The sequence below is a fragment of the Colwellia sp. Bg11-28 genome, assembly GCF_002836245.1.
Taxonomy (GTDB): domain Bacteria; phylum Pseudomonadota; class Gammaproteobacteria; order Enterobacterales; family Alteromonadaceae; genus Colwellia; species Colwellia psychrerythraea_A.
Map to the genome: position 1 here is coordinate 288,357 of NZ_PJBA01000018.1, position 230,686 is coordinate 519,042.

Consider the following 230,686-nt stretch of genomic DNA (forward strand, 5'->3'; position numbering starts at 1 on the left):
TGTTAGGGTATCGTCAGGTATACAGTCTGCTAAAATCTCGATAGCATCATGTTCATAAACTTTTAAATTACTAACGCTTTCTTCAACCGCTGATGAAATGCACGCACCAACACCAGGTTTGTGAACTTCAATACCAATAAAGTTTAGCTCTGGTGCTGCTTTAGCCATTTCGACTAAAGATTTACCCATACCAAAACCAATCTCTAAAACCACAGGGTTTTCATTGGCAAATAATGTTGGAGCATCTATAACGCCATCACTATGGTTTAAACCCATAGTTTGCCAATGATCGTTAATCGCACGTTCTTGATTGTTAGTTAACCGGCCTTCGCGTTTAACAAAGCTACGTACTTTACGAATGTACTTACCTTCTTGTTCGGCTTGTTCTATGGTTTTATGTGTTTTTTCGTTTTTTTCAGTCATAAGTTTTCTTTATTAAAAAAGTTAGTTCGTTATTCTAAATAAATGGCATTTTAGACAAAGCCGTCAAGTTATTCAGTGCCTGCGCTTATGGAACATAAGTAATGGTAATGAATAGCGCCGACAATGCCGTATAAAAATCATTTATGACGAATAAAACTATTCAGCCCACCAAACATCGTATAGGTCGCTTACCGCTACTGAAGTTGCGCCATTATCAGTCAACCATTTTTCAACAGTGCTGCGATTCTCATCAGTACATGAACCTAGTTTTTGAGTGCAAATAAGACCATGCCATAAAGTATCACCTTCACCACCAAAACCTAAGCCATTTGGTTGGATAGCCTCTGCAAAAAACTTATTAATGAAAGCATCAAGTTCTTCACCATTTATGCCATCTTTTAATTTCCAAGCAACATCGAAGCCTAATTCCTGAAACTCATCAACACGTAATTTTTTACGAATACGGGTACTACGGTTTTTTGCGTTCATTTTCATTATAAAGCCTTATATTTTTCTTAATGCTAAGTTGGAACTAAGCTGAGCGAATTTTAAAGGCGACATTATATACTCGTTAACATCAAGATGCGAATTTGCCTATTTGAGCTCAACACATTATTTAGTTACACTGCGCGCTATGAATAATCCTATAGTAATATCAGCCAAATCGGCTGAACAATTTGGCCAGCAAGTCGTAAGCTGGTATCACCTACAAGGTAGAAAGCACTTACCTTGGCAACAAGATAAAACCCCATATAGAGTGTGGATTTCAGAGATAATGTTACAACAAACACAAGTTGCGACAGTTATCCCTTACTATCAACGTTTTATGGAAAGTTTTCCGACAATTACCGACTTAGCCAATGCTGATGAAGATGTGGTTTTACATCATTGGACTGGTTTAGGCTATTATGCTCGAGCGCGTAATTTACATAAATCAGCTAAAATCATGCTCAATGACTATGATGGCCACTTTCCCATTGAAATTGAGCAAGTTATCGCTTTACCTGGCATAGGTCGCTCGACCGCTGGCGCTATTTTAAGTTTATCGTTAAAACAATATCATCCTATTTTAGACGGTAATGTAAAACGGGTGCTGGCACGAAGTTACCTTGTTGAAGGTTATAATGGTTTAAGTAAATTCGATAAAGCGTTATGGCAATTAAGTGAGAAATTAACGCCTGCCATTGAAACCGATAGTTTTAATCAAGCGATGATGGATCTTGGGGCAACGGTGTGTACTCGTAGTAAACCAAGCTGTGAAGTATGCCCAGTTGAGCAAAGTTGCCTAGCCAAAGCGGGTGACCAGCAAATGAACTTTCCTCAGAAAAAACCTAAGAAAAAAATTCCTGAAAAGCAAACCATCATGGTGATCCCAAGATTTAAAAACGAAAACTGTGATAAAGTTTTGATGGAAAAGCGCCCGCCTGTTGGTATTTGGGGTGGCTTATGGTGTTTTCACGAAGTTGATGAGCTAAGCGAAATTAATGACTTAATGACGAGTTTGTCACTTAAGGAAATTTCATCACAAACCCTAACTGAGTTTAGGCACACTTTCAGTCATTTTCATTTAGATATTACTCCCGTGGTAGTAGACTGCCAGCAACTTGAAGTTTCAAAAATAAACGAACCTAATCAGCAAAAGTGGTATGATTTACACCAAGGATTGAGTGTCGGCTTAGCGGCTTCCACACAAAAACTACTTACTTTGCTTAGAGACTGTTAACCTTTGATGTTTATATCTGTTCAAATTAAATAAACAGTAAAGTTCAACAGCCGTACTAATTAACTACTACCTACCTAATAAAGAGAAGAGAATCCATTATGAGTCGCACAGTATTTTGTCAAAACCTAAACAAAGAAGCCGAAGGTTTAGGTTTCCAACTTTATCCCGGCGAAATAGGTAAACGCATTTTTGATAACATTTCTAAAGAAGCTTGGACTATCTGGCAAAAAAAACAAACCATGCTAATAAATGAAAAAAAAATGAATATGATGAATGTTGATGACCGTGCTTTTTTAGAAGCAGCTATGGTTGCTTACCTATTTGAAGGTAAAGAACCAGAAATTGAAGGTTATGTGCCGCCAAGCAAATAATCGCAATTAACAGTTACACAGATTTTGACTGTTTATTTAATAGCTCGTTAATGCTTATAAAAGGTGCATGAAAATCAAACTTGCTGTAAAAAACAGCAAACAAACACTTTTTATAAAAAACTTAGTAGAAAACAGTTGACGGGGTAAAGGAAAAACAGTTTAATACGCCCCGTCTTAACGAGGTAGCGAATTACAGCCAAGTTAAACATGTTGTGCCCCGATAGCTCAGTTGGTAGAGCAGAGGATTGAAAATCCTCGTGTCCCTGGTTCAAATCCGGGTCGGGGCACCATTTACAGAAGTGGTGCTCAATAGAAATATTAAGTAATACTTCGGTGCCAAAAGTATTTAAGTTGTTTAGATTAAACTTAGATATTGCACACAGCTTTGTGTGCCGACTTAGCTCAGTTGGTAGAGCAACTGACTTGTAATCAGTAGGTCGCCAGTTCGATTCCGGCAGTCGGCACCATTTATTCTCTTCGGAGAAGAAACGAAACCTTAACAGCAATGTTAAGGTTTTTTTTCGTCTGGAGTTTATCAACTATGCTACTAATTGAATCAGTAACTCATTAACGTGCAGCAGTTCAATTCCGGCAGTCGGCACCATTTATTCTCTTCGGAGAAGAAACGAAACCTTAACAGCAATGTTAAGGTTTTTTTTCGTCTGGAGTTTATCAGCTATGCTACTAATTGAATCAATGACTCATTAACTTGCAACAGTTCGATTCAGGTAATCGGCCCCCTTTATTCTCTTCGTTTCGCCTGAAGTTTACCAAGTACAGAAAGAGTCTTTATTAATTCAACTTATACCAATTTCATTAAATCATTGCTCACTTGTACTGGCTAAAATACTCCAAGACTGCATTGCTCTCAATCACAATAGCCAGCTATTGCTCAATCGAGCGCCTTACCTTGATTTATTTTCCCTTCGTACAACAAGATCACAAACTTAATGATATTGGTATTACTCATTAACAATAACCAGCATAACAATAATTATTAGTTATACTTATTTAAGTTTTCCAGCTAAATATTTGAGGTGAATTAATGAAAAGTCTCATCACTGTGTTATTTACATTACTATTAACTGCCTGTAGTAGTGAGCCAACCACTAAGTTTGATTATAACGAAAAAACTAATTTTTCATTATTCAAAAGCTTTCAATTTGTTAAACAAATATCTCCAGATCTTGATGCAAATCCAGTGATGGATAATCGTATTAAGCAAGCTATTGAGAGTGCTTTAGTGCGACAACTTTTCCTTCCTCAAACTGAGTTCGCCGACTTGCAAATAGAATTTCATTTTTCTCAACAGGAAAAAGCAAATAATTCATCTTTTAGCATTGGATTAGGTGGGGCCAAAATTGGCGGTAGTGGCGCTGCTAGTGTCGGTGTAAGTACCAGCATCCCTATCGACAGTGATGCCACCATAATTACTAAGATTTTTGTAGATATTAGCCATGATGGTGAAGCTATTTGGCACGGTACTGATGTTTATGAAGGTAAAGGTGATATGCCATTCCAAGAAAAAGAGTTAGCGATTACCACAACAGTTAATCGCTTGTTATCCAACTTTCCGCCTAAGAAAACACAGGAATAACACTCACTCCTTGAACATCATTCGCTTAACATAAGAACGACTAACTATTCCTAGTAATTAAAAAGTACCGATGATAAATAACTACGCCATTAACTATCTCACCACCATTAAGTAACTGTCTGTGGATAAATTGAAAAACGCTATGTTTTTACAAGTGGCATTAAATTATCACTAAAGCTTAATAATATTTTCAACTTTACTTAAGCAGATGATGATCTCACACATGCCAAAAGTGCTAGCGGAGTAACATAATACGGTTAATAAGAGAAAGTAAGGGTCTCACATGGAAAAAGTAGTACTCATCACTGGCGCGAGTTCAGGTATAGGTAGGATCACAGCAATTTTATTGGCTCAACATGGCTACATTGTTTATGCCGGCACTAGAGATCCGTCAAAATTTACTATTAAGCTTGATAACTTACATGTGATAGCACTTGATATCACTGACAATAAAAGCATCAAACACACTATTGACGCTATACAAGCTGAACAAGGCCGAGTTGACGTACTTATCAATAATGCAGGTTATGCTTTGGTATCAACGGTTGAAGAAGCCAGTGAAGAAGAGATGTTCAATCAATTTAATATTAATGTTTTTAGCATCCTTCGATTATGCAAAGCCGTTACCCCCTTAATGAGAATGAATAGTCATGGTGTCATCATCAATATTAGCTCTTTTCTGGGAAAAATAGGCTTGCCGCTTTTCACTTTTTATAACGCCAGCAAATATGCTGTTGAAGGTATTACCGACTCACTTAGATATGAACTTGAGCCTTTCAATATTCGAGTACATTCCATCATGCCTGGATTTTTTAATACCAACTTTGCTAAAGGTAATTTGGTCACTAATGATACGACACTAGATGAGAATAGTCCTTATAGCGAACTAGCTAGCAATCTATTACCTGATATATTAGCGCAAATAAATGGCGGCAATGAAGCTAAGGAAGCTGCAGAACTTATCGTTAAAACAATTGAAGATGATACTTCACCAGCACGTTCGACTGTTGGAGATAAAGCCAGTAAGTTCATCGCAATGCGCCGCGAACTTAGCGATGAAGATTTTGAACGAAGAGTTAAGGAGTACTACAACCTTAATGGATAGTTTCTTTTTTAACATTACCGATAGACGTTATAAAATAACCGAGCTTTTTAAACATCAAGAGCAACATGTTATTCGCGTTGATATATCTAACGGTTTAGTCTTTTTCGATATAGTACTCATGCTCAACGAGGACAAAACACTTAACCTTAAAAATATTGACCGAATGAACTTTATTGTTTCGGTTGGTCAAGGTAGTTGTTTGATAAAAGATAACTTAACTAAAAACCGTTTTTCATTAGCTGATCATAGTACCTATTTATTTGCTACATCAAGACAAGATATGGAAATAACTATTCAAGGGGCGAGTAAATCAGAAATATTTATCCTCTTTGTCAGCGACTTTTTTATTAAACGCTACTTGAGTGATAATGCTTACGAACCAATCAACTTTTTATATAAAAAGTTGCAAGAAGAAGTCAGTCTTGAACTCATTCATGAGACACCAACAGATGCTTTAAGCCTGTATCTGATTGATAAAATTGTTAGTGCTAAACATAGCGAAAAGATGAGCAGTATGATCAGTGAGCATAGAGCCATTGAATATATGATACACAGATTCTCACAGCTTGATTTACGTGTGCCTACAGAACATACCGTTGAAGAAATAGAAATCGCAGCTAAAGCAAAAAAAATCATCTTACAAGACTTTCGAACGCCCCCTTCTATTAAAGAGTTAGCTAGGCTTTGTGGCACCAATGATTTTAAGCTTAAAAAATACTTTAAAAAAATATATCAAACGACTATCTATGTTTATATTCAAAAAATCCGCTTAGAAAAAGCGAATTTATTGCTGCGTGAGCACCTAATGAGCGTAGCTGAAATAGCCAATGAAGTTGGCTATAAACACCAAGGCCATTTTAGTGCCATCTTTTTTAAAACATACGGGGTTTACCCAAAAGACTTAAAAAATTCCCTATAGTGATACGCAAAAATCCCGCTAGTGATAAAAGCATATAATAATCACTGATTAGGCAAGGTAAAATTCAATTAAGAAAATTACTGAATTACCAATTTACTTAATTAAATAACGACCAAGGATACTATGATGACTAAAGTTGTTTTGATCACAGGTGCAAGTTCTGGAATGGGTGAAATGACTACCCGCTTTTTACATGAAAATGGTTATACGGTTTATGCCGGTACCCGAGATAAAAATTTGGCTACGCCAGCGATCTCAGGTGTGAACAATATTTATCTTGATGTAACAGATACCAATTCAATGGAAGCTGCAGTAAGCACAATTATGGCCAAAGAAAGTAAGATTGATGTATTAGTCAATAATGCTGGGTATGGCCTTGTTTCTAGTGCTGAGGAAGCCACAGACGAAGAAATTTTCAAACAGTTTGACGTTAATGTTTTTGGCTTAATGAAAATGACAAGAACAGTACTGCCTTATATGCGTGAGGCTAAGTCTGGCGTCATTATTAATATCAGCTCTTTTCTTGGCAAAATGGGCTTGCCATTGCTTTCTCATTACAATGCCAGTAAATATGCGGTAGAAGGATTTGTCGACTCCATTCGCTTTGAAATGTCACCTTATAATGTTCGCGTTCACTCTATTCAATCAGGCTTGTTTGGTACTAACTTTGTTAAAAAAGGCTTAGTCGCCAATACCAACACAACCAGTGAAAGTTCACCTTATAAAGATCTCGTTGCCCACTTTGTCCCTATTGTTGCAAAAGCGATTAACGAAGGTCCAAGCCCGCAACCTATTGCCGATACAGTCAAAGCCATCATTGAAAATGAAGACTCACCTATTGCCGTACCTGTTGGCAGTGAGGCGACTTCATTCGTGCCACTAAGAAAAGAATTATCAGATGAAGATTTTGAAGCTAAAATTAAAGAAACATTTGGTCTTTAACTAGAAAATATAGCCAAAGTATAAAGTCACTTAATCAAAGTTGTTAAGTGGCTGCTCGCTAACAGATAATTGCACTGCAGGAAAAGTAATGGATAGTCACCCTATAAAAAATTCACTTGGTATTTTTCCAAAATCATGGAGTGAAGAACATGCCGGAAGAATTCCAGGTAATATTCCTATCTGGGTAGGGATACTTTCAGAGCTTACAGAGTTTGGTATTTTTTTTGCTGCGTACTTTATTGCTAAGTTTTATTACCCCGATACTTTTGCCCAAGGTCCTCAAAGTTTACACACTTCATTGGGGGTTACTAATACCATTGTATTATTGTCTTCTAGTTACTTTATGGCCAAAGCCATGTCCTTTATAAGGGTAAATAATAAAATTAAATGTGAGCGATATTTATGGTTGGCATTAAGTTGTGGTGTGTTGTATTTGATCATTAAAACCTGGGAGTTTCACTGGAATACGCTGCAGGGTTTTAGTGCCAATACTAATGAATTTTTTACAGTTTATTACTATATGACCTTTAACCATTTTATTCATGTTGGTTGGGCTTCATGTGCCATCTTGTGGGTAATATATCGTTTGAGAAGCGGTGCTTATTCATCAACAGAGCATTCAGGCTTAGAAGCGTTGGCCGTGTATTGGCATATGATAGATTTAATGTGGATACTTATTTTCCCATTATTATATGTACTTAGGTAGGAAATGATAATGAAAAATCCAATAAAATTAGAATACTATTTAGCTGCCTTAATTGTAATAACATTACTAAATACCTTCTTAGGTGAGAAGTTTTCCTCCACAGCGTTAGTAAGTATATTAATTGCAATAACAGTAACTTATAAAGGTTTTATCGTCATAGATCACTTTATGGAACTAAAAGGCGCCAATAAGAACTTACGATTTTTAATGCGATTGTACTTTGTTATTTTCCCCTCACTGATAATTGTAAGTGCTTTTTATTAGTCGATGAGTCCTTTGAAAAGGCGCAAAACGATTGCAGATGAATCCTTTATTTTGAGGTAACATGGGTACATAAACTTATTATTTATCATCAAGAAATCATATGAATATATCGAAATTAATCTCTACGTGTTTATTGCTACTAGGGACCACAGTAACTACCTTTGTTGTAGCTAGTGAACATGAACATAGTCATGGGCACGCATCCACTGAACAAGGTATGCAATTAGATCAAGGAAAAAAATGGCCCATAGATGCAAGCTTACATCTTGGCATGAGTAAGATAAAAGCCTCAATCGAAGAAAACATTTCAGAGATCCACCATAATCAATTTACTGATGCGCAGTATAAATCACTCGCTGAAAAGGTAGATGCACAACTCGCATATTTATTTGAACACTGTAAGTTGCCAGCAGATGCTGATGCACAATTACATATTTTACTATTTGATATGATGCAAGCTAGTAAACAAATGCAATCGTCAGATAATCCGCGTGCAGGCGCTATTACAGCAATAAAATCCTTGCAGAAATATCCTCACTATTTTGATGATAAAGAGTGGCAATCATTGCAACACTAAATGTAATATTTAATAAAGACTTACGTGTGTCGGGTAGTAAAATAATAACCTCAAAAACCTATCGCTGTGCATAAACCCAAGCTACTCAACATTAGTAAGTGAAATAATTTAACTCATCAAGTTAAATTATTTCGTTTGCTGAACTCAACATAAAAAATTAGTATGATCTTGTTTCTTGAATCTTCCCCGATTCTTTTGTAACACTTAAGTATATTGTTTAATTTGATTCACTGATAGGACATCTTTTGATGTCCTTTTTTTTATTCTTATTTTACCTACTCAATGACGGTTTTATCTAAAAAAACAAAATGGTGCATACAAACCAAAACGGTGCATTTAAAAAGATATAAATCATTAAATAATAAAAAATAACCTTTAAAGTTAACAAGTTAAAAGTAGGCATAAATTTTGCTATTAGATATTTGTCGTTATCCATATAATTTTAAATATGTCTATTCAAACACCAATACGTGGCTTACGTTCATTTTGTGTTGCCTCAAAATGCTTAAGCTTTAAACATGCAGCAGCACAATTATTTTTAACTCCATCAGCGGTTAGTCACCAAATAAAACAACTAGAAGAACAATTAGGTTTTATGCTCTTCAAACGAAACACCCGCTCAATTGAACTAACAAGTTCAGGTAAACAATTTTACCAGTCAATACAGCCAATAATTCACCAATTGGAATCTACCATATCGGAATTTACCCACAACCAACAAAATCATACCATTGTAATTAGTTTGCCCGAGTTTTTTGCCAGTGAATTATTTATTCCTCGCTTAAGCGAATGGTCTGAAAAGAACCCATCAATTAATCTTCAGTTAGAGACTGTAAAGGCAGGCAGTGAACCATCACAGATTGCCGATCTATCTATCGTATTAGCTAATGGAAAGCCAAATGCAAGTATCGTTCAGGAACTATTTCCAATTCGTTATGCTGCGGCTTGTAATAAAAAGCTCTACAAAAAACTTAAAAACTCTGGCTTTAAAGCACTAAAAAATACTCCGCTAATATTACATAGGTCCCGACCTTGGTCTTGGCATCAATGGGCTGAAAATCTAGGTGTTAACGATTTTGATCCTAAGCAAATTATACAGTTTGATAGTATGTTTGGTGTCGCTCGCGCAGCACAACAAGGTATGGGAATAGCATTAGTCCCTTTACCAATGAGTAAAACATGGTTTAGTGAGCAGCTATTAGTTAAATTATTTGACGAAGAGCTAAATACCAATGATAGATATTATTTAATTCAACATGAAAATATGGAGAGTAAAGTAGAGTTAACATTATTTGCCAATTGGGTGAAAGAAACCTTCATGACTGACTACCTGTAGGTAGTCGTTTAATAAGTGAAATAAATTCATTTGATGAGTGTTTTTTAATAGTTTGTCAGGGATATAACAATTCCTTAAATTAAAGGTGTATCAAGGTGATACACCTTTAAACTGGAGAATTAACATGACAACTAAATCTATAATTTTTAATACCCTTCTAGCAAGTATTGCATTAAGTAGCCTTGTCTCTGCTTCGGCTAGCGAGCTAGTATTAAAAGTTGCGGTAATTAAAGATACTGTCGGTAGTAAAAATATAATGACTGGCGACTTAACTACTGGAATAAAAAGACTTACTAGAATGAATATGGTTGAGCAAACTTTCGAAAGTAATATGAGCTTATGTGTTGCATATATACAGTCGAATAACAAAGCCAAATCAGAATCAAGTTGTTCTGCTGCAATTAAAAGCACAAAATCAATGCCATTGCACAATGAACAAGCCATTTACCTTAAATCTCTTAGTTATAGTAACCGAGGTATTGCACGTTATTTCAGTGATAACTTATCAGGTGCGATTGATGATTTAACAACGGCAATATCAATTAACTCGAATCCTATTACCAAAGGTAATTTAAGACTAATCAGTGGTCTTTCCGTTGAGCCTAATGAAACGAGAAAAAGTCTACTTTCTGATTAAAAATCTCACTTTGAAACGACTGACTTATTGGGTTTAAACCAATAACGTTCAAGCACTTTTAAGGCTGACATAATGTAAAAGACTGCAGAGCAAATAAGTAATACTCGTTGGATTAAAATCTCGCTAAAGTTACTATCTGCCGCCATAGCGCTATTTACAATCACGAGTAGTGCGATAAACCCTGAACTATAATACTTAGCCATTGGCGAGCCAGAAAAAATATGTCTACCAAAAAATAGTGCGGTAGCAAGCAGCAATAATAAGTAAAAATTAAACTGTGGCACAGCAACAATCAACCAATAAAAACCACAAGCAAATGCCCCGCCTAATAAGGTCGACAACAATGAGTTTTGTCCAGCCTGCTTACCTTCAGCCAAATCAGGTTTAAGAATAAAAAGCGCCGAAAAAACCATCACTAATAAATAATCACTCAAACCATAACTGATAAAAATTGCCGCAATGGGGAAAACGACCAAAGTACTTTTTAAAGCAGTTTTCGCTGCAATATTTGAATAAGCCTTACTGTATTTAGGCTTTATAGGAAATTGGGTGAAATTAGGGTCCGGAAAAACAAAGTGTGCTAGCCAAAGCATCGCAATAGTTAACCAACTGGAATAAACAAACCCTGCTGAAAAACCTATTGCTAAACCTTCGTTGCTATTGGCAATCATAGGTAAGACTAAAATAGCGATCATCGACATTAAGGTAAACCAAAATGAGCCACCACGATTTAAATAGTAATATAGATGAAATAAGACCAAGGCTAACGCGATTAGATAGACAATCGGATACTGTAAAAAAAACAATGAGAAAGCTAACCCTATAGCAAAGGCCTTTAGGGTACTCATCATATTATTAAAACTGGCTTTAACAGATGGTTTCGGTAATGGCATGGCCAAAATCATCGCGGTGAAAACAGGCATTAAAAAAGCTAAAGGCCAATTAATGCCATACGCTAGCCCGCAGGAAAGTGTGACCCCAAAGGCAAAACGTAATACACGCATGGTGCCAACATCAGTAAAAATACTCTTACGAATGTAAGTACCTATATTAGCTGAATGATTTGTCACTTTAATAGACATAAGAAAGTATGCTTAATACTCTAATCCAAAGCCAACCAAGACTGTTAACGAACCAATTATCACCAGTATAAATTTGTACATCTGCTTGACCGCCTAATCGACGCTTACCTTTAGTACTATCGTCATCAAAGGTAATCATTACCGGAAAGCGTTGCGCATCTCTAAGCCAGCCAGTTTTTGATTCAACTGTAGCTAAACCACCGACAGCACTGGTCGAAGAAGTATCAACGGCAAATCCTATACTACTTATTTTCCCTTGATATATAGTACCAGGGTTAACATCTAAAGCTATTTCAACCGAGTTTCCTATGGCTAAATTTGCTAAGTTGTTCTCACGTAAGTTCACTTGAACCCAGGCATTATTACCTTCAATAAAGGTCATTGATGCCGCGCCAGCTTTTGCATAAAAACCAGTATCGATTTGCAAGTTAGTGATGCCACCGTAAGAAGGAGCGAGAACAACAGTTCGGCTTAAATCCAATTGCGTTTTTTTAAGTTGCGCCATTGCGGCACGAATTCTAGGGTTAGCATTACCTTCTTTACCTAAAGACTGCTTAGCTTTATCTAAGTTAGCTTCTGCACTGACTACTTGAGCTTTACTCGCCTTGATTGCGGCACGTGCTTTATCGCCTTCAGAATGAGAAAGCACATTTTTGTCTTCCATTTCAAAAACACGCGAACTTTGTGCATTAACATGTTCAACGTTGGTTTCTGCAACAACAAGTTGTGCCTGCGCAGTAACAACTGATGCCATACCCGCACCAATTTCTTGACCAGCCATCTCTAAAGAAGCTTCTGCATTTTCTACGGCCAATTCATAATCACTTGGATCAATTTTAAATAATATATCGCCAGGAGCGACTATCTGATCTTGCTTGACTAATACTTCTATTACCCGACCAGAAACTTGCGGCACAATTGGAATGACATAAGTTTGCACTCGTGCTTGATCTGACCATGGCGCATGTCTGTCGGCAATGATGTACCAAACAAAAATCAAGGCTGTTATGATTAACACGTATTTAGTAATTTTTCGCACAGGATCTTGTGTTTCAATTACCGTTTTTGCTTCTTGAACTGTGGCATCTTTTTGTTGTTCTTGCTCTGACATGTTGTTTATTCTTCCGTAATAATCTGTTGCTTTAAAATAACGTCACTCTTAGCTTGCTATAAATACCCAGCGTCACTTCTAAGTCATTTTAGGGTAGATAATCGTAAATATTATCATCGTTAATCAATGTGTTATGGATGATTTTCATAAATAGTTATTCATCAAATACATCCATATATTTATCCTTAATTTCGAGTACTCTCGGTAAACACTTTATAAACTCTGGCACTAATACGGGATCAAAATGCTTCCCAGTTTCCTCTACTAATAATGCGATGGCTTTTTCTACTGACCATGCGTTTTTATAAGGACGTACTGACGTTAATGCATCGAATACATCGGCGATAGCAACAATACGAGCGCTTAAGGGAATATCGTCCCCTGATATGCCATTTGGATAACCACTACCATCATATTTTTCATGATGACAAAGGGCTATTTCGCGTGCCATTATCATCAAGTCTGACTCATGCTCCCCAAGTATTTCTACACCACATTCAACATGTGTCTGCATGATAGTCCACTCTTCTTTATCGAGTTTACCTGGCTTGAGTAACACCCTATCTGGTATCGCTATTTTACCAATATCATGCATCGGAGCAGCATTATAGAGTAACTCAACCCATTCATCATTAGCCTTAATTTGCTCAGCTAAAAACTTAGAGTACCAACTCATTCTAATAACATGCAACCCCGTTTCATTATCTTTGTATTCAGCTGCACAACCTAATCGCTGAATAATTTCTAGTCGCGTATCATCGAGCTCTTTTGTACGTTGCTTCACTAATATTTCAAGTTCACGCTGTTGATTATATAGCGCTAATTGTGCTCGTACACGCGCAAGTACGATAGGCACACTGATTGGCTTAGTAATGTAATCTACTGCGCCTAATTTAAATCCCGCTTCTTCATCTTTTGTTTCTGTTTTAGCGGTAACAAAAATCACTGGAATATTTGCTGTGCTCGGATTCAACTTTAATTGCTGACAAACTTCATAGCCATCCATACCTGGCATCATAATATCAAGCAGGATAATGTCTGGCTTATTTTTTGCTGAGGCGACTTTAAGCGCTAATTCACCATTAATCGCTGCTTTCACTTTATAAAAAGGACGTAATACACCACTTAATACATCTAGATTATCTGAGTTATCATCAACAATAAGTACTGTCGCTTTATCTCCGTCTACTACTTCATGCTTTGATAATGTCATACGCACCTCTACTATTATTGTATCGATAGTACATCGAAGGGAGTACATGCACTATTGATTACTTTATTATTAGTTTCTTGTAAGTTACTACTGATTTAGTATTCAGTTATTTAGTACATCGATGAATTCATTCAAAGCGGTTTCCGCTTCAGTAAATTCATAACTTTCTATTTGCTGATAAATTTTCTCAAATAAGGCTTCTTGTTTAGTGCCCTTTAATTGATTTAAAATATCTTCAGCTAGTTCAATTGATTCTGTTTCAAAATTTTCAATTAGCTCAAGTAACTGAGCTAATTGCACCGTAAACTCTTCATTAAAGTTAAAATCATTAATGGGTGCAGTACTTTCAACACTATTTTCTTTAGCTAAATACTCAGTTAATTCATTTAAGACCAGCGTTAACTCTTCAGTAACTTGGTCAAGTAAATTAACTAACTCATCTGTATTAGCATCATTTGCACAAACCAGTTCCAATTGATCGGCATATCCCTGTAAAGCGTTAGCACCGATATTACCGGCACTTCCTTTTAAGGTATGAGCAAAACGGGTAACTTCCTCTTTATCTTGTTTTAACATAGCGACTTTAAAACGTTCTACAAAGTCGTCTTGTCCACTAACAAATCGACCTAGTAATTTAACATATAATGATTTATTACCATTAGCCACCGCTAAACCAGCACTGGTATTAATAGTATTAAAATCAGGTATTGCTATAACCTTTTCAGGTAAAGTGGAAACACTTAATTTAGCCTTATCAATGTCATGGTCAAGCTTAATCGACGGTGAAACCCACTTTGCAATGGTGGCAAACATGGTGTTTACATTAATAGGTTTGGTGATGTGATCATTCATTCCTGAAGCTAAAACTTTTTCTTTATCACTCACCATAGCATTAGCTGTCATGGCAATAATAGGAATTGAAGAATCACTTTCTCTAATAATTTTTGTTGCAGTAAACCCATCCATTACCGGCATTTGTAAATCCATTAAAATTCCGTCAAAATGCCTGTTAGAGAATTTTTCTACCGCGATGGCACCATTTTCAGCTAACTCAACCTCAATGTTAGATTGCTTCAATAATTCAAGTGCTAGTTCTTGATTCAATTCATTATCTTCGACTAATAATATTTTCGCGCCGCTTAAATGTTGCTGATTTTGAATAAGCTCATCATCTCGTTTCATTTCCCGAGTATTGCTATATGCCTCATCACCATTAAGGCGCATCATTTCATCAAAAATACTCGAAGAAGTGACAGGTTTAACCAATACGCTATTGATACGCTTTTTGAGCTGGTCAACCGCCTCGTTATCATTGGCATTAGACGTTACTAAAATAAATTGGTTATCTTGATAATTATTTTGTGACTTAATGATGTGATAGGTTTCAATGCCATCTAAATCAGGCATATTCCAATCAAGCATAATGAAATCAAACGCCAGTGTTGCTTGCTTAACGAGTTCAATTGCTTCTTCCCCGCTATTGGCAGCAACCACATGACAATGAAAGGATTTTAAAATAGAGCTAAGTACATCCAATGCGAGCAAATTGTCATCAACAATAAGAATACGTTTATCTGCTAGAAAAGACTTTTGCTGCTCAACAAGCCTATTATCAATGACATCAGACACTTGTAGTGTGGTGGTAAAAGAAAAACAACTGCCCTCACCCGCTTTACTTTCAAGCCATATCTGGCCATTCATTAACTCTACTAATTTTTTAGAAATAGTTAACCCTAAACCTGTACCACCGTACTTTCGGGTAGTTGAGCTATCAGCCTGACTAAAGGATTGAAACAGCTTTTTCTGTTGTTCATCATCCATACCTATCCCGGAGTCTTTTACTGAAAACTCCAAGTTAATATCATCACGATGACTTGTGCTAACGTTAGTCACTACGTTGACTGAAATAACCACCTGTCCCTGCTCGGTAAACTTAACCGCATTTCCGGCTAAATTTATCAGGATTTGATTCAACCTTAAGGGATCCCCCTTAAGGTTGACCGGGACATCTGGAGAGATATCAAACAACAGCTCTAAGTTTTTCTCCCCGGCTTTTAAGCCAATAATATTAGCTAGGTCTGCAAAGGTATCATGTAAACTAAACTCAATTATTTCAATATCTAACTTACCAGCCTCAATTTTCGAGAAATCAAGAATGTCATTAATAATCCCTAATAAGGATTCTGCCGCTTTATAAACTTTGCTCACGTAATTCTTTGGCTTTCTGTCTAACTCACACCCTAATGCTAAATGAGACATACCCATAATGGCATTCATTGGCGTACGAATTTCATGACTCATGTTCGCTAAAAAGTCGGACTTTGCTTTTGAAGCATCATCAGAGATACGCTTTGCTTCTAACAGTGCAAATTCAGCTTGTCTATCTAAGGTGATATCACGCACCATTACCGCCGCATACAAACCATTGTAAAAATGAACAGGCGTATACACCGCCTGAATTTCAATAAGCTTGCCTGATTTATGCTTAACTTTAAAATCTCGTTCTAAACTTCTAGTATCAATGACAGCTTCTTCTTGAAAGAACTTTTTAAGTAAAGCTTTATGACTCTCTACTTGTTCTTGAGGAATAAATAAATCTACCGGATTACCTACAATTTCATCTCTTTCAAAACCAAGTAATTCAATGCCTGTTTGGTTAATCTGTTCTACTTCATCATTTTGATTCATGATGACCATACAAACTGGTAAATGCTCTAGCATTTTTTCGAGACGTTCAGTCTCTTGTACACGTAAGGTGATATCTTGTAGTGCAATCACACAGGCTAATTCTGACTCATCGTCTTCAACAGGTGAAATGCTATATTCAAGAGGAAGTTCTCTCGCTCCGCTCATTAATACATATTCATTGCTAATACGGATGACTTCCTTGCTTTGAATTGCCTTATAAACTTCTGTGTCTTCAAAAGTTAAATTTTCTTTATTATCTCCAGCAAACAGTGAAATAAGATCACTTGAAAGAATCTGCTCTTCGCTATATCCCGTTATTTTTGTGGCAGATTCATTGGCAAAAATAAAGTGACCAAGTTTATCTACACCTAAAATACCATCAGCGACAGAGCTATTAATCAGTTTGCTTTTTTGTTCTGATGCCGCCAATTCTTTCGTTCGAATAGTAACTTGCTCTGCTAATTCTTGCTGAGACCGTCGACTAATATCATTCGCCCTATTGGAAATAGTGATCATAAAAATAGAAATAGAGAGAATAAAGGCACTTGAAATAATGAGTCCTATCAGCAGTAGATTTCTGACATCGTAATACTCAGCCAGCATTTCGCTGAGTTCAATTTCACTGACTACGGTAATATTCGAATTTTTTAATGAGATCCATTGCCCAACAACAGTTTTTCCTCGGTAATTGGTATAGCCATTCAAGTTTTGTCCGTTGAGCTTAAACTTTGCGGCTTGCACTATCGGATTAGTTTCAGGGTTTTGCAAGCGAACATTAAGCACAGTGCTCTCGCCGGCAGGCACAATGCCTTTTTGTTGTAACTCTGAGGTAAAACGACTACTTGAAATCATATAACCTCTAGAGTCTACTGCAAAACTCTCAAAGCTTTTACCTAGTCGGCCATCAATAAATAATTGCGAAAACTCTCTGTCAGGATCGAACCGAAAACCTAATACGGCAATAATCTCCTGCTGTTCGTTGCGAACAGGTGTGGCAATAAAAACTTCAGCATCTTTATCCTCTGCATTTCTATTTCCGTCAATATTTACATTTGCCCAAACAGGAGGAATGAACTCTGTACGTCCCATGAGGACTTCATTAAATAATTCAGGACGCTGGCTAATTATCGGGGATTTTTTTCCTTCAGCACTTTGCACAAGATTTAATAGATATCGCCCTTGAACATCAGTGATGGTATAAGCTCTTCCTCCTTGTGTAGTGTAAGGTCGCTTACTAAAGTACACCCTCAATGCTTTTTTGGCTTGGGCAAGCTTAATCGTGTCATCTATTTCACTAGCGATAACCAGCTGATTAACTAACCGTTTAAAGCTTTTAGATTTAGCAATGTTATGTGCCAATAATTCACGTTCACGGTACCAACCCGCCAATGTTTTTTTAGTAACATCTCTTGTAACATTAAACGTTTCTTTTTGATCAATAAGTAACTGATCCTTAAAGTCATTCAGGAACAAGTAAATACCGCCGGTGGACAAGGAGATAATAAGGATAAGTACAGTGAAATAGGTCGTCCTAAAGGCTAACGTATCCAGTTTTATCGCAATGGTACTGGCAAATTTTCGCGCAAAAAACAACGCGAGTAAAACAAAGATTACAGCATAGATAAAGACGCTCGTTAAACTAATACTCTTATCTATATGTGCTCTACTGTTTTGACCTTCATCGAGGCTAGATTCTGCCCACTTACTTTGCATCGCAAGTATAAAATCATCACCTAATTGATCTATTCCCCAATTTAATAACCCCACTAATTGTGGTTTGTTTTTATTAACACAAAAACCAATAGGTAAACTTTCAAATTGACTGATTGCGATGGGTTTAATATTTTTAAAATCATGCTTTTTAAGCATATATTTATAAAGGTATAAATAAGTGATAAATACATCATATTTACCGCTCTCTATGCTTTGATAGCCTTGGAGGTTACTACTTAACCCTTTTGAATTGACTGATAATTGTTTTGCGAAATTAGCATCGGCATATCCTGCAATTGAGGCAATTTTTAATTCAGAGGTGATATCCATTTCACTTTTAATATCACTATTTTTATTAACCACCACGATAGGTGTCATTTGCAAAAAGGGTTTAGTAAATAAAACCTCATCTCTTCGTTGTTCAATATTGCCGCACACTGAAATTGCATCAATATTGCCACGCAACATATCATCATATTCAAGCCGAAAATCTGATACTGAGGTCTCTTGTAAATCGACCGGGAGTATTACTGATAATTGTTGACGAATGAGCTTGCCTGCACCAGCAGTAACCCCTTGTTCGTCGATATAGTCAAAGGGTGGGAAAGTGCCATCAACACCAATATGAACAACAGGATTTGCGTGAGCCCAAGTCACTAAGTCGGTAGGTAAGTTTTCTGCCATTCCATTTTGTAGGAAGAAGGACTGTAGAAAGAAAAATACGATGAATGAAGACTTGTTTAGTTTTATCATAAGAAATAAACACTTAAATTATAAATAACATTTATTATTTTTATACAGTCTAGTCTATTATGGATTAAAGATTAAGCGATTAGAACATATAGTTATGCCAAGTAATTTTAGTGATATTAATGCCTTAGTTATCGATAACAACAGCAGTATGAGACAAATCATGGTCTCAATGTTGCGCGTTATGGGCATGAAGACTGTGATAGTTGCCAATAGTGAAAGTCAATGTATGCAGCTAATTACTGCAGAAAACATCAATTTAGTGGTCTGTGGTTGGAACTTACCAAAACTGAACGCTCTTTCAGTATTGAAAAAGTTACGTGACAATGAAAACACCATGAAAACTCCCTTTGTGATTGTCTCTACCATGATCGAGCAAGACCTTATTAAACAAGCGATTGCAATGGGTGTGTCAGAGTATTTAGTTCCCCCATTTAATAAAAAAATATTTGAAAAACGTATAAATAAAGCACTCAAAATGCCAATACAGGCAAGTGCAACAAGCCTATCCCGTACTATCAATAGCAAGCGATTTAGTCAAAAAGTCCATTGTGGTGAATTAAATGTATTAGTTGTTGATGATATTGCCGATAACATTGCAATTATTAAAGAACTTATTAAAGACAAATATAGAGTCAAAGCTGCGTTAAATGCTAAGACAGCAATGAAGATTTGCTTGTCTGATTCACCACCCGATTTAATACTACTCGACATTATGATGCCAGAAGTTGACGGGTTAACTTTGTGTAAGCAACTTAAGGAAAACCCGTTAACACAAAATATTGTCGTTATCTTTTTAACCGCACTTTCTGAAACAGAGGATGTTGTTAAGGGTCTTTCTCTTGGTGCGGTCGATTATATTACTAAACCTATTGTTCCAGCAATATTGTTAGCCCGCATAGAAGTGCACAGTAAAATCATTTTGAATCAACGCACCATACAAGGTCAAATAGATGATTTGTTGCAGCAAAATGAGATATTCGTTCAGTATAATGACAACACATACAATAAGTTAACTAGGCTATTGCATGATAGTGCTGAAACATTAATTGAACTGTCTCCCACTGTTAATACAAAACCTTCCAGACGTTCTTTATCACAATTAAAATACAATATTGGCATGAGTACCTTGTTACTTGATAGCGGCCATGTTTTAGCAAAATTACAACAGAATAATTACACACTAACTCTTACTAAAGAAAAACTTGGAAATCTCTTATTCCCAATTTTGAGTATTTTTGATTTCATTATTGCTAGCAAAAATATAGAGGCCTTCGACAATATTGATGAGAGTATCAATATCAATTGCGATAAAAAACTACTGGGTATTATCTTTGCTTGTCTTTACCTCAATGCCTTAGATGTCGCACCTAGGGGCTCTAAAGTGTCAATTACTTCAGCAAGCTATCAAGACTTCATACTCATCAAAATACACAATATTACAGAAATACCCGAAGAAGCCTTGGATAATATTGCGCACTTATCGCATTCAAATAAAACGAATGAGGTTGATGATATGAGTATCAATCTAGCTTTCTTAGCCATGAACATACTACAAGGTGAACTGTATTTTCATAGCAGTAAGGAATTTGGGACCACTTTCTACCTAAAGTTACCTTGCTAAAGTTACTCATTAATAAAGAATTAACGTAATAGTTACTTGAATAACCCTTTAGAACAGCGATAATAACGCCAAGTTATAAGTACATACACTAAGTATCATAGTAAATAGGTCATTCCTCAGGAGAGAAAATGCCATTAGTAAACCTATATAAAAAACTGAGCCCTTTTCAACGGGTAATTATTGCTTTAATACTCGGTATATCTACAGGTATTTTTGTTGGTGAACCGGCGGGGGATATTAAAGTCATTGGCGATGTTTATATTCGCTTGCTTCAAATGACCGTTTTACCCTACGTACTCGTCTCTATTATTGGTGGCCTAGGTCGATTAGATAGTACGATGGCAAGCCGTATAGGCTACCGAGCAGTCAAAGTAATCGTGATCATGTGGTTGTCTGTCATGGCGACTTTATTATTGCTCCCCTTAGCTTATCCTAATTGGGAAACAGCCGGTTTCTTCAGTACCAGCATGCTGGCAGAGCCCGCCGCCTTTAACTTTGTAAAACTTTATATTCCGAGTAATATTTTTGCCTCACTCTCAGAAACTATTGTTCCAGCAGTCGTGCTGTTTTCATTATTAATGGGGATTGCCTTAATACAAGTCAAAAATAAAGAAACACTATTAACCTTAACCACCAATATTGGTGATAGCTTAATGAAAGTTGCCTCTTATGTAGCTAAATTAGCGCCATTAGGGATTTTTGCTATTTCAGCTTCTGCTGCAGGTACACTAGAAGTTGAAGAACTTGGTCGATTACAAGTATTCTTATGGGTATACATCACCGCTGCAGCCCTATTAGCTTTTGTATTTTTGCCATTACTGATTCATTGGGCCACGCCTTTTTCCTATCGTGAAATTTTATCAACCGCTGGTGAAGCCGTGATAACGGCGTTAGCTACTGGTACAGTGTTAGTCGTGCTTCCAATGATCATTGAGCGCAGTAAAGCTTTATTGGCTAAACATGGTATGGAGTGCGAAGAAACAGACTCAACCGTTGATGTGCTTGTACCTACTGCGTACAGTTTTCCCAGTACAGGTACCTTACTGGGTTTAGGCTTTATTCTATTTTCCGCTTGGTATGTCGGCTCGCCACTTGGCTTTGATGACTATATTTCTTTTGTTATTATGGGCGCCTTAACCGCTTTTGGTAGCATGGCTGTTGCCATTCCATTTTTACTCGACTTTTTTGACTTACCTGCTGATCAATTCCAATTATATCTATTAGGCAGTGTCGTTACTGCTCGTTTTGCTACAGGTTTAGCTGCACTACACGGCTTTGTCGTTACTTTATTGGTCGCTTCTGCGGTATTGAAAAAGCTTAGATGGCATCGAATGATGCAAGCCATTGGTGTGCATTTAGCCGTTACTTTGGGTGTTATGATTGCAGCTGGTTTTACTTTAAAGTCATTAATTCCTTACAAGTATGAAGGTGTACAAACATTTGAATCAATGAAGTCGATGAATGCAAGTGCTAACCTCGATCAATATAAAGAATTGACACCATTAGGCTACTTTGAGCAGCAACAACCTCGCCTTGAGGTAATCCTTGCCCGTAAAGGTATTCGTGTTGGTTATAACGACGCTAGCTTGCCTTATGCCTTTAGAAATAAAGATAATAAAATGGTTGGATTTGATGTTGAGTTATTGAACCAATTTGCTAAAGACCTTGATATCAATTTATCCATGATTCGCATTGAAGAGGGAGCGGATGAAGCCGAATTATTAGCGGATGGAAGTATTGATATCATTATTGGTGGTCATGTAATCACACCAAAGCGCGCATTAAAAATGGCCTTTTCAGATGCTTACACTTTCCATACTGCTGGTTTATTAGTGACAGATGCTAAACGTGATCAGTTTTCTGACCTTTATACCATTCAAGCAATGAAAACATTAAAGTTAGGGGTGGGAAATAGTAAGTATTACCAAGACATGGTGAAAGAATATTTACCTAATGCACAATTAACAGAAGTGAATAATGTTAGACAATTTCTTAAAGGTAACTATGAAGATGTCGACGCGCTAATTTACTCAACCGAGTCGGCTTCTGCGTGGGCTATGTTATACCCAAATTATTCGGCGATTATACCTAAAGGTTTAAAACTAAGAGCTCCGGTAGCCTTTGTATTACCTAAAGGCCAGTTAGATTATGTACAGTATATGAATACTTGGCTCAAACTCAAAAAAGAGAATGGGTTACAAAAGAAAGTATACGACTATTGGATTTTAGGTAAAAATCCTGAAGCGAAAAAACCACGTTGGTCGGTTATGAAAGACGTGTTAGGTTGGCTTTAATTAATATTCGATAGAATATAGAAAACTAAAAAGCACTTTAATTAACTTTAAAGTGCTTTTTTATTTCAGAGAACAGAGAATTGTAAATTAGCTTTTATGATAGTTATTGATATACCACTGAGTATGCTCAGCAACAGTATTATTATAAACGTGCTGCAATGAAGGTAAAACAACGGCATCAGCTTGACCTGTAAGCTCATCCATAAAGACTTTTTTAGCTTCAGTTGCCAGTACTAAAACATTGTCATATCGACTATGACAAAAACCAGCTAAGCGACCTTTACCGTAGAAAATATCATTCTCTGCCGCCGTCACTTCAATACCATCCACACTCATGTTTTGTAATGCACTAAGCCAACTATCAATAATCGGTCGCCATTGCTCGCCTTTTACTGACGTTGTGCCCACATTAAGTACGGGTAAATCTTTTCGCTCATGACGCTTAAAATTATACGAATGATTATCGTAAACAACACATTGGCCAAAATCTGCTGCTAATGCCTCAACTACAGCCGCAACAATGCGATAAAATTGTGCATGCTTGGCCTTACTTTTGGCAATCATCTCTTCACTAAGCGGGGTTTTCCATATTTCTTTACCCCAAGCTGTTTCATAGACACACTCATCAGTACCACGATTTAAATCATATTCATAACGTGAGTCATGGGCAATTAAAGTAATCGCTTGTTTGGCAATGAAACTACCCGTGTAGGGATCTTCTTCATAATAACGATCGCTCTTTTCTAGCAAGCAGTTATCTTCAAGCTCTGCTCTAAAGTTACTACCGTCATGAATAGCCGCCGACATAGCAGGCAAATATTTATCAATTTTGAGGGTAAAAGCACCGCCAACTACGGTAGCGATAAAACACTGACGTTTATTAATTTTCTTAATAATCTGTTGTTCTGTTAATTGCTCGGTTATTTCTTCGGTACGTTGCTCAGTCACAATCCAACTCCTTGGCTAAATAGTAAAGATATTTATATCATAGGTTAATCGTACATTAAAGATAGGTAACATTAAGCTATTAACTGTTATTTCAAGTAGTTAAATTAAATGATTTTGTTTGCACTGTTTATCATATAGATATTTACAGCCAACTAACGACTTACTTGTTTAAGTATATGTTTCATTCGCTAATTAAAAAACAATTCCTAGTTATATCAAACCACCACCTATTAAAGCAGCAGATGGCTAAAATTTGATGATAAGGTGCCACAACCTCCGCTATAGCATAAAGCACGTTGCACTCCTCATTACCACTGATAGTAAAACCTTAAAACTACTATTACAATTATCATTAAAAACAATAACTAACACATAATAAAAACGCCACAATAACAAGTGATTACTTTACTTAGTCTTGTGAACTAACCTTTCTCATTATTTTGAACTGTTACCACAAGTTTATTGATAATTTATAAGCAACAACACTAGTCAAGCGCCTATTGAGACTGGTAGAATCTAGCGCATTATATTTTTGAACATAAAAGAAGACATTGAGATGGGCAGAGCTTACCAAAACCGCAAATTATCTATGGCCAAAACCGCAGGGGCCAAAACTAAAGTTTACTCTAAGTACGGTAAAGCAATTTACGTTTGTGCTAAAACTGGTGGCATTGATCCCGATGGTAACCTTTCTTTACGTGGCTTAATTGACCGTGCAAAGAAAGATCAAGTTCCTACTCATGTTATAGATAATGCGATAAAAAAAGCTTCTGGTGCTGGCGGTGAAGACTTTGTTGAAGCCCGTTATGAAGGTTACGGCCCTGGTAACTGTATGGTTATTATTGATTGCTTAACAGATAACGGTAACCGTACCATTAAAGATGTTCGTCAATGTTTCAGTAAAAATCATGCAAAAATAGGTACTTCTGGCTCTGTATCTCATATGTTTGACCATCAAGCTGTATTTGCCTTTAAAGGTGAAGATGACGAGGCCGTTTTAGAAACACTGATGATGGCTGATATTGATGTGACTGATGTGGAATTAGAAGACGGTATTATTACTGTTTACGCTCCTCACACTGAGTTTTTCAAAATTAAAACTGAGTTTACTAATTCAATGCCTGAATATGAATTAGAAATTGAAGAGCTTTCTTGGGTACCACAAAACTACATTGATGTTGAAGGCGAAGAAAACTTAGAGAATTTTGAAAAATTCATCGCTATGTTAGATGACTGTGATGATGTTCAGCACGTTTACCATAATGCTGAAATCAAAGACTAACGTTAATCGTTTTAGCTTTAATAAAAAAACCAGTACTTAGTACTGGTTTTTTTGTGCTCTAAATTGTAAAAAAGTACTGTTATTGATGGTATAGCGGCAACACTTTACCACTTAAGCTACCGCGCCATTTCTTACCCTGTTCAATAAACAATACCTCACCATAATGTCCTTCTTTAATACTTGAATCAATGGCAATGACTCTTCCTTGATAACGGCTTTCAATTTGTTTTTGTGAGGTATGACCAACGATTAAATTTTCAACATCAAAATGTTTGAGCAATAAATCAATTTCTTTGGAAGTTGCGCCTTTGTCTTTTGAACTAGCGCCTTTTGCACTAGTAGCCTTTTCACGATCTGCGGCAAAATATCCGCGATACCAAATAGGACCATTAGTGGTGTGAAGAAATTTAGCCCAACCTGCTCGTGGCTGCTCAAGCTCAGACTTTACTAAGCTCTCTTTAAAGACAGTATTGATTTCAACCAAGCTACGCTGTTCAGTGGCTAAGCTAGGATGAAAACCACCATGAGCAAACAGCATATTATTAACCTTAACCAATACCTGCTTACTGCGTAACCAATTACCGATAATGCTATTTTGGCTAAATAGTTGTTCAAAAGGTTTATCTAGTTGCTTCGCCGTTTCAACATACTTAGGGTGTAAATAACGTAAATCACCATTGAGTATCATCACTTCATGGTTACCTAGCGTTAAGTGAATATCCCCCCCTGCTTTTTGGGCTTGTTGCTCTAAATCGTATAAAAACCATAATATTTCAGTGACTTTGTCACCCCGATCAAAAATATCGCCAGTGATAACAAAGTGCCCTTTTCCGAAAGCCCAGTTTTTGTTTTTATCAATGATCTTGTTATTAGTTAGTAGCTCAATCATCAAGTCATATTTACCATGAAAATCACTTAATGCCGCAACAGGATAATCACCAGAAAATTCGAGTACTTTGTTTTCAATACTTCGCAAGGCGTGTATATCGGCAGGCATGTTACAAGCCGAAATAGACAACGGAAAACTAACCGCTTCAGTAGTACGAGTTATAACATCACCTTGACACAACCAATAGGACTCAAGTTGTTGTTGTTCATTAACAAAAACATAAGGTCCATCATCAACCGGTGGTAATGTTTCAATCTTAGATTTTTCATTGGAATAAGCCAAGGTTGAAAGGCTACTGGCCAATAATAATGTTGATGTGAGAATAATTGAACGCAGGTTAATGTAAAAAGAGTGAAACATGGCAACTCCAGAAAGTAAGGAAATTAATATATTGAATAAAAAGGCCAACAAATGTGAATCATTTGTTGGCCTTTTTATTATGTAATGCAAGCAAACTACTCGTTTATGAGTACACCGTAATAGCTTTACTCGCTCGCTTTAGGCTCTTCATTTTCACTTTGCTCATCAGAGTTAGTCACAGAACCCGATTCAATTTCTACTGCTGACACGCGTTGTAAACCTCTAGGTAGTTTATTGCCACGACGACCACGCTCACCTTTATAGTGCTCGATATCTGCCGCTTTTAGCGTAAGCTTGCGTTTGCCTGCATGCAGAGTAATTGCCGCGCCTTCTGGGATGATACAAAGTAAACTAACAAATTCCTCACGTAACTTTGATCGTGCAGAAGGGATATTGATAATCTTATTACCCTTACCTTTACTGAGTACTGGTAAGTTTTTAACCGGAAAAACTAACATACGCCCTTCGCTAGTAATAGTGAGGCAGTTATCATTTTCAATATTGTTGATGCATTGCGGCATCAACACTTTAGCGGCTTCAGGTAAGCTAATTAATGCTTTACCATTTTTATTTCGACTAACCATATCGCCAAAACTACTAACAAAGCCATAACCGGCATCACTGACTAGCAGATATTGAGCATCGTCATCAGACATTATGCTATGGACGAAGGTTTTCCCTGTTGAAAGGTTAAAGCGTCCCGTTAATGGTTCACCTTGAGAGCGTGCTGTTGGTAAGGTATGCGCGTCAGTAGTAAAAGCACGACCATCAGAACCTATAAATACCACAGGGCGATTACTTCGCCCTTTTGAAGCACACAAATAACCATCACCCGCTTTATAACTTAAGCTGGTAGGATCAATATCATGACCTTTAGCACAGCGGGCCCAACCTTTATCAGAAACGACAACGGTTACCGCCTCACTTGGTACTAAATCTTTTTCGGTAAGTGCTTTTGATTCGCTACGTTCAACTAATTGAGAGCGGCGATCATCACCATACTGTTCTGCTGCAGCAAGGATCTCTTTTTTCATCAGCGTGCTCATGCGTGCTTTTGAATTAAGGATCTTCTCTAAATAATCTTGTTCTATACGAAGTTCATCTTGCTCGGCACGAATTTTTATTTCTTCGAGCTTGGCCAGTTGACGTAATTTAATCTCTAAAATTGAATGAGCTTGAGTGTCCGATAAGGCAAAGCGAGACATTAACTCTGCTTTTGGATCATCATAGCCACGGATGATTTCAATGACTTCATCAATATTTAGGTAAGCGACCAACAAACCATCAAGAATATGCAAGCGCGCCAATACTTTATCTAAACGATATTGCAGACGACGGCGTACTGTTTCACGACGGTATTCAAGCCATTCAGATAAAATGACCAGCAAGTTCTTCACTGCAGGACGGTTATCTAAACCTATCATATTGATGTTAACGCGATAACTTTTTTCTAAATCGGTACTGGCAAATAAATGTTGCATTAATTGTTCAACATCAACACGGTTTGAACGCGGAATAATGACAAGGCGTACAGGATTTTCATGATCAGATTCATCACGAAGGTCGACTACCATAGGCAGTTTTTTCGCTGTCATTTGTCCCGCAATTTGCTCTAATATTTTACCACCCGAGGCTTGATGAGGAAGTGAGGTAATGACAATATCACCCTGTTCTACATCATAAACAGCGCGCATTCTTATGCTACCACGCCCTGTTTGGTATATTTTTTCAATTTCGGCTTTCGGGGTAATAATCTCAGCATCTGTAGGATAATCAGGCCCTTTAACAAACTCAAGTAAGTCACTCACTTCTGCTTTAGGATTTTCAATTAAATGCACACAAGCATCAGCAACTTCACGCACATTGTGTGGTGGAATATCCGTTGCCATACCGACGGCAATGCCCGTAATACCGTTGAGTAAAATATGAGGTAAACGCGCAGGCAGTGTTTTTGGCTCTTGCATGGTGCCATCAAAATTTGGCTGCCAATCAACAGTGCCTTGCCCTAGTTCAGCAAGTAATACTTCACTAAAACGTGATAATCTCGACTCGGTATAACGCATTGCGGCAAACGATTTAGGATCATCGGGTGCTCCCCAGTTTCCTTGCCCGTCCACCAAAGGATATCGATAAGAAAAAGGTTGCGCCATCAATACCATAGCTTCATAACAAGCACTATCACCATGGGGATGAAATTTACCTAATACGTCACCAACAGTACGGGCTGATTTTTTATATTTAGCAGTCGCAGACAAACCAAGCTCTGACATTGCATAAACTATGCGTCTTTGCACGGGCTTTAAGCCATCACCAATATGTGGCAAAGCACGGTCCATAATTACGTACATGGAATAGTTTAAATAAGCTTCTTCAGTAAAACGTCTTAATGGGACCTGTTCTACTCCATCAAGGCTATATTCGAGCGCATCTGACATGAATTGATTTTCCTGATATTACGAGTCTAATTATTTTTATTATTAAGGTTATGACATTGGTTAAAGTAAACCAAAGTAACCTGAGGATAACGATTATAGCTTATCTGATTATGACCTTAGACAAAATAGATAAAAGTAACAAAAGCTTTAATAATACCAATAGGACTAACTTATTGATCACTTAGCGAGAATTAAAAGGCTTAGAGGCAAGGCATTGAATGAAGAGAATGGTTATTCCCTTGTCAAAATCAATAACGCTGTATGTAAGCCTTTTAATATCGCCCTGCGGGAACTCACTAGCAAACTAACAACATCACAAAATGAATCAAATATAGAATAACTATGGTTAACTCATTTTCCTTGTTTTAAGCTCGCTAATGTAGCTCTAAGCTGACCAATAAGTTAATCCGTTTGGTATAATACATAGTCTACACCTGTTACTAATCAAAGAGCAGGATTCCGTAGTAATTAATTTAATAGAATGGGTATTAGCATACCTTCATCCTGCTACAGAGATATTTTGATAACAAATAACGGTATTTCGGCCTTGATCTTTCGCTTGATACATAGCTAAGTCGGCATCATGTAATAAGTCGTCGAAGCTCATTTTATTATCAGCCATCGTTGCAACACCAATACTGAAAGTTACCCTACTTTGTAAAACTAAAGATGAAAAATCATACTGCGAAATTTTTTCATTGATACGCATGGCAATAGCTTTTGCTTTATTGCTGTCTGCAAAAGGTAATAATGCAACAAACTCATCGCCGCCAAAACGAGCAAGCAAATCACGAGAACGCATGGTTTCTTTAACTAAATCTGATACTGCCATTAAGATTTCATCGCCAATATCATGGCCAAAACTATCATTAATTTTTTTGAAGTGATCTAAATCTAACAATAATATCGATAACTCTTCTGGCTGTTCTGTAAAACTAGACACCATTTTCTCACCGTGTTTAAACAAAGTATTACGGTTTGATAAGCCAGTTAAAGCGTCTGTTCGAGTCAAGAGGATAAGTTTATTACGTATTCTTAACTGTCTGAATAAAATCAATACAAAGACGATACCTGTGCTGATAATCAGCGTGAAATTATATTGCTGCGCAGCTTTTTCGTCTTGTACTTCAGCAACTCGGCGAATTTTTAACTTATTTTGACTTTCCATCAATGCGTTATTGGCTTTTTTATCTTTAACTTCAAATGATTGCTCTAAAGAGGCAATCATAGCTATACGCTTATTTTTACGATAAATATTATATGTTGTTAAATAGGATTTTTTTTCTAGGTAAGCTAAATCATATTTTCTTTGTCTTGCGTAGTGATCGGCTAATAATAAATGCAGCTGTAAAAATTCAGGTTGTGCTAATTGCTGTTCAGAAATTTGTTCCGATAACTTTCCTGCCTGTTCCAAAAGGGCAATAATATTACTGCTATTATTACTGTTACGACTCTCAGAATTTTTATCATTTGCATTTTCTTTCAATAACGCTTGCGCGACTAAAAGTAAATATTGCTCTGCAGGGTTTAATGGTGCTGTGGATAAAGTCAGCTGTGCAAGTGCTATTTCAATTTTATTCTTTTCGATACTTTTTTGTTTTAACTGTGTAAATAAGAAGAGTAATTCAGGGTTGATGGGTAACATTTTTGTTGGTGGGATATGCAACAAGTTACTTTTTTTAGTTTCTCCCTCATCTAAAACAGGTACTTTAGCAAGCTCATTCGCCTGACACATCGATATCCAAATCGACGGGACAACCAATATTATGAATATGATGTGACTGATAAATTTCATTGGGCACACACCTTATTTTTCCCCGAGGCTTTAGCTTGATAAAGTTGTTCCTCAGCTCTTTTAACTAAACTGATTAATTCACTATCATCAGTTAAGGTAGCAACACCAATACTGACGCTAATTTTTTCAATATTGTTAAGCTGCCATGTATGTTCATTAATAGCAGCGCGAATACACTCTGCTGTTTCCATTGCCAACTTCAAGTTGGTTTTTGGTAAACACACCATAAACTCTCCACCGCTAAAACGACCAAAAACATCATTCTTTCGCACCATATTAGCGCCAATAAAAGCGACTTTAGCTAAAACTTCATCACCAATACTATGGCCTAAACTGTCATTAATACCTTTAAAATGATCGATATTAATCATCATTAAACTCAAATGATATTGTTTAACTTTTGCTAATTCAAAAGCCTGTTGAGACTTTACCATCAAGCGACGCCTGTTAGCCGTCCCGGTAAGTTTATCAACGTTCAAGGCGACTTTTAGCTTCTTCTGACTTTGAATTAATTTAACTAACACCCACGCAAAAGCTAAGGCAAGTAAAGCACTAATAATCAGATATATTCGCTGCTCTTCATTCTCTAATTTTGCTTCATTGAAGCTAGCTTCGTAACGGGATTTTTGGTTGTTTAATATTTCATTTTGCTTATCTGCCTGCTCGGCTTCAAGCTTTAGACGAACTTGCGCAATGGAGCGATTATCTTCATTTTCATAGAGTTTTTCTGTTAACGCGATCACTCTAGACTTTGTCTCATAAGCTTGTTTAAATTTTTCTTGTTTATAAAAAACCTTAGCTTTAAGGTTGATGATATTGACATAACCTTTTCTTTTTCTCTTAGGCATATCCTCATGATTAACTAGTATTTTTTCAATACGAGCTATACTTATCAATACTTCATCAAAGCGCTCTAATTTGTATAAAACACTCGCTTCATCAAAATAAAACTGTAAACGGTAATCTACTTTCTCAGTGAACTGTAAATACTGTTTGGCCAGCAATAAATATTGGTGCGCGGCATCAATATTACTGTCTTTTTTCTTTAAATGAGCCCAAGCCATACCTGAATAAACAGTAAACATACTGTCACTCGAAGTATCTTTATTTGATTCAGCTATTATCGTTTTAAAGACGGTTATTGCTTGTTCGTAACGTTTTTCGCGAATATGAGTGATGGCAATGTTATGCAAACTGTTATGTGCAGATAATAACAGGCCAGCCTTTTTAAAGTGTTTATATGACTGCTGATAATAAGCCATAGACTGATCACCTTGTCGTAACAGAGAATAGAGAATACCCAATTCAGTGTTAGCGGTACCTTTAAGCTCTTCATCATCAGTTTGTCCTGCGATGTTATAAGCATCATTAAGCAAAACTAAAGAGCGCTTATAGTTATCCGTTAAATAAGCAATAGCGCCTAAGTTAATAAGCCCAAGAGCTACTTGTATCTTATTGTGTAAAGACTCCGCTACTTCTAAGCCCTTTTTATACTCTTTAGTTGCCCGAGGAATATTCCCTAAACTTTCAAATGAAAAACCTCTTAAGTACAATAGTTCACTCATTAATATGCTTGGACTAGCAAGTCTTCTCCCTATGATGAGCCCTTCATTCGCCGTTTTTTTAGCCGCACTATATCTATTTTGTTCAATTTGTATTTCCGCAAGTAGTTTGAAGTAAACCAAATTTTGTTCAACAGTGAGCGCACTAAGCACATTTTCAAAAGCAGTTAATTGTTTGAGGGAGAGTACTAAATCAGTCTTTTTCAATTCTGTTACTTGTTCAGCAACGAGGTTAAATTGCTTAATATCGATCGTTTCTTGAGCGACAGCAACCATTGACATAAGGAAAAGGGAAATACTGATAACGATATGACTCGCCTGGGGCATTTTCTTACTAAAACACAACAAATACTAACTCCTAAATAAGCAGGTCGGCATTCACCGAGAATAGCAGTATAGAACTATTTAGCCTGAGAGTTAAACCGTATTATTTAAGCAACAAAAAACCCTCCTTAAAAGAGGGTTTTCAACTTAACTCTATTACATGATCAAAGCAGTGTTATTGATGAGTCATTCACTAACACATAGCTGTTTAATGCCCTGAAAAGACTAATACTTTAACAGGTAGTAATAAGGCTTGCATGCGAAGGATAATGGCATGAACAACCCCTACAGCATCAACCATATGTAAATAAAGTGTCTCTGAGGTACTGAGTGTTCCGCTGGCGATTAACTCATGGTGGTAACTGTATGCATTTGCTACACATTTTGTGCCAGGGATTACGCCATCAAGCCCACCTTCATACAGTGGTACTAATCTTACCGTTAGTGTGCCTGGTCGCGCACGTTCTTGCACGTCTAACAAGGTCTCATTGGTTCTAACTTGACCTGTTGCAATAACGCTTTGAACACTATCTACTTTCATAGGAATGATGGTAAAAGGTTTAGATAAACACGTTATTTCAGCAAAAGTACCTACTTTAATAACATTCGCCGCTAATTGGTTAAAACCCGCTTGAACGGCTTCTCTACCTGATGCATCACCAGAAGAAGGTACTATCATACCGGCAGAGCGAATCATTGGATTAACAAAGTCACCTGGCTGCAACGCGAACTGCTGTAACTCTCCATCAATGTGGGCATAAACAGTACGTTTAGCTTCATCAACAATCGCACTATTTAACACTTCAATTGCACTGGCTTTTTTTGCCGGTAAAATATTATCAATGACGGCTTGGGCTGAAACTTGATTAGCAGAAGATGCTGATAAACCCGCTTCATTTATTGCGACAGTATCAGCCATTTTTTGTACTTCGCTTTCACTAATAATATTATTACCTTTTAGTGATAGCTCCTTTTTACGATCATATTCATTCTTCGAACGCATATAAGCACTTCTAGCTTTTTCCACGTTACTTTTTGTTACCGTAAGTTGTGCATAGGCGGTAGAAAACTCAGCCTCCACTTGCCTGACATTTGCTTCTGCTTGTTCAATTGCCGCCATTTGAGATTCATCATACATGCTAAAAATAGCCGTACCTGCTTTAATTTTCTGATGATTTTCAACAAATACATGCTGAACCCTGCCACTTTTCTCCGGCATTATAGAAACGGTTCTAAATAGTGGTGCAGCGTTAGTGGTTGATGGGTGATAATAAAAAATTAGCGTTACTAATGATATAGATAACATCGCACAGGCTGTTATGCCCCACCGTAGCTCATACCACATGGTGAAAAAGGTAATTTCTTTCCCCCATGCCTTACCTTGGCGATATTTTCGGAATAAATAATCCGGCAAAATAGTAATAAGCGAACAAAGTAAAACTTCTAACATTTAGTTATCCTCCTTTACTGCTGCTGCTGTATCTTCAGTCTTTTTCTGTGTTTTTTGCTCTTTACTTTGAGCAATAGTCGCTAAAGACTTAGCAATAGATTGTAAAGGGGTTAAAAAGTCAGGTAGTTCAACAACGGCTAGCACCAAAGCTGCAACCCAAAAAATATTGTTATGAGTAAATAAAGCTAAAATAGTTAATATTGTGATCAGCTGTATTTGGGTATGATTTTTCCCGTGAGCAATATGCTCAGGTATTGCATGTAATTTAAAGTAGAAAACACCCGCGATTAAAACTATAACGATAAGAATAACAGCCATTACAACCATTAAAGGATCACTATTAGCGCCAGCCAAATACCCTGGAATATGCTCTGTATTCATTTCCTCTCCCTAGTTATTGAATTATCTCTTATAGCGAACTTATGGCTAATTTATATCTACGTTAACTTTAAACAATTGCCATATCACCTTTACTTTGCAGCCAAATTTTTCTGTCTGGACTACGCTTTTTAGAAAGTAGCATATCCATTAATTCCATCGTTTCACTATGTTCATCAACGGTTAACTGTACTAATCGACGGGTATTAGGATCCATAGTAGTTTCACGTAATTGCGGTGGATTCATTTCACCCAAACCTTTAAAGCGTTGCACGTTTACCTTACCACGTTTCTTCTCTGCTTCTATTCGATCTAAAATACCGTCTTTTTCAGCTTCGTCTAATGCGTAGAAGACTTCTTTACCTATATCAATACGATATAAAGGCGGCATGGCAACGTAGACATGACCCGCTTCAACCAAAGGTAAAAAGTGTTGCATGAATAAGGCACATAATAAGGTCGCAATATGTAGTCCATCAGAATCGGCATCCGCTAAAATACAAATTTTACCGTAACGTAATTCAGATAAATCGTCACTGTCAGGGTCAATGCCCAGTGCCACTGAAATATCGTGTACCTCTACCGAAGCAAGTATTTGTCCAGAATCGACTTCCCAGGTGTTTAGAATTTTACCTCTAAGTGGCATTATCGCTTGAAACTCTCGATCTCTTGCCTGTTTAGCACTACCACCAGCGGAGTCACCTTCTACTAAAAACAATTCGGTGCGCGCTAAATCTTGACTACCACAATCAGTTAACTTACCCGGTAAAGCAGGTCCTTGCGTGATTTTTTTACGGACTACTTTTTTACTAGCTCGCATACGCTTTTGGGCGTTATTAATACAAAAATCAGCTAAAAGTTCAGCTTTATCGGTATGCTCGTTTAGCCATAAACTAAAAGCATCTTTGACTACGCCACTAACAAAAGCGGCACATTGACGTGACGATAATCGTTCTTTGGTTTGCCCAGCAAATTGCGGGTCTTGCATTTTGATAGATAGGATATAACTACATTTATCCCAGATATCATCCGGCGTTAATTTGACACCACGTGGTAATAGATGACGAAATTCACAAAATTCTCGCATCGATTCAAGTAGCCCTTGGCGCATGCCATTAACATGTGTACCGCCGGCAATGGTTGGAATTAAGTTAACATAACTTTCACCTATACTTTCACCACCTTCCGGTAACCAAGTAACAGCCCAATCGGCCGCCTCAAGTTGTGAAGTAAAACTGCCAACAAAAGGGTCTTCAGGTAATGAAACATAATCTTTTACTGAATCTTTTAGGTAATCGGTAAGACCATCTTCATAACACCACTGATATTTTTTATCTTCAATTTTATCATGAAATTTAATGGTTAAGCCTGGGCATAATACCGCTTTAGCTTTAAGTAAATGCGTAAGGTGGCGCACCGAAAATTTCGAAGTATCAAAATAGCTAGCATCGGGCCAAAATTTAACACTCGTACCTGTGTTTCGTTTTCCTACTGTGCCTGTTTCTCGCAGCTCTTCAACTTTGTCACCGTTTTCAAATGCCATTTCATAGACTTTACTGTCTCGTCTAACACTGACATCAACACGCGTTGATAAGGCATTAACTACGGAAATACCAACACCATGCAAACCACCTGAAAACTGATAGCTTTTATTAGAAAACTTACCGCCTGCGTGCAGCTTACAGAAAATAAGCTCAACCCCTGACACGCCCTCTTCAGGGTGAATGTCGGTAGGCATACCACGACCATCATCAATTATTTCAAGTGACTGATCTTTTTCTAAAATAACACTAATATTTTGTGCGTGACCGGCAAGCGCTTCATCCACTGAGTTATCAATAACCTCTTGACCTAAATGATTAGGTCTAGTGGTATCGGTATACATACCTGGGCGGCGGCGAACGGGTTCTAAACCACTAAGTACTTCAATGGAGTCGGAGTTGTATTGGTCAGTCATTTGAAACTCAATTTGATCGCAGTTAAAAGATTTAGGCTATATTGCACATTGCTAATTTTATTTGTGGCTATATCAACCTGACTACTATATTAATCACTTAGCGAGAATTAATCTGTTTGGTGTTATCAAGTTGAAAAAAATCACTGATGGTAGGTAAGCAATTCTCAAAGTTGATAAAGCTATGATCACCACCCTCTTGTACTATTAATCGACAATGTTGATATTTTTCCACAGCTTGTTGGTAATTTAACACTTCATCGCCCGTTTGTACCATAACTAGGTAATTATTTTTTTCCGTACAATCAATTGTTGGTGCAGTTTTCTCAAGCGCTTTCAACTGCTGTATATGATCTTCGGTCACTTGGTAGACTTCCTCGGTATAAGGATTAACTTGCTCACCAATATAATCGTGCAACAGTTCATAAGGTGTTATTGCTGGATTCACTAATACCGCTAAACAGTCATATTTTTTTGCGAGATAATGAGCAAAATAACCACCTAATGAAGAGCCGATTAAATACCATTTTGTATTTGAATCATGTGTTTCAATAAGCTGCTCTAATTGACTAATCGCGTTCGCTGGCGTTGTTGCTAGTTGAGGGCAGTAAAATCCGACATTAGGGAAATTTTTAGCTATATATTTACGGGTTTGCTCTGCTTTTAACGATAAGGGAGAAGAGTTAAAACCATGAATATGGAGGATGTTTTTTTTCATTATTAAGCTTTTACTTTTAGTTATTAATTTTAATAGTTAATTGTAGTTATTAAATAGGCGCTCTATTTAGAAAGGAATAACCATAATGCTTTGACTTATCATCTTCTCGTTATGCTTCATTATTTATAACATAACAACCTCAGTGCTTAATTGGCCATCTGCATATAAAGAAAAAAGTCTATATCCTGGCCCTTTGCTTAACGCAGTTACACCATCAAAAGTTGGATCAAACTGAATCGATGTAGCAGGACAAGTATATAAAATAACTGGCTTATTTAATGGGCTGGTTGGAGCGTTAGTTAACGTCATATCACCATGGACATGCCCACACGCAATCGCTTTTATATTGTCATAGGAGTTAATAACTTGCCAAAAAGCATCCTTATTTTGTAAACCATGCTTATCAATAAAGTAACCAACATCAATGGGATGATGGTGCATCATAAGTAACTGATTTTTATTTTTCTGGATAGCATCTTTTAGTTTCACCAATGCTTGTTCTCCAACATACCCTGCGGGAGTAGCACTCTTGCTATCAACGAGTTGAACTTGCCAATGCGACAAGTTAATTTCTTTGTCTGCTTGAAACGGTGATGCTGAAAAATATTTGTCTAATAGTTCTGGCTCGTCATGATTGCCTGCCAAGTAATAAATAGGCACAGTAATATTACACTCAAGCACACAATCAACAAAATTCTGGTAAGACTGCTCGGTGTGGTCTTGGGTCAAGTCCCCAGTAAAAATGATATATTTTATGGCTGGGTTATCGCAAATACTCAATAAAACTATTTTAAGATTAGTGAATACATTATTCCCATGATGTAAGCCGTCAACTGATGCAAATAGATGACTATCAGTTATTTGTGCAAAAGTAATAGGCTGGTTATTTGGAGAATAAGGTTCTGTTATGGTCATAAATTAATACTTCATCAGTTAACACTTTATAAATTAGCTCTTTATAAATTAAGAGTGCAGCTCTACATTTACTTGCCCTAAGCGTAAGCATAAATGTAGCCATTCATTTAAAAACTGATTGATTTGTTGTTTTTCATCTTGTTGGTGCATTTGACTATTAGGGTAATCGTAACGAGGCTTTACCTGCTTGATGTCCTGTGTTGAAAGAACTTCCGCCATACGAGCATCATGATATAACCGAATAGTCATGCGTGGATGAAGTGCAGTGGCAACAATGTTCGGAATATTTTTAAAAGATGAGCTTAAACTATCTTGCTCAAAACAGATAACAGAGGTGTAACGAGTTACTTCTATTATCGTTACGCTATAGGAGAGGAAGTCACTGATAAAAAATTGTCGAATTTCACTAAGTGCCGTTTTACCTGCTAATACTTTTTGCAGTAACATATAATTGTTGGCACACAAGGTCATCAAACTAACTAAGTTAGGTTGGTAACTTTTTCTACCTGCGTTATTAAACGCTTTGTTAGGAAAAAAACTCATGGTTGCCTCTTAACTGCCATTTCAAACACTAATATCTTTAGAAATATTACTTCCAGTGGCATGACTATTTAGTGCTTGTCTATTGAATCGATAACGATTGATAGTTCAGTGCCAGCCATTGTAACCCGATAATAGTAGCTGCGTTAGTGATTTTGCCATCGGTCAATAGCGCCAAAGCTTGAGTGCGACTGACAATATGTAACAAAATATCTTCATTTTCTTCAGGCAAACCATGAATAGCACCATCCGTTACTAGATCACTATTAAAGTGCGCTAAATATAGGTGAATCCGCTCACTCATACCGCCAGGGCTAGAAAGATATTGCATCATAGGTACTAAATCATTAGGGCAAAGTGTTAAATTAGTTTCCTCTTTGGCCTCTCTTATAGCGACTTCTATTGGCGTTTCATTTTCGTCAAACATCCCCGCAATAAATTCTAATAACCAAGGACTGTCATCCCCTCTTAAAGCACCAGGTCTAAACTGCTCTATCAATAGCACCTTATCTTGCTTTGCATCATAAGGCATGACGACCACAGCATCACCACGTTCAAAAACTTCTCGGGTAAATAGCTGACTTTGCTCTCCCGAAAAAAGTTTATGCTGCAGTGAATATTCATTCATCTTAAAAAAGCCCTGATATTTCGTTACCACTGAGTGCACAGACACCTGTTCATTATCAAACTTCAGCATAGCATCCGGCTTATTTTTATTACTTTTCATCAAGTATCTCTTTTTAATAATAATTTGTTACACTAGTAAACAGTTATTTTATTTGGTTAATTTAAAAATCCATGTAGGATACTCTACCAGCGAATATCTATAAATATAGAACAAGAGTAATACACCCAAGGAATTCCTTACTCATGAATAAAACACTAAGCACACTAATTATAGCGATAACTACTGCTATTAGTAGTACACAAGCACAGGCTGATGATTTACTTACCGTTTATCAACAGGCTTTATTAAACGATCCTGTGGTACTTAAATCACAAGCTCAGTTTATGATAGTAAAAGAAGATATAGTACAAGCACGCTCTGCTTTATTACCACAAATTTCTGCTAATGGTGGCTACTCTATAGGTGAACAAGAGTTTGTCGGCACTGATAACACTTCAATTATCAATCAAGAGTCAGACAGCTTAACGTATGGCGCTAGCTTAAATATGCAGCTTTATCATCACGATAGCTGGTTACGTTTAAATAATGCAGAAAAAGCAGCCCATCAAAGTGATTTAACTTATCAAGTAGCAAAGCAAGATTTAATTACTCGCGTTGCTAAGGCTTATTTTGATTTACTTAGCACTAAAGATGATCTCGTTTTTGCTACCGCTGAAAAAGATGCCATTGCTCGTCAACTTGAGCAAACTAAGCAACGCTTTTCAGTTGGGTTAACCGCTATTACTGATGTATATGAAGCACAAGCACAATTTGATAGTGCTGTTACCGAAGAGATTCGTGCGGAAAATGCGATTTTCCAAGCCGAAGAAGAACTACGAGTAATAACGAATAGCTACCCTAAAAACGTTAGTGTATTAAATACTCAACGTTTCAGTACTAGTACTCCGGTGCCAAATAGCGCTGATGAGTGGCAAGTTACTGCAGAAGCGAAAAACCTTGACTTGATTACCGCTAAAGTAGGCATAGATATCGCGCAAGATAATATCGATATTGCCCGCGCTGGTCATTATCCTACGCTAGACTTTGGTGCAAACTATAATGGCAAGGATGAAGAGCAAACGATTGGAAGTGCAGCATCCGCAGACTTACCTGGCGTTAATGGCTACTCGATAGGCGTACAGTTAAATGTTCCTATTTATTCAGGTGGCGCTATTCAAAGCTCAGTGCGTAAAGCACAAAATAGCTTTGTATTTGCTAGCCAAGATTTATCTTTAACGCATCGTAGTGTCGTTCGTACAACACGTAATGCTTACAATACGGTAATTGCTGCTATTTCAGCTATCAAAGCATTTGAACAATCGGTATTAAGTGCCCAAAAAGCACTTGAAGCGACTGAAGCTGGTTTTGAAGTGGGTACTCGTACTATTGTTGATGTATTAGATAGCACGCGTAATTTATATAACGCAAAACGTAATTTATCATCAACGCGTTATGCCTATATCCAAAACGTTTTATTATTAAAACGTGCAGCAGGTACAATCACTGATCAAGATATAAATGCTATTAACTCTGGTTTGATGGTCGCTAATTAGTCGATCATAACCCATTGTTTACAATAAAAATGACAAGTAGTATTTAACGCTACTTGTCATTTTTTTTTATAATAATACTTATATAACTTTAGTTTATTTTATTTACATCAAACTTCTAAAAAACGTTACCAGCTCTTTTGCTTCACGCTCAACTGAATAATGCTCTAAAACCCGCTCACGGCCATCACGCCCCATTTGCATTAGTTTCTCTTCATCAGCTAATAACAGCGACATTTTTTCGGTAACTGCGTCTAAATCATTAATAGGCACAACGTAACCATCAACTCCTTGACGTACAACTTCAGGCCAAGCACCTGCCTCGCTGGCCAATACTGCTGCACCACTACTCATAGCTTCTAAAATAGTTAAACCGAAACCTTCATTTTCACTCAAGGCAACGACTAATGACAAGCTGCTAAATATTTTAGGAATATCAGCAAAGTTTTGCTCCCCAGCAAACACGATACGTTCAGTTAACCCAGCTTGGTCAATTTTACTTTGTAATTCATTGACAAAGCTTTCATTGCTCGAAGATATTGAGCCAACAATCACTGCGGTATAATCAGGTCTATCTTTTAATATGTCGATGCACGATTCAACAAATAGGTGCACCCCTTTCTGCTTACGGACTCGCCCTAATATCGCAATACCCTTTTTACCTTTAGCGCTATTTTCTGGAAGTAAACCAAGAGATTGCCACGCTTGACTTTTATCTGTTGCTGGCAGATAAATATCAGTTTTTACCCCATGGTAAATGATAGCATCAGGTTTTCGGTGTAAATAACTTGCTGAGGCTTTACACATGGCAAGTACCGCATCCATTCTATCCGTTAACCAGAGTGTAAAACCCGAGCGATAACGCTGGGCAGCACTACTAAAAACAATTTTTAGTTTAACGCGAAATACATACTTTAATAATAAGGCTTGGATCATCTCATCAACACGACGGGCATGAAAAACCCTAAATTTACCTGTAGAGAGTGGTTTTCGTCCTAAATTAGCAACTTGCCAAAAACTTATCGATAATGACTCATCAGGTAAATGGTGTTTACCCATCACCCGTAAATTGATCAAACTTTGTTCGTGGGACAAAACCTGTAACATGGTTGATGTTACGCCAGAAAAATTAGAATTTGAATTACCAATGATCAATTCGATCTCTTGTTCATTGACGATATTTTTTTCTCTTTGAACCATAGCAACCAACAATTAATAATATGTTAAATAATATTCACCATTCTACTTGAAAGCAGATAATAAGTTAATTGCCTATTTAAAAGTAACTTAGGTATAATCATGAACCTACATATTCCTCAGAGAGAACACTGTGAGTAGCAATAAAGTTTTACAGCCAGATTTTAAATTGTCTTTTTTATTACCCAAATATTGGCTTACATGGTTAGGTGTTTTTATTCTTTACACTATTTCATGGCTGCCTTTCAAACTTCAGCTGTTCATGGGACGTATGCTCGGCCGATTATTAATGAAAATTGGCTCCAAGCGTAAACACGTAGCCTTAACGAACCTTAGATTATGCTTTCCAGACAAAAGTGAAGATGAATTACAAATATTATTAAAGAAAAACTTTGAAAATACAGGCATTGCACTTTTTGAAACCGGCATGGGCTGGTGGTGGCCTGATTGGCGAGTAAAACGAAAGTTTAAAGTCAAAGGTTTAGAGCACCTTGAAAAAGCACGTAAAGAAGGCAATGGCGTTTTACTGCTTGCGATGCATTATTTAAGTGTCGAAATGAATGCAAGAGGCGTTGGTTATGGCCACCCTATGGTTGTTTTTTATCGTCCTCATAATAATCAATTGATGGAGTTCTTTCAGTTCAGAGGTCGAGGTCGTTCGAATAAGTACATGTTAGGTAAGCGTGATGTAAAAGGTTTGATGAAAGCGCTAAGAGATGGCGAAGCATGTATTTACTTACCCGATCAAGACTATGGCAGAAATCGTAGTGTTTTTGTGCCGTTTTTTGGTGTTAAAGAGGCAGCAACGACAACGGGTACTTTAATCTTTGCTCGTCAAAAAAATGTAGAAACCATGATGATTATCCCAGTAAGAAACGACGATGGCAGTGGCTATACGTTGGAAATTATGCCGCCATTAGAAAACTTTCCCACTCAAGATAATATTGCTGATGTCACTCGTATCAATCAAGAGTTGGAAAAAGCAATTTCACGAAAACCCGAACAATACATGTGGTTGCACAGACGTTTTAAAACGAGGCCAAATCCTGATGATGCTTCATTATATAAATAATGTTCAACGATACCTTTAGCGATAGAAAATAAAGAGAGTTTTCTTTAATATTCTAAAACTTAAAAGGTTAAAGTTTAAAGTTTACATTGATAATTTGTATAAATATTTTTCTTTACGTAAAGTAAGCTAACCTTCACTATAATTCAGGTGATAATAACAAAGGTGTTGATTAACCGATGAACTTTTGGCTGCGGAACATTATTTTAGGGCTTTTTCTTACGATATTGGCTTGGTTATTTTTTGCCAACCAGGACTTTTTACTTTCTCTCGATGGCTCTAATACGAAAGAAAATCCTATAAAAACGACTGAAACGGTTGTTGATTCGACGCCAAAAGAAGTGGAGGTTGAAAGTAAAACTAGCCTTTATCAGCAAGGGAGAAGCTCAGGCAATGCTGCGGCAGATGGTTTATCTAAGTTTTATGCAAACTTACATGGTGATATGGATGGCAAAGGTCCTAAAATTCGTAATAACATTGTTTATCTTCCTGACCCTAAAGGTGACTTAGCTAAGTTATTACAAGCAAGAGAAATGGTAGTTCGTCCATATAATAAAAATTGGCAAGGAAGTATTGAATCAAGACCCTTTAGAACAGGTGATACTTTAAACCAAAAGTTAGTAGAATATTCTGAAAAAGACGGTATTGATTTAATTTGGTGGTTAAACCGTGATTATGTCGTAAAAGATCCGTTTCGAATTGAAAAAGATATTTTAAAAACCACTTTTCAAGTAGCAAAAGCCATTGAAGGACATTTTGAATCAGGCCTCTCTATTTTCTTTTGTTATCGTCAACGCGCGGTTGTAGTCATTAAGAGTGCTCCTCAACCTTTTTTAGATGAGGAGTGTATTTTACTTGCTAGTGAGAATCCTTATTAGCCTGGCTTATTAATCGTCCTTGATATACCGCCTGATTTAATCAACTAGGCGGTTTTGCCAAATGTCTCCAATCGCTTTTTCACCAACGATGCTTTCCCTATTAATTAGTTGCCCCGCATTTTGCATAGTCGCTTGATGCCCTAAAGCCCTTAATTTTTGATACATATTACTTAGCTGTTGTTGTTCTGACTTTTCTAATAAGTCCAACTTCAGTAGGGTTTTAAAAATACCTAAATTATCACATACAAGCATCAACTCCCTATGCTGCGTAGCGTAGGCAAGTACTAAAAACTGAGCAAGAAATTCAATATCAACCAAGCCACCTTTACCCTGCTTAATATCAAAGAGCGATTCACTTGATTTATCTAAATGGCTACGCATTTTTTCACGCATAGTAATAATATCGTTTTTAAGCTCGAGAAATACTCTTGGTTTTGATAAAACATCTTGCCTAATATTGATGTATTGTTGCTGAAGCTTCTCATTACCAAAAATCATTCGGGCTCTGACTAACGCTTGATGCTCCCATGTCCAAGCTTCTTCATGTTGATACTGAGCAAAAGTATTTAAATGTACAACCAATAAGCCGGAATTACCTGACGGCCTTAAACGCATATCTAGTTCATATAATATGCCGCTATTCATACGGGTGTTAAAAATATGCATAATACGCTGGGCTAACTTCACGTAAAACTGGCTGGCTGGTATGACTTTACTGCCATCAGCCCTACCCGTTGTGTCTTCACTTGCCTCACTATGATGGACGAAGACTAAATCTAAGTCTGAGCTGTAACCTAACTCTACCCCGCCGGTTTTCCCGTAAGCAATAACACCAAAACCTTTCTCCTTGGCGCCATCTAAGCAAGAGGTTGGTATACCAAAGCGCTCACTAACTTGTTGCCATGCAAGGTTTATCACTTCTGATACAATGGCTTCAGCCAAGGACGTTAAGTGGTCACTGATTGTTGCTACCGGTAATACATCGGCAATTTCAGCGGCGGCAATGCGTAATTGTTGAGATTGTTTAAACTGACGCAAAGCTTCCATTTGTGCTTCAAGGTCTTCTTCTGGAATTCTTAACATGCGCTCACGCAACTCGATGCCATAAGATGACAATTGTGGTGGGTTGTGTAATAACTTGGGATCAATAAGTTCATCAAGTAAAATAGGATATTTAGCAATATAATCTGTCACCCAACTACTTGCTTGGCATAAATGAATAAGTTGCTTTAACGCACCTTCATTTTCAAAAAGTAGTTCTAAATAAGCAGTACGTGTCACTATTTTGCTGAAGACTTGCAATACTCTTGCGATAACTTGCTCAGCCATTTCATTTTTTTGTAATCTACATAACAGTAATGGTATTAATTTATCTAACACCTGACGACCTCTGTTACCTAAACTGCGTTTGCTCGTATCCTCTCGAAAATCATGCAGTATTTGCCAAACTTTATCGCTTTCCCATGAATGTGCTTCTTGTTCTAACCAAGCAATAGACTCTTCATCACTCCAGCGGCTATGCCAAAGGGTTACCCAGTGTTCATCTGCAGCTTGATGGTTCGGACTATCAAGTCCGATAAGTTGGTCAAACTCTTGGTGAACACCATCCATATGTTTGGCTAATATAACTAAAAATTCAGGCCAGGTTTTAATAGCAAGTACGGTTAATAATCGCTGCTGTTCAAGTTCATTATCGGGCAATGTTTGCGTTTGTTTATCAGCTAAAGCTTGAATGATATTTTCAACACGTCGTAAAAAACGGTAAGCATTTTCTAATACTTCTTTATTTGCAGCGTTAATTTCGCCTGAGTCGACAAGTTTTGGCAACACAATTAATAAACTGCGTTGTTGCAACTCTTTTACCCGCCCGCCTCTAATTAACTGAAAAACTTGCACGATAAATTCAATTTCGCGAATACCACCAGCACCAAGTTTAATATTATTAATTAATTGTTTACGACGAACCTCCTGCGCAATCATCATTTTCATGCGACGTAAACTATCGATGACGCTAAAATCGATGTAACGACGGTAAACAAAGGGTCTGAGCATGCTTGATAACTGCTCATGGTATTTAGACTCACCAATAACCCGTGCTTTCAACATGGCATAACGTTCCCAATCGCGTCCCTGTTCTTGGTAGTAATCTTCCATTGCATTGAATGTCAGCACCAGTGGCCCACTATCACCAAAAGGACGTAATCGCATATCTACACGATAAACAAAACCATCACAGGTAACTTGATGTAATGAGGCAATAAGCTTTTGGGCTAAGCGGGTAAAAAATTGCTGGTTATCTATACTGCGGCGACAGCCCTGGGTTTCTCCACTTTCGGGATAAGTGAAAATTAAATCTATATCGGAGGAAAAGTTTAATTCCTTGCCACCAAGTTTCCCCATGCCATAGACCAATAAAGTCTGGTTTTCACCTTGTTCATTTGTCGGTGTACCCCACTTTTTCTGACAAAAATCAGTGAGCCACTGCAAGCTAGCTAAAATAAGTTCGTCCGCTAATGAAGATAATCTTGCCAATGAAATATCTAGACTAATGCTAAAAATCAAGTCATCAAGCGCTATCTTAACCATGTGTTGTAAGCGAAATCGCCTAAGGATTCGATGCAACTGGACTTCATCAGTACAAGGGGATAATTGTCCAGCCAAAAGACTTTTATAATCAGGTAATGCTTCTTCGTTAGGTTCTTGAAAAAGATCAAGAACGAGTTCAGGTGCTTGTAAGGCACTGTTTAAGATGAAATCACTCAAGGTTATCGCTTGTTTAAACGCACTAAGCTGATCTTGTGTTAACTCATTACAGGCATCTGCATGTTGATCACTAAATTGCTGCCAGCTGATTTTTTGTTGGTCGTGTAAAAGAGGAGAAAAAGATAACGTCACAAGAATTCCTTATATAAGCAAGCGTTGCTATAGACATAATATGTCGTTAATGGTATTAATTGACACTTGTCTATGATTTGTCGCTAATATTAATTAACTATTACGATAACATAGCATTTTTAAGGAGATGATGGCAGAAATGCACTTACTAAAAACACCTTTTTTATTGCTCTTGATCATAATTACCACGCTTAGTTTAGTTGGCTGTGGTGATCCTGTAAAAGAGCAAATCGAACAGCAATTACCCATGACCGAGCAAAGAGTTGCTCAGTTAGGTGATGCTTTAAATAATGGTCAAGTTCGCAATGCCAGCTTAATTAAAAAATATGCTGATACAGTAATGATTCATAAGGCGAACTTAGCCCCCTTGATCAATGAGTTTCGTATAGATGCTTCTACTGATGGCCCTATGTACAAATCGCTATTAGATAGGATTAATACAGCAAAAAATCAACCTCAAATGTTTGAGTCTTCTCAGGCGCTTTATAATGAATTACTAAATATTTACCAAGCAGCAGATCCCGTACTTTATTCTGATGCATTGAGCGACCCGCTTAATGTATTGGCTGATATGTCTGATGGTCAACTGCCTCGTATTAATTCATTATCAAAATCGCAGAGCCAGCAAGCCAACAATGCTCAAGATTTCGGTACCGGTGAGCAATTAATTGGTAACCCCAGTTATGGTAACTGGCAAACAGGCAGCAATGGCATGTCTTTTTGGGCTTGGTATGGCATGTACTCAATGATGGGTGACATGTTTGGCCGACGTACCTCTTATAATGATTGGGGTAGACAGCGTAATTATAGCTACTACAACGACTACGGCAGAACACGTTACAGTTCACCAAGCCAATTAAAGAAACAAACGTCGCTTGATACTCGCACTAAGAAGTCGTTCAGTAGTCGCGGGCAAAAATTTACCAGCCCGTATAGTAAAAATAGAGCGGGATCGTCAAGCTTATCAAGCCAAAGTAAAACAGCCCAAACGAGTGCTAATCGCTTTCGCACCAATAGTGTGAAGAAAAGCAATTATGCCAGTAAATCTAAAAGCAAAAATTCTAGTTTTAGAAACTCAAACACCAATACATCACGCGGTTTTAGACGCGGGAAGTAATGAATAAATAAAGAATAGGAACAGTCAAATTATGAACTCATTCATCGAACTCACTGGTGTTAATCAAGACTTGCTCGTTTATTTGGCCATCGATGTTTCGATAGCCATATTATTATTAGGGGCTATGCGTTTCCTTTCAGGACTTAGTGCAAAGGTAAACAGTACTGATGAATTAGCCAAAGAAGATAACTTCGCTTTTGGCATCAGTGTTGCTGGTAGTGTATTAGCGCTAGGCATTGTTCTTACTGGTGCTATTACTGGCGAATCAGCAAGTAGCTATGCTATGGAAGCTATTGGTATGCTGGCATACGGCGGTTATGGTTTAATACTGATTAAAGTAGGTCGTATTATCCATGATAAAATTGCACTGCAGCACTTAGATAAAAATGCACTGATAATAGAGAAAAACTTAACTATAGGTATTATCGACGCCGCTGGTGCTATTGCAACAGCGATAATCATTCGTGCTGTATTACTGTGGGTAGACGGGCTCGATTTAAGTACATTCATTGCTATCACAAGTGGATTTATTGTTGCTCAAACCATGTTAGTCATAATTACTCGACTACGCGAACGACAGTATGCTAAAAACAACCAAGAAGATTGCTTACAAGAAGCGTTAAGTAATGGTCAACTTGCTTTAGCCATTCGTTATAGTGGCCAAGTCATTAGTACCGCTTTAGCGGTAACTGCTGCCAGTCACTTCCTAATTTATAGCCCAGAAACATTAGTCGTCAATTTACTCGGCTGGTTAGTTTTTGGTATCGGGATGACTTTACTTGTTGCTCTACTTTCTGCAATAGCTAAGCGCATCGTGCTTTGGGGAATAAACCTAGTTGAAGAAGTTGATCAACAACATAACATCGGTGTTGCCAGTATTGAAATGGCAACCAGTATCGCTATAGCCTTAATATTAACGGCACTAATGGCCTAATAAAAGTGTTATACCTGTTATCATTCAAGGTGCGTGATTTCAGTGGGAGTTAAAAGTGTTTTAAGCAAGGCATTAATTTTAAACAATGGTTACTCTCTTGTTCAAATTAATAACGCCGCCCAAATCGCTTTTAGCCCCATCGAAGCAGCGTTTGAGCATCATCACTACGTCGTTGCACCTTTTTGTAAGGGAATAAGCATTACTACAAAGGTGCGCCTTGTATTGAAATTGCTCAAGCACTCTGAAACAGGCATCTTGATTGGTAACGGGTATAAACTCACCACCATAGTGCGCTCAGGTGCTGGTGGTGAGCATCATTAAACACTGCATAAACTTCATCTATCACTCTCCTTTTACCTTAATTACTAGTCACTAATACCTATGGCACAAAACACTTTACCTCAAAAGAAGTCTCACCTACTCGACGATATCTTACTTATTCTGACGATGGCTGTTCTAGCAGGCTGTGGGCTAATTTATGAGTATTTACTCTCTCATTACGCCGGTCGAGTGTTAGGCGTGATGGAAAGCACTATCTACACCATGATTGGCTTAATGATAGTGTCGATGGGACTTGGTGCTTTTGCTGCTCGAAAAGTACGTTGTGCTTTTAATGGTTTCGTATGGCTAGAACTTATTATTGCCTTACTGGGTAGCTCTGCCATTTTGATCATTGGTGGTTTAATCGCTATTACGCAAATATTCCCGCAACTGATTGCAGATATGTTATCACTTCCGCCTGATATGAAACCTCAAGGTGGGCTTTTCAAGGATTTAAGTTGGCTAGCGTTTAATAGCCCTTATTTCTTTGGGGTATTACTCGGCTTTTTTATTGGTATGGAGATCCCATTAATTGCTCGCATTCGTGAGAGCATTCACCAGCAACACCTTGCCAATAATTTAGGCACTATTTATGGCGCAGATTATGTTGGTGCTGGTATTGGTGCGGCGATTTGGGTTGTTTTTTTACTGAGTTTAGACATTAGTAAAGCAGCAGCACTCACCGCAAGTTTAAACCTAATTGCCGGTGCTTTTTTTATTCTCCGTTATTGGCAACACCTTAATTGGCGTAAAACCTTTGTTGCTTTACATTGTGCCTTAGCTTTAATTATAGTTTTAATGTTTAGTTATGGTAATCAATGGCTTAATCAAATGAATAGTCTGCTCTATCTTGATAAAGTGGTTCACACCGATAAAACTCGTTATCAACAGTTAACCTTTACCGAACGGCATATGGGTCTTGAGCAAGACAATATAATCAATTTCTATCTAAATGGTCGTTTACAGTTTTCATCTATTGATGAACATATTTATCATGATTACCTTGTTGCCCCCGTAATGGCAGGCTCTGCGCGACATGATAAGATATTAATTATTGGCGGCGGTGACGGTTTAGCGTTAAGAGATGTTTTAAAATACAATCCAAAACACGTGACGCTAATTGATTTAGATAGTGAATTAATTGATATTTTCAAACAACCAAAGAAGCAAGTAAACCCTCGCTTAGCGAGTCAAATTTTACAGTTAAATAAAAATAGTTTACAAGATGAACGAGTCACAATTTATCGTGCTGATGCGTTTATTGCCATTAATCAATTGTTAGAGGATCGACAAACATTCGACGCAATTATTGTAGATTTACCAGACCCAAGTCATCCCGATCTTAACAAACTCTATTCGGTAAACTTTTATGCACGACTTAAGTTGTTGTTATCAGGTGATGGTTTGATTGCAATTCAATCAACTAGCCCTTATCACGCTAAAGACTCTTTTATTGCTATTGGTAATACTTTAGCAGCAGCTAAGTTTTCCCATGTAGAGCAATATCACGATAATGTGCCCAGTTTTGGTGAATGGGGATGGACCATTGCCTCTAAGAGTGGCGCTAGCCCGTTAACAAGATTAAACAAACTAACTAAGCTTCCAGTAGCGCATCAATGGTTAAACTTGGCTATATTAAAGGCTGCTTTCATTTTCCCTAATGATTTTTATCAGAACAAAGATAATATTGGTATTAACATTTTAGGCAGTCATACGATTTATCAATTACACCAAAGCGCTTGGCAAGATCAACAAGGCTTAAATTAATCGATAATACCAAAATGTTTCGCAAAGACAATTGATACAAAGTAACTACAAAGAGTAACAATTAGTTTATAAAAACACCTTGACATAATATGTCAAGATGTTAAATTTAACTCAGACGACATATTATGTCATCTACTTTTTCACTAAAGAAAGGAAGGATAGGAAATACATGAATATTCATACTATAGCCGATCACTTAAACAGCTTGGCAGATAATTCAGACACAGGAATGAGCTTTGATTGCCAACCAATATCTGGCGAAGTCGACGTCCTGCAAATTAGCATTTCAGACCGTGAAGAGTTACCAATTTTTGTTTCGGTAACCGAAGACCAAATTATTTGCATCAGCTACTTATGGGGAGCAGAAGAAGTTAAACCTGAATGTATTCATGCCATGCATGAGAGCATGTTAGAAATGAATATCCCTATGCCCTTATCATCATTTTCAAAAATTGGTGATAAATATGTAGTCTTTGGCGCTTTATCTATCAGTTCAAGCTTTTCAGATGTTGAGCATGAATTAGCAGTGTTAAGCAACAATGCCATAGAAGTGATTGATGATATGAGTGATTACTTACTTTAGTTAAATAACTAATTAAGCGTCACTTTGATTACCCCTAGTTAGGAGTTACTAATGAGTATATTTAAAAAAATAATGACCGCAATACGTGGCGGTGCATCAGAAGCTGGTGAAGCTATCATTGATGCAAATGCAACCCGTATCTTTGAACAAGAAATACGTGATGCTGAAAATCACCTTACCAAAGCAAAACGTGATTTAACAGGTGTTATGGCTGAGCAAATGTCAGCAAAACGTGAAGTTGATCGTTTAACCCGTGAAGTTTCAGAACACGAAGGTTATGCAACACAAGCACTCGAAAAAGGTGATGAAACACTAGCACTTGCTGTAGCAGAAAAAATTGCTACCTTAGAAGGTACCTTAGCCGATCAGCAACAAGCTCACGATAGTTTTAGTGGCAATGCTGAACGTTTGAAAGAGTTAGTTAAGAGAAGTGAGCGTCAAGTTGCCGAGCATAAACGTCAACTTTCTATGGTTAAAACCACTGAAAGTGTACAAAAAGCGACGTCAGCTATTACCGATAACTTTTCATCAAGCAATTCTAAGCTATTAAGTGCGAAAGATTCTTTAGAACGTATTAAAGCTAAGCAACAAAAGTTTGATGACAAAATGAAAGCGGGTGAGTTACTTGAATCTGAAAATTCGGATTCATCATTACAAGCGCAGTTAAAAGCCGCAGGTATTGGCTCACAAGACAATAGCGCTAACTCAGTATTAGAGCGTTTAAAAGCTAAACAAAAGTAACCTTACCTAAGCCAGTTAATTTATTTAACTGGCTTATTTTGTAATGATTACTAAATAAATATGTTGTCTGAGCGGGACTTTATTCATTCATTAGTTTTGTGTTAAACCAATATCCATCCTACTTCAGGTAACCTTATGAGTTTTTTTAAAAAGATATTTAATAAATCATCTAACGAACCAAGAAAATTAACAAATGTTAATCAATTACTGGTTGGTGATATTATTGTTTTGACAGATAGCTTTGCCTTACCTGAGTCGTTGCGTGGACAAGAGTTTCAAGTAAAAGCCGTTAATAGCTATGAATTTGAAGAAAAAGTGCAAACCGAATGGGCCTTAATAGGGACTAACGCACTAGAAATATTTTTATCACTCGAAGTGGATGATATTACCGAGCTCAAATTATCATTAAAAATTCAGCATGAAGATGTCGAAACCTTATTTGACTTAGACAGTTTTTCCGAAGTATTCGATGAACCAGGAGAGGCTTTTTTAGAAAAAAAGGCTGACTCCAATATCACTGCCCTGTGGAGTAGCGAGCAATATCAACAAAGCGTGTTTGCTAAGGTTGGATTTTTTCACCGTAAAGATCACCGTAGTGAGAACCTCTCGGCTTATGAAGGAAAAGATAGCGGGGAGCAATTTGAATTATATAGCTTGTATAATGAAGATCAGAGTAAAGGCATTGATATTGAAGTATGGCAAGATGGCGATACTGAAGTGTGCTTAACTTTATTTAGGCCGCTTAGTGATATAATTGATATGTATCCAGCAAGTTAACCGGAAAGTATTATGGCGAGAAAAATCCCCGATAAATGGCAATCCTCCGTGAAAGCGATAAAAGCGGTGCAGGTCGCTTTTGATATGGATGAAAAGATCCAACTGTCTATTCGTAAACAGGCACTTGATGCTGGTTTAAGTCCTTCGGATCAAATTCGTGATATTTTAGGCTTACCAATCAATAAAAGACCCAAGCGACCACGCTTAACTGTGAGTTTAGCTCCTAGTGACTATCAACTTCTCGCTGATAAATATCAACTACAAGCCGAAGATCAACTAGAAATTAAGAAGAAACTTATGGATGATTTAATCGCTCATATTAATTCGTGCAACCGCGACGAAAAGGAATAGTGATATCAATGTCTAATATCACTAGTTAAAATTCAAATATAACGGCTTTGTGAAAGTTTTTTTTTGTGCCATACTGCAATGAACATGAATAAACAATAACTTCACTTAGGATATCATTATGTTAAAAAAAATTATAGCAGTATCTCTGGCGTTAGCCCTAACAGCTTGTGCCAACACTGATGCACTTGATGCAAATATCACTTCACTAACGAGTAAAGTTGATGCTTTATCAAGCCAAGTTGCAGATTTAGAGTCACAGCAACAATCTGTATCGGCTGATGTTAAAGCAGCAAAAGCAGCAGCTGAGCAAGCAGCAACTGATGCTAAAGCAGCAAATGAACGTATTGATAATGTTGTAGCTTCATATAAAAAATAGTTATTTTTGCTAGCTTATTTAGCAATAGACAATAAAAAAGCACCATATGGTGCTTTTTTATTGTCTATTGCTAGAGTAGTTTATTAATAAAACAGGTTAACCTTTAAGGTTATTTAGCTAGTTCAACAACTAATCCGTGTGGTTTTTCAATAACAGGTAGTAGTTGCTGCCAATATTCACGATTAGTACCAACAAATCGTTGCATCGCTTTAGTTAAAATAACATTGCCTTTAGTTGTCTCAAGATCTGACAACTGTTGATGTATCTCTATTAATTGCTTATCACCATTTTCAAAAGACATTTTTACTGGTTGATTAACGACTCTCACTTTAGTATTTACCGGAACATTATCAAAAAGCCATTTAATATCATCATCATACATTCGAATACAACCTGAGCTAGCGCGCATACCAATACCAAAACGCTTATTAGAACCATGAATTAGGTATTCACTAGTGCCTAGTCGTAAGGCATATTTACCAAAAGGGTTGTTTGGTCCTGCGGGAACTACGTCAGGAAGATACTTTCCATGCTCAGCAAAGTGACGCTCCTGCATTTCTTTGGTTGGACGCCAGTCAGGATCTTTTCTCTTTTCACCAATTACAGTGCTAGTTAACGGTGTAGACAAGCCCTGTCGACCGATACCTACAGGAAAAACATGGACTTTATTTTCTTCTGGTGAATAGTAATATAAGCGTAATTCAGGCAGATTGATGACTATTCCTTTTCGTGAAATAAAGGGTAATAACATTTGATTTGGTATTACCACCTCGGTATCAACTTTAAGTAAAAAGGGGTCATGCTCGGGATTAGCCGCCAATAATGCTAAAAAACCAACATCATATTGCTCAGCTAATTGCTGAAAGTAGTCTCCTTTAACTACAGTATGAATGATAGGTTCACCTATTAGACGCTTGTTCTTACTTTCTATTTCATACACAGTTGCCGTCAAAGGCTTAATAAATATCAGTGCGATAAAGAAGCTTAACGAAGTAACAAGGGATCTTTTATTTTTTATCATGATATTTATGGCCAGTAAGGTTTCATTGTTAAGGCTTTTGCTCTGGACTGATCTAATGCCGTGATTAAATTTTCACTTTTATTGGTTAACCATTGCGTTAATTTATTTTCTTTTTTTGGTAGGTGCTCTAACTGTTGCAGTAATAAGCTCAACGATTGTAACTCAATAATACCCTGTTTAATATCTAACAAAGGCATGTTGAATCTCTTAACAATGTCACTCTCTGGCTCAGCGAACAAGCAACTAAACCAACTTGTAGTTAACAGTGCTCTAATCAATAGACTATGTGCAGTTAAATATAACCCAATAGAGGTAGAGTCTTGTGGTTTTTGCAATTTAACTAATTCATCACTTAATGCTTTAGTGTTATTGGTTAGGTGCTTAGCTGCAAATTCAGCTAATGAGGATGAGTTATCAATTTTAAGCGTCTCATCACTATTTCTTTTAAGTAATAAAGAAAGTAAGTCAACTTGCAGATTATTAAAGCGTTCACTATGCAATAGTTCTAAAACTTGCAGCTCCCTTGGGTAGCGGCTCTGACGCAATTGTAATTTTGTTATCAACTCTTGATTAATTAAGTTCTCTTTTTGATATGAGCTTTGTTTGTTGATTAGTAATTGAATATAACGTGCATTTTCAACCCAATGAATCGTTCGGATAAAATAACTAAGCTCAGTGCGAAGTGCTTTTTCATCTGGAGATAATAGCTCATCAAACAACCAAAACCCTTGTCTAAGTAATATAAGCTGTTCACTTACTTTGCTGAGCATATTAAATGAAGGAACTTCCACATAACTATCAACACAGAGTTGAAGCTGGTTTAACGAAAACTCGATGCCATGAGTGAGAGCGTTATGGAGTGGTATTGTTTTAGGTAAATTAATCATTGAAAGCTCTATTTGCTCAACAATAGCGCTGTTATTAGGCGACTTATTTTCAACATGGGAAGCTAATGTAAGGCTCTCATGATATAAAGCATAACCACGGGCTGCTTTTGTTAACTGTCCAGGTCGTAAAGCTAATTGACTAAATAACAGCTTAGTTAATCCTAATAACGCTCGAGAATCACCGCTGACTAACTCTAATTCTATTTCATATATACGCGGCCTTTTAACATAGTTTTGGCAAGCAACTTCACCACAATCAAATGCAATCTCAATTTGAGCACCTGCAGAGCTAACAAGCCAAATATGACGGGTAAAGTGGGTGGAGAATAGTTCGACAATCTGTTGCTGCAATAGACTAATATCGATATTGGGCTGAAAAATAATATCGGGAAATAGTGAAACAATCGGTTTAGCATCACCAATGTCGACATTATATTCGGGTCGTTGATGCAAACCTGCAATGATGGTGCCTGAGGTTTTTATCGTTTGTTCAAAACGTTTAGTTTCATCAATGCATTTTGTACCACGTGTACGTAAGGCAATTCTATTTTTACGCAGTGTTAGGTCAGCAGTATCAAAGTAATGGTTACTCAACTGCTTCTCCTGATGAACGAAGGTGACGTCGTGTTCAGAGAGTAGTTGGCTTATAGTGGTTTTTATTTTCTCTGGTTTGGTCTGTTCATTGCTATCAAGCAATGAATATTTTAGTTCTATTTCTGTAACCATTATGCCCTAATTTAAGTGTTTACTTATCACTTAACAAGCATACCGTTAGTACATCAATATGCCAATAGCGAGTTCCCCATTATTTGTTGCAAACTTATATAGAATGCGACCTAACCTAAGTAAAACTTAATAGAATGTAACGAAACTTATTGATTAACTTAGTTATCAATCATCGAAAAAGTAAACTTACTCATGGCTTGAGTTAACTTTTGTAGGTAATGAAGTCATTCTTAGCTTGCCATCAAAGCAGCAAACACATAATATCTTGTCTTCTTTGACTTATTTACTACATTGGTTTTTCTATGAATAACGTTATTAACGTCATAGCATTTCTTGCTATAACTTTAGCTAGCTCGCTTTTTATCTCTGCTCAGGCTGCAGAAAACAATTACAAGCAGGGCTATATCTCTGATGAATTATTCATATATATGCATACAGGACCAGGTAAGCAGTTTAGAATTTTGGGTACTATCATTGCGGGTTCAAAAGTTAAAATTACCGGCGCGGTAGACGGTGGTTATAGTGAGATCATAGATAATAAAGATCGAACTGCATGGGTTGAAAATAAATATGTAACCACTCAACCAGGTCTACGTTTTGTTGTTGCCGAACTTAATGGAAAAATAGCTAATAGTAGTGATTATAGTAGCCAGCTTGACGGTGAAGTAAACGAGCTCAAGAGTAAAGTTAACTTATTAACTAATGACAAGAAAAAGCTTTCTGCAGAACTTAAAAAATTGACTACTACATTGGAAAAAACTCAAGCTAAAATTAAAGATCAAGATACCAATATTAAGAAACAATGGTTTTTCAATGGCGCTCTAGTGTTAGGCGTAGGTTTGATTTTAGGCTTGATTTTACCGCGTTTCTTCGCTCGCCGCCGTGGTGCGATGGATAGTTGGTCATAAATTTATAGGTAACACTTAGTACCTCAGATCTCAGTTTGAGGTACTAATAGAAAATCAACTAATCCGTTAACACTTTCTATTTTGCTAAATTAAAATATTGAAAAGCGACATCACTTGCTGCGACCTTACTGAAATTCTGCTTAAATCAGTTTATTATTAATACCCGAATATTCACCTACGCTAGTGCTTTAAGTTCCCTTCTAGGCACTAAAAGTGACTTAATAGACCTGTTAATCTTTCGTAGATCTTCTTTGGACTTAGGTACTAAATACTTGTTATCGACAGTAATGCATCAAGTAGAGTTATTCAAAGCTCAAAAAGTCTAGACTTACAGTGGAATTTAGCAGCCTTAATAAACTGTAAATGATTGCTTAAACCCCAGCTAAGATGAACTCTATTAACATCTCACAACTTTAATAACCCAAGATATCGGCGAATAAAGATCACATATTAAATTGACGTTTCAACTTTTATCCACTCACTAGGTACTATGCCCATTGAGTCAATATAATGAATCCATTTATTAGGACTAATCACTATTTTATTAGGGTTAGCATTTAACCATGCTCCCCACCAACTAAAACTGCTGTTAGCAATAATATTATGTGTACACAAACTCATTAGGTGCATGTCTTGAAAAGACTGTTCGCCGGAATTCCAATCAACAAACCGTACTTTCTCAACATTTATATTTGCTCGACACCAGGTAATATCATCCGAAAAAATAACAAATAGTGGCTTCTCTACTAAGCCTTCAATTTCTTTAATCGCATTCTGATAATAAGGTAAATCACATATGCCACCCAAAGCTTTATGTTTTAAATAATCGCCTCGTCGTATATGTACCGCAACTGTTTCATTCTCAGAGATTTCCTGATGCAGCGCTAAACTCTTAGGCTCAGTAAACTCTGGAAAGGTAAGTTTGTCTCTAATCTCGCTGGCAATCGAATTAAAGTATTGTGGGTTTTGCCATGAGCCACGGTAATAAATAGAAGTGTCTTTAGTACCTAAATCAACTTCTTGATAAGAGAAATGTAAATGTTTTTTCTCTTTAATATATGTACGTGGGATAAATGGAGTATATTTTTTTATTTCTTTGAGTAACTTAGTGAAAATATTTTTAGTGCTTTGCACCGCAAGCTTTTCTTCTGCAGAACAATAGTTTTCATTTAAATTAAAAATACGCTCTAGTTCATAACCATTATGCAGTTCATAACTCGCCATATCATGAATATCTAACTTAGTCGTTTCATTAAATTTATGTTTAACTGCCAAATAAAATGCATATTGAAACAACTGGTTACCAAAACCACCACACACTCTTACTACTTTCATACGCTAAACTGCCTAGTTATGATTTACATATAGCCGTATATTAACAGCCATTACTTTTACTACAAAGTGAAGACCTATTTTATTGACACTTATTGCACAATAAAACCAAGATTTACCCTGTAATTATCGTTATAATCAGTAAAAATCACTTGATATAAATTCCCCCCTTTTCAAGGAACGTTAACATGACAACAAAGAAAGTGGCTCTAATTACCGGTATTACTGGGCAAGATGGTTCATATTTAGCGGAGCTTTTATTAGAAAAAGGTTATGAGGTACATGGTATTAAACGTCGTTCATCTTCATTAAATACCGAGCGAATTGATCATATATATCAAGATAATCATGAAAAGAATCAAAAATTTTTCCTTCATTATGGTGATTTAACCGACTCATCAAACTTAACCCGTATATTAAAAGATGTTCAACCTGATGAAGTCTATAATTTAGGTGCTCAATCTCACGTCGCTGTATCATTCGAATGCCCCGAATATACTGCCGATGTTGATGCCATTGGTACCTTGCGACTACTTGAATCTATTAGATTTTTAGGCCTAGAAAAGAAGACTAAATTTTATCAAGCCTCTACTTCCGAGTTATATGGTGAAGTGCAAGAAATACCACAATCAGAAACGACGCCCTTTCATCCTCGCTCCCCTTATGCTGTTGCCAAAATGTATGCTTACTGGATAGTGGTAAATTATCGTGAGTCTTATGGTATGTACGCCTGTAACGGTATTTTGTTTAACCATGAATCTCCTCGTCGTGGTGAAACGTTTGTGACCAGAAAGATTACTCGCGCGATTGCAAATATTGCTCAAGGTTTAGAGTCATGTTTATACTTAGGTAATATGGATGCATTGCGTGATTGGGGACATGCAAAAGATTATGTGCGAATGCAATGGATGATGTTACAACAAGAACATCCTGATGATTTTGTTATTGCCACAGGTAAGCAAATTAGTGTTCGTGAATTTGTAACTTTGTCAGCACTTGAAGCAGGTATAGAGCTAACGTTTAGTGGTGAAGGTTTAGATGAAGTAGCACGAGTAACTAAAATTATCGGAGATAACGCCCCAGCATTAAGCGTTGGAGATATCATGGTTAAAGTTGATCCACGATATTTCCGCCCTGCTGAAGTTGAAACTCTGTTAGGTGATCCATCTAAAGCGAAAGAAAAACTAGGCTGGGTACCACAAATTACAGTGGAAAAAATGTGTAGTGAAATGGTCGCTAACGATCTCAGTAAAGCAAAACAACACGCCATTTTAAAAGCACATGGCTACCAAAATTCGACTAGCGTAGAATAACGCAAGGACATCAATGAAAATTTTATTAACTGGTGCTAATGGCATGGTCGGCAAGAATATCCTTGAACTTGCCAGTAAGCATCAACATACTTTTCTTACTCCAAGTAGCAAAGTACTAAATTTACTCGATGCAGCTTCAACACAAGCATATTTAGTTGAACATAAACCCGACATGATTATTCATGCTGCAGGTGTTGTTGGTGGTATTCAGGCCAATATGGCGCATCCCGTCAAATTTTTAGTTGATAACATGCAGATGGGACTAAACATCCTTAACTCGGCTAAAAATTGTGGCATAAAGCAATTTTTAAATTTAAGCAGCTCATGCATGTATCCTCGAGATGCTTTAAATCCGTTATCCGAAGAATTAATTCTTAAAGGCGAATTAGAACCTACCAACGAAGGTTATGCATTAGCAAAAATTGCCTCAACCCGTTTATGTGAATACATCAGCCACGAAGAACCAGAATTATTATATAAGACCATTATTCCTTGTAATTTATATGGCCGTCATGACAAGTTTTCTCCTCATAACTCCCATATGATCCCTGCCGTTATTCGAAAGGTTATTGATGCAAAGCAAAAAGATTTAACTGAAATAGATATTTGGGGCGATGGTAAAGCAAGGCGTGAATTTATGTATGCCGGCGATTTGGCTGATTTTATTTTTTACGCTATAGCAAACTTTTCCCGTATGCCACAAAACCTTAACGTAGGGTTAGGCGAAGATTTCACAATTAATGATTATTATCAACGTATTGCAGAGATTATTGGCTTTTCAGGTACCTTTAAACATGATTTAACTAAACCTGTCGGTATGAAGCAAAAATTAATAGATGATAACAAACTTAATGCCTTTGGCTGGTCTTACAAAACGGACTTAACAGAAGGCCTAAAGAATACAGTGCAGTTTTTTTTAAGTGAACAAAATTTAAGTGAGCAAGCTAATGACTAATTATTCTCTGGCCAGCAGTACATGGGATGAGCGTGAATTTGGCGCAATTCAAAAAGTAATAGATTCAGACATGTTTACTATGGGTAAGCACGTTGCACAATACGAAAAAAACTTTGCTGATTTTTTCGGTTCAAAATATTCAGTTATGGTGAGTTCTGGCTCTACCGCTAACTTATTAATGATAGCCTCACTATTTTTTACTAAGAATCCTGCGCTTAAATTACAACGTGGTGACGAAATTATTGTCCCCGTAGTTTCATGGTCAACTACTTATTTCCCACTGCAACAATATGGGCTAAAAGTTAAGTTTGTCGATATTGACCGCAAAACACTCAATATCGACTTAGAAAAACTAACAGCAGCAATTACTGACAAAACTAAAGCGATACTGTCGGTAAACTTACTCGGTAATCCAAATGACTACGCCAAAATGAATGATATTATTGGCGACCGCGACATTTTTATTCTCGAAGATAACTGTGAGTCTATGGGCGCCACGATAGAGGGTAAACAAGCAGGGACTTTTGGAGTTATGGGCACATTTAGCTCATTTTTTTCGCATCATATCGCCACGATGGAAGGTGGTTGTATTGTTACTGATGACGAAGAGCTTTATCATATATTACTCTGTATTCGTGCTCATGGATGGACCAGAAACTTACCTAAATTTAATAAAGTGAGTGGTGAAAAAAGTGATGATCCCTTTGAAGAGTCATTCAAATTTATGTTACCCGGTTACAATGCTAGGCCTTTAGAAATGAGTGGTGCATTAGGTATTGAACAGCTTAAAAAACTACCTAGCTTTATTGATATCCGACAAAAAAATGCACGTTTATTTCAAGACTTGTTTGCTAATCATGCCTACATAGAAATTCAACAAGAAACCGGCAAAAGTAGTTGGTTTGGTTTTTCTTTAGTGCTGAAAGAAAATGCACCGTACAGCCGAGCAGAATTAGTAAAATTATTAACTGAAAATGGTATTGAATGCCGTCCCATTGTAACGGGAAATTTTCTAAAGAATACTCAGGTTCTAGAGTATTTTGATTATGAAGTGTCAGGCACCGTAGAAGTAGCAGAATATATCGACCAACATGGTTTATTTGTTGGTAATCATCAAAATGATATTGAAAAAGAAATTAAACTGCTCGCTAAGGTATTGTTATAAAATTATGACTAACTTTAAATATCATCAGACAATAGCGTGGTAATACACATACGCTTCAATCAATCCTATACAGATGATTTGTCGAATAGCTGAAGCTTTTATCGGCTTAAATTTAAGGTTAACAAGGAAATAAATGAAAATTTTAATCATTCCAAATCGTGGTCGCTCATATAACGCAGTTCGTCCAGAAGCTGAGTGTTACATAGCCTTAGCAGAAGCTGGTCATGACATTACTGTAATATCTAGTGATACTAATGCTTATATTGATAGATACAAAAAGTCTAAAGTTAAGTTTATTGAGTTGAAAACACTTAAAAAGCATAGCTGGGCTGTAATCAAACAAATTCGTCAATATATCAAAGCCAATAACATAGATATTGTTTACGCTACTGAATCAAAGGGCATTCCCAATGCCGCTTTTGCTTGTATAGGAACCAAGGCCAAATTGGTCGTTTATCGTGGTACCTCTGGCGGGATGTATAAAACGGATCCTAGTAATTACTTATGCATGTTACATCCACGTATTAACGGAGTTATTGGTGTTTCAAGCGCAGTTTCAGCTAATGTTAGAGAAAAAGTAAGAGGCACAATTAAAGCTAACGTTGAAACTATATATAAAGGCCACGATCTAAGTTGGTATAAAGAAGATGCTGCTGATTTAGTCAGCTTGGGCAGTAATAAAAAGTATTTCAACATACTGTGTGTCGGAAGCCCTAGACATCATAAGGGCACTCACATATTGCTTGATGCAGCCAAAGAGCTCAATGATATAGAAGATTTACGCATTATTTTAGTGGGTGATAATTTAGATAAGCAGGCTTTTATTGATCAAATCAATAATTCAGGTATGAGCGAACATATTTTACAACCAGGCTTTAGAAGTGATGTGCCCGCTATAGCTAAAGCATGTGACTTGCTGATACTACCTTCACTAAGTAAAGAAGGTTTAACACGGACAGTATTAGAGTCTCTATCAAATGGAACACCTGTTGTTTCATCAGCCAATGATGGTGTAGTAGAAACTATAGAAAATGGCTTTAATGGTTACCTCGTGCCTATTGGTGATGTACAAGCTATGGCGGATAAAATTAGAATGCTTTATAACGATAGAGTGTTGTTGGAAAAATTATCTAATCGTGCTCAAGATATTATTAAAGACAAAATGTCACACCACAAAACGGTGACACATATGGAAGCTTATTTTGAGAAAATAATAGCTCAAAACTAAGTCATTTAGCCTTAAAGATTAAAGCTGTTATAAAAAAAGGGGATGATAAACATCCCCTTTAACTTTCTTTTAAATATGATAACCAGATTAAACTAAGTCAAACATAATCTATACTTGATAAAAATCGCGATACCAATTGACAAAATTATCAACACCTTGGCTAACACTCATAGCAGGTTTGTAGCCTGTAGTATTAAAAAGGTCATCCACATCAGCATACGTTTGATAGACATCACCCGGTTGCATCGGCATTAAGTTTTGTTTAGCTTTAATACCAATAGAGTCTTCCAATGATTCAATAAACTCAGTCAATTTGACTGGATTACCATTACCAATATTATAAAGCTGATAAGGTGCAGTACTTTGCGCAGCACTGCCAGTTTCTACCTGCCAGTCTTTATTTCCCTGTGGAATAATATTTTGAACACGTAAAATACCTTCAACAATGTCATCGATATAGGTAAAGTCTCGACGCATATCACCATTATTGTAAACATCAATACTGTCACCGTTAATTATGGCTTTAGTAAACTTGAACAAAGCCATATCAGGACGTCCCCATGGCCCATAAACAGTAAAAAATCGTAATCCCGTAGTCGGTACGCCATATAAATGAGAATAAGTATGCGACATTAATTCATTCGACTTTTTAGTAGCCGCGTACAAAGAAATAGGATGTTCAACACTATCAGAGGTAGCGAAAGGTACTTTGTTATTTAAACCGTATACAGAACTCGATGATGCATAAACAAGATGTTCGACCTTATTATTTCGACACCCTTCTAAAATAGTGAGATGGCCCACTAAATTACTATCAGCATAGGCCATAGGGTTATCAATAGAGTAACGAACTCCAGCTTGTGCAGCTAAATGAATCACACGTTCAAATTTTTGTTGTGAAAAAAGCTCAGCAACACCTTCTCTGTCTGCAAGGTCTAACTTTACAAAACTAAATAAACTTTCAGCTTCTAATACTTTTAATCGAGCCAGCTTCAAATTTACATCGTAATAGTCATTCAAATTATCTAGGCCTACAACTTGATGGCCCGCTTCGCATAAACGTTGAACAACATGAAAGCCAATAAAACCAGCTGCGCCTGTAACTAAATATTTCAATATCTTATCCTTTTCCATAATACGTTTACGTTAATCTGAGCCAAACAAATCACGTGTATAGATTTTACTTGCTACATCCATTAATTCATCGGCCATCCGGTTTGAAACGATCACATCTGATTTTTCTTTAAATTCTGATAAATTATTAAAAACGGGTGAATGAAAGAATTCAGCTTCATCTAACTCAGGCTCATAAATAATAACCTCAATGCCTTTAGCTTTAATACGCTTTAAAATTCCCTGAATTGATGAAGCTCTAAAATTATCTGAGCCTGTTTTCATAATCAGGCGATATACACCTACAACTTTAGGGTTGCGCTTAATAATACTATCAGCAATAAAGTCTTTGCGAGTTGTGTTCGCATCTACAATGGCTCTAATTAAATTATTTGGTACGTCTCGATAGTTTGCTAATAACTGTTTTGTATCTTTTGGTAAGCAATAACCACCATAACCAAATGAAGGATTATTATAATGAGAGCCGATACGAGGATCTAAACCAACCCCTTCAATAATCTGTCTAGAATTAAGTTCATGTGCTTCAGCATAACTATCAAGTTCATTGAAAAACGAGACGCGCATCGCTAAATAGGTATTAGAAAATAATTTAACCGCTTCAGCCTCTGTTGCATCAGTGAAGAGCACCTCAATATCTTCTTTTATTGCCCCCTGTTTTAACAAGTTAGCAAACGTTTTTGCTCGTGCTGATTTTTCACCTACAATGATACGTGATGGGTGCAGATTATCATAAAGCGCTTTACCTTCACGTAAAAATTCAGGTGAAAATAGTATGTTTTCACAAGACAACTCGCTTTTAATACTTTGAGTAAAACCAACGGGCACGGTCGATTTAATCACAATAGTTGCTTCAGAATTAATGGCAATCACAGATTTAATAACCGCTTCAACAGAAGAGGTATCGAAGTAGTTATTCTCAACATCATAATCAGTGGGCGTGGCCACAATAACAAAATCAGCACCTTCAAATGCCAAGTTTGGATCTAAAGTAGCGCAAAAGTTTAACGACTCTTTAGTTAAGAAATATTCTATTTCTTTATCAACTATCGGTGATTTTTTGTTATTTAATAAAGCTATCTTATTTTCATCAATATCAAGCGCAATCACTTCATTATGCTGCGCTAGCAACATTGCATTAGATAAGCCAACGTAACCCGTTCCGACAATTGCTATTTTCAATTTTTTCTCCATTGCGGCATTGTTAACATTTTAATAATGAGAAGGTTACCAACGCCAATAAGTTATTTTATGCAATTTTAATTATTTTTATTATATCACTGGTTTTTTTGTAGGGATAATTTTCTATATAACATGTCATCCAATATAGCTAAAACAACTCTATTTATTGAAAAAGAACACAGAGCTGATATGAATCATTCTATGAAATATAAAACTAACGTTTACTCTTGATAGGTATTATTAAAGTGACGCCATAATTAGATAAGTCGAGCTAGCAATTACACTTTTTGATAGGTAAAATGTTTTCTTTCGTCTAACTGTGAATATTAGCTTGTTAAATTTACTTAAAATTTTATTTTTTCTTGTCATAACCTTTTCTACCGTAATATTATCTAGTATTAACAGTTATGCTAAAGGACCATCTCCATACTTACCATTGCAAATGGAGCCGTTAATTGAGCTTGAATTACAACGTTTAGCAACGGTAGCCAAGTTACCACTCTTAACAAAACCTTATCATGCCGCAACCGTAAATCGTTACTTAAAAACGGTAGTAGACAGCCACCCTATCTTATATCGTCGCATTAATAATTACTTAAAACGTTATAAAAAAACTGCTGCACTAACCCATGCTTCAGTACAATTAAATTATGCCAATCAAGAGAATATTGTTTTACCCAATCAGCGAGGTCAAATGGCTGATGCCAATTATCAAGCCAGTTTTAGTAGTTTTTGGCAAGCGAACCAATATGTGATCATCAATGCTGGCGGCATATATTACGAAAACGGTGATTACCTTAGAAACAATAGTTTTATTTCTTTTGGTGCTGATGTTTTTCAAGTTGATATCGGTTATCGAGAGCATTGGATTTCTCCATTTCAAGAGAGTTCGGTGCTTTTATCAACGCAAGCAAAACCACCGCTTAGTGTAACAATTAGCAATCCAAAACTAATGACTGATTTTAATATAAAGTATGAAATGTCCATTGGTTTATTAGATGAGCAAAGTGATATCAAATTTGATAAAGACAAACCGCCAGTTTCTGGTGAACCTGCGCTACTTACCATGCATTTTAGCGCTCAACCTTTTGATTGGTGGACAATTGGCTTTAACCGTACTTTTGTTTTTGCAGGTGGCGAAGATAGTGTTTCCTTAGGCGACATTTGGAATGCCATAATAGACCCCGTTAATAGTGATAACTGTGGTGGTGATGGTACGGATTTACAAGACTGCAGCGAAGAGTTTGGTAACCAGCAAGCCTCTATTAGCAATAAATTTGATCTTAATTGGTTTGATGTCCCCTTTAGCTTATATTACGAATATGCAGGCGAAGATACCAACAATTACAGTAATTATAAATTGGCTAATTTAGCCAACAGTTTTGGTTTGTTTTTACCTTATCTTGGCGACTCATTATCATTAAATATGGAATTCACTACTTTTCAAAGCGCATGGTACACCCACCATATCTATGGTGAAGGTTATAGTAATGATGGCGTGAAAATGGGGCATTGGTGGGGTAGCATGAAAGACCCTAAAGATAGTGTTGGTGGTGAAGCTGGCAGTATTCGACTTGATTGGCAAAACAGTGGTGACTCTCAAGTATCATTTTTATATCGAACTGCTAACTTTAATCAATCAAACTATGCTGATTACCAGCAATCACATGAATTAGAAATGAAGTATCACAAAGTAATTGACACAAATTTCTTAACTCTAAAGTTATATTTAGGTAGAAGTAATTTAGGTGATAATTTTGTACAAACTGGCATATCATATACTTGGTAGGTTAAAGTTAACACGTTAGGAGCAAGCAATAATGAGGGTTATAACCTTTGGCACTTATGATATTTTTCATGTTGGCCATGTGAATATTATTGAACGAGCAAGACTGCACGGTGATCATCTTATCGTTGGTGTTTCTTCTGATAAATTAAATATTGCCAAAAAAGGACGGCCACCTATTTACTGTGAAGACGACCGTCAACACATAATTCGTTCTATGCGCTGCGTTGATGAGGTTTTTTTAGAAGAGTCATTAGAGCTCAAAGCTGATTACATCAAATATTATAATGCCGACATATTAGTCATGGGTGATGATTGGCAAGGTAAGTTTGATCATTTAAAAGATATCTGTCAGGTAATTTATTTACCTCGTACCCCTTCAGTCTCGACTACAGAAATTATTGAAGTAGTAAAAACAAAACGACTTTAACTTAATCAGAGCCCACTTATGACAGCTAGACGTTATTTATTTTATATCGCTCATAACTATTCTTTTGAAATATTAAGACCATTACAACAAAAAATTTGGGCAAATGGTGATGAGGTAAAATGGTTAGCTATTGGCCAAGAAGTCAATCTCAGCTACTTTCAAAGTAATGAATCTGTATTGAGCTCTATTGATGACGCTAGAGCTTACAACCCCAATGCTAGCTTCGCGCCGGGGAATGAAATCCCAAGTTTCATTCCTGGTTTAAAAATTCAAGTTTTTCATGGCCTTGAATGGAAGAAAAAAGGTCACTTTGTTATTCGTGATTTTTTTGACCTATATTGTACTCATGGTCCAGCAACCACAAGCCGCTTCAATACATTAGCTCAAAAACATGGCTTTTTCGATGTAGTTGAAACAGCTTGGCCAAAACTTGATTACTTATTCACATCACCTGCGATGCCAATTAAAGATAATTTACACGCTCAAGAAAAAAAAATTATTCTCTATGCGCCAACTTTTTCCCCTACATTAACTTCAGCCCCTGCATTATTTGATGAAATAAAACGTTTAAGTGAGCAAAAAAATTATCATTGGTTAATTAAGTTTCATCCTAAAATGGCAACACAATGGATCGAGCAATATAAAACGTTAATAAAAGATAACGTTCAAATTATCGAAACATCAAGCATAAATGAATTATTACAAACTGCTGATATTATGGTCTCCGACACCTCATCAGTTATTGGCGAGTTCTCGTTACTCAATAAAGTGACCGTAAGTTTAAATAATAAAGAGCCCGGTGATTACCTAGTCAATATTCAGACAGCAGATCAACTTGAACCAGCAATTGAGCGAGCACTCAACCCAAGTAAGGAATTGAAAACAGCAATTAAGGCATATGCTGACGATCTTCACCCATATCAAGATGGTCAGGCTGCTCAGCGTATTTTATCAGCGACAGAGAATATTTTAATACATGGTAAAAAAGCGAAGAAGAGCAAACCATTAAATCTTTTTCGAAATTTAAAACAAAGAAAAAAACTCAAATACTGGGCTATTTAAATAAGTTATGACAGTACATATAACTAATCCGTCTAGCGATAAAATATTTTTCATTTGACATAGTTAGAGTATCTGCGCTATTAATAGTACATTGAATAGTTTTCGCTTAAAAAGAATATTTATTAGCTTTTTTCGTATTTTTACACAAAGGCTAGAAATAGATTAAAATGACTCACATGACCAAATTGATTAAGCACATTAAAAACAACCTCCTCCTCGCACTCATCGTGCGCGGCTAGGTTTTGTTGCTTCTTCAAAAGTTTAAATATTGAGAACTAAGTAGAAATAAAATAAAACCCGCGCTAACAATCGCGGGTTTTTTTATGTCCGCAGTTAGGTTAGTCGTGAATAAGTATGAATGCAGACATCAGCAAAGATTTTAAAGGATAAAAAATGAGCAACCCACAAATTAATAATGACCAAGTTATAATTTTTGACACTACTTTACGTGATGGTGAGCAAGCATTAAATGCCAGCTTATCGGTACATGAAAAGCTTCAAATTGCCTTAGCAATTGAACGCTTAGGGGTAGACGTAATGGAAGTCGGTTTTCCGGTTTCTTCTCCTGGCGATTTTGAATCAGTACAGCAAATTGCCCGCACAATAAAAAATGCTCGTGTTTGTGGTTTAGCGCGCGCAGTAGAAGCAGATATTGATGCCTGTGCAGAAGCGTTAAAAGTTGCGGACCAATTTCGTATCCATACCTTTATTTCAACCTCTGATGTGCACGTACAGCAAAAACTAAAAAAAGAATTTAGTGATGTAGAAGCGATGGCAATTCACGCGGTTAAGCATGCAAGAAAGTACACTGATGACGTCGAGTTCTCATGTGAAGATGCAGGTCGTACACCGATTGATAATTTATGTCGTATGGTAGAAGGGGCTATTAAAGCCGGCGCCACCACAGTCAATATTCCCGATACCGTTGGTTACACCCTGCCCTTCGAATTTCAAGGCATCATAACTGACTTGTTTAATCGTGTACCTAATATTGACCAAGCGATAATCTCTGTCCATTGTCATAATGACTTAGGTTTAGCTGTCGCTAACTCTATGGCTGCAGTTCAAGCTGGAGCACGTCAAATTGAATGTACTATCAATGGTATTGGTGAACGTGCGGGTAACTGTTCGTTAGAAGAAGTCGCCATGATCATGCAAACACGTCAAGCATTGTTAGGTGTAAAAACCAATATCAATCACCAAGAAATAGCACGTGTGTCTAAGTTAGTCAGCACAGTATGTAATATGCCTGTACAATTAAATAAAGCCATTGTTGGCGGTAATGCGTTTAGCCATTCATCAGGTATTCATCAAGATGGCATGTTAAAAGCTAGTAATACGTACGAGATCATGACACCTGAAAGTGTCGGTATCGCCAAAACTAAATTAAACCTAACCTCTCGCAGTGGCCGTCATGTCATAAAACACCGCATGGAAAGTTTAGGTTACCAAGAAAGTGATTATGAAATTGAAGAATTATATGCTGACTTTTTAACATTGGCAGATAAAAAAGGTCAAGTATTTGATGATGACTTAGAGGCGTTAGTGTTTAAGTTACAGCAAAAAGATTTACAAGATTTTTTCCAGTTAGACACGATTAATGTGCAATGTGGTGATGGCGAGTTTTCTACTGCTAGCATCAAGCTCATCTCTGGTGAAGTAACAGGTAATAAAGAGAATAGCAAGACACATGCTGCTACAGGTAACGGTCCTGTTGATGCGCTGTATCAAGCAATTAAGCAAAGTGTTGATATAGAATTTGAAGTCAGTGATTACAAAATATCTAATAAAGGCTCAGGTGAAGATGGTTTAGGCCAAGCCGATTTAATAATCATTTGGCAAGGTAGAAATTTCCACGGCTATGGTTTAGAAACTGATGTAATTGAAGCATCAGGACAAGCATTAATTAATGCACTAAACAGCATCCATAGAGCGATGACTATTGCTGATTTGAAATCTGCAAAACAAGCTTAATCGCCGAAAAAAAATAAAATTAGCAGTAGCGAATCAATCGCTGAAAAGTTTCTAAAATATAAAAGGTTATAAAAATGTCCAACATAGCAATTCTAGCCGGTGATGGTATCGGCCCAGAAGTCATGGTTGAAGCTAAAAAAGTGTTAAACACGGTAGCGAGCAAGTTTGATTTTGAAATAACAACTCAAGACTATGATATTGGTGGTGCTGCCATTGATAATCACGGTAATGCTTTGCCTGATTCAACCATGGCTGGTTGTATAGAGAGCGATGCTATTTTATTTGGTAGCGTTGGTGGTCCTAAATGGGCAAATTTACCACCAACAGAGCAACCAGAACGCTGTGCCTTATTAGGTTTACGTAGCCACTTCGATTTATTTTGCAACATGCGCCCAGCAACATTACAACCTGCGTTATCCTCGTTATCTACTTTGCGTAGCGATATTTCCAAGCAAGGTTTTGATGTATTAGTGATCCGTGAATTAACCGGTGATATCTATTTTGGCGAACCAAAAGGCCGTAGAGGTGAAGGCGAAGAAGAAACAGGTTTTGATTCTATGTTTTATTCACGCCGTGAAGTTAAACGTATCAGCCACCTTGCTTTTCAAGCAGCGCAAAAACGTAATAACAAAGTAACTTCTGTTGATAAAGCCAATGTATTAGCAACCAGTCAATTATGGCGTCAAGTGGTTGAAGAAGTCGCGCTAGACTATCCTGACGTTGAATTAGAGCACCTTTATGTTGATAACGCTGCTATGCAGTTAGTTCGCGATCCTAACCAGTTTGATGTGATGCTTTGCCCTAACTTGTTCGGTGATATTTTATCTGATATTTGCGCCATGATTACCGGCTCTATGGGCCTGTTACCTTCAGCGAGCTTAAACAGCGACGGTTTTGGTATGTATGAGCCTGCTGGTGGCAGCGCACCAGACATTGCAGGCCTTGGCGTAGCTAACCCTATTGCTCAAATTCTATCAGCGGCTTTAATGCTTCGTTATAGCTTAAATCAAGGTGCAGCAGCCAAAGCGATTGAAGATGCAGTATCAAACGCACTTGATAATGGTGTGTTAACTGCTGATTTATTACCAGCCAACGAACGAAAAAATGCTAAATCAACCAGTGAAGTGGGTGATTATATTTGTAAACAGATTGAGAGCGCATAAGATGACAACTTCTAACCCGCAAACCATGTATGAAAAATTATGGCAAACCCACTTAGTTGAAGCAACGAAGGGGGAAACACCATTACTGTATGTTGACCGTCATCTAATTCATGAAGTGACCTCACCACAAGCTTTTGCAAATTTACGTTTTCATAACCGCCCAGTTCGTCATCCTGAACGTACTATTGCCACCATGGATCATAATATTTCAACGCGTTCGATTAAAATTGATGCCGCTGGTGAAGGCGCTGCCAATCAATTACGCGCATTAGCAATAAACTGTAAAGACTTTGGTATCGAACTTTTTGACATGGGTCATAAAAACCAGGGTATAGCACATGTTATTGGGCCTGAACTAGGGTTGACATTGCCAGGTACTATTATTGTTTGTGGTGACTCACATACCGCTACTCATGGCGCTTTTGGTGCTCTTGCTTTTGGTATTGGTACCTCTGAAGTAGAACATGTTTTTGCAACGCAGACTTTACGTCAAAACAAAGCAAAAACAATGAAGATTGAAGTTAAAGGCCATGTCGGTGCCGGTATTAGTGCAAAAGATATTATCTTAGCTATTATCGGGAAAACCGGTAGTGCTGGTGCGACAGGTTATGTGGTTGAGTACTGTGGCGAAGCTATCGAAGCGCTAAGTATGGAAGAGCGCATGACGGTTTGTAACATGAGTATCGAATTTGGCGCAAAAGCAGGTTTAATAGCACCGGATCAAACTACCTTTGATTATGTTGAAGGTAAAGAGTACGCACCAAAAGGTGAAGTATTTGAACAAGCAGTTGTTGATTGGAAAAACCTAAAATCTGATGCTGATGCACAATTTGATGCGGTATTAACGTTAGATGCCAAAGACATTAAGGCGCAAGTTACTTGGGGTACAAATCCAGGGCAAGTTATCAGTGTCGACGGTACTGTCCCTTCTCCAGAAGACTTTAGTGACCCGGTTGAAAAAGAGTCTTGTGTTAGTGCGCTTAACTATATGGGCTTAACTGCAGGCACCAAGATGACTGACATTCATGTGAATAAGGTGTTTATTGGTTCTTGTACTAACTCACGTATTGAAGATTTACGTGCCGCTGCCGGTGTTGTTCAAAAATATGAAGGTCAGCAAGTAGTCAAAACTATTGATGCCATCATAGTTCCTGGTTCATATCGCGTTAAAGAGCAGGCTGAAAGTGAAGGTTTAGACAAAATATTCACCGATGCAGGTTTTGAATGGCGTTTACCTGGTTGCTCAATGTGTTTGGGCATGAATGATGATGTCCTTGAAGAAGGTGACCGTTGTGCATCAACCAGTAACCGTAACTTTGAAGGTCGACAAGGCCGTGGTAGTCGTACTCACTTAGTTAGCCCTGAAATGGCAGCCGCCGCCGCTATTACTGGTCACTTCGTTGATTTAAACGCCTAATAGCCTATAACCTTACTGAGAAATATAAAATGGAAAAATTTAACACACATACAGGTTTGGTTGTGCCATTAGATGTTGCAAACGTCGATACGGATCAAATCATCCCTAAGCAGTTTTTACAAAAAACTGAACGCGTAGGTTTTGGCGTGCATTTATTTCACGATAGTCGCTACTTAGATCATGATGGCACGCAGGAAAATCCTGATTTTGTCATCAACAAGCCAGAATATAAAGGCGCTAGTATTTTATTAGCCGGTGAAAACTTTGGCTGTGGTTCAAGTCGTGAACATGCACCTTGGGCACTACAAGAATATGGCTTTAAAGTCATCATAGCATCAAGTTTTGCTGATATTTTTTATGGTAACTGTATCAACGTTGGCCTGTTACCGATTAAGTTGACTGAAGCTGAAATTGAGCAGTTATTCAAATTATCTCCTAACGCCCAACTAACGCTGACTGTTGATTTACCAAATAATGTTGTAACTTGTGGCGAATTATCTTTTAAGTTTAGCTTGAATGAATTTCAACAATATAGTTTAGAAAATGGTGTTGATAGTGTCGGTTGGACGTTAAATAAACTTGATACCATCAAAGCCTTTGAAGAGAAAATGCCTGCGTGGCAATAAACTCTGTTTGTATAATGACAAAATAGAATAATTAAAAAAGCCCCGATCAGTGACAACTTATCGGGGCTTTTTTTTCTTTTCAATAACGTTACCAATTTGTCAACGCCGGCAAACTGAATTTTTCACCTTGAAAAGAGAGAATGACTTGTTGAGGTAATATTTTCTCAACTATCAAATTATCACCTATGTAGTCACCTTCATAACGATCTCGACCATTAACCTTTATCCAACCCTGACCGTCAGAAGCATAAATGTGCTGTTCAAACTTTAAACTTGGTAAAGCATTTTGTAGCTGTTGTGGCATTTGAGTGAGTGGCCTAACAGAAATCTCTTCATTAGGGTTGATAAACGACTCATAAGCATTACTGCTGTTTTCTAAACGATTATCACCTGACTGTTCTCTAGGTGAGTCTCCTACGTTAGTTTCATCTATTGCGGCTTGAAATCGGGCTAATAAATCACTAGAAACACCTTCAACTTCAGTAACTTTATAATTAGTATCCTGCTTATTTTCATGAGGCAAGTCATTCTTTTCACCGCTAACTAGCAAAGTTTCTTCCCTAATAGGCTCATAAATTTTATTTTCAATTACCTGTGAATTATTCGATTTGCGCTCGGCTTCGATCTTGCTCAATTTTTTAACGCTAACAAGTGCGGTATTTGGCGATGAATTGTCTATGCTAGTTTTAGGTGTTTTGTTATTGATATCGGCTCTAGCTTGCTCTGATTGAACCTTACCCTCATCTGACAGCAGTTTTTGTTCACTATTTTCGACAACCTTTGCCAATTCAGTACCGTTTAGATGTTCTTCGGTGCTGATTACATTTTCTTGATTACTCATTTCCACGACATCTTTAACGGGTGTTTGTCCCCACCAAAAGCCAGCTAAAGTAAAAAAAGCAGCGATGCTTAAGACAGTAGAAAACAGCATGACACCATTATAATTAACTCGCCCCTGCTTGCGGGTTACGTCTTCTCCTAATGCACGGTCTGCTGCTGCAACAACCGTTTTTTTATTAACTACACTATCATTTTGGTTATACGCCAGCATCAACGCACTATGACAAAGTAAGTTAGTCAGCCTTGGCACGCCTTGAGATAATTGATGTATTTTATTTAACGCACCTTTATCAAAGAGTGGTCTTGCGCAATCTGCGACCGTTAAACGATGCTGAATATATTGGCTTAGCTCTTGTTTTGTTAACGGCATTAAATGATATCTAGCCGTTATACGTTGTGCTAATTGGCGTAAATCACGCCGTTGTAATAATTGCTGCAATTCAGGCTGACCTATTAGAATTACCTGTAACAATTTTTTAGTATTGGTTTCTAAGTTGGTAAGTAAACGCAATTGCTCTAACACTTCGGGCTGTAAATGCTGAGCTTCATCAATAATCAATAATGTATTGATATCATTTTCATGGTTTTTCAGCAGTTTTTCAGAAATTTTATCGGTTAAAGTTTTTAAACTAGCACCTGTTTTTCGGTAACGGATTTTTAATTGATCACATAAAGTGGCGAGTAACTCTTGGCAAGACAAGGTCGGGTTAAGAATAAAAGCAGCTTGTGTGTTTTGTGGTAACTGCTCCATTAAACAACGGCTAATTGTGGTTTTCCCCGTTCCTACTTCTCCGGTTAATAATGCGAAACCACCCACCTCACCTAATCCATAAGTTAAATGTGTCAATGCTTCCCTGTGCCTTTCACTCATAAATAAATATTTAGGATCTGGGGAAATTGAAAAAGGTAGTTCACTTAATGAGAAAAAATTGCGGTACATGCTGTGTCTGGGCAAGAAAAATAAGGTACAAAATTAACCGCTTGCTTGAAGGATGTCAAAGAGTAACTAAATTTAGAGCAATTGCGTAACATTTAATTGCAAATAATAACAATTATCATTAAGATGTAGTTAGTTAATTACTATCAATAATACTTAGAAGGAATACATGGTGTTAAAAACATCCTTTACTCTATTGGCATTTATTATCAGCGGCCAAGCACTCAGCCAAGAAAATAAATCAGAACCAAATCAGACCCAACAAAAGTCTAAAGAACAAGACATTGAGCGAATTATCGTTACCGGTAGTCGTATTGCAGAAAATATAGATGAAGTACCTGCTTCAATAACCATAATCACCCAAAAGCAAATTGCCGCACAGCTAAAAGTTTCCTCAGAAATTCAAAGCTTATTAGCGAACCTTGTCCCTGGCATGGCACCAAGTACAGGTTCATCGAGTAATTCAGGGCAAACGCTTCGAGGGCGTTCTCCATTAGTGATGATTGACGGTGTACCGCAATCTACACCATTACGTAATGGCTCATTAGGTATCAGAACACTCGACGCCAGCGTCATTGAACGTATTGAAGTAATTAAAGGTGCCACTTCCATTTATGGTAATGGTGCTGCAGGCGGTATCATTAATTACATCACTAAAAAAGCGAATAGTGATAAAGCACTAAGCGGCCATGCCAGTATCTCTAGTCGCTTTAGTGCCGTGGAAACAGAAGATTCAATAGGTCAGCGTTATGAAGCTGGTATCAATGGAGAGATAAATAACTTCGATTATGTTCTCAATGCCAGCTACGAAGAAAATGGCTTACAACGCGATGCTGACGGCGATATTTTAGGTTTGAAATACGGTCTATCTGATGCGGTGATGCAAGATTACTTTGCTAAAGTGGGCTATCATTTTGACGATGAAAAATCATTACAGTTCACTTATAACTATTATGAATCGAAGCAAGATGTCGATTTAATCGATCAAGTTGGCAATATTAATACCGGCGAAAAAACGCAAGCTATACCTGTACCCGAAGGCCAAACTGTCTTAGGTGAACCGCAGGGCCCAAGCAACCATAATATGATGCTTAAATATGTTGATGATGAAGTATTCAAACAAACACAGTTGATGGTCGACCTTTACAGCCAAGAAGTAGACAATACTTTCTTTTACTCGCCAGTACTCGCTAATCCTGATGCTGGTTATGCCGGCGGACAATCATTAATAAATTCAGATAAAAAGGGTCTACGGGTAACATTTAATACACTGGTTGATTTCAGTTTTGATAATGGTGACTCACTTGAAGCCACCTTCATTTACGGCATAGATGCCCTTAATGATGTCACTTCTCAATCTATGGTGGATGGCAGAGTTTGGGTGCCAGAAATGGATATGGAAAACCTCGCCGGTTTCTTGCAAACCAAGTTAATTTATAATAATGACCTTGTTATTAAGTTAGGTATCAGACAAGAAGATATTGATTTAACGGTAAATGATTACAGTACGCTTAAGTTATGTAAGAGTGCTGAACAATGCTCTGTTCCCGTCGACGTCACTGGAGATACCTTAAATTATAAAGCGACCACCTACAATATTGGAATCAAATATAATGCGCTGCCATTATTTAGTCCTTTTGTTAGTTACTCACAAGGCGCTGATATTTCTGATACCGGTCGATTATTACGAACAGCAACAGTAACCGATATTTCACTTATTCGTACTGAAGCTTCAATCATCGATAATTATGAATTAGGTTTCAGTTCTGATTTTGAACAAGTGCATTTTGAATTTGCGACTTATTTTAGTACCTCTGAGCTAGGAACAACCAATAAATTTAATGCAACTACGGGTGTCTATATGCCAGTACGCGCACCACAAGAAATCTATGGCTACGAAGCGTTGATTAATTATAACATTGACGATGCTTGGGCCGTAAATGCTACCTATAGTTGGGTAGAAGGCAAAAATACTGAAGCTGACGTTTATTTAGGAGCAAAGCAGATCAGTCCACCTAAAGCGACAGTAAATGTAAACTGGAATCCTAATAGCGATATCAGCGTAGCGATCAATTATTTATATGTTGGCGATCGTAAACGCTTTGAACAGGTTGATGGCAAATATGTGGGAGATCAAGGCCCTATTGATAGCTATCAGGTTGTTAATCTAAGCGGTAATTATAATTTCGCAAGCGATTGGTCAGCATTTATTGGCGTTGAAAATTTATTTAACCAAGATTACTACCCGACAAAATCACAAGGTTACACTTACGGTGGTTACAACATCAAAGGCTTAGGAACCACAGTGAATATGGGCGTTAATTATCAATTCTAAACACCTATGATTTTTGGCAAAGCAGCAATTTCTGCTGCTTTGCCAAACGGACAATCTCTGAACTTATGCTTATCTTATGATACACTTTATTTAACATTCTCTTCATTTTGGTCGTACTTTGTTAACCAGCAAACCTGAAATTAAAAATAGCGAACTTAACAGTTACTTAGTCGGTGGTGCGGTACGCGACAAGTTACTCAATCGCCCAATAAAAGATGAAGATTATTTAGTCGTTGGTGCCAGTGTTGAGCAAATGATAAAGCTTGGTTATCATCAAGTAGGCAAAGATTTCCCTGTTTTTTTACACCCCAAAACAAAAGCGGAGTATGCCTTAGCCCGTACCGAACGTAAACAAGGTCAAGGTTATACTGGTTTTAGCTGCTACTTCGCCCCAGATGTTACTATTGAACAAGACTTACTTAGACGCGATCTCACCGTTAATGCCATGGCAATGGACCACAACGGTAAAATAATTGATCCCTACAACGGCCAAAACGATCTTAACGATCGTATATTACGCCATGTCAGTGATGCATTTATTGAAGATCCTTTACGTGTTCTTCGCGTCGCACGTTTTGCCGCACGTTATCATAAGTATGGTTTTACCATTGCCGATGAAACGCTTACTTTAATGCAAGAAATAAGTGCTAGTGGCGAGCTAAAATGTTTAACGCCTGAGCGAGTATGGCAAGAAATGCAATTAAGCTTGGCTGACGGTGGTGCTAATTCTGACACTAATTCAGGTAACCCTGAAGTCTTCTTTGAAGTACTACAGCAATGTAATGCCTTAGAAGAATTATGGCCTGAACTGGCCGTTTTGTGGGGCATTCCAAACCCCGCGCTTTGGCATCCTGAAATATGCAGTGGCATACATACCATGATGGTATTACAACAAGCGGTGTTGTTAACACAAGCCATACCTGATGAGCACAGTGACCATAGAACTGCAGTACGTTTTGCTGCCTTATGCCACGATTTAGGTAAGGGTGTTACCTCTGATAAATTATGGCCTAGCCACAAAGGACATGAAACGTCGGGTTTACCCTTAGTTGAGCGAATCTGTGGACAGCTGAAAGTACCTTCACATTACAAACAACTTGCTTTGAAAGTGTGCGAATTTCATTTACATTGTCATAAAGCTTTTGAACTTAAAGCCAGCACCTTATTGAAAATGTTTAACCAGCTCGATATTTGGCGCAAACCAGAAGAATTTGATTTATTTTTAATGGCGTGTAAATCTGACTTTTTAGGTCGTTTAGGTTTTGAAAACCGTGCCTACCCACAAGAGCAATATCTACAAGCAGCAGTCAAAGCAGCTAGAAAAGTAACAGCCCAACCCTTTTTAGAAAAAGGCTTACAGGGTCTTGCTATAAAAGAAGCAATGGCAAAAGAAAGGCTCAGCGTTATTGCAAATATTAAAGCCGATTTCGCGCATTTAAACCCTACACCGCAATAAAGAAAATACGCCTTTCAATCTAAAGTTCTGTGTTGTTTAGTGAGAATATTCGCTGAACAGCCTTATAAAGATGGTGAAAATACAGCTATAACAAACAGTCTGTATAAAATACAAACAACAATTTATTGCAAGACATTTACAAACGACAACAACTTATTAGCACCACTTTAACTATCATATTCATATCAAATCAGGGTCTGGTTTGGGTAATATCAAGTTAATTCAGCAAGGTGATTAATATGACAATGCAAATAGCGTCTTCAAATAACTCAACAGCAACGTTCACCATTCAAGCTATTAAGCCTAGTTGGCCTCAACCAGAGCCAAGACCAGACTTTACTGGTGTTTTAACACCTGAACAAAAGAACACGATACAGCAAGGTGCTGATGACAAAATAGCTGAGCAAGTTGAAAATGTGAAATCAAATTACCAAACAGCCAAAGACATTGATTTGATGCAGTCATACTATCAACAACAGCAGAAACTTTTTGATGTCTACTTACAAACAAGTACCGATGGCGATGCTACAGCAACTACGACTCAATTGGGTGAAAATAGCAGTGCGGTATCAGCATTAACAACTACTTATGCTGAATTATATCAATTACACCAAACAGTAAGAGAAGGTGTAGGTCAATTACCGAGAGTTAGCGCAGCTTATGAAGGGATTGACTCATTACCAGCAAGTTCAGTTACCCGCACCAATGAAGCTATCAACAGTGCAGCTAGTCAACCATTGGTCAATAAACAACTTGATGCTTACAACAGTCTTATGATGCCAAGTACGTCTTCTTATGTGCACCTTAGTGCTTAGCTATCTGCTACATGAAATTTAGCACTTAAAGAACAAAGATTTACTTAAGTTCCGGTTTATCTATGGTTCTAAAGGTGAGGTTTATCCTGGGTTCAGAGACTTTTTTTGTCGGAGGCAAGCGATGTAACCAATGCTGCTGCGTAGTGCCTTTCATCACTAACAAACTGCCTGGTTTAAGCTGTAAGGCAACAACTTCTTTTGAACATTTATGCTTAAAAGCAAACTTTCGCTCCACGCCAAAGCTTAATGAAGCAATAGCACCTTGTTCTTTTAAATCTGCTTCACCATCACTGTGCCATGCCATACCCTCTTCACCTGAATGATAAAGGTTTAACAAACACGAGTTATAGGTTTCATGACTATGCTGTTCAACTAGTTTTTTGAGTGTAAGTAACTCTTCAGTAAACGGGATCGAATATCTGGTCACGCCAGAATAACTATAGGCAAAAGGTTTACCGTCAATCGTATCTGCGCACCAAGCGACTTTTCTTTTCGTTTCGATGATCTTACCAAACACTAAGGCTTGATCGTTACGCCATGCAATAGTGTTAAATAATCGCTCAAAGTAATAACTGCTCTCACTAAGAGGCATGATTTCGCCATAGTAATTAACCACACCATCATTTGGCAAAATGTTAATCGGCTCATCGAGCAAAGAAGAAAATAAGTCCATGATTAAATAAAATAGCCTTAACGCGGGTTAACGATTATCTACTGCCCCAAGGATTAGAAGAAGTTGCAGCTGCAGCACGCTCACGCGTTTTCTTAGCTTGTTTAATTCTTAACTCTTCAGCATCGTCAAGACTTAGTTCTTTCGGTGGTCTTTGCTCTAACCCTGATGGCACAATACGGTCACGTGGTGGCAATTCAAAGTTTGCATCGTCCGCCTTAGGTAAGCTGTTATATTGATACATATAAAAAGCTTCAACCTTTTCTTGCGCCCACTGGGTTTTCTTCAAAAACTTTAAACTCGATTCAATACTGGCATTTTGCTTAAAACAATTTAAGTTCATGTAAGCGGCTAAAATTTCAAAACCGTAATGGTCAACTAAGGTTGTTAATACAGTTTCAAGGCTAGTGCCATGTAGTGGGTTATTCTTATAAATGTCTTTATTGGTCATTATTATTCCTAAACGGCCTAAAGTGGCAACTGTACTATGAGTTGACAGCAGCGAATGAACCAATTATACCACTTGCTAGAGTGATGTCATGGTTAATCCCTTTTAATATATACCCAAGTGAATTCAAAATGCAGGTTTCAGTTGGAATTAGAAACGTCTTTAGGCAAGGCATTGATTGAAGAGAATGGTTATTCCCTTATCAAAACCAATAACGAAGCATAAAACATTTCTAAACCAACCCTACGGGGACAACGAAGAAAACCATCTACTTCGTTGCATCCTTTTTTAAGGAAACAACCATTAACAAAAAGATGCGTCTTGTATATGGCTCACTCTGTTGTCCTGAAATCCACTTTTTGAGTTCATTTGGGTATAAACAAAAAAGCCCCTTGTTTACTTTCTCAAGTAAGACAAGGGGCTTGTATTTAACTACTTTAGTTACCAAAGTAATTAAGTCATCATTAAATTGATTTACTGCTTAGTAGCATTAAGTTCTGCATCAGTATTATCAAGTGCTAGTTTATAACCAAATGAAACATGGTGATAACGAGCGCTTGAGTAATCGTCATGTATTGCAAAGCCAAAGTTATATACTTTACCTGCTTCAATACTCACATCACCCGCTTTGTCAGATTTAAGCTTACGCTTAACAACTACCGACCAAGTACCATTTTTAAGTGAAGCTTCAACAGCTGCGCCAACGCCTTTATGCATGTCGCGTTCTGCTAAAATCTGACCATCTTCTACTTCTTTGGTGCCTGATTTATAGCGAATAACATCCATAAATTGATTAGACTTTTGTGCCGCATCAATGTCGCTTTGATCTTTCAGTTTATCCCAACCACCTAGCGCTTTACCGCCACGTCCTTTAAGCTCTAACTTAGTACGCGATTCTTTAAGATACTTAGTAACACCTGTACCTGAACCCGTATCGAACTTAAGACGCTTAGCTAAATCACTACCTTTCAATGTATCAGCATCTGGTGCAAACGGCATAGAGTTAGCATCGGCATGACACGTACCCCAACAGCCTGCTCTATCTGCGTATTCAACATCATCAGTTGCTAGCATAAAGGCTAATTTCATTGGGTTTTCTGGGTCCATTTTACCGCCATCAACAAATGGAACAGCTGCATGTTCACCATCAGCCCAACTAAATCTCAAATATAGATTTTCAGCATCGTACGTTGAATCAATCGTTACATCGATATGGCCACGTTTTCCAGGGATAACATTAGGTTCTAGTTTCTTCTCACTTTCACCAGTAACGATATTGTTACCAATATCCGCTATCTCTTCACCATGACATTCAATACAACGGTCGCCTTTAGTAAAGGCACGTTTACCACCATGCTTACGACCTAGGATCCATTCAATAGACGCTGTACCAGGATAGAAAACACCAATATCTTTCGAGCTTGCTTTACCCCAATCAACATTAATATTACTTGCACTAGGTGCAGCACTTACAGACCCTTTCGATGATTTACTTGTAGTCGCTTTGCTAGAACCAGCATTAGCTAATGCTTCTTCAACAGCAGAGGCTATTTTCTGTTCAGTTTTTGCTTTTTCAGCCATTTTTTCTTCTTTGACTTTCGCAGCAGCTGCAGCTTCTTTCGCTTCTACACGTGCTAAACCTTCGCGATAAGCTTGTGGTACTTCACGAATATAGTCTGGATTTGGCGCTTCTAGCTTTTCTAATTCTTCATCAGAAAGCTTGTCACGTACGTTATGATGCGCAATACCTTTATGACAATCGATACAGGTTTGTCCTGTTTCAAAAGCATTTAAATGTTGTTTACGTGCACGTGGCTTTTGGAATTCAGGATTCATAGATTCAAAATTGTGACAGTTACGACACTCTCTCGAGTCAGTTGACTTCATGGCATGCCAAACACTTTGCGCTAATTCAAATCTGTGCTCATTAAATTTTTCTTTGGTATCAAGCTTGCCTGTTAACCAAGAAAAAACTTCTTTTGACGCTTGAATTTTACGAACGACTTTATGTATCCAAGGTTTAGGAACGTGACAGTCAGGACAGCCAGCTCTTACGCCGGTACGGTTAGAAAAATGTATTGATGGTTTATATTCTTGGTAAACGTTGGCTTCCATTTCGTGACAACCGATACAAAACTCGGTGGTATTCGTTGCTTCCATGGCAGTATTGAAACCACCCCAGAAGACAATACCTACGATAAAGAAGATAACAGCGCCTGAGACAGTAGTGCCGAGGATTAATCGGCGTGACCAAAAACTTGGTTTTAAGAAAGTGTTATTTGCCATAATTGACTCTTGAATTGACTCTTAATAAGTTCAGCTCTCTTCCCATTAACAATAAAGTTGAGGGAAATTATTATCCATTGCCTTCCTATTCATTTAAACAAGGAAGTCACAATGCTTATAAGGCGTAGTAATAATTTTAAGGTAATTATTACAACCCTTTTTATTTTCACTTATTTACTTACTTATCAACCATGATCTGAATAACAAGTTAAATGAAAATAAAAAGGGCATGGCATCAGCCATGCCCTATTCATATTTAGTAACGCTTACCTATAAAGGTAAGATAATTACCTAAGTCTTATGGTTCATACGGTTATGAACGTTAAACTTACCAGTAGGCGTTGTTAAGCCTTTAATGCGGTATAACTCTTTAAGAGTTTTTGCATCATAAACAACAATTTCACCTGTTGGGTTTTTAGCATCTTTACGGTTCCAAACTGAAACCCAAACTTCAGAGCCATCGTTGTTAAATTCCATGTGTAAAGCCGCTTTACCTGGCTCAGTTGTTACACGGATAGTTTTAACAATTTCATGAGTATCTTTATCAAATACTTGCACTGACTGTTGAACTTCTGGTTCAGGGTGCTTAAGTTGATCAGCCCAAACGTATTGTGAAGTTTCGTGAGTACGGATAAATGCACCAGCACCATCTGTTTCAACTTCATAACAAAGTTTCCACGCTTCTGCAGGGTGACCGATTGGATCGTTACCCCATACAGATACAAGTCCCATACCTAAATGAGTTGTACCGCCAACAGGGCCACATTTTTTATCAATCCAGTTAGCGCCTGGACCAGGATGTGGAAGGCTTTCAACATCGATAATCGCTTCTAACTTACGTTCTACAGTATCAACAACAACCATTTGGTTTGAAGCATTTGCTGCTATTTGGAAGTAACGACCTGATGGGTCAAAGAAACCATCATGTAAAAATTCAGAAGAAGCAATCGAAGTAATGGTTAAGTTCTCTAAGTCGGTATAATCAACTTGTAACATTTGACCAGTTTCTTTAACAGCAACGATGAATGAAGACGTTAGAGGCGAAGTGTAAATTGCAGCTACACGTGCTTCATTGATGAATTCACCTTTAGTATTGTAACCACGAGTAGAGACAACTTTAAGTGGGTTTAACGTTACAGCATCCATAATAACGAAATGCGCAGGCCAGTAACCACCAGCAATTACGTATTTTCCGTCACCAGAAACAGCGATATCACGAGCGTCATAAGCCATTTTAGTTTCAGCAACTAACATTTTGTCAGGTGTTTGCCATAAATCGATTTTGTTAACTTTACCGTCACGACCAATGGTGTACCAAAAACGACCAACATCTTTTGCATGGTCAACTTTATGATGCTCAGTACCTTTGATTACATGTACTGCGTAACCTGTATCGATATGAGTGATGATTTTTTTAGTATCGCCATCGATAATTGCCGCAGTACCTGCGTCACGTTCGATAACAACAAAGAAGTTTTTCCAGTTTAAACCGTGCATTGGTTTAGTTGGGTAATCTTTCGGAGCAACATATTCTTTAGTATGTGAACGCATTTGCTCTAAAGACATTTCTGGTGGAACAGGTGGTTCCATTTGAATGAACGTTGCCATGTTGGCAATTTCTTTCTTAGTGAACAAATCATCGAAGTTGTTCATGCCGCCTTCAGTACCTAAAGCGATAATTTTCTCTAGACGCTTTTGGCCTTTTTTCATTGTGCTTTTTGGCTCTAAGTTTTTGCCTGTAGCGCCTTTACGCAAAGTACCATGACAACCAGCACAGCGTTGGAAGTATTGTAGTTTTGCTTTTTCATAATCAGCTTCAGCTAAAGTTGGTTCTGCCGCTGATACTGACATACTAACACCAGTAGCAGCCATACCTATTGCAAGTCCAAGTGCTGAAAGACCATATTTTACTGTTTTCATTGGGTACTCTCCAGATATTAAAAATTATATTTTTGTTTAACTTGTTAGTCGTTTTTATTTAGTAGATCGGAACTATTAAGAACCAATCGACTGAAATCCTGATAAAAAAGGCATCTTCAGGAAATTTTGTTTACTCATAATCTGTAAATAATGTGTAAAACGTTGATGCGTCATTTATGTAACGAAATATTACTATCAGCACTATCAGCTATATCCACTTTTGAAAATGTGATTCAGATCAAGTTTAAAAAAAAATAACTTTTAATGAATACACAAGTTGATCAAGGTCAATAAATTGCGCATTGAATTATAAAAAAACTACTTGTTCATCAGTATTAAGCGCTACTATTCAGTCAACGTTACTAATCATTTAACCATATTTTTTTTAGGGGTATTTTCATGGAGAATCGCACTAAGTCATTTATTTATGCGGCTATCATCGGCTTAATTATTGTTGCCATCTTTTTAGGTTTCTTATCAAGTATGGCGAACCCCATTTCTTGGATTCTCATTGCAGTATTATTACTCATTCCTGTTCTTTACAAGAAAAAGTCTAATCCAAAGCAAGTACAATGGCGCGAAGAGTACAGCGTTGGTATTGCACATATAGATGATGATCATAAAAAACTAATTAGTTTATTAAATAATTTCAGTATCGCTTATGACTACGCCATGAGTGAGTCGTTTGAAAAAGAAGCATTAAACGAATTAATTAGCTATACCAAGTATCATTTTGAGCGTGAAGAAAAGATGATGGAAGACAACGATTATCCTGATTTAATCGCTCATAAAGCGCAGCATAAAGTGATGATTGAGCAAGTTGAAAAATTTGTACAGCTATACAATGACAAAGGCCATGATGCGCTTGAAGAAATTGCTAGCTTCTTAACTGATTGGTTAATAAATCACATAAATGGTACTGATAAACAGTATTCTGCACACTTACATAGTAAAGGTATCCATTAACACTTAATCACACGCCTTTCACAGACGAACACAAAAAAGAGCTTCCTAGAAGCTCTTTTTTTTGATAAATACCAAATCGACTGAATGAGTTCAAATTCAGTGAAAATTAGTAAACATCCACTTTACCCCTCTATTAAAGGGAGCAACCCTTAATAAAAATATGAACCTCAATCATGAATTGCACAGGTATCCTGAAAATCGAATTTTGAAGTATCATGGGTATAATTCCGCATAAAGTGATTTAAATCAAAAAAGCCTCGCACTTCATCAGTAAAGTATGATCTTTGACAAAAAACTAATTTCCTAAGCGTTATAAGGTTAAGACAACTTAAAAAGCACAGTGGAAATAAAATGAGTTCTATCAAAATCACCTTAAGCGGCTTAGCTCTCGCTACTCATTTATTAAGCCTTACCTGTGTTACAGCTGCTGTTGCAGCTGCTGTTGCAGCTAACGATATCACCAGTGAAAAAGAGTTATCTCAAGCACGCAAAGATCAACTTACTCATATCGTTAAACAAGATTGTGGCTCTTGCCATGGTATGACCTTAAAAGGGGGGTTAGGCCCCGCGTTATTACCCGAAAATCTTGAAGGAAAATCAGTACCGTTTTTACAGCATACTATTTTATATGGCCGAACTGGCACGGCAATGCCGCCATGGAAGCCGCTATTAACCGAACAAGAGGCATTGTGGATTTCTCAACAATTAAAAGCGGGAAAAGTAGCTAAACAATAAATCAACTATGTAATAGCTAATGCAATGTATTAAAAACTAATACTCAAAACCAAAAACACTTTTACCAAATATAACAGCAAAGACTTTTAGCACTAATAAAAGCACCATGAAAGGATAACTGATGAACACATCTTTATTAAAACTAGCGAGCATTGCAATACTGTCTAGCGTGATTGTCGCTTGCGCTAGTCAAACGTCTAATGAAACAGCTCAAGCACCAATTCGCGCAACAGGGGATATGGGGGTTGTTATTGAACGCGCCACTGGCCAAGTGCAAATTGTTAACCATACCCATCAAGAAGTGTTAGCAGAAATCGATGGTCTAGGTGATTTATCTCACGCCTCTATTGTTTATTCACGTGACCAACGCTACGCCTATGTTTTTGGCCGTGATGGTGGGTTAACAAAAATAGATATTCTTAAAGACAAAATTGCTAAACGCGTAATGCAGTCAGGTAATAGCATTGGCGGCGCAATCAGCCAAGATGGTAAATTAGTTGCCGTTTCAAACTACACACCTGGCGGCGTAAAAGTATTTAATAGTGAAACCCTTGAATTGGTTGCCACAATCGACAGCTCTATTTTAACCACTAAACCAAAAAATAAAGATGGTAGTCCTGTACGTTCTAAAGTAGTTGGCTTAGTGGATGCGCCAAACAACAAATTTGTTTTTAGCTTATTTGATAGTCATGAAATTTGGATTGCCGACTTCTCAACGATTGAGCAAGATAAAACGCCTAAATTAACCAAGTTTACGGATATTGGCCTATTTCCTTATGACGCCTTAATTAGCCCTGATGGTCGCTATTATATAGCAGGTTTATTTGGTGAAGACGGCATGGCGCTCGTTGACTTATGGCATATAGAAAAAGGTGTTAAACGCATTTTACCAAATTACGGTAAAGGCCAACAGAAATTACCCGTGTACAAGATGCCGCATTTAGAAGGTTGGGCAATCGCTGGCGACTACGCTTTTATGCCTGCAGTGGGTCGACATGAAGTCTTAGTAGTAAACACTAAAACATGGGAACAAGTAACTGCAATACCTGCGCATAGCCAACCAATATTTGTTATGGCGCAGCCTGATAACCGACAAATATGGGTTAACTTTGCTCACCCTGACAACAACACCATTCAGATATTTAATACCGAAACTTTTGAGCTAGTAAAAACCTTAACGCCTGGTCCTGCTGTTTTGCATATGGAATTTACGCCACGTGGTGAACACGTATGGATGTCAGTACGCGATAGCAATGAAATTCAGATATACGACACCAAAACTCAAACGTTACAAAAAACACTAAAATCATCAAGCCCGAGCGGTATTTTCTTTACCAGTCGCGCACACCAAATAGGCTTATAATCATGACTAAAGAAACCGCAACCATTAGTCAATTACAGCAAGACATTATTAATAATAGCCAAAAGGGTTTTCCACTTACCAGCCAGCCTTATAAAACGATTGCTGAGCAGCTGGCTGACGTTAATATCGTTACGAATGAGTTGGAAGTATTTCAAGCCATTGATGATCTAAACAGCCAAGAAGTGTTATCACGTGTTGGACCTGTATTTGATCATAAAAAAGCAGGCGCTAGCACATTAGCTGCCCTTGCGGTGCCAGCAAAAGATCTTGATAAAATTGCCGGCATTGTTAACCAATTTGACCAAGTGAATCATAACTACGGCAGGGAGCATGTTTACAATTTATGGTTTGTAGTAACGGCCAGCGACATGGTGGCACTCAATAGCACCATAGTAAACATTGAATTACTCACAGGTTTACCTGTTTTAGTCTTACCCATGGAAGCCTCCTATCATATTGACCTAGCGTTCAGTATTAATGTTACGGGTGTGGAAAGCCGCACTTCCAATCAAGAAAATAGACCTGTTACTTTTGATAGTAATGACACAACCAGCTTAACTGACATTGAAAAAACAGCCTTACGTCGAGCCATTGAGAAAGGCTTACCAACGCATTTATTCCCTTACCAAGCAATTGCCCAGCAACTCGCGTTAACAGAACAACAAGTGCTGATGCAAATCTCGCTTTGGCAAGAAGAAGGTTTGATCCGTCGCTTTGGCTTAGTCATTAAGCACAGAAAGTTAGGCTATGACGCCAATGCCATGGTTGTTTGGAATATTCCGAATGAAAACATGGATGCCATTGCCCTGAAATTAGCAGAATGTGCTCCGGTATCACTATGTTACCAGCGCCCTCGACGCCTACCTGATTGGCCTTATAACTTGTTCTGCATGATTCATGGCACGGATAGAAGCTTAGTTTTACAGCAAATAAGCCAAATCACCGAGCAGCTTGGCCTTGAGTCTATTGAAAAAGATGTGCTGTTTAGCTTCAAAGCTTATAAACAACATGGTGCTCGTTATTTTAAAACAAACAGCAGTAAGGCGAAAACCAACAATATAAGTGCGGGTAAAACAGAAAATAACAACGACATGAAAAAACAAGGACAAGCCCATGGATAATAGCAGCAGTCCACTTAAGACCGAAAGTATAAGCAAAAGCCGAAAATGCCAAACTGTTGAACTTTCTGCGCTAGAGAAACAATTAATCAACCTACTACAGCATGGCTTACCTGTTTGTGAGCGCCCTTTTGCACAAATTGCCGAAGAAATATCAAGTACAGAACAAGCCGTAATTGCATGCTTAACAAAATTGCGCAGTGAAAAAGTACTAACCCGTTTTGGCCCCATGTTTGATGCAGCTAGTCTAGGTGGCGCTTTTACCCTAGCAGCTTTAGCAGTACCTGAAGCTGATTTTGACTTTGTTACCGAGCAAGTGAATAGTTTTGAGCAAATAGCCCATAATTACCGCCGAGATCATGATTTTAATATGTGGTTTGTTATCGCCACTGAGTCGGCTGAAGAAATTGAGCAAGTAGTACAAGCCATTGAAATAAAAACCGGTTTAAAGGTGCTCAACGTACCGAAACTAAAAGAGTTCTATGTGAGTTTATACCTACCAGTATAACTACCCGTTTAATCGATTACTCGTTAAAAAATAGCAGCGAAGCTTGTTAATTACTGAGTCCAAACGCCACATACAAAAGAGTTTACATTATGTCTACAGTCACTCAAGAAAAAATAACGCAAGAAAAACTTAGCGATCAAGAAAGACAATACATTTTATTAACCCAAAATGGTTTGCCTATTATTCAGGAGCCTTATCACGCGATTGCAGAGCAAATGAACCTTAGTGTTGAGCAAGTACTTAGCCTGACCAAAAGCATGCAGGAACGTGGCATTATCAGACGCATTGCCGCTGTACCTAATCACTATAAATTAGGTTATCAATTTAACGGAATGACCGTATGGGATATTGATGATGAGCAAGCTGAAAAATTTGGCGATGCTGTTGGCCGATTACCTTTTGTTAGTCATTGTTATTTAAGACCTCGCTTTTTACCTGACTGGAATTACAACTTATTCGCCATGGTGCATGGAAAAACAGAAGAATCAATAGCCAAGTATCGGGGCCAGATCAAAGAATTGTTAAAAGAGGTCTTGGTCACCCGCAACCATGATTCAAGTCAAGACATTATTACCAAAAGTAATGATATGTTAACCAGCACAGCAATACTGAAAAAAACAGGTTTGCGATTAAAAAAGTAATAGTAGCGTAATACCAAAGGTATAACTGACTTATATCCAGATTACATTAATCGTATAAAGAGCAACGCCGAAAAACAAGGTATGTAATACCAAGCCTATTAAGTTATTTCCCGCTCAGCGAGAATTAAAAGGTTTAGAGGCAAGGCTTTAATTAAAGATAATGGTTATTCCCTTATCAAAATAAATAACGCTGTATATAAGTCTTTGCCTTTTATTAGGTACTCGCCCTTCGGGAGCTTATTAGCAAACTGATAACATCGCAAAATTGGTGAAATATAGAATAACTATATTTAATCAATTTCACTTATTCTAAGCTCGCTAATAGTAGCTCAGAGCTGGGAATAAATTTAATAGAATTGGTATAATATTATGTTTAGAATTTCACAATTATTAAAAACACTTCATGACGACATGGCTGAACTTAAGCCCGTTAAAGCATCACGTAAAATGAAGGGTCCTGTGGTTATATGGAACCTGATCCGTCGTTGCAACTTGCAATGTAAGCACTGTTATTCAACCTCTCTTGATATCGACTTTAAAGACGAACTATCAACTGAACAAGTTAAAACCACGATAGATGATTTAAAAGTTGCTCATGTACCCGTATTAATTTTGTCAGGTGGCGAGCCTTTATTACGCCCTGATATCTATGAAATTACTGAATACGCTAAGCAAAAAGGTTTTTACCTTGCACTGTCTACCAATGGCACTTTAATTAATGAAGACAACATTGAAGCCATTAAAGCCGCAGAATATCAATATGTTGGTATCAGCATTGATGGCTTAGAAGAGTTCCACGATGAATTCCGTCGACAAAAAGGCAGTTTTAAAACCTCAATGCATGCCATTAAGTTATGTAAAGATGCCGGTATTAAAGTAGGTATGCGTTTATGTTTAACGCGCGAAAACTTCAAAGACTTACCTGCCATGTTGAATTTAATGGAAGAAAATAGCGTTGATAAATTCTATTTATCTCACCTTAACTATTCAGGCCGTGGCAAACGCACCGCTGAAAATGACGCCATGTTCAAAATGACTAAAGACGCTATGGAGCTTCTTTATGAACGCGCTTGGACACATATTAACCAAGGCATAGAAACTGATTTTGTTACCGGCAACAATGATGCAGATGGTCCATTTTTATTACAATGGGCAAGCAAACAATTTGCTGAAGAGTATCCAGAAGCTATTGCTAATTTAAAGCAACGTTTAATCAATTGGGGCGGTAATTCTAGTGGTATTAACGTAGCTAACATTGATAACACCGGCACAATTCACCCTGATACTTACTGGTGGAATCACCCTATCGGCAATGTAACCACTGAAAAATTCTCTGATGTTTGGCGTGATACTCAAGACCCGTTAATGTTAGGTTTTAGACAAACACCACGCCCAGTAAAAGGACGTTGTGCAAGTTGTGAACACTTAGCTATTTGTGGTGGTAATACGCGAACGCGTGCTTTCGCTCAATCGGGTGATGCTTGGGCTGAAGATCCTGGCTGTTATCTAGATGACGATGAAATTGGTTTTATCCCGTCGCCATCAAAGTTTGCCGACGAGTTAACTAACACAGAAAATCCGATTCAATTTGTTGAAGTCTAACCGTAGTAAGTACACTAATTATTAAAGAAAACTTAGCAACACGTAGCTAACTAATTCTTAATGATACAAAACTAAAGAAACTAATTAAGCAACCGAGCCTGTCCTGAAAATAGGCTCAAGTGCAATAAGGCGAGAGCATGAATACACCATCAGCAAATCAACCAAACAGCCTAATCTCAGCAGATAACGATAAAATATCAGCGAGAGGGAAATCAGTATTAAATCAAGGCGAAGTTGCCCTAGTTGGCTCTGGCCCTGGTGATGCTGAATTACTAACTATTCGTGCAATGCGCTTTATTGAGCAAGCTGAAATCGCAATTTATGACCGATTAGTAAGTGATGAAATATTAGCGCTATTGCCTGATAATTGTGAACGATTTTACGTGGGTAAAGAGCAAGCTAAACATTGTGTACCACAAGATAAAATTAACGAAATTTTAGTACACGAAGCGCGCTTAGGTAAAAGAGTATTACGCCTGAAAGGTGGCGACCCGTTCATTTTTGGTCGTGGTGGTGAAGAAGCAGAATACATGTTGCAACATGGTGTAAGTTGTCATATTTGCCCAGGTATTACCGCCGCTTCTGGCTGTACAACGTATGCAGGTATTCCGTTAACACATCGCGGTGTTGCGCAAGGTTGTACATTTATTACTGGTCATATTCAAAACAATGGTCAGCTTAATTTGCCATGGCAGAGTTTATGTTGTCCAACCCAAACGGTTGTGTTTTACATGGGCATTAATACCTTATCTAAAATTGCAGAAAAACTTGTTGAGCATGGCCGAGATATTAATACGCCAGCGGCATTAATTCGCAAAGGCACACAGCCTGAACAAAAAACCTATCGCGGTACTATCGGTAACTTGGCGGAGCTTGTTGAAAAACACAACATTACCCCACCAACACTTATTGTTATTGGTGATGTAGTAAATCAGCTAACTGAACAACAATTAAAAACCCCTGGTTTTTTAGATGCTAATGACTATGTTCAACCACAAGCAATTAAAATAGCTTAAGTAAGACTAAATAACTGCCAGCTAACAGTCGTCATTTCCGAGGTTACTAATCGGACGTGGCATGGATGCTACTTAGTAGACACAGACGGTACAGGAAGTACCTTATTAGGTAATGCGGGAGTAATTATCCTGCGTCCATAGCTTGAAAAACTGGATCCTCGATTAAGATACTACGAGCATGACAATTGGAAAGTTTGGAAGATAGCTTAACTCGACCAGTCTTCCCGCCGTCATCTCCGAAGTGCCTGATCTGAGATCCATTGGCTAAATATCAAGAAAACAAGGTTACCCCATGACTAAACATCCTTTTCTAATGTCGCTTTCTATCGCCCTTTTATGTAGTTTTTTTGCCGTCAATACTGCCAACTCAGCGCCAGCCAAAAAGACCACAATGTCAGCAGCAGAGAAAGTTGCAGCCAAAAAACTTTATCAAGACAATTGTCAAAGCTGTCATGGCGTTGATCGATTAGGCGCTATGGGGCCTGCATTATTACCAGAAAATCTTGCCCGTTTTCGAAAAAACAAAGCAATTAAGGTTATCAATACCGGTCGTGCTGCGACGCAAATGCCCGCTTTCAATAAAACGTTGACTAAGGCTGAAATAGCCAGCTTAGCAAACTATATTTATACGCCATCAAAAGCCTCACTTAGCTGGACCGTTGCTGATATTAACGCGTCAAAAGTACAACATTTTGACCAAAGTAAATTACCCAATGAAGCACAATTTGACGCTGATTTAATGAATTTATTTATTGTTGTTGAGTTAGGTGACCACAGTGCCACCTTATTGAACGGCGATACCTTTGAACGCTTAGATCGCTTTAAAACTCGCTTTGCTTTACATGGTGGGCCAAAATATTCACCTGACGGTCGCTTTGTATTTTTTGCCTCGCGCGATGGTTGGATCAGTAAATACGATATTTACAATCGCAAAACCGTCAGTGAAGTTCGCGCTGCGATTAATACCCGCAACATCGCTATCTCAAATGACGGTCAGTATCTAATTGTTGGTAATTACTTGCCCAACAATGTTGTGATACTCAATACCGCTGACCTATCCCCCCTTAAAGTGATTAACGCCAAAGACAGTAACGGCAATAGCTCACGCGTCAGCGCCGTTTATAATGCACCACCACGTCACAGCTTTATCGTCGCCTTAAAAGACGTAAAAGAAGTCTGGGAAATCCCTTACAGTGATGAGGGTGGCGTTGAAGTATATAAAGGTTGGGCACATGACTATAGAGTAGAAGCCAAAGCGGAAGGTTGGAAGGCCGACTTATCTAAAAAAAGTGAGCAATTCCCAGTTCGCCGTATAAAAACTGACGATTACTTGAATGACTTTTTCTTCGACCCTGATTACATTAATTTAATTGGTACTGCGCGTAACAGCCACAATGGTCAAGTAATTAACCTAGACACTAAAAAGAAAATTGCCTCTATCGGTTTAACTGGTATGCCACATTTAGGCTCAGGTATAACCTGGAATTATCAAGGTAAAGAAGTATTTGCTTCCCCCAATATCAAAGAAGGTAAAATTACCGTTATCGATATGGAGAACTGGAACATCATTAAAGAGATTAAAACTGAAGGCCCAGGTTTCTTTATGCGCAGCCACAGCAAGTCACGTTATGCATGGACCGACGTCTTTTTTGGTCCGAACAATGACAAAGTACATGTTATTGACAAGAGTACATTGAAAATAGTGAAGACCTTATCACCATCACCTGGTAAAAATGCCGCTCATGTTGAGTTTACTAAAGATGGTAAATTCGTACTGTTAAGCGTGTGGGATATGGAGGGTGAACTCATTGTGTACGATGCCCAAACATTGGAAATAGTAAAACGTATGCCAATGAAAAAACCGTCAGGTAAATACAATGTTTACAACAAAATTAATTATGAACGAGGCACAAGTCATTAATATTGCCTAGCCCAGCAAATAACTCTCTATTTAACAGCCTGTGACATCAAATGTTACGGGCTTTTTTATGCCGACTAATAATCCCCCAATCGGTAGGCCTTGTGTAATGTTATTGGAGATATTGTTACTATATTGAAATTAATTTGCTATTAGCTGGTTCTTAATTAGCTAAGCTTTATAATATTAAAGCTTAGTCATCATGAGCTGATAAACGATCACTAAATAATCTATTAACCATCACTAAATCATAAATAAAGGCTATCCATTCATGTTATCAACTTTTTTTAAAGCAAAACCTGTCATTGATGAAGAAAGTAAAGAATGGATTTTTGATACCTTTGCTTGGTGTATGGATCAACTTGATGGCGACTTTTTCAAAAATAACAGTGAATTGATATTACCTAACAATAACTTTTATCCGGGTAGTGCAAGCAGTATAGAAGCAATGGCAGATAAGATATTCTCTAATACACTTAATTATACTGGCATGACGTCTTGGCCGCTAAAACTGATCTCAGCTGATAATTTCACCCAAAAGCCTATGCCTCAATTATCTTTTGAATCAAGGCTACGTGGTGAGAACGCTAAGGTAAGTACTAAAGTCGCTTCGAATGTAAGCTCTACTATCAGTTATAAAGTAGAAGGTGAAGCAGTAGTATCTTCAATACCACCAACAATACCTACGATAGACATTGCTTTTCACTCAAGTCAGCTTAATCAACCGCAAGATTTAATCGCCTATCTAGTACAAGTACAGGCCGGTATTTTAGTTAACCAGCACGGAATACTTCCCCCAGGAGGTAAAGACGTATTGCCTCAAACAATAGATTTAGTCGCTTGTTTTATGGGTTTTGGTGTTATCTTTGCTAATACAGCTTACCAATTTAAAGGCGGATGTGGCTCTTGTAACAATCAAAGCCTTAACCGACAAGCTGCGCTACCTGAGTTAGAAACGGTTTACGCTTTGGCATTATTTTGCGTGATAAAAGGGATTGATATTAAGCCGGTAAAGAAAGCGCTAAAATCTCATCTTACTAAGCCATTTCGCCAAGCTCACAAAGAAATTTCATTGTATTTACAACAGTCCAGTAATCCTGTTCATGCTCAACTAATCGCTACTAACGGTTAATGCTAGCAAGCTTGCTTTATTAATCTATGCTTTGCTTATTCTATATTTTTACATTGGTGTATATTGTTTAATAAATCACCTTGATATTCGCTAGATTCATTTATAAGGGCTAAAGAAGTAATCCCCATTGGCTCGGCAAGTGTTTCAACCAACTGGTTATATAAGCTAACGCTAATCGGTTTAATTTGGTCGAGTTTACTTAGCAACTCATCTTGCTCTTGTGCAGACAATTTATTACCCTTAGATGCCTTATGTGCTTTTTCTAACCAAAAAAGATAAGCATGTCTCACTTCACTTTCACTGACTAAGGTGAGTCTACTGATACGGTAATGTAACCTGTCGTATAGCATAGGCTCATTGTTTAGTATCGATAACCTAAGCAACTGTAAACCCGCTACAATTTGACCCGAACGCCTTGAAATTTTTTGTGATAGTTGTAAAGCATTTATCAAGTACTCTTTGGCCAACGTATAATTACCTTGTTTAAGAGCCATTATTCCTAAAGTATTATAAATAGCGCTTATTAATACTTCAGCATTTTGCTGTTTAGCTAATTGCAAAGCTTGAGCATACATTGTTTTCGCCTGACTATATTTATTAAGGGAACTTAAACTACTTCCTTTGCTAATCAACAAACTTATTTTTTGTTTGCCGTTTTTAATCGGTTGTTCAAGTCCACAATTAAATAGCAAAATAGATTCATGGGGATGCCCAGTTCGGCGCAAAAATATACCTAAGCTACTTAACAAAGAAACAAATTTATCTGTTTTTTTCTCTAGCTCAGGATAAGAGAGCATTACTTTTACCGTTTTTTCAACCTGGTTTAAATCATTTAGCGCAATAGAAGCTCTTAATAGATTTTGATGCCAGGATAATTGATCATTGATAGTCAGCTGGCCAATATTAGCAAGGTGTTTTTTAAGTATTCTTGATGAAACGGAAGGTTGTATTCTTAAGTAATCTTTTGCTTCAGATAACTTACTCAATAAACTTTCTGATGCAGTCTCTGCTCTTGCAGAGTCAATCATAAAAGTAATCGTTATAAAAATCAGTAGTCTAAGCATAACATCCAATATTGATTGAGTATCTTCAATGATATAAATTGGCTTGTAGTCTAAGTAAACCGCTTAGACATTTTTATAAAATCCTAAAATGCCTAAAATACAGTAAAAATTATAGCACCTCTTCCTCCTTTATCTAGAAAGTCGGTTAAATTCCCTCCTAACATCCTCCTTCCGCACAATAAACTAAGGTATCCAACCTAAAGTGATACCATTAAAATACTCGATAACAAAAAGTTATTTCATCTAATTCATTACAGCTTGTCTTGCAAATTTTTATCTAATAAGAAACACATTTAACAGTTTGAATTCAGTGATGTTTGATGTAAATTAGCAGTTAAAACAGTCGTTGTGATAACTATGGCAACGACACAACAATTAGCAATTCACTTAAACTGAGTTAATGTGAAACAATAAACTGGCGTTGTATTTTTAGTGCTAGCAGCCCTAGTTGCGATAGGAACAGCTGCTGCACATTTATCTTGCATCTATTTAGGCCCAAAGTGCTATGTAGCTCAAATGGTTCCCCCGAAAATTGTAGAGTCAGCGATTAATGGCACCTATTTAGCACCAATAGGCACAGTATTTGCCTCGGGGATTTTTGTTATTTTAGGACTCTATGCCTTATCTGGTGCTGGCTTTACGGGGAAATTGATAAATAAACTGCCACTCGTAAACTATGCAATATATGCCATAGCAACGCTTTGCATCATTCGTGGTCTATTACCATTACAACTCTGGCTTCGCCACCCCGAAAAAGTAAATGATACTGTTTTTTATGTCGGTATTGTTTGACTAATGACTGGGTTACTGTATTTAGTTGGTTATCGAATATGCTCCACTAAGCCAACCTCAATTTGATAAAGTAGAAAATCATGATAAAGACTGTAGTACAAACAATGCGCCCATCTTTCCTAGTGTTAACACTAGCCTGTGTATTTTTAGGACTTTCCACATCATTAGCTACAGGTGTATCGATAGATAAAGTAGTCTTTATCCTTATCTTCATTGGTGCAATGTCTGCTCATATCAGTGTAAACATGCTGAATGAGTATCATGACTTCAAAAGTGGTTTAGATTTTAAAACGATTAAAACCCCTTTTAGTGGTGGTAGTGGTGCGCTACCTGATAACCCTAAAGTTGCAAATTTAGTATTGTTGTTTGGGCTATTAACATTGTTTATCACCATCGCAATTGGCATATATTTTATTAGCACTATTGGCGCGACAATTTTGCCGATTGGGCTCGTGGGACTGGTGATTATTGTCACCTATACCCAATGGCTAAATCGTATGCCACGATTGTGTTTAATTGCCCCCGGTATGGGATTTGGACTGTTAATGGTTGTTGGTACGCATATCGTTTTAACATTGGACTATTCATTACTGGTTTGGCTAGTATCGTTGATACCATTTCTTCTGATCAATAACCTACTTTTGTTAAATCAATATCCTGATATGAAAGCTGATGCCAGCGTCGGTCGTAAAACCTTTCCGTTAGCTTTTGGTATTAAGCGCAGTAATCAAGTTTATGGGGTATTTATGTTATTAACTTATTCATTGATTTTACTTTATGTATTGGTGGGTATACTGCCAAGCATGGGATTGATTGCGTTAGTTCCCATACCGCTATCCGTTTTTGCATGGATTGGAGCGATTAAACACAAAGAGAACATCGGGGACTTTCAGCAGCACTTAGGCGCGAATGTAGCAGCAACCATAATAACGCCATTTTTATTAGGACTATCAATACTGATTGGTTGATGGTTGATGGTTGATGGTTGATTAAAGTAGAGCAAAATATTTCAGTGTATTTTGCTCTACTTAACAACAAAGTGATACTCCGCTTTGTTCGTACTAATTTTTAATTAGCTGATTTATCAGCAATATATTGATCAACTAAACGGGTTAGAATATCTAAAGGGACAGCACCGTTTTTCAAAACTACATCATGAAAATCTCGTAAATCAAACTTATCACCTAAACTGGCTTTAGCTTTCTCACGTAACTCTAGGATTTTCATCATACCTATTTTATAAGATGTGGCTTGTCCAGGCATAACGATGTAGCGCTCAATTTCTGAAATTACATCACTATGTGCCATACCTGTATTAGCGACCATGTAATCAATCGCTTCTTGTCTAGTCCAACGTTTATGATGAATACCGGTATCAACCACTAAACGTACCGCACGAAATAATTCAGCTTGTAAGCGACCTATATTGTCAAAAGGATCATCTTGAAAGCCTAAATCCCATGCTAAACGCTCAGTATATAACGCCCAACCTTCTGTATAAGCGGTAAAGGGTGATATCCGACGGAATAAAGGCATACCTTCTAACTCCATCGCAATAGCTATTTGAAAGTGATGACCTGGAATACCTTCGTGATACGCAAGGGTTCTCATGCTGTATTTCGGTGTTGCTTTAATATCGTATAAATTAGCAAAGAACATACCCGGTCGACTGCCATCAATCGATGGTTGCTGATAATAGGCTCCTGGAGCCGTTTTTTCTTTGAACTCAGGGATTCTACGCACCTTCATGCTCGCCTTTGGACGAATTCGAAAAGCCGACTCTAAACCTGCATTAATTTCATCAAGAATGGTTTGATAATCCGTTAATATTTGTTCTCTACCCGCTTTGGTATCAGGGTAATAGAATTCATCTTGAGCAGCTAAGGTTTCAATTGCTGCTGTGAATCCTTGGCTAACGTCATAGTTTTCTTTTTCTAAAATGGTCAAAATTTCTAACTGAATTCGATCAACTTCATGTAGACCGATATTATGAATTTCATCTGCGCTGTAATCAGTAGTAGTGAAAAACTTAAGCGCTTGAGCATAAACTTCATCACCATCAGGTAGCTTCCAAATACCATCATCGGTAGTAGCTTTATCAGCGACTTGATTAAAATAATCTATAAGCAATTGATAAGCAGGATGTACCGAAGCAATAATTTCCTCTTTAGCCAAGTTTAATAATCTAGTTTTCTCTGCAGAAGAAATATCTTCAGCATCGGATAACTTCGCTTTTAATGATGAATAGAGAATGTTTTCTTCAGCAGGCTTAGCTACAAACGCTGTCATTTCTTCAAGAACACGGTCAATAACAAAACGAGGAGGTAAAATGCCTTTTTCTTCCCGTAATTTTAAACCTTCAAGATTTTGGGAGAACTTAACTTTTACTTTATTAAGTCGAGCAATATAGTTCTCGGCATCACCAACTGAATTGACCTGATGTTGAGCATCCATAAAACTAGGGTAACCATTTTGAATACCAAACAACTGGTTCACTGGATAATTGTGATATCGGTATGGTTCAGAGACTAATAAGATATCCAATAAATACATGGCTATTTCTTTAGATAAAAGCTGCGATTCATCTAAGTCACTATCATCATAGGTAAGCAGTGTTTCTTTTACTTTTTTCATTTCAGCAAAAAGAGCATCGGTCTTTTCTGGGCGATCATCATCAAGCTCAGCGTTATGTCCGGTAATGCCGATAGACTCCAAGAAACCCAATGAAGTCAGCGTTTCCGGACTTTCAAATGCTTGTTGTAAAACAGTTCTATCAAGAAATGAGCGTAACATAAAAGGTTTTTCGGCGTACCATTCGTGTGATGCAAATGCACCTCCTAGTACTATGACAGACAATAGGGAGAGTCCTATCCATTTAAAAATTGATTTAACCATGTGATTTCCTTATCTATTATTTTACAGCTGGCTTATCCTAAACCTCAATAGTAGGGTACTTCAAGAGCTAATCAGGGAAACTTACAATTGGTAACAAATGAACTCTGTGGATATTTTGGGACGAATCTATGGGTTAGAGTACAAATTAGTACTCGTTAGCGTTTCCAAAGTACGTTGATTAACGCACCTACCATGATAAACCCACCGCCCATAATGGTAGTGGCCATAGGAACTTCACTAAAGTATGCCCAGCCAATAAAAACTGAAAACAGCACTTGCACATAGGCGTACGCGGTTGCTTTGTTAGCATCGGCACTATGGAGTGCCTTGGTTAAGCCCACCTGCCCTACTTGAGTGAATATGCCCACTAAAACCAGTAACCCGGTCGCCGCTAGACTTGGCACAACAAAATCACTGCCTAACATGACTACTGAAATAGGAAGGGCAACCAGAGGGAAGTAAAAAATAATGACCGAGCTGTCGTCAGTTTTTGTCAGTTTTTTGATAATGACATAAGCAACAGCGCTACCAAATGCTCCCATTACAGCCGCGCCAATACTAATCCATGGATAATGTATGGCATTGTCTAATTGCAAATTCGGTTGAATAATTATGAATAAGCCAAGTAAGCTGATGGCGATACAAGCGATGGTTGAGCGCTGTATGGTTTCTTTCAAAAAAAACACCGCCAACACTGCGGTAAATACAGGATGCAAATATTGTAATACGGTCGCTTCTGCTAAGGGTAAAGTTGTTACGGCATAGTAAACAAACATCAGAGCAAATGAACCGACAGTACCGCGTGCAATCAATAGCGCTTTATTATGGCCCCATAGGGATATCTTTTTACGTTTTATATCAGCGTAACTAATAATGCCCGAGACAATGGCTCTTGCTGCAACAATTTCCAGGACTGGAATACCTAAGCCGCTAACTTCTTTTACACAAGCCGCCATTAGGGCAAAGCCTAACGCCGAGATCAACATATACCAAACGCTCATTGGCACTGAATTTTTTATGGTTGTGAACATTTACAGTTGTACTCGAATAAAGAAGAAAGAAAGTTATATCAAACGGATTAGTTCGGTGATTGGGCGCTATTCTATCTCATTTAGTATCGATGCGAACTAGCTTGGTCAGATTATTACTCAGGGTTTTGTTATCTGTGTTTGGTATTTTCGTCCCTACGTTAAGCCGAAAAAAGTCTGCCTGGAAAATTGATAGTGCATTGATAGAAGAAGACATATCGAAAAGGTGTTCTAAATGAGCTTTAGAACTAGCTTTAAAATAGCTATAAAACAATGAGATAGATCAACAAAAATAACAAAATAAAGTTAATGCATCGTAAATTTGACTCATATCAACAAAAGTGTCGGTTAAATGCAAAAAGTCCTTATTAAAGAGTAGAGTAGCAGCTCTATTCAATTCCCTATTATCTTTAAGGTTACTATCGTGATTGTTAATAATCGTGTTAAGTCTGTTAGCTTTATCATTATTTCTATTCTCATATTGTTGTCGGTTATTCTCAGTTTTTTGACTAACCCTGTTAGTCCAACACCTTGGGTGTTAATCGCAGCATTGTGCATGATGCCGCTGATAAAACAGAAACACATCAAGCAAATTAAATGGAGTAAAGAGTACAGCATAGGTATTGAGTATATTGATCAAGACCATAAGAAGCTGTTGCACTTATTAAACCAATTTAGTATCGCTTTCGATTATGCCCAGTGTGAAGAGTTTGAACGTGAAGCCTTAGAAGAGTTAGTAAGCTATACCAAGTATCACTTTAAGCGCGAAGAAAAGTTAATGGAAGATTATGGCTACCCTGGATTGGCTGAACATCAAGAAGAACATCAAGCCATGATTGATAAAGTTGAAGAGTATGTCGCCATTTATAACATTGAAGGTCATGATTCACTGAAACAAGTAACTAATTTACTTACCTACTGGCTAATTAACCACATCCAAGAGTCTGATACCCAATATCGTGATTATCTAGTTGAGCTAGGTGCTGACGAGTTTGATGTTTAGTATTTTTTCTGATTTATATTTTCTGTACTCTACTTTCTTTGTCCCTCTCAACTTAGTTGAAGATAAGCACTAAAAAACTACGTCCAAATCTTTGAGGATTTAGGCGTAGCTTGTTTTTATTAGCACATATTTACTTGCTTAAACTGGCCAGTTTTTCACGTATAGCTTGGTATCGTTGCTGTTCGCACACGCCAAAGCCAGATAATTGTCTTACTTTATTGCGACCAAACAATGGCACTGACATACCAGCAAAAAATCGACAAAAACTTTCAATCGATAATGGCTGATTTATTTTTCCGCTAAGTCGTTCAGCCAATTCCGTCATGCCCTGCTTTAAGGCTTCATCACTCGGCCATGGGATCTGAGCTTGAGAATGCTCAAGTACTGCCACTTGACCACGACAAACACTACAGTGACCACATTGTGGGACTGTTCCTGAATTGCGAGCTGAATCGAGACTATTATTATCGGAGCTATTACCGTCAAACCTTTTATCATCGAAACTAGTATCATCAAAGTAGCGCGCCAAATTTACCGTTAAACAAGTATCGAGCTGGAAAAAACGTACTAAAGTGGCGATACGTTTAATTTCTTTTTCTTCATTATCTTTAAAATAATTACTGAGTGTTTGGCACAAACTAGGATCTGCCAATTCATTCAGCTTTATATTAAATACCTCAGTCATACCTTTAGTTTCAAGCACTATCAATTGTTGTTCTTGTAGGTATTCAAGAGCGGCTATAACACGATTACGTTCAATACTTTGATCTTGCAGTAAAGTATCAAAATTCAAACTACCCCAGACTTTTTTAAAGTCTGTAGCATTAAAGATACGTTGTAAAAAGTCTTTACGTTGATCATTAAAACTATTGATAATTTCAGCTTTAGGTTTTAATAGTTTAATTTTAAAGTCAGCAAAGTAAGCATAAAGTGGTTCAATCACGCCCGCTAACTCTAACTGTACTAATAGGGTTTTTAGCGGAAGTTGTTTAATATTAACAGCATTAGACAACTGCAATATTTGTAACTCCCACTTTCCTTCAGACCGATTGTCACTTATGCCTACGTGAGTGCTTGTTATTACCTCTGATTTTATTGTATTTAATAACATTTCAATGCCGGTAAACTCAGGTGTATCTCCGTAAACAAAGTTTTCAACGGTATTTAAGCCATCAAGATTAGCTAAGGTAAAACACTGCGAAGGCAGCCCATCTCGCCCTGCTCGTCCTATTTCTTGGCTGTAGTTTTCTATAGACTTTGGCAAGTCATAATGAATAACAAAACGTATATTACTTTTATCAATGCCCATACCAAAGGCAATAGTCGCGACAATAACCTGTATTTTACCTGCCATAAAGTCTTGTTGAATTTGACTGCGCGTATCACTGTCAAAACCAGCATGGTAAGCACAAGCATTGATGCCTTGCTGTTTTAAATATTGCGCGACTGTTTCAGCTGAATGTTGCAAGGTAACATAAACAATACCAGCACCTTGTTGAGCAGAAATGATTTGCTCAAGTTGCTTGTTTTTATGCGCTTGCGTAACAGGTAGCACACTTAAATCAAGGTTAGATCGATAAAAGCCTGTTTGCACAATATGTTCATCTCGAATAGCAAACTTAGCTGCCATATCTTGTTTTACTTTACGCGTTGCCGTCGCGGTAAGTAACAACACCAATGAAATATTCAACGCTTGGCAATAACTCGGTAGCTTTAAATAATCGGGTCTAAAATTATGCCCCCACTCAGAAATACAATGCGCTTCATCAACCACCAGCATAGAAACAGGTACAGATTCAATAAACTGTCTAAAGCGTTCATTCTTAAAACGCTCAACTGACACCATTAATACTTTAATATCGCCATCGCGCACACCTGCCATGACGGTTTGTGCTTCGTTGCCTTTTAAGGTCGAATCAATACTTGCCGCCTTAATACCTTTGCTTGCAAGAAACGACAATTGATCTTTCATCAAAGCTAATAAAGGCGATACCACTAAGGTTAAATGCGGTAAATGCAGTGCAGTTAACTGATAACATAACGACTTACCCGAGCCTGTCGGGAATATAGACAAACTTGATTGGCCTTTAAGCAATTGCGTAATGGTCTGCTCTTGCCCGGGGCGAAAGCCATCGAAGCCAAAGGTCTCGAGAAGTGATGCTTTAAGACATTCTTTATGAGAGTAATCTTGTGGGTTATTCATAATTTAAGTACCGCAAAAGGTATGATAATCTTTATCACCATCGACAGGGGCATCTTGATAGTTTTTAGTCTCAGCTATTTCGGTATAAGGCTGTCGCAATACCGCCAAGAATTTATTTAGCGCAGTTAAGTCACCTGTTTCTTGGCAACTATCTAAGAAGGCTTCAACATGATGGTTTCTTGGAATAACAATCGGGTTATTGCTCACCATTAGCGTATGAGCAGACGATTTAAATGACTCAATTCGACTATTCCAATGAGGTAACCATTCATTAAGCACATCAGTTAACGGCTCTTCAGTAGTATTATCGTTAAGTGAATCAGTTAATGCCGTGAACGTTTGCGTGTAATCTAATTTTTGTTCTTTCATAAGTGTAATCAAATCATTGATCAGCTTACCATCACCTTCCGCCGGTTCATCGATACCTATTTTAGCGGCCATCATTGTCAAATAACCTTGCTGAAGGTCTTGATGAAATTGAGTTAATAATGGTTCAATTTTTTCTACTGCATCATCTTCATCGCTATCAACTAACGGTAATAATGTTTCAGCTAACCGAGTCATATTCCACTGCATAATGCTTATCTGTTTACCAAAAGCATAACGACTATTACGATCAATTGAGCTAAAGACAGTCTCTGGATGATAAGCATTCATCATAGCACAAGGGCCGTAATCTATGGTTTCACCTGAAATAGTCGTATTGTCTGTATTCATTACACCATGAATAAAACCAACTCTTAACCATGAAAGCACTAAAGGAATTTGCTTTGATAAAACAGCAGAGAAAAATTCAAGCACTTGTTGGCTGCTAATTACATTGTCAGCTTTAAGGGCATCACTATTGTCACTCGAATTTTCTGATGAGTTAGCTATTAACTCGGGAAAGTGACGATTGATGGCATAATTTGTTAACTTTTTAAGCGAGTCTGTATCACCACGCGCAGCAAAATATTGGAAAGTTCCAACTCTTATATGACTTGCTGCTATACGCGTAACAACGGCACCATCATAAGGCCGCTCGCGATAAACATTTTCACCGGTAGTGACCACGGCTAAACAACGGGTAGTAGGTACACCAAGAGCAAACATAGCTTCACTCATGATATATTCACGCAATGCTGGGCCAAGCGCACAACGACCATCACCTTGACGTGAAAAATCACTGACGCCTGAGCCTTTAAGCTGAATATCCCAACGTTGTCCCTGAGTATCTGCAATATCCCCTAATAAATGCGCACGACCATCGCCAAGCTGCGGATTAAAGTGGCCAAACTGATGTCCAGAATAAGCTTGTGCAACTGGCTTACTTCCTTCAATCAATTGATTGCCTGAGAAGTATTGTGAGAGTAGTTCGGCATCATTATCTTTAGTGAACGGTATAGTTAAAGCTTTGGCTAATGGTTCGTTCCACAATAATAAGGATGGCTGGCCCACAGGCGCAGGCAATGTTTGCTGTGAAAAGCTTTCGCCAAGTGCTTGGTAGTTATTAGAAAGAATTAGGGACATTTATTTCTCGGGATAAAATTTGTCTTCAATACGTTGACAAAATTGTACTAGATTTTGGTATCTTTTGGCATTTTTAGTAAATTTACTTTCAAAACCATTATCAAAACGCACTGAAATAAACTCACATAAATGCGAATAAACGACGGCATCAAATGAGGTATGAGTGTCGCCAAAGAAAAAATTTTTATCTGCCAAAAGCGTGGACAATGACGCTAAGCTCTTATCTGAAATAGCGAGAACTTCCTCTAATGAGTGACGACCAACGCCTTGGCCATGAAGGTTTTTCTTTACCGATTTACGAATAATATTAGGTAAAAACCAGCGCAGTGGTATCGGTAAAGTAGCAAAGAAAGCTTCATTGGTTAACGGCCAACATTCATCCGTCGCCCAACGAGAATAAACCAAACACCAATAAAGACCTTCATCTAATGACTTAGTTATTAAATGAGCTTGTGCTTTCTGCTCTGGTGCTAATTCGATATCTAAAGTTACCTGATACTGTTTTGTTAAGTAGGACATTATGGCATCAGAATCAGCCACCACTGTACCGTTATCATTGATGAAAGGTAACTTACCTTTTGGTGATTTTTTTAAATACTTGGCGCCATATTTAACCTGGCATGGAATATTCGCCATACGCATAAAAAGATCAACCTTAACCACAAATGGACTAGCATCCATCACATTAAAGCACTTGCCAAACCCATAAAGTGTAATCATTACTCATCCTTGTTTGCATATAGAAAATGAAAGTTAACACGAAAAAAAAAAGGCCAACAAACCTGTATTATTATACAGTATCTATATTGACCTTTTTTTACAAGTAAGAAGCACTGAATATAATTGAGCGCCAACATTATCAATGCTGCAATTTAATCCAGTTTCCGCTAGATTACTCTCTAAATATCACTTTTATACAGAATTATATTTCTGCTGCAACCACTGAAATTTCAACAAGCAATGCTTCTCTCGCCATTTTAGCAGCAACGCAAGCGCGTGCTGGTGCATGCCCTTCTGGCACCCATGCATCCCATACGGCATTCATATCAGCAAAGTAGCTCATGTCTTTAACATAAATAGTCGCAGATAAGATGTGCTCTTTGTCACTGCCCGCTTGCGCTAATAATGTATCAACTTTATCAAGCATGGTTTGCGTTTGCTCGGTGATATCTTTAGTGGCATCTGCCGCAACTTGACCACATAAGTAAATAGTCCCGTGATGCTTAACAATTCGGCTCATTCTTGGCTTAGTTTCTAATCTTTCAATCATTGTGTGCTGGCTCTTCCTATTTGTAATTTTAGCTGCATTGTTATCGATTTATATTTCATCACTTATAGTCATAAGCTCAAAAATATAAAACTCAAACGCTTTGCTAAAACACTCAACTAGTCTGAGCTCCTTGTTTTTTATTGTTAAAAGAAAACCCCAGTGTTTTTCAACAATGGGGATTTAGTTGTTTTTTATAAAGTATAAATTACTCGCAGGTAAAATAGTGCTATTTACAGATAGTTCATCTTAATTCAAGGCGACTGCACGGAGCTGACGTTATTCAGTGAGTACAGTCAACGCTGAAGTTAGATGAAATAGCAAAAAAGACCGCTAATTTTTACTCCCACTCTATGGTGGCAGGCGGCTTACCTGATATATCGTAAACTACGCGAGAAATACCATCAATTTCATTAATAATACGGTTAGAAACCAAGCCTAAGAAATCATACGGTAAGTGTGACCAACGTGCCGTCATAAAGTCGATTGTTTCAACACAACGTAAAGATACAACCCAATCATATTTACGCGCATCGCCCATAACGCCCACTGATTTTACTGGTAAGAATACGGTAAAGGCTTGGCTTACTTTTGTATATAAATCATGCTTGTGCAATTCTTCAATGAAGATAGCATCGGCACGACGCAATAAGTCAGCGTATTCTTTTTTCACTTCACCTAATATACGTACACCTAAACCAGGTCCAGGAAATGGATGACGATAAAGCATGTCGTATGGTAGACCTAGCTCTAAGCCAATTTTACGTACTTCATCTTTAAATAATTCACGTAATGGTTCAACTAAACCTAATTTCATGTAATCAGGTAAACCACCAACATTATGGTGTGATTTAATCACATGTGCTTTACCCGTAGCTGACGCTGCTGATTCAATTACGTCTGGATAAATAGTGCCTTGTGCTAACCATTTTGCATTATCAAGCTTGTTCGATTCTTCTTCGAACACGTCAATAAATACGTTACCGATAATTTTACGTTTTGCTTCTGGCTCACTTTCGCCCGCTAAACGATTTAAAAATCTATCTTCAGCTTCAATCTTAATGATGTTTAAACCGAAGTGATCACCAAACATATCCATTACTTGCTGGCCTTCGTCTAAACGAAGTAAGCCGTTATCAACAAATACACAGGTAAGTTTATCTCCAATAGCACGATGTAATAACATAGCAACTACTGATGAATCTACACCACCTGAAAGGCCTAGAATAACTTCGTCGTCACCGACTTGTGCTTTCATTTTAGCAATTGCATCATCAATGATTGATGCTGAAGTCCATAATTTTTCACATTTACAGATATCGACAACAAAGTTTTCTAAAATACGAGAACCTTGTTTAGTATGTGTTACTTCTGGGTGAAATTGTACGCCGTAGAATTGTTTTTCTTCATTAGCCATTGCGCCATAAGCACAACTTGCTGTTTGTGCAACGGTAACAAAACCTTCAGGAATAGCTGACACTTTATCGCCGTGACTCATCCAAACGTCAAGTAAAGCATTACCGTTATCGCCAATACTGTCTTCAACTTTGTTAAATAACGCAGATTGAGCAATCAATTCAACAGCAGCATAACCAAACTCTTTATGGCTTGAACTTTCAACGCCACCGCCAAGCTGCTCAGCCATTGTTTGCATACCGTAACAAATACCTAATACAGGTACGCCAGCAGTATATACATATTCAGGTGCACGAGGAGAGTTAGCTTCAGTTACTGACTCTGGGCCACCTGCAAGAATAATACCTGTTGGATTAAAACCTTTAATTTGCTCTTCGGTAACATCCCAAGACCAAAGTTCACAGTAAACGCCAATTTCACGTACGCGACGAGCAATTAACTGTGTGTATTGTGAACCAAAATCTAGAATTAGTATGCGGTGATCATGAATGTCTTTGCTCATGCTGTTTCTCATGTTGACGGCTCGTCATGAACAAACTTTATGCTGCATTGTTTTCATAATTTAGCAAAATCATTTATGGAACATAAACTCATTTGCTAAATCACTCAACAGCTTTGCCTAAAGCTCGTTCATTTAGAGCGATATATATTAAGTAAAAAACTGAGCATCTCTATTGAAAGTTTACTCAGTCTATTTAAATTTTTTTTGTTTTCCATTTACCGAAAACAATTAAGAATAGTTTAGTTCAAAGCTTGTTAGCACTAGAGCAAAGAAGAAACACGGAGCTGACGCTAGTCAGTGAGTACTTCTGATGCCGCTATTGTATTAACAAGCAAAGAAATAAGCTGTTCGACTAACCCATACGATAATTTGGTGCTTCTTTGGTGATAGTTACATCATGAACATGCGACTCGCCCATGCCCGCAGAGGTAATTTTCATAAACTCTGGCTTAGTACGCATCTCTTCAATAGTGGCACATCCAGTCAAGCCCATTGATGAACGTATGCCACCCATTTGCTGATGAATAATAGCTGATACTGGACCTTTATAAGCAACACGACCTTCAATACCTTCTGGTACTAATTTGTCTGCTTCGCCTTCAGATTTTTGGAAGTATCGATCACTTGAGCCATCTTTTTGCGCCATAGCGCCTAAAGACCCCATACCACGGTAAGACTTGTAATAACGACCTTGATAAAGTTCAACTTCACCTGGTGACTCTTCAGTGCCAGCCAACATACTGCCAACCATTACGCAGTGTGCGCCAGCAACTAGTGCTTTAGCGATATCACCTGAGAAACGGATGCCACCATCAGCGATAACAGGAATACCTGTACCTTTTAATGCTTCTACCGCATTTGAAATAGCTGTTAATTGTGGAACACCAACACCGGTAACAATACGCGTAGTACAGATTGAACCTGGGCCTATGCCTACTTTAACCGCATCAACACCAACATCGGCTAGTGCTCTTGCGCCAGAGCCTGTTGCAACGTTACCTGCAATGATTTGTAAATCAGGATATTTTTGGCGGGTTTCACTTACACGGTCAATAACACCTTGAGAATGGCCGTGTGAAGTATCAATTAATAAAACATCAACACCAGCAGTAACTAACGCGTCAATACGCTCATCAGTTCCTGCACCAACACCAACCGCAGCGCCAACACGTAAACGACCTAATTCGTCTTTACACGCGTCAGGCTTATTTTCAGCTTTTTGGTAATCTTTTGCAGTAATAAGACCGACTAATTTGAAAGCATCATCAACTACTAATATTTTTTCAATACGGTTAGTGTGCATTAAACCTAAAATTTCTTCGCGTGCAGCACCTTCTTTAACCGTGATTAACTTTTCTTTCACTGTCATTAGTGAAGAGACCGATTTAGTTAAATCAGTTTCAAAACGTAAATCACGGCCTGTAATGATACCAACTAAGTTGTTTTTATCATCTACTACAGGGAAACCTGAAAAACCTAAGTCGTCAGCTTTATGCATGACTTGTTCAATAGTAAAGTCAGTACTTACTGTTACAGGATCTGAAACAATACCGCTTTCATATTTCTTCACTTTACAAACATGTTTCGCTTGTTCAGCAATAGTCATATTTTTATGAATAAAACCTAAACCACCTTCTTGCGCTAACTTAATTGCTAGGCGTGACTCAGTTACTGTGTCCATAGACGCAGATACCAAAGGTACGTTCAAATTAATTTTACGGGTTAATTTAGTTTTTAAATCAGCCGTGTGTGGGAGTACTGTCGAATGAGCAGGTACAAGTAATACATCATCAAAAGTTAAAGCTTCTTGGGCAATTCTTAGCATCGCAACATCTCTCTAAAAGGGTTGGTTAGGGAGTGAATATTGCGGCAGAATTTTAACCGTTTTCTTGTTTTAGGTAAACCTATTTTTATTAACTTTTTATTAAAAGTTTGTAAAAATAAACTAGAAACATATTTAAATGATGAAAATAAATTGAAAGACAGCTCTATTCATTAAATAATAGTAAATCTTATCAATTATTAAGCCTTGATTTCTCTCCCTTATGAGCCAACAGCATATTTTACAAATCAGTGAGTTAACTAAAAAAGTACGTTTTATTCTAGAAAGCGAATTAAACACTGTTTGGTTAACTGGCGAAGTATCAAATTTTATTGCCGCCAGTTCAGGTCATTGGTACTTATCATTGAAAGATGCAAAGTCACAAGTTAAGTGCGCCATGTTTAAGGGAAGCAATAGACGTGTCCGCTTAAGTACGGGTTCAGCTCCGAGTAATGGCCAACAAGTATTAGTTAGAGCAAAAGTATCTTTATATGAGCCACGTGGAGACTTTCAATTAATAATCGAGCATATGGAAGATGCTGGCACGGGATTATTACGTCAACAATACGAACAATTAAAGAATAAACTTAATAACCAAGGTATTTTTGATTTATCTCGTAAACAGCAGCTACCAAAAAATATCAGCTGTGTAGGTATTGTCACTTCACCGACAGGCGCTGCCGTTAAAGATATTTTAACCGTACTGAAACGTCGTAATCCAAATATTAAAGCAATAATCTATCCTTCATTAGTGCAAGGCGAATATGCCCAAGGCGATATTTGTCATGCCATTGAGAGTGCTAACAGTCGCAATGAATGTGATGCACTTATTGTTGGTCGGGGTGGTGGTTCTTTAGAAGATCTATGGCCATTTAATGAGGAAAGTGTTGTTCATGCAATTTATAAAAGTGCATTACCTATAATTAGTGCCGTTGGTCATGAAATTGATACTACCCTGAGTGATTATGTGGCCGATTTACGTGCCCCAACACCCTCTGCAGCGGCAGAGTTAGTATCAAGTGATAGTAGTGAATTGCTAAATCAATTACTCATGTTTAAACAACGCTTGATCAAAGCTCAACAAAACAAGTTAGCGTATTTAGGCAATGAACAAAGTTATTTACAACATCGTTTATCGCAAGTACACCCCGAACAACAGTTACAGTTACAACAGCAGAAAGCTGATGAATTGAGCTTACGTTTAAAGCAAGCAATGAAACGTAATATAGAACAAGTACAGACTAAGCCTATTCAGCTTAGCCAACGACTGTTGCAGCAATCCCCTATAAAGACCATTCAATTACAGCAACAAAAAATTGACCAAAATGCACATAGGATCACGCAAGCAATGCACAATTCATTGCAACATAACAGTGAAAAATTTGTGCATTTGATTGAGCAATTACAATTAGTTAGTCCACTTGCTACGATAGCAAGGGGTTACAGTGTGACTCGTAATAGTAAAAACGAAGTAATTAGCAAAACCGCACAAGTAAAAATAGATGAAGAAATCAGTGTGCAGCTTAGCGATGGGCACATTAATGCTAGAGTGATATAACGCTTACACTATTATTCATCATTACTAACCACTAGTAAGCTTACTTAGTAAACTTACTAAAATGTATAAATAACTGATATGATTTCGATATATTTACTAAGACAACTTATGCTATGCGCTTTAATTACCGAATTGTTTTTATTATCACTGCCTTAGTTTTTACTTTGTCTGCCACCTTAACGGTAATTAACTATTTAACTTCGATGGAGACAACTCGAGAGCAACTAAAAAATAGTGCCCTGCCGTTAACAATAGATAATATATATACTGAAATTCAGAAAAATATCATTGAACCTAACCTCATTGCCTCAATGATGGCACACGATACTTTTTTAATCGACTGGCTATCACATGAAGAAGATGATCAGCAGCAAATCGTACATTACTTAGAAACCATTCAAAATAAATACCAGATGTTTACCGCCTTTCTAGTATCAGATAAAAGCCGGAACTACTACTCAGCCAAAGGAATGTTGGATAAAGTTGATAAAAAAAGTCCTAATAGTCAGTGGTATTTAGATTTTCAAAAGACCTCTGAACTAAGCGAAATAAATATAGATTACAATACCCATATGGGCAGTGAACTTATCATGTTTATCAACCATAAAATCCTTGATAGTGATTATCATATGATAGGCGCCACAGGTGTAGGGCTAAAAACATCTTACATCAATGATATGTTGAAAGTTTTCAGACAACGTTATCAGTTTTCAGTTTACTTTGTAGATGTTAATGGCAAGGTTGTGATTGCTGAACAAAACGTGAAAAAATTGAATAACCTGAGCGATATACCTGATCTAGCGAGGCAACTTTCAGACATTATTGGCAAAGGAAGTCAGGTGTTCGAATACACAGAGGCGGGAGAAGCTTTTCTACTTAATAGAAAATATATTAGTGAATTAGACTTATATCTTATCGTTGAGGCCAAGGTTAACAACTTTACCCAAGCGGCTGAAGAAACCTTTTATCTCAACGTACTTCTCTCAACAGTTATCACCCTACTTATCAGCTTTATCATTGTGCTTTATGTTAGAAAAATTCATTTAAAATTAGATAAACTGGCCAGTAATGACGACCTTACTAACTTACCTAACAGACGTAGTTTTCATGATGAACTCGCAAAGCAATTATTACTCAAAGAACGTTATAATAGCGAGCTGTCTCTTTTATTTATTGATATTGATAACTTCAAAGAGGTTAACGACACCAAGGGACATGACGTTGGTGATAAAGTACTAAAGTCTTTAGCAAATGTTTTAAATGGTAATGTGAGAAAAAGTGATTTTGTCGCACGTTGGGGAGGTGAGGAATTCATTATCCTTTTAATCGGCTCTGATATTAATCAAGCCCAAGTTATTGCTGAGCAACTTCGTTCACAAATTGCCAATAGTAAACATTTATCCCAATATGCCCAACAACAAGTTACCATTAGTTTAGGGGCAACGTCTGTGACTAATGAAGATAATATCGATACGATTTTAAAACGTGCTGATTTGGCTTTATACAAAGCTAAATCTAAGGGAAAAAACTGCGTTGTGTCAGACTAGTGCTTGATAGAGTAACTCTATTACCTGTTGTTTATTCACTTGATTGAATTTAACACCAAAAGATACACCATCAACTTGCTTCTTAAAATTACAGACGGTCGCATCAAGTTTAATGTTGTCTTCTCCTTCACTCGTTTCCACCAAGACCTCAATAACTTTATCTTCAGCCAGTACCAACTTTTCACCATTGATAATATCTAACTGACCACCATTAACAGATAAATTTGTCATAGTAGTTTGCCAGTAAACATCATCAATTTTAACTTTAGCTACTATCTGAGTGTCAATGCGCACAGAAGAACGTAATTGCTGTAATGTTACGGTATTTGGGATGTCTAACACCATGATACGGGAGGGAATTTGTAAGGTTTGCCTGATGGTACTAATAAAAGCAACTGCGGCACCATCTCGACCTTCAATAAGGCCACGAACCGTAATTACAGTACCTTGACCAATATATTGAGAAAACGCACCTAATTTGGAGGAATCCGGGTATTCAATGAGGACATATTTCTTAGGCAAATAGCCAATGAAATAGGTATTAAACTTTCTTTTTTGACCCGCAGGCGTAGAGATATCAATAATGATTGGCGCACCCGCTTTCAAATAAGATAAATTACGTGCAGAAGGTTTAGTTGGATCAATTAAGATTTCTGGTTCGGCCATATTCTTCGATGAGATACTATGTGGAGCATATTTGTTACCTTAGTAAAACCAAGGCTAGATTGCAACTTGCTATTTTCATAGCAAGTTGCGGTGAATCCTAGTCTTTTTTATAACCTTGCGTGGCACGAGCAATTTTCTTTTGCTCGGTATAGTTCAGTTTCTTCTTACCAGCAAACGGGTTCAAGGTATCTTTAAATTGAATACGGATAGGTGTTCCCATCATTTTTAATGACTTACGATAATAGTTCATTAAATAGCGTTTATAAGACATAGGTAATTTCTTCGCTGAGTTACCATGAATAATAATTATAGGCGGATTATAACCACCAGCATGCGCATATTTAAGCTTAATACGTCGCCCTTGATGTAAAGGAGGTTGATGATCAAAAACCGCCATATCAAGTATTTTGGTTACCATTGCGGTTGAAATACGTTTAGTTGCAGAAACAAACGCTTCTTCAACTGACTCATATAAATGACCAACACCTGTACCATGTAAGGCAGAAATGAAATGTACACGAGCGAAATCAATAAAACCTAAGCGTCGATCAAGTTCCGTCTTAATACGATCCTTCTCATGATCTTCTAATCCATCCCACTTATTGACGGCTAAAACCAGTGAACGACCTGCTTCGAGGATAAAGCCTAATAAGCTCAAATCTTGATCGCTAATGCCTTCTTGAGCATCGATGATAAGAAGACAAACGTTGGCATCTTCAATGGCGCGCAACGTTTTAATCACTGAGTATTTTTCTACAACATCAGTAACATTTTTACGACGACGAATACCAGCAGTATCAATTAAGGTGTACTCACGACCATTGCGTTCCATTGGAATATAAACGCTATCACGCGTTGTACCAGGCATATCATAAACGACTACACGTTCTTCACCCAAAATTCGATTGGTTAACGTTGATTTTCCGACATTAGGGCGACCAATTATCGCTAATTTTATCTTGTCATTTTCTTGAGGTTCATCTTCAAGTTTCTTAGCAAGTTCTTCTTCTGTTAGCTCAACGTCCTTATCACTAAAGAAAGCATCATCAAACTCACCTTCACTTGCTTCACCCTCTTCTACTTTGGGCTTGCCAAGTTCTTCGATATGAGGCGTTAGTGCAATAGTTAAAAGTTGCGTAACACCACGACCATGAGCAGCCGCAATTTGGTGAACATGCTCGCCTAATCCTAACGAGTAAAATTCAGCCACGGCCGAATCACCATGAATTCCATCAATCTTGTTGGCAACGACAAATATTTTTTTATTTTGCTTACGCAAATGATCAGCAATACCATGATCAGCTGCAGTCAAACCATCACGAGCATCAACTAAAAACAGTACCGCATCGGCTTCTTCTATCGCCATTAATGACTGTTCAGCCATTTTCACATCGATACCTTGTTCATCGCCATTAATACCACCAGTATCAATTACAATAAAAGGATGTTCTTCTACTTCAGCTTGACCATATTGACGATCGCGAGTTAGACCAGGGTAATCGGCTACAAGAGCATCACGACTACGGGTTAAACGGTTAAATAACGTTGATTTTCCGACATTAGGACGGCCAACTAGAGCAACTACAGGAAGCATGAGCACCTCAAAGGAATCACCATGCAAGCGAGTAATGCACGGTTTTTCAAACAAATATAAAAACTAAATATCAAAGATTAAAAACAAAGCTACTCAGTCAGCTCAGTTAAAAATGATATTGCTAAAAACAAGCAACGGCTCCTAATGCACTTTGCATAGGAGCCGTTATTAACTTTAGTTGCTTTATTTAAAAAAAAGCAACTTATACCCAAGCCACTTGAAGGTACGTATTTCAGGACGATTGAGCGACTCATGATCAAGGCGTCTCACTTTATTAAGGGTTATTCCCTTAAAAAAGGAGGTAACGAAGAACATGGTTTGCTCAGACGTCCCCGAAGGGCTGGTTTAGAAACGCTTTACGCTGCGTTATTGATTGAGACAATAGAATAACTATTCTCTTCAATCAATGCCTTTCCTAAAGGCATTTCTAATTCCCGCTGAAATCTGAACCTTCAGGTAGCTTGGGTATATAAACAGTACAACTTATTGAGCAGCACTGACAATTTTTGGTGTAATAATAACTTGTAAGTCACCATCACGTGATTGGCTATACATTACATCATCAACAACGGTTGGCGTTGAATATATACCACTACTATCAATTTGATGACGAGACACAATTTCACCTGTCTCTTGATTTAACCAATGCAAGTAACCTTCAAAATCGCCAACCACAACATAGTCATCAACAACTGCTGGCCCGGTTACACTGCGATTAGTTAACTCAACATTACTCCAACGTTCAATACCATCAATTCGATTAAGAGCATAAATATGACCGCGAGTATTGGTAATATAAATATCATTACGATAAACAGCAATTTGTCTGTATGAAGAGTATTGACGTTTCCATAAAATTCGCCCTGACTTTAATTCGATTGCAACCAAGTTACCGCGAGCAGAGATGGCATAAACTTTATCACCAAATACTACTGGCGCTGAATCAACATCGATAACGCGTTGTAATTCTGTTGAACCTGTCGCTTCACCTACTTCTGTTGTCCAACCTGCTTGACCCTTTTCAAGAATGTATACACCTAACTCACCCTTGCCAGAGCCTACTAATACACCACCTGATGCAATAACCGGTGTACTAATACCACGTAATGTTAAAGCAGGAACATCTTGTTCGGCTTTCCATAACTCTTCACCAGTACTAGCATCAAAACCTTTAAGTACACCTGATGCAGAATTCACCACTAAAATACCAGCATCAATGGCAGGAGGAGTAATAACTTCACCTTTGATTTTGGCTTGCCATACTAGCTCACCTGTTTCAGCATCTAAGGCAAAAACGTCACCGTTTTCAGTACCAAGAAATATTTTATTCATACCTGCAATAGGACCGCCAGCGACTAAGGCAGAAACTCGACTATCCCAGAAGCTACGTTCATCATTAATGTCACTTAAATCAGCTTGCCAAACTTTATCGCCACTCTCTTTTTCATAAGCAACAACATCACCAGTACGACTGGCGCTATAGACTTTGTTGTATGCAACAATAGGCTTTATACGCGAAAAGTAGTCATCTACACCATCGCCTACACTTTGGTCCCACAATATTTCCACATCAAAAGCATTATCTAAATCAGAGAGCTCTGCAACTTTAGTGCTAAGGTCTTCTTCATCACTTGATGAACAAGCGAATAAGCTTGAAGTCAGCAAAATAATGGCGAGTACTTTTTTAGTATTCACACCTTTAAAAAAATCTTTATCAAAACAACGCATAGTTTGCCTTATTAACAACAGTAAATGATCTTGCTAAAAAACCTAAATAGGTTACTTAGCTGCAGGTTCAGCAGCGACCACTTCAGCCACAGGCAAAGTAGTAACTTGTGCTAAATCATCTAATTTAATCTGTAAACTTGGGCTTGTAGCAATACCGTCAGCAGCAATAGCGGCTTGATAAGCATTACGAGCAAGATCATTTTTACCTTGTTGCAAATACGCATCACCTTTGACTTCTTCAATAGCAGCAGTAAATGATTCAGGTAAATTACTATTTAATGTGGCAAGGGCTTCTGAATATTGCTCAAGTTGAACTTGAACACGAGCCAAACGTAAACTTGCAATTGCTTTAATACCATCAGTTGGCGCAGACTCAATTGCAGTCGTTAACTGTTTTTGAACTTGTGGCCAGTCTTTATGGCTCGCCGATTCTTTAGCAAGGGCCAATGCAGTTAACGCAACATAGCTATTGTCACCATTTTCACTGATAAATTTTTCAGCATTCGCGGTAAAAGCTTTAGCATCTTTACCACTTTGTTCGATAAGTGTTTGGTAGCTATCTGATACGGCTATTTCTTCATCAAACTTATTATCCTGATAAAGGTTAAAACCGATAAATCCAGCAAAACCTAGGGTGACACCCGCGATAATAGTATAACCATTTTGTTGCCAGTAACTTTTAATTGCTTCTACTTGTTGTTCTTCAGTTTGATAAATTTCCACTACTTCACCTTGGCCTAAAGCCTTTAAATTAATTCAGATAACAAGCTCGAAACTTGAGTAAATTCGATGCTTTCCTGTTCTTTTTGTCCGCGTAAGTATTTCACCATAACTTTCTCTTGGGTAATTTCATCATCACCTAAGATTAACGCGATTTGTGCACCGGATTTATCGGCACGTTTCAATTGTTTTTTCATATTGCCGCCACCACAGTGACATTGCAATCTTATTTCTGGTACTTGATCACGCCATTGTTCAGCTAACTTATTCGCTGCAACTTGTGCATCATCACCCAATATAACGACATAGGCATCTACCTGTGGACGAATATTAGTTACTTTTTCTAATTCTGTTAGCATTAAAACTAAACGCTCAATACCTAAGGCAAAACCAAAGGCTGGTGTTGCTTTACCACCCAATTGCTCAACTAAACCATCATAGCGACCACCAGCACAGATAGTACCTTGTGCGCCAAGTGTTGTAGTTACCCATTCAAAAACGGTACGATTATAGTAATCTAAGCCACGTACTAAGCGCTCGTTCAAGACATAATTGATACCTGCCGCATCCAAGCGAGCACATAGCGTATCAAAGTGTGTTTGCGTTTCTTCACCAAAATGATCTGATAACTTAGGCGCGTTCGTTAAAGCTTCTTGCACTTGTGGATTTTTACTATCCAATACTCTTAACGGGTTAGTGTGCATTCGGCGTTTAGAATCTTCATCTAGTAACTCTTCATGCTCAAGTAAATAAGCAATCAAAGCTTCACGGTAATTAGCACGTTCTTCGTTTGATCCTAATGAATTCAACTCTAGTGTGACAAATTCATTGATACCAAGTTCCCGCCATAAGCGCGAAGTTAGTAAAATAATTTCTGCATCTATGTCTGGAGTCGCAATTCCAAAGGCTTCCAAGCCAAATTGATGAAACTGGCGATAACGACCTTTTTGTGGTCTTTCATGCCGAAACATAGGTCCCATATACCAAAGACGTTGCTCTTGGTTATATAATAAACCATGTTGATTACCTGCTCGGACACAACTTGCAGTACCTTCTGGACGGAGCGTTAAACTATCGCCATTTAAATCATCAAAGGTGTACATTTCTTTTTCAACAATATCGGTTACTTCACCAATACCGCGTTTAAATAGAGCGGTTGACTCGACAATCGGCATGCGAATTTCAGCAAAACCGTAATTACTGGCAACACGGCGCAGTACCGTTTCAACCATTTGCCAAATATTAGTTTCACTTGGAAGACAATCATTCATGCCACGTATTGCTTGTAGAGCCTTTTGTTTAGCCACTGAGCTGTTCTCTCTTTTTATTTTTCTATAAGGCCGAGCAGCATGCCCCTTTTGGGCTCACTTTCTGGCACTTAATACTGTGTTAAAATTGCGCAGCGCGCAGTATACCTAATAATACCAATCGAATAAACCATAGTGCTTATAGTGTTTTAATTGCCTGACACGATAAGTTAACGCTGGCTTTAATCTTTTGTTAGGATATCAATTTTGTTTTTTTCATCAAGACGCTCACTCATTGAGCGTGCTTTCGCGCGGATACGTTGCTCTAGTTGGTCAACAAGATCAGTGTTATCAAAGCGTTCTTTTTGGCGTATGCCATCTAAATAATAACCACTTTTTTTACTGCTCCCCGTTAAGCCAAGGTCTGAGACCATCGCTTCACCTGGACCATTAACAATACAGCCAATAATGGAGACATCCATTGGCGTCATAATATCTTCAATACGTTGCTCTAAAGCATTAACTGTTGATACCACATCAAACTCTTGTCGAGAACAACTTGGGCAAGCTATCAAATTAATACCGCGACTACGTAATTTAAGTGATTTTAAAATATCAAAACCCACTTTAATTTCTTCAATGGGATCAGCTGCGAGTGATATGCGTATAGTATCGCCAATTCCTTGAGCTAATAATAAGCCCAAACCAACGGAGGACTTTACCGAACCAGAGCGCAAACCGCCGGCCTCGGTAATGCCTAAATGTAATGGGTTATCAATTTGTTTTGCTAATAATTTATAAGATTCGACCGCTAAAAAAACGTCAGACGCTTTAACACTGACTTTAAACTCATTGAAATTGAGTCTATCTAAAATATCAACATGGCGCATAGCCGACTCTAACAAAGCCTCTGGCGTTGGCTCAGTATACTTTTCTTGAATATCTTTTTCTAAGGAACCACCATTTACACCAATTCGAATAGGAATATTATTGTCGCGAGCACACTCAACCACACTACGGATTCTATTTTCATTACCAATGTTACCGGGATTAATACGCAAGCAATCAACGCCGTATTCCGCAACTTTTAAGGCAATACGATAATCAAAATGAATATCAGCAACTAAAGGAACGTTCACTTGTTTTTTGATTTCACGAAAAGCTTCTGCAGCATCCATTGTCGGTACACTAACGCGAACAATATCAGCGCCAACGGCTTCCAACGCTTTTATTTGCGCTACAGTTGCCGCTACATCAGTGGTCAATGTATTTGTCATTGACTGCACAGTAATAGGCGCATCGCCCCCAACAGGTACATTACCGACCATAATTTGACGAGAGACACGGCGTATAATTGGTGATTCTTTAAACATAATTTTTCTTTATATTTTTTCTGTATGCAAAGTAGTAACTAAATTAAGGATTCCCCTAAAACAGTGACTACTCAACAATAGGTAAGTTAAATTTAGCAATATTGCCAACATTAAAAGCCGACATATCTACTGGCTGATCATTAAAAACAATACTGGCTAACTCTGGTTTTCCAACAGTAATACTCAGCGGTGCTTTACCTTGTACAGTCATTACATAACCTGACTTTTTCACACCCCAAGCAATTCGCTCACCCGTTGCATCATAAATATTTACCCAGCAATCACCTTTAAAGGTAAACACTGCAGTACTTATCGCTGCTACTTCTGGTTCTGCAGGTTGAGAAACGTCATTTACTACAATATTAGCTGAAGCTTTAAGATCATTATTAGCATCATTTATTAGCGCTTTAGTGCTCGTGTCTAATGCTAATTCTATCTCATCTTTTTTTTCACTTAGCTGAGCATTATCATTAACGGGCGCCGTTTCAATAACCAAAGAAGAAGGTTCGATATTCGTCGTTACAACATCACCACTAACGTTTTCAGCAGGAGCTGTATTTGGAATCATATTTGATGAGTCATCCGCCTGCTGCCTGCTTTCTTGTAGCCACCATAATACAGTCAATCCCACCAAAACAGCCACGATCAAATAGCTTAACCACATAACACGGCTATGCTCTGCTTGTTTAGATGTTTCTTTAGAGAAGCTCAACATTTCGCTGCGTTGAATAGTAGCAGCATCAAGCGCATCATAACTTGCCAGTACCTCTTTTACTTCAACGCCAACCAATTTAGCATAATTGGCTAAATAGCCACGATTGAAAGTAACGGGCATTGAGGGGTCAAAGATATCGTCTTCAATATTTTGAACCAGTGCTACTTTTAAGTTCAGTTTACTGGAAATAAACTCTTGTGAAAGTGATAACGCTTTGCGAGCTTCACTCAGCATAGCGCCAGGACTCAAAACTTCTATGTAATCATTTAGTTCAGTGACTTGTTCGGTAACATCACTTTGTTGTTCTTTATCTACTTCTACAGCAGGGGATACATCATTAGTCATTAATATTTTTCACTGTTTGAGGATCAACCACATAGAGCTTATCGCCTATGCGGATTTTATTTTTTTCGGAGATATCATTCCATTTACGTAATGTATTGAGTTTGACATTATATTCCACAGAAATACTATACAAATTCTCACCTGGTACTACTGTATGTACTATTTCTTGCGTATCAACCAGTTCAAACTCATTACTTACTGCTGCAACCGCTATGACTTCAGCTACCACGACTTCAGTTTCTACTTCTTCTGGTAAAGGTACATCACGTGTCGCAGCTATAGGCATAGTTGAAGTCGGTTCAATCGAATTTGAAACCACTTGATTAACTACAACAGCTTCTGTTGCCAAAGGAATTACTTTATCTACTGCTTCATTAAGCGGCACCACGTCTTCTACTTTTGTTACTGCCATATCACTTGCTGGCTTATCTGTTACTGCGATGTCACTTGTTGGCTTATTTGTCACTGCAACTGTACTTGCTACTTTAGTTGAAAGTAAAGCAGCCCCTGAAACAACGGCGGTTGGCGTGGTACTTGTTATCAATGGCGTAGACACTGCTTTCGTTTTAACCGCAGTAGTTGCCGCATTATTTGTCGCATTAGCAGTACTCATTGTCGGGGTAACTGTTTTAATACTACTGGTATAAGGTGTGTTCGCTGATTTTCTCGGCGAAAGTTTTACCACACGCTTATTATTAGAGGGTGATAATGTGCGATTCTTTTCTTTTTGCGTTAGTTGGTACTTCTTTGCCAAATTATCAGCGTCGATCAGCTCCAACTCATTAAGTAGGTATTGTTTACCCTCCCATGATTGTGGATACATTTTCACTAACATATTCGCGTAATTTCTTGCAGTTCTGCGTTGGCCTAGTTTCCAATACAATTTATACGCAAGTGATAATGAATTGGCAGTAAAACGTTGTGTACTACGCTCAAATTTTTGTAAGTAACGCTTAGCCTCTTTGTAATTGCCCATGGCATATTGCAGACGAACCATTTGAAATAACGTACTTGTTCTGTTTGGACTATGGTAAATAGACTTATTTAAGTACATTTCTGCTTTTTCAAAATTGTCATTTTGTAAATAACAAGAGGCAAGGTTTTCATAACTTTCCGATACTAATAAATAACTAGGTACCGCAATCGCTTTGAGAAATTGTACTTCTGCTGCAGCAACGTTACCTTGTCGACACAAGAATACCCCATAGTTATTCAAGGTATCGGCACTGTCAGCTTTAATGGATAGGGCTTGTTCAAATGACTCAATAGCGAGCGTTCCTTCACCTACTGTTTCATAATAATGGGCAAATGCTGTATGTACTTGGACTAAATTTGGTGAGAATTTTTTTGCTTTCTCAAGATTAAGTTTTGCTTGAGACATATCACCCATTTTTAAATAACCTAATCCTAAGGAAATACGCGTCGCCGCCATTTCATCACGATTTGCTTGGTTTTTTACGATAGGCTCATTATTTTCAAAGCTTTGGGTAACACAACCACTTAACAACGTCATAGAGATTGCTGTCAAAAGGGTTGAAATTAAATATTTAGCCATAGCTTTATCCATAATATGCAATGCGTTAACCGCCTCTTATTGTTATTTTTTCACCAAAAATCAGTAGACTAATGATTAGACTACTTTTATAGAGATAGTGTCAGCTTTAGGTTGATTTTTCAATGAACTTATTTCAGCGTTTTTGGCTGCATTTATAACACTTCGCTTAGTTCTATCAAAAACATCACCTGCAAGCTGACCACAAGCTGCATCAATATCTTCTCCACGTGTGCGCCTAGTGATAACAGTTAGGCCATAACTTTGTAATACTTTATCAAAGCGATCGATGCGAGAGTTACTTGAACGTGAATAAGGTGAACCAGGATAAGGATTAAAAGGTATTAAATTAATCTTACTTGGCAACCCTTTCAATGCATGCGCTAATTCATGGGCTTGGTCGGTACTGTCATTAACGTGGTCAAGCATAACGTATTCAATTGTTGCTTGTTTGTTCGCTTTTGAGCCTTCGATATAACGACCTGCTGCGGCAATGAAGTCTTCTAATGGGTATTTTTTATTAATTGGTACTAACTCATCACGCAACTTATTATTAGGTGCATGAATTGAAATAGCTAAGGCACAATCGATTTTTGCTTTAAGCATATCTAATGCAGGAACAACACCTGAGGTACTCACAGTTACGCGACGCTTAGATAAACCATAACCTAAGTCGTTCAACATAGTATCAAGTGCTGGTATTAAATTTTTCATATTTAATAATGGTTCACCCATACCCATCATAACAATGTTGGTAATCGGGCGAGTACCGGCGATACGAGTGGCACCAATATCATTGGCGACACGCCATACTTGGCCAATAATTTCGGCCATAGATAAATTGCGATTGAAGCCTTGCTGAGCGGTAGCACAGAAGGTACATTCTAATGCACAGCCAACCTGAGATGATACACATAGCGTTGCGCGATCATTTTCAGGGATCCAAACGGTTTCTACTTCTTGTCCGCCTTCAAGCTTCAAAGCGTATTTAATAGTACCGTCTTCTGACACTTGTTTTTCAGAAATATCTGGTGCAGATATAATACAGTTACGCTGTAGTTTCTCACGTAACTTCTTATTGATATTGGTCATTTGCTCAAAGTCACTGTAACCAAAGTGATAAATCCACTTCATGATTTGATCGGCTCTAAAAGGCTTTTCACCAATAGATTCTAAGTATTCACGCATACTTTTATGATCAAAATTAAGTAGGTTTACTTTTCCGCTTACATCACTCATAGAACAGACTCTCAATAACTAAGATTAAACTACTAAGGTAAGTAGCCTAAAAAACAAGGCGCGTATTGTACGCTTTTTAAGCGACAATCGCAATTTTACTTATACCAATTTTATTAAGTTTCTTCCCACTCAGCGAGAATTAAAAGGCACTTAGGCAAGGCATTGATTGCAGAGAATAGTTATTCTATTGTCCAAATCAATAACGCGGCATAGAGGCCTTTTAAACTCGCCCTTGGGAGCTTATTTATAAAATGATAACGGCACAAATTTATTTGATTTAGCCTGCTAGACCATCACAAATTTTATTTGTTCTAATTTCATAAATACAGCTCTGAGCTGTGAATAAGCTTAATGCAATTGGTATTACTTATTTTCAGCGGAATTATTATCCGCTTAAAATAACAAAAGGATTTTACTAATTGCTCAGTAAAATCCTTTTCAATGCTTAATAAATTATTAAGCAATTAAACATCAACCTTTCAATTGCCTACCAAGGTAAGCGAATAAAAAGTGCCAATATTTAAAATCTAATTAACGAGTGCGTGCACAAATTTCGTCATCAGAGAAGAAATAAGCAATTTCACGAGCTGCTGATTCTAAAGCATCAGAACCGTGAGCAGCATTTTCGTCAATTGAATCAGCAAGATCAGCACGGATAGTTCCAGCTAATGCTTCAGCAGGGTTAGTAGCACCCATGATTTCACGATTTTTAAGAACAGCGTTTTCGCCTTCTAAAACTTGAACCATTACTGGGCCAGAAGTCATAAATTCAACTAAAGCGCCGAAAAAAGGACGTTCGCTATGTTCAGCGTAGAAACCTTCAGCTTTTTCTTGGCTTAAGTGGATCATTTTAGAAGCAACAATTTTTAAACCAGCAGTTTCAAAACGGTTGTAGATTTGACCAATGAAGTTTTTAGCAACTGCGTCTGGTTTTACGATAGAAAAAGTACGTTCGATAGCCATGATAAGCCCTTATAATAAATTTAAATTTTAGTGTAATTAAGTAGAGATCAAATTAACAAACTGACATCTACAAATTTTGGCGCGATTATAAACGAAATAATAGTAAACTGCTAACATTAACCGTTGAATAATTATCATAGGGTTTGTTGACCTTTCGAGGTTATTTTTGCAGCTGTTTATTGGGTATTTATACAAGGCAGAGCCTTTGTCATGTGTTTGTTCCACATCAAAAGTCGATAACGCCGTATAAATGACCAACAAACGCTGTCCAAAAGATTCGGCTAAAAGCGCTTTATTTTTGTTGAGTAGTGTTTGCTTAGAGTGACTAGACTACACACTACTCGCCGAGAATAAACCGCTTTACTTTCTTTAAAAAGGGCAAACAACATTTAACTGCGAAAGATCAACAGCCCCTGATATTTTGTTAATTTTTTACTGGTCCTTTAGTCGTAGTCACCAACTAGATAGTCAAAGCATTCTTCAAGTTTATAATGAAAAGTTCCGTTTATTGGCCATTAGCTGAATTTCGCTGTAACTCAAGCGGGTTGTGATTTCTTTCATTTCATTGGTAAAAATAATAATAAATATTTCATCCTTTCATCTTAAATTGTCATTTTTGGTTGTTACATTTGGTCACATTGTCGAAAAAATTCTGAAATGCTTTCATAGTTCACTGCGAGTTAAAATTAAACAACTGCAGGATTATCAATGCAATTTATAAAACGTGCGCATGGGGAAGAACAACCATACTGGCCAGCAGGGCCATTTAAAATTAGATTACCTTTTGTTCATTACCGCTGGGAATTACCAGAAATGATACAAGGTTTTTTCATGTTCGTGGTTGGCTTAGCCATGATCCCTTTGCTTGAAAGTTACTTAGGTATGCCATATGAAGCAGCATTAGCTTTTACCTTTGTTGCTGGTGTAGGTTATATTTTACCCGCCTTACTCGGGGTTCCTTTAGTGCCCGGTTGGATAACACCAGCAATTCCTGTGGTATTACTTTACTTGAAAGGCTTTGAGCCAGGTCCTGAAGCAATCAGAGCATTATTTGCCTTACAAATTGAAGTCGCTATTATTTTTCTTATTTTGGGCGCAACTCGTCTAGGCTCTAAATTAGTTGATGTCATTCCAAACTCACTAAAATGTGGAATAATTATTGGCGCCGGCATGGCAGCCATGATGGGTGAACTAAAAATTGGTGGTCGTATTGATGCAACACCTATTTCATTAATTGTTGGCTCTATTATTTCAGCCTATATCTTATTTTCTCTTTCTTTTAAAAATGTTATCAACGAAAACTCTTTTGCCCGCAAAATTGCAAACTTCGGTATGGTACCTGGAATGATCATTGCTATGCTCGTAGGTTGGACTGTCGGTGAATACCCATTACCTGACATAAAATGGGGCATTACTAACCCAGATTTCTCGTTAATGTGGCAGTATTTACCCTTTACTGTTGGCTATCCTGATTGGGAAATATTCTTACTGGCCATCCCAACAGCCTTAATAGCTTATGTGATTGCTTTTGGCGATATCCTTGTTGGTTTTACCTTAGTTAATCGTGTTGATCATATTCGTAAAGATGAAAAAATTGAAGAGAATGTTGACCGTGTTCATCTTGTTACCGCTATTCGTAATGGTTTTCACGCATTTTTAGCACCATGGCCTGGATTAGCAGGACCACTATGGACAGCTGCCCACGCTACCGTTGCAGAGCGTTATGCTATGGGTCGTAAATCGATGGAATCTATTTATAGTGGTGGTGGTACTTTTTGGATGAGTGGTTTACTTGCGCTATTCGCATTGCCGTTAGTGACCTTATTTAAGCCGGTATTACCAATCGCACTTTCTCTGACCTTAGTGCTTACAGCCTATATATGTATCATGGTTGGTATGGAACAGCTAAAAAATTCAACGGAACGCGGCGTTGCCGGAATTGTTGCAGTTACATTAGCTATGCCTGATCCTAAATCAACCATGTATGCAGTATGTATTGGTGTAATACTTTACTTCCTCATTGAGCGCCCTAGATTAATGGGTAAGCATAACAGCGAAGATAACATTATTTTTGCTGATGAAACGCAGGAAGAAGTCGCTGTAACTAACAGTAATAATACTTAGTAATAGGGGATATATAAATGACTACTATAAACATCTTTGAGCAATATTTAGAGCCAAATGAAGCTAACTATATGGCTCTTACTCCCATTTCGTTTTTAGAGCGAGCGGCCTTTGTTTATCCAGACAAAACAGCAACCGTAAATGGTGATATTCGTCATACTTGGTTAGAAGTTTTTCAACGTTGTTCACGCTTTGCTAGTGCTTTAGCAAAACGAGGCATTGGCAGAGGCGATACGGTTTCAGTTATAGCACCCAATATTAGCGAACACTTTGAAGTTCACTTCGGTGTACCTATGAGCGGTGCAGTACTCAATTCAATCAATACTCGTCTTGATGCCGAAGCTATTGCTTTTATACTGGTGCATGCAGAAACTAAAGTATTAATCACCGATAAAGAATTTAGCCCAATAGTTAAAAAAGCATTGCGCATGATCCCACACAAACCTTTAGTCATTGATATTGATGATCCTAATTTTAACGACGGTCAATTAATCGGCTCGTTAACCTATGATCAGTTGCTAGAAGAAGGTGATAGTGACTTTGAATCAATACGTCCTAAGAATGAATGGGATGCTATCTCTTTAAATTATACTTCTGGTACAACCGGCGATCCTAAAGGCGTGGTTTACCACTATCGTGGTGCCTACCTTAACGCCGTAAGTAATGTTATGTCATGGAGCATGGGCGAACACCCAGTCTATTTATGGACGTTACCTATGTTTCATTGTAACGGCTGGTGTTTTCCTTGGTCGATTGCAGCAACTGCAGGTACCAGTGTAAGTTTACGTCATGTGCGTGCAGAGCCTATATTCAATTTAATTAGATCTGAAAAAGTGGGCTACTTTTGCGGTGCTCCTATTGTATTGAATATGCTTAACGGCGCAGAGCCTTCATTAAAAGCCGACATTAATCACCCAGTGAAAGTAATGACTGCTGGTGCTCCACCTCCAGCTTCAGTGATAGAAGGCATGGAAGCATCTGGTTTCAAAGTAACTCATACCTATGGCTTAACCGAAACTTATGGTCCTTCTGTTGTTTGTGCCTGGCATGACGAATGGAATGAAGAAAGCCCTGAGAAGCAGGCTAAATTAAAATCTCGCCAAGGGGTTCGCTCTCCGATGCTTGATCAATTGATGGTAGCCGATCCTGAAACTTTAGAACCTATGCCAAAAGATGGTGAATCAGTCGGTGAAATCTTTATGCGAGGTAACCTAGTGATGAAGGGCTATCTAAAAAACCCTTCAACCACGCAAGCTGCTTTTGATGGCGGTTGGCTTCATTCAGGTGACATCGCGGTTTGGCACAGTGATGGTTATATTGAAATAAAAGATCGCTCTAAAGATGTCATTATTTCAGGCGGTGAAAACATTTCTAGCGTTGAAGTGGAAGATATTTTGTATCGCCATCCCAAAGTTCAAGAAGTGGCAGTGGTCGCGAAAAAAGATGATAAATGGGGAGAAACACCTTGTGCGTTTATTACACCAATGCCAAATGTGGAAATAACCGAACAGGAAATTATCAGTTTTTGCCGTGATAATATGGCGCACTTTAAAGCACCAAAAACCATAATATTTGGTGAGTTACCAAAAACATCAACGGGTAAAATACAAAAATTTGTTTTGCGTCAACAAGCAAATGAATAAATAGGCAAGTAATATACCCAGTCCACTTGAAGATGTTCGTTTCAGGAAGTCTGAGCGATTCATAATCAAGGCACATTTTTTTATTAAGGGTCATTCCCTTAAAAAGAAATGTAACACAGAGTATGATTTGCTCAGCCTTCCCCAAGGGGCTGGTTTAAAAGCGCTTTATGCTGCGTTATTGATGTCGACAATAGAATAACTATTCTCTTCAATCAATGCCTTGCCTAAAGGCGTTTCTAATTCCAGCTGAATCATGCATCTTCAAGTGGAACGGGTATAAATATGAACACTGTTTTTTAAATAGTAGTTATATACTCAAACGGCTGCGAACTACATGACCCTGTATTTTGACGTTGTTTTAGTATAGTCCCTTCCAACCTCCTACTATTTTTTTGGGCTGGCTTATCGCCAGCCCTTTTTTTATAATAATTTTATCGTTTATTTGAACTAGGTGACTAATGTTTTTACAGCAAAAATTGTCCCGTACTTTCTTTTCTGCCATCACCTCTATTTTACTCGTATTACTTATTGGTATTTATTGGTATTCAGTGCCTTTAATTAATAAAGAAGTATACAAAATTGAAAAAAATGCCAGTCGTTTAGTCTTGAATAATGTCTTTGAGTTAGCCAGTACCATGCAACTCAACCTAAAACCTCAAAAAGAAGAAGTTGTTCATAGACTACGTCAAATAATAAAAAATAGTGTCATTGCCAAGACGGGTTACCTTTTCATTTTTGATGAACAAGGAAATATGCTGCATCACCCTAACCCCAATATTAACGGCACCAACGCTTTACAGCTTAAAGATCCAAAAACAGGAAAGCCCATTTTACAAGAACTCATTGCTGTTGCTGATACAGGAAAAGAGCTTGAATATCTTTGGGATAAACCTAGCGATGCCAATAACTATAGCTATAGTAAATTATCCTTGGTACGACACCTACCTGAACTGGGTTGGTATATTTGTTCTTCTGTCTATATCGACGAATTGCAAAGCAGCGGAAAACTGCTTAGCCAGCGCATTTTAACCATGGGTTTTATTACCTTCATGTGTGCAATTTTTTTAGCGTTAATTTTTTCCTATTGGGTAACCAAACCAATCAATACACTGGCTTTAATAGCCAGAAAAGTGAGTCAAGGCGACTTAACCGTAACCAGTGGAATATCACGTACCGATGAATTAGGTATTTTAGGCAAAGCCTTTGACGACATGGTAGAGCAAATGCGTGAGAATATTGAAATGCTTGATTTAAAAGTTGCCTCACGTACACAAACGTTAGCCACAACCAATGCACAACTACAACAAGCACTGAGCGAGAGTCAACAAGCACAACAGCAATTAGCACAAGTACAGCACATCAATGCTGTTGGGCAACTTGCTGGCGGATTAGCCCACGACTTTAATAATATACTCACTATTATTTTAGGTAACCTACTCGCAGCACAACAAGATAATGAGAATAATAGGCCATTATTATTACGCTTGTTGCCTGCAATAAAAGCCTCACGTAAAGGCAGTGACATTACTAACCGTTTATTAGCCTTTTCCCGAAGACAATATTTAGTGCCTTGTAGAGTGAATATAAAGGCATTAATTGACGAAACAATCGAATTATTAAAAGGTTCTTTACCCAGTAAAATTACAATTAACATAGATTATTCATGTGACAATTTGCAGGTTTATGTCGATGCTAATCAGCTAGAGAATTGTTTAATTAATTTGGTGTTAAATGCCAAAGATGCCATGCCAAATGGCGGGATTATCACTATCATTGTCAATAAAAGAGTAGTGAATGAATTTTTACAGTTTGATGAAGAAGTTACCTTCGGGGACTACCTTGATGTCACTATCACTGATGATGGTAATGGTTTCTCAGAACAAGCAATAAACAAAGCATTCGAACCCTTTTTTACTACCAAAGATACTCACCAAGGCTCGGGTCTTGGCTTGAGTATGGTGTTTGGCTTTATCAAACAATCCCAAGGTTATATTCGCATTGCTAACCAACAAAATGGCGGCGCTAAAATATCGTTATTATTGCCCTTACTTACTTATGAAGAAGAAAACAACTCAAAAGCAATACTTCATGACGATACAAGAATAACGAAAGAAACTGGCTTCTCGAATAAACTGATTTTATTAGTTGAAGATGATCATGATGTTCGCGCGATTATTAGAGAGCAGTTAATTTCATTTGGCCTAAATGTTATAGAGGCAAATGATAGTGATGAAGCCGAGCAACTTATTGATACTATTAATGACTTATATGGTATGGTTTCAGATATTAGTATGCCGGGTAATAAGGATGGTTTTGAACTGGCTACCTTGCTAAAAAGTCGCTCCCCTAACTGTAAGATTGTACTCATGAGTGGCTATTTTCAACAGCAGCAAAAACCCAATAAAGACACGCCTATTTTGTTAAAAAAACCTTTTGTGGCAAGTAAGTTATTTCAAGCATTACAATAAAAAAGAATCGAGGTGATAACACTTGTGAATACTAAACCCTTAATTTACGTTATCGATGATGAAGCCGAAATATGTGACTTAGTTTGCCAAGAACTGGAGCGTTATAACTTCAGTACGCAAGCATTCACTACAGGCGAACAAGCCCTATTGGCAATTAAAAAACAGTTACCATCACTTTGTATTATTGATCTTGGTTTGCCTGATATGGATGGTTTGTCATTAGTGAAGAAGCTTTTTGATGATAAAAAAATTGGCGTTATTATTTTATCAGGTCGTAACAGCTTGCCCGATAAAGTCTTAGGCTTGGAGCTTGGTGCTGATGATTATATTAGTAAACCTTTCGATCCGCGAGAACTCGTTGCTCGAGTAAAAAGCATCATTCGTCGGATTGTAGTCAATGAATCACCTATCACATCACTTCATACCGCAAGCTTTGGCGATTGGACATTTGAACAATCAACACTGACTTTAGCCAACAACAAGGGCGATAGCTTTATGCTAAGCGCTGCTGAAACTGAAATACTGATGGTATTACTGAATGCCCCCAGACAAATATTATCACGAGAGCGTTTACTGAGCGAAGATGCAACATCTTTCGACCGGAGTATTGACGTTAGAATGTCGAGATTAAGAAAAAAAATAGAACACGATCATAAAAACCCCAAAATCATTAAAACGGTGTACGGTGCAGGGTATATTTTTACTTTGGAAGTCACTTGGCAGTAAGTTATGTTGATAGCAAAGTAAACTAACGTATTCTAAACATTAGTGAGTTCGCTACTTTGCTTTTGAACATGACTCAATAACCTCAATTCTGCTTAAGCAGAGTTGAGGTTAATTAAGCAATCACCGAATATTACAAGCTTGTTCTACGGTATTGACGATATTCAGGTTTCCAAAAATTATGCTCTATTTTTGCTAACAATTCATCATCAGTTAGCTCCAATGCTAATCCTTGTTTATAAGCTACTTTAGCAATAGCAAAAGCAATATCCCTACTTAATTGTGCAATAGACGTTAACGGTGGCAATAACTCATCAGACTCGCCATTTGCAAGCGGTGATGCCGCAGCTAAGGTTTCACTCGCCACTTGTAACATCCCATCGGTAATTCGACTGATATTTGCCGCAACAACAGCTAAGCCAACACCAGGGAAGATGTAACTATTATTACATTGAGCAATTGGGAACGTTTTTCCTTGATACTCAATAGGATCAAACGGGCTTCCTGTTGCAATAATTACTTGCCCTTGTGTCCAATTAATAACTTGGCTAGGTGTTGCTTCAACTTGACGAGATGGATTACTTAACGGGAAGATTATCGGCATCTCACAATGAGACTTCATCGCGGTAATAACTTTTTCAGTAAATAATCCCGCTTGGCCAGAGACACCAATAAGAATATCAGGTTTAGCGCCGTGCATTACTTCAACAAGTGAGGCAAACTCTCCAGCAATATCCCACTCAGCGATGGCTTCATTGCTTTGTACTAGTTTTTGCTGAAAATCACGAAGTTCGCCCATACCCTGCGTTAACAAACCAAACCTATCAACCATAAACACTTGGCTACGGGCTTGCTCGGCACCAAGGCCTTCATTCATCATCTGGCTGATAATTTGTTCGGCAATACCACAACCTGCAGAGCCTGCACCAACAAAAGCAACATTCAACTCTGAGAGTTTAGAGCCTTTACTACGGCAAGCAGCCAGTAAAGTCCCAACAGTTACCGAAGCAGTTCCCTGAATATCATCATTAAAACAACAGATTCTATCTTTATAACGTTGCAATAAAGGCATCGCATTTGGCTGTGCGAAATCTTCAAATTGCAACAAAACATTTGGCCAGCGACGTTTAACTGCGCTGATAAATAACTCTAAAAATTCATCATAGGAATCTTGATCGATACGCTTATGTCGAGCACCCATGTACATAGGGTCATCTAATAGTTTCTGGTTATTAGTACCTACATCAAGCATTACCGGCAAGGTATGCGCTGGGCTAATACCACCACAAGCGGTATAAAGAGAGAGCTTACCGATTGGAATACCCATACCGCCAATGCCTTGATCGCCAAGACCCAAAATACGTTCACCATCGGTAACTACAATCACTTTTACTTTATTTTTAGTCGCATTACGCAGCATGTCATCAATATTAAATCTATCTTCATAAGAGATAAACAAACCGCGTGAGCTGCGGTAAATATCAGAAAACTGCTCACAAGCATCGCCAACCGTTGGGGTATAAATAATAGGCAACATTTCGGCCAGATTATTTTGTACCAATTTAAAAAACAACGTTTCATTATTATCATGGATAGCACGTAAATAAATATGCTTATTGATGTTAGTTTGAAAACAACTGTACTGACGAAATGCACGCTCTGCTTGTTCATCAATACTTTCAAAGCGTGGTGGCAAAAGCCCAGTTAGGTTAAAACTACCGCGTTCTTCTTTGCTAAAAGCACTGCCCTTGTTCAGTAAAGGGGTTTCTAATAATGATGGACCGGCATAAGGGATGTAAAGTGGGCGTTGAGATTGAGGCATTTGGATGACTACTTATTTGTTTTGTGAATAATCGAAATAGGTGAAATTGATAATACCATTAGTATAAATGATATTGAACCTGCTGCAAAGCAGGAGAATGGTTGAATATGTTAAAAATGAGAATAATTAGTTGAATCTATTTGATAAAAAATTAGATTCTACTATGTGAAATCAGCATATATTATAAGCAAGAACAGCAGGACTCTACTAGCTGATGATTTGAAGCCAGTGCAGTCAAAGTAATATCGACAAAGCAACAGAACTAATCTACTTCTGCCATCCAAGCTAATTGAATCGCTTCTAATACTCGCTCGCCGCAATGCTTAGGATCATCATCAAAACGTTCCAAATCAAGCACCCACTGTCTTAAATCAGTGAAATGCAGTTTAAAGGGGTCAACGTTAGGATGCTCTTCAATTAAGTCCAACGCTATCTCTTGTGAATCACTCCAAAGTAGTCCTGTAGCCATGATGTTTTCCTATAATGAAGCCGTTACTTTAGCAAGTTTATACTTATGTATTTAACAATACGTTTAACACTAAAATAACAAATGAAAGAAAAAGAAATCTACAATTAACATTAGTATAAGCCAAATGAATAGCAACCTTGCTTTTCGACAAAAAGGGCAATCGGTATGCCACCAATTTTTAAGTTTACTCTTCATTCACACTCCACAAAATACACCTAGTCACAATATTAACGTATTTAGTGATTAAAACCATAAAACAAAATTAGCCAAATAATCACAAAATAAGCAACACAATGCTAACATACAGTGAATAATTGGTTTTAAACTCCATCAATAATCAATAAACATAAAAAACAGGCTGAAGCATGGACTCTTTTGATAAACACATTTTAAGTATTTTACAAAAAGATTGTACTTTATCAACCAGCGAGATTGCTGAGCGAGTGGGACTTTCGACGACCCCTTGTTGGCGAAGAATCCAAGCAATGGAAAAATCAGGTGTCATTAAAGGGCGTGTTGCCCTGGCGGATCCAGAAAAGTTAAACGTGGGTTTATCTATTTTTGTTATGGTAAAGACTAATCAACATAATCCCGATTGGTTAACGACCTTTGCTAAAATTTCAGAAGACTTCCCTGAAATTGTCGAGTTCTATCGCATGAGTGGCGATGTAGATTACTTGCTTAGAGTTGTGGTGCCCGATATGAAAGCCTACGACCGATTCTATAAAGAGCTTATCACTCGGGTAGATTTTTCTGACATAAGTTCAAGTTTCGCTATGGAAGAAATAAAGTACACCACTGCTCTGCCTATTGATTATATATAGCTTTTTAATATGGGGAAAACCTAACAGCTGCTCAATAAGTCTTTATAAAACCACCTAAGTAGTGACCCTATTAAATATGTAGCAGTAATTCAATAGGGTAGCGCGGCTTAATTAGTGACCCTATTAAATATGTAGCAGTAATTCAATAGGGTAGCGCGGCTTAATTAGTGAGAGTTTTACTTTTATTCATTACTAAAATTGTGCTGTAACGTTAAAATAATATCCTTCGTATTCATTTCTATTTTTCTCGTTCACAACTGAATTATAACCCGTTTGCACTGAGTAATTCTGATTAATGAAATAATTAGCACTCACACCATAAGCATCATCTTCGCTAAAATAAGCGGTAATAGATGTTCTTGTATCATAATAATAACTGCCATTTACACTCCAGTAATTCTCAGCAAAAAAATAGTCCCTATTATCATGTAGATATTCACCACCAATCATGAGATAACTTTGCTCTCCTACGCTAAAAAAGTATTGAGATGAAAGTTCGTTGATATCAAAATTATCACTCGCATTATAGCTAAAGCCAATATAATCAGTCCCCTCTAGCTGCCAATTATAACTCATAGTATAACCACAAATATTATCGAAATTTTCTTCACAACCAGCACTAATAAGAAAATTATCAGAAAATAAATACCCTATTAATAATGAGACGTCACTATCATCGTTATCAAAGCTATAATCATTCCACTTACCTTTTGACTCGTTATAGTCGTAACTAGCGCCAATGATGAAGCTATTTACTATCCATTGACCACCGATACCGTAGGTAGTAGCGCTTGAATCAAAATTAGTGTCCTGACCATGCATTAAAGAAGAGCCATCCCTATTTCGGTTGACCGCCGAAGCAAAGACATTACTACTAGTATTAATGTAAGCAAACTCATTTAAAGGGCCGAGTGCCAACCTTTCATCAAAATAATATTTACTGGATAACGAAAAATTATCCGAATCACCTTTATTGTAAAATCCATATTCTGGTGCATCAGCAAAGTAACTTTCATGAGCGTAAGATAGTGACGTAAACGACTGGTAGCTTTCGGCAAGTACGGTATTGCTTAGGAGAATAACTGCTAAGGCTGATAGTTTTGATAGTTTCAATGTGTAAGTTCCCTTTAATTGTAATATCCATATAAAACAAAGTAAATATGACAGTTCCCACTTCCCTCGTCTACCAATACACTAAGAATCTTACACTTTTCATACAATTAGCAGGAAACATGCTTCTTGATTGGTAACCGGTATAATAATAAAATATTATTTATCACTTTTTCATACCCTTTTGCAGATTTAATATGAGTACAATAAAATTCTCAAGTACAGAAACAGAGCAGTTAGTTATTAAGATTCAAGACTATTTTGCCAAAGAGCTCGATCAAGACCTTGGTCAGTTTGATGCTGAATTTTTACTCGACTTTTTTTCTAAAGAAGTCGGCGCTCACTTTTATAATCGTGGTTTGTCTGATGCGCAATTGGTTATTGCCGCTAAACTGGACAATGTTAGTGAAATGATACAAGAAGGCATTAGTGAAATAGAAAAGCCTATAAGTTAAGTTCTTATCGTACAAGTAATATTGACACTTTAAAGTTTCACAGAAATTCGCAGCTATAATAATGGCTTTAGTCGGCTAATTTAAACCAATAAAAAACTCACCGAAGCGAGTTTTAATTACTGTAATACTTACTGCTATTTACAGCGTATCTTTAATCTTTAGTTTTTACCGGAAAACCGCGATCGCGCATTAATGCTTCTACTTTTGCATCTCGACCTCTAAAGGCACGATAAGCTTCACTTGGATCAACCGCATTGCGGACACTAAATAAATGCTCTACCAGTTTATCGGCAACACCTTTATCGTAAAAACCACCAGGAGCTTCTGCAAAAGCTTCTGCCGCATCAGACGTTAAGACTTCAGCCCACATATAACCATAATAACTTGACGCATACCCTTCACTACTAAAGATATGACCAAATTGCGGACTACGATGACGCATAACAATTTGCTTAGGCATTTTTAATTCAGCTAGTGTTTCACGCTCAAATTTATCTGGGTCAATACCTGTAGGGTCTACAGTATGAAACTTCATATCAACCAAAGCAGACGCTAAATATTCAGTAGTGCTAAAGCCTTGATTAAAGGTTGCTGCTTGTTTAATTTTAGCTATAAGCGCTTTAGGCATGGCTTTGCCCGTTTTGTAATGTACAAGGTAGTTGTCAATCACTTCATCAGTCGATAACCAACGCTCTAATAGTTGTGATTGAAATTCAGTGTAATCACGCACGCCAGAGTTAAGTGTTGGGTACTCAACTTTTGAGGCTAAAAAGTGTAAAGCATGACCAAATTCATGGAAGTAGGTTTCTGCATCTGACCAAGAAATCAAAGTAGGTTGTCCAGCAACACCTTTAGAAAAGTTAGAGTTGTTAGAAGACAGTACATTTGTCTTACCGCCAAAGGTTGTGTGAGAGCGATAGGTAGTCGCCCATGCCCCTGAACGTTTACCTTTACGTGCGAATGGATCTAAATACCATAGGCCAATATGCTCACCTGAAGTTTTATCTTTTACTTCCCAAACACGAACATCTTCATGAAATACCGGTACTGAACCATCAGTCACTTCCACGAAATTAAAATTAAATAAGCGCCCTGCTACATAAAACATAGCTTCACGTAAATTATTTAACTGTAAATACTGTTTAACTTCATCAGAGTCTAGGTCGTATTTATCTTTACGTACTTTCTCGGCATAAAAGCGGTAATCCCAAGCTTGTACTTCTTCTATCCCATCTTGTTTTTTCCCAATAGCTAACATATCAGCAACTTCTTCATCAACACGTGCAATGGCTGCTGGCCAAACAGATTCCATTAAAGCGATCGCATTTTCTGGTGATTTAGCCATGCGATCTTCTAATCGCCACGAGGCATAGTTTTTGTAGCCTAATAAGCCGACACGTTCATGACGCAGCTGTAATATTTCTGCAATGATGGCATTGTTATCAAACTCATCGCCATTATCACCACGGCTGTAGTAGTTTTGCCAAACCTGTTTTCTTAAAGCACGCTCTGTTGAATACGTTAAAAAGGGGTCCATAGAAGAGCGAGTATTGGTAATTGCAAACTCACCTTGATGATCTCGCTCAGTCGCAGCAGCAGCGGCAACATTTACTATAGACTCTGGTAAGCCGCCCAACTGTGCTTTAGTTAAGTAAACAACATAACTTTCTTCATCCGCTAAAACGTTATTACCAAACTTCGTTTGTAACTGCGCTAACCGTTGATTAATTTCGGCATAACGCTCTTTATCGCTATCATTTAATGTCGCACCATCACGTGAAAAACTATTATAAGTTAATAAAACTAAACGCTGTTTTGCCGGACTCAATGATTTAACTTCATCAGAATTATAAACAGCTGAAATACGATTAAATAATTTTTTGTTTTGTTTGATCCTTGATGAAAAGGTAGATAATTTCGGTGCTAGTTCTGTACCAATTTTTCTAAATTCACTGCTTGATTTATTTGCACTCCAAATACCGTAATACGTGAAAATTCTATCTAGGTCACTGCCCGTTTTTTCCATAGCAACAATTGTATTTTCAAATGTAGGCGCTTGGGGGTTATTAGCAATTAAATCGATTTCAGCTAAATTAGTCGCCATCGCTGTTTCCATTGCTGGCACTAGGCCTGCTAATGTTACTTGATCAAATGCAGGAACGCCCTGAAAAGGCCCTTGCCATTTAGCTAAGAGAAGTGCTTCGGATTCTTTTACCGCTTGAACACTGACAGTAGCTTTAGTTACTGTGTTAGCTGCTGGCTTTACATCGGTAACTTCTGTTGCTGTTGAGCAACCCATTAAAATACTAGAAACTAAAAATGCTTTGATAAACAGTGGTTTCATTGAATATTCTCTTTTTATAGTAATTGCCATTACTATACCAAGCATCAACTAGAGGCGATATATCAGTAATTACCATCTACCGCAGTATCAAAGCGGTTAATCTCATTTATACCCATTACCAATCAAAGTGAGGATTTCAGTGGGAATTAAAACCACTTTAGGCAAGGCAAATAATCAAAGCATAGTCATTCTATGCTTTGATTATTTAACGCCGTATAAAGTGATTTTAACCCCATCAAAGAAGCGCTTGAGCAACATTACTCCATCGTTGATGTGATTTATAATGACGCTACATGGATGGTGTTATTAGAGAATGCAGGAGCAATTCTCCTGAATAACCATTATTTCATCACAGCGTCTTGAATTGAAATAGCTCAAGTACTCTGAAACCTGCATTTTGAATGGTAACGGGTATATTATATGTTACAACACATAAAAAAGGCCGACTACCTAAGTAGCCGACCCAAGGGGAGAGAAAGGGTATATACCAAATCGATGCAGAAACTTTCTCAGTCCTTAAGAAAGATGACTAACTGATTTGATATGGGGTTGGGGGCTCCCCTAAAACTGTCACGAGCAAGTACTACTCGCTGTTTACTTGTTATTTACTTACTATTTAGTAAGCGCCGCCTTTTTAGCGACAAAATCAACTAACTCTTGTTCTGTCACTGAGTTGTCAGCATTACTATCTATATTTGTGAAGGACTTCACTAACCATCTATTTTCTCCATCAACAACTTCTTGTCGGCTTAACATGCCATTTTTGTCGATGTCTAATGAAGTAAAAGTAAATTTATCGCTTGGCTCTTTTACTTCTTCGATAGCTGCTGTAATTGCTTCTGCGTTAGCCGAGTTTTCAGCATTCACGACGGTATTATCTTCATTGCTATACGCGAGTTCATCATCAGCATTGACGAAAAAAGATGCCATACTTACGGCTACTACAAATGCGGTTACTTGAGTTAAACTGATACTATCCATGGTGAATCCTCTTTTTTAATATTAAAGCGTTTTATAAGCGCTAGTTAAATCCATTATCAACCAAGGTTTAGCACAGAGCATGCCAAACAACATAACCATTTGATTTAAAAGGATTTAATTAACAAATAATGCATTAATAACGTACTAAAGTGTCACCAAATAACAACACAATAAAATATTGCCAGTTATTGTTAAATAAAAAAACAAAAGAAAACATTATTTTACAAAGACTTAAGAAAGTTAAAATTATTATTTATCCTTGTCTCAAAATAAAGACACCCTTGTTTTTACTTTATTTTTGTCATACAAAGGGTACTCAGATGTAACCATGTAAAGCGTTTAGGCTAGATTTTATGACTTCACTTAACAACCCAAAAAAAAGTAAGCGATTACCAAGGCAGTTAACACTTTCTTTTTTTGGTTTTAGCCTATCATTCCTTAATAAAATTTCTATTAAGAAACTAACGTTAATTGGTTTTACCTTCGTTGCAATGCCATTAGTAATGGCGTTGATTTTTGGCGCTAATAAAGCCAGTGAATTAGCCCAAAAAAGTACTAGCGCTATTTATAATGTTGCGCAATTGACACAACTTAACAGTAAGCTGGATGAAACTATTGCCAAACTAGAGCGCTCTGCAAGTCAATTTGTAGTACTCAAAGACGATGAGTTGCTTGCCATATTTAGTGGTCACCACAAAGCGTTAATAGATATAATTCAAGAAACATCGGCTAAACAGCAAGATAAAGTACTAAAAGAGCAGTTAACGTCGTTGAAAGCTGAAAGTGATAGAATAAAAGAACTGATGCTAAACGAGAATATCGATACGTTTTCATTAGAACAAATCCAACAAGAATTTAAACTATTACAGCTTATCAATGAGCAGCTAGAGAAACGCAGTACTTTTGTTGTTAATCAACAGGTTTTAGATATACAACAGACCACCGAAGAAATTAGCGATAACATTCTTGAGCGTTTATATATTATCCCTATCACTTTGCTAATTGCCGGTGTATTTATCATTTTGATCACCAAACCATTAAAACGACTCACTGATGAAATTCAATTGCTTGAGCAAGGTAGTTTTGAACAAGAAATTAACTTACACGGCCCTGCTGAAGTCAGGGAAATAGCAGATGCGCTAGAAAATATGCGCCAACGGCTACATGCACTTGAGTTACAAAAGTCGAGTTTTATCCGTCATATATCCCATGAATTAAAAACACCACTTGCCGCAATTAGGGAAGGCACCGAGCTTATTTATGATAATAGTGTTGGCCCGCTCAATGAGGACCAGCAAGAAATTTGCGATATTATTCGCGTGAGTGTTAATCGTCTCCAGCGTTTAATTGAAGACTTACTCGATTTCAATATTGTTCTTGATTCAACAAGCCTTCATGGCTTAGAGAAAATTAGTTTGTCTGAGTTAATAAACGATGCCTGTAATGTTCGAAAACTCGATATAAAGTCGAAGAATTTGACCATGAAGTGTAATAACAGTCCGTATTTTGTTTACAGCAACAGCAAACAACTCAGTGTCATTCTAGATAATATTCTCTCTAATGCGATAAAATATTCTCCAGTGAATGGAGATATCACCATAACTTATAGCAGCAGCAAGGAATGCATAACTATTAACATAATTGACCAAGGACCGGGGATAGACCCATCACTTAGCGAAAAAGTATTTGATGCTTTTTATCAAGGTAAAGCACCGATCAATAGCCAGATAAAAGGTAGTGGCTTAGGGCTTACCATAGTCAAAGAGCTATTACTTCGCCTTAATGGTAAAATCGAAGTTATACCAGCAAGGAAAATTAGCGCGGCTAATGAGAGCGGCGCCTGTATCACCATCACTTTACCTAATACACAAACAGATAATGAATTATGAAAAGACCTAACCTGAGCGTAAAAAATTCAGCAATTAGACCAGCTAAACAGTGTTTTTCGATTGCACTTATTTTGCTATTAACTAGTTTATCAACCGCTTGCCAAGTGACTGAGCCAACGGTTATTACACATAATGAAAAGACTATTACTAATAATTCGGTCGAATATAGTCAGTATTATTTAACCTTAAAAACCCTAAATAATAAGCAGCTTATGTCAGAAGAGAAAAAGCTGCAGTCCTTAATGACTAATCAACTCAATGACAAAACGCTTAGTCAAAGCAAACTCATTCTACTCTATAGTTTGCCAAATCCGGGGCTGTATCAGCCTTACAAAGCAAAAAGCCTGCTAAATGAGCATCTATTAGCAAGCAATGAAATGAGTCAAAGCAACTTAGCTTTTATCATGTTATTAAGAGATCAATTAAATATTCAACTTCGTTTACTTGAAAAACAGTCACTCTCAGATAAAGAATATAATGAGCAGAACGATAAACATAACGTAACCATTGAACAACTGAACCAACAATTAGAACATGTAAATAAACAACTTATATTACTCAAAAAAATTGATAAAAACATTAACGAACGTGGCTAAGAGAGATAACATTTTATGAGCCTAAGCAACCAAACAGTTACCAGTAATTCAGCCAAAATACTGATAGTGGATGATGACCCAAGTTTATTACGTTTACTTGGTATTCGTTTATCTGCGGCAGGATATGATGTTGAGTCTGCCGCCAATGCAAAAATTGCTTTAGGAAGATTACAAAATTTTATTCCTCAAGTAGTTATTAGTGATTTGCGTATGGAAGGCATGGATGGCATGGCTTTATTCGAACAAATTAGAATACAGCATCCTAATATTCCTGTCGTCATTATGACTGCTCATGGCACCATTCCAGATGCAATTAACGCCACTAAACAAGGTGTGTTTAGTTTTTTAACTAAACCTTTTGAAAGCCAAGAGCTACTTGATACCGTTGAACAAGCCATACGATTACAGCCTTCACAGAATGAGAAAACCGGAGAAACAGAGCTATGGCGAAATAATATAATTAGCCGAAGTACTGTGATGACTTCACTATTACAACAAGCTAAACAAGTAGCTAACAGTGATTTTAGTGTACTTATTCATAGCCAAAGCGGTACCGGTAAAGAGCTATTGGCAAAAGCAATTCACCAAGCGAGTAACAGGAAAAATAAGGTATTCACGGCAATCAATTGTGCCGCTATACCTGAACAACTCCTTGAGTCTGAATTGTTTGGTCACATTAAAGGGGCGTTTACTGGTGCAGAGCGAAATCACCAAGGTTTATTTCAAGCCACCAATGGCGGTACTTTATTTTTAGATGAAATTGGTGATATGCCACTTAGCTTTCAGGTAAAACTTCTACGGGTTTTACAGGAACGAGAAGTCAGGCCGGTAGGTAGTACACAAGCGGTAAAGGTCGATGTTCGCATCATTTCAGCAACCCATGTTAATTTAACCAATGCCATTAAAGCCAATACCTTTAGAGAAGATTTGTACTACCGACTTAATGTAGTTGAGTTGGAATTACCTACTTTGGCGCAACGACGAGAAGATATTCCATTGTTGGTACAATATTTCTTAAATCAAGCAGTTGCTCGATCGAATGTCCCTATCAAAAGCATCAATCAAGAAGCCATGGAATTACTTATTAGTGCCCCTTGGCCGGGTAATATTAGACAGCTGCAAAATGTTATAGAGCAAAGTATTGCGCTGTCTAGTGAAAGCATTATCAGTGCAAATTTAGTAAAAAATGCGCTGCGTGATGATTCAACTCAGTTTCCCTCTTTTCAGCAAGCACGTGATCATTTTGAGCGAGATTACTTATCAAAATTATTAAAAATTACCGCAGGAAATGTATCACAGGCAGCTCGAATTGCTCAACGTAACCGTACTGAGTTTTATAAGTTGTTAAATCGTCATCATCTAGTCGCTGAATCATACCGAGAAGAGTAACTTATACCCAAGCGACTTGAATATGCGTGTTTCAGGACACCTGAGCGATTCATGATCAAGGCGCCTCATTTTATTAAGGGCTATTCCCTTGAAAAAGGAGGCAACGAAGAGCATGGTTTGCTTAGATATCTCCGTAGGGCTGGTTTAGAAACGCCTTATACTGCGTTATTAATTTCGACAATAGAATAACTATTCTCTTCAATCAATGCCTTGCCTAAAAACGTTTCTAATTCCAGTTGAAACCTGCACCTTCATGTCGTTTAGGTATATACCCGTTACCAATCAAGATGCAGGTTTCAGAGTGCTTGAATGGTAATACTTCATCAAGCGAGAGCTTAGGGTCTAGCTCTCGAACCGTATAATAATCCATTGATTGAAACGATTAAGTATCGACCTTAGTGGCTAAACTCTTTTTTACACCATCAAGATAAGCATCGTATTTTTTCCAGTTATCTACTGAACGATTATTAATAGGACTACGTACTTGTAGCGCGCTAGCAGTCGCAACGGGTGCTGAGTTCTGATGAATATCAACACATTGTTCTTGCCAAGAAAGATCACAAAACTCAATAAGCTGCTTAGCTTCATTGATAGGATCGTTAACCAATTTCTCATAATTAATTAAATAAAAATTGTCAGGAAAAAGTGCTAACCACAATTCCGCGAGTTGTTTGAATAACAAATAGAATTCTGTCGTAGTTTGCAGATCATACGCATAACTGTAGTACGATTGATTAACAGAAAAAAGCTGTCTGAAATTACTCACAATAGTGTCCAATGGGTTTCTATCCAAGCAGATGATTTTTGCCTTGGGTAATGCTTGTAGGATAAAACCAACATAAAGTACATTTAATGGCATCTTATCGACAAACCTTGCTGTTTTACCCGTTATCGCTCTCGTACTTTCAATATACGCTTTACCTAACGCTTTAAAATTTATATCTTTTGTTGCTGTTACCGTCTCTGCATCGATCACACGATTACTAGTGGTTTTAGTCATCTTTTTAACTAATAAACCAAAGTGTTGCAACTCCCCTGCACTAGTTACGTCAGTATGTTGTGAAATGATTCGTTCAACCAAGGTGGTACCTGATCTTGGCATGCCCACGACAAATATTGCTTCATCTGTTTCGAAGCCTTGAGATAGGGAATACTTGCTGTCTTTAAAGTGGCTTGCAAGACTCTTGAACAGCGTTTTGTCTTCATCAATGTTGTACTTCAATTGTTCAAGTTTGAATTTTTTAGCTGTTTCCAAGTAGTAAAATGCTTTGTCAAAATCTTCTAAGGCTTCATATTCACGTGCTAGAGCGTGGCCTATATGTAACCTGTCGTCCGCATGTTGCGTTTGCTTAAATAATCGCTCAAGTAGAGGAATATGATTGTAGTCTTCTGATATTCCGCCTAAACCCGTCAATGCTGAATGTGCTTTGTAATAATTGGGCGCCATTGAAATAGTTTTTTTATAGGCTTTTCTAGCCCCCTCAAAGTCACCAATGAATTTTAATGAAGCACCTAAATTAAAAAAGTAATTTGGATTTCTGTCATTAATACCGACTGATTTTTTAAAAAATTTAACGGCTTTTTCATGCAATCCCATTTGACTATACGCTACGCCAAGCGTATCTAAGGTTAGTGAGGATTGAACCGTTAATTGAGCAATTAACTTAGCGGCAAGTTCTGCAAAGTACAGTGCTTCAACATGATTATTTTCGAGCGCATAATGTTTGGCAAGTTGTGATAAATACTCAGGGTTATTAGGAGCAAGACTATTAGCTTGTTTAATTAATTCAATTGCTTTTGCCAAATTATGATGGGCACTGGCAATCATAGCTAATAAAAAATAGGCGTCAGCAAAATACTTATCTTGCTGTAAAATTGAAATTAAATGTTGGTGTGCCTGTTGATACAAACCTTGATTTAAGGCTTTTTGTGCTTGCTGGTGTAATACTTTTATTGTGCTAGACATGCATCGGATACTTAAATTGGTTACTGATAATCATGGAAAGGCTTAGATTAATATCGTTCAGATTAATTAATGGTTCAACTTCAGTGCCACATCAGCAATGAAAATAATTTTTCAATAACAAGGCGCTTGATTGAGTAATAGCTGACTATTGGGATTGAAAGCAACGATGTTATTGGATAATTAGGCCATTTAAAAATATTACTTAGTTCGTCTGATTGGTATAAGTATATCGATTGATAAATCACTAAGTAAAGCATAAAAAAACACAGTATCATTTAGCTAAGCTTAATAATACTGTGTTTTTGTGTTCATACTTTCAATCGCTAGTTTTTGCTAAATAAAACATCTCTTATTGAAAGTCTATGTGTATTAAACCTCATAACTCTCATTAAGTTAATGGATATTATAGGTCAAATAAGTAATCAAAACGCACGCCAACTTTACGTGGCGTAATTAGGTAGTGGCCATAATTACGCTGAATTACGGGGTCGTTTGCAGTAGTTATATCACCAACATCGCGGCGTACAGAGCTGTAGGCATACTTATCAAACATGTTATCTACGTATAAGGTCACCGACCAAGCATCTTCAGAGAATCGTGCCGACATATTACTTAACGCATAACCAGGTAATGCTTCGCCATTATTTCGTAGTCCAACTTTAGAATAAACATCACTTTGATAGGTTAAACCATAGTTAACATCTAAACCTGTACCACCAAAAACTTCAGTTGAATAGGTTGCACCTAATGAAAATTGTTGCTCTGGTGAACCGGGTAAGCGATCTCCTGAAAAACCAATATCAGGAACATCATCACTGGTCAATTCTGCCTTAGTATAAGCATAAGTTGCATAAGCAATAAGACTATCCGTCAACATCGCTCTACTTGATATTTCAACCCCTGACGCTTCAGCTTCACCCGCATTAGAGGTATAAGGTTGTTGACCAACTTCCGTTGCTCCCTCAATTTGAGCATTGTCCCACTCCACCATAAAGAGTGCGGCATTAAAGTGTAATTGGTTACTGAACCAAGTGCTCTTAAAGCCTAACTCGTAGTTTGTGGTGGTATCTGGCTCATACAATAATTCATCAGGTTGAGCACAAACGCTTTGCTGCTGTCCAATATCTTCATCACAAGCGGCGATTCCATTTGAGCCACCAATTCGAAAGCCTTCACTTATCGTGGCGTACCCCATGACATCATCACTGAATTGATAACTGGCATTAACTTTAAATAGGCTGCCATCATCATCAGCTTTCGACTCCATTAGTTCTATATCAATGAAGGTTGGATCATAACTCGCATCATAAATCGTGTTTAACAAAGGTAAATCCGCATCAGATTGAGCGACGACATCATATTGATAGAAGCGTGCTCCCAACATCAGAGTTAACTTATCCGTTACGCTATAGGTAATTTCACCAAAAAGTGCCGACTCAGTAATTTCTGCTTTATCCACAGAGACATATTCCAGAGAGTCAGGACGTAACTGCTCTGCTCCAAAGTTATCAACCGCGTATTGATCAAAACCCGGTGTGAACTCACGACTATCGTTAAAGCTTTCAAATTTATTATAATAAGCACCAACTATCCAAGAGAATGCTGAATCTCCCGTAGAGACTAAACGAATTTCTTGGGTGAAATTTTCAGCTTCATCAACTTCTCGCGTAAACGCAGAGAAGCCTGGGAATTCTTCATAGCTATAATCTAAACGAATCAATAAATCGGTTTGATCGCGCTGGCCAAGGGCTTCAAATTCTGAATAACCGGTTGCAGAAGTCAGCTCCGCAAAACCTAAATCAACAGTCATTTCTAAACTAAGTAAAGTATCTTCTTTTTCTCTTGGCTCTTGGTAACGATAACCTGATTCATATTCACCTATCACAGTAGATAAAGGATTCGTTTCACTTAAACTATTGTGATGAACGATCGAACGGCCACCAATTTCTTGTTTTTGATAAAAGTAAGACAAGGTTGCATCGAAAATATCATTGGGTTGCCAGCGAATCATCGCTTTTGCCGTCGTTGTTTGCTCAAAATTAGCGTCTGCCACTTGTCTCAAGTTACTGTCAACGGCATCAGTATCTGACCAATCAGGGTCAGGTAATGACACGCCACCTTCTCGAACCACATAATTGTAATCAATATAGCCAGGTTCATCCAAATAATTAACGGCAAAACGTACTGCTAATTCATCGTCAATAAGTGGCGTATTAAACACAAAACCCGCTTCCCCACCGGTATCATCACTTTCAGATAAGGTAAAAAAATCACCATAAAGTGAGCCTGATGTTTCGTCTAGTATCGGCTTATTGGGTAAATAACGGATAGCGCCGCCAAGCGTGCCCGCGCCATATAAAGTGCCTTGTGGACCAATTAAAACCTCGACACGTTCAACATCAATAAGTTTCATATCGACAACAAGGGGAATTTCGCCAATGTATGTGGCAACAGTACCTGCATCAGAATCAGGACCGGAAGAATTGGTATTTAAACCACGAACAATAATTGGAGAACCTGTACGACCACCTTGATCAGCAACACTTAAGCCTGGCACCCAACGAGCAACATCAGATAACTGAGTTATATTTTGATCTTTCATCACATCACCATCCAGTGCCGTGATATTTAAAGGCGCCTCTTGCACGGTGGATGCTCGACGAGAGGCCGTCACTTGGATACGCTCTATACCATCCGCTGCAGACTCTTCTGCATAACTATTTACCGGTAAAGCCAGTGCAGAGCTCAATGCTAAGCATAGTGTAGACTTTTTAAATACCTGCGATTTTTTTACTTTCATGTGGTCTGTTCCGAAATTATATATATGGCTTATAGCCACTTCTTATAGTTAATTATTTCACTATTTGAAAGTTTTTCTGATTCAAATATCAATTTTATTATGAAGAAATAGCAGGTCTTAACACTAAATCATTGTATTTATGACAGCTATTCTATCTTAAACGGCATTATATATGGTTATGCAGTTTTATTGAATAACTACCTACCTATAATAATTAAATAAAAACTTAGGAGCATAAAGAAAAACTCATCTTATGTGGCTAACAACTGCTTTAAATAATTTAACTCTAAATATTTCAATTAGTTTGTTGGATTATTTTTCGCATAACTATTTTTACTAAGAGGTAAATACATGAAAGGAAAATAGAGAGGGAACTGAGTCAGGTAAATTAACCTTCCTGACAAAGCTAACAAAATTGTAGACCGATTTAATAATAAACAAATACCATAATGGCTTGAAGTAATGTGCTTATTTTTATGAACGAGGTAAGCCTCAGCTTTTATAGCCAGTAACTTCTCGATAGAATTACGTAGACTAAAGGAGATTAGTCTACGTAGATTGTACAAATTTAACCTATTTCATTGGCTGATAAGGTAAAGTCGATTTCTCTCACTTTTATATTTACGCCAGCATCTAATAACTCTTGGTAAAAGTCACCCTCTTGGCAATAACTAACCTGCCGACAAACAATAACGTACTTAAGCACGCCTGCTTTATCACTTTGAAGTGCTGCTTGTTTAAACCAATACAGCGCTTGAGTGAGATCCTTATCAATATAATTACCATTCAAGTACATTTGCCCTAGATTTACTTGCCCTGGTGCAAAACCTAACTGGCCTGAACTACTAAAACGCTCAAAAGCTTGTTCTACATTATCTTCAAGGTAGTCAGATTTTAGCAAACTTAGACCTGCGAGGTTTTCACGCTTACCTGGAATATACAAATTAGTACTTAGTTCCGTTTTAGGATCATTAACATAATTCCCGAACAGCATATTTTTATCTGGACGTTTGACCATATAAATAGCGCCAGAGTCATGCATTGTCTTTATCTGCATTAACGATAAGTCATAACGCTTAGATTCAAAATAATCTTTATACCTTAACTGACCATAACGAATGCTATCTTTTAGCGATTGTTGGCGCAGGTAAAAGATGTTGCCATAAAGTAGTGTTACCACATCACCGGTAATATCGACTACTTTGGCAATTCTATATTTTTCATTTGGTCTAAGGTTATCACTGAGAATTCTGAAATCTAAAAAGTAAATGTCATCTACTTTAGGGCTGGCGAGGTAGAGTAAACTATCATCCTTTTCTTGTTGAGACTGGGTAGATTTTTGATAGATAAAAAAACATAGTGTTAAGAAAACTACGATTTTTAGCACGTTAGCAACAGTAAAATATTGGCTGTTAAACCAGCCATTATCTGGCCTCAGCCTTATTGCTGCCTTCACGGTATTATCCACACCGTTTCTTTTTTTTACCCTGTCCATCCACCATCCTCAATATTTATGTGTCAATTACAAACAAAGCCACAATGCAAAGAAATTAACCCTATTTATATCACTAAATAGGGATTTGATGACCTAGCAACCTCGCTTGTAACCAAGCAGAAATATCCCTTAGCTGATCTGGTAACACCGAATGATCCATTGCATAACTTTTCCAAGTCACATCATAATCAGCCGCTGTTAATAAAGTATTTGCCATTTTACCTGCACTCATTGGCACAACATCATCTCGCTCACCATGATTTTGTAAAATAGGCGTCGCTGCATTAGCACTATGACATAGCTCTGGTAAAGTATCTGATGTTGGTAAATAACAAGATAATGCCAAGATACCCGCTAAGCTTTGCCCAAAACGTAAACCCGTAAATAAACTCAAAACACCACCTTGGCTAAAACCAGCTAATACGATATTTTTAGCAGCTATACCCGAATCAATTTGTTCTTGGATTAACGCCTGCACCTTTTTTTCAGAGGCTAAAACACCGTCCATATCAGCACGGTTATGTAAATCTAGGCTTTTGATATCATACCAAGATCGCATAACATAACCTTGGTTAATGGTTACGGCTTGCTCAGGTGCATGAGGGAAAATAAAGCGTATACCGTGATTTTCTGGTAAAGAAAATATAGGGACAATAGGTGCAAAGCCGGCACCTGAGTCTCCCAAACCATGTAACCAGATGACACAGGAAGTTGCTGGAGTTTCAGGTTCTATGGTAATTCGTTCAAGTGATGTTGCTGACATAAAATTCAATGATTTATTCGTTAATAAGAAGATGCCACATCATAACAATCGTTTGTGTCTGTGGCAAAACTGCATCTCAACTACTCGGATAAGGTTCACAATAATTGCCCTACATGACTTTGAAAGTAGTCTAAAAATGTTCTGGTTTTACTGGCAACATGGCGACTTTGATAAAGCACACTCAAACGCTGTGCAACACTCTCATGGCTTAGCGATAGTCGTTGAAGTGATTGCGCTTGTGAATTATCCTTTAATACTCTGTTTTTTATTAATCTGCTTTTTAGTACACTATTTTTTAAAACATAGTCCGGTAATTTACACAGACCTAAGCCCTGCTCCGCCGCACGAAGACGCATTTCTGGACTAGACAGTACCACTCTGCCGTTAACATTAACTTGCTCAATTTTATCACCATTACGAAAGTGCCACGGCTGACCTTCCTCTTCTAATATGCAGTCATGCTGGCTAAGTTTTTCTGGTTTAGTTGCTTTTTCTTGAAGCAACTTACTTGCTAGCTTCGACGACATTGTCGGTGAATAATAAATAGATTGTGGAAAACTCAACAACTCTTTAGCAATCCAGTTTGTTGTTGGCAACGCTTGTTCATGCAAGACAAAACAAAGATCAAACTTGGGATCAAATTCAGGCACTGATCCTGAGTAATGTTGACAATGTAAGTGAATTTTAGGATAGCGACTTAAAAAATCACCAATTAACGTACTTATAATTTGATTAAAAAACTCTAAGGGTAATAAAATATTCAGCTTACCTTGGGGCTGATGTAGTGATGAAGAAAGCTCCTCCTCTACCTTGGTTAAGGCATCTATATGCTCTTTGCTGGCACAAAAAAGTAATCGACCACTATCGGTAAGCTCTTGCTTTCGCGTAGTACGTAGAAGAAGCTCACAGCCTAGTTTTTTCTCTAGCAACACTAAACGCCGACTTAACTTAGACTTTGCTATACCTAGATCTTTTGCTGCTGCGGTAAAAGATCCCGCTTCGACTAAACTAACAAATAAATGCAAATCATCTAAATTGCTCAATTTTATATTCCCTTTCTATTGTTTCATTTTTAGAACAATGAATCCCATTAAACACATCTAATAAAGTAATTGCAACTTCAGTACACTGCACCTTCTAACTAATCACCCACTAATTATCTAGAACGTACGAATTAGTTAGAAAGCAATTAGCGAGTCTTTACTAAATAATTGGTAAATATTTGCTAAACCTTTACCAAAAAGAGAACATAATGGAGTACATCATGAGCACAGAAACATTGATTAAAGTTGAAGAGATTTTAGCCGAACAATTTTATCAAGAAGTAGAACAAGCCTCAGGCAAGGTATTAATCGATTTTTATGCTCCGTGGTGTGCACCATGTAAAATGCTAGCACCTGTTGTTGAGCAAATAGCACAAGAACATGAAGACATTAAAGTTATAAAAATCAACGCTGATAACAGTCAAGAATTGATGGCTAAGTTTGGTATTCGAGGTATTCCTACATTACTTTTAATGAACAAAGGAGAGTTAGTCGCTACACAAGTTGGAGCCGCTTCTGTCAGCCAAGTGACAAAGTTCGTTCAACAGTAATAAACTTTCCCGTTATCTAGTTAGGCTATCAACACCTGATAACCTAACTATTTTCGTTACCTGCACAATATTATTGACCATACCTTGATCTATTTCGGGCATCACTACTGACTATTCATTACAATCATTCTTAACAATCATTCCTCAAAATATCGTCGTAATATCTTAGATGTATACAAGGCACGCAAATGATGCAAATCACCGACTTAAAAACAGAACAAAAAATTCCACCGCTTTTACGCTTAGGTTTTAGACCTTTTTTTCTAAGCGGGGCGTTATTTAGCATTTTCGCCATTACGCTTTGGCTATTAATGTATAAGGGAACAATTAGCTTATCACCTTTGGGCGGTGGTTATTGGTGGCACATTCATGAGATGATTTTTGGTTTTGGCGGCGCTATTATTGCAGGTTTTTTATTAACTGCTGTACAAAACTGGACTGGCGTTAGAGGCGCTCAAGGCAATACATTACTCGCTTTGTTCTTGCTTTGGTTAGCGGGTCGCACTTTGCTAGCCGTGCCTGATTTACTTGGTTCATCACTAAGCAGTTTAATTGACCTACTTTTTCTACCAACTGTTGCGTATGTCTTAGCTAAACCAATTATTGCTATGAAGCAATACCGTAATTTGTTCTTCGTACCGCTACTCGCTTTATTCACCATCGCTAATTTAGAGATGCACTTAGCAATACATTACCCTACAACATTCAATAGCGTATATTCTGGTTATGCGGGCGTTATGTTAGTGACCTTTTTAATGTCAGTAATGGCTGGTCGTGTTGCGCCTATGTTTACAGCCAATGGCACAAAAACCGAGAAAGCAGCGCCACTACCTTGGTTAGATAAAGCCGCCAATGGAAGTTTAGCTATTGCTATGTTCAGTCTCCTACTAGAACCGATAGTGGGTTTTTCGGCAACATTCTTCGGCGTATTACTTATCATTGCTAGCGTATTTCAAACGATGCGCTGGGTAAGATGGCGTCCTTGGATAACGTTACATGTTCCTCTTTTATGGTCTATTCACGGCGCTATGAAATTTATCTGCTTCGGTTTATTCGTACTTGGTGCAAGTTATTTAATACCTGAAGTACCAAGTAATCATGTTTGGCACTTACTGACTATTGGCGGTATTGGCGGTATGATTTTAGCCATGATTTCGCGTGTTTCTTTAGGTCATACAGGGCGTCCATTAACACCACCAAAATCAATGACCCTTGCCTATATATTAATTAACTTAGCTGCACTGGTACGTTCTTTTGGCCCTTGGGCTGTTCCTGAAAAAACGTTATTATTTATTGATATCAGTGGTGGGTTTTGGATTATTGCTTTTGTTATCTTTATTGCGGGTTACGGTCCTATGTTAATAAACGCAAGAAAAGATGGTCGACCTGGATAGAGTGATTTACACTAACTATCTACCATGACAGCAATGTTTTGTTGTCCCTAAATAAGTAAATAAGCTAGCTAGTTCTATTCGAATTACCTAGCTTATTTTTATTGGGCAACTATAAACAAATTAATAAAAATAGAGTAAACAACATGCGTGCAGTATTTTTAGATGAACAAACCTTCAGTTCTACCATTGACTTTTCTGTCATTGAACAACAGGTAAGCCAGTTAGTTTGTTATGCCAATACATCACCTAATGAGGTTATAAAGCGCTGCCTAGATGCAGATATTATTATTACCAATAAGGTACAGTTAACGGCAGAAATGCTATCTGCCTTACCAAACGTAAAGCTCATCTGTATCAGCGCAACGGGTTATAACAATGTAGATATTGAAGCTGCTCGTCACTTAGATATTGCCGTAACGAATGTTAGCGGTTACGCAGGGCAATCTGTTGCACAATATGTTTTTGCCCAATTACTCGAGTATTATCAACAAACGAGTCACCATAATAGCAATACGGAACAAGGTTTATGGTCAAGCAATGATACTTTTTGCTATCACGGTAATAGCATCAGCGAATTAGCAGGAAAAACACTCGGTATTATTGGTTACGGAAGTTTAGGTAAAGCTGTTGTTGATATAGCACAGGCTTTCAATATGAAAGTGCTCATTAGTGAACGCCCTCAGGCCAGCACTATTCGCGCAGAGCGAGTTTCTTTTGAACAGGTTATTGAAGAGGCTGATATTATCAGTTTACATTGCCCACAAACCCCTGAAACTGAAAACTTCATTAATGAAAGTGTACTAGCTCGCATGAAAAATACTGCCGTATTAGTTAATACTGCTCGAGGTGCATTAATTGATGAACCTGCGTTATTGGATGCTTTAAAAACAAAAGAAATTGCCTATGCTATTTTAGATGTATTATCACAAGAGCCGCCTCCAGCTGATCACATACTACTTAATAACAAGCTTTCTAATTTAAAAATAACCGCACATATCGCTTGGGCTAGCAGTGAAGCTCAACAGCGTTTGATTGATTTATTAAGCCAAAATATTATTGCCTTTACCCAAGGCGAACAATTAAATCGTTTAACTTGAATTAACTCAGTTAATCCAACTAAGTGATAAGTAAATTTCACTGCAAGTTAGTTAAAGCTTTGCTATCTTAGCCTTGAGATAATCAATTATGCGTTAAGAAAATCATGACACTTAAAAAAGACACCATTAAATATTTGCCGCTAACAGCAAAATATTTTTCACAAGTTATTACACTCGCTAATTCGGTTCATGGCGATGGTTATTTAGATGATGAGAAAATTGTTGAGTGGACCAATAAAGGCATAGTGAATAACATTAACTGTAGTTTTGTTGCTCTGCTTGATGACCAAGTTATCGGCTTTCGAAGTACTTATTCAGCCAATCAATGGCAAATAGATCAATGGTGCAGTCCAGACTTATGGCAAGAAGATAGCCAGCATTGCTGTTATTTCAAATGTAATACCGTTGATGAAAAATACCGTGGATTAGGCATTGGTAAACAACTATTACAACTCGCTATAAAAGCTGCACAGCATCAAGGCGCTCAAGCGGGTATAAGTCATTTATGGAAACAGAGTCCTAATAATAGCGCCGTGTCATATTTCAGTAAATGTGGTGGAAAATTAATAAAATCACACCCTGACAAGTGGAATGAAGAGAGTAAGCAAGGCTATAACTGCATTTTATGTGGGCATGATTGTCATTGTGAAGCTGCCGAAATGATTATTCATTTTGATCATTAATATACTGTAGATATCTAAATAGAGCTGCAGCTCAAGATGGGACTAAATAAAATTCGCGTCACTATTGAGCTGGTCTTTTAAACGCTTAATGATGTCTTCATTAAATAGCGCTAATCCTTTTCGAGTAAGAATAAAAGACGATGCGCTACCCACGTCATGAGCGATAAGATCTTCATGACGTAAAAACGCTATCGTGCCAATATGAGCAGCACGTTTGTCAATGTCCGTCTCAGAGTCGACAAAAACATCGTTAAAGCCAATCTCTGTTGGCGTAGGAAAGTGCTGTGCTAATAGTTTTAGCATTATCACTGACGATTCATCGAATTGTGAAAAATTTATGCTCATTAGGTTTTCCCCTCTCTGTAGAACTCCATGCTATTTAAAATATAGCAGAATAAAATGCATTATAAAGTTGTTAAGGCACGGAGGTAACCGCCACTGAAATAACGCACTTTCAATGGTAACAGAATTACCATTAATTTATTTTCGCCTAAGCCTCCACAGGTAAATGCCAATCAACTTGATTAACCTCGTGTTTAGCTAACCAAGCATTAGCTTGAGAGAAATGTTTACAGCCAAAAAAACCTCTGTAAGCAGACAATGGCGACGGATGTGGACCCGCTAAAACTAAATGTTTTTCTTGGTTAATATTTTTACCTTTCTTATGTGCATGTGCTCCCCATAAAATAAAAACACAACCATCATTGTGCTCATTTAACGCGTTAATAGCTTGCTCGGTAAAAGTCTCCCAACCCAGCTTAGCATGAGAATGCGCATTGGCTTGCTGCACTGTTAATACCGTATTTAACAACAGTACTCCTTGCTCTGCCCAATGTGTTAAACAGCCATGCTTTGGTATTTCAAAGCCTTCAACATCGGTCGCCAGTTCTTTATAAATATTAACAAGTGATGGCGGTACCTTGATGCCCTCCTGCACTGAAAAAGCTAAACCATGTGCTTGATCTTTTCCGTGATAAGGATCTTGCCCAAGAATGACAACTTTTATCTCTGCTAAATCAACGTGGTTAAAAGCATTAAACACATCACCTTCTGCTGGATAAATTGAAATCTCCGATGCTCTTTGCGTTGCGACTTCTTTGACTAAGTTTTTAAAGTAGCTTTGCTTCGCTTCACCAGCAATTAACTGCTGCCATTGGGGTTTTATCATCATGCTGCCTTTACGTTATACCGGTAAATTATCTCTGTACCTATTAGCAGTATTTATCGAGTAGCCTAACTTAAAAGATAACTACGTAAATCACTGAAGTTTGCAGCAAGATCTTGCGACAAGATAGGCTCACCAGCACAATCCGCAAGCTCTTTTGGTAAACCTAACGGTTGACCAAGAATGCTTTCAACAACTTCTTTAAATTTCGCAGGATGAGCTGTTCCTAAAAAGACACCAAACTCCCCTTCTACAGCACTATATTGTAGCGCTTTATAAGCAACAGCAGCATGTGGTTCACTGATGTAACCTAACTTACGAAGTTGAATAACGGTTGATTGGGTTTGTTCTTCGTCGATAGATACCGAGCTGACACAACCTTGCTCAACAATACCACTCTTGAGCATATGCTCAACGCGCGGCCAGTTATTCGGGTTACTCACATCCATTGCATTTGAAATAGTAGCGACGGTTACATTGGGTGTCCACTCACCTGTCTCTAAGTAACGAGGTACCGTATCATTAGCGTTAGTTGCGGCAATAAAGCGTTTAATTGGCAAGCCCATTGCTTTGGCAAATAAGCCAGCGGTTAGGTTACCAAAATTACCACTAGGGATAGAGAATACAATGCTACTTAAATCACTCTTTGCGCGTGATAATTGTGCTACGGCTTCAAAGTAATAACATACTTGTGCCAATAATCGACTTATATTTATTGAGTTTGCTGAGTTTAAACCGATAGTATTTGCTAACTCTTTATCATCAAAAGACTGCTTTACTAATGTTTGGCAATCGTCAAAATCACCATCAACTGCTAATGTTTCAATATTTCCACCTAGCGTGGTAAACATTTTTTCTTGTAGTAAGCTGATTTTTCCTTTCGGATACATTATGACAACACGAATGTTATCAATACCGTGAAATGCATGAGCAACAGCCGCACCGGTATCACCAGACGTAGCGGTTAAAATGGTCAAAGGTTTTGTCTCACCACTTGCTTTAGCATCTTTAGCAACAAATACTTGTAAACACTTGGCCATAAAGCGGGCACCAAAATCTTTAAAAGCTAACGTTGGCCCGTGGAATAATTCTAAAATGGCACGGTCTGGGCTAATCGGCTGTAATAAAGCAGGGAAATTAAAAGCATCGGTAACAATGTCAGTTAATTCACTTTTTGTTAAGTCACCTTCAACAAATGGTGCTAATATTTTAACACTACGCTCTACCAAGGGCAGTGCTAGCAGCTCTTCGATATTATCAAGTTTTGGCATATCGGTAGGGAAAAATAAGCCCTGATTTTTACCTAAACCTTGTTTAACTGCTTGAGCGAAAGTTACCTGCTCATCATTTTCTTTTAAATTATAATATTTCACTGTTTTTCCTAATAATCCGTTCACTAATATTGGTTAGCTATCATGCTTATATACCTTCAAAGCACATTGCTATTAAATTTCTGTTGCGCCAACATCATCGACTTTACACACATGGACAAAGCCTAATGCTGTTTGTAAATAGTTCTCTTGTAACCATAAGGCAAATTGCTCTGCTTGCTTTTCGCTATCACAAACACAAAATAGTGTCGGCCCTGAGCCTGAAATTCCAACGGCTAACGCGCCTTGCGAGCTTAAATAATCTCGAGAGGCTTTATATTTTGGTAACAAATCTGTGCGATATGGTTCTGCAATCACATCGGTTAGTACTGAGAATGCTTGGCTTTTATCTTGGCGATGACATGCATCAACAAATGTCGCTAAGTTTTGACCATAGCTGATAACGTCGCTACGACTATAAGTTGTAGGTAGAACCTCTCTGGCTGCTTTAGTTGATACCTCGATACCAGGATACGCCATTACATAATAGCAATCATCGAAACTAGGTAAAATGCGCGAGATCACATTTTCATCCGGAACCATTAATTGCAAACCACCTAAATAACATGGCGCAACATTATCATAATGTAAGCTGCCACTAATTTGTGCTTCCATTTGGCCTGTCATTTTTAATACGACATTTTCAGAAAAGCTAAAATTATGGTATTTAGCATAAAACGCATTCAAGGAGGCTAGTGCTGCGACAACAGAACAGGCACTTGATCCTAAACCGCTGCCAACAGGCATTTTTTTATCTAAAGTAATGGCAACAAAAACAGGTGTTTGTTTCACACTGATTAATTGCTCATTAAACAATAATAGGCAAGACCAAACAATATTGTCTTCCTTATTACTTGGTAACTTATCAGCAAAGTTACCGATAACCGTTAGGCTATTGTCATTGCTGGTTGTTGCATTTACAGTGACCACATCGCCTAATAATGTACCATCTACCGGCTTTACTGCCAGCCCTAAAACATCAAAGCCTACACTAACATTACCTATAGAGGCCGGTGCAAATACCGAAACACTTTTATTAACATTGGGATTACTAACTGACATTAGTGCTGTTGCTCCCATGCTAAGGTTCTTAATAAATCACCAAAAACACCTGCAGCTGTAACCGCTGCGCCCGCACCGTAACCGCGTAAAACAAACGGTAAAGGTTGGTAATAACGACTATGAATAGCCAAGGCGTTTTCGCCATCTTTAATGCTATATAACGGGTGGTTAATTCCTACAGACTCTATAGAAACTTGGCAATTACCATCAACAATATTACCAATATAACGAAGTACTTTACCTTCTAATTTTGCACTCGCTACGCGCTCTGCAAAGTCACCATCAAGCTTAGTTAAGTTACTCATAAACTGACTAACATCACCGCTGGCATCAAAATCGTCGGGTAATACTGACTCAATATTGATATCTGATAACTCTAACTGCATGCCAGCTTCACGAGCCATAATTAATAATTTACGCGCAACGTCCATACCACTTAAGTCATCACGAGGGTCTGGTTCAGTGAAACCATTTTCTTTAGCAATTGCAGTCGCCTCTGATAACGACATACCCTCTTCTAATTTACCAAACATATAAGATAACGAACCCGACAAGACACCTTCGAAACGCTGTAACTCATCGCCCGCTTTAATTAAGCTTTGTAGGGTATCAATAACAGGTAAACCAGCACCGACCGTTGTTTCATATAAGAAACGACGATTGGTTTTTTGTGCAGTACTACGTAACTCTTGATAATATTCCCAAGAGTCAGTATTTGCTTTTTTATTTGGCGTAACAATATGAAAACCTTCAGCAAGGTAATCTACATAACTCATTGCTAATGTTTCATTTGATGTTGAGTCAACAAAAACAGGGTTGATTAGATGGTTATCACGAACAAAACCTTTAAGATTATCTACATTAACTGCTAGCGCTTCACTTGCATTCGCCATAGCATCTTGCCAGTTATTTAAGTCGATACCTTCTTTATCAAATACCATGCCTTTCGAGTTAGCAATACCGTAAACTTTCAAGACAATGTTTTGCTTTTTCAAACTCGCTTGTTGACGAGATATTTGCGCTATTAGCTCACTGCCAACAACACCACAGCCGACTAAGAAAACATCAATCGTTGGTTTATGAGAAAAGAAGTTCTGGTGACTTACTTTCATCGCATCCATACATTTTCGTTGTTCCACAACAACTGAGATACTGCGCTCCGATGAATCTTGAGCAATAGCAACCACATTAACTCGTGCTTGTGCTAATGAACTAAAGAATTTAGCTGCCACGCCTCGTTGATGGTGCATACCATCACCAACAAGTGACACAATGGATAGTTCGCCTTTTAGCGCTAACGGTTCAAGTAGGCCATTTAACAGCTCTAATTCAAACTCTTCGTGTAAACTTTGTTTAGCACGCGCGGAGTCACTTGAATAAATACAAAAGCTAATGCAATACTCACTAGATGATTGACTAATAAGTACCAAAGAAATATTTTCTCTACTCATAGTTGCGAATACACGGCTCGCCATGCCTACCATGCCTTTCATGCCAGGTCCTGACACGTTTACCATGGTTAGGTCATCAAGGTTAGAAATTGCTTTAACGCGTTTTTGTTGGTCATTCTCATTGGAAATTAAGGTACCTGGTGCACTTGGGTTACTGGTATTCTTAATTAAACAAGGGATATGGTACTGAGCAATTGGTCCGATTGTTTTTGGATGTAATACACTGGCACCAAAATAAGAGAGTTCCATTGCTTCTTGATACGATAAATAATCAAGTAATTTAGCTTCTTTAATGTAGCGTGGATCTGCGTTATAGACTCCATCTACATCCGTCCAAATCTCACAACACTCAGCGACAGCACAAACAGCTAATACCGCTGCCGAATAATCAGAGCCATTACGCCCTAATGTAGTTACTTCTGGCGTACCATCATTGTTGTCCGCATTTACCCCAATAAAGCCTGGCATTAACGATACTTGATTTAATTCAGTGTATTCATGCTCAAATTTTTCTTTCGACAACACTAAATCTGCTACTGCATTTAAAGATGACTTGTTGGTATACAAAAACTTTTCTGGTGCTAACAGTGATACTTGTACGCTATAAGCTTGTAACACGGCATCAAGTATTGCCACACTTAAACGTTCACCAGTACTGATAATACGGGCACGGATATGATCTGGGCAATAGGTTAGTAACATTGCACCTTGCATATAGCGTGAAATTTGATGTTCATAATTCGCTAACGCTTGCTCACAATGTTGATTGTTAAAGTTGCTTATACTTGCCGATAAATCATCAATAATAGTAGTAATTGCACGTTTGAAGTGACCTAAATCTGCCACTACTTTTTCTTCATCGCTAATATTTTCAGTCATAGCAACTAAGTGGTTGGTAACCCCTTGTGGGGCCGATACAACAACGGCAAGTTTTGATGATTTGCTTTTATCATGGATAATATCGGCAACTTGACGAAAACGCTCTGCTGAAGCTAGTGAAGAGCCACCAAATTTAAGTACACGCATGTTTTCTTCCTTTATAAAGAAATAGTGAATAAAGATACTCTTTGCTTATTGAGCTGTTTAAGCTATTAGAGTTAATACTCTTCATTGTAAACGTAAAAAAGCCCGTAACCTTTTCAGGTCACGGGCTTCGATAAAATTTTCATTTATACACGTTAGCCAGCGACCGCCATCCTAATTAGGGTGGTAGTGGTTGTAATAATAGTAATGTGGCTGGTGTTTATTTTCATAACCCTAAAGTGCCTTAAGTTGCAGTAACTGTCAATCTATAATGATAAAAAATATTAAATAAAAAGTTATAATTTATGCATATAATTTAATAATAGGCATTAACGTATTAGCACAGACACATAGTCATTCTACTTCTACTTCTAATTCAAGAAACAAGTTCCGCAGCATTACATACTTGATTCCGTCCCTGAGATTTTGCTTGATATAAAGCACTGTCTGCTTGGGTAATCAGTTCTTCATAATTAGACTCTTTGCTACTAAGTTGTGCAACGCCTAAACTGACTGTTACCTTTATCACCTGATCATTATAAGTGAAAGGTGTTGTGGCTATTATTCGACAAATACGCTGTGCAAGTTCTATTGCTCCTGCAGAATCTGTCTCAGGTAAAATAATAGCGAACTCTTCTCCACCATAACGCCCAAAGGTATCTTCAACTCTTAATAAGGTACTTATTAAAGCACTGACCTCAATTAACACCATATCGCCACCTTGATGGCCATAATTATCGTTGAGCAATTTAAAATGGTCTAAATCAAGCATTATCAAGGATAACTTTTTATCATGTCGTCGTGCTTTTGCGTATTCTTGTTCTAGGGAGTCTTGCCAATGCCTTCGATTATAAACTTGAGTTAAACCATCTATACGACTTATTTGCGCTATTTCAGCTAAGGTCTTTTGTAATTGCATTTGATAATGACAAGCATCGGTAACATCTTCAATTAAGATACAAATATGTTTGCCGTTAACATCAGTTTCTATAGGTAGAAAGGTGCAGTTTTGCGCCATAAACTCACTATCTGTCGTGATCGGCCTAGTGTGAGGTAATTCGAATAGGTGATGTCTTTGTTGCCAGGAACAAAAGCTCGGCGTATTTAATTGTAAAACAGAACTAAGCTTGCGAGATAACCAACGTTGTGGCAGCTCTGGAAATGCACTAAAAATAGATTGCCCAATAATACTACCTGGTACTTTATCGGTATGGACCTGTAAAAAACGATTCCAAATAACAATATTAAAATCAGCATCGATTACCAAAACACCGGTATTTAATTGGTTAGCAATTTGGCTATTAATTTGTTTAAGAGCCAGCTCATTTACAACCGGTACATCCGAAGCTGTTGGCGTAGTGTGTGATTTAATATCAGACATTAAAATTCTTCCAAAATACGGTCAAGCACATGTTTTATATTCGTTATCGCTGTTTCAGGGATCAATAAGATCATATTGCAATTAAAAGAATAATCTGTCACTTGATAATTAATATTTACTTTTAATGCTAAATCCCAAGTAAATGGCATTTGTTGTAAATGCTCAGATAAAATTTCCTGTACATTCGGCAGTAATTTGGGCGCGTTATAAGACAATTGATTATTAATTTGCTGAGCAAATACATTTAAAAAAGTTGTCGTTAAGATGGAACTAATATCAATTAATTGCTCATCTTGTGATAATTCATCTGGTTCATATCCCAATAAATCAGCAATTCGACCAGAGTTCTCTTCTTTGTAAACCAATAAAGCCTCACCTCGAATACCTTCATAACCAAAAAAACCTTGGCTTACAACGGCCACGGTATTTTTCTGTTGACTCAAGGTTTTCATCAAATCTTTAGCTTCTACACTCTCAATACTCGGGACCTTCAAATAAACAAAAGTATCTAGATAACGGGCAAGTTGATCACTTGCTTGTCCCATAGCAATATTAATAAGCTCTCGTAAGCAATCTTGTTGGTCTTCAGTTAGGTGAAATTGATTCATAAAAGGCCATGTTGGCGCAAATTATTAAGTAATAGATCTGCTTTTACAGGCTTACGCATAAACTCTTTTGCTCCTAGTGCTTTTACCTTATTTTGCATTTCAGGCTGAATATCTGCTGAAATAACAAAAACACTGCAATTAAGGTTTAATTTTTTTATGCCCTGTAAAACACCAATACCATCAATACCCGGCATAGTAAGATCAAGAAAGAGAATTTCGATGCTATTATCACGTAAAATTGTTAGCGCTTCTGCACCATTACAGGCAATCTGAACGGAATCTTTCCATTCTTCAGGAAGACTTCTAAGCACTTGCTTTCTGGCCATGTTTGAATCATCACAAATAAGCACCGATGGGCTCATAGAAGGAGGGACCTTATTTTATTTTATTGGTGATAATTTACCCTAAATAAAAGCAATTGTTAATCTACAATTCATTTTTTTAACAATATTATGTAGATAGTTCATTTATAAGTGACAAACTCGTACTTTTAACACGAAATCACTCCACTTTGTATCTAACTAAATAGATAAAAATAGAGCATAAGTGCGACGTAACTGACTTCAGATCTACATAAGAGGGGACTAGTGTTTTGAAATATAAATACTACAAAATATAATAAGTATCTATTTAGTTAGATAGTGAGGTTGAAGGGTAAATACAAAGTAGGTGTAGCTAATGGTTAATCAACAACGGCGCACATATGCCATTACAATTAGCCACCAATAATAAAAGAAGCACAAGCAATAGAGAATACCGCTGAGCTGATATAAACCGTGATAATTTTAATGCTATCGAAATTAATTTTCATCACAATGCCTTTTAAAATTTAAATAATAAATAACAAAAAGTTATGAATTAATTATAATTTATTGCAACAGCAAAAAGTGTAGTTAAGGGTAGGTATATTGTCTAAGTTTGTGACAAAGATCATTGTTCTTCAAATTTTTGTTGGCTTTAGTGAGGGTTTTGCCACTGTAATTGCGATTGATAAGTATTAAGCCATTTTTTGGCAATATCATAGTTTGGGCAGAATTTTTCAACGAGGTGCCAAAACTCTTTAGAGTGATTTAAATGCTCTAAGTGGCATAACTCATGAACGATCACATAATCAATAACAGTTAAAGGCGTCATCATTAAGAGGTAATTAAAATTTACTTCACCTCGATTATTACAACTTCCCCAACGAGCACGGTACTGACGAATATTTATCGCTGTTGGGCACAAGGATATTTGTTTACTAATCCTTTCAAGGCGCTCACTGAATAACTGTTCAGCTTGCTGTTTAAAGTAGACTTCGAGTTGTTTTTTTATCTGTTTAGATATTGCTAAAGGATTTATTAACCTAGAATGAATTTTCTCACTTATAGCAACATTAAGTTGCTTAGTCGTAATTTCTTGATAATTCTTTGGTTCTATTTCAGCAATCACAAGATGGCTAAAATACACCTCAGATTTTTTTGCTATACAGATATTGAGAATGACTTTCTCGCCTAAGTAAAGCAAGTTTGAACCTTGACTGAAGTCACAATAATCGGGTGTTTTTTGTTGCTCAGCTAATTTGCTACGCAGCCAAGCTGACTTTTCTTGAATAAAAGTATCAATAAAAGCTGATGTAACATAATGAGGGGCTCTCACAGTCACTTGACCATGTTTAACCTGCAGTGCCAGTGTTTTCCTACGCTTACTGCGAATAAGTTTATATTCAAGCATAGAATGTTAACCGCAACACATCATATTCACTTAACTAGCTTCGCTCAGTTTGGTGGTCGTTACTTTTGCTTTACTCTTTTTCGCTTTAGCCGCCGGCTTTTTTATTTCAATTTCAGCAATAGGTAAATCAGTTACTTTTTCAACTGACTTTTTAATGATTGCTTTTGTCGGTTTTTTTGCTAATAAGGCGACAAGTACTTCTTCTCGATGTTGTGCTAAGAAAATACTCAACTCTTCATTGGCATTATCGCTTAATTCTACCGAAGATTGAGAGAACATTTGGCTCAAGTTATCAGCCATATCCAACATTTTGTCATATTCATCAGCTGATTTCTTATCCATAAATGTTTTCGCCTCTACCCCGTTTCTAATTACTACAAACCGACTTTCAACTGCCATTAGATTTCCCCATTCTTACATTTTGAGCTAATTAAAGGCTCATAACGCTGTTAAAAAATTAACGTTTACATAAATAATATTCATCACAATAGCATAATTAGCACTAAAACTGTATATAAAAACAGTTAAATATAACTACTTTCAATAAGCCAGATCATTGAAGCTTTAAAAACGTGTTAATCATCGCAAGTTTAATAGCCTCTACTGCAACTTTCAGATGTCAATGTATCACCAAATGTAAATATTAATGTCAGTATTAAACAACATTTTCTGCTGAATAAAAAGGCAATCAATCACTTAGCGAATATACACGTTTTAACGCTTGATTTTTACTTACATCCTCTGGGTAAATGGTTACAACTTTTAACTAAAAAGAGTCCACTATTATGGTGTGCCTTGCATAACAGGGCCAAATAAAAACTAACGATATAAAATAAACCTATGGAGAACTACCATGACTACTTTCAAAAAAACCTTACTTGCTCTTGCCGCTACTTTACCTTTATTAGCTATTAGTTTACCCAGCCAAGCAGCAATGACTCCCTATATGGAAAAAGCCTTGATAGATGTTTGTAAAGCCGCTAAGAGCAATAGTGTTATAAAGTTCAAAGGCACAACTAAATATTATCGCTTAAAAACTAAAACAGTTGCTTTGAAATTAATGTGTAACGGTGAGGATGTTATCACCTTTGCAGAAAGCTATGGTGCTGATAAAACGGCAGCTAGATTACAAAAAAGTTTAGGTAATGTACGCATTACAGATGTTGCAGCATTAACAAAAGTACAAGTAACTTTTTAATATGATGACTAAATAAGAGCGCTCAACATGATAATATTGAGCGCTCATATTTACGGTCAGTAAACTTAAAAACTCACTACTCGCCAAAAACCCTTTCAAACCAAGACCTATTATCCTCTTTTTCTTGTAAACAGTCCTTTGAAGTTACAATGCCGTCTCGCACCGCAGGATAGATCACCGTATTGGCGCATTTATCTGTGACTGCATTACCCGTTTGCTGCTCAAAAAGAGTGACCACAATACTTTCTGGTTTAGCTTCAACTTTATTTACTACGCCCTGTTTATTTATGAAGTCAGCGAACAAAGGTAACGCCCCACTACTCCCCGTCAAACCCGTTGGTTTATTATTATCTTTACCCAACCAGGTTGTTATTAAATGCTTGCTGTCATAACCGATGAACCAACTATCTCGTAAGGCGTTACTTGTACCTGTTTTACCCGCGACTTTCTTGTTATTTAAACGCCAAGTAAGTGATCTAGCTGTGCCCACTTGGGTGACTCTTTCTAAAGCGTAATCAAGTAAATAGGCCGCATTACTTGATAAACGTTGCTCGCTTGATTGCTGCTTTTGCCAGAGCGTCTCGTTATTTGATGAGAGTATTTTGGTGATGGTATGGGTCTTTTGGTAATAACCATTATTAGCAATCGCTAAATATAATTGGTTGATTTCCAATGGCGACATATTCACTGCACCCAATAAAACAGAAGGACGCATTTTAAGTTTCTGCTGATAGCCCAACGCTTTAATAGCATCGGCTACGCTATCCAAACCTAAACTCATACCCAAATTAATAGTGGGTACATTGAGTGAAAAGACTAACCCTTCAATTAACGAAACCTGCCCTCGATATTTCCCATCATAGTTTTTTGGTTGCCACTTTTTACCGGTACCATTTCTTAAGGTAATCGCCTTATCATCTAAAATAGTAGCAAAATTATATTGCTGATAACGCTCAAGTGCCGCAACATAAATGGCTGGTTTAATTAATGAACCAATATGACGCTTAGCATTAAGTGCTCGATTAAAGCCGGCATATCCACTTTCCCGACCACCAACGAGCGCTCTAATTTCACCACTAGCAATATCAGTAACCACCATCGCCGCTTCTAGATTCTTTTGGTGGTATTTCCGTTCTAGTAAAGGTAATTGCTTGGCAACACTTTGCTCTAATAATTGCTGGCTTCTGTGTGAAAATCCGGTAAATACTTTAATACCTGACTTTTGAGTAAAACTCGACAGGTGTTGATTTAATTCTGCATTAACTAGTTGTAAATAAGCCGGGTAATTTTTTTTGGCTAATCGTCGATTAGACCTAATAGATAGTGTTGATTCTGCTGCCTGTTCAAAATCAACAAGTGATAATAAGTGTTGTTCAAACATAAGCCTAAGAATAAGGTCTCGGCGCTCTGTCGCACGTTCTGGATGACGCCATGGGTCGTAGTAACTTGGTCCTTTAACTTGAGCTATCAGTAAAGCCATTTGGGCATGACTTAATTCATTAATTTTTTTACCAAAATAAAACTGTGCGGCTAAGCCAAAACCATAAACGCCATTAGCATAATTCTGCCCTAAATAGACTTCATTAATGTAAGCTTCTAGCAGTTGATCTTTACTGTATCTAAGCTCTAGGATCACCGCCATTAGTGCTTCTTTAATCTTTCGAGACAGCGTGCGTTCGCGACTTAGAAACATATTCTTTGCGAGTTGTTGAGTTAAGGTACTACCGCCTTGCACCGTACGTCCAGCGCGAATATTATTAAGTAGTGCTCTAAAGATACCAACGGGAGAAACGCCATGATGATGATAAAAATCACGATCTTCAATTAACAATAATGTATCAATCAATTGACTAGGTAGTTCTTCTAACGACACCAGTACACGATCTTCCTTATTATCAGGAACTAAACGCGCAAGTAATTGTGGTTCAAGCATTAAAGTAGAAACAGCTTGCTCATCAACACTCAGAGAGACAACAATTTCGCTAACGACTTCTATGCTGAGTTGTTGTGCGTAATTGGCACCATTAGCAAAGTCAAAAGCACGTTGAAAAATATTCAAACGTTCTGCCGACTGAGAAAATTGGCCTGCTCGGGTGGCAAATTTAACTTTCTGATAACCATTAATTTTTAGTGACTGTGCTATTTCTTCTAGGTTTTCCTGCTCACCTAGCTGCAATTTTTTTATTTGACCATAAACTTGTACAGGCACTTGCCAACGCTGACCTTCAAACTTTTTCCTTACCTTAGCATCAAGATAAATAGAAAAAATTCCTACCGTAAACACAGTGGCAATCATCAACTTGCCTAAAGTTATACCTATTCGGCGCATTACTGATTTTTCTTTGACCACAGGGCTGCTGCGTTTTGTTGCTTTATTTATTGACATTATTTTTCGATATGCTTGAGGCTGTTGTTTTGTAAAGATTATTTTTGCAACTGAAAAGTTAAATACTCTCCAACTCCAAAGCTAGTTATTCTTTTATATGACGCTTCATTTTATTAGTTGCCTTAGCGTTAACAGGATCATCTGGCCAATAATTTTGGTTAATGTGCAAGTGTTTTTTCATTGACTCATTCAGAAACCTTTATTTATATAATATTTAACGTTAAAACCCTGAATGATGATTGACACATATTAATTTTAAATTTAATTGACAATAATTGACATTTAAATTATCAGATTGACACATTTATGGCATAAAGTTTATTTAACTTTTACTTTAATTGATTTACCTGGTTTTTCTTCAAATGGTTTGTCTGGCCTTCTATGCTTAGTCTTAATTACCTGTACATTGTTGACACTCAATAATATCAATCAATTTTACATCTTCTCTATTTCACATAAAAGGTGATATTATTGTTGCTTAAGTATTTCGACTTTTTCTAGAGCTACCTGCTTTTTCAGAAAATGGGTCGATGGGCCATCTATGACGGGGATATTTAGCTCGCATGTCTTTTGCAACTTCAACATATGATCCCCCCCAAAAATTAGCTAAATCACTAGTTATTTGTATCGGTCTTCTGGCTGGTGATAACAACTCAAAGCGTAGTGCAATACTATTACCTGCTAACATCGGAGATTTAAACTCACCAAATAATTCTTGTAATACGACAGCCACTGTTGGCTCTGAATTTTTGTCGTAAATGATTGAAACCTTTTTTTTACTTGGTGTTATATAAATTACTGGAGCTTCTTTCTCAAGTACTTTTGATTCTTCATATGTTAATAATGATGATAATAGCGGTAATATTTTCACCCTTTTTAATTCAGATATTTTTTTAATATTTGAAACATACGGCAATAACCAGTTTTCAGAAGTACTCATGATTAAAGCCTCTGATAACACAGGAAATCCCTCCACTTTACCACCAAGCCATACGACCCTTTCCAACCAGTCATCACACTCTTGAGTCCAGCTTAATATGTTTCTAGCATCTGTCTTTACCAGAGATTTAATACTGTCTAATATGAATTCAGTCGGAACATCATTACTTCTTGTTTCTTCGATGATTAAACTGCCATATTTTTTCAATATCCTTGCGTATACACGGCTATTGTTTGGTGCTAACTCATATTCTATTTGTTCTGAAATTTCCTGAAAAAACTTTTCAGATAAAATATGTTTATTAAAGGTAATAGCACTAAAAACTCGACCTTCTTTTTTTTGAGCATCGCAATCATTAACAACTAAATACTCATTATTAATAAGAGGATCATCTTCTGCAAGAAAGACCCCCTTACCATTTGCTAGTTGATATTTATTGCTATTAGCTGAACGCCTTTTAGCCAACCTTTCCGGAAATGCTAGAAGCAACAAATATGCTGCTATATCTGAAATACCTGAAGTATCTACTTTGCTTTTTTTATGTCTTATAGATGACTGTAGTGTCTGGACATCTTTAACTATCGTTTTTAACGTATTTCTATTTACATATGCTTTATTAACATTACCAGTAGCGTTCTCAATAAGAACGTGTAATCTCATCAATAAATCAGCACTATCACTACCTTGCAATATATCTCGTTCTGACAAGAGAGCAGCAATATTACAAGCAATTTCACGTTCTTGGTTACCATTCGCTGCCAACATCATCTTAGCTAACCTTGGGTGGATAGGCAGAGCACTTGCTTGCTTTCCAAGCGTTGTGATTTTTCCTGATTTCTCAAGCATACCTAATTTTACGAGCAAATCTTGAGTAGAGTCATAATGAGCTTTTGGGGGAGGTGTTAACCAATTTATTTCCTCATAATTTGAATGCCCAGCGCTTGCTAGCTCTATCACTGCATCAGCTAAATCTGCATTCAAAATTTCTTCTTCTTGATATTCTTTTAGCGATATATGTTCGGATTCACTCCATAACCTTAAACATTTCCCATCAGATAACCTACCTGCTCGCCCTTTGCGTTGCTCGGCTGAGGCTTTTGATATATTAGTTGTAGTTAGCTTTGACATGCCACTTGATGGGTTGAAAATAAGTTTCTTTTCCAGACCTGAGTCAATGACACACGTAATACCTTCGATAGTCAAACTAGTTTCTGCGATATTGGTTGTAAAAATTATTTTCTTAACGCCTGGTGGTGCTAATGCAATAGCCTTTTCCTGCTCTTCCAATGGCAATGAACCATGTAATGACACCAGTTTAAGTTTATTGTTTTCTGAAAATACTGTTGCAGCATGTGAAATACACCTTTTTATGTCTGCAACTCCAGGTAGGAATACAAGAATATCCCCTTTGTTTTCAATCACATTAAATATTGCTTTACAGACATTTGATGCCAACTGTTTTTTATCTGTTTTTTGATGAAAGACGCTAACTGGATAAGCCCTTCCTTTACACAACATCACAGGTGCGTCATCAAGATATTTTGATACTAAATTAGTATCTAATGTCGCGGACATAACTAGAAGGCGAAGATCTTCACGAATCACCTGTTGAATTTCAAGAGATAACATAAGTGACAAATCAGTATTGATAGACCTCTCATGAAACTCGTCAAATATTATAAGACCAACACCTTCTAATTCAGGGTTTGATTGAAGTCGCCTTGTCAATACTCCTTCTGTTAGGATTTCAAGTCTTGTGGAAGCTGATATTTTTTTGTCATTTTTGACTTGATAACCAACAGTTTGACCAACCTTTTCACCGAGGCACTTAGCTAAGTAATTAGCAATAGACCTAGCAGCCATTCGCCTAGGTTCAAGCATAATAATTCGTTGACCATTCAGAAAATCAGCTTTTAATAACTCAAGCGGTACGGCAGTAGATTTACCTGCCCCTGGTTCTGCTTGTAACACTACACTCTGGTTATCTTTTAACTCTTGCAAAAGATCAGCTAATATTTTATTAATTGGAAGATTAATTTTATGGACTCTACTTTTTATTTATAAGACCAACATTAAAATTATTTAAGTAACTGAAAATTAATAAGTTGAACTCTTTCTATTTAAATCGTTTAACAAGTATAGTTAATCGCTTGTATGGCTTATTAAATCCTTTTCTAAACAATTTAAAATCTCTAGGGGGCGTCCACATGTATAGTAAAGATATGGCTCAAGTATACAAAGCTGCTCAAGCATATTTCTTAGTGGCGATATTGCTTTAGCCTCAAGTGGCAAGTAAGCTAATTCAGTCATCCATTGCCCGATATATTCAGCCCATTCATCTTTATCGTCAAACGCTGCCGCTGCTACAAGCCCTAACCCCATAATATGTTCAGGTTCTTTATTAACGTTGAGGTAAACTCTATATATCCGACTTAAGATAACTACTGAAGCTGCAAGTTTTTTACTTCTAACTAAAGCCGCAACTTTCGCTAATCCGTTTAGTGTTTGAAAAATAGATTCTTTGTCGCCAGTCTCTCTTAGCTCATGTTGTGCATTTTCGAGCAATGTTACAGCAAGTTCAACATACTTTTCATCTACTTTCCAAAATTGTGCAGAGTTTATTAAAGACCTAAACGCCACTAATGAAGCTTGGTTATTCATTCCTTCTTCTAGACTTTTTGACATGTAATCTGGTAGTTTTGCAGGCTCAGTGTTTCCTTCTAATGGTCCTGGTAAAAATGCATTTAACTTTATTAGAGAACTATTAGTAAGGTCCTGTAAAAGCCGCGTACAAAAAGCTGAATCCTGAGCTTTATGACATACATTATGAACTCTTCCTAATAACTCATCTCGAAGTTGTTCAGGGCTTAGGTAGCCTGGTAACCACCTAGGCTCATCTCTTAAGTCAATAAATGTCTGGCAATAGAAGAGCACCCCCCTTTCCTCCATTGCCCACTTTTCAATATCTAAGAATTCATTTCCTTGTTCTAATGCTACTTTAGTAATTAGGGATGCCTGTGAAATAGATGCTAATCTTCTATAAAATGGGGGTTTGTTTTTGAATGTTTTTAACCTCGCTAGTTCCCCATCTACAAAGACTGTCATTGAACAGAGTAGCGTTAGGGATTTCAACATTTCAGCTTCGCATAGGCAATCAAAAAGCTCTTGAAGCTTCGACTCACTTGATTCTAAGTATTTTAATACACCAACCTCGAAACAACCGATCATTGAAATTGGATCTTTTATCTTAATAGCTGCATTTGCTAAAGATATAAACTCTTCCTTGTTCAATATTTTTTCAGCTAAAGACACAGATACTGATTCTTGAGAGCACAAAAGAACATCTAAATAGCTGACCCCGTTATTAACGCGACTGTCAAAGTGTTGGCTAAGTTCATTAGTAGAATACTCATATATATTACAACTATCAGAATACACACCTACAAGCCTTTCGTAATAACGAAAATCATCAGGAACAAGAGTCTTTATCTTATTACTTCCATTCCTCAACTCTAAACTTAGTTGCTCCTCAATATATGAAGGCGTTAACTCTAAGTCAGAAGTTATTTCCGTAACCTCATCATCATTCAGTTTCGTATTAGACAAAACTTGTGCCCATTGCTCAATATCAATTTTCCCTAAATTTCTACGCTTAGCTTCATTTATAAATATTGAAGTGAGTAATTCAATATCATTCATAAGAGCCCAAAAAACATTACTTTTAAACTTAGTTCCTTGTCTTTCGATGCAGATAACTGATTTATCATTAGGTAGTATTGATATAGACCACTCAATATTATTTGAATCTAATATGCTTGAACTAAAAGAGGTAGAAAAGACCTCTCTAATTACTTTAAACAGTATTGAACGAGAAAATGATGCCGTATTCCCTAATGTAACTTCAGCATCTGTAGTTACTCCATTCTTTTTGCAGAAATTTGAATCAGAAAGAACAACTCCTCTTAGGTGCGGTGGAATAACATTTAGAGCTCCTGATATGAAGTACGAATGCTCTATATTAAATTTATTCATTCGAACCTCCTTCTAAAGCATCTTTATTAGCAATAGCTTCCACATGTACTTTCATTGACTCAACTAAAGCTTCATAACTTGCTACGTCAGAATTTTTTAAAGGTAAGAGAATATTACTTTCTAACCATTCATTATATTCAGCTTTTTTATCACTAGTTAAATCTACAGGTGAAATGATTAATGTACTGGCTCTAATCATTTCACCAATATAAGCCATCCCATCCTCTTCATAACGTATATCCATACAATGTGACCAGCCTCTAAAATCTAGCAATCCATACAGCCAAGTTGATCTAGCAAAACTAATCTGTTTGGATAATTCATTATCCCACTGCTGTTTCACCACACTTGATAAGCTTTTCAATAAATTATGAAGCCATTGAACATCTCTCGGAAGCTTTATTAGACGATTGATTTTTAATAGCGACAAGTTTTCTTTAATTAGTTTTAGCTGCTTACAGGGACGTAAAATACCATCAACAACTTTTGATTTTGCTAAGTGATGATTTAATTCCTCAATGGTAATAGAAACTAGTCCAAATCCTGACTCTCGTAGCTTAGTTCGACATGTAAATTTTTTATCATTTGTGATTACTTGTTTGAAAAATAGTGTTTCTATGAAATCTAGACTCGTATAGATTGGAGTGTTTTTGTCATCAATAACAATATTTGAATGTTTATTCATAAATCGATCATCGATTAATGCAATATCACTGATAGTTAATGCTTGAAACAGCTCTTCCGTTGGCTGAACTACTTTATCTAAATCACTTTCCCTATCTAATGCAGATAACTGCATTGATGAAAAAACAACCTTTCCTGATTGAATTCCTTCGCAAAGCTCTTTACGAATTTGTTCAAGTTTTATATCCGCCTCAGTAATTGTTGAATCAAAGGATCTTAATTTTTTGAATTTATCAAATTCGCTTTTATGTACTAGCACGTTCAATTCTGTGCCTTGAAATTTATCTAGCATGCCAACAGTCATCAAATATGTTAAAGATAATGAATCAAGGTATATGGTGGCTCTATCGTCAATAATTAGATCTGACGGCCACTCTTGCTCATGCTGTATCAAATATGAGGTCGCTTTATCATATTCTTCTTCGGTAATTACCTCGATATTTTTTAACTTTTTAACTAGTGTAATACACGAAGACAAGTTTTCGTTATATTCAGAAAGATCAACTACTTGCTCCCTAAATCCTCCAATCTTGTAAATAGGGAAGGAGCAAATAACTAGAATTTGATTATCTATGTCGCTGTTATCCCTTGCCCTCTCCAGTAAAAAAGCAAGATTATCTCCGACATTTAGTGCTAACTCTGCTTTATTAATACCAACCGGCTCAATGATTTTAATGTAACCATCAGCTACGAGTGCTTCGAATTCCTTAGCTTTTTGAATTTGACTGGGTTGATGAAATGCTATTTTTTGTTTTTCATCATAAAGCCAGCGCATCAGAGAGTGAGGTACTATTATCTGAGCAAAAGCATCAAACAAAAGCCCTAATAGGTTAATATGACCCAAGATCAATATACTGGATGTATCAACAGACACTACATTCCCAGTTATAATTTGCTCTTGTCTTGTACTATGAAAAGCACCGATAAAGCTTTTCTTTCTAATATCAGTAGACTTCAAGGTCTCTATTGGTTGAATCAAATAAAAATCAGATAATGTACGGTTTAACATCTGTGCGATTGTAAATATTGGAGCAGTTCCATCTTCATAAGCTTGATAAACTTTATCATTTACTTCTTTTTGAGATGACATCATTTCTTTTAAGTCATCGAATGAAGCTCTGTGCAACGGCCCTTCATCGTTTGACAACATAGCCGCCTTATTTAACCAGTCACCTGTATTGCTATTGTCTTCCCACCCCAGTGTTGTAGCAGTAAAATAAGCAGCTGCTAATACTTTAGGGTCTTCAGGGTGCTTAGTCGTTGCATATTCTAATATTTCTTTAGCTCTACGTGGATTTTGAGCTTTAGCGAGCTGTGCTACTTGCATTAGCTCTTCTGAGTCAAGTTCTCCTCGATTATCCCATTCTCTTTCAATAATGACGGATAATGCGTCCCAATCACCAGTATAAATAGCTAAATGTATTTCTAGGGGTTGGAGTACTAAATTCTGATCGTTATGCTTTTGCAAGATAGATAGGCGATTCTTAGATTCTGTAAAATCACCTTTTCTAAAAAGAGACCAGGCCCAGTGAAGCATCAGAGGAGAGCTTCTTTCAACTAAATCAAAGTTATCAACTAAAAATGAGTGTAACTCGGAAAAATCTCCACATATTGAAGTGGCATTAGCTGCTCTTAAAGCATCGTACTCTGTTCCGGTTATGGTGAATAATTCTACAGAAGTAGAGCGATATTTTTCTTTTAACCCTGAGCGTTCTAGTGAATTGACCAAGTGAGCCAAGTCACTAACATTCTTTGATTCATTATAATGGCTTATAGCCAACGCTAAAGGATCATCTCCTTTCACAGATGCGATTATATTTCTTAGATTTTTAATCTCATTTGAAACTCCCTTACTCCCATCTAATTTAGAAAGAATAGCTTCCGCATCTTCTGTTAACCCTGCTTTTGCTAAAACTTCAACTTCTAGCATGCTTATCGTTGCAGGAAGAACGTGCTTTAATAATTGTTTTCTATGATCATTTATATATTCAATGACTTTGGGGTAACCTTTCTGACTGAGTGTTAAGACGAATCTAGCCATACCTAAATCAGGGTTCGTGTCATTACATAAAGCTGTTTGTCGATTCACCTCACTTTCAATTTTTTGATAATCCAAATCTACTTTAAAAGAAAATGCAAGAGGCAAGTACCCAAGTGCTTTGACAGTGGAGCCAGATACATAATTTTTAATTTTATTTTTGGCTGTTTCAAAAGTCTCTGGATTCCTTAGTTCTAACCAAAGAGAGTATCTTTCTGACATATCTACCACTTCATGTGCGCCGAAACCTTTAGCTAGATCAGCACACAACTTAAACATCTCAACTGCTTTTTTTCTCAGTTTAATTGATTGAATATCATCAGCAAGTGGGAAGGATTCTGCGGAAAATGGGATTTGTTTCATCACTATCCCACGTAACTCAACTACTTTTATAGCATTAGCAAGAAAAGTAAATGCGCATGATTGTGCCAACGCAGGAGAGTCTATTTTTACTATGCTTTGTAGCTTACATACATCCTGTAATGCTCGCTCCCATTGCTCCGTTTCAAGTAATGCACTTATTAATGAAAGCTGCCCGTCAACATCTAAATGTTCTATTCCAAGCTCAGTACTATTCAACCAACTAATCGCCTCATTAGCACTTTCCTTATTTCGTCTTAGCATAAAAATAGCCGAATAATTCAAAGAACATTGTTCCTTTGCAAGATCAGAAACTGAATCAACATTATTCTGTTCATTAGCCTGAATAAACGCCTCTGCAACAGCTGCTTCTTTTGTCTGAGTTAGTTTTTTTGATGCATTTAAATATAATTTGGCAATCTCTAAATTATCACTAAAACACAAGTATCTAGCTAATAAAGCCAAAGTTCTTGCTTTTACAGGAGGTGTTCCACCTCTTAACTCTCCATCTAGAATGCTGCTAGCTAATTGATTTACTTTATCTACTTTACTGTAGAAGCCAAAGAATCTTAAGTGGCTTATTTCATTAGTTAATTTTACTATTTTTTCATCTTGTAAATGAGAGGCGTACATACCTGTTTCATTCAGTTTCTCAACAACTTTAATTGCTGCTTCTTCGGGAATTTTCTTTAAGTTATTACTTAGTTCACCTGTATTTTCATTTTTACTTTTAATGATTTGAGCAACAGTTTCAACACAATAAATAAATACGCTCAATAATATTAGTGACCAGCCCCATACCCCATTAGGTGGTGAAAGTGGTATCTGTTTTTGGGGGAGAAAATTTTGGTTCATCAGAATCCAATTTACAATTTCGATCCAGAAAGGTGGGTTAAGAAACCCTAATCCGGTTGCTAATACCGGCCAAATAATGATCTTTGCAAGTGATGGTCTAAAGTAAGCCAATATAAAAGGAAGCATCTGCTTTGCTACTTTATTGTAATTAATTTTTATCATTAAACTCTCCCTGAGGGTGGAATATCCTTGTCGAACGGTCTCAATATATTCGAAGCTTCTCGTTCTGTTGGTGCGTCAGGACTAATACCACACTCGATCAAACTTTCCTTATATATCACACTAAAACGGAGGCCTAGGCATGCTAGAAGTGTGAGTAATATCATGTAAAACCTATGTTTTTGAATACTTGATCAAACATGTTGGTAAAGTCCTTGTTAGCTATTGAGCTAATGCGATGGAAAGAGAAGGCTTTGATATTTTAATATCTGAAGGCGACTCAATAGCTTGTTGTCTTTATCATTGATTAAATTGTGTTTCTACTTCTTCCGGCACCGGAAAAATTTCACTAATATCGCAATTAAGAAGGTGAATAATTTCATAAATCCTTTCACATGAAACAGGCACTGTACCTCTTTCAATTCGGCTTAGATAACTTGCTTCTATTCCTATCTTATTAGCTACTTCGGCTTGAGTTATGGAACGTTTCGTTCGAGCAAGTTTGATATTCATGCCAATTAACGTTTGTACGGGCTGCATTCAAAACTTCCGCAAATAAAAGAATAAATTTTCCCATATTGCAGTGATCCAACCCATGACATATAATGAAACTAATTGACACATATATCAATTTATTTACTTTCTTATCAACTAATTAACTTTTGTAGCAATAATAAAAATGAAAATAGACACTTTGGTAGCTCAAATTATTGTCGCGAAAAACTTTGATCACTTCACTACGAGCGATGTCAGGTCAGCTTATTTTGCCTTGAAAAACGACCCTTCATTAGAGCCGACAAGCGTTAGACGTTTCATTTATGCTGAGCTTTTAAAGCTAGTAAAGAAAGACTGGCTGAAGAAATTGGTGTCGAATAAAAAAGGCTTTACTCGATTTCATAAAACAGACCTTTTTGATAGTAACGAAATAGCTTTATTGGCTTTGAATACAGTTAAAGATTCATTTAAGACAACTGTTAATAAGCAAGATAAGTTACTCACAAAACTGAATCACTATAAAGCTGACTTGTTATTGAATATTGGTGAATCTGAAGCTTACAAAGAGCTGTATTCGGAATTCCCCGAACTGGTTGAAGAGATACAACCTCAGTTCAATAAAGCTAGAGATAATAATACGAGAATATTAGGAAAGATCAGAGCTATTGAAGGCTTACTTGAGCAAGGTAAATCTGTAGAGAAAATATGAAATTAAGACAATGGCAAGCTGAGTGTATTGATTTAGCCTTGAAACAATACAGGGATGGTAATAGCCATTTTTTAGCCTTAGCAACACCTGGGGCAGGTAAAACGATGATGGCCTCGGAGTTGGCAGATAAGTTATTAAAAAGTAACTTAGCTGACTTAGTGGTTTGTTTTTCACCTTCTTCAATTGTTGCGAAAGACTTTAGTGAAAGCCTCCATTTAAGAACGCAAGAGCGCTTTGATGGGTTGATTGGTGCTAAAGGTAGATCTCTTACTTATCAAAATTTGCTGTATCTTGATTCAAATTTTTGGCAGTTATTTGAGCGCTATCGAGTTTTTGTGATATTTGATGAAATTCACCATTGTGCAGGGTCGAACATTAATAATGCCAATGCGTGGGGAGAGCAGGTAATTCTTAACATTCAAGATAAGGCGAAATACACCTTAGCGTTAACGGGTACTCCTTGGCGCTCAGACGCGGCTCCTATTGTTCTTTCTAACTATATGCACCCAAGTAATAAAATATCGTGTGATTATGTTTATGGGCTTTCTGAGGCTATTGGTGATGAAGTTTGTCGTGTTCCTCAGATAGTAGCTATAGATAACAACAATATTTCAGTAGTTGATATTGAGGAAACGAAAACGTTCGATAGTTTTAAAGCGTTATTGTCGCAATCAATAATTCCTTATCAGGAGATTATTGAGAATGAAGCTGTTATAAAGTTTGTTGTTTCTTCTGCACATAAGAAGTTATCGAAGATTAGACTGCATAACCCTGATGCTGCGGGGTTGGTTGTTGCTTCATCGGTAGAGCATGCAAACAAAATATCAACGTTGATGAAGTCGTGTTTTAACGAAGACTCAATAGTTGTGACCTATAGAGAGAATGATCCAACGAGTATTATTCAAAACTTCAGGCATGCTAAGAGTAAATGGATAGTTTCTGTGGGAATGATCAGCGAAGGAACGAACATTCCTCGTTTGCAGATTTGCTGTCACCTCACCAATATAAAAACTGAAATGCACTTTAGACAGATTTTAGGTCGAATATTGAGAATGACAGATTCGACGAATCAAGAGGCTATTTTGTATATGCCTGCTGAACCTAAACTGTTGGAATATGCATATCGTGTTAAGCAAGATGTGCCATTTGAGGCTGATGTTGTTAAGTTTAAAAAAATGAAAACTGAGGTTGTGGACGGTTTAGATATTAATGAAAAAGATGATGTTCTTTTCAACAAGGTAGCACCTTTAAAACCTAACGTTGAGCTTAAAGTTGATGGTTTTGAAGTTAATATTGGTGATATGACTTTTGATGGAATGAGTACCGCTTTAGATGATGATTATTTAACGACTTCTTATGAAAAAGTGGTCAATATCTTTGGTCGATTTAAGCAAGAGACCATAGCGTTGGGGCTAAGTGAGTTGAGGTAATGATGCTGTGCTATTAACTACCTTCTCACAGTTAAAATTACAAATATAATTAGTTGGTGAAGGTCACAATTTTAAAGGAGCCTAATTTTCTGCAGGATAAATTGAATTTGAAATAATGCTATGGAATTTGATAGCGATTATCGAATTTAAAATTTTATAACTACCCCTGATATGGAGAAATACTTTGAAAATTATTCCTTTGCCTTACGTTAAAATATTTACAAATAAAGAGGGTGTTATTGAAACACTATGCAAAGGTTCTTTGGAGAATAATTATGTCGAACAAAAACCGTAAAGCTAACATATTTGTTAATAGTGATTTAGCGGGAACTTTGGAAGAGTTCAAAAGTGAAAAAAACAGTGCTTTTGTATTTCAATACACAGACGATTACCTTAAGAAGGGTTCGCCAATTGGTTTCCGTTTTCCATTAACAGTCACACCTTATGAATTTGATGAATTACCTCCTTTTTTTTTGAATCTAGCGAGTGAGGGATGGTTAAAAAAAATTCAATGTGAACAAGGAGGAATAGATCCAGATGATACTTTTGGTTTATTACTAGCAAATGGTAAAGAACTTATTGGAGCCTTGTCTATAGAGGCCTATTATTGAACATCACTTATCTCAGTCGGAACTTGGTCGAATTCTATTTTTAGTTTATAAAAACAGATAAGCTAATTTGTAGTTGCTCAAATCTGAACTGATGCTTTTCAATATTGCTTTCGACGTACTTCTGAAGTGATTAGATAAGCCAATACTACAAGCTAGCTACAAAACAGTAGTAAATAATAGAATTTTAGAGCTTCTTTTCATGAGCACCATTTACAAGTGTAGCTGACAATAGGAGTAACTAAACTTAAATCCCACTTTTTGTTTAGACGCACTTGTCATGTCGCAAACAACGTAATTAAATCACAAGATTAATCAAATAGGTATTAATACTACTTTAAAAGGAAATCAAAGAATTGTTAAGCTAAAAAGTAAAATTATTGTTTTATTTTTTACTGATATCCTTACACAGTGTGTTGTCGAACTGGAGGTTAATCTATGGGGAAATATCCCCTATTCCACCATAGATATATTATTGTAGTATTAGCTAAAGGGTGAAGCTTTCAATTAAAAAGAGGAACGTTAATAACAGCATTAAATTGTGATGTATGATGATAAACATTGGGTTCATCTCCCTTAATTGATCAAAAACCTGAGTTTTTGCCAAAGTTTGAACTACACAGATATTAATGTTAAATAAGATCCTGCGACTTTACAGCATATGGTATAGCTTTTAACCAGCATACTATTCGTCTCAATAAAGTAGATATATCTTTTTCCATTACATAAAAGCAGGGCACTAAAACCAAAGTAACAATAGCGGCAAATAATACAGAGAAGCCAAGAGATACAGCCATTGGAATAACAAACTTTGCCTGTAAACTCGTTTCAAACATTATAGGTAACACCCCAAAAAAAGTTGTGATGGATGTTAAAAATATGGCTCTAAAACGTGCACACCCTCCATCTACTACTGCATTTAAAATACTTTCGCCTTGTTTTATTTTTTGGTTGATAAAGTCGGCCATGACTAAGCTATCATTGATTACAACACCTGCAGCTGCAATTATACCAAAAAATGACATAATACTTAAATCTAGTCCAAAGAAAAAATGCCCCCAGACTGCACCTGTTAAACTAAAGGGTATAATAGACATTATAATTATAGGCTGTGTATAACTTTTTAAAGGGACAGCCAATAACATATATACAATTAACATACCTAAAATAAAAAATAAAACTTGCTCACTGTTCTGTGCTTGCCGCTCTTCAATAGAGCCCCCTAACTCCGTTTTCACATTAGGAAAATCTTCTTTTAAAGCAACGAGTATTTTGTCTTCAATTATTGTAATAATTTTATTTGGTTCTACAATACCTTCATCAATCGCACCATAAATATAAACAGTTCTTGAGCCACCTTCACGGCGAATATAGCTTATACCAGGCACTTCTTTCAACGTCGCAACATCACCTAACATAACTTTTTTGCCATCAGATAAAGTTATAATTGCATGCTTTAGTGATGAAAATGCTTTTCGAATGGACTTAGGATAACGGACCATAACTCGAACTTCTTCACCGTCTCTTATGATTCGCTGCACCTCTCCACCATAGAAACTAGATCCCATCTGATGTGCAATTGCAGCTAAATCTATACCAAGATCATAAGCGACAGGTAACAGGAGTATTTGTATCTCTTTACTCGCAGGATCTATCGATGAGCCAATGTCATATAATCCCTTTTCTTGTTGTAGATTAGAGATTAATTGACGACCAGCTGTATTTAATGTGTGAATATCTGAGCCGTATAATAAATAGCCAAACTCGCCTTCTTTCTTAGGGCCATTAACATCATCCTGAATCGAAATAGACTTCACTCCTGCTATTTCTGGCATAATTTCACGCCAACGACGAGATAATTCAAAAGTATCAAAAGGTCTTTGCACTTCATCAATTAAAGAGATCACAAGTTGCGCTTCTGTGCGACCTTGTTTCATAAGTAAAAGGTCTTTTATCATAGACTGACCAAATTCATTATTTATTCTCTGATCGGACTGCAAAACAACAGATTCAATTGCTTTTAATGCATCGATTGTCTGTTGATCAGACACATTATCATTCATTTCCAAAGTAATCACTGGAAAATCATGTGGAACTTTAGGGGTAGGGACCGTTCGAATATAACTAGCCGAAATGAGTGATAGACTAATAATTAATAAAGCAATAAAACAGGAAAAGACTAACCAACGCCATTCCAGACAAAGCTTAAGAAACTGTCTATACGGTCCATTAATGAAGGCATTAAAAGTATTATTAAAATTAACTCGCCAGCCACTTTCAGAAGTCTTTGAAAAGTCAGTTTGGGCAATGTGAGCAGGTAAGATTAGCTTTGATTCTATTAAGCTAAAAATCAAACACAGAATAACAACAACGGAAATTCCATAAAAAAAGCTACTATCAGGCCCATTTGATAAAGTAAAAGGAGCAAAAACTGCAATAGTGGTTAAAACACCAAAAGTTGCAGGAGTTACGACTTTATTAACACCGATAATAACACTGTCAACACCACTACTCTCTTTATTTTGTATTTCAGTATAGATGCTTTCACCAATAACCGTTGCATCATCAACGACAATTCCTAACACCATAATAAATGCAAACAGAGATACTATATTTAGGCTTACCCCAAGAAATGGCATCACCATGATTGCTCCAAAAAAACAAACAGGTAAACCTACCATAACCCACATTGCTAATTTAAAGCGTAAAAAGAGACTTAGTATTAAGGCAACCAAAATAGCTCCTTGAACTAAATTCATCAACATCATGTCTAAACGAGCATTAAGATAATAAGTCATATCTACTATAGTTTTTAACTCTATCCCCTTAGGTAGATTTTTATTTCGTAATGCTATGAAATCATGAACAGACTGTGCTACTAATGTCATATCTTGATCAGCAGTCGCTTTAATACTTATGTAAACAGCATTATGCCCCGAATGTTTAAAGTAACGTTCGCCTTCAACAAAACCATCATTAATCACTGCAATGTCTTGTAGTAATACTTTTGAGCCGTTATCACCTATTTTTACTGGAATATGTCGAAACTCTTTACCTTCATAAAACTGGTTTTGTACCCGCACTGAAATGATTCCAACATCAGTACGTAGTTGACCTGCTGAAGTATTTGCAGAATATTTATTGATAGCCTTTTTAACATCATCAAAAGACAATCCATATTTTCTTAAAGTATTTGGTTTAATTTCTATTGAAATTTCATCTTCCGGAATATTAAGATCTACTAAAGAAACATTTTTAAGTTGTAATAACTCATCTTCAATTTTCTTGGCTAGAGGTTTTAATTCATTTAAAGGTTGATCTCCAACTAATGACATTTGTATAACGTCTTGTTGAAATTCAGCTTGATAAATTGTTATAGGTTCCATATCTGCGGGAAAAACTGAAATACTATCAACTTTATATTTTATTTTATCTAATATCTCAGAAAGCTCCTTTTGAGGATCGATTTCTAAAACAATACTTCCACTACCCCTGTATGATTTTGATACTCCTCTCTTAATTTCAGTTATACCTTTGATTGATTCTTCTATTTTGATGAGTATGCTTTCTTCAATCTCTTGAGGGGAGGCTCCTGGATAAGATACTTCAATATGAACCTTATTTATTTCAATATTTGGAAACATCTGCTTCTGGATATTGAAGTAACTTAGAAGGCCTATAACAATAATAAAGACCATCATTAGATTAGAAAGTATAGGATTATTAATAAAGTAAGCAATAATCCCCTTATGGTTAGACTCTACATTGCTTTTTATTATTTCATTCATTATAGGTTAACCAAAGACTTAACTTGACCTTTATAAAGTACGTTTACCTGCATATTTTTTTGTGGATACTCAGGTAATGTCACAACAAGCTTATCCTGTATGTTAAGTCCCTCATTAATCAAAAAAAACTCACCATCTTCTTTAATAATTTCAACATGCTTAGGAATTAGTTCATCTTTATTGTTAACCACCCAAACTGTTTGGTTATTTACTAACTCTTGAGGTAATCGATAAACTTGCTTGAGTGTTTTCCCTAAAAAGCTCACTTTAACGTATGCTCCAAACTTGAGAGGTCTAACGTCAGAATTAACGCCATAAGGATCAGGTATGTTCACAACGATATTACTCATTCGAGTAGCATTATCAACAACCCCTATGTCTCGAGAAATAAAGCCTTCACGTTTAAATGACTTAATATCATTTTGAATTATTTTCGCTTCGATACCGCCTAAAATTGACGGTAAAAACACCTCTTCAAATCCCGCTATTGGAATGATAACCTCTGCGGATTCAATATTATTTAAAACAGCAACTTCTGTACCAACACTAATGTATTGACCAAGACCAATACCTTTTGACACGACTAAGGAGTCATAAGGAGCAACGATATCGCATTTCTCTAAATTACGGTGTGCTTGATTTAATTTAGCTTGAGCTGATTTGACTTCGGCGCGAGCACTTAATACTTGAGGGCGTCTTAAATATAGATCACTATGCTTTATATTAGGTGAATCCTTAACTGTTTCTGCTGCAACATTAGCCGAAGCGAGTTCTTCAATTAGCGTAGCTTTAACTCGAAGCAATGTGGCTTCACTTTCCAATACCTCTGCTGCATAGTTTTCTTTTTCTATGCTGAGCAAAACTTCTCCCTGCTTAATAAATCCCCCAACTATAAAATTAGGATTCCTATAAGTGACTTCACCTGAAACCTGGCTTCCTAGCCTAGTACTTTCTAACGGGGTAACTTCTCCATAACTAGTAATAACAACCTTATGATCTATAGCAAAAATGTCTTCAACTGCCACAGTAACTAATTTGTTTTTATTAACTTTATTAACTGGTAATTGCTCGGTAGCAGTTATCGATACAAACCAGCCAATCGAAGTTAAACTCACTATACAAGGCAATATAATCTTCTTCCAATTACTCTTCATTACGCATTCCTTACGTTTTAGATAAAATTACATTTTCATTATTTGTTTACGATACCATAAAGCAAATCTAGCGCTCTCTTCTTCAAGACTCGTATAGTTTCCTGGTGAATAATATCGAGATGACGTTCCTTTACCTGCCCTATCAATAGCTACTTTATCTTGCTGTACAGTAGAATTCCAATACCATGTTAGCTGATCAATATTGTAATCTTTGTTTTCTACCGCATTATTATCAACAAGCCAAAATAACTCAACTTCTGTTATTTTTACAGTTAACGGGTTTATTCTCAGTATGTATGCATAGTCGTTGGGCATACTATACACGGTAAGAGGGCCGATATAGCCAAATGTCTCACCATTGTCGCACTGGCTTATACTACCCATTAGTGGCGCTAATAGATTACCATCTTTAGAGTGTGACTTTTGATTTACATTAATAGGAGCTCTATAAATCACACTAAACTGCTCGGCATCAACATCTACGTTTTGTCGTTCGCCTACAGGGTGATTCATGGATTTAGTTGTTATAGACCAGTTCTTAAACACTTCAATCCCCTCTATCATTTTATCAAGTGAAGCAGTAGAGGTAAACGTTGGGTGGTTCGCTATAGAACACATTTCAGGGTGATTAGCATAACAATGATAACATTCAAGTAAATTTTCACTTACTGCTTTCCAATTTGCATTGATAGTGTACTTCTCTTTATGAGCAATTTTAGCCTGTTTCAATCCATGCCAAGAGTAGAGTGGTTCAATATTACTTCTAATTCGAGAAAAATTAGCCATCTTATTGTGGCTCAGTCCCACTAAAAGTATGCCTTCTAATTCCTTGATCATTACATGCTTGAATCTGTTCTCATGATTAAGAATACTTTCCACGATAGAGCCAACAAGAAATTCACCTTTTTCTTCACTAGAATAATTACGACCTCCTTCAAACCCTTCATCAGTTTTCACTATAACTATTAACTTGCCTAATAACTCATAAACCTTATAATCTCCTGTTTTTTTGAAGCTAGATATATGGTCGACAAAATTCCACTGTCTCGATAATAATTCAAGGTCTTTCTCGTATATTTTTTTATCCTGTAATTCTTCTCGGTAAAAAGACGGTACTGACAAAAATCTTTCTTCTTCGCAATATTCCATAAAACGCCTTATAACTTGATGTCACGATACTTTCTGTAATGCTAAACATTTACAAATGTATAAAGTAAGTGCAGCATACTCATCTATATAATTCTAATATCTGAAATCTGAGCCATCTTTCTCCTGTACCATAGTGCAAAACGTGCGCTATCTTTTTCCAATTTAGTATAATTGCCAGGTTTATAATATTTAGACTTACTTCCCTTGGCTGCTCTCTCAATTGCGACAATATCTTGCTGCACAGTGGTATCCCAGAAGCATGTCAATTCATCTATATTATAATCAATTCCCTCCTCTGCACTTTTGTCAACGAACCAAAAAAGCTCTATTTCGGTTTCATTTACTGAAATGGGGTTAAGTTTTGCCATATAAGCATGGTCATTTGGCATACTAAATTGCAATAATGCACCGCTATAACCAAAAGTCTCTCCATTATCAAATGTTTTATACTTGCCCATTAAGGGAGCTAGTGCGGCGCCATTTTTACCATATGACTTGGCGTCAACATTTAATGGGGTTCGATATATAACATTAAATTGATCTACTTCAGGATCTATGCCTTCAATACCACCTGTGGGATGTCCTAAAAGCTGGGTAGCCTTTGTCCAAGTTTGCCAAACATCTAAGAACTTCATATTTTTATGAGCTACATCTGTTGCTGTTATGTTTGGGTGAATAAAGAGTTCACACATTTCGGGGTGATTTGCATAGCAATGGTAGCATTCAAAAAAATTGTCAACTGCCATCTTCCAATTAGCTTTGATGCGATAAGAGCGTTTATGGGCAATCTTTGACTCTTTTAATCCTTGCCATGCAAATAATGGTGCAAGTGCGTCTTTAACATCATCAAACCTAACCATATGATCATTTTCTAGCCCTACAAAGAGTAAACCTTCAATTTCATTGATTTGTATAGACTTCAATTTATGCTTTTCAGGACTATCAGTCGCAGTAGGGAAGGCTGGGGCATGCTTTAAATTGCCTTCAAGATCAAAGGTCCAATTATGATAAGGACAAACGAATGATTTTTTATTTCCTTGTGCACTTGTACAAAGTACAGAGCCTCTATGTGAACAGAAATTTATAAATGAACGAAATCCATTTTTAGTTTTTACAATAATAATAGATTCATCGAGAAACTCATGCACTTTGTAGTCACCTACATTTTTATAACTAGAGACATGATCTATAAAATTCCACTGTGAGCCTAATAAGCTCAGTTCTTTTTCAAAAGTACCTACGCTCTGTAACTCAAAATTATTATAAGAAGGGACTACGGGTAACTCTTTAGGTTGATAACTATTCATAATACTGCTCTCTTTCTGTATTTTCATTTACACGTGATTTAATTCATTAACCTGTATCGGTATTCTTAGATTAAACGTAACGGTAAACGTAATTAATCGTTTGCATTCCAAATGAAGATTTTCTGCGCAATAAAAAATGGAATTCCCCCCCACAAAAACATTATCAATAAGGTATTTGAAAAGTTTGAAAAACTACCACTATTAAAGATTATTTCTCGAAACATGATTGCATAATCTTTTAATGGAAGTGCTGATGCAACAGAACTTAGCCATTCGATATTCGATTCAATAGGGAAAAAGAGGCCACTGAGAAATATAAGAGGAAAAAATATTATGTTTATAATTCCATTTGCCGCAGTAGGTGAGGTTACTCTTGAAGCGACCAATATTCCGATACAAATAAAAGTTAAAGACCCAATCGCTACTAAAAGTATAAAACTTAGTAATGTAGTTAATGAGTATTCAAATCCTAACGAATAAGTAATATCTGCTATTACAATGAAAATAATCGAAAAAATGATCATAATCAACATGCGACTAATAATAAATGCACTCGAATAAAGTGCAGTTCCCATTGGCATTATTTGATACATTTTCAAAGAGTTCGTCGCGCGTAATTGAACCAAAACAACAGAAAAACCGAAAAGGCTCGTGGATAGTATTGTCATACAAATCAAGCCAATAGTCATGTGTTGCGCTGTTCCAGTTCCAGCATCAGCTGTTTGGCTAGTGTCGTTTTTTTGTTTAATTAACTTACTCGGAGTTAATGTCCAACGCGGTTCATTGAGCATAAGGTTGTTGTTTAAAAGCTCGATAACATTTATCACACCCAATACATTTTCAGTTGGCTGTGCATTAGAGTAAAAAAAAACATCCCCCTTTATCTTATTTTTTTCCTGAGTTTCATGCACATTTGATAATTTAATTTGTACTTGATTCGCGGCCAAATCAACAGCTGAAGACTCACTGGTTAGTGTGTTAAAGCTAATGGGTAATGAAGTAGACAATAATTTAGTTTCTAATTCTCGAAAATACTGCTTTTGTATATCGTTTTCCATTTGTTCAATAAAAAACAACTCTGTATTAATTACCTCTTCTTTTGAAGACATAGACATAAATACGACCAATATGAAAAATGGGAATAAGAAAGTCCAAAATAGTGCTACATAGTCCCTCACAAAAACGAGTAACTCAATTTTTACTAATTCTATAAATTTATTCAATTTATCACCTTTGTTAATCGACTTTCCGTAATCAAGTCATTCAGATTACAACCTGAGATACTAATATTAGAGTAATGCTCTGCGCTATAGGCATCGAGTAACATCAATAAAATATTATCCTGTAAATATACGGTTGCTTCCAAACTAATATCATTAGTATAAATAGCCCTAACACTGTTCTCTCCCTTGATAAAATCAATAACCTTTGCAAAGATCTCAGGCTTATAACAAGTGAGTTCAAGTTTGTGTTTACCTATTGCTTTAGTAATCACATTATCGAATGAACCATAATCCTTTACCGAACCATTAACCATCCAAATAACTTTATCACACAATTCAATTTCATAATTTGTATGAGAAGCCATTAAAATGGTTGCTTTTTTTTCCTTCATCCGAATTAGTAAGTCGGATAGAACTTGTCGATACTGTGCATCTAAACCTGTATTCGGTTCATCTAAAAAAATAAGTTCTGGTTCATGTGCTAGAGCAAGGTATATATCAACGCGTTGGCGTTGTCCTCGAGAAAGCTTCTCATACCTGACCCGCATTAACTCATCAATATTTAGTAATTCATATATATAACCACAAGATTTTTCATACATAACTTTATACAGTTGAACCAGATCTTTCACATTCAGTTCTTTATTGAATTGTGATTTTTGTAATTGAACACCCAAGTTTTTATTGTTATTTTTATTTCGTTCAAAGGTATTAATATCAATGCCAAGAAAAGATATATCTCTTTTAACGCATGAAGTTAATCCGAGTAAGCTTTCCATTAATGACGTTTTACCACTACCATTAGCACCAATAATAGAAACAGATTGCTCTGTTCCTATATTTATATCACTCACTGATAATTGAAAGTCGTTTCTTTTTTTTGAAATCAACCTTGATATGACCAAACTCATAGTCGCCCTTTTATTTCTAGTTCTATGTCAGCTTTAATACTGTCAATTTCTTGCCTGTACCTCATATCACCTTCAGCTAGCTTTAAAAGCTCTTTTACCTTGCCAATATCTCGGCCAAAAGCTTCAGGCGTTGCAAATTCAAACTTGGCATAATCAATATATGCTTCAGATTTAAGTCTGTTGTCACCAAAAGAAGATTGAAAATGGCCATGAACTTTAGAAATCAACTGTGATTTTTCGATAAAATCATTAGTTTTCACTAGTTTAATGAGTGATATTCGTGCTTTTATGTATGATGATTCTGTAACTAGACCTTTATCAGATAATGAGTCAGCAAGCTGTTCAGCTTCGCATAAAATAACTAAGTCAATATTTAAGCCTTGGTTAATTTGAGCATAAAGTCTCATCAATATGACTCTCGCCTTTAATATTTCAATCTCTGAGTTAACACTCAGAAGATGCAATTTTTGATAGAATTTTTCGTAAGATACATCCTTATTTAGTAATCTATCTTCAAGAATATTATCTTCTACCTCTTGTAAATCGATTGCAGAGGTATCTTCAACTTTAGGGTAGTTTAAAAAAGCCTCTAACTCGTCTGACGATTTACCACACAAAGAGAGAAATATAGTGTCAGCGGATTTATCTTCTGACTTATTAATAGCGGCAATGAGCACATCTATGCTGCTATTACTTGCACTCTCTGAGAAAAATTTAATCAAAAGAAATGCTAAATTATAAATTAAAATTTGTTCATCTGTTGATGATGTTCTCCTTTCAAAAAATACGTCATCTTTGAAACTATTTGTTAATAATGTAGTTAATGATGGAAAGGTACCTGTATATCTTTTCACGTACTCAATAGCTTTAGTTACAGAAGGAATAAAAGCGCCTGCTGTCGCCAGCTTATTTTCATAAACTAACGCAATACCTTCAGAAATGACTCTGTTTTTACATGGCCAAAACACATGGCTTAGTTCATGGGCAATGGTCGAAGAGTACCGATCAGAATCATCCATCAGGCCACTCAATTCGATTATATTTAGCCCTTCAATAGAATAATCCAGAAAAGAAATAGGATAGGGCGTCATTTCAAATATGATGGTACCTTGTGGTATTCTCCCTGTTATTGTTAATAATCTATCGTAATGTTCCAACGAAAAATCAATAATAAATTTTTGACTTTCATCGTCACTTTCTAAAGGAAATATAAACCAAAATTCACCGGAAGAGACGAGTATTTTTGTCTCTTCGGCAAGTAAAATAAGAGGAGAGATTTGTTCATTGATTCCTGGTATTCGCCCCAATATTTTTAATAACTGAGTTACTTCACCTTTGTTACCTAAGGTAAGATTAAGCAAAACCTTTATATACAGTAAATTTATTTGGTAAGGATCTTGACTCAACAGTTCATTAACCGTTTCTAATTTAGCTTTTATATCCATTTAAGTCACTTTCGCTTTGCCAATAAATGCAGCATGCACAGGAGGTTCACTTATAACATCAGTATTCAACATTGTAGCTACAGAGTTGTCGTGAAAACCTCCCCAAGTTATACTAGCTAAATTTTGTGCGGTTGCAGATAATAGAATATTCTGCATCAGGTGCCCTGCTTCTAATAAAGCTAATCGATAACCTCTATCACCGTACTTAGTTACAGTTCGTTCAAATACAGAAGTAACAACTACAATACAAGCAATATCATTAATAAACTTTTCAGCTAAAAAGCAACACTCTATTTCTTTAAGGTCTATAACTTTATTTATAGGGTCCAGAGCATGATTAATATTATCATAGTGATAAACACCAGCGTCTAGTTCATCTATATTGAGTGCAATCACATAAAATTCACAAGGGTATAACCCTCCTCCTGAAGGATAAGAACGAAAATGTACATTTTCATTTTTAAGCTCTGGATTAGTCATATCAACTTTTTTTGTTGTTCCTACAGACCACCCTAATAAGTTGGACAACTCCTGAAACGGAAGACTTTTACCTGAAAATCCGCGGCTACTTCTACGTGTCTTTAGCAAGTTGACATAATCATGTTTTGTCGATTCTGCTATAGGTAAGCTAATCGAATTCTCATGTAAGTATTCTTTAAAGTTCCTTGTTGATTCGAGTAAAGTCCTTGGACTCACTAAATATTCAACTATCCGAGGTGATCTTTTCAACAATTCCATCTCTGAGTACTTAGTGTATTCATGAACAATAGCCGCCTGAGATTCAACCCAGTGTTTTTCAGACGAAGCAATTTTAGCTTTTCTTTTTAATACTGACATTAATACGCTCTGTAATTAAGGAAATGGGTGGGGTTCAAGATTTAACTCTTTAGGCATAGGTATCTGCCAAATGTCGGCTATTTTTTCTAATCTTTTGGTATCTAAATACTCATTGCCAAGACCTACATGCAGAGGTTGTAGACCTGGAATAATAGCTTTAGCGGCATAAATATTTATATCAGAAAATTCTGGTTTCGAAATATCAACAACATATGGATGATAATCAGATTTTTTCAAACGAGTTAGTATTTCATTAAGTTGTGCATCATAATCACTGTTACTATAAGTATTCTGATATAACTCATCCGGAGTTAAATAATCACCAGCCATCAAAAACTCTAAGCACATATGATTTTCCGGTTCAAAATAAAAACGAACATGGTGTTCAAAATCGTAAATTTCTTCTTTTACGGTTGCTTCTAATCCGCCGCGTCTCATTTCTAATATCCAGTTGTATGTATGATAAGCTTCAACTATTGCTTTTTCAGCAGCTATAATAGCGTCTAAATGACATGACATACCCACAGCAATGCCTGCATTTTTTGGCAAACGAATAATACATAAAACATTCGGAATATCTAATTCTGTACTTACCCACATTAAATGAACATCAAGTTTGGTATTGTTTATGAGAGCATCTAGCTTAGGTATTTTACAGGTAACATCTTCAAGCCTTATTTTTTTTGGGGTATGCTTTAATAGCCAATGAGTAGTAAAAGCATCTCGTTCTATAACTTCTCTTAACCCCGTCAATATAGCGTGACTCAAGGTTTCTCCTGCTGCTAAACCTGTACTGATCTGTGGAAATAAATCTTCTTCATTTCGTTTTGAAGGAAAGCCTAACCAAACCTGTTGAGCTGGAACATAAGCCTTTTGACCATCAAAAAGTGAATAGCCCTCAGCCCAATATATTTCACGATCTGAATCCGGTTTATAGAACTTAAAACCTTCTCGACTATATTGCTCTTCAGAAAAACCAATATATTGTGTCATTGGCACTACACTGTCTTTTAGATCGTTTTCACTAGTATAAATCACCTCATCCATAAAAAAATAAGAGGCTATATAACGTTCACACGCTTCTCCTACCGTAGACCAAATAGCTTCTTCACGATCTAATGCGGCCCCCGATGCTATTGATTCCAATTTTAAAGTATTAGTATGTTCGAGGTTAATTGCATAGCGAGTATCTGAACACTCCGCGGAATAAATAAACATTCCGTATTCACTTGACTGAAGAGGCACTTCAACAATTCGTTTAATCACCCCTGTTTTGTCATCAACGAGTTTATTAAGTGTTGAACGTAATTTATTTGATAGCTGATTATCATTATTTTTAATATTCATATCTATCCTTAGATCAATGCACGTACAGCATTATTTGGTAATTCGTTCTCTTTCGAGTAACAATCTTTGCAATGAGGTATACGTAAAACAGGCCGAATATCTAATTGGTAGTCTAATAAGTCTAATTCTAAAATTTCATTGATCAAACAGAGATGAAAAGACTTGTTATGAAACTTAAGTACTTGAGAAATTACATGAAAGCTTGATTCTAAACTGTATAAAGCTTTGGATGTATTACTTGAAACTATATTGCCTATGTTGTCTTGCAATGCCAGTGCTTCTTCGACGAAATTGTAATTTGGAGCCAAACGATGGGTATAACAAGTAAAACAGCTTGATTCTCCAGGCATAAAGAAAGGACCTATTATACTTTTAGGACCATTAAGGTTAGCAAATAAAATAGGCAGTTTAGCCTTAACCCCTATTTGGTTTATCTCCTTAAACAAATTAATATTGGGTTGATCGCTACAACAGACCATTAATGCACTACCAACTTCACTTTCTTTAGGGTTTACATTTACGGAGATTTTTAACGTTTCAAATTCTGTACAGACTCTGTTAAAGAACTCTCCGCTGCCAAAAACATTTACCGATGAAAAGTCAACTTTATTAAAAAGTTTTGGAGGTGTTGTATCGCCATCAGGGTCTGAAATTTGATTGAGTATTTCTAAGTCAAGACTTAACGCATCACGTCTCGTAGGTTCTGTTAACGTTATAAAGTTATGCTCTTTAAAAAATATAAATATTTGATCTAACACTTCGGCGTCTTTATGATCTTTTAAACATGCAGGAAAATTATTTTTCGATATTTGGCCAACAAACTCTTGAATATTTTTATTTTGTTCTTCAATAGTAATCTCATGACCAACATGTGATATTTGTATTTTGTGAACTGATATTTCTGTAATGTTAACTGATGGGTGTAAATAGTAAGGCATATACTTATCTCAATTAGTCGATATTTAATAATGCATCAAGTTCCTAATAGAAAGTAATACATAACAATCAAGCTATCCTATAGTTTATATTTTTTATTAATATACAAAGAACCGCTGAGTTAAATAGTTAATTTAGCTTTTCAGTTTTACGAATGAGTTAACTGAAATTCAAAACAGGTTTTTATGCTGTCAGCGTCATTTATTCGGGTTAGATCACCTAACCTAAACTATCAACTTTAATACTGTTTTCATTTTAATTTCCTTTTTATTAAAATGAATTATATGTCCCATTTGAAAGTTTGTACCATTCAAATGGGACAAGTTAATTTCATTTAGTTACTTATTAAAACTCAATACAACAACAACATCGACCAGCCATTTTAACGGCTTGAGTTGAAGCTTGTGATTCTGCTGAGCTATAAAACTTTAATGATGTTTTCATTTTGATTTCCTTTTTATTAAAATGAATTATATGTCCCATTTGAAAGTTTGTACCATTCAAATGGGACAAGTTAATTTAATTAACGTTACGACTAAAATCTAATACAACAACAACAAGCACCTGCCATTTTAACGGCTTGAGTTGAAGCTTGTGATTCTGCTGAGCTATAAAACTTTAATGATGTTTTCATTTTGATTTCCTTTTAATAAAATTTAATTAACGTTACGACTAATAGCGTATACAAGTACAACAAGCACCTGCCATTTTAATGGCTTGAGTTGAAGCTTGTGATTCTGCTGAGCTATAAAACTTTAACGATGTTTTCATTTTGATATCCTTTTTAATGAAAAATTAATTAACATTAATGACCATATTGAGCTCGGTAGATTGCCCCATAAAACATAAAAGTGATTTAACTTTTACACAGGATCAGCCGAACACAATCAGATTAGAAATACAGATTAGAAATACAGATTAGAAATACAGATTAGAAATACAGATTAGAAATACAGATAGAAATACAGATTAGAAATACAGATTAGAAATACAGATTAGAAATACAGATTAGAAATACAGATTAGAAATACAGATTAGAAATACAGATTAGAAATACAGATTAGAAATACAGATTAGAAATACAAATCCTTTTTAAATCCTTTTTAAATCCTTTTTAAATCCTTTTTAAATCCTTTTTAAATCCTTTTTAAATCCTTTTTAAATCCTTTTTAAATCCTTTTTAAATCCTTTTTAAATCCTTTTTAAATCCTTTTAATTCAATACGTAACAACATTAAACCATAAAACAATATCCATGTAATACAGGTAAAACATTGCAACGAAAATCAATTTACATAGCTAACAACATCTTGTCAACAGATAATTTCAACTATTGATTAAACTACTTAAACTTTAGCGTTTTGAGGTGGTATGAAATCGATCAGAGTGTTTAAAATTAAAGTTGCTCCGTAGAGCGCTGTATATAAGTGCTGGCAAGATGGAAAACCCTATAATGGAACGTAGAACTTTCTCGTATTAAAGAGAGTAGTTCACTATTGATATCAAGTTAAATTCTAACCACTTTGCTCAACTTGTATAATTCATCTTCTAACTCTTTTAGGCGCGCCATTAACAATATTTCACGTGCAAGTGAATCTTCTAAAAATTCTTGTGTCATCCCTAATTTTTCATTAAGATTTTTAACTTTATCTTTATGTCGCCTATTCACTTCCGACTTAGACAAAGTATTTACCTGCATAGGGTTACTAATATCATTAATGGCTCCAACAATGCCTTGGTGATTTGCACGCTTATTTTTGATGTAACCTTTATCATGCCCTGCTTCCTGAGATACTATGGAGTTAGTAATTTTATCCAACTCAAGACCAATGAACTTCTCTACTCGAGGAGTTCCATTCTTTAATCGATCTAATGCTTCATAACAAGCTGCTAGTTCATTTGTATTCGTCATTTATTCATCCTTCAAACATGCTCAGCTTTACGCTCTACATTGTGTTTTTTATATCGAATTAAATCTTCTAGTTCTGATTTTGTTGATAGGTATTCCACAGATTGTTTGTCATAAGATTTTAATTCTATTTCTGTTGATTTAATGAGGTTATCGATATTTTCAGATTTAATAACGGCACACTGACTTGTTAAGCAATCGGCAAATTCTCCAAGTATTGAGCAGCTACAAATATCAATATTGGTACACCCGCCCAATAATGTTTTTCGGTAACTAACTTCACCATCGTGAACTTTTTTAGCCGTTACCTCTCGGAATTCTTCAACTAACACATCATCATTATTAAGCATTTCTCTTTGTTTTTCGAAGTATCCCCCCGTTTTTCCATGCAAGCTACTATCTTTATTCAATAAATCTTTTAGCAATGACTCGGCTGTCGCAAGTGACATACCGATTTGAAGCTCATATGCTATATGATTCAAGGGGAGAACATACTCCTTTGCTTTCACATCATAATGACCAAATATTGTCATAACGTTTTCATTGTTTCTGCTATAGTATTTGATCATTTCTTGAGACAAATGCTTAAATTGTTTCCTTAAAGTTGCAAGTGAAACAAAACCACTATTCACAGCATAAAACGCTAAAGACCTTCTAAATTGGTGTGTTGTTAGGGGCCACTGTTTTCCGCAATCAAACTCTGATTAAGCAGAAAAATCTCGTTCAGGATCGCTTGCAACTAATACATCATAATCGTTTTTATCAATAATAAATGCAGGCTTTTTTAGGAAGTATCTGCGCTTACTTTTGGGTAAAGTAAAAACTTTTCGTCCAGTTGATTCTTTCTTTTTAGAATATATAGGTCTTGTGCTAATTAAGAGGCAGCAATCGTCCACATTAAGGCCTGATATACTTGCAATTCCACGAACGATTCTACGAAGTACTGCTATAGCCTCTAAAACGATAGTGTGCGCTAACCAAGATTCCTCTTTTTTAAATCCTGTAAATTTAGTAGTTGTAGAGATAATTTTCACAATCGAACTAGATGATGGTATATCATCATCCTCTTCACATATTTTTTCATGCGTAACTTTATCCAACACACAATTATAGTTTAAACGATTAACCTCATCATTTCTCATCCCCGTATACATGTGAATAACATGTTTCATTTCGTATTGGATAACTCCCAATACAGCTGAAAGTTGACGCCTATCTTCGCAGATAAAATCTGGATGGGAAAAGAGGCTCTTTACCGCATGTTTTCTGATAGTATCTTTCAGAATAGGTCTAAAAACTCTATCCTTCGGTTCTATGCCATCAACAAACATACGATCCTTTTGCCCTTCGATACATAGACCATAGTAGGGATCAGAAAATTTTTTTATAAAATTTTCTAACCTAACTGTTTTTTCCTTAAGAAATTCGACCCTATCAGTCAACGAATTTACCATCTCAAGATAAATTCTTGTAGGAATTACAGGGTGTTGATTGTGAGGTATAACTTCATGTAAATTTTCATAGTGAGCCACTTCATACCCAAGACGAAGTTCACCTACAACATTTAACTTCTTTAACAGAGCGTGTAATCGTTGCCTTTGCCTTTTATCAAGAGTTTTTATGTAAAACGCTAAGTAGATTTTGTTACTAAAGAGCTCTTGTAAAGTTAATCTACCAACCATCCTATCTTTACGTGTTTCAATACAGAAATGAGCAGCCTTTTTGGTCGTATTTACATATCGAGTAATTGTAGAAATGGCTAGACCTCCCGCTATCCCCGTATTGATAAAATACATCAGAAAAACTGCAATCCTCTTTACTTCATCTACAAGCTTTTGATCTTTTATTTCTTCATCTGTATATTTTAAATCTTCGAAGCAGATAGTTTCACTGGATTTAGAGGATAATATATAAGGCGTCAAATCCCATTTATCATACTTATAAATTGCTGTCGGGACATTATATCTATCACGACACAAAATAAATTCATCTGGTATTATTACCCCTAATCCGGTTACAGTTAAAACATCCGGCGTATGACCCCCAGATAAACCTGAGCTACTTTCCGCTGAAGCTTGTCCAAATACTCGGTTTGTATAAAAAATTTCAGAATTCAAAATAGTCTCCTACTTGCTTTTCTGTAAATATAATTCCAAGTGACTCATACCTTTGTAAACGATTTTCCCAGTAAGGTGTCAGTTCACCATGCTTAAATACCTTGTCACGATATACATCAACATTTTCCTTACCAATCTCTGACTTCATCTTAACTTGAATAAGTATTTGCCTTACTCGAGATGACAACATTAAAAGCAGCTCTCTAGCCTTTTCGGTATCTGCTGTAGCGTTTAGTACCCCTGTAATGATATAGAGAAGACTAAACAGCTTATGGACATCATCTACATCATTTGCGTGACAGATATAATGCATACAAAACAAGCAACCGTACTGTGTACGACAGTCTGGTTGAATGGGAGGGGAGTCTATCGCTGGCTCCGGTTTTTTATACTCGACACAATGGCCAGAAGCAATACAGGTATGCCCTTTATCAGCTACCTTAGCATCGAAACTTATATGACTTACCGCTTCATGGGCAGCATCCCAGAAATTAGCAAATTCCGATTGTGCTTTGTCGGGCGATACTTCCATATAGTGAGCTTCATTCGTTTTATCTGAATGTCCCAAAACTTGAGCAACGGTTTCCTTGGTAACCTCTGGTTGCTCATGTAAAAATAAGCTTTTCGTTTTTCTAAACTGGCGAGAAGTTAACATCTCAAAGTCAGATGGCATAAAGATACCAATAACTTTATTTCGTTGGAAACTTCTTATTGCAGAGGAGCTTACATAACAAGGGTTCCAAGACTTTGTTTCTAAACCAAAAAAAAGTTTATCAAATGATATACCATCAAGAACCCACTCTCGTAACTTTAAGTAATGTTTAAAAAAATTTACTGCACCATGAGCAAGGTCATATTGAACCTCTCGACCATTAGCTCTGAATTTAACAATTCGATAGCTTTTCTGAATCACCGGTTTTGTTGTCTCAAAAGCACCATCAAAATCAATATTGTTCATTTCACTGACATAAGAGCCAGTGATCATCATGAATATCATTTGGAAAGACTGCATCGCCGTAGATGCAAATGCTCGGCGGCATTTAGCTCGCATATTTTCATTAGCATCTTCAAGATAACTTGAACTCCTCTTTAAATTTTCATTAAGTTCCCATTTAAACTTTAACGGCCTTTTAGCATAATACTCTTCAGGTGTTACCAGGCGACCTTCTACATGATTATAAGCATCTGTAGGACGATGACAGTAAGGCGTTATTCGATGGTTGGCATATGGAAACAAGTAGGTTTTATAACCTGGCATCTTTAAAAGAATGGGTAGTTTATCTCCTTTAAGTAAGCTAGTGGTTAGGCCTAGCGCTATACTTTTATACGTTTCATACCCATAACGAAACTCAACAATATCCCGAGGTTGAGTTGGATTCCCCCCCCCTCTAAATTTTATATTGTTTTCAACAATATGATCAAAATCCATTTTTCCATGCCCAATCAATATAATGAAAGCAACACTAACCTGTATCAACTCAGCATGGCGCGGAGTAACTTCATTTATATGAACCTTGTGCTTTAATTCCAAAGTAATATCTGTATATACTGAAGATGAATTCTCAATATTTTTGAGAAAAACCTCCGAAAAGTCATATTTCTCAATTATATTAAATGCTTTTCTAACCTTTGAAATTAATGCACTAACGCTAGATTCTCGATATCCTCCTGTAATGATATAATCAATAAAATTGTTTAGAAAGAATCTCCTCGACTTTATAAATGACTCTTGAACAACAAAATAACCTGTTTGCTCAAAGCTGAGCGCGCCGTGAACATATTTTCTCTTCGAATAAGCTAAAGCACCAAGGTCCAATGGTTTTTTTTTATCTGAATTAGGAAGATATAGTCTTAATAGTTCAGGGTGGAGGAATTCCTTTTGCGCCAAATCCTGCAAACTTACTATGATAGTTTTTCTTTGAATATATTCGAAGTCAATCATATTGAATCCATGCGGGAACCGTATAGATCAAACACACGTTCTTCATAAAGTTGTTGTGCAACCAACCTGTCATCTATCGAATCAAAAAGCTTTAGATAGTGCTCTGTTATTTCTCGATCTGTGTGATGTAACCTTTTTTGCACCATGGATATAATATCGCGGTCAGATATAACCCCTTTAGCGAATAGAGGCTGAAGGAACCGATAGTAGCGTAAAGCATATGTCGCTCTTAACCAGTGAAATATGAAATCACTTGGGAACTCTGTACTTACAATATTACTCAGTTTTTTATTCATTGAATAAGTGTTGCGCCCTTGAGGTCTACTTTTAGTCTTAATGTACCTAGGGTCTGACTTTGCCATATAATGTGCTCCTCCTGCAGAAGAAAGAAAAAGATACATGTCATCATCATTCAATATATGACCATTTTTATTAACAAATTTACTTCGACGTTTCTGAGCTTTTTGACTATTAGCATACGTTCTGAGTTGTTTAGCTAATTTCTCAGGAAAATAAAGAGCTTGGGGTTTATCATACTTTGTATCTATACCTGTTCCGGGGCCAGCATTAACTTTAAAAGTCTTATCTTGTAGCAAATTGTCATCAGAAAATAGCTTAATGTGCTTCATTCTTAAAGTTAAAATAGATTGTTTTCTAGCCCCTACCTGCAAAGCAATATAATGAATTAACCGTTCGTCAACCGCGAATTTTTCATTCGACAGTGCCGTAAATAACTCACATAGTTCAGGTTCACGTAAAGGCCTAAGTTCTTCTCCATTTTCTCGTAAAAACCCAATACGTATTGGGCTTGCTGAACTGCTAACGGGTAGACTTTGTCCACGTTTCTCTTGTGTTACCGAGTAACCTCTGCCGTGAGAGCTTTGAAAAAAATGATTAACCGATTTGACACTATCAACCTTATCCAAATCAATAGAAGAGTTTTGTTGTTCTGATAAATACTTATAAAAGTCATAGACAATTTTGGTATATTTATTCAGCTTCTTTCTTGAAAGTGTTCCTTCATTTACCTTCTGTAGTAAATCAAAAAAATATCGATATGTTGGTCTTCTGGGCTTCCGACCATTGAAGTCATATAAGTCAATCCCATGTTCCTCGCAGTAGACCTTATAGTCAATCAATAGACTGGCTTTTTCACGAACAGAGTCGGAATTAGAATATCCTTTGTTACCATTTTGCGCAGATGAAAACAAAAAAAGGTTAGCTTCTTTCCAAGGTGAAGAGTCATGATTAAAAAGAAAAGGGAAAAGGTATATATCGTGTTTTTCATTAAAGAAATGGCTAGGCGTAATGAAGTACGAGCCTCCATGACATTGAATTTCTTTTGATTTTTCATTAAGAGAAACTGAACTTATATCTGAATAACTGTGCTTAATATGGCGTATTAACACAATCCTATTCGCTTTTACTAAAGACATGAAAGTACCTACTTTGTTATGTAATTATTACTAATTGTCAATCATGTTAAAGTACACATGAACTGTCAATCTTAACAATAACACACAAGCCTAGGATAACGGCTTTTCATGTCTTTTTGCACTGCTTGATAGCTACCAGACCAAAATTTAACTAAATCTTGTGTTACTTGAATAGGGCGTTGCGCGGGTGAAAGTAGCTCTAAAAGTAGAGGTATGCCTTGATTTTGTTCACTTATACCCGCAATAGCGCCAACATTGGGCGTTATTGTTAGACCATATAATTCTTGCATAGGTAATGAAACTTTTGGAGATTCATCTTGAGAATAACTAATTGGGCAATGCCTTCCCGTTGGTCCAACATAAACAGTAGGTGCAGCTTGCTTTAATATTTTTTGTTCTTGATAGCTAAGTAAAGATAATAACATCGATGATAAATCGAGTTTATCGAGCTGCGCTTTAGTTTTTATACCGCCAACAAACGGAGCAAACCACGTTGTTAATTTTGCCAATAGCAGTTCATCATCGATTACCACTAAATCATATTCCGGAAAGTACTTGTTCAACCATAACCAACGCGCTTTTAGTGCTAAATCTTTGGCCTGCCAGGATAAAAAACTTAACCCTTTTTTCATCACTAAACTACACCACATAGCACTAATTGATTCAGCGGTTACCTCTTGTTTCAATGGCTGATCTGATAGGACTATTGCACCTAATGAGGTTTGTCTTTTAGCGATTATTCTACCGCTTTTATTATCAAAATTTGCTATATCTTGCTGCTTTATCTGTGCAGCAAAGGTATTGGTTATTTCTTCTAAGCTAATCTGACTAGCTAATCTCACCGTTAACTGGCCACCTAGTTGACTCGTTTGAGCGATAACAATAAAGTCTTCACCTGCTAAAGCATCTTGTTCATTCACTAAGGCTCCTTTGCCATTAACGCAAATAAAATCACCATGATTCCCTCTGGTTTTAGCCACGCGTTCTGGATAAGCATAAGCGAGCAGTACACCTGTCTTTGCTAAATCCAGATCATGAACCCTAAAACGTAATTGTACATTTTGAGCCAGTCGACTCGCTTGTTGTAGAATCCGTTCTAACAATGGATTTTTATTACTTTTATGCTGAATAAGTAATTGCAACCGATGAATTAAATCACAATCATATTTCGCTTTTTCTCCTTTTAAAATATCGCGTTCTTCGAGTAAAGCGGCGATTAAACAAGCCAACAGCGTTATATTCGGCCCTTGGGTTTGTGCCATTAATATCATATGAGCAAACCGTGGGTGACAAGGCAAACAGGATGCTTTTTCACCGTGTTTGGTTAGCAGGTATTTATCATCAACAATGTCTAGGCTTTGTAGTTCTTGCCACGCTTGTTGCTCTTTAGCTTTACTGGGCAGTTCCAATAAAGGCAACTCAGCTAAGGCTGTGACTCCCCATCGAGCAGCTTCGATGAGTGTAGGTAGTAAATCAGCTTGTTGAATATCATTAACACTGTGCAGCGGTCTACGCTCAAAATCATCTTTGCCGTATAAGCGAATACACTGCCCAGGCATTAATCGCCCTGCTCGCCCCGCTCTTTGTACAGCTGAAGCCTTTGATATTTGCTTTTGCATTAGCTTATTCATCAAACTAGCACTATCAAAAACAGCAACTTTTTCAAGGCCGCAATCAATAACAAGATCAATGCCGTCAATGGTCAATGAAGTCTCTGCAATATTTGTAGCTAAAACAATTTTACGATGTCCACTTAGACAGGGTGCTATTGCCTGCTGCTGCTCCTTTAAACTCAACTCCCCAAACAAGGGACAAATTTTGACACCTTCCACTTGTTGAGCCATTAAGCTATCAAGTAAAAACCGAATATCGGCCACACCCGGTAAAAAAACTAAGATTGAGCCTATGTGGTTATACATTTTATCTTTAATAACCGCCAATGCATGTTCACGCCAACGTTGATGAGCCCTAGGGGCTTGATAACTCACCTCTATAGGATAGCTCCGTCCTTCACTATTTAACAAATAAGCATCAGGCAATGCTTGGCTTAAATACTCAATATCTAACGTTGCCGACATAAGCAGTATTTTTAAATCATCACGTAATTCTGTTTGTACTTCACGGGTGAGTGCAAAAGCTAAGTCGCCCTGAAGACTTCGTTCATGAAATTCATCAAAAACGACCAATGCCGTACCTAATAGTTCGGCATCTTTTTGAATAATCTGCGTTAATATGCCTTCAGTAATGACCTCAAGACGGGTACTCGTTGATGTTTTACTATCATTACGTAATCGATAACCAACAGTTTCCCCTACCTTTTCTTTCAGCTGTGCAGCTAAAAATGTTGCTATATTTTTAACGGCCAAACGTCTAGGTTGTAGCAAATAAATTTTCTTATTAGCCAAACTTGGCAACGTTAATAACCATAGAGGTAAGCAGGTTGATTTACCCGCTCCAGGAGGAGCCGATAATATGAGGGTATTTTGCTCATCGAGGCTTTGGCAAAATTGTTGCTTAATTGCTTCTATGGGTAAAGAAGTAGTCACGGTCATCGACAAAATTAAATTATTAAAAACAGGGCTGCTATCATAGCAATTATTAGTTGTCGGGCATATTGCCAAACAGTTTAAACAATCAACTTCATCGTTTTATTCAATCTCAATAGCTGGCTATTACTCAATCAGATGCTTTGAATTTTAATGGCGAAACTCGATAATATGGCTGCATAATGTTTCTTAACTTAATCAACAGGCGTGAATTTTTCGATAAGAACTACGTTGGCATGACGATGAAACTGATTAAGCAAACCTATGAGCTTGTGACATAAAATGGATAAAATAGAAAGTTAGATTAAACGGCAAGAGATGCAAAATAATTTCATCCCTGTTGGTCTAAATTTTTAAGAAAAACTTAGGCAGAAGCTAAGATAAAAGCTTAAAAAACATATACTCCCTGCTGAAGTAAAAAAAGATCATTCAGAATCTAAGAAAATGATGGCGAAAACTTGCAAAAAAATATTTATCTGCTTACTTGGCAAATTAATTAAAGCCTGTTATTACTTAACGTTCCCCTTTATTAATCAGAGACAATCAGAGAGGAAATAACATGCAACATTCGGCACATGGAAGTTATATCATTGAACAACAAAGTAATATTTTATTGGTTGATGTACAAGAACCATTTAATGACGTGACTGCGGAAAATTACCACCAAGATATAAAACAACTAATAGAAAAAATGACTGGTGAACCATGGGGGTCATTAATCACCTTTCGTGGTAGTAGTGTTTTCACCCCTGATGCCGAACAGCAGTTAAGAGAAACAACTCAATATCGACAAGAAAAAGGCATGATTGCTATTGCTGTTGTTATTTTAAATAGCGCCTATGCAGATATGCAACAAATGCAATTGCAGCGTATTTACCATGACTGCCAAATAGAGTTTCATGTTTTTAGTGATAGTGAAATTGCTGCTGATTGGCTCAATGATTTTATAGAGCAAGCAAATTCATTAAAAAACAAACAACGAAAGGCTTAACTTGTTAATTAAAATGACAATACCAAAAAAAAACGACATTATAATGAGCTACTAACTTAATTAGCTCATTTTACTATGATACTTCAAGTGCAACCCGCCAAATTAATTAAGCGTTATAAACGCTTTCTAGCTGATATTGAACTTAATTGTGGTGAGGAAACAACCATACATTGTGCTAACACGGGTGCGATGAAAGGTTGTGCAGAGCCCGATGATACTGTTTGGTACACCACCTCAACCAATACTAAGCGAAAATATCCATTTAGCTGGGAGATCACCCAAAGCCAAGATGACCATTTTATTTGCGTCAACACCTTGCGCGCTAATCAGTTGGTGGAAGAGGCGTTACACTTAGATTTAATCAAAGAATTATCTGGCTTCAATGAATTAAAACGAGAAGTAAAATACGGCAATGAAAACAGCCGAGTTGATTTTTTAGCAACTTATAATAATGCCCCTGACACATATATTGAAGTTAAATCAGTCACATTATTAGAGAGTGGTCATGGCTATTTCCCTGATGCGGTTACCACACGTGGACAAAAACACTTACGTGAATTAATGGACATGGTCGCACAAGGACACAAGGCTGTTTTATTATTTGCCGTTTTACATAGTGGCATCAATGATATTTCTGCCGCTAGTCATGTTGATCCAATTTATGCAAAATTACTCAAAGAAGCTCGCCTTGCCGGTGTTGAAATAATCGCCTATAAAGCAGGTTTTTCACTACAACTCGGAGAGCTAGATGTTAAGTTAGTAGAAAAAATTCCCTTTATTGAACGATAAAGATTGACTCACCCTAGTAAAACTTGCTAAAAAAGCTTGCTCAAAATTTTTAAAAAACAGTGTGAAAATTATAATTTTCATTAACTAGTTGATAACGTTAGACAAAATATTTATTTTAGCTAATTTGTTGATTTTTATCATGAGCGACACAATATAGTCCTGATTCATCGGGTCATATATAACATATTGGCACTTACAACAAAGGCATCATATTACGTAAAACGTGATATATTAATAAATTGCCTTGGTCTATGTAGCATTGGGAGAATAAGCATGCCAACAAATAAACACAAGCCACTAGGTATTCTTGCCTTAGCAGGCGTTGCGCCATATCAAGAAAAAGCTGGCGAAGAGTACATGGAAGAGCCTCAGCAAGAGCATTTTAAGAAAATTTTAGATGCTTGGCGCTTACAGTTACGTGAAGAAGTTGATCGTACCGTATCGCATATGCAAGACGAAGCAGCAAACTTTCCAGATCCTGTGGATAGAGCGGCTCAAGAAGAAGAGTTTAGTCTTGAATTACGTACACGAGACCGTGAACGTAAACTTATCAAGAAAATTGAAAAAACGTTGCAGTTAATTGAAGATGACGACTTTGGCTTTTGTAAGTCTTGTGGCATAGAAATTGGCATTCGTCGTTTAGAAGCCCGTCCTACTGCCGATCTTTGTATTGAATGTAAAACGTTAGCTGAAATTAAAGAACGCCAAATGGCTGGCTAAAAGTAGCTAACCTTAGCCACTTGTAACTAGACATAGTTCACATGCAAAACTTGCATATCAAGCGACCACTAGAGCCTAAGCAGGCTTTTCAATATCGTGGTCGCTTTGCACCATCCCCTTCCGGTTTACTTCACTTTGGTTCTCTCATCGCTGCTTTAGCGAGTTTTCTTGATGCAAAAGCGTTTGTTAATGATCACGGCGAGCAAGGAAAATGGTTAATTCGCATCGAAGATATTGATCGGCCTCGTGAACAAAAAGGCGCCAGCACAGCAATATTAACGACACTTGAAGCTTTTGGGCTACACTGGGATGAAACTGCGCTTTATCAAAGTACACAATCTCAATACTATCGTGATATTTTATCTAATCTCGCACAACAGAAGTTAAGCTATTATTGTCAATGTACTCGCTCTCAAATCAAGGCTATCGGTGGTATCTATCAAGGCCATTGCCGCACAGCTAATTATAAATCACAAGGCAACGCCACTAGGCTTGTTAACCAATACGGTTTACATCAATTTAATGACCTATTTCAAGATGACGTTGTTTGTAATAAAGCCTTAGCTAATGAAGATTTTATTATTCATCGCAAAGATGGTTTGTTTGCTTATCAGCTTGCGGTAGTCGCTGATGATATAGCACAGGGCATTACCCATGTTGTCAGAGGCTGTGATTTACTCGAACCCACCGCTAGACAGCTGACTCTTTTTCAAACATTAAACAATAGTTTTTTAAAATGCACAACGCCACGATACGGTCACATTCCTTTAGCAATCACGAGTGAAGGTTATAAGCTTAGTAAACAAAATAAAGCACCCGCGATTAATAATGCTAACCCACAACCTGCGCTTATTGCGGCGCTAATCTTTTTGGGCCAAAAATCCATACCTGACTTAGTCAGTGCTAGCGTTGAAGAGATCATTCAATGGGCCATAACTCATTGGCAACGGGACCTTGTTCCCAAAGCTTTTGAAATAAACATTGATTAAACTAAGCTAAAATAGTTTTTGAAGCATTACTCATTTAAAAATATAGGTCTATACCTGTTCCACTTGAAGATGCAGGATTCAGCTGGAATTATAAACGCCTTTAGGTAAGGCATTGATTGAAGATAATAGTTATTCTATTGTCGAAATCAATAACGCAGCATAAAGCGTTTATAAACCAGCCCTTTGGGGAGACCTGAGCAAACCATATTAGTCGTTACATTTGTTTTTAAGGGAATAACCATTAACAAAAGATGTGCCTTGATTATGATTCGCTCAGGTTTCCTGAAACGAGCATCTTCAAGTGGAGCAGGTATATGAGGAAATATTATGTCTACTAATACACGCAATACTATCGTAATCACTGGTGCCAATCGTGGCATCGGGTATGCCATGGCTAAAATTTTTCAACAACGTGGTGATATCGTTTATGCACTTTGTCGTCAAAGCTCTAAGGATTTAGATGCACTTGGTGTCAACGTGATAGAGCAAGTAGAGATTGCTAGCCAATCAGGTATCGACAAAGCCGTATCAGCACTTAAGGGAATTAACATTGATTTGTTGATAAACAATGCCGGGATTTTACGTGATGAACAGCTGAGTGACCTAAACAAAAATACTATTATTGAGCAATTTAATGTTAATGCGCTTGCGCCGTTGTGTTTAAGTCACGCTTTACTAACTAATTTATCTTCAGGTAGTAAAATTGCTTTAATCACTTCTAGAATGGGATCTGTCACGGATAACACTTCGGGTGGAAGATACGGTTATTTTCCTCTACCGCACCTCACAAACTAAAATTGTAGATGTTTTTACATGTGTTGTATTGTCTACAAATCTACATGGATGGTATAGAAGCTAAATAAAGATAGAAAAATTTGGCAAAGAATTTAGAGATGAAATTCAAGATCACATCTAATTTTAAGAAAAAGTACTCAATGTGAGTGATTTTTAATATTTTTTTAAAAGTATTAAAAAAATATCCCCATCGCTATCTTGTTGTTTTAAAAAGAACCTCCAAAATCCAAAATCCACTTATAGTGTTATATTACACTATTTACTTGATAAATAAGCTTTTTACCTGCGATTCGCAAGTTGAAAGACTTTTGATTCTTGTTAAACTGTACCCAACATTATTCGTTAGTTTCCGTCTTTAATTAGATGTTTTCAACTTTATTTAGAATCTATAAATGGACAATACGGTGTTAAGAAAAGAATTCCTAATTACAAAAAACAACATCGAATCTTATTATTGGGCGTTCTTTCATAGTAATGGTGAAATAGATATAACACCAACCGTCTTATATGCTCAGATGTGCGATGATCCGCACAAAAAAAAAGTTTGGGAACGTTCAACAAGAGATAAATATGCCGAAATTGTTGGAATGTTTTTTCGCACCATGAAGCTATTCGGTACTTCAATTCAAACACTTTCTTCCACAGAAACCCAAGGCTTCATGCAAGCTTATTACATGAAGGAATTACCTTTTCAAACAAAAACGGGCAAGCCAACCTCCGCTTCGCGGATGGAAGCAGTAGAGACTGTTTTGGTGGATCTAATCGATGAATCAGTGAAGTTCGGCTTTAGAGAACTAGATAATATCTCTTTTAAATATCAAGAAGAATACACGAGTGATATTGATCCAGCCGACTTTATTTATGCTTGCTATATCCCCTCAGAACTATTTGAGCAGTTGTTAAAGCATTTAGAGCGCAAGAGTGAATTTGAAAGAGACCGAGACGAGCTAGCGATGAGGTTTGGCTATGAAATCGGTGTGCGAACTGAAGAGTTAGTTCGAAATAATAATTGGTCAATGAAGAAGATTAAAGCAGCACGTTTAAAGTGGAAGCTTGGTGACGAGATCGAATGGAAAAATCTCATTGGTAAAGGAGGTGGTGGTGGAAAGTCCAGAGATGTAATGATAAAGCCAGACTTGGTAGAAAAGCTATTTGAGCATATGGATAAGCACGAAGAAATATATGCAAGCAGTGAGCACCTTTATTGCCAAGCTGATGGCACACTGCTTGGAGCTAAACATGGTACCAATACTTTTTATAATGCAAAAATAAATTTTAATAACTCTGAACTCAATTTTAAGAGCTTCCAAAAGCTGAGGCACAGTTATGCAACCAATCTCACGTTGTGGGGTATCAAGTATGGGCTTCCTACACGCCTCGTACAAGACAGGCTTGGCCATAGTGATGCCTCAACCACCGAGCTCTACCAAGAAGTCGCGCATTTGATCAATGGTAATGTAAAGCTATCTGAAGAAATACGTATGGTGCGATTAGACAAACGTAAAAACGCTCAAAGGGAAAAGGAGAAAAACAATGGATGATGGAGATGACATTGATAAGGAAGCGGTCGTCGATACTGTTGTTGATGATGAAGTTGGTTATGGATCGCTATCGCAATATATGGCCGAACCAGCCGTTTCTCTGCATCAATATCCAGATAAAGTCCTTTTTAAATTAAATCTCATGACAAGGACAGAATACGGTGAGTTCAGCAAGACCCTTGAGATCCCATCGGTATTTAAAGGATCCTTGTTTTGTCAGGCAATCATTGCTTGTTGCTATACCGACGACTTTCGTGCGCGGACTGATGTGACCATAAATAATTACATTCTTTTGTTTTTCCGGTTTTTTTTGTTCCTTACGAAGCATGACGAAAACTGTCGCCATGATGCAATGTGGTCAGCATTGGTGTCATCTGGTTATGACCTACCCCATACGGTGATGCAAGAGTTTTGTCTGTCTTTATCGGAGGGTGGAACGGGTGCTACCGCAGTGTCCGAGTACAAATCAAAGCTTAAAAAACCTATCGCATGGGCAGCAGGCCTTAATAATACGACTGGAGATTACAATTTTACCGGTGGTGATAGGTTGCTGCCTTACCTTCAAAAAAAGGTTAATCCGGAAATTAAAAAAGATGATACTAAACCTAAAATCGCCTTATCTCAGCTCTTTTCAATAGATTATGAAACGGGTAAGAAGATCGAGTGCCCTTACTCTGACTCTCAATTGATCACCAACCTACGCTGGTTTGCACATTGGTATCTCGGTGTAATGCGTAAAAGACGACTGTTTTTACGTACCATAAAATGGGATGAAAAAAGTACCATCTATGAAGTTTTAACTGAAAGAATTAAAAACGGTACCTGGTCGCTGGACAGCAACCCCGTTAAATCGATGTTTGGCAAAGATTCAAAAGAAGATTTAGCGATACCACGCCTTGCTTACCTTGAGGCGAGCAGCATGTATGCAAAAATTTATGAGGCGTTATTACCTTCCAAAGGTGACGTTGAACAAATTGAACGCGGCCACTTCTCTGTCGAGGTAGAGAATAGATTACTGTGGCTAGAGCCCTTGGGATTTAAACAGGTAGGACGTAAGGCTATCTTTAAGACAATAACAAACTATCAGAGCAATATAGGTGAACTGATAACGCGTATTAAGAGCTGTATATCTTACAACACCCATTATTCTATGACATCGGGTAGAGGCGGAGAAAAAATATTTATCCCTATTTCGCTAAGAATACCAGGTAGCGAAGCAAGAGCCGCTCTCATCCCGAATTTTAGTTTGACTGATATGATTTTACCAACCGAATCTGAGCTGCTAGTGATGAGTTGGTTGCTAGCCTCTGACTGTATTCAAATGTCAAATCAGTATCGACTAAATTTAACTGATTTTATACAATCAGATCGTGGTAAAACACTAACGATATTAACCACTGACACGGTTAACGATGTTGATGTGAATCAAGCGAAAATAAGACATCACAAGGAACGCGGCAAAGGCGGGGATGTAAATAAAAAAGGTAAACGTCATGAAACCATTACATATGAACGTGGCGATCCACTTTTAGCAACGTACACTAACTGGTTAGATGATATGACCGAAGCACAAGTTCACCTTAAAAAAGGTCAGGGTAAATGGTTTTATTGTTTTCCTCCTAGAAATAACAAAGCTACTGCCTACTTTCCGCTGAGTTTTCAATGCGCGAAAACCAGTCAGTTTCGAACCGCCTATGAAAAACATGAGCAGGGCTTGAAATATCACAGTGAACTGAACGGTCAAGGGGCGTTCAGGTGGTTACTGTCGGCACATGTTAATCATATGGCGTATGTAAAAAATAATATCGATAAGGTCAGCGAGATCTTCTTGAATCTTGATGCAGTACGCCAAAGCCGGATCATCTTTAACGAAGGTCAGGGCATGACAGATGCCGAAAATGCCAAAGAAACTGCGCACGGTGAGGATCAGGTAGCTAGCTACAGAGAAGCTGGTGTTGCCAAAGAACGCATTTTGAACGGCATCAAAGGGAATGTCCAAGTTGCCAATAAAATGATTGAGGAAGCCATGAGTATCCTAGAATCATGTCATATGATGAGTGTCGATGAAGTGCAGAAAAGCCTACACGATCCCTCTGGATTCACAGCCAATGATGTGATCAAGTTTATCAATGAAATTGCCGTTAATTCAGAAAAGTATGACATGACTATTTTCGGGGGGATAATAGATAAAGCTGATCCTCATTCCGGTAACAAAATCATCAATGATAAAAACTCAGCAATGATGATGTGGAGCTATATAAAACACATGGAATCTGAGTTGCAGAGCATTGAAGAAAACCATGATGAAGAGCAAATAGTGAAACATTTAGTTGAACATGCCCAGTGGTCTATTTTATTTGATCGCTTCCCCCATGGAACTCAGCGACAAGGCAAAGCGCTTGCTGAGCAATACACCATCCCTTACCCCCCTTTATTTTAGGAGTTCGCATTATGGCCGCACCAGAGGAACTGAATAACGCTGTTATTAATAAATCAGAAGAGTCTGTGATATCACCGCTTAAAGTCATAAATAAACTAGGTCAAAAATGCTGGGTGATCATCAATACGGCTGATGATAAAAAGATGAATTTACACTTCAGCGGCCTTGATGAGCGTGAGCGCGCATGGGCGCAACAAATGCTGTTAAGTGAATTTCCTTACCAAGATGCACGACAGACATTGCGCTATGTTTACTTCACATTGAAAAATAAGATAAATGGCATTAAAAGCCTGCTCATGTATTTGCGTGAACAATCAGACAACAAGCAGCAACTCAAAAATTGGCAAATAGCAGATTGTACGACTCTGGTTCGATCTATCGCGGTCAAAGAAGACACTTTATTCTCCGTTGCTACTGTGAGGTCGCTGGTGAATGTTTTAAAGGCAAGTTATTCCTTACGTTATGAGCAGGATGGTCTCCCCTTTATTCTGTCAACAACATATATGCAGCACGTAATGATCCCGATGTGCGAACAGTTTAATATGACCTATGCGCAGTGGGTGCAAGGGGGAAGTCATGGCATGGTGCCAATGCCTGTTGCTACGTTACTTTTAGCCGATGCTATCAAACTGATCCGCAGTAAAAAAAGCCAGCTTTTGCAATGTTACTTTACCGCGTTTAGGGAAGGAGTATTAGCTGCCGGTATGATAAAAGGAAAGGGAAAAAGTATTTTTAACAGCAATATAGCGCTGTTTTTAAAGCCATCTATCATTAGCCCGCTAACGGGCGTGAATACGAAGCCAAAATATGACCAGCAACGCGTTGACTTTGTAAAAAAACTTCATAACATCGATCCCGACCTAAGTGACTTTCCTTTTAAATCTGATAGTCAAATATCTGCGTTTATTAAGGAAATACAAGGCGCATGTCTAACGATATTACTCGCAGTGACCGGGATGCGATTGTCGGAGTGCCACAGTGTCGGTGCGGACTGGATGGATGCGATTGAATTTCTAGATATTAATGGTGTATGGACAAAGGATGCGATTTTAAAATCAAAAATCATTAAAACGGGGGGTGGGATCATTGCGAAACGAGGCTTATCTCCGCTTGGAATTGAAGCATTTGAATTGCTTAACACGCTGTCTTGGGTCGATAAAGAAAAGCTGGGGTTCGATTTGTTTACCTCCTCTTATGAAGGACCTTGGCTTAGAGGAGGAAAAACTAATAAGGGTGGCTCTTCGATAAGTATGAAAATCTTACGAGAAAGGCTTAAAGTTTACTATCACCAGTTTGTCGAACGAGCACATCAGTCGGTTAAAGAAACATTCCCCGATATCGTGCCCCATAATCTCAGGCATTTAAAAATGGCCTTTGCACTGCGTAAATTCGATGGGAATGTCGAGGACGCCATTAAACAAGAATTTCGTCATCATGGGCATCATACGCAAGCTTATTCGCGCAACAAGCTTAATGAAGAAGAAGGCGTATTGGTGAGGTACGAGTATGCGCAAGAGGTCATCAACCGTATTTTGAACAATGATCCGAGTGATAAGTGGGTGGGTCCATCAGCCAAAAAAATCAGGGATCTTGCGGGAAAACTTCTTAACGGCCTGAACATTGAAATGTTGTCACTAGAAGCGTTGGCGGAGTTTCATCAAGAAATGCATGAAAATATTCACTCCATGTTGATGCACAGCTACGGTATGTGTTTTGTACTGAAAGATAGTGTCCATGTCGCAAAATGTGGCGTGAAAGATAGCTTGGTTAGAACAGGATCGGCAAACTCCAAGCTATGTCATGGCTGCGCGAATTTTTGTGTCAATAACAAGTCCCATGAAAATAACATGGCAATGACTAAAAGGCGTTGGCTTGACACCGCCAATAGTGAACTCATTGCAAGCTTCCCAATCGTTGCAGAGGCAAAAGCTATGGTTAAAAATATTGAAAAATTAGAGGCTGCTTTAAAGGCTAGTGATGAGTGATGATTTTTTTGCTGGGTTAGAGACGAATAAACCCGAGATAAAGCTAGATGCAGTGCTAAAAATCAAAGAATATCCGGCATGGGTGGAGCAAAAAAACAAACCAGAAAAAACCATGATCATGTACGATGTGGTGATCGATTTATTCGATAAAGCCGTAGCAATGATTGAGGATAAGAGCTTCACCAGAGCAACTGAAGTCACTCTGTCGCAGGCTCAGGTATGCGAAGCTATCCCTTTCTTTAAAGGTCGTTCAGGGCTAAAAAATCATCCGCTAATTGTTGATGAAATGGATGCTCGCAACAAGGAGTTAGTGAGGCTACTTGCTGAGTACAAGGAAAAGACGGGTAAGTCAACGGCAAGAAAAACGCTAGACATGGTTAAGGCAGAGCTTGCGGATTATAAAGAAGATTATGTAGCGAAAACACAAATTGAACTGGATAGGTTGATCAACAGTGAGTTGTTAGTTTCACAGTCGGATGCACTTAATGAAATAGCAAGATCTAAAATGGAAATGGCAGAGTTAAGGAAGGAGTTAGCGACGGTTCAACATGCTAATACAAAATTGCAAAACGAAAACTTTAGACTGCAACAGCGCATATTAACTACTGGCAAACCTACTTTAACAGCTGAGAAGTAAAATGAGCAAATTACTAGGACAAGCTAATATTGAAAAGTTTGAAAAATGGCGTATTGATATGCTCGCTAAAGAAGACTGGTCTGAATTTAAACACCTCGCATATCGTGGTGGTTTAAGCCGTTCAATAGTTTCAAAGGCATCTGATGTTGACCTTAATGCATTAAAAGCTTTAAAAGGTAATAAAACTATACTCAAAGCCTTTGACGCTTTAGAAAGAACACTACAAAAAGAACTTCCTGAAACATTTATAATCAAGATGTCATCCATCGAAAAGTATCATGCCTACGTTGAAACAATGGAACAAACAGGAGCTAAATTCCCGATTGATCTTGATGATGATATTGATATCATCAGATTAGCTAGAAACATTGGTATTCCAGCCTCACGTTTAAATTCTTCAATCTTTAAAAAGCTATTAGATGATGACATTGATCGCATAGGAACGGAGGTTATGGCCGGAAAATCCGTCGAGGAGCGGATGGAAGGCAACCTGATGACAACATCAAAAGAATTAAATAAATGTCGACAAGATTTGTCTGTAGCCCAAGAGAAAATTGATGGCCTCACAAAGCAGAACTTGAAGCTACAAAGTGAAGTCAGAAAACTACAGAAGCAATCAATAGAGAAAGACGCAAGCTTGGAGCACTCTATTGAAACAGGGCGAAGGTTTACATTATGACATTCGAGGGTATCGTTGAGGTCACAAGTGTTTTCCCCGGTCCTATAGGTGGATGTGCATTTTGGGCGAAAGCTGAAGGAAAAAAGCGCTCTAGCCCTTTCAAAGTTAAGTATAACGTTGGAATACGTAATCCTCGCCCTGGTGAGATTTGGGAGGTTAAAGGTCAAGTACGTGATTATGATCAATATAATAAGCAAGTGGTGGTTCATAGTGCTAATTTTAAAGGGTTGCCTACGGATCACTATGTAACTAGATTCCTTGGAGTACATCCCAATTTTAGAGGTTTTGGCTTTGGAGAAAAAAGTGCAATTAAATTAGTCGCTGATATTGGTGCGCCCGAGTTGGTAAAATTGTTGAATAATAGTGACTGGAAAAGTATTTCTGACGCTAGAATTTCCGAATCCAAAGCACAACGTATATGTGAAGAGTGGCATGATTTAAAAGAAGAGACTGATTTAGCCACTTTTCTCTGTGAGAACAAACTAGATGCGGAGTTAGCAAGACAAATTATTAGACTGTGTAAATTTGACACAGTTGAGCGTTTAAAGCGTAATCCATACGCGTTGGTAGCCTTGAGTAATAGTGAACCAAAAACATTAAAGACGATTGCCACTGTAGCTAAAGCACAAAGAATCGAATCAACCGATGAACGTGCTCTAATTGGTTGTGTTGAATTCGCTATGTATAAAGAACTTAAATACGGCCATACCATAACAGAACTCTCTACAGCTACCGCTCATATCAAGACTTATCTTGAAATGATTGGTAGTACAAAGTCTGCTAAAACTGCTATTAAAGTTGCCTTAGCATCAAAGGTAGTCTGTGTTTTTGAAGGTGATGGTGTCACTTATTTACAAGCAATATCTCTCGCATACATCGAACAAAGCGTGGAAAAATCACTAGCATCACTTCACAAAATACAAATACAAGACGATTTATTATCAAGTCAAAAACAATTATCTACTCGCATTGAACAATATAGCGTTGAGCATGAAAGTGTTCATGGCTGGGGATTAGTTGAAAAACAATGTCAAGCAGTTGAAATGGCATTAACGAATAGAGTTTCACTACTAAGTGGATATGGCGGAACTGGTAAAACGGCTGTACTCAAAGCTATTTATGATCTTGCTCAGGAAATGGGAGTTGTCGTTCATGTTGCGGCATTAGCGGGTAAAGCAGCTAATCGAGCGAAGCAATCAATACGAGCCGAAGATGATAAAGTCAGCACCATACATACCATGATAAAATTAATGGAGGGTGGTAGCCGCTTTGGAGTAGATATTTGTTCAGATCCACTTTTAATTATTGATGAAAGCTCGATGATTGATATATCACTAATATGTAAATTAATTAAGCTATTTCAGGGGAACCCATTTCGTTTATTGCTTGTTGGTGATAGCGCACAATTACCTCCAATTGGTTTTGGTTTGTTTTGGCACAAACTCGTTGAATCTAATGCTCCTCATACGCGATTAACACAAGTACATCGTATGCTGGCAGGTTCAGCCCTACATCAATGTGCTATGAAAATCAGGAACGGTGAAATACATAAATTACCGGTTTATCAGGGTGAAAAAGAAGGTGTTTACTTGATGCCACATGTAGCTGATTATGTAACAGCAATTGTTAAACTTCGAAAAATATTTGGCAACTGTATGGTATTAACTAGCTACGCATCCAATCGATTTAAGTCCTCGACTAAAACATTGAACCCTCTAGTACAAACAAGAGTTAATCCTTTACGTGAGGGAGAGTTTTTGATGCGGATAGGCACAACTAGATTACATAAAAGAGACCCTGTGCTCGCTACGAAAAACGTACATAGCATGGGGATATTTAATGGTATGACGGGTATTGTGAAAACTATTGAGTGCCTTGATGGAAAAGTAACTTGTCACGTCAAGTTTGATGATGAACCTATGGTTAATATATTATCTCAAGAGGATTGCTGGGAGATAGGGCTAAGGCTAGCCTACCTCATAACTATTCATAAATCTCAGGGGTCTGAATATGATAACTGTGCAATATTAATGGATTCACCGCACTTGGAGCGTAGTGGTATTTATACTGCACTAACGCGCACCAAAAAATTATGCATTTTGATTGGGACTAATGAGCAATATAATAACGCCATTAGGAGACCACCTTCTTATGAAGCGATACGATCTGGGTTCGCCCCTGTATTCGAATAAGCTCAAATAGAAGATCTATCAGAACTAGATGTGAGTAGCGTATATCCGATTTTTAAAAAGGTGCATTAGCTCAAACCTGAATGGACACTTTTGGTAAATAGGTTTTATCGAGTTTGATAGTCGAAAATCCACCACAGCGGTCGTTCGATTAATACCCATTTACTTAATTTTATGTAGTAGAATTTTAATGTTTCTATCACGCTTCACATTTCGCCTTAGAAAACATGATCACTTTGTGCGCATTGCGTAAGCTACGAGTGACTAAATCAATACTTCAGCTCCTAGCCAAAAGCGGAAGTTAGCTTTTGAGTTAAAAACGGCAGATCAGGGATCCTAAAGTTGTCGTTTTTATATAAAAACTCACATCCATTCACAGTTGAGATTGTGCCGAAAATTTTGCACGGAATTAGATCTCAAATCCCCAAAGCGGACATTGAATCATGTAAGTTTTAAATAGATTTAGGATCTTAACTCTAACTCGCTTCGCCCCCGAAGCGTAATAGGAAGGAGAAGTACTTGATGCTGATATTGGTGTAGCTCATTATTAATAATAAATGCTGTAATAATATTTGGTCCAAAGTTGGCCAGTGAAATTTATTGCACATAATATAATTTTGTTTGTAGAATAACGCGGTTATTCGTTATTTTACAGGTTAGTATTTTTAATGGTTTGATAATAATTGATCAATTCTTTAGTTGAGCTATCATGTGTAGGATTGATTTTACCGCAACGTAACTCTACTTCTATTTTATTGGCTAAACCTTTACCTAGCTCGACGCCCCATTGATCAAAAGAACAAATTTGTAAAATAATCCCTTGAACAAATATCTTATGCTCATACAAGGCGATTAAGCTACCAATAGTCCGCGGTGATATACGCCTCATTAAAATAGTATTAGTGGGTCGATTCCCTTTATGGACTTTATGCGGTGCTACTTGATTAATGTATTCAGGCGTTCGTCCCTTTACTTTAAGATCCTCCCTGACTTGCTGTTCATTAACACCATTCATTAATGCTTGGCTTTGTGCAAAAAAATTAGCCATGAGTGTTTCATGATGACCTTTGATTGGTGTTACACTTTCAATAGAGCCAATAAAGTCTGCCGGAACTACATTATTACTTTGATGTAAATATTGATAAAAAGCATGTTGACCATTAATCCCTAACTCTCCCCAAATAGTAGGCACGGTTGGGTAATCAATGGGTACACCGTACCAAGACACTGATTTTCCATTGCTTTCCATTTCAGCTTGTTGCATATAGGCTGAAAACATATGCAATGATTGATCATAAGGTAAAATGGCTTGAGACTGTGCACCTAAAAAAGTGCAATTCCAAACACTCAACAAAGCTAAAATAATGGGGGCATTTTCATCAATAGGGGAATCACAAAAATGTTTATCCATTTCGTGTGCACCATCGAGTAATTCCATGAACTTTTCAAAACCTAAATCAATCGCGATTGGCAAACCAATAGCTGACCACAATGAAAATCTACCGCCAACCCAATCCCACATATCAAAAATATTTTCTTCAAGTATGCCAAATTCAGTAGCGTTAGCTTTATTTGCCGAAACGGCAACAAAGTGTTTTTCAATCGCAGCAGCATCAAAGGATGATGATGTTAACCACTTCATCGCTGTTTGAGCATTTTTCATCGTTTCAGTGGTTGTAAATGTTTTACTAGAAACAATAAAAAGCACACTTTCAGGGTTCAACGGTCTTAATATGTTAGCAATTTGAGTACCGTCAACATTCGAAACGTAATGAACATTTACACTATTATCACTGTATTGTTTTAATGCTTCCGTTACCATTTGTGGACCCAAATTCGAACCACCGACACCAATATTGACCACATTGGTTATGCGCTTTCCTGAATAACCGCGCCAGTGTCCTTCACGTACTTTATTACTAAAACTTTCCATTTTTATTAAAGAGTCTTGTACCGCTTTTGATATTTCCTCACCATTAACATAAATAGTACGCTGCGTTTTATTTCTCAAAGCGGTATGTAGTACCGCCCTGCCTTCTGTTCTATTGATGGCTTCGCCACTAAACATCTTTTTACGCCACAACTCAACTTCACAATCTTTAGCCAGTGAAAATAACAACTGCATAGTGTCTGTTGTAATTAGATTTTTAGAGTAATCAAGTAAAAATGGCGCTAATTTTATTGAGAATTCGGCAAAACGGTTTTCATGTTCATCAAACAAAGCACTCATGTGCAGGCCTTTCATCTCTTTAGCGTGCTCCGCTAATAACTTCCAACTTGGTAATTCCACTCGACCAATCATTTAAAACACCTAAAACATAAATTTAAAATAAAAATAGAAGCACTAGTTCAACTGAAGCTTCGCTAGTGCCTTAACTGCAGGCCTAATTTCAGGACTTAGCTATGAGGCTTAACCCTGCTACTTATCAGCCTTTGACTGCCAAGCAATCATTTTATGCCCTTTAAGTGCGTAGAATAAAATAAATAAATAACATGGAATCATGATCATATAAGACATTTGCACATCCCCTGATAAATCAGAAATAATGCCATAAACAAAAGGTAAGATGGCTCCACCTGATATACCCATAATTAATAATGCAGAGCCTGTACTCACATGCTTACCCAGTCCGTTTAGTGCCATTGGCCATATTGTTGGCCATACCAAGGCATTGGCAAAACCTAACATAGCAACAAAAATAACAACGTCAGGAATTTTGGTCTCGCTTGTCCAAAATAAAAGATAAGTCCATATATAAGAACTTTCACTTGGGTAAAGCATAATGAGTACGCTCAAAAAAAGACCTAGTAGCGCAGAAATTGTTAAGGCTTTTTCTTGGCTAATAAACCGTGGGATACATACCATACCGATCAAATAAGTGATGACCATAAATGCCATGGTATGGGATGTTAATTGGGTATAATTAACAACTCCCAACGCCTTACCAAACAAACCTATTGTATCGCCAGCAATAACTTCAACACCCACATAAAAGAACAAGGTTACTGCACCTAACACTAACTGAGGAAAAGCTAAGATAGCTAAGGTATTGGAGTCTTCATTATTATCTGTCTCTTGCTCAATTTCAGGTAGTGGTGACTTATAAATCACTGCACTTAACACTAGAAGAATGACAGCCATCGCCAAATAAGGCTGGATTAAACGCTGTGATAACTCAGTTAGTTCTACCAATCTTTGGGCTGTGTCTAAGGCATTGAGTCTTATATCTGTATACATAGCTATATCGCTAAATAACAGCGAGGTAAAAAGTATTGGTGCAACAATACCTGCGCCTTTATTCATCAAACCCATAATGCTAATACGCACTGCCGCCGACTCTTGAGGGCCAAGCAACACGATGTAAGGGTTAGCAGCAGTTTGTAGTAATGTTAATCCTGTTCCCATCACAAAAAGTGCAAACAGAAATAATGGGAAAAATCGTTCATTCGCTGCAGGAATAAACAACAAGGAGCCTACCACCATGATAAAAAGCCCCAACACCATGCCATTTTTATAACCTGTTTTCTTCAAAACACTTGCCGCCGGCAACGCCGTGATGGTGTAGGCAATATAAAAGGTCATCGTCACTAAATACGCTTCCAAATGGCTCAATTCACAGGCCGTTTGTAAAAAAGGTATAAGCGCACCATTTATCCAGGTAACAAAGCCGAATATAAAAAACAGTCCGCCAATGATTATCATCGGCATAAAGTTAGTTTTACCTATATAGGTATCGTTATTTCTTAATGCTCTTTCCATTGAATTTTCCTCACTTATAAAATAATTACTCAATACTACCTAATAAAACACCAAAACAAAAGCATTTGACGACATAATTACTTTCAATTACTTTCACATATGTAATTTTATGTAACTAATATGGTAATAGCTTTATAAAAGAGATTGACCAGACTGCACAGTAAATCTATTAGGGCGACATCTGTTTTATATTTTTTTATTATTTTAAAACAATAAAAACAATAAACTTCATTTACTTTCATTGTGAGGAGAAGGTAATGCTGCTAATATTGCCAACATATATGAAAAAATGAAATAGATAAAATGCTTAATACAATTGAAAGGCGCCACGCTATTGTTAACAAAGTTAATGACTTAGGTCGTGTTGACGTAGCTGATCTTGCCAAGGAATTTGATGTATCAACGGTAACAATAAGAACTGATTTAAATGACCTAGATAAAAAAAGGTTTTTGGTGAGATCTCGTGGTGGTGCTGTAGCGATTAGTAAAATAACCAAAGAGCTATCAGTAAAAGAAAAGCACTGTGAAAACTTACTCATAAAAGAGAAGCTTGCTAAAGCTGCTAGCCTGCTTATCAAAGATAATGAAAACATTATTCTTGATTCAGGTACAACGACTGAAGAAGTAGCAAAATCTTTTCACGACCATAAAAACTTAATGGTTATGACCAACGGTTTAAACATTGCTGCAGAGCTTGCTCACTTCGAAGAGACTGAAGTGTTAATGACCGGTGGCACATTACGTCATAAATCCCTTTCATTCTATGGTAGACAAGCTGAATCAAGTTTAAGCAATTTAAGATTTGATAAAGTGATTTTGGGGGTTGATGGCATTGACATATCTTCAGGCATTACCACTCACTTTGAACATGAAGCAACACTTAACCGTTTAATGTGTGAAGTATCTAAAGAAGTGATTGCAGTAACTGATTCCTCAAAATTTGGCCGAACGGGTTTTCATATTATTACGCCGTTAAAGTCCATTACCACGATTATTACTGACAGTAATATCCCTGTTGAATACAAAGATTATTTTGAGGCGAATAACATTAAACTTATTATTGTAGATGTAGATTAGTCTGTTTAAGGTTCCCTTGAGCAGCCACTAAATATTACTTACAAAATTTAATGAGCTGCTAATATCCTTCCGAATATTAATTTTTCGATATATTCGTCCCAATATAAGCCACGTACTCTAAACCATAAAAATGCTCGCTAACATAGCGAGCATTTTTTGCTATTAATATACTTATGTTAAACGTCACCCAACCAATACCCATTGTTAATTATGATTGCCGCTACAAGCTTGTAATGAGATAGTTTCATTGCTAGCTAACACGTTAGCACTAGCTGCTTTATATCAAGGAAAACCGTGCTTTCACTCTTCGATTGAATATTGAAAAAGCCATAATCTGTTCCAACTAGTTTTCATAGTTGGTTATCACCTAAATGACAATCCCAAACCAAGGCTTCATCGCCGACATTAATGATTCTATCCGCACCACGATTAATAGCTTAACCTTGTATTTTACGAAGATAATCGCTTTGAAATGTCTATATTGTATTTTTTGAAATTGACGGGACTAAACGGGGATAAGTTAAAGTTTTAACAATGCAAAACGCTTAAATGAGTTAAATAAATTTAAAGGGGTTGATCGTGCTAGAAGAGAATAGGTGAAAGGACATATACCCTTTCACCTAAAGGTTTACTGCATTGGCATTACATTGAGTAACGAATACCAAACATTACGCGGCGTTCTAGTTGCTCTAAGCTAATAGCTAGCTGAGGGTTATTAGATTGCATTTTAACGACTTGTTCTTCGGTGATGTTCTGCACTTCAAACTGCATAGATAAGTTTGAAGTGATATTGTAATTAGAAGAGAAGTCTAACTGGCCGTAAGCATCTTGGTATTTCGCTTCAGGGAAGTAATCAACATACTCACTACGCCATGCATACGAAAGTCTTGCATCAAACGTTTGATTATCATAATAAACAATCGCGTTATAACTATTTTTAGACAGACCTGGCAATGTGGTACTACGAATATCACCTTCATCAGCAAAAGAAGCCGTACTATCGGTATAAGTAAAGTTTACGATAGTACCAAAGTTACTTAAGCTTTCTGATACAAAAGTAAATGGACTTTGAAAACTTAACTCTAAACCTTGAACCGAGGCATCAGTACCATTTTGTGGCTGGGTAAAATCAATTGGCCCTGTAATAGGTTCATTAGAGATTTGATGACGATAAGTCACCACTTCAGTCTCCACTGAATTTTCAACAAGTGAATCAATTTTCTTATAGAAGATTGCTGCTGCAATAAGCGACTCTTCAGCAAAATACCACTCCGCACCTAAATCAAGGTTGTTTGAGGTATAAGGTAGTAAATTAACATTACCTTTTTTACCTTCTAAGCGAGAAGCATCAATTGACGTTGATGGTGATAAACTTGCAAGTGGTGGACGAGTCATCGTTCTTGAATAAGCAGTACGTAACAATACGTCTTCGCTAACTTCATAGTTTAAGTTAAAGCTAGGTAAAAATTCAGTATAGCCACTCTTATAGTTAACTGGGTCAATGCTACCACTTTGCAACAATGAACCATTTGATTCAATTTCAGTATCTACAATGCGTAAACCAAAATTAAAGTTAGCATTATCTGTTTCAAAGTTAGCTTGTATATAAGCCGCTAAGGTTTTCTCAGTAATATCATAAGTACCTGCAGCACTATCTGCCGCTTTATAGGTATTATTGGCAACATCATCACCATGCATACCTTGCATGTAAGTTGATTGCATTAACGCATGGTCTGCATAAAGTAATGTGCTTGGGCCATTAATACCATCAACAGTATAATCTTGATTTGCACCTAGCACTGGTGCAAGTGTCATACCTGCCCCTGATAACAAATCGTCTTGGCCTTGTGCTGGACCATTACCCCAAAAATCACCCCATGCACTTTGATTGGCAGCATAATGTTCCGGATTCATATGTTGAACAGCGCTATCACCCATAACCCAAAAATCATAATCACGCGTTTTTTCACGGTCACTAACAGAAACACCATATTCAACACTGACTAAGTTATCAAAATCAAGCATCTGCTCAAAATCAAGTTTAGCGACTAACTCAGCATCTTCATTTTTACGATCTTTACTGAACACTACATTGAACAAAAAGTTTTCTGCGTTGTTTTGATCGCCATAATATTCCGGGCTACCACCAACAGGATAAAACTCATACCCAGCGCCAGCTTTTTGTACTTGCGTCGCCATACGGTTATAAAAAGAATAAAGGTAAGTTTCTTCTTCACCCGTACGTTTGGTATAACCAATTAATGGACGAACAGTTAATGAGTCAGTAAGCGTCCAATCTGCACTTAATACATGTGAAGCGAACGTCTCTTCTCGATCAATATTTTGAGTACCTACACGGTTTCGCACTCTAGGGAATGCCGCTGAAGTGATATAGTCTTGGCCACCAATATTATCAATAACAGCAGTATCTGGCTCACCACCAATATCCCACTCTAACGTAGCATCAATACGATTATATTCACGTAAGCTATCAGAGCTTACATAAATATTATCAAACGTTACCTGTAAATCTTCAGTCGCATTATATTGTAGCGTTAAAGTAGTACCTAAAGACTCACGATTAATGTCATTACGCAAATAACGTGGGTCATCTGGCATCATGGCATGGCCGTATTTAGGCGCCTCATGCACATCACCACCGGTAGCGCGATAATTGATATTTTCACCTAATCGGGCATATTTCCAAGTACCACTTTCATTAACTACCGTATCAACTTCAGAATAAGCAACAGAGGCTGCTACTCCCCATACGTCATCAAAGTTATTAGTAAAAAACATCGAAGCTCTAGGTGTAGTTTCTTCAGATAAACTGCCCTGACTCGCTTGTACTGAAGCCGTAAACTTGGGGTCATTAGCATCATAAGTAAACGGTCTGGGTGTTTCTAAGTTAACAACACCGGCAAGGCCACCTTCAGTTTGCTTAGCGGAGGCTGTTTTGTGAATAGTTACCTGACTGAATAATTCTGAGGCAAGTAAACTAAAGTCAAATTCACGACCACCTTCTGCATCTAATTGTCCACTAAAACCTGAAGATGTTGAAGATACACCATTAATTTGTACCATGGTAAATTCTGGGCCTAAACCTCGAAGGTTAACGGTAGAGCCAACACCAAAATCTCGTTCAATGGTAACCCCTGGAATACGTTGTAATGATTCTGAAATATTATTATCAGGAAACTTACCAAAATCTTCCGCACTAATACTATCAACAATACCGGTATTCATGCGTTTATCACTTAAAGAGCGATTAAGACTTCCTCTCACCCCTCTTACTTCAATCTTTTCTACATCATCTGCTTTTACTTTTTTTGACTCACTATCAGCTGCAAAAGCAGAACTAAAAGGAAGAGTACCTAATCCAAGCATTATACAAGCACTTAACTTCAGTAACTGTGGGGTTCGATATTTCATTCTATTCACCTTTATTGTAATTTTATTTTTTTGATGAGTGTCGCATCTTAAAAACTGACCCGCAACACATCTCCATGTCATGTTCTAAATCTTTTATATAAAAAATAAAAGTAACTTTCAAGAACTTTCTTTTACCTTGCAGTTATAATTCACTAGAAAACCGAGAATAACAACCATAAAAACCAACAAAAACAGTAAGTAAACCAAAACAATAAAACGGAAAGATATATTTATTTATTTTTCATTTGAAAGGTAATGAAAGTAATGTATTATAAATACAAGTCATTTACACTGAAATGGAAGTTTTACATGATAGATATACAGACTGTTTTACACGCTAACCGTAATGGTGAGAATAAAGGCATTTATGCAATTTGTTCAGCTCACCCGTTAGTAATAGAAGCAGCACTAGAACAAGGGTTACAAGACGGTACGCCAGTATTAATTGAAGCTACGGCAAACCAAGTTAACCAATTTGGTGGCTATACCGGTATGTTGCCAAAAGATTTTCTAGATTTTATTGGTACTATCGCCGACAAAGTTGGATTTGACCGAAACAACATTATTGCCGGTGGGGACCATCTTGGTCCGGTTTGCTGGGTAAATGAAAGTGCTGAAGAAGCAATGTTAAAAGCACGAGATCTGATTGCTAGTTATGTAGCGGCTGGCTTTAAAAAAATCCACTTAGATACCAGCATGAGCTGTGCTGATG

180 protein-coding genes, 2 tRNA genes and 1 pseudogene (2 of these 183 only partly in view) are annotated in these 230,686 nt (G+C 37.2%); 88 read left to right on the top strand and 95 right to left on the bottom strand.

All coding sequences use genetic code 11. The features are described 5' to 3' along the window. Both trmB and CXF79_RS18605 read right to left on the bottom strand, forming a co-directional pair. Positions 1-423, bottom strand: partial view of a tRNA (guanosine(46)-N7)-methyltransferase TrmB gene (gene trmB, locus CXF79_RS18600; protein ID WP_101157088.1) — the 5' portion only. The gene continues 312 nt to the left of window position 1, outside the view; 423 of the gene's 735 nt are visible here — the first part of the coding sequence; it begins with the start codon at positions 421-423; the stop codon falls past the left edge of the window. A gap of 156 nt (positions 424-579) precedes the next feature. Further along, positions 580-918, bottom strand: coding sequence for a YggL family protein (locus CXF79_RS18605; RefSeq protein ID WP_011044882.1), 339 nt, complete (start codon positions 916-918; stop codon positions 580-582). A 139-nt stretch (positions 919-1,057) separates the two neighbouring features. Between CXF79_RS18605 and mutY the strand changes: the two genes are divergently transcribed. The 13 genes from mutY (at position 1,058) to CXF79_RS18670 (ending at position 10,600) form a co-directional block, all read left to right on the top strand. Continuing rightward, positions 1,058-2,146, top strand: a complete 1,089-nt coding sequence (gene mutY / locus CXF79_RS18610; protein WP_101157090.1) for an A/G-specific adenine glycosylase — start codon at positions 1,058-1,060, stop codon at positions 2,144-2,146. A 98-nt stretch (positions 2,147-2,244) separates the two neighbouring features. After that, positions 2,245-2,517: an oxidative damage protection protein gene (locus CXF79_RS18615; RefSeq protein WP_011044884.1), complete on the top strand. Its 273-nt coding sequence runs from the start codon at positions 2,245-2,247 to the stop codon at positions 2,515-2,517. A gap of 214 nt (positions 2,518-2,731) precedes the next feature. After that, positions 2,732-2,807: transfer RNA gene (locus CXF79_RS18620), tRNA-Phe, on the top strand. Between the two features lie 101 nt (positions 2,808-2,908). Then, positions 2,909-2,984, top strand: a tRNA-Thr gene (locus CXF79_RS18625). Positions 2,985-3,562: 578 nt separating this feature from the next. Beyond that, positions 3,563-4,114 (top strand): DUF4136 domain-containing protein, encoded by a 552-nt coding sequence (locus CXF79_RS18630; protein WP_101157092.1) that lies wholly within the window; start codon positions 3,563-3,565, stop codon positions 4,112-4,114. Positions 4,115-4,397: 283 nt separating this feature from the next. Then, positions 4,398-5,219: an SDR family oxidoreductase gene (locus tag CXF79_RS18635; RefSeq protein WP_011044886.1), complete on the top strand. Its 822-nt coding sequence runs from the start codon at positions 4,398-4,400 to the stop codon at positions 5,217-5,219. After that, positions 5,212-6,138, top strand: coding sequence for a helix-turn-helix transcriptional regulator (locus CXF79_RS18640; RefSeq protein ID WP_101157094.1), 927 nt, complete (start codon positions 5,212-5,214; stop codon positions 6,136-6,138). The genes CXF79_RS18635 and CXF79_RS18640 overlap by 8 nt, the downstream gene beginning before the upstream one ends. A gap of 126 nt (positions 6,139-6,264) precedes the next feature. Continuing rightward, complete coding sequence (locus CXF79_RS18645; RefSeq protein WP_101157096.1) at positions 6,265-7,080, top strand: SDR family oxidoreductase; 816 nt, start codon at positions 6,265-6,267, stop codon at positions 7,078-7,080. A gap of 88 nt (positions 7,081-7,168) precedes the next feature. Continuing rightward, the gene (locus CXF79_RS18650; RefSeq protein ID WP_011044889.1) at positions 7,169-7,786 is read left to right on the top strand and encodes a cytochrome c oxidase subunit 3 family protein; all 618 of its coding nucleotides are present in this window, start codon (positions 7,169-7,171) and stop codon (positions 7,784-7,786) included. 9 nt (positions 7,787-7,795) lie between these two features. Continuing rightward, positions 7,796-8,050: a cytochrome C oxidase subunit IV family protein gene (locus tag CXF79_RS18655; RefSeq protein ID WP_101157098.1), complete on the top strand. Its 255-nt coding sequence runs from the start codon at positions 7,796-7,798 to the stop codon at positions 8,048-8,050. 100 nt (positions 8,051-8,150) lie between these two features. Continuing rightward, complete coding sequence (locus CXF79_RS18660) at positions 8,151-8,627, top strand: hypothetical protein (protein WP_101157101.1); 477 nt, start codon at positions 8,151-8,153, stop codon at positions 8,625-8,627. A gap of 454 nt (positions 8,628-9,081) precedes the next feature. Further along, the gene (locus CXF79_RS18665) at positions 9,082-9,963 is read left to right on the top strand and encodes a LysR substrate-binding domain-containing protein (RefSeq protein ID WP_187148317.1); all 882 of its coding nucleotides are present in this window, start codon (positions 9,082-9,084) and stop codon (positions 9,961-9,963) included. Positions 9,964-10,087: 124 nt separating this feature from the next. After that, the gene (locus CXF79_RS18670; RefSeq protein ID WP_101157103.1) at positions 10,088-10,600 is read left to right on the top strand and encodes a hypothetical protein; all 513 of its coding nucleotides are present in this window, start codon (positions 10,088-10,090) and stop codon (positions 10,598-10,600) included. Positions 10,601-10,605: 5 nt separating this feature from the next. Here CXF79_RS18670 and CXF79_RS18675 read toward each other — a convergent pair whose 3' ends face one another. The 4 genes from CXF79_RS18675 to CXF79_RS18690 form a co-directional block, all read right to left on the bottom strand. Then, positions 10,606-11,682 (bottom strand): DUF2955 domain-containing protein, encoded by a 1,077-nt coding sequence (locus CXF79_RS18675; RefSeq protein WP_101157105.1) that lies wholly within the window; start codon positions 11,680-11,682, stop codon positions 10,606-10,608. Then, positions 11,672-12,793 (bottom strand): HlyD family secretion protein, encoded by a 1,122-nt coding sequence (locus tag CXF79_RS18680; protein WP_011044896.1) that lies wholly within the window; start codon positions 12,791-12,793, stop codon positions 11,672-11,674. Before CXF79_RS18680 ends, CXF79_RS18675 begins: the two co-directional genes overlap by 11 nt. Before the next feature lie 154 nt (positions 12,794-12,947). Further along, on the bottom strand, positions 12,948-14,006 hold the full coding sequence (locus CXF79_RS18685) for a response regulator (protein WP_101157107.1): 1,059 nt from the start codon (positions 14,004-14,006) through the stop codon (positions 12,948-12,950). A 102-nt stretch (positions 14,007-14,108) separates the two neighbouring features. Further along, a complete protein-coding gene (locus CXF79_RS18690; RefSeq protein ID WP_101157109.1) occupies positions 14,109-19,160 on the bottom strand; it encodes a response regulator in 5,052 nt (1,683 codons plus the stop codon). A 94-nt stretch (positions 19,161-19,254) separates the two neighbouring features. Between CXF79_RS18690 and CXF79_RS18695 the strand changes: the two genes are divergently transcribed. Then, positions 19,255-20,781 (top strand): response regulator, encoded by a 1,527-nt coding sequence (locus CXF79_RS18695; protein ID WP_101157111.1) that lies wholly within the window; start codon positions 19,255-19,257, stop codon positions 20,779-20,781. A gap of 128 nt (positions 20,782-20,909) precedes the next feature. Continuing rightward, on the top strand, positions 20,910-23,075 hold the full coding sequence (locus tag CXF79_RS18700) for a cation:dicarboxylate symporter family transporter (protein WP_011044900.1): 2,166 nt from the start codon (positions 20,910-20,912) through the stop codon (positions 23,073-23,075). Positions 23,076-23,162: 87 nt separating this feature from the next. Here the strand turns inward: CXF79_RS18700 and CXF79_RS18705 are convergent, their stop codons facing one another. Beyond that, positions 23,163-24,023, bottom strand: a complete 861-nt coding sequence (locus CXF79_RS18705; RefSeq protein WP_011044901.1) for an N-formylglutamate amidohydrolase — start codon at positions 24,021-24,023, stop codon at positions 23,163-23,165. A 556-nt stretch (positions 24,024-24,579) separates the two neighbouring features. Between CXF79_RS18705 and CXF79_RS18710 the strand changes: the two genes are divergently transcribed. After that, positions 24,580-25,305 carry a YebC/PmpR family DNA-binding transcriptional regulator gene (locus CXF79_RS18710; RefSeq protein WP_011044902.1) on the top strand — a complete coding sequence of 242 codons (726 nt, stop codon included), beginning with the start codon at positions 24,580-24,582 and terminating at the stop codon, positions 25,303-25,305. Between the two features lie 79 nt (positions 25,306-25,384). Here the strand turns inward: CXF79_RS18710 and CXF79_RS18715 are convergent, their stop codons facing one another. The 11 genes from CXF79_RS18715 to CXF79_RS18765 all read right to left on the bottom strand — a co-directional run bounded on the left by CXF79_RS18715 (position 25,385) and on the right by CXF79_RS18765 (position 39,352). Further along, complete coding sequence (locus tag CXF79_RS18715; RefSeq protein ID WP_101157113.1) at positions 25,385-26,554, bottom strand: metallophosphoesterase; 1,170 nt, start codon at positions 26,552-26,554, stop codon at positions 25,385-25,387. Between the two features lie 125 nt (positions 26,555-26,679). Next, on the bottom strand, positions 26,680-28,989 hold the full coding sequence (parC, locus tag CXF79_RS18720) for a DNA topoisomerase IV subunit A (RefSeq protein WP_011044903.1): 2,310 nt from the start codon (positions 28,987-28,989) through the stop codon (positions 26,680-26,682). Positions 28,990-29,488: 499 nt separating this feature from the next. Continuing rightward, positions 29,489-30,784: a GGDEF domain-containing protein gene (locus tag CXF79_RS18725; protein ID WP_101157115.1), complete on the bottom strand. Its 1,296-nt coding sequence runs from the start codon at positions 30,782-30,784 to the stop codon at positions 29,489-29,491. Further along, positions 30,781-32,694, bottom strand: a complete 1,914-nt coding sequence (locus CXF79_RS18730; protein WP_232769249.1) for a tetratricopeptide repeat-containing diguanylate cyclase — start codon at positions 32,692-32,694, stop codon at positions 30,781-30,783. Before CXF79_RS18730 ends, CXF79_RS18725 begins: the two co-directional genes overlap by 4 nt. A gap of 184 nt (positions 32,695-32,878) precedes the next feature. Continuing rightward, the gene (locus CXF79_RS18735) at positions 32,879-34,120 is read right to left on the bottom strand and encodes an HlyD family secretion protein (protein ID WP_101157119.1); all 1,242 of its coding nucleotides are present in this window, start codon (positions 34,118-34,120) and stop codon (positions 32,879-32,881) included. Next, on the bottom strand, positions 34,121-34,501 hold the full coding sequence (locus tag CXF79_RS18740; protein ID WP_101157120.1) for a hypothetical protein: 381 nt from the start codon (positions 34,499-34,501) through the stop codon (positions 34,121-34,123). It abuts the gene before it with no gap. A 67-nt stretch (positions 34,502-34,568) separates the two neighbouring features. Beyond that, positions 34,569-36,455, bottom strand: a complete 1,887-nt coding sequence (gene parE, locus CXF79_RS18745) for a DNA topoisomerase IV subunit B (protein ID WP_101157122.1) — start codon at positions 36,453-36,455, stop codon at positions 34,569-34,571. A 97-nt stretch (positions 36,456-36,552) separates the two neighbouring features. Continuing rightward, the gene (locus CXF79_RS18750) at positions 36,553-37,170 is read right to left on the bottom strand and encodes a YqiA/YcfP family alpha/beta fold hydrolase (RefSeq protein WP_101157124.1); all 618 of its coding nucleotides are present in this window, start codon (positions 37,168-37,170) and stop codon (positions 36,553-36,555) included. Between the two features lie 123 nt (positions 37,171-37,293). Then, the gene (locus CXF79_RS18755; RefSeq protein WP_101157126.1) at positions 37,294-38,085 is read right to left on the bottom strand and encodes a metallophosphoesterase; all 792 of its coding nucleotides are present in this window, start codon (positions 38,083-38,085) and stop codon (positions 37,294-37,296) included. A gap of 48 nt (positions 38,086-38,133) precedes the next feature. Next, positions 38,134-38,628, bottom strand: a complete 495-nt coding sequence (locus CXF79_RS18760) for a DUF1249 domain-containing protein (protein WP_101157128.1) — start codon at positions 38,626-38,628, stop codon at positions 38,134-38,136. Between the two features lie 79 nt (positions 38,629-38,707). After that, on the bottom strand, positions 38,708-39,352 hold the full coding sequence (locus CXF79_RS18765; RefSeq protein ID WP_011044912.1) for an NUDIX domain-containing protein: 645 nt from the start codon (positions 39,350-39,352) through the stop codon (positions 38,708-38,710). Positions 39,353-39,495: 143 nt separating this feature from the next. Between CXF79_RS18765 and tolC the strand changes: the two genes are divergently transcribed. Then, positions 39,496-40,845 (top strand): outer membrane channel protein TolC, encoded by a 1,350-nt coding sequence (tolC, locus tag CXF79_RS18770; RefSeq protein ID WP_011044913.1) that lies wholly within the window; start codon positions 39,496-39,498, stop codon positions 40,843-40,845. Positions 40,846-40,947: 102 nt separating this feature from the next. Here tolC and CXF79_RS18775 read toward each other — a convergent pair whose 3' ends face one another. After that, positions 40,948-42,042, bottom strand: coding sequence for a glycosyltransferase family 4 protein (locus CXF79_RS18775; RefSeq protein WP_101157130.1), 1,095 nt, complete (start codon positions 42,040-42,042; stop codon positions 40,948-40,950). Between the two features lie 130 nt (positions 42,043-42,172). Between CXF79_RS18775 and lpxL the strand changes: the two genes are divergently transcribed. Both lpxL and CXF79_RS18785 read left to right on the top strand, forming a co-directional pair. Further along, positions 42,173-43,111: an LpxL/LpxP family Kdo(2)-lipid IV(A) lauroyl/palmitoleoyl acyltransferase gene (lpxL, locus tag CXF79_RS18780; RefSeq protein WP_011044915.1), complete on the top strand. Its 939-nt coding sequence runs from the start codon at positions 42,173-42,175 to the stop codon at positions 43,109-43,111. A gap of 176 nt (positions 43,112-43,287) precedes the next feature. Continuing rightward, complete coding sequence (locus CXF79_RS18785) at positions 43,288-43,986, top strand: TcpQ domain-containing protein (RefSeq protein WP_101157132.1); 699 nt, start codon at positions 43,288-43,290, stop codon at positions 43,984-43,986. A gap of 36 nt (positions 43,987-44,022) precedes the next feature. On the opposite strand, the gene glnE is transcribed toward CXF79_RS18785, so the two are convergent. Beyond that, positions 44,023-46,881 carry a bifunctional [glutamate--ammonia ligase]-adenylyl-L-tyrosine phosphorylase/[glutamate--ammonia-ligase] adenylyltransferase gene (gene glnE, locus CXF79_RS18790; protein ID WP_101157134.1) on the bottom strand — a complete coding sequence of 953 codons (2,859 nt, stop codon included), beginning with the start codon at positions 46,879-46,881 and terminating at the stop codon, positions 44,023-44,025. Positions 46,882-47,020: 139 nt separating this feature from the next. Between glnE and CXF79_RS18795 the strand changes: the two genes are divergently transcribed. The 9 genes from CXF79_RS18795 to CXF79_RS18830 all read left to right on the top strand — a co-directional run bounded on the left by CXF79_RS18795 (position 47,021) and on the right by CXF79_RS18830 (position 53,848). Then, on the top strand, positions 47,021-47,998 hold the full coding sequence (locus CXF79_RS18795; RefSeq protein WP_101158243.1) for a hypothetical protein: 978 nt from the start codon (positions 47,021-47,023) through the stop codon (positions 47,996-47,998). Positions 47,999-48,029: 31 nt separating this feature from the next. Next, entirely contained in the window at positions 48,030-48,932 is a 903-nt protein-coding gene (locus CXF79_RS18800; RefSeq protein ID WP_011044919.1) for a DUF350 domain-containing protein, read from the top strand. Positions 48,933-48,974: 42 nt separating this feature from the next. Further along, positions 48,975-49,253, top strand: coding sequence for a hypothetical protein (locus CXF79_RS23430; protein ID WP_157825902.1), 279 nt, complete (start codon positions 48,975-48,977; stop codon positions 49,251-49,253). Between the two features lie 60 nt (positions 49,254-49,313). Continuing rightward, positions 49,314-51,020, top strand: a complete 1,707-nt coding sequence (locus CXF79_RS18805; RefSeq protein ID WP_011044921.1) for a polyamine aminopropyltransferase — start codon at positions 49,314-49,316, stop codon at positions 51,018-51,020. 169 nt (positions 51,021-51,189) lie between these two features. Beyond that, positions 51,190-51,603: a YjfI family protein gene (locus tag CXF79_RS18810; protein WP_011044922.1), complete on the top strand. Its 414-nt coding sequence runs from the start codon at positions 51,190-51,192 to the stop codon at positions 51,601-51,603. A gap of 51 nt (positions 51,604-51,654) precedes the next feature. Further along, complete coding sequence (locus CXF79_RS18815; RefSeq protein ID WP_011044923.1) at positions 51,655-52,344, top strand: PspA/IM30 family protein; 690 nt, start codon at positions 51,655-51,657, stop codon at positions 52,342-52,344. Positions 52,345-52,479: 135 nt separating this feature from the next. Continuing rightward, entirely contained in the window at positions 52,480-53,121 is a 642-nt protein-coding gene (locus tag CXF79_RS18820) for a hypothetical protein (protein WP_101157136.1), read from the top strand. Between the two features lie 12 nt (positions 53,122-53,133). Beyond that, positions 53,134-53,472, top strand: coding sequence for a hypothetical protein (locus CXF79_RS18825; protein ID WP_011044925.1), 339 nt, complete (start codon positions 53,134-53,136; stop codon positions 53,470-53,472). A gap of 118 nt (positions 53,473-53,590) precedes the next feature. Further along, positions 53,591-53,848 (top strand): Lpp/OprI family alanine-zipper lipoprotein, encoded by a 258-nt coding sequence (locus CXF79_RS18830; RefSeq protein ID WP_011044926.1) that lies wholly within the window; start codon positions 53,591-53,593, stop codon positions 53,846-53,848. Between the two features lie 109 nt (positions 53,849-53,957). Here CXF79_RS18830 and CXF79_RS18835 read toward each other — a convergent pair whose 3' ends face one another. Together CXF79_RS18835 and CXF79_RS18840 are read right to left on the bottom strand one after the other, a co-directional pair. Then, a complete protein-coding gene (locus tag CXF79_RS18835; protein ID WP_101157138.1) occupies positions 53,958-54,869 on the bottom strand; it encodes a L,D-transpeptidase family protein in 912 nt (303 codons plus the stop codon). Positions 54,870-54,874: 5 nt separating this feature from the next. Then, positions 54,875-56,482, bottom strand: a complete 1,608-nt coding sequence (locus CXF79_RS18840; RefSeq protein WP_101157140.1) for a CYTH domain-containing protein — start codon at positions 56,480-56,482, stop codon at positions 54,875-54,877. Positions 56,483-56,784: 302 nt separating this feature from the next. Here CXF79_RS18840 and CXF79_RS18845 point away from each other — a divergent pair, with 302 nt between their 5' ends. Continuing rightward, positions 56,785-57,390, top strand: a complete 606-nt coding sequence (locus tag CXF79_RS18845) for a TIGR04211 family SH3 domain-containing protein (protein WP_011044929.1) — start codon at positions 56,785-56,787, stop codon at positions 57,388-57,390. Between the two features lie 450 nt (positions 57,391-57,840). Here CXF79_RS18845 and CXF79_RS18850 read toward each other — a convergent pair whose 3' ends face one another. Then, positions 57,841-58,725, bottom strand: a complete 885-nt coding sequence (locus tag CXF79_RS18850) for an alpha-1,2-fucosyltransferase (RefSeq protein ID WP_101157143.1) — start codon at positions 58,723-58,725, stop codon at positions 57,841-57,843. Between the two features lie 185 nt (positions 58,726-58,910). Here CXF79_RS18850 and gmd point away from each other — a divergent pair, with 185 nt between their 5' ends. The 4 genes from gmd to CXF79_RS18870 all read left to right on the top strand — a co-directional run bounded on the left by gmd (position 58,911) and on the right by CXF79_RS18870 (position 63,383). Further along, positions 58,911-60,035: a GDP-mannose 4,6-dehydratase gene (gmd, locus tag CXF79_RS18855; RefSeq protein ID WP_101157145.1), complete on the top strand. Its 1,125-nt coding sequence runs from the start codon at positions 58,911-58,913 to the stop codon at positions 60,033-60,035. Between the two features lie 13 nt (positions 60,036-60,048). Then, positions 60,049-60,990, top strand: coding sequence for a GDP-L-fucose synthase family protein (locus CXF79_RS18860; protein ID WP_011044932.1), 942 nt, complete (start codon positions 60,049-60,051; stop codon positions 60,988-60,990). Continuing rightward, the gene (locus tag CXF79_RS18865) at positions 60,983-62,155 is read left to right on the top strand and encodes a DegT/DnrJ/EryC1/StrS family aminotransferase (protein ID WP_101157147.1); all 1,173 of its coding nucleotides are present in this window, start codon (positions 60,983-60,985) and stop codon (positions 62,153-62,155) included. Before CXF79_RS18860 ends, CXF79_RS18865 begins: the two co-directional genes overlap by 8 nt. Before the next feature lie 133 nt (positions 62,156-62,288). Continuing rightward, entirely contained in the window at positions 62,289-63,383 is a 1,095-nt protein-coding gene (locus CXF79_RS18870) for a glycosyltransferase family 4 protein (protein ID WP_101157149.1), read from the top strand. Between the two features lie 108 nt (positions 63,384-63,491). Here CXF79_RS18870 and CXF79_RS18875 read toward each other — a convergent pair whose 3' ends face one another. Both CXF79_RS18875 and CXF79_RS18880 read right to left on the bottom strand, forming a co-directional pair. After that, positions 63,492-64,499, bottom strand: a complete 1,008-nt coding sequence (locus CXF79_RS18875) for an NAD-dependent epimerase (protein ID WP_101157151.1) — start codon at positions 64,497-64,499, stop codon at positions 63,492-63,494. Between the two features lie 30 nt (positions 64,500-64,529). Further along, entirely contained in the window at positions 64,530-65,696 is a 1,167-nt protein-coding gene (locus tag CXF79_RS18880; protein WP_101157153.1) for a nucleotide sugar dehydrogenase, read from the bottom strand. Between the two features lie 331 nt (positions 65,697-66,027). Between CXF79_RS18880 and CXF79_RS18885 the strand changes: the two genes are divergently transcribed. The 7 genes from CXF79_RS18885 to leuD all read left to right on the top strand — a co-directional run bounded on the left by CXF79_RS18885 (position 66,028) and on the right by leuD (position 74,154). Next, positions 66,028-67,485, top strand: coding sequence for a capsule assembly Wzi family protein (locus CXF79_RS18885; protein WP_157825903.1), 1,458 nt, complete (start codon positions 66,028-66,030; stop codon positions 67,483-67,485). Positions 67,486-67,513: 28 nt separating this feature from the next. After that, positions 67,514-67,912: an adenylyltransferase/cytidyltransferase family protein gene (locus CXF79_RS18890; RefSeq protein ID WP_101157157.1), complete on the top strand. Its 399-nt coding sequence runs from the start codon at positions 67,514-67,516 to the stop codon at positions 67,910-67,912. Positions 67,913-67,930: 18 nt separating this feature from the next. Further along, positions 67,931-68,974, top strand: a complete 1,044-nt coding sequence (locus CXF79_RS18895) for a CDP-glycerol glycerophosphotransferase family protein (RefSeq protein WP_101157159.1) — start codon at positions 67,931-67,933, stop codon at positions 68,972-68,974. A 393-nt stretch (positions 68,975-69,367) separates the two neighbouring features. Beyond that, on the top strand, positions 69,368-70,948 hold the full coding sequence (gene leuA, locus CXF79_RS18900) for a 2-isopropylmalate synthase (RefSeq protein ID WP_101157161.1): 1,581 nt from the start codon (positions 69,368-69,370) through the stop codon (positions 70,946-70,948). 74 nt (positions 70,949-71,022) lie between these two features. Beyond that, positions 71,023-72,111 (top strand): 3-isopropylmalate dehydrogenase, encoded by a 1,089-nt coding sequence (leuB, locus tag CXF79_RS18905; RefSeq protein WP_101157163.1) that lies wholly within the window; start codon positions 71,023-71,025, stop codon positions 72,109-72,111. A 1-nt stretch (position 72,112) separates the two neighbouring features. Beyond that, entirely contained in the window at positions 72,113-73,528 is a 1,416-nt protein-coding gene (gene leuC, locus CXF79_RS18910; protein WP_101157165.1) for a 3-isopropylmalate dehydratase large subunit, read from the top strand. A gap of 29 nt (positions 73,529-73,557) precedes the next feature. After that, positions 73,558-74,154, top strand: a complete 597-nt coding sequence (leuD, locus tag CXF79_RS18915) for a 3-isopropylmalate dehydratase small subunit (RefSeq protein WP_011044942.1) — start codon at positions 73,558-73,560, stop codon at positions 74,152-74,154. An 88-nt stretch (positions 74,155-74,242) separates the two neighbouring features. Here leuD and CXF79_RS18920 read toward each other — a convergent pair whose 3' ends face one another. Beyond that, complete coding sequence (locus CXF79_RS18920) at positions 74,243-75,934, bottom strand: AAA family ATPase (protein ID WP_101157167.1); 1,692 nt, start codon at positions 75,932-75,934, stop codon at positions 74,243-74,245. A gap of 169 nt (positions 75,935-76,103) precedes the next feature. Here CXF79_RS18920 and CXF79_RS18925 point away from each other — a divergent pair, with 169 nt between their 5' ends. From CXF79_RS18925 to CXF79_RS18935, 3 genes are all read left to right on the top strand, one after another. Further along, entirely contained in the window at positions 76,104-78,266 is a 2,163-nt protein-coding gene (locus CXF79_RS18925; RefSeq protein ID WP_101158245.1) for a TonB-dependent receptor, read from the top strand. 118 nt (positions 78,267-78,384) lie between these two features. Then, a complete protein-coding gene (locus tag CXF79_RS18930) occupies positions 78,385-79,722 on the top strand; it encodes a multifunctional CCA addition/repair protein (protein ID WP_101157170.1) in 1,338 nt (445 codons plus the stop codon). 239 nt (positions 79,723-79,961) lie between these two features. Next, positions 79,962-80,537: a hypothetical protein gene (locus CXF79_RS18935; protein ID WP_101157172.1), complete on the top strand. Its 576-nt coding sequence runs from the start codon at positions 79,962-79,964 to the stop codon at positions 80,535-80,537. A 40-nt stretch (positions 80,538-80,577) separates the two neighbouring features. Here CXF79_RS18935 and CXF79_RS18940 read toward each other — a convergent pair whose 3' ends face one another. The 4 genes from CXF79_RS18940 to CXF79_RS18955 form a co-directional block, all read right to left on the bottom strand. Beyond that, complete coding sequence (locus CXF79_RS18940) at positions 80,578-81,210, bottom strand: alpha-ketoglutarate-dependent dioxygenase AlkB family protein (protein WP_041737136.1); 633 nt, start codon at positions 81,208-81,210, stop codon at positions 80,578-80,580. Between the two features lie 34 nt (positions 81,211-81,244). Continuing rightward, a complete protein-coding gene (locus tag CXF79_RS18945; RefSeq protein ID WP_101157174.1) occupies positions 81,245-81,658 on the bottom strand; it encodes a VF530 family DNA-binding protein in 414 nt (137 codons plus the stop codon). Between the two features lie 471 nt (positions 81,659-82,129). Continuing rightward, complete coding sequence (locus CXF79_RS18950; protein WP_101157176.1) at positions 82,130-83,941, bottom strand: NapC/NirT family cytochrome c; 1,812 nt, start codon at positions 83,939-83,941, stop codon at positions 82,130-82,132. 291 nt (positions 83,942-84,232) lie between these two features. Next, positions 84,233-85,861, bottom strand: coding sequence for a cytochrome D1 domain-containing protein (locus CXF79_RS18955; protein ID WP_101157178.1), 1,629 nt, complete (start codon positions 85,859-85,861; stop codon positions 84,233-84,235). A gap of 399 nt (positions 85,862-86,260) precedes the next feature. Here CXF79_RS18955 and CXF79_RS18960 point away from each other — a divergent pair, with 399 nt between their 5' ends. From CXF79_RS18960 to CXF79_RS19005, 10 genes are all read left to right on the top strand, one after another. Continuing rightward, positions 86,261-86,827, top strand: coding sequence for a bacteriohemerythrin (locus CXF79_RS18960; RefSeq protein WP_011044952.1), 567 nt, complete (start codon positions 86,261-86,263; stop codon positions 86,825-86,827). Positions 86,828-87,178: 351 nt separating this feature from the next. Then, complete coding sequence (locus CXF79_RS18965; RefSeq protein ID WP_101157180.1) at positions 87,179-87,562, top strand: c-type cytochrome; 384 nt, start codon at positions 87,179-87,181, stop codon at positions 87,560-87,562. 121 nt (positions 87,563-87,683) lie between these two features. Further along, positions 87,684-88,925: a cytochrome D1 domain-containing protein gene (locus CXF79_RS18970; RefSeq protein ID WP_101157182.1), complete on the top strand. Its 1,242-nt coding sequence runs from the start codon at positions 87,684-87,686 to the stop codon at positions 88,923-88,925. 2 nt (positions 88,926-88,927) lie between these two features. Then, a complete protein-coding gene (gene ahbB, locus CXF79_RS18975) occupies positions 88,928-90,046 on the top strand; it encodes a siroheme decarboxylase subunit beta (protein ID WP_101157184.1) in 1,119 nt (372 codons plus the stop codon). Next, complete coding sequence (locus CXF79_RS18980) at positions 90,039-90,551, top strand: Lrp/AsnC family transcriptional regulator (protein WP_101157186.1); 513 nt, start codon at positions 90,039-90,041, stop codon at positions 90,549-90,551. The genes ahbB (CXF79_RS18975) and CXF79_RS18980 overlap by 8 nt, the downstream gene beginning before the upstream one ends. Positions 90,552-90,640: 89 nt before the next feature. Further along, positions 90,641-91,192 carry a siroheme decarboxylase subunit beta gene (ahbB, locus tag CXF79_RS18985; RefSeq protein ID WP_011044957.1) on the top strand — a complete coding sequence of 184 codons (552 nt, stop codon included), beginning with the start codon at positions 90,641-90,643 and terminating at the stop codon, positions 91,190-91,192. Positions 91,193-91,561: 369 nt separating this feature from the next. Further along, positions 91,562-92,794, top strand: coding sequence for a heme d1 biosynthesis radical SAM protein NirJ (gene nirJ, locus CXF79_RS18990; RefSeq protein ID WP_011044958.1), 1,233 nt, complete (start codon positions 91,562-91,564; stop codon positions 92,792-92,794). Positions 92,795-92,931: 137 nt separating this feature from the next. Further along, positions 92,932-93,810: a uroporphyrinogen-III C-methyltransferase gene (gene cobA / locus CXF79_RS18995; protein ID WP_011044959.1), complete on the top strand. Its 879-nt coding sequence runs from the start codon at positions 92,932-92,934 to the stop codon at positions 93,808-93,810. 292 nt (positions 93,811-94,102) lie between these two features. Continuing rightward, a complete protein-coding gene (locus tag CXF79_RS19000) occupies positions 94,103-95,731 on the top strand; it encodes a nitrite reductase (protein ID WP_101157188.1) in 1,629 nt (542 codons plus the stop codon). Between the two features lie 268 nt (positions 95,732-95,999). Continuing rightward, positions 96,000-96,860, top strand: a complete 861-nt coding sequence (locus CXF79_RS19005; RefSeq protein WP_101157190.1) for a hypothetical protein — start codon at positions 96,000-96,002, stop codon at positions 96,858-96,860. A 35-nt stretch (positions 96,861-96,895) separates the two neighbouring features. On the opposite strand, the gene CXF79_RS19010 is transcribed toward CXF79_RS19005, so the two are convergent. Beyond that, positions 96,896-97,888 (bottom strand): tetratricopeptide repeat protein, encoded by a 993-nt coding sequence (locus CXF79_RS19010; RefSeq protein ID WP_157825904.1) that lies wholly within the window; start codon positions 97,886-97,888, stop codon positions 96,896-96,898. A 552-nt stretch (positions 97,889-98,440) separates the two neighbouring features. Here CXF79_RS19010 and CXF79_RS19015 point away from each other — a divergent pair. Both CXF79_RS19015 and CXF79_RS19020 read left to right on the top strand, forming a co-directional pair. Beyond that, the gene (locus CXF79_RS19015; protein ID WP_232769251.1) at positions 98,441-98,716 is read left to right on the top strand and encodes a hypothetical protein; all 276 of its coding nucleotides are present in this window, start codon (positions 98,441-98,443) and stop codon (positions 98,714-98,716) included. Between the two features lie 80 nt (positions 98,717-98,796). Next, the gene (locus CXF79_RS19020; RefSeq protein WP_232769252.1) at positions 98,797-99,684 is read left to right on the top strand and encodes a prenyltransferase; all 888 of its coding nucleotides are present in this window, start codon (positions 98,797-98,799) and stop codon (positions 99,682-99,684) included. 100 nt (positions 99,685-99,784) lie between these two features. Here CXF79_RS19020 and CXF79_RS19025 read toward each other — a convergent pair whose 3' ends face one another. Both CXF79_RS19025 and CXF79_RS19030 read right to left on the bottom strand, forming a co-directional pair. Then, positions 99,785-101,611, bottom strand: a complete 1,827-nt coding sequence (locus tag CXF79_RS19025) for a DUF885 domain-containing protein (protein ID WP_101157194.1) — start codon at positions 101,609-101,611, stop codon at positions 99,785-99,787. Positions 101,612-101,766: 155 nt separating this feature from the next. Beyond that, positions 101,767-102,642: a DMT family transporter gene (locus tag CXF79_RS19030; RefSeq protein ID WP_011044966.1), complete on the bottom strand. Its 876-nt coding sequence runs from the start codon at positions 102,640-102,642 to the stop codon at positions 101,767-101,769. 421 nt (positions 102,643-103,063) lie between these two features. Between CXF79_RS19030 and CXF79_RS19035 the strand changes: the two genes are divergently transcribed. After that, positions 103,064-103,642, top strand: a complete 579-nt coding sequence (locus CXF79_RS19035) for a bacteriohemerythrin (protein ID WP_011044967.1) — start codon at positions 103,064-103,066, stop codon at positions 103,640-103,642. Positions 103,643-103,772: 130 nt separating this feature from the next. Here the strand turns inward: CXF79_RS19035 and CXF79_RS19040 are convergent, their stop codons facing one another. From CXF79_RS19040 to guaB, 6 genes are all read right to left on the bottom strand, one after another. After that, positions 103,773-105,845 (bottom strand): RecQ family ATP-dependent DNA helicase, encoded by a 2,073-nt coding sequence (locus CXF79_RS19040; RefSeq protein ID WP_101157196.1) that lies wholly within the window; start codon positions 105,843-105,845, stop codon positions 103,773-103,775. A 3-nt stretch (positions 105,846-105,848) separates the two neighbouring features. Beyond that, positions 105,849-107,354, bottom strand: a complete 1,506-nt coding sequence (locus CXF79_RS19045; protein ID WP_011044969.1) for a protein adenylyltransferase SelO — start codon at positions 107,352-107,354, stop codon at positions 105,849-105,851. After that, positions 107,355-108,074, bottom strand: coding sequence for a glutathione S-transferase family protein (locus CXF79_RS19050; protein WP_101157198.1), 720 nt, complete (start codon positions 108,072-108,074; stop codon positions 107,355-107,357). 202 nt (positions 108,075-108,276) lie between these two features. Then, complete coding sequence (locus CXF79_RS19055; RefSeq protein WP_101157200.1) at positions 108,277-108,624, bottom strand: RidA family protein; 348 nt, start codon at positions 108,622-108,624, stop codon at positions 108,277-108,279. 337 nt (positions 108,625-108,961) lie between these two features. Then, positions 108,962-110,539, bottom strand: a complete 1,578-nt coding sequence (guaA, locus tag CXF79_RS19060; RefSeq protein ID WP_011044972.1) for a glutamine-hydrolyzing GMP synthase — start codon at positions 110,537-110,539, stop codon at positions 108,962-108,964. A 352-nt stretch (positions 110,540-110,891) separates the two neighbouring features. Further along, positions 110,892-112,364: an IMP dehydrogenase gene (gene guaB, locus CXF79_RS19065; RefSeq protein ID WP_011044973.1), complete on the bottom strand. Its 1,473-nt coding sequence runs from the start codon at positions 112,362-112,364 to the stop codon at positions 110,892-110,894. A gap of 220 nt (positions 112,365-112,584) precedes the next feature. Between guaB and xseA the strand changes: the two genes are divergently transcribed. Beyond that, the gene (gene xseA, locus CXF79_RS19070; protein WP_101157202.1) at positions 112,585-113,919 is read left to right on the top strand and encodes an exodeoxyribonuclease VII large subunit; all 1,335 of its coding nucleotides are present in this window, start codon (positions 112,585-112,587) and stop codon (positions 113,917-113,919) included. Between the two features lie 113 nt (positions 113,920-114,032). Further along, on the top strand, positions 114,033-115,466 hold the full coding sequence (locus CXF79_RS19075) for a sensor domain-containing diguanylate cyclase (protein WP_101157204.1): 1,434 nt from the start codon (positions 114,033-114,035) through the stop codon (positions 115,464-115,466). Here CXF79_RS19075 and CXF79_RS19080 read toward each other — a convergent pair. The 11 genes and pseudogenes from CXF79_RS19080 to CXF79_RS23755 form a co-directional block, all read right to left on the bottom strand. Continuing rightward, entirely contained in the window at positions 115,458-116,132 is a 675-nt protein-coding gene (locus tag CXF79_RS19080) for a PilZ domain-containing protein (protein WP_101157206.1), read from the bottom strand. The genes CXF79_RS19075 and CXF79_RS19080 overlap by 9 nt on opposite strands. 97 nt (positions 116,133-116,229) lie before the next feature. After that, positions 116,230-117,726 carry a ribosome biogenesis GTPase Der gene (gene der, locus CXF79_RS19085; RefSeq protein ID WP_011044978.1) on the bottom strand — a complete coding sequence of 499 codons (1,497 nt, stop codon included), beginning with the start codon at positions 117,724-117,726 and terminating at the stop codon, positions 116,230-116,232. Positions 117,727-118,209: 483 nt separating this feature from the next. Further along, positions 118,210-119,454, bottom strand: coding sequence for an outer membrane protein assembly factor BamB (gene bamB / locus CXF79_RS19090; protein ID WP_101157208.1), 1,245 nt, complete (start codon positions 119,452-119,454; stop codon positions 118,210-118,212). A 51-nt stretch (positions 119,455-119,505) separates the two neighbouring features. After that, positions 119,506-120,177 carry a YfgM family protein gene (locus tag CXF79_RS19095; protein ID WP_011044981.1) on the bottom strand — a complete coding sequence of 224 codons (672 nt, stop codon included), beginning with the start codon at positions 120,175-120,177 and terminating at the stop codon, positions 119,506-119,508. A gap of 23 nt (positions 120,178-120,200) precedes the next feature. Further along, complete coding sequence (gene hisS / locus CXF79_RS19100) at positions 120,201-121,481, bottom strand: histidine--tRNA ligase (RefSeq protein ID WP_011044982.1); 1,281 nt, start codon at positions 121,479-121,481, stop codon at positions 120,201-120,203. A 182-nt stretch (positions 121,482-121,663) separates the two neighbouring features. Beyond that, complete coding sequence (gene ispG, locus CXF79_RS19105; RefSeq protein WP_011044983.1) at positions 121,664-122,794, bottom strand: flavodoxin-dependent (E)-4-hydroxy-3-methylbut-2-enyl-diphosphate synthase; 1,131 nt, start codon at positions 122,792-122,794, stop codon at positions 121,664-121,666. Positions 122,795-122,861: 67 nt separating this feature from the next. Then, positions 122,862-123,854, bottom strand: a complete 993-nt coding sequence (locus tag CXF79_RS19110) for a RodZ domain-containing protein (RefSeq protein ID WP_101157210.1) — start codon at positions 123,852-123,854, stop codon at positions 122,862-122,864. Continuing rightward, the gene (gene pilW / locus CXF79_RS19115) at positions 123,847-125,409 is read right to left on the bottom strand and encodes a type IV pilus biogenesis/stability protein PilW (RefSeq protein ID WP_101158251.1); all 1,563 of its coding nucleotides are present in this window, start codon (positions 125,407-125,409) and stop codon (positions 123,847-123,849) included. The genes CXF79_RS19110 and pilW overlap by 8 nt, the downstream gene beginning before the upstream one ends. Before the next feature lie 75 nt (positions 125,410-125,484). Continuing rightward, positions 125,485-126,645: a bifunctional tRNA (adenosine(37)-C2)-methyltransferase TrmG/ribosomal RNA large subunit methyltransferase RlmN gene (locus CXF79_RS19120; RefSeq protein WP_011044986.1), complete on the bottom strand. Its 1,161-nt coding sequence runs from the start codon at positions 126,643-126,645 to the stop codon at positions 125,485-125,487. A gap of 531 nt (positions 126,646-127,176) precedes the next feature. Then, positions 127,177-127,608, bottom strand: coding sequence for a nucleoside-diphosphate kinase (gene ndk, locus CXF79_RS19125; RefSeq protein ID WP_011044987.1), 432 nt, complete (start codon positions 127,606-127,608; stop codon positions 127,177-127,179). 138 nt (positions 127,609-127,746) lie between these two features. Beyond that, positions 127,747-127,946: pseudogene (locus tag CXF79_RS23755) on the bottom strand (hypothetical protein); the annotation flags it as partial. A 370-nt stretch (positions 127,947-128,316) separates the two neighbouring features. Between CXF79_RS23755 and CXF79_RS19135 the strand changes: the two are divergent. The 4 genes from CXF79_RS19135 (at position 128,317) to CXF79_RS19155 (ending at position 134,569) form a co-directional block, all read left to right on the top strand. Further along, on the top strand, positions 128,317-129,732 hold the full coding sequence (locus tag CXF79_RS19135; protein WP_011044989.1) for a solute carrier family 23 protein: 1,416 nt from the start codon (positions 128,317-128,319) through the stop codon (positions 129,730-129,732). A gap of 17 nt (positions 129,733-129,749) precedes the next feature. Next, positions 129,750-131,375, top strand: coding sequence for an acyl-CoA synthetase (locus tag CXF79_RS19140; RefSeq protein ID WP_101157212.1), 1,626 nt, complete (start codon positions 129,750-129,752; stop codon positions 131,373-131,375). Positions 131,376-131,833: 458 nt separating this feature from the next. Continuing rightward, positions 131,834-133,843: a cache domain-containing protein gene (locus CXF79_RS19150; RefSeq protein WP_011044991.1), complete on the top strand. Its 2,010-nt coding sequence runs from the start codon at positions 131,834-131,836 to the stop codon at positions 133,841-133,843. Positions 133,844-133,867: 24 nt separating this feature from the next. Beyond that, positions 133,868-134,569, top strand: coding sequence for a response regulator transcription factor (locus tag CXF79_RS19155; RefSeq protein ID WP_101157214.1), 702 nt, complete (start codon positions 133,868-133,870; stop codon positions 134,567-134,569). A gap of 130 nt (positions 134,570-134,699) precedes the next feature. Here the strand turns inward: CXF79_RS19155 and CXF79_RS19160 are convergent, their stop codons facing one another. Next, positions 134,700-136,388 carry an NAD-dependent malic enzyme gene (locus tag CXF79_RS19160; protein ID WP_101157215.1) on the bottom strand — a complete coding sequence of 563 codons (1,689 nt, stop codon included), beginning with the start codon at positions 136,386-136,388 and terminating at the stop codon, positions 134,700-134,702. A gap of 262 nt (positions 136,389-136,650) precedes the next feature. Next, on the bottom strand, positions 136,651-136,857 hold the full coding sequence (gene iscX / locus CXF79_RS19165; RefSeq protein WP_011044994.1) for a Fe-S cluster assembly protein IscX: 207 nt from the start codon (positions 136,855-136,857) through the stop codon (positions 136,651-136,653). Positions 136,858-137,222: 365 nt separating this feature from the next. On the opposite strand from iscX, the gene CXF79_RS19170 reads away from it, so the two are divergent. Next, positions 137,223-137,681 carry an Lrp/AsnC family transcriptional regulator gene (locus tag CXF79_RS19170; RefSeq protein ID WP_101157217.1) on the top strand — a complete coding sequence of 153 codons (459 nt, stop codon included), beginning with the start codon at positions 137,223-137,225 and terminating at the stop codon, positions 137,679-137,681. A gap of 192 nt (positions 137,682-137,873) precedes the next feature. Here CXF79_RS19170 and CXF79_RS19175 read toward each other — a convergent pair whose 3' ends face one another. After that, the gene (locus tag CXF79_RS19175; RefSeq protein WP_157825905.1) at positions 137,874-138,794 is read right to left on the bottom strand and encodes a putative porin; all 921 of its coding nucleotides are present in this window, start codon (positions 138,792-138,794) and stop codon (positions 137,874-137,876) included. A gap of 194 nt (positions 138,795-138,988) precedes the next feature. On the opposite strand from CXF79_RS19175, the gene CXF79_RS19180 reads away from it, so the two are divergent. Continuing rightward, the gene (locus tag CXF79_RS19180) at positions 138,989-139,246 is read left to right on the top strand and encodes a DUF2164 domain-containing protein (RefSeq protein WP_011044997.1); all 258 of its coding nucleotides are present in this window, start codon (positions 138,989-138,991) and stop codon (positions 139,244-139,246) included. Positions 139,247-139,397: 151 nt separating this feature from the next. Here the strand turns inward: CXF79_RS19180 and CXF79_RS19185 are convergent, their stop codons facing one another. After that, a complete protein-coding gene (locus CXF79_RS19185) occupies positions 139,398-141,590 on the bottom strand; it encodes a M3 family metallopeptidase (protein WP_101157221.1) in 2,193 nt (730 codons plus the stop codon). A gap of 612 nt (positions 141,591-142,202) precedes the next feature. Beyond that, positions 142,203-142,571 (bottom strand): hypothetical protein, encoded by a 369-nt coding sequence (locus CXF79_RS19190; protein WP_011044999.1) that lies wholly within the window; start codon positions 142,569-142,571, stop codon positions 142,203-142,205. Between the two features lie 353 nt (positions 142,572-142,924). Here CXF79_RS19190 and CXF79_RS19195 point away from each other — a divergent pair, with 353 nt between their 5' ends. From CXF79_RS19195 to CXF79_RS19205, 3 genes are read left to right on the top strand one after another with little or no spacing between them, the layout of a single operon-like run. After that, positions 142,925-144,460 carry a HAMP domain-containing sensor histidine kinase gene (locus tag CXF79_RS19195; protein ID WP_101157223.1) on the top strand — a complete coding sequence of 512 codons (1,536 nt, stop codon included), beginning with the start codon at positions 142,925-142,927 and terminating at the stop codon, positions 144,458-144,460. Further along, positions 144,457-145,056, top strand: a complete 600-nt coding sequence (locus CXF79_RS19200) for a hypothetical protein (protein WP_101157225.1) — start codon at positions 144,457-144,459, stop codon at positions 145,054-145,056. The genes CXF79_RS19195 and CXF79_RS19200 overlap by 4 nt, the downstream gene beginning before the upstream one ends. Before the next feature lie 15 nt (positions 145,057-145,071). Further along, complete coding sequence (locus CXF79_RS19205; protein ID WP_011045003.1) at positions 145,072-146,445, top strand: sigma 54-interacting transcriptional regulator; 1,374 nt, start codon at positions 145,072-145,074, stop codon at positions 146,443-146,445. A gap of 382 nt (positions 146,446-146,827) precedes the next feature. On the opposite strand, the gene CXF79_RS19210 is transcribed toward CXF79_RS19205, so the two are convergent. The 5 genes from CXF79_RS19210 to CXF79_RS19235 form a co-directional block, all read right to left on the bottom strand. Then, positions 146,828-148,411 (bottom strand): tetratricopeptide repeat-containing sulfotransferase family protein, encoded by a 1,584-nt coding sequence (locus CXF79_RS19210; protein WP_101157227.1) that lies wholly within the window; start codon positions 148,409-148,411, stop codon positions 146,828-146,830. Positions 148,412-148,814: 403 nt separating this feature from the next. Next, positions 148,815-151,211 carry a TonB-dependent receptor gene (locus tag CXF79_RS19220; protein ID WP_101157231.1) on the bottom strand — a complete coding sequence of 799 codons (2,397 nt, stop codon included), beginning with the start codon at positions 151,209-151,211 and terminating at the stop codon, positions 148,815-148,817. 568 nt (positions 151,212-151,779) lie between these two features. Next, on the bottom strand, positions 151,780-152,706 hold the full coding sequence (locus CXF79_RS19225; RefSeq protein WP_101157233.1) for a tetratricopeptide repeat protein: 927 nt from the start codon (positions 152,704-152,706) through the stop codon (positions 151,780-151,782). Positions 152,707-152,779: 73 nt separating this feature from the next. Next, positions 152,780-153,469, bottom strand: coding sequence for an alpha/beta hydrolase (locus tag CXF79_RS19230; RefSeq protein WP_011045009.1), 690 nt, complete (start codon positions 153,467-153,469; stop codon positions 152,780-152,782). A gap of 95 nt (positions 153,470-153,564) precedes the next feature. Further along, entirely contained in the window at positions 153,565-154,512 is a 948-nt protein-coding gene (locus CXF79_RS19235) for a LysR family transcriptional regulator (RefSeq protein WP_232769253.1), read from the bottom strand. A gap of 221 nt (positions 154,513-154,733) precedes the next feature. On the opposite strand from CXF79_RS19235, the gene trxA reads away from it, so the two are divergent. The 4 genes from trxA (at position 154,734) to CXF79_RS19255 (ending at position 158,237) form a co-directional block, all read left to right on the top strand. Next, entirely contained in the window at positions 154,734-155,063 is a 330-nt protein-coding gene (gene trxA, locus CXF79_RS19240) for a thioredoxin (protein ID WP_101158253.1), read from the top strand. 188 nt (positions 155,064-155,251) lie between these two features. Next, positions 155,252-156,457 (top strand): NnrS family protein, encoded by a 1,206-nt coding sequence (locus tag CXF79_RS19245; RefSeq protein ID WP_101157237.1) that lies wholly within the window; start codon positions 155,252-155,254, stop codon positions 156,455-156,457. Positions 156,458-156,600: 143 nt separating this feature from the next. Beyond that, positions 156,601-157,554, top strand: coding sequence for a D-2-hydroxyacid dehydrogenase (locus tag CXF79_RS19250; protein WP_101157239.1), 954 nt, complete (start codon positions 156,601-156,603; stop codon positions 157,552-157,554). Positions 157,555-157,658: 104 nt separating this feature from the next. Continuing rightward, entirely contained in the window at positions 157,659-158,237 is a 579-nt protein-coding gene (locus tag CXF79_RS19255; protein ID WP_101157241.1) for a GNAT family N-acetyltransferase, read from the top strand. Positions 158,238-158,279: 42 nt separating this feature from the next. Here CXF79_RS19255 and CXF79_RS19260 read toward each other — a convergent pair whose 3' ends face one another. From CXF79_RS19260 to CXF79_RS19305, 11 genes are all read right to left on the bottom strand, one after another. Continuing rightward, the gene (locus tag CXF79_RS19260) at positions 158,280-158,582 is read right to left on the bottom strand and encodes a hypothetical protein (protein ID WP_101157243.1); all 303 of its coding nucleotides are present in this window, start codon (positions 158,580-158,582) and stop codon (positions 158,280-158,282) included. Positions 158,583-158,727: 145 nt separating this feature from the next. Then, a complete protein-coding gene (gene ung / locus CXF79_RS19265; RefSeq protein ID WP_101157245.1) occupies positions 158,728-159,405 on the bottom strand; it encodes a uracil-DNA glycosylase in 678 nt (225 codons plus the stop codon). Positions 159,406-159,470: 65 nt separating this feature from the next. Then, entirely contained in the window at positions 159,471-160,775 is a 1,305-nt protein-coding gene (gene thrC / locus CXF79_RS19270) for a threonine synthase (protein ID WP_011045020.1), read from the bottom strand. A gap of 72 nt (positions 160,776-160,847) precedes the next feature. Beyond that, complete coding sequence (thrB, locus tag CXF79_RS19275) at positions 160,848-161,834, bottom strand: homoserine kinase (RefSeq protein ID WP_101158254.1); 987 nt, start codon at positions 161,832-161,834, stop codon at positions 160,848-160,850. Next, positions 161,834-164,311: a bifunctional aspartate kinase/homoserine dehydrogenase I gene (gene thrA, locus CXF79_RS19280; protein ID WP_101157247.1), complete on the bottom strand. Its 2,478-nt coding sequence runs from the start codon at positions 164,309-164,311 to the stop codon at positions 161,834-161,836. The genes thrB and thrA overlap by 1 nt, the downstream gene beginning before the upstream one ends. Before the next feature lie 152 nt (positions 164,312-164,463). Then, complete coding sequence (gene thrL, locus CXF79_RS23930) at positions 164,464-164,538, bottom strand: thr operon leader peptide (RefSeq protein WP_146787372.1); 75 nt, start codon at positions 164,536-164,538, stop codon at positions 164,464-164,466. A 146-nt stretch (positions 164,539-164,684) separates the two neighbouring features. Next, complete coding sequence (locus CXF79_RS19285) at positions 164,685-165,689, bottom strand: GGDEF domain-containing protein (RefSeq protein ID WP_011045024.1); 1,005 nt, start codon at positions 165,687-165,689, stop codon at positions 164,685-164,687. Then, a complete protein-coding gene (locus tag CXF79_RS19290) occupies positions 165,689-166,297 on the bottom strand; it encodes a chemotaxis protein (protein ID WP_101157249.1) in 609 nt (202 codons plus the stop codon). The genes CXF79_RS19285 and CXF79_RS19290 overlap by 1 nt, the downstream gene beginning before the upstream one ends. After that, entirely contained in the window at positions 166,294-166,659 is a 366-nt protein-coding gene (locus CXF79_RS19295) for a response regulator (RefSeq protein WP_041737142.1), read from the bottom strand. Before CXF79_RS19295 ends, CXF79_RS19290 begins: the two co-directional genes overlap by 4 nt. Before the next feature lie 595 nt (positions 166,660-167,254). After that, a complete protein-coding gene (locus tag CXF79_RS19300) occupies positions 167,255-168,010 on the bottom strand; it encodes a M48 family metallopeptidase (protein ID WP_101157251.1) in 756 nt (251 codons plus the stop codon). Positions 168,011-168,040: 30 nt separating this feature from the next. Continuing rightward, on the bottom strand, positions 168,041-168,409 hold the full coding sequence (locus CXF79_RS19305; RefSeq protein ID WP_011045029.1) for a YebG family protein: 369 nt from the start codon (positions 168,407-168,409) through the stop codon (positions 168,041-168,043). 454 nt (positions 168,410-168,863) lie between these two features. On the opposite strand from CXF79_RS19305, the gene CXF79_RS19310 reads away from it, so the two are divergent. Continuing rightward, the gene (locus CXF79_RS19310) at positions 168,864-169,208 is read left to right on the top strand and encodes a DUF3718 domain-containing protein (RefSeq protein ID WP_011045030.1); all 345 of its coding nucleotides are present in this window, start codon (positions 168,864-168,866) and stop codon (positions 169,206-169,208) included. Between the two features lie 76 nt (positions 169,209-169,284). Here CXF79_RS19310 and mrcB read toward each other — a convergent pair whose 3' ends face one another. The 5 genes from mrcB to CXF79_RS19335 all read right to left on the bottom strand — a co-directional run bounded on the left by mrcB (position 169,285) and on the right by CXF79_RS19335 (position 181,202). Next, positions 169,285-171,594: a penicillin-binding protein 1B gene (gene mrcB, locus CXF79_RS19315; protein ID WP_101157254.1), complete on the bottom strand. Its 2,310-nt coding sequence runs from the start codon at positions 171,592-171,594 to the stop codon at positions 169,285-169,287. Positions 171,595-172,072: 478 nt separating this feature from the next. Continuing rightward, positions 172,073-174,592, bottom strand: coding sequence for an ATP-dependent helicase HrpB (gene hrpB / locus CXF79_RS19320; protein ID WP_332871614.1), 2,520 nt, complete (start codon positions 174,590-174,592; stop codon positions 172,073-172,075). 84 nt (positions 174,593-174,676) lie between these two features. Next, the gene (locus tag CXF79_RS19325; protein ID WP_101157257.1) at positions 174,677-176,566 is read right to left on the bottom strand and encodes a hypothetical protein; all 1,890 of its coding nucleotides are present in this window, start codon (positions 176,564-176,566) and stop codon (positions 174,677-174,679) included. Then, positions 176,559-180,665 (bottom strand): HTH domain-containing protein, encoded by a 4,107-nt coding sequence (locus CXF79_RS19330; protein WP_101157259.1) that lies wholly within the window; start codon positions 180,663-180,665, stop codon positions 176,559-176,561. Before CXF79_RS19330 ends, CXF79_RS19325 begins: the two co-directional genes overlap by 8 nt. Positions 180,666-180,962: 297 nt before the next feature. Continuing rightward, positions 180,963-181,202, bottom strand: a complete 240-nt coding sequence (locus CXF79_RS19335; protein ID WP_101157260.1) for a helix-turn-helix domain-containing protein — start codon at positions 181,200-181,202, stop codon at positions 180,963-180,965. Between the two features lie 139 nt (positions 181,203-181,341). Between CXF79_RS19335 and CXF79_RS19340 the strand changes: the two genes are divergently transcribed. From CXF79_RS19340 to CXF79_RS19350, 3 genes are all read left to right on the top strand, one after another. Further along, positions 181,342-181,866, top strand: coding sequence for a hypothetical protein (locus tag CXF79_RS19340; protein ID WP_101157261.1), 525 nt, complete (start codon positions 181,342-181,344; stop codon positions 181,864-181,866). Continuing rightward, positions 181,863-183,296 carry a DEAD/DEAH box helicase gene (locus tag CXF79_RS19345; RefSeq protein ID WP_101157262.1) on the top strand — a complete coding sequence of 478 codons (1,434 nt, stop codon included), beginning with the start codon at positions 181,863-181,865 and terminating at the stop codon, positions 183,294-183,296. The genes CXF79_RS19340 and CXF79_RS19345 overlap by 4 nt, the downstream gene beginning before the upstream one ends. Positions 183,297-183,571: 275 nt before the next feature. Further along, positions 183,572-183,907 (top strand): HipA N-terminal domain-containing protein, encoded by a 336-nt coding sequence (locus CXF79_RS19350; RefSeq protein ID WP_101157263.1) that lies wholly within the window; start codon positions 183,572-183,574, stop codon positions 183,905-183,907. Positions 183,908-184,536: 629 nt separating this feature from the next. Here CXF79_RS19350 and CXF79_RS19355 read toward each other — a convergent pair. From CXF79_RS19355 to hrpB (CXF79_RS19430), 16 genes are all read right to left on the bottom strand, one after another. Then, on the bottom strand, positions 184,537-187,692 hold the full coding sequence (locus tag CXF79_RS19355; RefSeq protein WP_101157264.1) for an efflux RND transporter permease subunit: 3,156 nt from the start codon (positions 187,690-187,692) through the stop codon (positions 184,537-184,539). Further along, positions 187,692-188,846, bottom strand: coding sequence for an efflux RND transporter periplasmic adaptor subunit (locus CXF79_RS19360; RefSeq protein ID WP_101157265.1), 1,155 nt, complete (start codon positions 188,844-188,846; stop codon positions 187,692-187,694). Before CXF79_RS19360 ends, CXF79_RS19355 begins: the two co-directional genes overlap by 1 nt. A gap of 27 nt (positions 188,847-188,873) precedes the next feature. Beyond that, positions 188,874-189,995 (bottom strand): SRPBCC family protein, encoded by a 1,122-nt coding sequence (locus tag CXF79_RS19365; RefSeq protein ID WP_101157266.1) that lies wholly within the window; start codon positions 189,993-189,995, stop codon positions 188,874-188,876. Positions 189,996-190,078: 83 nt separating this feature from the next. Next, entirely contained in the window at positions 190,079-191,302 is a 1,224-nt protein-coding gene (locus CXF79_RS19370; protein ID WP_198560104.1) for an aromatic ring-hydroxylating oxygenase subunit alpha, read from the bottom strand. Positions 191,303-191,394: 92 nt separating this feature from the next. Then, entirely contained in the window at positions 191,395-192,525 is a 1,131-nt protein-coding gene (locus CXF79_RS19375) for an ABC transporter permease (protein ID WP_101157268.1), read from the bottom strand. Continuing rightward, positions 192,522-193,436, bottom strand: coding sequence for an ATP-binding cassette domain-containing protein (locus CXF79_RS19380; protein WP_101157270.1), 915 nt, complete (start codon positions 193,434-193,436; stop codon positions 192,522-192,524). Before CXF79_RS19380 ends, CXF79_RS19375 begins: the two co-directional genes overlap by 4 nt. Next, positions 193,433-194,881 carry a hypothetical protein gene (locus CXF79_RS19385; RefSeq protein ID WP_101157272.1) on the bottom strand — a complete coding sequence of 483 codons (1,449 nt, stop codon included), beginning with the start codon at positions 194,879-194,881 and terminating at the stop codon, positions 193,433-193,435. The genes CXF79_RS19380 and CXF79_RS19385 overlap by 4 nt, the downstream gene beginning before the upstream one ends. Next, positions 194,882-195,718, bottom strand: coding sequence for a SagB/ThcOx family dehydrogenase (locus tag CXF79_RS19390; RefSeq protein ID WP_101157274.1), 837 nt, complete (start codon positions 195,716-195,718; stop codon positions 194,882-194,884). It lies immediately after the preceding gene. Positions 195,719-195,733: 15 nt separating this feature from the next. Continuing rightward, on the bottom strand, positions 195,734-197,065 hold the full coding sequence (locus tag CXF79_RS19395; RefSeq protein ID WP_101157276.1) for a YcaO-like family protein: 1,332 nt from the start codon (positions 197,063-197,065) through the stop codon (positions 195,734-195,736). Positions 197,066-197,073: 8 nt separating this feature from the next. Further along, entirely contained in the window at positions 197,074-198,003 is a 930-nt protein-coding gene (locus CXF79_RS19400; protein WP_101157278.1) for a TOMM precursor leader peptide-binding protein, read from the bottom strand. A 1,504-nt stretch (positions 198,004-199,507) separates the two neighbouring features. After that, positions 199,508-199,912: a hypothetical protein gene (locus CXF79_RS19405; protein ID WP_101157280.1), complete on the bottom strand. Its 405-nt coding sequence runs from the start codon at positions 199,910-199,912 to the stop codon at positions 199,508-199,510. A gap of 11 nt (positions 199,913-199,923) precedes the next feature. Beyond that, entirely contained in the window at positions 199,924-200,391 is a 468-nt protein-coding gene (locus tag CXF79_RS19410; RefSeq protein ID WP_157825906.1) for a hypothetical protein, read from the bottom strand. A 222-nt stretch (positions 200,392-200,613) separates the two neighbouring features. Then, positions 200,614-202,026 (bottom strand): hypothetical protein, encoded by a 1,413-nt coding sequence (locus CXF79_RS19415; protein ID WP_101157285.1) that lies wholly within the window; start codon positions 202,024-202,026, stop codon positions 200,614-200,616. Then, positions 202,016-203,968 (bottom strand): hypothetical protein, encoded by a 1,953-nt coding sequence (locus CXF79_RS19420; protein ID WP_101157287.1) that lies wholly within the window; start codon positions 203,966-203,968, stop codon positions 202,016-202,018. The genes CXF79_RS19415 and CXF79_RS19420 overlap by 11 nt, the downstream gene beginning before the upstream one ends. Further along, on the bottom strand, positions 203,965-205,404 hold the full coding sequence (locus CXF79_RS19425) for a tyrosine-type recombinase/integrase (protein WP_101157290.1): 1,440 nt from the start codon (positions 205,402-205,404) through the stop codon (positions 203,965-203,967). The genes CXF79_RS19420 and CXF79_RS19425 overlap by 4 nt, the downstream gene beginning before the upstream one ends. A gap of 71 nt (positions 205,405-205,475) precedes the next feature. Further along, complete coding sequence (gene hrpB, locus CXF79_RS19430; protein ID WP_198560105.1) at positions 205,476-207,956, bottom strand: ATP-dependent helicase HrpB; 2,481 nt, start codon at positions 207,954-207,956, stop codon at positions 205,476-205,478. Between the two features lie 553 nt (positions 207,957-208,509). Between hrpB (CXF79_RS19430) and CXF79_RS19435 the strand changes: the two genes are divergently transcribed. The 11 genes from CXF79_RS19435 to CXF79_RS19485 all read left to right on the top strand — a co-directional run bounded on the left by CXF79_RS19435 (position 208,510) and on the right by CXF79_RS19485 (position 221,708). Beyond that, complete coding sequence (locus CXF79_RS19435; RefSeq protein ID WP_011045035.1) at positions 208,510-208,941, top strand: hypothetical protein; 432 nt, start codon at positions 208,510-208,512, stop codon at positions 208,939-208,941. 75 nt (positions 208,942-209,016) lie between these two features. Beyond that, complete coding sequence (gene sfsA, locus CXF79_RS19440; protein ID WP_011045036.1) at positions 209,017-209,730, top strand: DNA/RNA nuclease SfsA; 714 nt, start codon at positions 209,017-209,019, stop codon at positions 209,728-209,730. 273 nt (positions 209,731-210,003) lie between these two features. Then, positions 210,004-210,450: an RNA polymerase-binding protein DksA gene (gene dksA, locus CXF79_RS19445; protein WP_011045037.1), complete on the top strand. Its 447-nt coding sequence runs from the start codon at positions 210,004-210,006 to the stop codon at positions 210,448-210,450. A 41-nt stretch (positions 210,451-210,491) separates the two neighbouring features. After that, positions 210,492-211,439 carry a tRNA glutamyl-Q(34) synthetase GluQRS gene (gene gluQRS / locus CXF79_RS19450; protein WP_101157292.1) on the top strand — a complete coding sequence of 316 codons (948 nt, stop codon included), beginning with the start codon at positions 210,492-210,494 and terminating at the stop codon, positions 211,437-211,439. 327 nt (positions 211,440-211,766) lie between these two features. Then, positions 211,767-212,234, top strand: coding sequence for an SDR family NAD(P)-dependent oxidoreductase (locus tag CXF79_RS19455; RefSeq protein ID WP_232769255.1), 468 nt, complete (start codon positions 211,767-211,769; stop codon positions 212,232-212,234). A gap of 392 nt (positions 212,235-212,626) precedes the next feature. Beyond that, positions 212,627-213,775, top strand: coding sequence for a site-specific integrase (locus CXF79_RS19460; protein WP_101157294.1), 1,149 nt, complete (start codon positions 212,627-212,629; stop codon positions 213,773-213,775). Continuing rightward, positions 213,768-216,215, top strand: a complete 2,448-nt coding sequence (locus tag CXF79_RS19465; RefSeq protein WP_101157296.1) for a hypothetical protein — start codon at positions 213,768-213,770, stop codon at positions 216,213-216,215. The genes CXF79_RS19460 and CXF79_RS19465 overlap by 8 nt, the downstream gene beginning before the upstream one ends. Positions 216,216-216,226: 11 nt before the next feature. Then, entirely contained in the window at positions 216,227-218,200 is a 1,974-nt protein-coding gene (locus tag CXF79_RS19470; protein ID WP_101157298.1) for a hypothetical protein, read from the top strand. Continuing rightward, a complete protein-coding gene (locus tag CXF79_RS19475; protein ID WP_101157301.1) occupies positions 218,193-218,837 on the top strand; it encodes a hypothetical protein in 645 nt (214 codons plus the stop codon). The genes CXF79_RS19470 and CXF79_RS19475 overlap by 8 nt, the downstream gene beginning before the upstream one ends. Before the next feature lies 1 nt (position 218,838). Continuing rightward, positions 218,839-219,516, top strand: coding sequence for a hypothetical protein (locus CXF79_RS19480; protein ID WP_101157303.1), 678 nt, complete (start codon positions 218,839-218,841; stop codon positions 219,514-219,516). Continuing rightward, positions 219,513-221,708, top strand: coding sequence for an AAA family ATPase (locus CXF79_RS19485; protein WP_101157305.1), 2,196 nt, complete (start codon positions 219,513-219,515; stop codon positions 221,706-221,708). Before CXF79_RS19480 ends, CXF79_RS19485 begins: the two co-directional genes overlap by 4 nt. 646 nt (positions 221,709-222,354) lie before the next feature. On the opposite strand, the gene pgi is transcribed toward CXF79_RS19485, so the two are convergent. Then, positions 222,355-224,007 (bottom strand): glucose-6-phosphate isomerase, encoded by a 1,653-nt coding sequence (pgi, locus tag CXF79_RS19490; protein ID WP_101157307.1) that lies wholly within the window; start codon positions 224,005-224,007, stop codon positions 222,355-222,357. Between the two features lie 117 nt (positions 224,008-224,124). Beyond that, entirely contained in the window at positions 224,125-225,465 is a 1,341-nt protein-coding gene (locus CXF79_RS19495) for a sugar MFS transporter (protein WP_101157309.1), read from the bottom strand. Between the two features lie 303 nt (positions 225,466-225,768). On the opposite strand from CXF79_RS19495, the gene agaR reads away from it, so the two are divergent. Further along, the gene (gene agaR, locus CXF79_RS19500; protein WP_101157311.1) at positions 225,769-226,542 is read left to right on the top strand and encodes a transcriptional repressor AgaR; all 774 of its coding nucleotides are present in this window, start codon (positions 225,769-225,771) and stop codon (positions 226,540-226,542) included. Positions 226,543-227,184: 642 nt separating this feature from the next. On the opposite strand, the gene CXF79_RS19505 is transcribed toward agaR, so the two are convergent. Further along, positions 227,185-229,974 (bottom strand): TonB-dependent receptor, encoded by a 2,790-nt coding sequence (locus CXF79_RS19505; protein ID WP_157825907.1) that lies wholly within the window; start codon positions 229,972-229,974, stop codon positions 227,185-227,187. A gap of 309 nt (positions 229,975-230,283) precedes the next feature. Here CXF79_RS19505 and CXF79_RS19510 point away from each other — a divergent pair, with 309 nt between their 5' ends. Then, on the top strand, positions 230,284-230,686 hold the 5' portion of the coding sequence (locus tag CXF79_RS19510; RefSeq protein WP_101157315.1) for a D-tagatose-bisphosphate aldolase, class II, non-catalytic subunit. The gene runs 878 nt beyond the window's last position; 403 of the gene's 1,281 nt are visible here — the first part of the coding sequence; it begins with the start codon at positions 230,284-230,286; its stop codon lies off the right edge, out of view.

Coding starts and splice junctions, on each gene's coding strand:
- CXF79_RS18605 (WP_011044882.1), bottom strand. CDS start 918: ATGAAAATGAACGCAAAAAACCGTAGTACCCGTATTCGTAAAAAATTA.
- mutY (WP_101157090.1), top strand. CDS start 1,058: ATGAATAATCCTATAGTAATATCAGCCAAATCGGCTGAACAATTTGGC.
- CXF79_RS18615 (WP_011044884.1), top strand. CDS start 2,245: ATGAGTCGCACAGTATTTTGTCAAAACCTAAACAAAGAAGCCGAAGGT.
- CXF79_RS18630 (WP_101157092.1), top strand. CDS start 3,563: ATGAAAAGTCTCATCACTGTGTTATTTACATTACTATTAACTGCCTGT.
- CXF79_RS18635 (WP_011044886.1), top strand. CDS start 4,398: ATGGAAAAAGTAGTACTCATCACTGGCGCGAGTTCAGGTATAGGTAGG.
- CXF79_RS18640 (WP_101157094.1), top strand. CDS start 5,212: ATGGATAGTTTCTTTTTTAACATTACCGATAGACGTTATAAAATAACC.
- CXF79_RS18645 (WP_101157096.1), top strand. CDS start 6,265: ATGACTAAAGTTGTTTTGATCACAGGTGCAAGTTCTGGAATGGGTGAA.
- CXF79_RS18650 (WP_011044889.1), top strand. CDS start 7,169: ATGGATAGTCACCCTATAAAAAATTCACTTGGTATTTTTCCAAAATCA.
- CXF79_RS18655 (WP_101157098.1), top strand. CDS start 7,796: ATGAAAAATCCAATAAAATTAGAATACTATTTAGCTGCCTTAATTGTA.
- CXF79_RS18660 (WP_101157101.1), top strand. CDS start 8,151: ATGAATATATCGAAATTAATCTCTACGTGTTTATTGCTACTAGGGACC.
- CXF79_RS18670 (WP_101157103.1), top strand. CDS start 10,088: ATGACAACTAAATCTATAATTTTTAATACCCTTCTAGCAAGTATTGCA.
- CXF79_RS18675 (WP_101157105.1), bottom strand. CDS start 11,682: ATGTCTATTAAAGTGACAAATCATTCAGCTAATATAGGTACTTACATT.
- CXF79_RS18680 (WP_011044896.1), bottom strand. CDS start 12,793: ATGTCAGAGCAAGAACAACAAAAAGATGCCACAGTTCAAGAAGCAAAA.
- CXF79_RS18685 (WP_101157107.1), bottom strand. CDS start 14,006: ATGACATTATCAAAGCATGAAGTAGTAGACGGAGATAAAGCGACAGTA.
- CXF79_RS18690 (WP_101157109.1), bottom strand. CDS start 19,160: ATGATAAAACTAAACAAGTCTTCATTCATCGTATTTTTCTTTCTACAG.
- CXF79_RS18695 (WP_101157111.1), top strand. CDS start 19,255: ATGCCAAGTAATTTTAGTGATATTAATGCCTTAGTTATCGATAACAAC.
- CXF79_RS18700 (WP_011044900.1), top strand. CDS start 20,910: ATGCCATTAGTAAACCTATATAAAAAACTGAGCCCTTTTCAACGGGTA.
- CXF79_RS18710 (WP_011044902.1), top strand. CDS start 24,580: ATGGGCAGAGCTTACCAAAACCGCAAATTATCTATGGCCAAAACCGCA.
- CXF79_RS18715 (WP_101157113.1), bottom strand. CDS start 26,554: ATGTTTCACTCTTTTTACATTAACCTGCGTTCAATTATTCTCACATCA.
- parC (WP_011044903.1), bottom strand. CDS start 28,989: ATGTCAGATGCGCTCGAATATAGCCTTGATGGAGTAGAACAGGTCCCA.
- CXF79_RS18725 (WP_101157115.1), bottom strand. CDS start 30,784: ATGAAATTTATCAGTCACATCATATTCATAATATTGGTTGTCCCGTCG.
- CXF79_RS18735 (WP_101157119.1), bottom strand. CDS start 34,120: ATGTTAGAAGTTTTACTTTGTTCGCTTATTACTATTTTGCCGGATTAT.
- CXF79_RS18740 (WP_101157120.1), bottom strand. CDS start 34,501: ATGAATACAGAGCATATTCCAGGGTATTTGGCTGGCGCTAATAGTGAT.
- parE (WP_101157122.1), bottom strand. CDS start 36,455: ATGACTGACCAATACAACTCCGACTCCATTGAAGTACTTAGTGGTTTA.
- CXF79_RS18750 (WP_101157124.1), bottom strand. CDS start 37,170: ATGAAAAAAAACATCCTCCATATTCATGGTTTTAACTCTTCTCCCTTA.
- CXF79_RS18755 (WP_101157126.1), bottom strand. CDS start 38,085: ATGACCATAACAGAACCTTATTCTCCAAATAACCAGCCTATTACTTTT.
- CXF79_RS18760 (WP_101157128.1), bottom strand. CDS start 38,628: ATGAGTTTTTTTCCTAACAAAGCGTTTAATAACGCAGGTAGAAAAAGT.
- CXF79_RS18765 (WP_011044912.1), bottom strand. CDS start 39,352: ATGAAAAGTAATAAAAATAAGCCGGATGCTATGCTGAAGTTTGATAAT.
- tolC (WP_011044913.1), top strand. CDS start 39,496: ATGAATAAAACACTAAGCACACTAATTATAGCGATAACTACTGCTATT.
- CXF79_RS18775 (WP_101157130.1), bottom strand. CDS start 42,042: ATGGTTCAAAGAGAAAAAAATATCGTCAATGAACAAGAGATCGAATTG.
- CXF79_RS18785 (WP_101157132.1), top strand. CDS start 43,288: ATGAACTTTTGGCTGCGGAACATTATTTTAGGGCTTTTTCTTACGATA.
- CXF79_RS18795 (WP_101158243.1), top strand. CDS start 47,021: ATGCACTTACTAAAAACACCTTTTTTATTGCTCTTGATCATAATTACC.
- CXF79_RS18800 (WP_011044919.1), top strand. CDS start 48,030: ATGAACTCATTCATCGAACTCACTGGTGTTAATCAAGACTTGCTCGTT.
- CXF79_RS18805 (WP_011044921.1), top strand. CDS start 49,314: ATGGCACAAAACACTTTACCTCAAAAGAAGTCTCACCTACTCGACGAT.
- CXF79_RS18810 (WP_011044922.1), top strand. CDS start 51,190: ATGAATATTCATACTATAGCCGATCACTTAAACAGCTTGGCAGATAAT.
- CXF79_RS18815 (WP_011044923.1), top strand. CDS start 51,655: ATGAGTATATTTAAAAAAATAATGACCGCAATACGTGGCGGTGCATCA.
- CXF79_RS18820 (WP_101157136.1), top strand. CDS start 52,480: ATGAGTTTTTTTAAAAAGATATTTAATAAATCATCTAACGAACCAAGA.
- CXF79_RS18825 (WP_011044925.1), top strand. CDS start 53,134: ATGGCGAGAAAAATCCCCGATAAATGGCAATCCTCCGTGAAAGCGATA.
- CXF79_RS18830 (WP_011044926.1), top strand. CDS start 53,591: ATGTTAAAAAAAATTATAGCAGTATCTCTGGCGTTAGCCCTAACAGCT.
- CXF79_RS18835 (WP_101157138.1), bottom strand. CDS start 54,869: ATGATAAAAAATAAAAGATCCCTTGTTACTTCGTTAAGCTTCTTTATC.
- CXF79_RS18840 (WP_101157140.1), bottom strand. CDS start 56,482: ATGGTTACAGAAATAGAACTAAAATATTCATTGCTTGATAGCAATGAA.
- CXF79_RS18845 (WP_011044929.1), top strand. CDS start 56,785: ATGAATAACGTTATTAACGTCATAGCATTTCTTGCTATAACTTTAGCT.
- CXF79_RS18850 (WP_101157143.1), bottom strand. CDS start 58,725: ATGAAAGTAGTAAGAGTGTGTGGTGGTTTTGGTAACCAGTTGTTTCAA.
- gmd (WP_101157145.1), top strand. CDS start 58,911: ATGACAACAAAGAAAGTGGCTCTAATTACCGGTATTACTGGGCAAGAT.
- CXF79_RS18860 (WP_011044932.1), top strand. CDS start 60,049: ATGAAAATTTTATTAACTGGTGCTAATGGCATGGTCGGCAAGAATATC.
- CXF79_RS18865 (WP_101157147.1), top strand. CDS start 60,983: ATGACTAATTATTCTCTGGCCAGCAGTACATGGGATGAGCGTGAATTT.
- CXF79_RS18870 (WP_101157149.1), top strand. CDS start 62,289: ATGAAAATTTTAATCATTCCAAATCGTGGTCGCTCATATAACGCAGTT.
- CXF79_RS18895 (WP_101157159.1), top strand. CDS start 67,931: ATGACAGCTAGACGTTATTTATTTTATATCGCTCATAACTATTCTTTT.
- leuA (WP_101157161.1), top strand. CDS start 69,368: ATGAGCAACCCACAAATTAATAATGACCAAGTTATAATTTTTGACACT.
- leuB (WP_101157163.1), top strand. CDS start 71,023: ATGTCCAACATAGCAATTCTAGCCGGTGATGGTATCGGCCCAGAAGTC.
- leuC (WP_101157165.1), top strand. CDS start 72,113: ATGACAACTTCTAACCCGCAAACCATGTATGAAAAATTATGGCAAACC.
- leuD (WP_011044942.1), top strand. CDS start 73,558: ATGGAAAAATTTAACACACATACAGGTTTGGTTGTGCCATTAGATGTT.
- CXF79_RS18920 (WP_101157167.1), bottom strand. CDS start 75,934: ATGTACCGCAATTTTTTCTCATTAAGTGAACTACCTTTTTCAATTTCC.
- CXF79_RS18935 (WP_101157172.1), top strand. CDS start 79,962: ATGACAATGCAAATAGCGTCTTCAAATAACTCAACAGCAACGTTCACC.
- CXF79_RS18940 (WP_041737136.1), bottom strand. CDS start 81,210: ATGGACTTATTTTCTTCTTTGCTCGATGAGCCGATTAACATTTTGCCA.
- CXF79_RS18945 (WP_101157174.1), bottom strand. CDS start 81,658: ATGACCAATAAAGACATTTATAAGAATAACCCACTACATGGCACTAGC.
- CXF79_RS18950 (WP_101157176.1), bottom strand. CDS start 83,941: ATGGCAAATAACACTTTCTTAAAACCAAGTTTTTGGTCACGCCGATTA.
- CXF79_RS18955 (WP_101157178.1), bottom strand. CDS start 85,861: ATGAAAACAGTAAAATATGGTCTTTCAGCACTTGGACTTGCAATAGGT.
- CXF79_RS18960 (WP_011044952.1), top strand. CDS start 86,261: ATGGAGAATCGCACTAAGTCATTTATTTATGCGGCTATCATCGGCTTA.
- CXF79_RS18965 (WP_101157180.1), top strand. CDS start 87,179: ATGAGTTCTATCAAAATCACCTTAAGCGGCTTAGCTCTCGCTACTCAT.
- CXF79_RS18970 (WP_101157182.1), top strand. CDS start 87,684: ATGAACACATCTTTATTAAAACTAGCGAGCATTGCAATACTGTCTAGC.
- ahbB (WP_101157184.1), top strand. CDS start 88,928: ATGACTAAAGAAACCGCAACCATTAGTCAATTACAGCAAGACATTATT.
- CXF79_RS18980 (WP_101157186.1), top strand. CDS start 90,039: ATGGATAATAGCAGCAGTCCACTTAAGACCGAAAGTATAAGCAAAAGC.
- ahbB (WP_011044957.1), top strand. CDS start 90,641: ATGTCTACAGTCACTCAAGAAAAAATAACGCAAGAAAAACTTAGCGAT.
- nirJ (WP_011044958.1), top strand. CDS start 91,562: ATGTTTAGAATTTCACAATTATTAAAAACACTTCATGACGACATGGCT.
- cobA (WP_011044959.1), top strand. CDS start 92,932: ATGAATACACCATCAGCAAATCAACCAAACAGCCTAATCTCAGCAGAT.
- CXF79_RS19000 (WP_101157188.1), top strand. CDS start 94,103: ATGACTAAACATCCTTTTCTAATGTCGCTTTCTATCGCCCTTTTATGT.
- CXF79_RS19005 (WP_101157190.1), top strand. CDS start 96,000: ATGTTATCAACTTTTTTTAAAGCAAAACCTGTCATTGATGAAGAAAGT.
- CXF79_RS19010 (WP_157825904.1), bottom strand. CDS start 97,888: ATGATTGACTCTGCAAGAGCAGAGACTGCATCAGAAAGTTTATTGAGT.
- CXF79_RS19015 (WP_232769251.1), top strand. CDS start 98,441: ATGGTTCCCCCGAAAATTGTAGAGTCAGCGATTAATGGCACCTATTTA.
- CXF79_RS19020 (WP_232769252.1), top strand. CDS start 98,797: ATGATAAAGACTGTAGTACAAACAATGCGCCCATCTTTCCTAGTGTTA.
- CXF79_RS19025 (WP_101157194.1), bottom strand. CDS start 101,611: ATGGTTAAATCAATTTTTAAATGGATAGGACTCTCCCTATTGTCTGTC.
- CXF79_RS19030 (WP_011044966.1), bottom strand. CDS start 102,642: ATGTTCACAACCATAAAAAATTCAGTGCCAATGAGCGTTTGGTATATG.
- CXF79_RS19040 (WP_101157196.1), bottom strand. CDS start 105,845: ATGAATAACCCACAAGATTACTCTCATAAAGAATGTCTTAAAGCATCA.
- CXF79_RS19045 (WP_011044969.1), bottom strand. CDS start 107,354: ATGTCCCTAATTCTTTCTAATAACTACCAAGCACTTGGCGAAAGCTTT.
- CXF79_RS19050 (WP_101157198.1), bottom strand. CDS start 108,074: ATGATTACACTTTATGGGTTTGGCAAGTGCTTTAATGTGATGGATGCT.
- CXF79_RS19055 (WP_101157200.1), bottom strand. CDS start 108,624: ATGATTGAAAGATTAGAAACTAAGCCAAGAATGAGCCGAATTGTTAAG.
- guaA (WP_011044972.1), bottom strand. CDS start 110,539: ATGAGCAAAGACATTCATGATCACCGCATACTAATTCTAGATTTTGGT.
- guaB (WP_011044973.1), bottom strand. CDS start 112,364: ATGCTAAGAATTGCCCAAGAAGCTTTAACTTTTGATGATGTATTACTT.
- xseA (WP_101157202.1), top strand. CDS start 112,585: ATGAGCCAACAGCATATTTTACAAATCAGTGAGTTAACTAAAAAAGTA.
- CXF79_RS19075 (WP_101157204.1), top strand. CDS start 114,033: ATGCGCTTTAATTACCGAATTGTTTTTATTATCACTGCCTTAGTTTTT.
- CXF79_RS19080 (WP_101157206.1), bottom strand. CDS start 116,132: ATGGCCGAACCAGAAATCTTAATTGATCCAACTAAACCTTCTGCACGT.
- der (WP_011044978.1), bottom strand. CDS start 117,726: ATGCTTCCTGTAGTTGCTCTAGTTGGCCGTCCTAATGTCGGAAAATCA.
- bamB (WP_101157208.1), bottom strand. CDS start 119,454: ATGCGTTGTTTTGATAAAGATTTTTTTAAAGGTGTGAATACTAAAAAA.
- ispG (WP_011044983.1), bottom strand. CDS start 122,794: ATGTTTAAAGAATCACCAATTATACGCCGTGTCTCTCGTCAAATTATG.
- CXF79_RS19110 (WP_101157210.1), bottom strand. CDS start 123,854: ATGACTAATGATGTATCCCCTGCTGTAGAAGTAGATAAAGAACAACAA.
- pilW (WP_101158251.1), bottom strand. CDS start 125,409: ATGGCTAAATATTTAATTTCAACCCTTTTGACAGCAATCTCTATGACG.
- CXF79_RS19120 (WP_011044986.1), bottom strand. CDS start 126,645: ATGAGTGATGTAAGCGGAAAAGTAAACCTACTTAATTTTGATCATAAA.
- ndk (WP_011044987.1), bottom strand. CDS start 127,608: ATGGCTATCGAACGTACTTTTTCTATCGTAAAACCAGACGCAGTTGCT.
- CXF79_RS19135 (WP_011044989.1), top strand. CDS start 128,317: ATGCAATTTATAAAACGTGCGCATGGGGAAGAACAACCATACTGGCCA.
- CXF79_RS19140 (WP_101157212.1), top strand. CDS start 129,750: ATGACTACTATAAACATCTTTGAGCAATATTTAGAGCCAAATGAAGCT.
- CXF79_RS19150 (WP_011044991.1), top strand. CDS start 131,834: ATGTTTTTACAGCAAAAATTGTCCCGTACTTTCTTTTCTGCCATCACC.
- CXF79_RS19160 (WP_101157215.1), bottom strand. CDS start 136,388: ATGCCTCAATCTCAACGCCCACTTTACATCCCTTATGCCGGTCCATCA.
- iscX (WP_011044994.1), bottom strand. CDS start 136,857: ATGGCTACAGGACTACTTTGGAGTGATTCACAAGAGATAGCGTTGGAC.
- CXF79_RS19170 (WP_101157217.1), top strand. CDS start 137,223: ATGGACTCTTTTGATAAACACATTTTAAGTATTTTACAAAAAGATTGT.
- CXF79_RS19180 (WP_011044997.1), top strand. CDS start 138,989: ATGAGTACAATAAAATTCTCAAGTACAGAAACAGAGCAGTTAGTTATT.
- CXF79_RS19185 (WP_101157221.1), bottom strand. CDS start 141,590: ATGAAACCACTGTTTATCAAAGCATTTTTAGTTTCTAGTATTTTAATG.
- CXF79_RS19190 (WP_011044999.1), bottom strand. CDS start 142,571: ATGGATAGTATCAGTTTAACTCAAGTAACCGCATTTGTAGTAGCCGTA.
- CXF79_RS19195 (WP_101157223.1), top strand. CDS start 142,925: ATGACTTCACTTAACAACCCAAAAAAAAGTAAGCGATTACCAAGGCAG.
- CXF79_RS19200 (WP_101157225.1), top strand. CDS start 144,457: ATGAAAAGACCTAACCTGAGCGTAAAAAATTCAGCAATTAGACCAGCT.
- CXF79_RS19205 (WP_011045003.1), top strand. CDS start 145,072: ATGAGCCTAAGCAACCAAACAGTTACCAGTAATTCAGCCAAAATACTG.
- CXF79_RS19210 (WP_101157227.1), bottom strand. CDS start 148,411: ATGTCTAGCACAATAAAAGTATTACACCAGCAAGCACAAAAAGCCTTA.
- CXF79_RS19220 (WP_101157231.1), bottom strand. CDS start 151,211: ATGAAAGTAAAAAAATCGCAGGTATTTAAAAAGTCTACACTATGCTTA.
- CXF79_RS19225 (WP_101157233.1), bottom strand. CDS start 152,706: ATGGACAGGGTAAAAAAAAGAAACGGTGTGGATAATACCGTGAAGGCA.
- CXF79_RS19230 (WP_011045009.1), bottom strand. CDS start 153,469: ATGTCAGCAACATCACTTGAACGAATTACCATAGAACCTGAAACTCCA.
- trxA (WP_101158253.1), top strand. CDS start 154,734: ATGAGCACAGAAACATTGATTAAAGTTGAAGAGATTTTAGCCGAACAA.
- CXF79_RS19245 (WP_101157237.1), top strand. CDS start 155,252: ATGATGCAAATCACCGACTTAAAAACAGAACAAAAAATTCCACCGCTT.
- CXF79_RS19250 (WP_101157239.1), top strand. CDS start 156,601: ATGCGTGCAGTATTTTTAGATGAACAAACCTTCAGTTCTACCATTGAC.
- CXF79_RS19255 (WP_101157241.1), top strand. CDS start 157,659: ATGACACTTAAAAAAGACACCATTAAATATTTGCCGCTAACAGCAAAA.
- CXF79_RS19260 (WP_101157243.1), bottom strand. CDS start 158,582: ATGAGCATAAATTTTTCACAATTCGATGAATCGTCAGTGATAATGCTA.
- ung (WP_101157245.1), bottom strand. CDS start 159,405: ATGATAAAACCCCAATGGCAGCAGTTAATTGCTGGTGAAGCGAAGCAA.
- thrB (WP_101158254.1), bottom strand. CDS start 161,834: ATGTCAGTTAGTAATCCCAATGTTAATAAAAGTGTTTCGGTATTTGCA.
- thrA (WP_101157247.1), bottom strand. CDS start 164,311: ATGCGTGTACTTAAATTTGGTGGCTCTTCACTAGCTTCAGCAGAGCGT.
- CXF79_RS19285 (WP_011045024.1), bottom strand. CDS start 165,689: ATGTCTGATATTAAATCACACACTACGCCAACAGCTTCGGATGTACCG.
- CXF79_RS19290 (WP_101157249.1), bottom strand. CDS start 166,297: ATGAATCAATTTCACCTAACTGAAGACCAACAAGATTGCTTACGAGAG.
- CXF79_RS19295 (WP_041737142.1), bottom strand. CDS start 166,659: ATGAGCCCATCGGTGCTTATTTGTGATGATTCAAACATGGCCAGAAAG.
- CXF79_RS19300 (WP_101157251.1), bottom strand. CDS start 168,010: ATGCTTGAATATAAACTTATTCGCAGTAAGCGTAGGAAAACACTGGCA.
- CXF79_RS19305 (WP_011045029.1), bottom strand. CDS start 168,409: ATGGCAGTTGAAAGTCGGTTTGTAGTAATTAGAAACGGGGTAGAGGCG.
- CXF79_RS19310 (WP_011045030.1), top strand. CDS start 168,864: ATGACTACTTTCAAAAAAACCTTACTTGCTCTTGCCGCTACTTTACCT.
- mrcB (WP_101157254.1), bottom strand. CDS start 171,594: ATGTCAATAAATAAAGCAACAAAACGCAGCAGCCCTGTGGTCAAAGAA.
- CXF79_RS19325 (WP_101157257.1), bottom strand. CDS start 176,566: ATGAATAAATTTAATATAGAGCATTCGTACTTCATATCAGGAGCTCTA.
- CXF79_RS19330 (WP_101157259.1), bottom strand. CDS start 180,665: ATGATAAAAATTAATTACAATAAAGTAGCAAAGCAGATGCTTCCTTTT.
- CXF79_RS19335 (WP_101157260.1), bottom strand. CDS start 181,202: ATGCAGCCCGTACAAACGTTAATTGGCATGAATATCAAACTTGCTCGA.
- CXF79_RS19340 (WP_101157261.1), top strand. CDS start 181,342: ATGAAAATAGACACTTTGGTAGCTCAAATTATTGTCGCGAAAAACTTT.
- CXF79_RS19345 (WP_101157262.1), top strand. CDS start 181,863: ATGAAATTAAGACAATGGCAAGCTGAGTGTATTGATTTAGCCTTGAAA.
- CXF79_RS19350 (WP_101157263.1), top strand. CDS start 183,572: ATGTCGAACAAAAACCGTAAAGCTAACATATTTGTTAATAGTGATTTA.
- CXF79_RS19355 (WP_101157264.1), bottom strand. CDS start 187,692: ATGAATGAAATAATAAAAAGCAATGTAGAGTCTAACCATAAGGGGATT.
- CXF79_RS19360 (WP_101157265.1), bottom strand. CDS start 188,846: ATGAAGAGTAATTGGAAGAAGATTATATTGCCTTGTATAGTGAGTTTA.
- CXF79_RS19365 (WP_101157266.1), bottom strand. CDS start 189,995: ATGGAATATTGCGAAGAAGAAAGATTTTTGTCAGTACCGTCTTTTTAC.
- CXF79_RS19370 (WP_198560104.1), bottom strand. CDS start 191,302: ATGAATAGTTATCAACCTAAAGAGTTACCCGTAGTCCCTTCTTATAAT.
- CXF79_RS19380 (WP_101157270.1), bottom strand. CDS start 193,436: ATGAGTTTGGTCATATCAAGGTTGATTTCAAAAAAAAGAAACGACTTT.
- CXF79_RS19385 (WP_101157272.1), bottom strand. CDS start 194,881: ATGGATATAAAAGCTAAATTAGAAACGGTTAATGAACTGTTGAGTCAA.
- CXF79_RS19390 (WP_101157274.1), bottom strand. CDS start 195,718: ATGTCAGTATTAAAAAGAAAAGCTAAAATTGCTTCGTCTGAAAAACAC.
- CXF79_RS19395 (WP_101157276.1), bottom strand. CDS start 197,065: ATGAATATTAAAAATAATGATAATCAGCTATCAAATAAATTACGTTCA.
- CXF79_RS19400 (WP_101157278.1), bottom strand. CDS start 198,003: ATGCCTTACTATTTACACCCATCAGTTAACATTACAGAAATATCAGTT.
- CXF79_RS19405 (WP_101157280.1), bottom strand. CDS start 199,912: ATGACGAATACAAATGAACTAGCAGCTTGTTATGAAGCATTAGATCGA.
- CXF79_RS19420 (WP_101157287.1), bottom strand. CDS start 203,968: ATGATTGACTTCGAATATATTCAAAGAAAAACTATCATAGTAAGTTTG.
- CXF79_RS19425 (WP_101157290.1), bottom strand. CDS start 205,404: ATGTCTTTAGTAAAAGCGAATAGGATTGTGTTAATACGCCATATTAAG.
- hrpB (WP_198560105.1), bottom strand. CDS start 207,956: ATGACCGTGACTACTTCTTTACCCATAGAAGCAATTAAGCAACAATTT.
- CXF79_RS19435 (WP_011045035.1), top strand. CDS start 208,510: ATGCAACATTCGGCACATGGAAGTTATATCATTGAACAACAAAGTAAT.
- sfsA (WP_011045036.1), top strand. CDS start 209,017: ATGATACTTCAAGTGCAACCCGCCAAATTAATTAAGCGTTATAAACGC.
- dksA (WP_011045037.1), top strand. CDS start 210,004: ATGCCAACAAATAAACACAAGCCACTAGGTATTCTTGCCTTAGCAGGC.
- gluQRS (WP_101157292.1), top strand. CDS start 210,492: ATGCAAAACTTGCATATCAAGCGACCACTAGAGCCTAAGCAGGCTTTT.
- CXF79_RS19455 (WP_232769255.1), top strand. CDS start 211,767: ATGTCTACTAATACACGCAATACTATCGTAATCACTGGTGCCAATCGT.
- CXF79_RS19460 (WP_101157294.1), top strand. CDS start 212,627: ATGGACAATACGGTGTTAAGAAAAGAATTCCTAATTACAAAAAACAAC.
- CXF79_RS19465 (WP_101157296.1), top strand. CDS start 213,768: ATGGATGATGGAGATGACATTGATAAGGAAGCGGTCGTCGATACTGTT.
- CXF79_RS19470 (WP_101157298.1), top strand. CDS start 216,227: ATGGCCGCACCAGAGGAACTGAATAACGCTGTTATTAATAAATCAGAA.
- CXF79_RS19475 (WP_101157301.1), top strand. CDS start 218,193: ATGAGTGATGATTTTTTTGCTGGGTTAGAGACGAATAAACCCGAGATA.
- CXF79_RS19480 (WP_101157303.1), top strand. CDS start 218,839: ATGAGCAAATTACTAGGACAAGCTAATATTGAAAAGTTTGAAAAATGG.
- CXF79_RS19485 (WP_101157305.1), top strand. CDS start 219,513: ATGACATTCGAGGGTATCGTTGAGGTCACAAGTGTTTTCCCCGGTCCT.
- pgi (WP_101157307.1), bottom strand. CDS start 224,007: ATGATTGGTCGAGTGGAATTACCAAGTTGGAAGTTATTAGCGGAGCAC.
- CXF79_RS19495 (WP_101157309.1), bottom strand. CDS start 225,465: ATGGAAAGAGCATTAAGAAATAACGATACCTATATAGGTAAAACTAAC.
- agaR (WP_101157311.1), top strand. CDS start 225,769: ATGCTTAATACAATTGAAAGGCGCCACGCTATTGTTAACAAAGTTAAT.
- CXF79_RS19505 (WP_157825907.1), bottom strand. CDS start 229,974: ATGAAATATCGAACCCCACAGTTACTGAAGTTAAGTGCTTGTATAATG.